The organism is Brevibacillus thermoruber 423, assembly GCF_000454065.1.
GTDB lineage: Bacteria > Bacillota > Bacilli > Brevibacillales > Brevibacillaceae > Brevibacillus > Brevibacillus thermoruber.
Genome location: NZ_KE695650.1, coordinates 173,014 through 403,699, shown reverse-complemented (window position 1 = coordinate 403,699; position 230,686 = coordinate 173,014). Strand labels below are relative to the sequence as shown.

Genomic DNA, 230,686 nt, shown 5'->3' with positions numbered 1-230,686 from the left:
TCGGAAAACACGCAACCAGTTTTCACGCACAAATTTCTTTACATCCGCCTCTTTGTAGCGCTTCAGGAGCGCCTCCACCAGGTTGTGGTAGTCTCCTGCCCGGGTCAGGTCGCCAAACGTCTCGGTAATGCCGTCAAAGTCGGAGCCAAACCCGACGTGATCCACACCGCCCAAGGCGCAGACGTGATCCAGGTGGCGCAGCAGGTCGTCAATCCAGACCGTCCGCTTTTCCGCCGTGACGAAAAAGTCGACGAACGTCAGTCCCATTACGCCGCCGTTGGCAATCAGCGCCTTGATCTGGTCGTCGGTCAGGTTGCGCGGATGGTCGCACAGCCGTCTGACGTTGGAATGGGAAGCGATCACCGGCGCCTTGGACAGTTCCAGCGTGTCCCAGAAGCCGGGCTCGGCCACGTGCGACACGTCGATGATCATTCCCAGCCGGTTCATCTCTTCGACGACCTTGCGTCCGAACAAGGTCAGGCCCCCCGGATGCGGCTCATGGCATCCGGACGCAACCGCGTTGCTGTGGTTCCACGTCAGCGTCATCCCCCGCAGCCCCAGACGGTGCCAGGTCCTTAGCTGCACGAGGCTTTCCTCCAGGGCATGCGCGCCTTCTACAAACAGAATAGCCCCTTTTTCTTCCTTTAATACGCACGCATCCAAATCGGCGCGGCTGAGAATCGCGCGAATCTTGCCGCTGGCCACGCGTTCGTGAAACAGGTCCAGCATCTCCAGCACGGCCTGAAATCGGCGGCCGTAGGGAACATGGCTGGGAACGTAGCAGGCCATCACCTGGATGTCCACGTTTCCCTTCACCATTTCGGGATAACTTACCTGCAGCCGTTCGTCTTCGCGGTAAAAGTCGAGTTCCGGCTGCTGCCACAGCTTGGACAATACGTCGCAGTGCGCATCAAAAATCTTGAACATCCGTTTCTCCCCGTTTCTGTTTTCTGGAATCGAAGGGCCCATGACGGAGGGCACCGGCAGGCGCTCTCGATTTTTGTCCCTTCACAAACGAAAAAAACCTGTTCATTCAACGAACAAACAGGCCGGTCAAGTCGTATTCCACATCGATTTATCTGGGTTCTACGATAAGCTTGATCGCTGTGCGCTCTTCTCCATCAATCACGATGTCGGTAAAGGCTGGAATGCAAATCAGGTCAACTCCACTCGGCGCTACGAATCCTCGTGCGATAGCTACTGCCTTCACAGCTTGGTTAAGCGCCCCAGCGCCGATGGCTTGGATCTCGGCGGCGCCGCGTTCGCGCAGAACACCGGCAAGGGCACCAGCAACGGAGTTGGGGTTAGACTTTGCTGAAACTTTTAATACTTCCATCCTTTTGAACCTCCCGTCTGATAGGATACCTGTCATTATTAGAATGATATTCGCATAACCCCGAAAAATTCCTGCTTATGCGCAGCAAAGATTCGAAAAATTCAAATCTCGTTCTTATTATTCCATAAACGGGTGGTCGTCGTCAATTCTGATTCGCTCCAGTTTTTTCGCGTGGCCGGTCGCCTTGTCCAACGTGATCAGCACGGCATTCAACTGGGCCGGTTCTCCCGCCACTTCGAAGCGAACGGGCAGTTGGGTGAGAAACTTGCGGATGACCGCTTCCCGTTCCATCCCGAGGATGCCGTTCATCGGACCGCACATGCCTACGTCGCACAAGAAGCCGGTGCCTTGGGGAAGGACGCGCTCATCGGCGGTCTGCACATGCGTGTGTGTCCCCACCACCGCGCTGACGCGGCCGTCCAGATACCAGGCGAGCGCCTGCTTCTCGGAGGTGGCTTCGGCGTGGAAGTCGACAAATATGTATTTGGTCCGCTTGCGTGCCTGTTCCACCAGTTTGTCGGCCGTCTGGAACGGACACTCCAGCGGCGGCAAAAAGGAACGGCCCTGCAGGTTGATCACGGCCAGTTCGCCTTCGGGCTGTTTGATGTATGTAATCCCTTGTCCCGGAGCACCTGCGGGAAAGTTGGCGGGGCGGATCAGACGGGGTTCGCTGTCGATAAACTCATAGATTTCCTTGTTGTCCCAGGCATGGTTGCCGAGGGTGATCGCCTGAACGCCGCCTTCAAACAGCTCCTTGGCAATCTTCTCGGTAATGCCCCTGCCGTGGGCGGCATTCTCCCCGTTGGCGACCAGAAAGGTCGGCTGGTATTTTCGCTTGAGCAGCGGCAGATACGCCTTCACGATGTCCCGCCCGGGCGCACCCATGATGTCGCCGATAAACAGCAGTTTCATTGGCTTTTCACCTCTCCTCTAGTATACACGACCGGATGACCGAAGAAAAACTTGAATAGAGGGCTCCCGGCAAAGCTGATCCTGGTCGGGAAGCGGTTCGGTCCAAAACAGCACGGTACGCTTCCAACCGTTCCCCTTTCTTTCGCATCAAAAAAGTAAAGTGGCCGTAAGCCACTTTACTTTGCATACTCGACTGCCCGCGTTTCACGGATTACGGTCACCTTGATGTGACCCGGATAGTCAAGTTCGTTTTCGATTCGTTTGGTAATGTCGCGTGCCAGACGCGCCGCTTCCGCATCGTCGATCTTCTCAGGCTGCACCATCACGCGGATTTCGCGGCCGGCCTGAATCGCGTACGATTTTTCCACGCCGTCGAACGACTCGGAGATCTCCTCCAGCTTTTCCAGCCGCTTGATGTACGTCTCCAGCGTTTCACGGCGGGCTCCCGGCCGGGCGGCAGAGAGCGCGTCAGCCGCTCCCACCAGCATCGCGATGACGGATGTCGGCTCGGTATCCCCGTGGTGGGACGCGATGCTGTTGATGACAACGGGATGCTCGTTGTATTTCTTCGCCAGTTCCACGCCGATCTCCACGTGGGAACCTTCCACTTCGTGGTCGATGGCCTTGCCGATGTCGTGAAGCAGACCGGCCCGTTTTGCCAGTTTGACGTCTTCTCTCAGTTCGGCTGCCATCAGTCCGGCCAGGTGGGCCACTTCCATCGAGTGCTTCAGGACGTTTTGCCCGTAGCTGGTCCGGTAGCGCAGACGGCCGAGAATCTTGATCAAATCCGGATGCAGGCCGTGAACACCGGTTTCAAACGTCGCCTGCTCGCCGTATTCGCGGATGCGCTCATCCACTTCCCGACGCGCTTTTTCCACCATCTCCTCGATGCGGGCGGGGTGGATGCGTCCGTCGGCAACAAGCTTGTCCAGAGCGGTTTTGGCGATCTCCCGACGAATCGGATCGAAGCCGGACAGAATGACCGCTTCCGGCGTGTCGTCGATGATCAAGTCGATGCCGGTCAGCGTTTCCAGCGCGCGGATGTTGCGTCCTTCGCGTCCGATGATGCGGCCTTTCATCTCATCGTTCGGCAGCGTAACCACGGAAACGGTGGTCTCCGCCACATGGTCGGCCGCGCACCGCTGGATGGCGGTGGTGATGATCTCGCGTGCCCGCTTGTCCGCCTCTTCCTTGGCTTGTGTCTCGATCTCCTTGATCATGACCGCCATTTCGTGGCGAACGGTGTTCTCCACATCGGTCAGGATGATGTTCTTGGCTTCTTCCTGGGTCAGTCCGGAGATGCGTTCCAGCTCGGCCACTTGTTCTTTATATAAGTGCTCTACCTTGCTTTGCAGTTCCGCGATGGTTCTGTCGCGCTCGGCCAGTTCGTCCTCCTTGCGCTCCAGTTGTTCCATCTTGCGGTCCAACGCCTCTTCCTTCTGCAGGATGCGGCGTTCCTGGCGCTGAATTTCGTTGCGGCGTTCGCGCAGTTCGGTTTCCGCCTCGGAGCGCAGTTTGAATACCTCGTCCTTGGCTTCCAGCACCTTTTCCTTTTTGACGGCTTCGGCGTCCCGTTTGGCTTCTTCGACGATCTGCCGCGCCGCTTCTTCGGCGCTGGAGATCTTCGCCTCCGCAATGGATTTGCGCGTGAAGTAGCCGGCACCATAACCGACAATCAGCACGGCGAATAGCACGATCAGTACAATCGGATCCATAATGGCCATAGGCTCTTTTGTTTCACCTCCTTGTGGTAAGACATCTCCCCGCTTTCCAAACATTCGTTTTTCATGGCGTGTCGCTGTTGTTTCGCTCCGGTATAGTTAAAAAACAAGACCGATTTTACTCGGTCCGCTGAATCCGCACAGGTTCGTACGGGTGTTCAGTTGTTACACTGGCAACGAGCGATCAAATCAGCGAAAAGGTATGATGCACCAAGTAAATACAAATCTATTTTATTATTTGTGAACAAGAATTGTCAAGAACTGCAAATGCTATGACCCGCCGTCCTCACGCAGTTCGCGGCGAATCTGCTGCACGATTGAGCCGGAGAACCCCTTGCGCGCCAGCATCGCCAGCAGCTTTCGCTCCTCGTCCGGTTCCGGCGGCCCTTGCCGGTGCCGCCGCTTCTTTTCCACCAGCCTGCGGGCCGCTTCCAGCTCATCCTCGTATGAAACGGCACGCACGGCCGCATCCGCCGTGTCGCTGTCAATTCCCCGCTGCTGCAGTTCCATCCGCATCATGTACGGACTGCGCGGCTTGAGCCGCAGCCGTTCGTCCACCCACTGCCGGGCAAACCGCTCATCGTCCAGATAGCCCTGTTCTTCCATGCGGCGGCAGATTTCATCCGCCACGTCCGCCGCATACCCTTTCTCCCGGAGATAGGAAGCGACCTGCTTTTTCGTCCGCGGGCGGATGCCCAGATAGCGGAGTGCCAACAGGTAGGCCTTGTGCTCTTCTTCGGCGAGCAGCACCTCCCGGCAGAACGCCTCGTCCAGCTCCGTTCCCTTCAAAAGCTGATACTTGACGAGGATGTCTTCATGAACGGAAAAGACGACCTCGTCGCCGATTTGAATATGATAGCGATGCTGGTTTTTCGCGTCGCGGTGAACGGCGGTAATCCGGCCGCTTTTCATCGCGCCTCTCCCCCCTTTACGGCGAACCCCGCCCGGCTCGCAGCACGTCTGCGCCGGGCGGGGGTTCGAACATCAAACAGCCTGTCAGGGCGACAGGCTGTCAAGCGATTACTCGAAATCAAATACCGGTTCCTCATCCTGCTCCGGATCGTTGACCGGCTCCATGCTCGGGATGGAGTTGGGATTAAGGCTGAAATACTCGCGCACTTTGGCTTCGATTTGCGCCGCCACTTCCGGGTTTTCCTTGAGGAAGAGTTTGGCGTTCTCCCGTCCTTGGCCCAGACGCTCATCGTTGAAGGAGTACCATGCCCCGCTCTTCTGGATCACATCGATCTCCGCGCCGATGTCGAGGATGCTGCCCTCCTTGGAAATGCCTTCGCCGTACATGATGTCCACTTCGGCGGTTTTGAACGGCGGCGCCACCTTGTTTTTCACGACCTTGATCTTGGTCTTGCTGCCGATCACGTCGTTGCCCACCTTGATCGCTTCCGCCTTGCGCACGTCCAGGCGAATGCTCGCGTAGAACTTGAGCGCGCGTCCGCCCGGCGTCGTCTCCGGATTGCCGAACATGACGCCCACTTTCTCGCGGAGCTGGTTGATGAAGATGGCGATGGTCTTCGATTTGTTGATGGCCCCGGACAGTTTGCGCAGCGCCTGCGACATGAGGCGGGCCTGCAGCCCCACGTGGGAGTCGCCCATTTCGCCTTCAATCTCTGCTTTCGGCACGAGCGCGGCTACGGAGTCCACGACGATGATGTCAACGGCACCGGAACGCACCAGCGCCTCGGCGATTTCCAGCGCCTGCTCGCCCGTGTCAGGCTGGGAGAGCAGCAGCTCATCGATGTTTACGCCCAGTTTTGCCGCGTAGACCGGGTCCAACGCGTGCTCTGCGTCGATAAACGCGGCTTGTCCGCCCTGGCGCTGCACTTCGGCGATGGCGTGAAGGGCAACCGTCGTTTTACCGGAGGATTCCGGTCCGTAGATTTCGATGATCCGGCCGCGCGGGAATCCGCCCACACCCAGGGCGATGTCGAGGGCGAGCGCTCCGCTGGAGACGGTGGAAACCTGAACGTTGGCCATGTCCCCCAGCTTCATGATGGATCCTTTCCCGAACTGTTTTTCTATTTGACGCAATGCACTTTCCAAAGCAGCGCGACGATCTGACAAATGGTACACTCCCTTTCAACTCGTAACTGATTTGCTTGTCTTCATCATACATCGAGACAGAAGCGTTTGCCAAGTATTTTTTGCGAACAAATATTCGCATGATGAAAAGAGGCCGTCCGCCCCGAAAACGGAACGTGACGGCCTTTGTCGGCTGTCGGTATCAGGAACGCTTGGCGCGCGGCTTTGCCGGCTCCAGGTTGATCCGTCTGCCGTTGATGCGCGTTTGGCGAAGCGATTCGTAGACGAACGGCGCCACTTCTTCCGGAACCTCCACGAAGGTGAAGTTCTCGAAGATGTCGATGCGGCCGACCGCCTTTCCGGGGATTCCGACGGACTCGGAAATCTCCCGCACCAGATCCTGCGGGCGTACGTTGACGTTGCGGCCCACGTTGAGGAAGAAGCGCACCATCCCCTTGGCGGCGCCGGTCTCCCCGAAGTTGTAGACCTCAGTCTCCTCCGACTCGCCGATCTCGGTGTGGAACGCGAGGTGCAGCGCCGCAGCGGCGATCTTCTCCGCCGGGTACTGTCCGATGAGCGAGTTGGCCACCTTCACGTACATGTCGGCCACGCCATCGCTCTCCAGCAGGTTGACCAGTTGTTCCCGCAGCTGCTCCTGCTTGCGTTCCGCCACTTCCTCCAGGGACGGCACGTTGCGGCAGATCAGTTGGGCTTTGGTCTGTTTCTGGATGAACATCATCTGGCGCATCTCGCGCGGCGTCACCAGCGTCATGGCAATGCCCTTGCGGCCGGCGCGGCCCGTACGGCCGATCCGGTGCACGTAGCTTTCGGAATCCTGCGGGATGTCGTAGTTGATGACGTGGGAAACGTTGCCGACGTCAATGCCGCGCGCCGCCACGTCGGTCGCGATCAGCAGCTCGATGGAGCCCTCGCGGAAGGCGTTCATCACCTTGTCGCGCTGCGCCTGGGACAGGTCGCCGTGCAAGCCGTCGGCCAGGTAACCGCGCGCCTGCAGCACTTCGGTCAGTTCGTCCACGCCCCGTTTGGTGCGGCAGAAGATGATCCCCAGCTCGACGTCTTCGCTGTCCAGGATGCGGCAGAGGCTTTCCACCTTGTTGCGTTCAAACACCTTGTAGTAGACCTGCTCGATCAGCGGAGCGGTCACTTCTTCGCGGCTGACGGCGATCGTCTGCGGCTGTTTCATGTAGCGGGTCGCCAGGCGCTTGATTTCCGGCGGCATGGTCGCGGAGAACAGCAGGGTCTGACGGTCTTCCGGGAGGTGGTTGATAATGGTTTCAATGTCGTCGATGAACCCCATATCCAGCATTTCGTCCGCTTCGTCCAGCACAAGCGTGTGCACGTGCTCCAGCTTCAGCGTTTTGCGGCGCAGGTGGTCAAGCACGCGGCCGGGCGTCCCCACCACGACCTGGACGCCCTGGCGGAGCGCACGGATCTGGTGCCCGATGGACTGTCCGCCGTAGATCGGCAGCGTGCGGACTTTTTTATACTTGGAGATGCGCAAGAGCTCGCCCGCCACCTGGATGGCCAGCTCGCGGGTGGGCGTCAGGACGATCGCCTGCACGCGGTTGCCCGGCGTCACTTTTTCAATCAGCGGAATGCCGAATGCGGCGGTTTTCCCCGTACCCGTTTGCGCCTGACCGATCAGGTCTCCGCCCTCCAGCACTTTCGGGATGCAGGCAGCCTGGATCGGGCTCGGCTCTTCGAAGCCCATGTCGTAAATGGCTTGCAGAATGGATTTATGTAAAGGAAAATCAGAAAAAATCGTCATGTGTTGTCACCTTTCTTTTAGTCGTTGCAGCGCGTAAAACAGCGCAAATTTGGCCGCCCGGCCGACGATGGCCTGTCGTCGTCCGGCGAGGCGAAGCTCCTTGACCAGCGTGGGCAGCCCTTCCACGGCGACGCCCACGTAGACCAATCCCACCGGTTTGCCTTCAGAGGAATCAGGGCCGGCCACCCCCGTCACGGAGATGCCGACGTCCGCGCCGAGCGTCGTCCTGACGTTTTCGGCAAGCAGCCGGGCCGTCGTCTCGCTGATGGCCCCTTCCCCTGCCAGGACTTCCTCCGGCACGTTGAGCAGCTGCCGCTTCGCCTCGTTGGTATAGCACACCACTCCGCCGCGCATGACGGCGGAACTGCCGGGTACGGATGTAATGAGGGAGGCGGCCGTTCCCCCGGTGCAGCTCTCCGCGCAGGCGATCGTCGCGCCCCTGCGCTTCAGTTCGTCCACCAGCACCTCGTGCAGCGACGTCTCTCCCGTCGCGTAGATGTACTCGCCCAACCGCTCGCGAATCTCCCTCTCCACGGGCTGAATCAGCCGCTCCGCATCGTCCACGTTCGCCGCCCTGGCAGTGATCCGCAGCGTCACTTCAAACTCCTTGGCGTACGGGGCGATCGTCGGGTTGTCCTGCCGTTCGATCAGGTCGAGCAGCCGTTCCTCCAGCGCCGATTCGCCAATGCCGTAGAAGCGCAGCACGCGCGAGTGAAACACCTGCTGCTCCGGCTTCAGCCCAATCAGATACGGCATCACGTATTTCTCCACCATCGGGTACAGTTCGCTGGGCGGCCCCGGCAGCAGCACGTAGGTGCGTCCGTCGCGCTGCGCCGCCATGCCGGGCGCCATGCCGTGATCGTTCGGGAAGACGCGGCTGCCCGCCAGCACCAGCGCCTGCTTGCGGTTGTTCTCCGTCATCGTGATGCCCCGCTGGCGAAAAAACGACTCGATCCGCTCCATCGCCGCCTGATCGGTGGTCAACCCGACGCCCAGGTGCTCCGCCACGGTTTCTTTCGTCAAGTCGTCCTGGGTCGGTCCCAGTCCGCCGGTGAACACGATCAGATCGGACCGGGCCGACGCCTGGCGGATCACGCTTGCCAGCCGTTCGGCATTATCCCCCACCACCGTGTGGAAATAGACGCCAACGCCGATTTCCGCCAGCTTCTGGGAGAGATACTGGGCGTTCGTATTGGCGATCTGCCCAAGCAAAAGTTCCGTTCCCACCGCGATAATCTCCGCTCTCATGCCCCTCATCCACTCTCTTTGGAAATAAAGTAACGCTGCCCGTCGAAGCCCATCCGGCGAAGCTTTTCCTGCCGCATCGTCAGGCCGTCCCCGAACGGTTTTCCTGTCTGATACGGTAAGAAAAGAAGACCAATACCCGTTTCTTACGAGTATTGGATGACGTTGCGATTCTTGGCGAAGTAGTCATACCCGGAGTACAGGGTAATCACCACCATTGCCCATATCGCCGCTTCATCAAAGGGAATGCCGAAAATCTCAAACGGAAAATTGTTCACCATCACCGCCGTAATGGCCACGATCTGCACCCATGTTTTCAGTTTGCCCAATGCGCTGGCGGCAATTACCTGCCCTTCCGCCGCTGCCACCAGTCTCAGACCGGTCACGGCAAACTCGCGGCTGATGATGACGATGGCGATCCACGCTTCCAGCCGGTGCATTTCCACCAGCGAAATCAGCGCCGCGGAAATCAGCAGCTTATCCGCCAACGGATCGAGGAACTTCCCCAAGTTGGTCACGATTTTGCGTTTGCGGGCGATATAGCCGTCCAGACCGTCCGTACTGGCCGCCAGGATGAATACCAATGCCGCAATCAGTTCGTTGTACGTCATCGACACGCTGCCGATGGTAAACGTCCCGATGTTGTAACGCACCAGCAGAAAAAACATGACTACCGGCACCAGGAAGATCCTGGCGAGGGTGATGCGGTTGGCGAGATTCACCTAGACTACCTCCCCGGCCAAGTCGTATTCGTAGGAGTGCGTAATCTTCACCTTCACGATTTTGCCCAGTTCGCCCTTGTATCCCGTGACGAACACCTCGCCGTCAATCTCCGGAGCGTCGTACTGGGTGCGGCCGACGTAGATGTCATTGCGCCCTTCGTACCGCTCGATGAGCACGTCCAGCACCTGTCCGACAAAGCGGCCGTTTCGCTCGGCGGCGATTTCCCGCTGAATCTCCATCAGGATGTTGGCCCGTTTTTCCTTGGTCTCCTCGTCGACGTGGTTCGGCAGACGGGTCGCCGGCGTATCGTCTTCGTTCGAATAGGTGAAGACGCCCAGCCGGTCAAACTTCACATCCTTCACAAATTCGCACAGGCGCTGGAAGTCCTCTTCCGTCTCGCCGGGGAAGCCGACGATCAGGGACGTTCGCAGGGCGACGTCCGGAACGCGGGCGCGAATCTTCGCCACCAGTTCGCGGGCATCACGCTGGCGGCCGGGGCGGCGCATCTTTTTCAGGATATGATCCTCGGAGTGCTGCAGCGGCATATCAACGTATTTGCACACTTTGGAATTGGTCGCAAACACCTCGATCAGCTCGTCTGTAAAGAAACCGGGGTACGCATAGTGCAGTCTGATCCACTGAATCCCGTCCACTTCGGCCAACCGGTTCAGCAGCTGGGGCAGCATGTGCTTGCCGTCGTAAATGTCGGTGCCGTAGTTGGTGGAATCCTGCGCGATCAGGCTGATCTCCACAATCCCCTGCTCCGCGAGATGCTTTGCCTCCTCCACGATCGATTCGATGGTCCGGCTGCGAAATCCTCCGCGCATCAGCGGAATGCTGCAGAACGTACAGGCGTTGTCGCAGCCCTCCGCAATCTTGATGTAGGCGGAATAGGTCCCTGCCTTCACTTTCCGTTTGACCACTTCCTCGTAAGTGAAGACGGGATTGCCGACATAGGCGGGCCGCTTGCCCGCGAGCGATTCAGCAATAATGTCCGTAATCGACATAAAATCGCCTGTTCCGACAATGCCGTCCACTTCCGGGATCTCTTTTAGAATATCCTCTTTGTACCGTTGCGTGAGACAGCCTGCCACGACAAGCGATTTCAGCTTGCCGGATTCCTTCAGCTCCGCCATGTCGAGTATCTTGTTGACCGATTCTTCCTTGGCGGCGTCGATGAATCCGCAGGTATTGACGATGACGACCGTTGCTTCTTCGGGGTTATCGACCAGTTCGTAGCCTTTTTCATCTATCAGATGGGCCATCATGTCCGAATCGACCAGATTCTTTTCACAGCCCAGCGTAACGATCGCTACTTTTTCACGTGAGCCTACCTTCTCTGTCATCTGTTTTCCTCCAATTGGTCACACCTGCCCAGATTACACCTATTCAGTATAATATAAGCCGCAACGGAGTGTCAAAAGTGAAGAAAGTACGAAAGGCAAGCATGACGCTTGCCTACTGGGTAACGGATGGTGCCATCGTAACGACGACGTTGGACGGCATGTATTTCATGTTGGACGTGTCTACACGCGCGCCGTTGACCGTCATCTCCACGACCGTCGGCTTGCCCAGACGGATGTATGCCGTCTTGCCCAGTTCGACGACGACTTCCTCGTCTTTCTTCAACGTGCCCTCTTTGACGTATTTCTTGCCCTTCGCCTCGGACACCCCGTACCAGCATTTGTCGTTGACGACTTTGAGTTTGACCGTGATCTTGTCGCCGCCGCCGCTCAGCGTGTACTTGTACAGGGACCCCTGCTGCGACTCGAACGTGACCGTCGCCTGCTGCTCGCCGCTCGGAACCTCCGGGACGGCCGCGGTCGAATCGGGAGCCGGTTCCGTAACGGTGGCGGGAGGTCTGGGCGTCTGGGTCTGCGGCGAAGGGGTTGGCGTCGGCGTGCCGCTCTGGCCCGGATTGACGATTTCCGCGCCTGACGACAGATTCCCCCCCGGCACCGCCGGCTGGGTGTTCATCCCGCTGTTGACGACAGCGATGTAGATCACCCCGATGATCAGCGCGATAAACAGCACCAGCAAGGTCTTGGTCAGCCATCTGCCGGCCTGCAGCGGGTTGTTGGCGGACGCCACCCGGCGGCGGCGCAGCCGTTCCACTTGTTCCTGCGGAGGTTGGGCAGGCAGATCCGCCTGGAAGTGACTCATGATGTGGTTCGGATCAAGACCGACGGCTTCCGCGTAGCTCTTGACGAAAGCCCGTGCGTAAAAGTGGCCAGGGAGTACGTGAAAATGGCCCCTTTCAATGGCTTCCAAATATCGCCGCTGGATCTTGGTGATCCGTTGGATGTCGTCGAGCGTGATCCCTTTTTCTTCGCGGGCCCTTTGTAGTACTTGACCTAGCTCAGACACAGCTTACCCTCCTTAATTCATGTCGAAATGGTCGAAGCCGCGGTTGTTGATCAACTCGTATGTAATCTCTTCGTCCGGATGCTGACGCAGTTCGATGATGTAGTGAAAATCTGACAGTTCGTACTCCGACTCGCGGACGAAAATATCGGGATGTTCGATGATCTTGGCGGCCGGGAAGTTCATGATTTCCCTCAGCAGCGCGTGATGTTTCTCCGTGGAGCGCAGCGTCGACACAATTCCATCTATTAAATATACATGATCAGTCGTCATCTCATCAACGGCAAGGGAGCTGCGCACGGTCTGCCGCAGCAGCGTGGAGGAGATGAACGTCCAGCGCTTGTTGGCCGACACGCTGGCCGCGATCATCGACTCGGTTTTGCCGACGCGCGGCATGCCGCGGATGCCGATCAACTGGTGGCCCTCCCGCTTCAAAATCTCCGCCATGAAGTCGACCAAGAGCCCCAGCTCGTCGCGCACGAACCGGAACGTTTTTTTGTCCTCGCTGTCGCGCTCGATGTAGCGCCCGTGGCGAACCGCCAGTCTGTCCAGCATCGTCGGCGGCCGCAGCCTCGTTATGGTTATATTGTCCATTTTTAGCACAACGTTGCGCAGTACCTCTATTTTTTCGTCGTCATCCGTCAGCAGCAGCATGCCGCGTCGCATGTTGTCGACACCGTTGATCGTCACGATATTGATGTTGAGCATCCCCAAGATGGAGGCGACATCCCCCAGCAGACCGGGCCGGTTTTTGGAGATTTCGTATTCCATGTACCACTCTTTTTTCGCTTCCATGCCCCTATCCTCTCCGACAGCCAATTTTCTCTTCGTATGTAGTATATCACGTTCCGAACGATCGACAATCAGAGATTCGGACGGAAAAGAAAAATCCCCGTGGAAAGGGGATTTCAGTGCAGTTAGCTGCCTTGGTTGGGGCCGGCGTCGTTCTCCACCAGCTTGACCATCATGGATGCCAGCGCGCGCTGCTGCTCTTCGTCGCCGGCGTCCCACAACTGCTTCAGCAGGCGCTCCTGATCGTTTTTCGGGTCCACCTGACCGGCCAGGTAATGGCCGATCTGATACGCCACATTTTGAATGGTGTCGCTTTCCATGCCAGCCTGTTTGGCCTGCTCTACGCGCTCGCCGAGAAATTGCTTCCAGTCGCGGAAATTGTCGAGAACCGACATGTACTATTCCCTCCTTCTGTGCGTTACGGACAGGTTTGTGCCCGTATATTGGTAGAATGCCATCATCAGGAGGGAATTATGCATGCCGTCTCAGGCGTACCAGCCACCGTTGGGACTGATGATCTGACCGGTCAGGTAGCTCGCCTCTGCCGTCAGCAAAAAGCGGACGACCGCAGCCACCTCCGCCGACGTGCCCAGACGGCCGGCAGGGATCTCGGCGGCGATCATTTCCAGTTCCTCGGGAGAAAACCGCTCCATCATGCCGCCCTGAATCGCTCCCGGCGCCACCGCGTTTACGGTGATGCCATTGGGGGCAAGCTCTTTGGCCAGCGCTTTGGTAAAGGCGTTGACGGCCCCCTTGGTGAGCGAGTAGAGCACTTCGCAGGAGCCGCCCGTCAGGCCCCAGACGGAGGAGATGTTGACGATCCGGCCGTACCGCTCCCGAAGCATCGCACCCAACGCCGCCTGCGTCACGAAATAGGCGGAGCGGACGTTGAGCGCCACCAGCTCGTCAAACATTTCGGGCGACACATCGGTAAAAAGACCGACGTGATCCGCCGACGCGTTGTTGACGAGCAGCAGCGGGGCAACGGGCATGGCCTGAAACATGGCGGTGATCTGCCCCACGTCGCGCAGGTCGGCCTGCAGGGCATACGCGGGGACGCCCCGAGCCCGGCATTCGTTCAGCACCGGCTCCAGCTTGTCGTAGGATTGATGGTAATGCAGGTAAAGCGGGACGCCCGACGCGGCCAACGCCAGGCTGATGGCGCGGCCGATCTCGCCGGACGCCCCTGTCACCAACGCCCAAGGCGTCTGTGGGTTCATGTGCGTTCACTACTCCTGCGGCGAAGCGGAACGAACGATCGAGATGGACATTTGTTCCGGCAGAAAGTGCTCCCTCAAGCGTTCCTCCACGTCTTCGCGGGTGATCGACTCCAGCGCCGGCACCACGGAGAAGAGGTCGCTGCCGTTGAATTTGTAGCTGGTAAACTGGTTGGCGATAAACTCCACGGAATTCAGCGAGCGCAAAAACTGGCCGATTTTTTTCCGCTTGGCGCGTTCAAAATCGTCCTGCGCGATGCCCGACTGCTTCAACGCCGCGATTCCCTGCTTGACTTCTTCGGCCAAGCGGTCGGGATCGGGAGTGTCGGCGCCGATAATGGAGTAGCCGTAGTCCTGTTCGCCGCTGTAGTCGACGTCGAAATTCTCCGTGATCAGCCCGCTGTCGTACCATTTCTGGTAGAGGGCGGAGCTGGTGCCAAACGCGATGTCCAACAACAGTTTAGTGGCAAGCTCCCGTTTTAACAAGGCCTCTCCGGACAAACCGCTTTGTTTTTCCTTGAAGCCGATCATGCATTTGGGCATCCCCACGGGCAGATGATGTTCGATGCGCCGCTCGGCCACTTCCGCCGGCTCTTCCGGAAAGATGCGTTCGATCTTCGGCGCGGGCGGGAACTCCTTGGCGGCCTGATTGTTCCGGATCAAGTCCATGACTGCTTCCGGCTCAAACGACCCCACCACCAACAGCAGCATGTTAGCCGGATGGTAAAACGTTTCGTAACACTGGTACAGCATCTCCTTGGTGATCTTGGAGATGGAGTCAATCGTGCCGGCGATCTCGATGTTGATCGGATACCGCTGATACATGGCTTTCAGGAGATTCATGTACACTTTCCAGTCCGGGTTGTCGTCGTACATGGTGATTTCCTGGCCGATGATGCCTTTTTCCTTTTCCACGCTGGCGTCGGAAAAGTACGGTTCCTGCACGTAATCTAAGAGCAGATTCAGGTTGGCCTCCAGCTTGTCGGTGCAGGAAAACAGGTACGCCGTGCGGTTGAAGCTGGTGAAGGCGTTGCAGGAGGCGCCGTTCTTGCTGAACTCGTGCATGACATCCCGGTCTTTTTTCTCAAACATTTTATGTTCCAGAAAATGAGCGATCCCGTCCGGCACGTGCACCTCTTCCCCGCTGCGGGTGCGAAAATGGCTGTCGACCGAGCCGTACCGCGTGGTAAAGACGGCGTACGTCTTGCTGAATCCCTGCTTGGGCACCAGGTACACCTGCAGGCCGTTCGGCAGTTTCTCGTGATAGACGGTTTCGTTCACCTGTTCAAACACGGTGGTCTGCATGTTACACATCCCCCTTTTTGTCCCGCAAGAGATAGATGGTATCGATCGCGACGCGTTCAGCCACGCGTTTAATGTCGTCCACCGTCACGCCGTTGATCTCGTTCAGCAGTTCGTTCAACTGTCGTTTCCGCCCGCTGAGCACGCCGTTGTAGGCAAAGTCGATCATCATCCGGGCGCTGTCCAGCAGTTCGCGGAACTGATTGGTCAGCGTGGCTTTTGTCTGCTCCAGTTCTCCGGCGGTGATGCTTCCCTGCCGCATCAAATCCAACTGTTCCTTGATGATGTCGACAGCCCGCCGGTAGTTGTTTGCGTCGATGCCGGACATCATCATCAGGATGCCTTTGTGGCTCTCCAGCCGGGAGACGGCGTAGTAAGCCAGACTCGCCTTTTCGCGAACGTTGACAAACAGTTTGGAATGGGGAAAGCCGCCCAGCACGCCGTTGTAGACCAGGAGCGCCGGGTAATCGTCGTCCTTGTAGGAAATCTGCGTCCGGCAGCCGATGTTCAGTTTCGCCTGGCTGACATCGAGCCGCTCGATGACTTCCCGCGCCTGGGTCACTTGTTTAGTGGCGTTGGTCGGCGGGAACGTTATCACCTCCGCCCGATCCGGGGTCACATGGGTGCTGATCGCCTCCTCCACTTCCGCCCGCTGCACGTCCCCGACCACGAAGATGTCGATCGGATTGCGCGACGTGATCTCGCGGAAATAGCGGTACAGCTCCGCCCCCGTAATGGACGGCAGATCCTCGGTCCGCCCCTGGGCGAGCAGGGCGAACGGCTCCCCTTTGCACATCTCCGCCGTCACCCGCTGGTTGGCGTACTTCATCTTGTCGTCAATCAGGCTCTCGATCCGCTTGCGCAGCGTCTCTTTTTCCTGGGCGACGTACTTTTCGGCAAACGCTTCCCCTTCCAGATAGGGGCGGGTCAGCACGTCGCCGACGAAGCGAATCGCCTGGTCCAAGAGGGACGTCTCTTGCGAAAGGTACTTCTCGTTCGGCACTTCCATGTAGATCTGGAGGATCTGCCGCTCTCCCTTTTTCACCACGTCCACGTCGAAAATCGCTCCGTAGAGATAGTCCAGATGTTCGCGAAGCTGCTTGGTCTCGGGGAATCGGGCGGTTGCCCGCTTCATTACCATGGCCAGGAGCGCCGTCTTGGTCACGTGCGCTTCGGACAGTTCCTGTTCGATCATGGTCACGATGGTCGTGGTCTTGAATTTGGCAGTCGGCAGGATATGTACATGGATTCCGTTGACTGAGGAGGTGTGAAACGCAATCTCATTTCGCTGCTCGCTCATATCCCATTCTCCCTTCTCCGTCGGCTTGATCTCTTCTATTGTAACCAATTGGCAGGCCGTTCAGCAAAGCAGACGAGAAGAGGCGGGACCGTACCGTCTCCGCCTTTTCGCCGTGAAAATGATCTCTTCTGTTACTGTATGCACCCCGGCCGATGCCTACCACTGCAAAAGAACGGGTCCCGCTCCCGTTTCGCTACAGATCGGTGTCATCCCACTCGCTGAGATCGTCGGGGTCCGCATTGCTTTCGACAAAGCGGCCGCAGTCGGGTTCCAGGCAGAGCATCCCGTCCAGTTGGCTGTCGTGAAACGGCAGGCCGTGGGTGCCGCCGCAGTAGGGGCAGGTCCACATCAGACGTCCTCCTTTATGAAGAAGTGCTTCCTCCGTGTAGTGTGCCCCAATCTCTCTCGGGATTACGCGGACGCATTTGCTGATCGTTCGCGCTCCAACAAAAAAGCGCCCGGAAGTCCGGGCAGGAGACCGACCGCCGTTTCCACAAACGGCGAATCGCCCCTCCCCCTGCGCGGTTTGGAGAGAGCACGACCGCGGAGGGAGAGCGCCAGGTTCCAGACGCATGATCGAGTTTTATTAGCGGGAGCCGGTCTCGTACGGCTTGCCCAGTGCGGCGGGTGCGCTCGAACGGCCGACCACGCCCGCCAGGACCAGGATGGTCAAAATGTACGGAAGCATGTAGATGAATCCGGTCGGAACGTATTGGGTCAGACCGAAGATCTGCACCAGCGACTTGATCGCCTGCGCCACCCCGAAGAACAGCGCCGCGCCCATCGCGCCGGCCGGATGCCACTTCCCGAAAATCAAGGCAGCCAGCGCGATGAATCCTTGGCCGGACACCGTGTTGTGGGAGAAGTTGCTGGTCGTGGTCAGGGCGATCGTCGCGCCGCCCATCGCCGCCAGGGCGCCGCTGATCATGACCGCGGTGTAGCGCATGCGCTTGACGTTGATGCCGACGGTGTCCGCGGCGCGCGGATGCTCACCGACCGCCCGCAGCCGCAGACCGAACGGCGTTTTGAACAGCACGTACCAGGAGAGAGCCACCAGCGCAAACGCGATAAAGCTGGTCGGATACCCTTCGAACAGCGCGTGTCCCACATACGGGATGTCGGCCAGCAGCGGAATGTGCCATTTGCCGAACACGTGGGAGAGCGTCGTGGTTTGACCCGCACCGTGGAAGATGATCTTGGTCAGGTAGACGGACAACCCCGCGGCCAGGAAGTTCAGCGCAACGCCGCTGACCACCTGGTCGGCTTTGAACGTAATCGAGGCCACCGCGTGCGGCAGGGCGAAAATCGCACCGGCCACGATCGCGGCGGCAAAGCCCACCCACGGCGCACCGCTGCCGAACGCGTCCTGAGCGAAGAAGGTGACCACGGCACCGGTAAACGCCCCGATGATCATCATCCCTTCCAGCGCGATGTTGACGACCCCGGAACGCTCCGAGTACATGCCGCCCAGCGCGGCAAAAATCAAGGCAGTGGAAAACACGATGGTATCGTGAACCAGGTTGCTGAGGATCGTACCCCAATCCATCAGTTTCCACCCTCCTTTTTCTTCAGAATAGGCTTCAGGAAGACTTTCACGATGCCGTGAGCAGCCACGAAGAAGATGACGGACGCGATCACGACGCGAATCAGCTCGACCGGAACGCCGGCGCCAAACTTCATGCCGGCTGCGCCGAACGTCAGCATGCCGAAGAGAATCGCTGCCAGGACGACGCCCAACGGGTTGTTGCCGCCGATCAGGGCGACGGCGATTCCGTCAAAGCCGTACCCCGGCATGCCCGCCATGACAGCCTGGTAGTGAAACACGCCCAGGATCTCGCATGCGCCGCCGATGCCGGCGAACATCCCGCCGACAAACATGGCGTTGACGACGTTGCGGTTGACGTTCATTCCGGCGTACTCGGACGCGTGCGGGTTCAGACCGACCGCGCGCAGTTCGAAACCGGTCTTGGTCTTCCACAGGACGACGTAGAAAAAGACGGCGGCGAGAACGGCCAACAGCGTCCCCCAGTGCAGACGGGCGCTGTCAAACATCTGTGACAGCCAGCCGATCGTGATGGAGGCGGAATCCTTGATCATCTCGGAACGCTGCTGCCCCACCGGCACGAAGAAAGCGTTCAGAATGTAGTTGGCAAAGTAGAGGGCAATCCAGTTCAGCATGATGGTCGTGATGACCTCGTTGACGCCCCGGGCCGCTTTCAGGTAGCCGGCGATGGCTCCCCACAGGCCCCCTGCCAGCGCACCGGCCAGCACGGCGAGCGGCGCGTGAATGTACGCCGGGAGATCCAGGGAAATGCCTACCGCCGTAGAGGCGATCATCCCCATGATGAACTGCCCCTCCGCCCCGATGTTGAACAGGCCGGTGCGGAAAGCAAACGCCACGGACAGGCCCGTAAAGATCAGCGGCGTGATCTGGCGGATCGTCTCACCGAAGTTGTACGAACTGCCGAATACCTTTTCCACAAGGGACGCGTACGCCTTGATCGGGTTGAATCCCCCCGCGAGCATGGCGACGGCGCCGGTCAATAATCCAAGAATGATAGCTGCTGCCGGGACGAGGAACGATTCCTTGGTAAAAACAGCAATCACTCTATTCATCGCTTCCTCCTCCTTGCATCCGTTTTCCGCCGGACATCATCAAGCCCAGTTCTTGTTCGGTCGTCGACTTGGCGTCGACAATGCCGACAATCTGTCCCTCGTAAATGACCGCAATCCGGTCGGATACGTTGATTACCTCGTCCAGTTCGAGCGAAATCAGCAGCACGGCCTTGCCCTTGTCGCGCTGCTCCACGAGCCGTTTGTGGATAAACTCGATGGCCCCCACGTCCAACCCGCGCGTCGGCTGCGCCGCGATCAAAAGATCCGGGTCCTTGTCCACTTCGCGGGCGATGATTGCCTTCTGCTGGTTGCCGCCGGAAAGCGCTCGTGCCTTGGTGTGGATGCTCGGCGTGCGGACGTCGAACTCCTCGATCAGTCTGGATGCGTGCTTGTCAATCGCCGCGTAGTCCAGGAAGCCGTTTTTGTTGAACCGCGGGTGGAAGTACGTCTCCAGCACCATGTTTTCGCTCATGGTAAAGTCGAGCACCAGCCCGCGCTTGTGCCGGTCTTCCGGAATGTGGGACAGGCCCGCTTCCGAGATTTCCCGCGGCAGCCGGTTGGTAATGTCCTGGCCCTTCAAGAGGATCCGTCCGCCGGAAGCCTTGCGCAGTCCGGTCAGCACCTCGATCAGCTCGCTTTGGCCGTTGCCGTCCACGCCGGCGATGCCGAGGATCTCCCCGGCGCGCACTTCAAACGAGATGCCGTTCAGCGCGTTGACGCCGCGGTTGCCCATGGCGGTGACGTTCTCAACGGAGAGGATGACCTCTTTCGGCTGCGGTGGCTTCTTGTCCACTTTGAACGTAACCTCGCGCCCCACCATCTTGGCGGCCAACTCGTCCGGGTTGGTATCCTTGACGGCGACCGAATCGATCACCTTGCCCCGGCGAATGATCGTGACCGCGTCGCAGACGGCCATGATCTCCTTCAACTTGTGGGTGATCAGGATGATCGTCTTGCCCTCTTTCACCAGATTGTGCATGATCTCGATCAGTTCCTGAATCTCCTGCGGGGTCAGGACGGCGGTCGGCTCGTCAAAAATGAGGATGTCCGCCCCGCGGTAAAGCGTTTTCAAAATCTCCACCCGCTGCTGCATGCCTACGGAAATATCGGCAATTTTGGCAGTGGGATCCACTTTCAGCCCGTACTTGCGGGAAAGCTCCTCCACTTCCTTGACCGCTCGGCGAATATCTATCTGCAACCCGTTTTTCGGTTCGTTTCCTAACACAATGTTTTCAGTGACCGTAAAGGTTTCCACAAGCATGAAATGTTGGTGCACCATGCCGATGCCCAGTTCGTTCGCGACGTTGGGACTCGTGATGTGTACCGGTTTCCCGTTGATGAGGATTTCTCCCTCATCCGGTTGATACAAGCCAAACAAGATGTTCATCAACGTGGACTTCCCCGCGCCGTTCTCCCCCAGGAGGGCGTGGATTTCGCCTTTTTTCACGACCAGGTTGATGTTGTCGTTTGCGACGATGCCGGGAAAGCGCTTGGTAATCCCGCGCATTTCAACAACTGTCTCTACCGAATTCAACCATGTTCCCCCCGTTTTTGTGGGTCTTAGTTTGAAGGTAAAGAACAAGGCTAGTTGCTCGAACTAGCCTTGTCCGTGTGCAGCCTGCTGTTGGTTACTGTTGAGGTGTTTCAGGAACCTTGATCTCGCCGTTTACGATTTTTTGCTTGTACTCGTCAACCAGCTTCAGCACGTCTGCCGGCACGTTCTTGTTGGAGGTGTCGGCCAGGCCTACGCCGTTTTCCTTCAGACCAAGCCATACGATGCCGCCTTTGAATTTGCCGTCGATGACGTCTTTGGACACGCGGTATACGGCTTCGTCCACACGCTTCACCATGGAGGTGAGGGTGATGTCGTCGCCGAAGGTCAGGGACTGGTCCTTGTCCACGCCGATTACCCAAACCTGTTGGCCTTTGGCCTTGCGAGCCTTGGCTTCGTTGAACACGCCGTCGCCGGTGGCGCCGGACGCGTGGAAGATGATGTCGACGCCCTGGTCGTACATTTGCGACGCGGTGGATTTGCCCTGGTCCGGTTTGTCGAACGCGGCGGTGTACACCTTCACGACCTGAACGCTCGGATCGACGGCCTTCACGCCTGCTTCGAAACCGGCTTCAAAGCGCTTGATCACCGGAATTTCCATCCCGCCGACAAAGCCGACCTTTTTCGTTTTGCTCATTTTCGCGGCGACCACGCCAACCAGGAAGGAACCTTCATGCTCTTTGAACAGGACGGATTCCACGTTCGGCGCGTCCACTTCGGCGTCAATGATCGCCAGTTTGGCGTCCGGGTTTTCGGAAGCCACTTTTTTCACGTGGTCGCCCATCAGGAAGCCGATCCCCCAGGTCAGATCCCATTTGTCCTTGACGAACTGGGTCAGGTTCGGGATGTAGTCGGCGTCACTGGTGGACTGGAGGTAGTTTACGTTTTCCTGCGGGAGGTTGAGGTCTTTTTGCAGTTTTTGCAGACCTTCCCACGCGCTCTGGTTGAAGGAGTTGTCGTTCACACCGCCCACGTCGGTCACCATGCCGATTCTCGCGTTCGGCGCAGCCGCCTGGCCTTCCCCTTGGTTGGCCGCTCCTTGCTGTCCTTCTGTTTTTCCGCCGCACCCAGCCAGGACAAGCGAAAGGCTGAGAGCTGCCACGGAGAGGACGGAAAGTACCTTTTTCATGCCGGAATACCCCCTGTTTTTAAATGGAATGAAATTGTTGTGCGAGGTTTCCCCCGCTTGTTAGAGCCGTCTGCGCACGACGTGAAAGTGAATCTTGTCCGCCCGGAAATAATTGTGGGAATATAGCACGGGCCGTTCACTCTCGTCGTAGTGAATCTGTTTCAGCAGGAGCAGCGTCGCGTTTTTGTCGCACCGCAGCAGATTGGAAACCTTTTCAGAGTAGCCCAGCGGTTCGATGTGAGCCACTGCATACGCGATGCGCAGGCCCGTTTTGCTCTCCAGCCAGTTGAAGATGGACTCGCCCTCTGCCGTGTAGCCTCCGGGCACCAGGTGGGCCGGGATGCGGTCAAAGCAGTAGACGACCGGGTCGCCGTCCGCCGTGCGAATGCGCTCCACCATGAGCACGCCTTCGCCCGGATTGAGGGACAGCCGTTTGCGCTCTTCCTCGCCAGGCTCGCCGAACGCGGTGCGGAGAATGATCGTCCCCGCCTTGTACCCCTGCCGCTCAATCGCGTCCGTCACACTAAAGAGTTCCCCAATCCCGCCGGAAAAAACAGGACGGGAATTGATAAACGTGCCGACCCCGTGACGACGGATCACGATTTTCTCTTCTTCGAGAAGGCGAAGCGCTTCCCGCAGCGTCGCCCGACTCACACCCAACTGTTTTGACAGCTCGGCTTCGGAAGGGAGACGTTCGCCGGGTTTTAACTCCCCGGAATCAATATCGCTCTTGATCTTGTCCATGACCAAGAGGCTCAGCGACCGGAAATTCCCCTTGATGCTCATCCACCTTCACTCCTGCTTACCCTTCAGCCATCCCAACAGGTAGGACGTCAGACCTCTGATTCACACGCAACGATAACAACAATTTCCTTGAATCCCGTAAAAATTGTACCGTAGGGGCAGGTATCATGCAAGCCAAATTTTCAGAAGTCTCCTGCCAGTTTTTGCGTTTTCAGGCATCAACTGAGCGACCGCTCATCCTAAGCTCCAATCCGGCAGATGAAAAAGAAACGCCCGGCTCAGGAGATGCTGCTCTCCTGGGCCGGACGCGGTATGCGCACTTCGCGGGGCTTGCTGCCCTCATACGGGCCGACGACCCCCTGCGCTTCCATCATGTCGATCAGCCGGGCCGCCCGCGTGTAGCCGATCCGAAGCCTGCGCTGGAGCAGGGAAGCGGATGCGGTCTGCGCCTCGACGACAATTTGCACCGCCTGATCGTACAGCTCGTCGTCCACTACGGCCTGCTGCTCGTCCGCCACCTCGTCCGGGATCATCTCTTCCTGGTAGCGGACTTCCTGCTGTTCCTTGACAAAGCGGACGACGTCCTCCACTTCCTTGTCGGAGACGAACGCCCCCTGCACGCGAATCGGCTTGGAAGCCCCCATCGGCAGGTAGAGCATGTCCCCGCGGCCGAGCAGTTTTTCCGCCCCGCCCATGTCCAGGATGGTGCGGGAGTCGGCCATGGACGAAACGCCAAAGGCAATCCGCGACGGGATGTTCGCCTTGATCACGCCGGTGATGACGTCCACGGACGGACGCTGCGTGGCGATAATCAGGTGAATGCCGGCCGCACGGGCCATCTGAGCCAGGCGGCAGATGGCGTCTTCCACTTCTCCCGGCGCCACCATCATCAGGTCCGCCAGCTCGTCGACGATGACCACGATGTACGGCAGCGGGCTTCCCTCCGCCTGCTGGTTGTACATCTCGATGTTGCGGCTGCCCGTTTTGGCGAACAGATTGTAGCGCCGCTCCATCTCCGCGACCACTTTCTTCAGCGCGACGGACGCGCGGCGGGGGTCGGTCACCACCGGTGCGAGCAGGTGGGGAATCCCGTTGTACACATTCAGCTCGACCATCTTCGGATCAACCATCATCAGCTTCACTTCATCCGGCTTCGCCCGGAACAGGATGCTCATGATCAATCCGTTGATGCAGACCGATTTGCCGCTGCCGGTCGCGCCTGCCACCAGCAGGTGGGGCATTTTCGCCAGGTCGGCCACGATCGGCTCGCCCGAGATGTCCCGGCCGAGCGCCACCGTCAGCTTGCCGGGCGCCTCCTGGTACTGCGGCGATTCCAGCACCTCGCGAAGCGAAACCACCGCCACTTCGGCATTGGGCACCTCGATGCCGATCGCCGACTTGCCCGGAATCGGCGCCTCGATGCGGATATCCTTGGCCGCCAGCGCCAGCGCCAAATCGTCGGTCAGGCTGACGATCCGGCTCACTTTCACGCCGGTCGCGGGCTGCACTTCGTAGCGGGTAACGGCCGGTCCCCGGTGCACTTCCGAAACGATCGCGCTGACGCCGAAGCTTTTCAGCGTCTGCACCAGCTTGGCCGCGTTGGACGTGTGGTCCACGTCCTTGCCCGGCGTATAGCCTTTGGGCCGGGCCAGCATCTGCAGGTTGGGAAGCACATAGGGGACAGCCGGCTGCACCTCCGTGTTTTCCAGCGTGCCGAAAATCTCTTCGTCGCCTTCCAGCGAGAACGTAATCTCCCGCGCCGCTTGCGGACGGACAGGCGGCGCCGCCGATTCGGGGGATTCCTGTTCGTGTTCGCTCGCCACCCGCTCGGTGAAGTCGCGGATCAGCGGGGCGACGGGCAGCGCTTCCTCCCCGTCCGCCGACGGTCCCGCCGCCCCCGGGGAATCGGCAGCCTCCGCCGCAGGATCGGCTGCTCCGTCCTGCCGGGCAGCGGCCCCCGCCTCTTTGGCGCTCCGCTCTTCGCGCGCCTTCCGCTTTTCCTTCTCCTGCTTGCGCTTCTCGCTTTCTTCCTGCAAAAGCTGGACCGAATCTTTCACCGAGTCCTTCAACTTGCCGTATAGCTGCGCCGTCTTGTTGCGCATGAAGATCACGATGTCCACGTACGAAAGGTTAAACAGGAACATGATGCCGGCCAAAAACAGCAGGGCGATGATCAGGCCGGTCCCCGTCAATCCCACCAGGCTGTTGCACAGGACAAAAAAGAGCGCTCCAGCCATGCCGCCGCCGACGCCGGTGGTGGACACCTTCTGGCTGTGGTCCAGCCACAGCCGGTCCCACGTGACGCGGACGATGCTCTGTTCGGCGAATTTGCCGTCTGCCGTAACCTGCTTGTACAGCATCAGATGATCCCACGTCAAAATCGCCAAGAAGATAAACAGGATGCCCAGCACCCGGTAGGTGAGCCGCGGCGGTTTGCGGGTAAACATCATGTGGATGGCCATTCCGATCAGAAGCAGCGGGATGACAAAGTCCCACGAGCCCGCCACGAACCGGAACAAAAAGGCAAGCACATTTTTCCCCAGCCAGCCGCTCTCCAACAGGCCGATCAGGCTGAGCACGATCACGACCAGGCCCAACAGCTCCACTTTGACGACCGAGGCCCATGCCGCTTGTGACTGTCTTCTCTCTTTTCTACTCAATGGCACGCCTCCTTTTGTCCTGCATAAAAAGGCAGCCGTCCGCTGTTCGGCTGCTGTTCGTTCATGTCTAGTATAACACAGGAAATTCATAGAAATACAGGACTTCTTAGGCGTGCCAATCGGGGCGAAAGCGAACCGTCTCGCCGGGAGCCAGGCGCGGATTGAGGTAATCCTGGGGGTTGGGACTGATCAGCCGCACGATCCGGCCCTCGTAGGGCCCTGTAGGTTCCACCACCATGGTGGCCTCGCCCAGCGGCAGTTCGCGCAGTTCCCGCTTTTCCACCTGCTCCATGTTGGCGAACACCACTTCCATCGGAACGACCGAGTAGAAAATCACTGCAGCACCTTCTCTCCGCTGCGCGCCTTTTCAATCAGCTCATTCAGTTTTTTCAGCGCTTTGCCCAATCCGCCCACTTCGTCAATCAGCCCGTATTTGACCGCATCGGCGCCGATCACGTTGGTCCCGATGTCGCGGGTCAGCTCGCCGGTGCGCAGCATCAGCTCGCGAAACTTCTCTTCCGAAATCTTGGAGTGGCGGGCGATAAAACTGACCACCCGGTCCTGCATTTTATCCAGGTATTCGAACGTTTGCGGCACGCCGATCACCAATCCGGTCAGGCGGATGGGGTGAATCGTCATCGTCGCGGTTTCGGCGATAAACGAGTAGTCGCCCGCGACGGCAATCGGCACGCCGATGCTGTGTCCGCCGCCCAGCACCAGGGTGACGACGGGTTTGGAGAGGGATGAGACCATCTCCGCGATCGCCAGTCCCGCTTCCACATCGCCGCCCACGGTGTTGAGGATCACCAGCACTCCTTCCACCTTGCTGTTTTGCTCGGCCGCCACCAGCTGCGGAATGATGTGCTCATACTTGGTGGTCTTGTTTTGGGGCGGCAGTTGGATATGCCCCTCCACCTGCCCGATAATCGTCAAGCAGTAGATGTTGCTCTCCAACTGCGGGACATTGGTTTGCCCGAGCTGGGTAATCGAATCGAGCACCTTCTTTTTCTGATCCTCGGTTCCCGGCGCTTCCGCCGGCGGCGCCGTAGCCGGCTGCGGCTGCTCCGCCGGTGCCGGCTGGGGGACGTCCTGACTTCCCGAAAAAGGCGGTCGGTTCAGGTAATCGGTTATTCGTCGGTTTGGCATGAACCATCCTCCTCGCTTTCCTCCGTTAGTATGGATTGGGCGAGGGAAAACGATACACTTCTGGAAATGCGGAAAAGGCAGGCAAACAAACGTATGACGGCGGTTTTGGCCTGTCGGGACTGTACATGTACCCCATTGAATGAACGGCCGGATGGTCAGGATACGTGGCAACACGGGACCTTTGATTTTTCCTGGACTTTTTCGTACGAACGGTTGTCAAATGGGTGTCAAAGCCCTCGTTGTCGGGCAACAAAAACAAAAGGAACCCTTGATCAATCAAGGGTTCCATGAATATTTCTCGACGTGCAGCATTACACTTCCATGATGATGGGCAGAATCATCGGACGGCGGCGCGTCTGATCGTACAGGAAGCGCCCCAGTGCTTCTTTGACGTTGTTTTTCAGGGAAGACCACTCGTTCACGTTTTCTTCCATGCATTTGACAAGTGTTTGGGTCACTATGCGATTCGCCTCGTCCAGCAGTTCTTCGGATTCACGCACATAGACGAATCCGCGGGAGATGATGTCAGGACCAGACAGGATCGTGCCATTTTGTTTGCTGAGTGTAACGACAACTACCAGAATGCCATCTTGAGAGAGCAGTTTGCGGTCTCTCAGTACGATATTGCCGACGTCGCCGACGCCGAGACCGTCAATCAGCACGTTGCCGGCGTGTACTTTCGGACCGTATCGGGCTTTGCCGCCGGAGATCTCCACCGTGTCGCCGTTGTCCAGCAGGAAGATGTTCTCCCGCGGAACGCCCACTTGTTCCGCCAGAATGCCGTGCATCCGCAGCATGCGGTATTCGCCGTGAATGGGGATAAAGTACTTGGGTTTCATCAGGTTGAGCATCAGCCGCAGTTCTTCCTGGCTGCCGTGACCGGAAACGTGGACGGTGCCGCTGGGTCCGTGACCGCCGTAAATTACTTCTGCGCCAATGCGATACAACTGGTCGATCGTGCGCGCCACGTATTTTTCGTTGCCCGGGATGGGCGTCGCGGCAATCACGACCGTATCCCCTGGAAGGATGTCAATTTTCCGATGGGCGGATCGGGCCATCCGGGTGAGCGCGGACATCGGCTCCCCTTGACTTCCAGTGGAGAGAATGACAACTTGTTCGGCTGGAAGCTTGTTTACTTCATCCGTCTCGACAAACAAGCCCTCGGGCACATTCAGGTAACCCAGGTCCATGCTGATGTTGATGACGTTTTGCATGCTCCGGCCGACAACCGTAATCTTGCGGTTGAACTGAAGCGCCGCATCCACCACCTGCTGAATGCGGTGGACGTTGGACGCAAAGGTGGAAACGATGATGCGTCCCCTCGCCTTGCTAAAGACATCCTTGATCGCCATGCCGACTGCACGTTCCGAACCGGTGAATCCCGGCCGTTCGGCATTGGTACTGTCAGACAAGAGACACAGGACTCCCCGGTCACCGATCATCGCCATCTTTGCCAGATCCGCCTGTTGATTGTTGACCGGCGTCTGGTCAAACTTGAAGTCCCCGGTGTGCACGATGTACCCTTCCGGCGTCTCCAGGCAAACCCCGACGCTGTCCGGGATGCTGTGGTTGACGCGGAAAAACGTCGCTTTCATCTTGCCGAGAACAATCTCCGAGTCGCTGTTGATCAAAACCCGCTTGGTATCCGCCAAGATACCCGCTTCCTTCAGCTTGGCTTCAATCAGGCCCAGAGTAAGTTTTGTGGCGTAAACGGGCACATTGAGGTGTTTGAGCACATAGCTGAGACCGCCGATGTGATCTTCGTGTCCGTGCGTGATAATGATGCCGCGAACCTTGTCACGATGTTCCTCCAGGTACGTGATGTCCGGAATGACCATGTCAATTCCCAGCATTTCCTCTTCCGGGAATTTTAATCCGGCGTCGAGGACCACGATGTCGTCATCGCACTGCACCACGTACATGTTCTTCCCAATTTCGCCAACTCCGCCCAGGGCGAAAATGAGAACAGAGTGTTTCGATTTTGCCAAAACGTGTAACCTCCTATATTTAGTTGTCCATTACACTCAAAAAAACCGCCCCAAATCACTTAGTATCATTATAACCGAACGCAAAAGCGGAACACAAGAAAAAAGAACCAAAAGATTGTACCCGTGTCACGACGCAAAAAAAGCTGCCCGTCCGGCGCTTTCTCCGCCTTCGGGACAGCTTTTTGGCTGCAGCCGCCAGTTTATTGCAGCAGCGAATGCACAAACGCTTTTTCCTCGTCGTTGAGCTCCACCAGCGGCAGGCGAACGCCGCCCACCGGCACGCCCAGCTTCTCCAGTGCCGCCTTCGTCGGACCGGGGCTCGGGTATTTGAACAGCCCTTCGAACACGGGCAGCAGCTTGCGGTGAAGGGCCGCCGCCTTGGCGTTGTCGCCTCCGAAGAAGGCCGCCATCATCTCCGCCATCTCGCTGCCAACGACGTGGCTGGCCACGCTGACCACACCGACGCCGCCTACGGACAGAATCGGCAGCGTCAGCGCGTCGTCCCCGCTGTACAGTTCAAATCCCTCGGGCGCCTCCTCGACAATCCGGGCGATTTGCGACAGGTTGCCGGACGCTTCCTTGATGCACACCACATTGGGAAGCTGCGCCAACCGCACGGTGGTTTCGGCGGCCATGTTGACGCCGGTGCGGCCGGGCACGTTGTACAGCATCACCGGCAGGTTGGTAGCTTCAGCCAGCGCCTTGAAGTGCCGGTACAAGCCTTCCTGCGACGGACGGCTGTAGTAAGGCGCCACCAGCATCACGGCGTCCACGCCGATCTTTTCCACTTCCTGCGTGAATTCGATGCTGGCGGCCGTATCGTTGCTCCCCGTCCCGGCGATGATGTGGCATTTGCCTTTCGCGTACGCCACGACATGCCGGAACAAGTCCAGTTTTTCGGAACGGGTCAGGGTCGGCGATTCACCGGTCGTCCCGCTGACCACCAGCGCTTCCGTACCGGTCGACAGCAGATGGTCAATCAGTCGTTCCGTTTTCTCGTAGTCGATTTGCAATTGTTCCGTAAACGGGGTCACCATGGCGGTAACCAGTCGGCCAAAACGTGCCACGTCCTCCAACTCCTCCTCGATTGTTCCCCCATCTGCCGTGCGGCAAATGGTGCTACATGTGTCCGATGTGCAGCTTGAACTGTTTGTGCAGGGCGCGAACCGCCCGCACCATGTCCGTTTCGTGCACCAGTACCCAGATGGTCGTATGCGAGTCGGCCGACTGCAAGATCTGGATGTCTTCCTGCGTCAGCGCCTCCACAATCTGCGCCATTACACCAGGAACGCCGGCAATCCCCGCCCCGATGACGGAGACTTTGGCGCAGTGCGGCAAAATCTGCGGTTCGTATCCCATGTCGTTCAAAATCCGCGCAGCTTTTTCGCTCATCTCGTCGTGGACGGTGTACGCCACGCCCAGCGGATTCACGTTGATAAAGTCCACGCTGATGTTGTGATGGGCCATCGCCTTGAACACCTGCAGTTGGGTGTCGTACGTTCCGTCCTTGTTCGCCACCTTGATCTGCGTGATGTTCGGCACGTGCGCGATGCCCATCACCAGACGGTCGTGTACAGTATAACCCATCTTGTCAATTTCCAGCATGGTGGTCACCAGCGTGCCGGGGTCGTCTGAAAACGTGGAGCGCACCCGAATCGGCACGTTGGCCTGCATCGCGATCTCCACCGCGCGGGGATGGATCACTTTTGCCCCCAGGTGGGCCATGTTGCAAATTTCCGTATACGTCACCGTGCTGAGCGGCTGCGCTTCCTCGACAATGCGCGGATCAGCCGTCATGATGCCGTTCACGTCCGTAAAAATGTCCACCCTTTCGGCGCGGAGGGCGACACCGAGCGCAGTCGCCGTCGTGTCGCTGCCGCCCCGTCCCAGCGTGGTGATCTCCCAATCGGCCGTGCGCCCCTGAAAACCGGGGACGATGACCACGTACCCCGCTTCCAGTTCCTTGAGGATGCGGCCCGGATCGATCGATTCGATCTGGGCGTTGGTAAACTCGTCGGTCGTGACGATGTTTGCCTGCCCGCCCGTCAGGATGGTGGACTTGATGCCGCGGGCGTTCAACATACTGCACATCACGGTGGCGGAGATGATTTCTCCGGTGTGCATGAGCAGGTCCGTCTCCCTGCTGGGCAGACGGTTGCCGTTGTTGCGAATCAACTGCAGGAGCGTGTCGGTCGCATACGGGTCGCCTTTGCGGCCCATCGCAGACACGACGACGACGAGGGCATAGCCTTCGTCGAGCGCTCGTTCCATATGCGTAATGGCCCTCATTCGGCACTCTTCCGTCGTCAGGGAAGAACCGCCGAACTTCTGGACGAGAATTTTCACAAACCTCTCCCCTATGCTCGTGCTTTGATGAGTTCTTCAGCGATTTGTACCGTATTCCAAGCCGCACCTTTGAGCAAGTTGTCGGAAACGATCCACATGTGCAGTCCGCGGGGATGATGCAGGTCGCGTCTTACCCGACCGACAAACACGTCCAGCTTGCCGGCCGCATCCGTCGCCAGCGGATAACGCTGCTCTTCCGGCTGATCAACCAGCACGACGCCAGGCGCCTGTTCCAAGAGAGACTTCACTTCGACCAGGTCGTAGTCCTGTTTCAGCTCCACGTAGACGGCTTCGCTGTGGCCGTAGACGACCGGGATGCGCACGCACGTGGCGGAAACCTGTACGCTGTCGTCACCGAGAATCTTCTTGGTCTCGTTGACCATTTTCATCTCTTCGTACGTGAAGCCGTTGTCCGTGAACACGTCGATCTGCGGAATGGCGTTAAAGGCGATCGGGTGATGCACCGGCAGCTTGCCGACAGGCAGCACCTTGCACTCCGGCTGCTTGCCGTCCAGAACGTCGCGGGTCTGCGTCAACAGCTCCTGAATGGCGGACGCCCCCGCACCGGATACAGCCTGATACGTGGAGACGATGATGCGATCTATTCCATACCGATCATACAAGGGTTTCAAAGCGGCTACCATCTGAATCGTCGAGCAGTTCGGATTGGCAATGATCCCCTTGTGCTTGAGCGCGGCCTCCATGTTCACTTCCGGCACGACGAGGGGGACGTCCGGGTCCATCCGGAACGCGCTGGTGTTGTCAATCACCACGGCACCGTGACGCACGGCGTGATGAGCCAGCTCCTTGCTGACCGCCCCACCGGCGCTGAACAAGGCAAAATCCACTCCGGCAAAGCTGTCCGGCGTCGCCTCTTCCACGACGATTTCCTGTCCCTTGAAGGGGACGGTCTTGCCGGCGGAACGTCCGGAAGCGAGCAGCTTCAGCTGCTTGACCGGAAAATCGCGCTCTTCGAGAATCTTGATCATCTGCTGCCCGACTGCGCCGGTCGCGCCGACCACAGCGACGTTGTAGGTCAGTTGGTTCGCCATCTTTTACTCTCCTCCAAATCGCATTTCAGCTATTACGAATAGTTGTATCTTTCTATTAACAAGGGTTGCAACTGTCGGCCTTCCAAAGCAGCTTCACACGTCTCCAAGATCAAATCCATGCGGGCGACAAGCGAATTGGGCTTTTTCTCCGGCGCATCCTGTCCAAACGGAACAAAGTAAATGTTTTTGGCCGCGAGCAGCTTGGCGATGTTGGCTGCGTTCAAGCCGAGGCCGTCATTGGTGGAAATGGCGATGACGACCGGCCGCAAGTTGCGCATCGTCGCCTTGGCTGCCATCAACACCGGGCTGTCGGTGATCGCGTTGGCCAGACGGCTGGTCGTGCTTCCCGTGCAGGGGGCGATCACCATCACGTCCAGCAGCTTCGACGGCCCCAACGGCTCCGCCTCCGGAATCGAGGTGATCAGCGTTTCCCCCGTAATTTCCACAAGCTTGCGCTGCCAGCTTTCCGAAGTGCCGAAGCGCGTGTCCGTCGTCAGGATCGTCTGCGTGACAATCGGGACGACTCTCGCGCCTGCGTCCACCAGCCGTTTGATCTGCGGCATCGTCTCGTCAAACGTGCAGTGGGAACCGGACAAACCGAAACCAATGGTCTTTCCCTGCAGTTTACTCATGATGACTCCCCCTGGTGATCGTTTGCTCCGCAATTAGACGAGACAGCGTTTGGGCCATGATCTTTCCGGCGGTTTTCGGTGCGACGATTCCAGGCAATCCGGGAGCGAGAAGCGCCTTGATGCCTCGTCTTTCGGCATAGCGAAAATCAGTGCCCCCCGGCTTCGACGCCAGGTCCAGTATAAACGCCGTTTGCGGCATCTGGGCAATCACTTCCGCTGTGAGGACGAGCTGTGGAACGGTGTTGAAAATATAATCGGCATTGCTCACCTGCTGCTTCAATTCGCTGAAATGAAAGGGGGTAAGCCCCATTTCAAAAATGCGCGCCAAGTGTTCCTGACGCCTTGCCCCCACCTTCACGCGGGCTCCCAGCGCATGCAGAGCCCGCGCCATGGACATGCCTGTCCGCCCCAGTCCGAGCACGATGGCCTGTGACCCGTGAATCGTAATGTCAGTATGTTGAATCGCCATCATCAACGCTCCCTCCACCGTAGGGATGGAGTTGTAGATGGCGACGTCATCACGATCTAAGAGTTCCACCAGCGAAATCTGCTGGGCAGCCAACAGATTCCTCAGATAGGGCTTCGCCATGCCGGTGTACACGACGCAGTGCTTTTGCAGGCTGGCTGCGTGCTCCTCCAAAAGCTGCAGCGGCTTGGAGCAGAAGATGCTCTCCACGTAGCCGTCGTCATCAGTACCGACCACGGGAAGGATGAGGGCGTCCACGTCTCGCAACACATCGCATGTTAATGGTCTCTTCGTTGCCCCGGTGAAGATGCTTTCCAGGTTGTCAAAGCCAATCAACGTGACGCTGGCATCCAGTTGTATGCACCGCTTGATGACTTCCAACTGGCGGGCGTCGCCGCCGATAAAGGCAACATGTATGCCCGTTAGCATGCTGCGTTCCCCTTTCCACACATTTTACTGCAATCGATTCGAAACGCAAAGGTTTTTCCGTGTGAAAAAGATGACGGAAATCGTTGCGGTCTACCCCCATCCTATTCGCCGTTTATGGGTTCGGTGACACCCGCCCCTACTTTTCGGAGGCTTGCGGCTCCCTCTTGTCCACGTGGATGATCACCATGTCGGGACCGATTTTGACGATCGCCTCCCAGGGGATCACGATGTCCTCGCGCCGTTTCCCCAAGCCGAAAAAGCTGCCTCCCGGGATGATGATCGAACGGATCTGTCCCGTCTCCGTATTGATCTCCAGATCCGCGTCGCCGATCACGCCCATCCGTTCCCCGTTGTCCAGTCCGATGATCTCCTTGCCGCCCAACTCGCTCAAACGCATGCCGTTTCCCCCTTTGTTCGAACCGCCGCGCGTCTTCACTGGCGGATCTTTCCCGTGTTTGGGCAACAGCCCGTCATCACCATGCTTATACGAAAAAATCCGGCCTATGCCGGATTTTTCGTCTTCCCTTCTTACAGGAGAATATCGCTTTTCACATTGGCCGGGAACCCGTCCAGCGGGCTGACCATCGCCAGCGCCAGTTTGGAGCGGAACAGCTCGCGTGCCACAGCGTGGACCGACTCGTGGGAGACGCGGTCGATCTTGGCGAGGATCTCGTCCAGGCTCAGGTGGCGCCCCAGCAGCAGCTCGTTTTTGCCCAGCCGGCTCATGCGGCTGTTGGTGCTTTCCAGGCTGAGCATCAGGCTTCCCTTCAACTGCTCCTTGCCCTTGTTCAGTTCCTTGTCGGTAATGCCGTTCTCGGCAACGTCCCGCAGAACGTGGGCGACGATGTCAAAGACTTGCCCGACCTGCTCCGGCGCCGTCCCGGTGTAGATCGTGAAGGTTCCCGTCTCCTTGTACGAAGAGTGGTACGAGTAGACGGAGTAGGCGAGCCCGCGTTCTTCGCGGATTTCCTGGAACAGCCGGGAACTCATGCTGCCGCCGAGCACGTTGTTCAGCAGAATCAGCGAGTAGATCTCCTCGTGTCCGACCGGATAGCCGGGCAGCGAAATGCAGAGGTGCGCCTGCTCCGTGGCCTTGTGCTGGGCAATCGCGTTGGCCGCAAAGACCGGCTGGGCCACGTCAAACGCAGGGGCCTGGCGCTGAAACGCGGAGAAGCGCCGTTTGATTTCTTCGATCAGGGATTCGTCAAAATTGCCCGCCACCGTCACCACAGTATTGGCCGGCAGGTAGCGCCGTTCAATGTAGTTGATCAAATCGTCCCGCTTGAGCGCCCGCAGCACCTCTTCCGTGCCGAGAATGGAAGACCCCAGCGGATGGTCGGCGAAGCTGGCGCGGGCGATCAGATCGTGCACCAGATCGTCCGGGGTATCCTCGTACATGCTGATCTCTTCGATCACCACGTTTTTTTCCTTCTCCAACTCCTCCTCGTCAAATACGGAGTGAAAGTACATGTCCGCCAGAACGTCAAGCGCAATCGGGGCATGCTGGTCCAGCACCCGCGCGTAGTAGCAGGTGTACTCCTTGGAGGTAAAGGCATTCACATTGCCGCCAATCTCGTCAAATGTTTCGGCAATTTCCTTCGCGGAGCGGGATGTGGTCCCCTTGAAAAACATGTGCTCCAGAAAATGGGAAATCCCGTTGTCCTGTTTTGTCTCGTATTTGGAACCGGTCCCCACCCAGATGCCCAGTGCAACGGAACGCACGGAAGGAATCTTCTCCGTCACGATCCGCAGACCGTTTTCACATGTATGCCGTTGTATCACAGAAATCCTCCTCGGTTGTCTATCTGTCTCTATCCGCTTCGGGACTTTCTTGTAAACACGTCTAACTATAGCAAAATTCCCTTGACTCCACAATAAATGATCGCATTGTCCTGCACTTTCAGGGCAGGCGCCGGCTGGAAATCACCTCGGAAACGGTGGCGGGAACCAGCCCCTTTTGCTTGGCCATCCGGATCAACGCATCCAGCCCTGCCGCCGTGGGCGCGGTCGGATGCATCAGGACCAGTACCCCGTTGCCCATTTTGGGCTCAATTCGCCGAATCAGCACGTCAGCCGACGGCTTTTGCCAGTCAATCGTGTCGGCCGTCCAGAGTATGGTCGTCATTTGAAAGTCGTGGCGGGCGATGTCGACGACCGCTTGATTGAACGCGCCGGAGGGAGGGGCAAACAACACGGGTGTTACCCCTAGTGTATGGCGGATCACCTCCTGCGTGCGGCCGATTTCCTGGCGGATCCGCTCCCGGCCCAGCCGGCTCATGTCGGGGTGGGAATATGCGTGGTTGCCGATCTCATGGCCGCGGGCGGCAATCTTTTTCGCCCATTCCGGGTAGCGTTTGACCCACGAGCCGTCCAGGAAAAACGTGGTCTTCACGCCGTGTTTGTCCAGCGTGTCCAGGATCGTATCGAGATACTCGTTGCCCCAGGCGACGTTGATCATAAAGGAAATGGCCGGCTTTTTTTCGTTCCCCCGATAAACCGGGTGCACGCCCAACTGTTCCAGCGTGACCGCCGGAGGGATCTCCTTGTATACCAGCGACTCCGGCCCCGGCGTGCGTGACAGCTTCATGTTGGCCAGGGACGCCTCGATGTCCACGACGCGCCCGTTGTAACCGGGAATCGCTTTCCAGATGGAGTCGATCCGGGCATTGACCGGTGCCTCTTCCCGTCCCTGTTTCCACTGATCGATCAGGGCGCGCAGCCGCTCGTCTTCCCCTAGGGGAAGCGCAACCTGCACAGTCTGGTGCTTGACCGCGTCAACGTACTGGTCGATCGGGCCGTAGCTGAGAACAAAGGACAGGAGGACAGCACCCCCTCCCGCAAACCACAAGCGTTTCGCCTTTTGACCCATGAGGGTTGCCCCCTCCCTTCTCCTACCGTACAACCTCTCTCTTTGTCCAGTGTATGAGTCGAGGGAAAGAGTTAGACGAAAAAAGAACATCCCCTTGAAACAGGGGATGCCCATGACATGGACGGGAAACGCATCAGCCTTTGGCGTATTCGTTGCTCCTCTCCTCCGCGCCAGCCTTTACATACTGGTCGAACCAATCGGCGATGAGGCGCAGCCGCTCCACCCGCAGCACCGGATCGCCGCTGCGGGACAGCTCGTGATTCGCGTCGGGGAAGCGGACCAATCTCACCGGCGCCTTGCCTTGGTGCTTGAGAGCGGCGTAGAACTGCTCCGCCTGTTCGATCGGACAGCGGTAATCCCGCTCCCCGTGCAGAATGAGCAGCGGCGTCTCCACCTGTGCCGCATGGCGCAGCGGCGAGTGCTGCCAGAGCTTGTCCGGGTTGTCGTACAGGTTTGCGCCAATCTCGTCGGCAGCAAAAAAGTAGCCGATGTCGCTCACGCCGTAAAAGCTGAGCCAGTTGGAAATCGAGCGCTGGGTGACAGCCGCCCGGAAGCGGTTGGTCTGGCCGACGATCCAATTCGTCATAAAACCGCCGTAGCTGCCCCCGGTCACCCCCATCCGGCTCTCGTCAATGAAGGCGAACGTTTTCACAGCGTAGTCCACCGCATTCATCAGGTCGCGGTAGTCTTTGCCGCCGTAATCGCCGCGGCAGGCGTCGACAAACCGCTGGCCGTAGCCGTGGCTGCCGCGCGGATTGGTAAACAGGACGGCATAGCCGCGGGATGCCAGCATCTGCATTTCGTGGAAAAACGTATACCCGTACATCATGTGGGGGCCGCCGTGAATTTCCAGGATGAGCGGATACGTTTCCCCCTCCCGCCAGCCGACCGGCTTCATGATCCAGCCGTGAATCTGCCACCCGTCTTCCGCCTCAAAGGCGAGCGGTTCGGGGCGGGACAGGACGACCTCGTCGAGCAGCGCCTGATTGACCCGGGTCAGACGTCGTTCGACGCCGGTTGTCAGGCTGAGCCGGTACAGATCGCCCGGATTCAGCGGATCGCTTGCGGCGAGAACAGCCGTCTTCCGCTCCCGGTCCATGGTGACGGCATAGACGTGCCGCTCCCCTCCCGCGACTGGCGACACGCTGCCGTCCAGACCGGCATGGTACACGCCGGTGCTGCCCCGGTCGCTGGCGAGGAAGTACACCCCTGTGCCGTCCGACGTCCACAGGACGGGGCGGTCCGCGTGGTCGGACCGCATGTCGCCGATCGCGACGTCGCCCACGTGAACATCCCAGTCCCGGGTGACGCAGGTCATGCCGCCGGAGACGAGATCAATCGTCCAGATTCTCTTCAGCGTGGCGCCGGCGTACTCCTTTTCATGCCCGATACAGGCGATCCGGCTGCCGTCGGGTGACCAGCTCGGCACGGAAAACACCCCGGTGCCTTTCGTCAGCCTGCGCCACTCGTCCGTTCGGATGGAGACGACGTACACGTCCGCGATCAGCGTCCGGTCGGGATCGTCGGTGCGATTGGCCGTAAACGCGATCATGGTTCCATCCGGAGACCAGGCGCCGCCGTCGTGATCATAGGGGCCCTCCGTTATTTGGCGGACTTCTCCGGTAATCAGGTCAAGGACGGCCAGGTGGCGGTATTTCCCGTCGAAAAATCCGCTCTCATCCGATTTGTATTTGAGGCGATCGATGACCATCGGCCTCTTGACGCGGCGGTCGTCACCCGCCGAAGAGGACGCCTCCCGATCGGTTGAAGGCGGAGCCTCTTCGTCCGCCCGCTCGTCGACGGACAGGCGCGTGGAAAACAGGATGCGCGTCCCGTCCGGCGACCAGACCGGCTGTCTCGCCCCGTGCCTGCAGGTTGTCAACTGCCTCGGTTCCCCGCCTTCCACGGAAAATAACCAGATTTGCGGCTGGCCGCTGCGGTTGGAGACAAACGCCAGCGACCTGCCGTCCGGCGACCAGCGCGGCGCGGTGTCAAGCACGCTGCCGTACGTCCACTGGACGGGCGCGTCCTGCTCGATCCCCTGGACGAACAGATGGGACCGGTACTGCCGCGATTCGTCGATGCTTTTGACCACATAGGCAACCTTGGTTCCGTCCGGCGAGAGCTGCGGATCTTCGAGAAACGCGATCCGGTACAAATCTTCCGCTGTCATGCCTCGGCTTTTCCTCACGGGAATCACCCTTCCTTTGCGTTAATCCATGCTTGTCGCAGGTGCTGGCCAAAGAACTGCGCGATGCGCCGATTCATCGCCATGTGGTTTTCCAGCTTTTCCGTCTGATGTCCCTCGTCCTCAAATACGACCAGTTCCACGTGCTGTTGACGGCTCTTCATGTCCGCGACCAACTGCTCCGCCTCGCTCACGGGCACGCGGGTGTCGTTTCGGCCGTGAAAGACGAGGAGCGGCACCCGTATCTTGTGAGCGTGGCGCAGCGGCGCGATCTCCGCGAAGAAATCGGCGTGATCGCTCAGGCTGCCGTACTCGGCCTCGCGCAGCTTCCGGCGCCATGGTCCGGTGTTGGCAAGGAAGCTGCGGAAGTCCGAGATGCCGACGATATCGACGCCCGCGGCCCACAAGTCGGGATAGCGGGTCAAGGCGGCCAGCACCATAAATCCGCCGTAACTGCGCCCCATGATGCCGATCCTGGTCGGATCGACGGCGGGGAGGGCGGCGAGATCCCTGACCAGCCAGGCCAGGTCCGCGACCGCATCCATTCGCTTGCGGCCGTCGTCCAGTTGGACGTATTCCCTGCCATACCCCATGCTCCCACGGACGTTGGGGGCCACGACGATAAAGCCTTCACTGACGAGATACTGAAGAACCGGATGAAACTCGGCGCGAATCTGGCTCTCCGGCCCGCCGTGGACGTAGACGACGACCGGCCGCCTGCGGGAATCGGCTTCGTCTCCGTAAAAGAAATACGGCACGTCCAGACCGTCAAACGAGCGATAGGTGCGAATCTTCGGTTCTTTCCACAAATGCTCGATCTGCTCCGCTCTTCCGAAAAAGGTCAGCCTGCACAGTTCCTGCCGCGAAACGGTGTAACGCCACACGTCGCCGGGGAGCGTGGGACTTTTGAGACAAAAGATCAGTGTGTCTGGATCAAGCCAGGAGAGGGAATCGACCACGCCTGCGGGGAGCCCCTCCACCCGCTGAAACGACTTCTCCGTCACGCTGTACAGGCACAGGGCGAAGATCCCCCCTTCGTTCACCGTGAACGCCAGATGCTGTTCGTCGACGGACGGCATTGCCTCCACGATGTCCCAGCGGGGAACGTGGACGAGCGTCTCCAGCGCGCCGTCCGCCAGTGAGAAGCGGCACAGCGCCATCGTGTTCCTCCCCTGATCGGTCACGAGCCACCCGCCCCGACCGTCTTTTGCAAGCCGGGCCGACCGATACCGCGCCGGCCGATCATCCCCGCACAGACGGCGTGCCGTCTGCCGCTTCAGGTCGATCAGGTACAGGCGGTTGTCAATGTTGGTCTCCTGCAGGCTGACCAGCAGGTTGTCGCCATCCGGGTGCCAGCCGATCGGCTCCAATCGCCCGTCGCACGTGTAGACCCGCTCGATGTTCTTCGTCTCCACGTCCTGCACAAAGAGGTCGAAGCAGCCCGGATCACGCCGGTTGCTGGACCAGGCCACCCGTTTTCCGCACGGCGACCAGCCGCCCACGCAGTGAAAATGATCCGGCGAAACGGCCAGCTCTTCGACGGAAGCGTCGTCGTTGTTCAGAAGGTACAACTGCTGTTTTTCGTTCCCCCTGCAGTCCATGCCGACCACTGTATAGGTGCCGGATGGCGAGTGGCTCACCTCCATCACCCGGTCGGGCAGGTTGATCGCCATGTCCGCGCCCGCTTCCGTCCACGTCCACAGTTGGGGAATTCCCGTCCGTTTGGAGAGGAAGGTAAACGACCGCCGCCCGGGGACGGCCTGCGGCTGATACGCGGAGTCCACCCGCAAAAAGGCGAGCAGCTTTTCCGTTGGCTCCATGGCCTCTGCTCCTTTCGCTCCGATATTGGCAAGGCTGGGGGCGTGGCCGCCGTTTTCGCCCGCGCGTCACTGCCCGCGGGTCGCCCACCGCGCGATCGGATACCCGTTCGGCGGGAAATAGAGTCCGTGGATATCCGGTTTCACGAGGTAATTCTGCATGTAAAAGTAGACCGGGATGAACGGCATCTCGTCCATCAGAATGTCTTCCGCGCTGTGCAGCAAGTCGTTTCGCTTTTGCGGGTCCTGTTCGACCTTGGCCGCGGCCATCAAGCTGTCGTACTCTGTGTTGACCCAGCCCGTCCGGTTGTTGGGGCTGTCTCCCAGGTAATAATCCAGGCTGAACGACGGGTCCACGACAGCGGGCAGCCAGCCCATCCGCGCCATCTGGTAGTTCTTTTGCTTGGTCGTGTCGAGGTATACCTTCCACTCCTGGTTCTGCAGCTTCAGTTCGACGCCCAGGTTCTTGCTGATCATTTCCTGTACCGCTTGGGCGATCTTCTTGTGATTTTCGGCCGTATTGTACATCAGCGTCGTCTCCGGGAAGGACGTCCATCCCTCTTCTTTCATCCCTTCTTCCAGCAAGCGCTTCGCTTCCTGCGGATCGTACGCAAAATATGCGGGCTTTTCTTTGCGGAAGTCGCTTCCCGTCGCGGTGACCACTCCATCGGGCACCATCGCATACGCCGGCGTTTCCCCGCCCATGCTCACGCTCTCGGTGATCAGCTTGCGGTCCAGCGCCATGGCAAACGCCTTGCGGATCTTTTTGTTGGTAAACGGCGGCTGTTCGACGTTAAACATGTACATGTACGTCCCAAAATTGGGCTTGTTGACGAAATCCGGATTGTTCTTTTCCTTTTCGATCACCTCGGTCGGCAGGTCCTGAATCACATCCAGCTCGCCGCTCTTGTACATTTGATAGTACGTGGTGGCTTCGTTCACCATTTTCCAGGTCACCTTGGGCATGCTGACGTCGGCCTTGTTCCAGTAGTGTTCGTTTTTCTCAATCGTGACGGAGGAATCGTGATTCCACTCGGTCAAGGCATAGGCGCCGTTGGACACGTACGTCTTGGCATCTCCGGCCCAGTTCGGGTTGGCCTCCGCCACTTTTTTGTTGATCGGAGTGTAGTAACGGGTCGCCAACAGTTTCGGGAAATAGCTGATCGGCGCCACCAGATCGATCTGCAGCGTCTTGTCATCCAGCGCCTTGACTCCTACCTCCTCCGCCTTGCCCGTTCCCTTGTTAAACGCTTCCGCCCCTTTTATGTAGTAAAGCTGGAAGGCGGTCGTGGAACCGAACGCAGGGTCGAGATGCGTCAGGAACGAATAGACAAAGTCTTCCGCCGTGACCGGGTCGCCGTTCGACCATTTGGCCTCGTCGCGCAGGGTAAACGTGTACCGTTTCCCATTCTCCGTTATTTGTACGTCTTTCGCGGCCGCCAATACCGGCTCACCGTTTTGGTTCGTCCAGTACAATCCCTCAAACAACTGGTCGATGATCCAGAACGACGTGGTGTCCGTCGACTTCAGCGGATTCAGGTCGGGCGGTTCGGACTTGGCGTTGAAGACGATTTCCTGTTGGTTCCCTTCGCCGGACTTGTTCGCCTGTGCCAGATCCGCGGCTCCGGAGCCCCCTCCCGTGCATCCTGACAGCGCCGGCAGCGCGAGGACGAGCGCCAGGCCGAGTGTCGCGAGCTTTTTCATGGGTATCTCTCCCCTCTCCCTACGAGTTGACCGGTTTGCATGGATAACCGGAATCCGACCTTCCCCGCCATCCGCGGCTTTCGCGCGCGGACGGCCGAGACGCCGCAGTGCTTGTCCCCTTTACATGTAGGAGAACGTGTTCTTGTACACCTCCAGTTGAACGATCAGGTTGACCTTGGCAATCTCCTCGATGCTGCCCAACTTGTGTTTGACAAAATCAGTCAGCTCTTCGTGATGGCGCACATGCACCTGAATCAGCAGTTGGTAGTCCCCGGACGTCAGCGTGACGTAGCGGACTTCTCGACATCGGCTGATCTGTTCCATCACGTTTTGCAGATGCCGGTGCTCCACCCGCAGTTGGATGATGGCGCCGATCTTGAGCCCGAGGGAGATGGGATTGACCACGCCCACGACGCTGATCATGTCGTTTTCCTTCAAATTGTTGTACCTCGCGCGAACGGTTTTTTCCGTGACGCCCAACTGTCCCGCCATCTCGGAGAACGGCATTCGACCGTCTCTCGACAGCAGTTGGATGATCCCCAGGTCCAGTTCGTCAAGCATGTGGCTCACCACTCTGCACGCCCCTATCTGCAAACATCTGGTTGCTACCGTTTCCGGTATTCGCTTCGTCCGGCAAAACGCGAATGAGTAGTTGATGGTGATTTCAGTACCGGATTCGGTAATATGCTGACAGAATAAATGAATATTGCGAGTTGTACAACAATTTTATGTCGACAAATTCCGCCCCCTGTTGGAGGGACGGGGATGGAGAAAAAGAAAAAGCTTCCGTACGCGAAGATACCTTCGAGTGACGAAGCCTTTTGCTTGAAAGTTATTCTGCTTTGGCCGCCGCGCGCTGTGCCGCCTGTTCCTTCAGCACGGCCTTGCGGGACAGGTTGATCCGGCCCTGATCGTCAATTTCCGTAACCTTGACGAGCACCTTGTCGCCGATGGAGACGACATCTTCGGTTTTGGCGACCCGCTCTTCCGCCAGTTGGGAGATGTGGCAGAGCCCTTCCTTGCCGGCGAAGAGTTCGATGAACGCCCCGTATTTTTCCACGCGCTTCACGGTGCCCAGATAGGTCTGGCCAACGGTTACCTCGCGCACCAGGTCCTCAATGATCTGTTTCGCGCGCAGGTTGGCTTCCTGGTCAACCGAGGCGATGTAGATGCGGCCGTCTTGTTCGATGTCGATTTTGACGCCCGTTTCGTCGATGATCTTGTTGATGACGCGTCCTTGGGGACCGATCACCTCGCGGATCTTGTCCGGATTGATCTGCATCGTAATAATTTTCGGCGCGTACGGAGAAAGCTGCGGCCGCGGTGCGGAGATCGTCTCCATCATGTGCTTCAGGATCACGAGCCGTCCTTCGCGCGCCTGTTCCAGCGCCTGCTGCAGGATCTCCCGGTTGATGCCGGAAATCTTGATGTCCATCTGGATGGCGGTAACCCCTTTTTCAGTGCCGGCCACTTTGAAGTCCATGTCGCCAAGGTGGTCTTCCATGCCCTGGATGTCGGTCAGGATGGAGAAGGTCTTGCCGTCCTTGCCCATGATCAGCCCCATCGCGATACCGGCAACCGGCGCCTTGATCGGCACGCCCGCATCCATCAGAGCCAGTACGCTGGCGCAAATGGACGCCTGGGAGGTGGAACCGTTTGATTCGATGACCTCGGAGACAAGCCGGATGGTATACGGGAACTCGCTCTCGGACGGGATGATCGGTTCGATGGCCCTCTCGCCAAGCGCCCCGTGTCCGATTTCGCGGCGTCCCGGTGCCCGCAGCGGTCGCGCTTCCCCTACGCTGTACGGCGGGAAGTTGTAGTGGTGCATGAAGCGTTTGGACTCTTCCAGACCCAAGCCGTCCAGAATCTGCACATCACCCAGCGCGCCGAGCGTGCATACGCTGAGGGCTTGCGTTTGGCCCCGCGTGAACAGCCCGGAACCGTGCGTGCGCGCCAGCAGGCCCACTTCGCTGGACAGCGGGCGGATTTCGTTGAGAGCCCGTCCGTCCGGCCGGATTTTCTCCTCCGTGATCAGGCGGCGCACTTCTTCCTTGACGATGTTGTGCAGCACCTCGTTGATCATCGATTCCTGTTCCGGATACGTCTCCGGATCGAGCTCGGCGAAATGCTGACGCGTTTCCTCCTTGATCGCGTCGATGGCGTCGTAGCGCGCCTGTTTCTCCTCGATGCGGATCGCTTCCTTCAACCGGGCTTCAGCATAGCTGCGGACGGCCTGGTCGATTTCCGGATCCACTTCATGCAGCACGACTTCCATTTTTTCCTTGCCGATCTCGGCGACGATCTGATCCTGGAATTTGACCAGTTCCTTGATGACCTCGTGGCCGGTCATGATCGCTTCCAGCATCACTTCTTCCGGCACCTGGTCGGCTCCCGCCTCCACCATGTTGATGGCGTCGCGCGTTCCGGCCACGACCAGGTGAATGTCGCTCTTTTCCATCTGCTCGACGGTCGGGTTGATCACGAACTGGCCGTCGACGCGCCCGACGATCACGCCGGCAATGGGGCCGTTAAAGGGAATTTCCGAGACGCACAGCGCAGCCGACGTACCGATCATGGCGGCGATCTCCGGCGAGCAGTCCTGGTCGACGGACAGCACCGTGTTTACCACCTGGACTTCGTTGCGGAACCCTTCGGGAAACAGCGGACGGATCGGACGGTCAATCAGGCGGCTGGCCAAAATCGCCTTTTCGCTGGGACGTCCCTCCCGCTTGATAAAGCCTCCGGGAATTTTCCCGACTGCGTACAGCCGCTCCTCGTAGTTGACGGTCAGCGGGAAAAAGTCGATCGGCTTTGCTTCCTTGGACACCGTCACGGCGGAGAGAATCGCCGTATCGCCGTACCGAACCAGAACCGAACCTTGCGCCTGCTTGGCCATCTTGCCGAATTCCAGCGTCAGTTTGCGGCCTGCCAGGTCAAAGTCGTATGTACGGTATTGTTGCTCCATGTTGCTAGCAGTCCTCCTTCACGACTTAGTACACGTACACAATCTTTTTTCTACCTATATGTATTATTTCCTGCCTGTTTGAAAATTAAATGGCTCGCTGTGGCAGATGCAAGGAGAAAAAGAGCAGATTCTGCCTGAGCCCGCCCGGCGCAGCAGCTTTTCCGAGAGGAGGCTTGTCTCCCGGTCTTCGGCCACCCCGCCGGCGGAAAGAGGCGCAGACAGCAGAAAAAGCGGGATGAACCCGCTTTCCAACTGATGTCATTAGCGACGCAGACCGAGACGGTCAATCAGTACGCGATAACGCTGAATGTCCGTTTCTTTCAGGTAGTTCAACAGATTGCGGCGCTGACCAACCATCTTCAGCAGACCACGACGGCTGTGGTGGTCTTTCTTGTGCGTGCGCAGATGCTCGTTCAAGTTGTTGATGTTCTCGGTCAGGATAGCGATCTGAACTTCCGGAGAACCGGTGTCGTTCTCATGCGTACGGAACTCTTGAATCAGTTGAGCTTTGCGTTCTTGAGACAGTGCCATCATGACTCACCTCCCTCTTGTCTATCCCCGTCAGCCGAGTCTGCCGCCGGTGAGTGTCGGACAGCCAAGCTGCGGTTATCTGTACAACGTTTTGAATTATAGCATACCGCTCATGGAAAAGCAAAGAAAAAGATTTACACGTTCGCCTCGGCAAACTTCCGCTTGGCGTATTCCACGTCCTCCCGGATTTGCGCGATCAGCGCGTCCACGCCGGAGAATTTTTGCTCGTCGCGGATGAAGAACAGAAACTCCACTTCCACTTCTTTTCCGTACAGGTCTCCCTGGAAGTCAAAAATGTGCACTTCCAGCGACTTCTCCTTCTTCTCCAGCTCAAACGTCGGCTTGATGCCCACGTTCATCACGCCGCGGTAGCTTTGGCCGTCCACGCTGAAGCGGACGCCGTACACCCCGTTTTTCCCGATCAGATACGGCCGGGACACGCGCACGTTGGCCGTAGGGAAGCCGATCGTGCGGCCGCGCTTGTCGCCGTGGACGACCACGCCCCTGATCTTGTACGGCCGTCCGAGCAGAAGGCGGGTCTGCTCCACGTCGCCATGGTGCAGATACTCGCGGATAATCGTGCTGCTCACTTTTTCGCCCAGCCGGTTGACCGGCCCGATGATGTCGACGCCGTACCGTCCCTCGCTCGCCGCCAGCAGCGTTTGCGCCGTACCCATGCCGCGGTAGCCAAACGTGTAGTCGAACCCGACGACCACGTGGCGGCAGTTGAGCGGCAGCAGGCATTCGGCGATGAAGTCCTCCGGGTAGACGGCCGCGAAGGCGATGTCAAAACGGATGACGTAGGTCAGATCTACGCCCATCTTCTCCAGTTGTTCCAGCTTGTCCGCCAGCGGGGTGAGATACTGGCTGTACCCGGTCTGCCCCAGCACCTCGCGCGGATGGGGATCGAAGGTCATGACCGCGCTTTTCCATCCGTTCGCCTTGGCCGTGTCGATCGCTTTTTGAATCACGCGCCGATGGCCGATATGTACGCCGTCAAAATACCCCAGGGCGATGGCGCAGGGGTCCGGCTGCAAATCCCGCGGCAGTGGATACGTCAAGGATATCGTTTTCACGCTTACACCTCGGTGGGAAAGACTTTTTCAGCCTTGGCAAAAAGACCTTTGGGGCCGCGGCAGACGCGGTGAATGCCCAGCAGTTGTTCTCCCGCGAACAGGCAGATCAGGCTGCCCTCTTCCGCCTTCACGCCGGGAAGGGCGGTGGACAGACCGTTCAGCACCGCTTTTATCCGCTCGGGCGGCACCTGGTACCTCGGCAGAAACGAGACCGCTTGCGACAAGGGGACCAGCCAGGGGGACAGCTCCTCTCCGCGCGCGCCCTTTTCTTCCAGCAGCTCCAGCGCCACGGCGTCCCGCTCCGAAAACGGGCCGCTTTTGACGCGCCTCAACTGCTTCATATGGGCAGGATACCCCAGAGCACGTCCCAGGTCAACACACAAGGTGCGCACATAGGTGCCTTTGGAACACGTGCAGGAAAAGAACACGTCCACGGCGTCGCCGTCCGGACGGATGTCGTGCAGGTCCAGCTCGTAGATCGTCACCCTGCGTGCAGGGCGCTCCACCACTTCGCCCTCTCTGGCCAGTTGGTACAGCCGTTTGCCGTTTACCTTGACGGCGGAGTACATCGGGGGGACCTGCTCGATCTCGCCCAGAAACTGGCGGAACACGCCATTCAGCCGCTCCGGCGTGATGGCTGCGGAGTCGACCGGCAGGTGTTCCACCAGTTCCCCGGCCGCGTCCTCGGTCGTGGTGGAGGAACCGAGGCGCATCACCACGTCGTAGCGCTTCGGGAGGTCCTGCAGGTATTCGACCAGGCGGGTGGCGTGTCCCAGACAGACGGGCAGCACGCCGGTCACGTCCGGGTCCAGGGTGCCGGCATGGCCCACCTTTTTCGTGCGAAACAGGCGGCGGATGCGGGCCACACAGTCGTGGGAGGTCATTCCGGCCGGCTTGTCCAGCACCACGACGCCATGCCACTTGCTACTCATCCGCGCTCACTCCCAACGCCTGCCCCAGGGCGTTCCACACCCGTTCCTGCGCCTCCGCCAGCGTCCCGCGAAGCGTGCAGCCCGCCGCTTTGGCGTGGCCGCCGCCTCCCAGTTCCTTGGCGATCTGCGACACGTCCACGCGGCTGCGGGCCCGCAGGCTCACCTTCACCGCCCCCGGCTCCGCTTCCACAAACGACACGCCCACTTCCACACCTTCGATGTTGCGGCAGTAATTCACCAGTCCCCCGGCATCCTCCCGATCTGCTCCCACATCCTCCAAATCCTGCAGGCTGACGGAAACGGATGCCACCTGGCCGCGATGGGACACGCGCAGCGACTGCAGCGCCTGCCGGAGCAGTTTGACGTGGGACAGCGTGATGACTTCGAGGCACCGCTCCGCCACGTCGCCCGGATTGACACCGTACCGCAGCAGGCGGGCGGCGATTTCCATGACGTGCGGCGACGTGTTGGAGTAGCGGAAGCCGCCCGTGTCGGTCAAGAGTCCCGTGTAGATGCAGAGCGCGAAGTCTTCCGTGATCGGCAGCCCGGCCGCTTCGTTCAGGTCGAACAGGATCTCCGCGGTGGCGGCCGCGTCGGTGCGGATGACGTTTACCGCACCGAAGGCGTCGTTGGTGGGATGGTGGTCGATATTGAGCAGGACGGAGTCGGGGGCAAACAGATGATTCACGTCGCCCATCCGCGACGCGTCGGCGCAATCGACCGCGATCACCGCGGAAAAGGTTTCGCCGGGCGAAGCTTGCGAAAGATTGCAAATCCGCTCAAAACGGGGCAAAAATGAAAATTTGTCCGGCGTGCCGCCCTCGTTGGCGAGCAGGTACGATTTTCCCAACTGTTCCAGCATCGCGGCCACCGCCAGTGTCGAACCGGTCGCATCCCCGTCCGGGTTGACGTGGGAGAGAATCAGGAAGCGGTCGTGTTCCCGCATGAACCGGGCCGCTTCCTCCAAGGCACGGCGATAATCACTCATCCTGTTTGTCTCCTTTGGCACCTTCTGTGGAGATTTCGCGGAGAATCGATTCGATCCGGTTCCCGTAATCGATCGATTCGTCCAGTTTAAACACGAAATCGGGCACGTGGCGCAGCTTTACGCGCCGGCCGATCTCCGTGCGCAGGTAGCCCTTTGCCTTTTGCAGCCCGGCCAGGGACGCCTTGCGCTGTTCGTCGTCGCCGAAAATGCTGACGAACACCTTGGCCAACTGGAGATCGCTGGTCACTTCCACATCCGTTACCGTGACAAAGCCGATGCGCGGGTCCTTGAGGCCGCGCTGCAGGAGGAGGCTCAGTTCTTTCTTGATCTCCTCGCCCACCCGGCTCATCCTCGTTTTGTTCATGTCTGTCACCTCCGCTGGCGTTAGTCGTAGTATTCCGTATCGGCGCGGATCAACTCCACGCCGGGATGGTTTTCCACCAGACGGACAGCCGCCTGGATTTGTTCCTGCAAAAACGACCATTCATTAGCAACGGCAGCGATACCCAGTACGGCACGCTGCCACTGCTCCTGACAGGCCACCTCCGCCGTGGAGACGTTGAAGCGGCTCCGCAGCTTGCCGAGAATGCTCTTGACGATGGCCCGTTTCTCTTTTAGGTTGCGGCAGGCGGGCAGAAACAGTTCAATCCGCGCCCCCGCCAGCATTACTGCTTCACTTCCTCCATGATGAAGGCTTCGATCACGTCTCCCACCTTGATGTCCTGGAAGCGCTCCAGGGTCAAGCCGCACTCGTAGCCGCTCATCACTTCGCGGACGTCATCCTTGAAGCGCTTGAGCGTATCCAGCTTGCCTTCGTAGATGACCACGCCCTCGCGAATCAACCGGGCGCCGGCATCGCGGGTCAGCTTGCCTTCGGTGACGTAGCAGCCGGCGATGTTGCCCACTTTGGAAACCTTGAAGACCTCGCGGATTTCCGCCTGGCCGATGATGGTCTCCTTGTAGACCGGATCCAGCATGCCTTTCAGCGCCTGCTCGATCTCGTCGATCACGTTGTAGATGACGCGGTGCAGGCGAATGTCGATCTTCTCCTGTTCGGCCATGTTGCGGGCGTTTGGCTCAGGACGCACGTTGAAGCCGATCACGATCGCGTTGGACGCGTTGGCCAGCGTGATGTCGGACTCGGTAATCGCCCCTACGCCGGTGTGAATGATCTTGACGCGCGTGCCGTTCACATTGATCTTCTCGAGCGCGCCGCGGAGCGCTTCTACGGAACCCTGCACATCCGCCTTCACGATCAGGTTGAGCTCTTTCACGTCGCCCTCCTGAATGTGCTGGAACAGATCGTCCAGGGACACGCGCGTGTTGGCGCGCCGTTCCGATTCGCGCTGCTTGGCCGCGCGCGCTTCGCCGATGGCGCGGGCCTTTTTCTCGTCTTCGAAGACCATGAACTGGTCGCCCGCCTGCGGCACGTCATTCAGACCGGTGATCTCCACCGGCGTGGACGGTCCCGCTTCTTTCAGACGGCGTCCCTTGTCGTTTACCATCGCGCGGACGCGGCCGTAGGTGCTGCCGACGACGATCGGATCCCCTACTTTAAGCGTACCGTGCTGCACAAGGACAGTTGCCACCGGTCCGCGTCCCTTGTCCAGCTCCGCCTCGACGACGGTACCGCGGGCGCGTTTGTTCGGGTTGGCTTTCAGCTCCTGCACCTCGGCAACGAGCAGGATGTACTCCAGCAGCTCCTCGAGGCCGATGCGCTGTTTCGCGGAGATCGGGCAGAAAATGGTGTCGCCGCCCCACTCTTCGGCCACCAGTCCGTACTCGGTCAGTTCCTGCTTGATCCGGTCGACGTTTGCCTCCGGCTTGTCGACTTTGTTGACGGCGACGATGATCGGCACATTGGCCGCCTTCGCGTGGTTGATCGCCTCCACGGTTTGCGGCATGACGCCGTCGTCCGCGGCTACGACGAGAATCGTGATGTCGGTGATTTGGGCGCCGCGGGCACGCATCGTGGTGAACGCCGCGTGGCCGGGGGTGTCCAGGAAGGTGATCTTCTTCCCTTTGACTTCCACCTGGTACGCGCCGATGTGCTGGGTGATGCCGCCTGCTTCACCCGCTACGACGTTGGTGGAGCGGATGGCGTCCAACAGGGTGGTCTTCCCGTGGTCGACGTGACCCATGATGGTGACGACCGGCGGACGTTCCACCAGATCGGCCGGGTTATCCACCTCTTCGATCGTCTCGAAGTTGGTTTCGTCGATGACGATCTTCTCTTCCACCTCGACGTTGTACTCGGAGCAGATCAGCTCGATGGCGTCGCGGTCGAGATCCTGGTTAATCGTGGCCATGATGCCCAAATTAAACAACTTTTTGATGATTTCCGCCGGTTCCCTGCGCAGTTTTTTCGCCAGTTCGGCGACGGTAAGGGACTCGGTGAAGGTAATTTTGGACGGCGGTTCCGGCATCGGGCGCTGCTGCTGTTCGCGATGACCCTGACGGCGGTTGTCCTGCCGTTTGCTGCCGCCCTTGAACGGCTGGTTCTTTTTGTTCTCGTCGAATGTCTTCTTGCCGCCCGGTCCTTTTTTGATCTTTTCCCGCTTCTCCAGGGAAACCTTGGGCGGGATTTTTACCTTGTCCTCGAAATCGTCGCCTGCGCGCGGATCGTCGTGTTCATTGACCGTCGGCTCTTGTTGGGTAACCTGCTGCTTGCGATCAAACGGTTTTGCGGATTGGCTTTTCATATCGCTCGGTTTTCTCTCCTGATTCTTCCCCTGATTTTTGCCTTGATACGGACGCTGCTGGTCGGAACGCTGGCCGCCGCCCTGACGGCTGCCGCCGCGATCAGACGGACGTTCGTTGCGGCGCTGCTGCTGTTGCTGCTGCGGCTTTTGCTGCCCTTTCGACTCCTCCGTCCGCTTCTTGTCGCCCGGCTGTTTGGGCTTCGCTTCCGCCTGTCCGGCGGACCGCTGCTGTTCCGGCTTGCCGCCGGCCCGCAGCTTGGCAAGGTGATCCTCAATTTTTTTGATCGTCGCTTCGTCCATGATACTCATATGATTTGCCACTTCTATGTTCAACCGCTTTAGCAAATTGAGGATTTCCTTGCTGCTCATGTTGTGCTGTTTGGCGTATTCATACACTCGAGTCTTCAAGTGATCTTCACCCCTTCTGAATTAGGTGAGCAGGCGCAGCATGCTGTCCGCCAGCTTCCCGTCCGTAACCGCGACGGTGACACGCCCGTCCTTGCCGATAGCGTGCCCCAGCGCGTACCGGTCGCCGGCCGTCACGCACGGAACGCCGTAATAGGCGCACTTGTCGCGTACCTTCTTGGCCGTGTTGGCGGAGGCGTCGGCCGCGAGCAGCACCAGCTTGGCCTGACCGGTCCGCACTGCCTGCACGACCAGCTCCTCGCCGGCAATCACCTTGCGTGCACGCATGGCCAACCCCAGCAATTGCGCTGCCTTGGGGATCATTGTCCCATCATCTCCAGCCATTTTTCACGGAACGCGTCGTATTTTTCCTGGGTGATGGACATGTTCAGTGCGCGTTCCAGCACTTTTTTCCACTTGCCCGAAGCAAACGTGTCCGGCTTCAGACAGCTTTCCTGACGGCACACGTACGCCCCGCGCCCGGCTGCTTTGCCGGTCGGATCGATGATGATCTCTTCGTCCGGGGTCCGCACGACGCGCACCAGTTCTTTTTTTGGAAACATTTCCTGACACACGATGCATTTCCGCAAAGGAATTTTCTTTTGCTTCATGGCTATTCGATGTCAGCCCCCTCATCGCCCGCTTTCGGATAGGCGATGCCTTCCTGTTCAGCCTGCGTCTCGCTCTTGATGTCGATCTTCCAGCCGGTCAGCTTGGCCGCGAGACGGGCGTTTTGCCCGCGCTTGCCGATCGCCAGCGACAACTGGTAATCCGGTACGATGACGCGGGTCACTTTTTCCGGCGCGTTTACCTCCACGTGCAGCACCTTGGCCGGGCTGAGCGCGTTGGCCACGTATTCCGCGGGATCTTCCGACCAGCGCACGATGTCGATCTTTTCGCCCTTCAACTCGTTGACGATGGTCTGCACGCGCATTCCCTTCGGCCCGACGCAGGCGCCTACCGGGTCGACGTCGGGATTGATCGAATGGACGGCGATCTTGGAGCGGTCTCCGGCTTCGCGGGCGACGGATTTGATCTCCACCACGCCGTCGTAGATTTCCGGCACTTCCAGTTCAAACAGCCGTTTCAACAGGCCGGGATGCGTGCGGGACACGACGATCTGCGGCCCTTTGGTCGTCTTTTCCACCTTGATGATGTAGGCTTTCACCCGATCCTGGGGCTTGAAGTCGTCGGTCGGCATCTTCTCCGTGATCGGCATGACCGCCTCCGCCTTGCCCAGGTCGATGTAGTAGTTGCGGGCATCCATCCGCTGGACCACGCCGGTGATGATGTCGTCCTCCCGCTCGATGAACTCGCTGTAGATCAGCCCGCGCTCCGCTTCGCGAATGCGCTGGGTCACCACCTGCTTCGCCGTCTGGGCGGCGATGCGGCCAAAGTCACGGGGCGTCACTTCGATCTCGACGATGTCATCCAGCCGGAAATTGGGATCGATCTCCTGCGCCCCTTCCAGGGAAATCTCCAGACGCGGGTCGAGCACTTCTTCCACGACCGTCTTGCGGGCAAACACACGCACCTGGCCGGTGTGGCGATTCACGTCTACGCGGACGTTCTGCGCCGAATTGAAATTCCGTTTGTATCCGGAAATGAGGGCCGCTTCGATGGCCTCGATCAACACGTCTTTGGAGATTCCTTTTTCTCTCTCAATGGCTTCCAATGCCTCGATAAAATCGGCGTTCATGATTTTCGTTGCCTCCTCCTTTACAAGCACACCCCGCGGAATTAAAAGACGATGGCCATCCGGGCCGCGTCGATTTGGTCCAGGGAAATGACGTACGTTTTTTTCGCTTCCTTCACTGTCAGCCTGCCGTCCTCAAAGGATACCAGTTCGCCTTCGAACACGGTAGATCCTTCCAGCGGCTCCTTGGTCACGATATGTACGTGCCTGCCGACAGCCTTGCGAAAATCGCTTTCCTTGCGCAGCGGACGCTCCGCTCCCGGTGACGACACCTCCAGGAAGTACGCGGTGGGAATCGGGTCCACCTCGTCCAGCCGCTGGCTCAGCCGCTCGCTGACAAGGCCGCAGTCATCGATGTCGATGTTCCCGGTTTCATTGTCGATGAACACGCGGAGAAACCAGTTGCTGCCTTCTTTCTTGTACTCGATGTCAACCAGTTCCAGACCCAGTTCGTCGAGAATGGGCGTAACCAGGTCGGTGACAATGTCTGTTACCTTGCTCAAGCAAGTACCTCCTTGTCGTTTCAAGCATGGGGTTCGGCCAGAAAGAAAGAGTGGGTTTCCCCACTCTCGCTCTGCGTGCGTATAACCAGTATTTCCAAAAAAATTATAGCATAACAGCCTGTCGTTGACAACCGGGTGTTGCCCGGAAACCCGACAGGCCGTCTCTGGTCCGCTCCCCGTCCGCCGTCGTCAGAACAGCGAGAGCTGATTGGATTCCGGCAGCCCCTGAAGGGCTCCCTGCTCCTCCAGGTATTCCAGGATGCTCTTGGAAATCCGGGCGCGGGTCAAGAGGTCTTCCTTGGAGAGGAACTCTCCTTCCTCCCGCGCCTTGACGATGCTGATTGCCGCGTTGGTTCCCAGACCGGGCAGGGCGTTGAACGGAGCGATCAGGCTGTTGCCGTCGATCAGGAATTTGGTCGCGTCCGAGCGGTAGAGGTCGACGTTGGCGAAGCGGAAGCCGCGCTCCACCATCTCCAGCGCCATTTCCAGCACGGTCAAAAGGGCCTTCTCCTTGGGCTGCGCCTCGTGTCCCTTTTCTTCGATCTCCTCGATTTTTTGCCGGATCGCCGACGAGCCCTTGACCATCAGCGGAATGTCGAAGTCGTCCGCCCGCACAGTGAAGTAGGTGGCGTAAAACTCCAGCGGATAATGCACCTTGAAGTAGGCGATCCGCACGGCCATCATCACGTAGGCGGTGGCGTGCGCCTTCGGGAACATGTACTTGATCTTCTGGCAGGACTCGATGTACCATTCCGGCACGTTGTTTCGGCGCATTTCCTCCTGGTCTTCCTCGGGAACGCCTTTTCCTTTCCGCACCGACTCCATGATCTTGAAGGCGCGGGACGGTTCCAGCCCCTTGTAGATCAGGTACACCATGATGTCGTCGCGGCACCCGATAACCTCGGACAGCTTGCACGTGCCGCTGCGGATCAAGTCCTGCGCGTTGTTCAGCCAGACGTCCGTTCCGTGGGAGAGACCGGAGATCTGCACCAGCTCGGCAAACGTGGTCGGCTTGGTGTCCTCCAGCATCTGCCGCACGAATTTGGTGCCGAACTCGGGAATGCCCAGCGTCCCCAGATTGGTGCGAATCTGCTCCGGCGTGACGCCCAGCGCCTCGGTCGAGCTGAAGATGGACATCGTCGCCTTGTCGTCCAGCGGGATCGTCTTCGGGTCGATGCCGGTCAAATCCTGCAGCATGCGGATCACGGTCGGGTCGTCGTGGCCGAGAATGTCCAGCTTCAACAGGTTGTCGTGGATGGAGTGGAAGTCGAAATGCGTCGTCCGCCACTCCGATTCGCTGTCGTCCGCCGGGTACTGGATCGGACAAAAATCCTCGATCTCCATGTAGTCAGGCACCACGATGATCCCGCCCGGGTGTTGGCCGGTGGTCCGCTTGACGCCCGTGCAGCCGTTTACCAGCCGGGCGATTTCCGCGTTTCGCAGCGTCAGGCCGCGCTCGTCCGCGTATTTGCGCACGTAGCCGTAGGCCGTCTTTTCCGCCACCGTGCCGATCGTCCCCGCGCGGTAGACGTTGTCCACGCCGAACAGCTCCTGAGTGTACTTGTGCGCGCGCGGCTGGTACTCGCCCGAGAAGTTCAGGTCGATATCGGGGACCTTGTCCCCTTTGAAGCCGAGGAACGTCTCGAAAGGAATGTCCTGCCCGTCTTTGGCCAGCTTGTGCCCGCAGACGGGGCAGTCCTTGTCCGGCAGGTCGAAACCGGAACCGATCGAGCCGTCCGTGATGAACTCGCTGTGCTTGCAGTTCGGACAGCGGTAGTGCGGCGGCAGCGGATTGACCTCGGTGATCTCGGCCATGGTGGCCACGAACGAGGAGCCGACGGAACCGCGGGACCCTACGAGATAGCCGTCCGCCAGCGACTTGGTCACCAGCCGCTGGGAGATCAGGTAAATCACGCCGAACCCGTGCGTGATGATGCTGTTCAGCTCTTTTTCCAGGCGCTTCTCCACGATCTCCGGCAGCGGATCGCCGTACAGCTTCTTCGCCTTGTCGTAGCACATCTGGCGCAGCTCGTCATCCGCCCCCTCGATGATCGGCGTGTACAGCCGGTCCGGAATCGGACTGACGTCCTCGATCATGTCGGCGATCGCGTTGGGTGCGGTCACCACCACTTCGCGGGCGGTCTCCTCGCCGAGGTGGGCAAACGCCTCCAGCATTTCGTCCGTGGTGCGCAGATAGAGCGGCGGCTGGTTGCCCGCGTCGGGGGAGCCTTGCGACAGCAAAAAGACGTCGCGGAAGATGTCGTCCTGCGGGTTGAGAAAGTGGACGTCCCCCGTCGCCACCACCGGCTTGCCCAGTTCCTTTCCGATTTCGACGATCAACTGGTGGTAGCCCTTCATCGTCTCCAGCGAGGGAATCTCCTCATTGCGCAGCAGCGGCGTGTAGTGATCCAGCGGCTGCAGTTCAAGAAAATCGTAGAAGGCGGCCACTTCTTTCAGCTCGTCCCGCGACTTCCCGCGCAGGATCGCCTGCATCAGCTCGCCCTCCTTGCAGGCCGTGCCGATCAAAAGTCCGTCGCGGTACTTGACGAGCTGGCTGCGCTGGATGCGGGGGACGCGGAAAAACGTCTCCACGTGGGAGCGGCTCACCAGTTTGTACAGGTTTTTCAACCCGGCCTTGGTCTTGACCAACAGGGTGGCATGGAACGGGCGGCCGCTCTTGTAATCGGCCTCCGCGTTGCTCCGCTCGTTCAGATCCGCCAGGGTTTTGATCTCCGCCTCCCGGATGTCTTTCAGCATGTACTGGAAGACGTGGGCCAGCGCCACGGTGTCATCCAGCGCGCGGTGGGCGTTGATCAGCTCCACGTTGAACTTCTTCGCCAGCGTTCCCAGGCGGTAGTTGCGCATGCCCTTGTAGAGCAGGCGGGCCAGCGGCAGCGTGTCCAGGATGGGGTTGTTCCACGGTTCCATGCCGATCCGCTTGGCGCAGGCGTTAATGAACGCCTTGTCAAACTCCGCGTTGTGCGCCACGAGCACGGCGTCGCCGGTAAACTCCTTGAACCGGCGCAGAACCACGTCCAGCGTATCCTTGCCGCGCAGCATTTCGTTGGTAATCCCGGTAATTTCGGTCGTCTTGGGGCCGATCTCGATCTGTGGATCGATCAGCTCTGTCCACTTGTCGACGATCTCCGTGCCGCGCATCTTCACCGCCGCGATTTCGATAATCGTGTGCTCCGCCGCGTTGAGACCGGTCGTCTCCGTGTCGAATACGACGTACTCGGTGTTTTCGTCGATCGGCAGGTTGTTCTCCGGCGTCAGGTTGTAGACGATGTCCACGCCGTCTTCCACCACGTACGCCTCCATGCCGAGGATGCACTTGATGTTGTTCTTCTTGGCGACGCTGTACGCTTCCGGGAACGCCTGGACGACGCCGTGGTCGGTGATGGCGATCGCCTTGTGTCCCCACTTGGCCGCCGTGGAGATGAGCGACTTGACGGAGGCGACGGCGTCGAGCGCGCTCATCGGCGTATGGCAGTGCAGCTCCACCCGCTTTTCCTCGGCCGTATCTTTTCGCGCAACCTGTTCGATCTGGTTGATGTCGTTGGCCACCATCACCAGTTCCCGCAGGAAGGTGTCATGCTGGACGCTGCCGCGCACCTTCACCCACATGCCGTCCTTCAAGGCCTCCAGCATTTTGACGTCTTCCTTGTCGCGGGAGAAAATCTTGACTGTCAGCGAATCGGTGTAGTCGGTGATGTTGAACGTCAACAGATGGCGGCCGCTGCGCAGTTCCTTCAGCTCCGCGCCGAACACCGTGCCCTGGATGGTGACGCGCCGCTCTTCGTCCTGGATCTCGCGGATCGGCAGCGGCTCGTCCTTGATCTCGTACCCGATCATCAGCGTGGTCACCGCTTCTGTCTTGTCGCTCTCCTTGCTGTCCTTCTCCTGCTGGACCGCGCTCATGACCACTTCGATCAGCGCTCGCTCCTCTTCTTCACGCTGCTCCATGAACGCCTTGTACGCCTCGTCGCTCTCTTCGGCCAAAAACGTAAAGCGCGGCACGCAGGCCGTCACTTTTTCAAATGCGGCCACCAGTTCGCTGTCCGCTTTCTTCCGCTTGGCCATCTCGACCGCCATCTCCGTCGGCAGGTACACGGTTACGTTCTGCGCCTCCACCTGCCGCTTCGCCTGGCGCAGCGTGACCGCCAGCGAGTTGATCTTTTGCTCCAGATTCTCCAGCAGCACGTCCCAGTACTGGCTGACGGCCTGCTCCACGCTCGGCTGTTCGCGGTAGCGGAATCGGGCGTCCACTGTCGCCAGATGAGAAAAGCTCTGGGTCAGCCGGTGCATAAAGGCCTGATACATCTCTGCCGGCAGCAGCCGGGGCAGCGTGAAGGTAAACACCCACTCCTTGTTCTGCCGGTAGAGTTCCAATTTATCGATTTGTCCATCAAGAAAAAATCGCTCCACCCACTCTGCCGGCAGATCCAACTGCTTCACCAACAGCGAGAAGCGATGTTTTTGCTCTTCCAACCGATTCACGGTTCTCCACCTCAATCATGCCATCAGTACAAACATGTCCGGAAAAAACAGGGGGTACTCCCACGGTTCAACGGGAGTACCCCGATTTGATTCGACAAAATCAGCCGAATCCCTGCTTTCTTTTTACTTTTGGAACAGCTCCGCACCCGTCCGGTCGACGCGGGTCAGCAGGTCTTTCACGAAGGCGACCAGTTCGTCGCGTTTGACCTCGTGCGTTTCTCCGGTACGGCGGACGCGCACTTCGACGACGCCCTCCTGCGCGGCCCGGTCGGAAACGGTGATGCGCAGCGGCAGGCCGATCAGGTCGGCGTCCTTGAACTTCACGCCGGCGCGCTCCGGCCGATCGTCGTACAGCACCTCGATGCCGGCCGCCATCAGCGCTTCCGTGATCTGTTCACTCGCTTGACGCTGCTCGTCCACTTTGGTGTTGACCGGAATGACGTGGACGTGGAACGGCGCCACCGACACAGGCCAGATGATGCCGTTTTCGTCGTTGTTTTGCTCAATCACGGCGGCCAGGGTACGGGAGATGCCGATGCCGTAGCAGCCCATGATCATCGGCTGGCTGCGCCCGTTCTCATCGAGGAAGGTGGCGCCCATCGCCTGCGAGTACTTGGTGCCCAGTTTGAACACGTGGCCCACTTCCACGCCACGGGCAAACTTGATGACTCCGCCGCCGCGCGGGCACTCGTCTCCCTCCATGATGTTGCGCAGGTCGGCGTAACGGGAGACGGTAAAGTCCCGGGCCGGCTGCACATGGATGAGATGGTAGTCGGCTTCGTTGGCGCCCACGATTCCGTCGTAGACATCCTGCACGAAGTTGTCGGCGACGATTTCCGTTTTTTCGGCATCGAGGCCGACCGGCCCGACAAAGCCTGCCGGCGCGCCGCTGACCGCCAGCACCTCTTCTGCGGATGCAAGGCGGACCTGCGTCGCGTCGAACAGGTTTTTCAGCTTGACCTCGTTCAGCTCGTGGTCGCCGCGGACGAGCACCATCACCAGCTTGTCGTCGATCCGGTAGATCAGGCTCTTGATGATCCGGCTCGCGTCCACGCCGAGCGTTTCGGTCAGTTGGTCAATGGTTTTTACGCCGGGCGTGTGGATTTTCTCCATCGCGGGTGTTTCGCCGGCCGGTTTGGGGGCCGGCTTGTACACCACTTCCGCCTTTTCCAAATTGGCGGCGTAATCGCCCTCTTCCGAATAGGCGATCGTGTCTTCGCCGATGTCGCACAGCGCCATGAATTCGTACGTGCCTTTTCCGCCAATCGCCCCCGCGTCCGCTTCCACGGCGCGGAAGTTCAGACCGACGCGGGTGAAAATGCGGGTGTAGGCGTCAAACATCGCCTGGAAGTTTTTGTCCAGACCTTCCGGCGTGGTGTCAAACGAGTAGGCGTCCTTCATGATGAACTCGCGGCAGCGGATCAGACCGAAGCGCGGTCTGACCTCGTCGCGGAACTTCGTCTGAATCTGGTACAGGTTGATCGGCAGTTTCTTGTAGGAGTTGATTTCGTCCCGCACCAGGCTGGTAATCACTTCTTCATGCGTCGGACCAAGCGCAAACGAACGTTCGTGGCGGTCCTGCAGGCGCACCAGTTCCGGGCCATACACGTCCCAGCGGCCCGTCTGATGCCACAACTCCGCCGGCTGCATCGCCGGCATCAGCAGTTCCTGGGCCCCGGCGCGGTTCATCTCTTCGCGCACGATGGCCTGGATTTTCTGCAGGCTGCGGAGCGCCAGCGGCAGGTAGGTGTAAATCCCGGACGCCAACTGGCGGGCCATACCGGCCCGAAGCAGCAGCTTGTGGCTGGCAATCTCCGCATCCGCAGGCACTTCCCGCAGGGTGGGAATCAACATCTGACTTTGCTTCAACACACGCTTGTCCTCCTTCTTGCATGGCACGACTACGTCGACAATCTTTTTTCGGCAAACCAAACCCACGTGCCTGGGGAACCTCGCAGCGGGGGTGCTTCCTCCTCCCGCTTCGCGAGGAGCCGCCGCCATGCACGTGGGTTTGTCACCGGTTGCGGCTTGCTCTTATCCAACCATGGTAGATTTCCGCTCTTCCACCAATTCGTGAATCTCTTTCATCAGCTCTTCGAACAGTTCCGTTTCCTTCACTTTCCGCACAATCTCCCCGTTGCGGAAAATGAGCCCCTCGCCGTTACCGCCGGCGACGCCCACATCCGCTTCGCGCGCCTCGCCGGGACCGTTGACGGCGCATCCCATGACGGCGATTTTCAGCGGAACCTTCAGCGTGGAGACGGCATTCTCCACCTTGGTGGCCAGCCCGATCAGGTCAATCGCGCAGCGTCCGCACGACGGGCAGGCAATGACCACCGGGTCGTTGTTGACAATGTCCAGGCTGCGGAGAATCTGCTTCGCCACCTTGATCTCCTCGACCGGGTCAGCCGTCAGCGAGACGCGAATCGTATCTCCGATGCCCATCGCCAGCACGGTGCCGATGCCGACCGCCGACTTGATGCTGCCGGAGAACTGGGTCCCCGCTTCCGTCACGCCGACGTGAAGCGGGTAGTTGCGCTTCTCGGCCATCAGCGAATAGGTCTGGATCATCGTCGGCACGTCGGACGACTTCAGGGAGATGACGATGTTGTCGTAGTTCAGGTCTTCCAGAATGTGGACGTGGTCCATGGCGCTCTCCACGATCGCTTCCGGCGACGGGTACCCGTACTTCTCCAACAGCCGTTTTTCCACGGAACCGGAGTTGACGCCGATACGAATCGGAACGTTTCGCTCCCGGCACGCCTCGACGACCGCTTTCGTTTTTTCCTTGGAGCCGATGTTGCCGGGGTTGATGCGGATCTTGTCGATGCCGCTTTCCAATGCGATCAGCGCCAGGCGGTAGTCAAAATGGATGTCGGCGACGAGCGGAAGCGGGGAGCGTTCCTTGATCGCCTTGATGGCGCGCGCCGCGTCTTCGTTGATCACCGCCAGGCGGACGATTTGGCAGCCGGCTTCATACAGCCGCTGGATCTGTGCCAGCGTGGCTTCCACGTCGCGGGTGTCCGCCGTCGTCATCGACTGGATCACGACGCTTTTTTGTCCGCCGATCTGTACGCCTCCAACAAAAACCGGTTTCGTCTCCTCGCGCTTGTACATAGAGCACCATCCTTTTGTTTGTGTCGGTGATTACGCGTCACTGCAAAAACAAGCGTTGCAAATCGTTCCAGGTCACGACCAGGATCAACAGCATCAGGAAGGCGAAGCCGAGGAAATGCACCATGCCTTCCTTGTGCGGGTCGACCGGCCGGCCGCGCAGTGCTTCCACCAGCAAAAACGCCAGCCGTCCTCCGTCCAGCGCCGGCAGCGGCAGCAGGTTAAACAAGCCCAGGTTGATGGAGAGCACCGCCGCCCACTTCAACAGGACCGCCAATCCCTGCTGGGCGAATTCGCCCGTCATCTTGAAGATCCCCACCGGTCCGCTCAGATCGTTCAACCCGACGGCGCCGGTAAACAGCATGCCCAGGCTTTTCAGGATCATCGCGGTAAACTCGTACGTGGAGAGGGCTCCGTACTTCAGCACCTCGCCAGGCGCGTACGTCAGCGTCTGCGTCACCATGATCTTGCCGACGTTGTTGTCGTTGAAGATCCGGACTTTCGCGCTTTTGCGCTGTCCGTTCCGCTCGATTTCAAAGACCAGTTCCTTGCCGGGAGACTGGCTGACGATCTGCACGATCTCCTTCCACGAAGAGACCGGCTGCCCCTGAATGGCGATCACCCTGTCCCCTTCCATCAGGCCGGCCTGGGCGGCGGGGCCGCCGGGCCTCACTTCGCCGAGGTACGGCACATTGCTGGGGACCCCGTAGGACAGTCCGATCACGACAAACAGGACGAAGGCGAGCAAAAAGTTGGCCGCCGGACCGGCAAAGATGGCCCAGAAGCGCTGCATGACCGTCTTTCCCTTGAACTGCCGGTTGTAGGGCGCAATCTGCACCTCCTGGCCGTCCTTGACCAGGTGGGCCTGCGGGTGTACGGAGAACGTCCGCTCCTCCCCGTCCACGTCCAGGGTGAGCGTCAGTTGGTGTTCCAAATCAAAGCGGACGATCGTTCCGGTCACGCTTCCTCTGCCACCGCTGTCCGTTCTGTCCAGCAGAATGCGCGTCACTTTTCCCACTGCATCGCGTTCCACGCTCACTTCCATGTGCGGCTTGAGGATATCCAGCTCCGGATCTTCACCGGCCATGCGCACCAATCCCCCGATCGGCAGCAAGCGCAGTGTGTATTCCGTTTCTCCCCGTTTTATGCTGAAGATTTTCGGCCCCATGCCCAGCGCAAACTCCCGGCAGAGGATGCCGGCCCGCTTGGCCAGCAGGAAATGGCCCAATTCATGCACAAACACGAGTACGCCAAACACGATGATGATCGCGAGAATCGATTCGACTGAATCCAGGTTGGGAAAAGGCAAGGGAGAAGCCACCTTTCATTGCGTTATCGTCAAGCTCCATTATCGCGCAGACAGGGCTAGCGCCTGATTGCGTGCCCACTCGTCGGCAGCCATGATCTCCTCCAGGGACGGCTGGCTGATTCCTTGGTGGATTTCGCAGGTTTCCCGCACGATGCGTTCAATGTCCAGGAAGCCGATCTCGCCCTGGAGGAAGCGCGCAACGGCTACCTCGTTGGCCGCGTTCAGGACGGCGGGATGGGTGCCGCCTTGTTTTCCGCATTCATATGCCAATTGTAACAGAGGATAACGGTCAAAATCCATCGGCGCAAAATGCAGGGTTCCGCACTTCACCAGATCAAGCGGCTCCGTCATCAGCGGCATGCGCTTCGGGTAGCTGAGCGCGTACTGAATCGGAACGCGCATGTCCGGGGTGCCCAGTTGAGCCATGACAGCCCGGTCCTTATATTCTACCATAGAGTGAATGATGCTTTCATAGTGCAGGATGCAGTCGATCTGTTCGTACGGCATGTCGAACAGCCAATGGGCTTCGATCACTTCGAATCCTTTGTTCATCATGCTGGCGGAATCAATGGTGATCTTGGCGCCCATGCTCCAGTTGGGGTGGTTCAGCGCTTCGGCGACGGTCACGTGGGCCAGTTCCTCCCGGCTCAAGTGGCGGAACGAGCCGCCGGAAGCCGTCAGGATAATCCGGGCCACGTCCTCCCGGCGCTCCCCTTGGAGCGATTGAAACACGGCGGAGTGCTCGCTGTCCACCGGGATGATTGGCACTCCCCGTTCGCGCGCGGCTTTCATGACGAGGTGACCGGCGCTTACGAGCGTCTCCTTGTTGGCCAGTCCGATCGCTTTCCCCGCCTCGATGGCGGCCAGCGTAGGCGCGACTCCTACGCTGCCGACCACGGCCGTCATGACGAAATCGGCGTCCGGATGGCGGGCGGCCAGCTCCAATCCGGCCGTTCCGCAGACGATCTCCGGACGATGGGCGCTGCCGAGGCGCTCCCGCAGTTCGCCCGCCGCTTTTTCGCTGCCGACGGACACCAGCTCGGGCCGGAATTGCTTCACCTGCTCCGCAAGCCGTTCCATATTGTTCCCTGCCGCCAGGGCCACTATCGAAAACTCCTCCGGATGCTGGGCCACCACGTCCAACGTACTCATGCCGATCGACCCGGTAGAGCCCAAGAGCGTTATGCGTTTCAATCGTTTCACCCTCTATATCTCTTTCTATATGGCGTTCGCATTTAGACGATACCCAGCAGATACAAGACGGGAAAGACCATGATCCAACTGTCGCAGCGGTCGAGGACTCCGCCGTGGCCGGGCAGGATGCGGCCGGAGTCCTTGACGCCAAAGTGGCGTTTGATCGCCGATTCCACCAGATCGCCCAACTGTCCGGCCACTGCCGCCACCAGGGCAATCGCCACAGCCTGTCCGAGGGGGAGATGCCCAAAAGCGGCGTTGACGCCCAGCACGACCGCCACCGCAGCGAGCAGTCCGCCAAACGACCCCTCTACGGTTTTATTTGGACTGATGGCCGGCCAGAGCTTTCGCCTGCCCACGGCCTTGCCGATGAAATAGGCACCGGAATCAGACGCCCAGATGCCCAGGATGACCAGCACCGTCAGCATCAAGCCGTCCGGGAGGTTGCGCACGGCCGCCATGTATGTAAAACCGTAGCCTATGTATAACGCCCCTATCAGCGTAAGGGCGGCGTGTTCAATGTGAAACTGATTTTTCCGCAGAACGGAATAAACCAGCAGCAGCAGCGTGACAGGCAGCACCAAATCCGGTATCACAACACCGGTCCCGGCCGAAAAGGAGAGAGCCGGCCAGACGATGCTGACCATCAACGCGTAAGCGAGCATACCCGCCGCGCTGAACGGCCGCAGTCCCGCCATCCGCAAAAATTCAAAAAGGCCCATGACGGCCAAAAACAACACCAGTAATGAATACCACACGTTCCCCAGATAGACGAGGAACAGGAAGGTTGCCCCACCAATGAGGCCCGTGATTATCCGCTGCTTCAACTGATTCCACCTCTCGGCTTAAACCGCCCCGTAGCGTCGAGCTCGGCCCTGGTATTCCACAATCGCCTGATAAAAATGTTCCCGGGTAAAATCAGGCCACAGCACATCGGTAAACCACAATTCCGTGTAGGCCAACTGCCACAGCATGAAGTTGCTCAAGCGAATTTCTCCGCTGGTGCGTATCAACAGATCCGGGTCCGGGATTCCGCTCGTGTAGAGATGCCGGGAAATGACATCTTCATTCAATTGCTCCAGGTCGATTTCACCCGCCTGCAGACGGGCCGCAATGTCCTTTACCGCTTCGACGATTTCCTTGCGCGCTCCGTAGTTGAGCGCGAAGTTCAACTGGAGACCGGTGTTGTTGCGCGTCCTCTGCTCAGCCGTTTCCAGCGCCTGAATCGTATAGGACGGCAACTGCTCCCGGCTGCCGACCATCCGGACCCGCACGTTCCGTTCGACCAATTCTTCCAATTCAGTCGACAAAAACTCCTGGGGAAGTTTCATGAGAAAATCCACTTCGTCCCGCGGCCGTTTCCAGTTCTCGGTGGAGAACGCGTACATCGTCAAATACTGCACGCCGATCTCGTCGGCTGCCTTGACGACTTCCTTTACCGTTTTCATCCCTGCCCGATGGCCGGCCATCCGGGGCAGATTGCGCTTCTTGGCCCACCGGCCGTTGCCGTCCATGATCACCGCCACGTGATGCGGAATCTGGCCGGACGGGTCCAGTTCAGCAGTCGTTGCCTGTTGTTCCTTGCGCGACCATTTGCGCGCCAGATGTTCTAACATAAAGTGTTCCCCCGCAATGAGAGATATAGACATACATCCCCCTCTGATGAGGGGGATTTCCTGGCTTACACTTCGAGAATGTCCTTCTCTTTTTCCTTGATGATCTTGTCCACTTCCGCGATAAACTTGTCCGTGGTTTTTTGCACGGTTTCCTGATGGCGGCGGGACTCGTCTTCGGAAATGGTGCCGCTCTTCTCCAGCTTCTTGATTTCTTCGTTGGCATCGCGGCGGATATTGCGGATGGCTACTTTCGCTTCCTCACCGCTCTTGTTTGCCACTTTCACCAGCTCTTTGCGGCGCTCTTCCGTCAGCGGCGGGATGACGATCCGGATGATGCTGCCGTCGTTGGAAGGCGTCAGCCCCAGATCGGACTGCTGAATCGCGCGGTCGATCTCTTTCAGGGCCGATTTGTCCCACGGCTGGATCGTCAGCATGCGCGGCTCCGGTACGCTGATGTTGGCCAGTTGGCTGATCGGCGTCGGCGTGCCGTAGTAATCCACGGTGATTTTGTCCAGCATCGCCGGATTGGCACGGCCGGCACGCAGGCTGGCAAGGTCTTTTTTCAGTGTGGCAATCGCTTTGTTCATGCGTTCTTCCATGTCCTTCAGCACGGTTTGCGGCATTATGATTCCCCCTTAACCAGTGTACCGATCTTTTCGCCCATTACGGCACGGCGAATGTTGCCTTCTTCGGAAATGTTGAAGACAATCAACGGAATGTTGTTGTCCATGCACAGGCTGGACGCCGTCGAATCCATGACGCCCAATCCCTTGTTCAGCACGTCGAGGAATGTCAGCTTGTCATACTTGACCGCAGCAGGATCGACGCTGGGGTCGGCGGAGTAGACGCCGTCCACCTTGTTTTTCGCCATCAGGATCACTTCGGCCTCGATTTCCGCCGCACGCAGGGCTGCCGTTGTATCCGTGGAGAAATACGGATTGCCCGTGCCTGCCGCGAAAATCACGACCCGGTTTTTCTCCAGATGGCGGATCGCCCGGCGGCGTATGTACGGTTCCGCCACCTGTCTCATTTCGATCGACGTTTGTACACGAGTCGGGACGTTCACTTTTTCCAATCCATCCTGCAGAGCGAGCGAGTTCATGACCGTCGCCAGCATGCCCATGTAATCGGCAGTGGCCCGATCCATGCCTTTGGAGCTGCCGGAAAGTCCGCGCCAGATATTGCCTCCACCGACAACGACTGCGACTTGTACGCCCAATTCTACAATTTCCTTGATCTGAGTAGCGATGGAGAAAATCACTTTCGGGTCGATTCCGTACCCTAATTCCCCCGCCAGAGCTTCCCCACTCAACTTTAACACAACCCGTTTATAGGCAGGAAGTGGCATGTGAAACGGCCTCCATTCATGAATCATTCTCTGTCCGGAACCGGAATCCTTCCGGCACCCGCCGGCGGCTTGTTCTTTTTACGCGGATGAGAGTTTCACACAGGGATCGTGTGAAACTCTCTTTCGACAAGCCTCTTACAAAATAGGGAACACACAGGTGTTCCCCATTTCGGTTTTTACTGTTTATTCACTTGCGCCATTACTTCCGCAGCGAAGTCTTCCTGTTTTTTCTCGATGCCTTCGCCAACTTGGAAGCGGACAAATGCCTTCAGCGTAGCGCCTGCCTCTTTCAAGAGAGCGGACACTTTCTTGTCCGGATCTTTCACGAATGGTTGTTCGACCATGACGAACTCTTCGAAGAACTTGGAGAGGCGGCCTTCCACCATTTTCTCCACAATGTTGGCCGGTTTGCCTTCAGCCAGCGCCTGGTTCTTGAGTACCTCGCGCTCGCGTTCGATCTCTTCCTGGGATACTTCTTCACGGTTGGCATAACGCGGGTTGGACGCAGCCGCGTGCATGCCCAGATCTTTCGCCAGCACTTCGTCCTTGGTGCCTTCCAGCGCTACCAGAACACCGATTTTACCGCCCATGTGCAGGTAAGCGCCGAACACGCCGTTGTCGGATTTCTCCAGAACGGAGAAGCGGCGGAAGGAGATGTTTTCTCCGATGGTGGCGATTTTCTCGCTGATCACTTGGGAGAGAGGAGCGCCTTCGCCTTTGAACGGCTGTTCCAGAGCAGCTTCCAGGCTAGCCGGACGTTGTTTTACCACGTGCTCGGCAATGTCTTTCACCAGCGTTTGGAACTCGGGGTTTTTCGCCACGAAGTCGGTCTCGCAGTTCACTTCCACGATGGCTGCCACGTTGCCCTCGATCGCGTAGGAGGTGAGCCCTTCCGCAGCGATGCGGCCCGCTTTTTTCGCCGCTTTGGCGATGCCGCGCTCACGCAGCAGGTCAATCGCCTTTTCCATGTCGCCGTTGGTTTCTTCCAGGGCGCGTTTGCAGTCCATCATGCCTGCGCCGGTGCGTTCGCGCAGTTCTTTCACCGCTTGTGCACTGATTGCCATGAGTTGAACCTCCTTGAAAAATGACGAGCTGGGTATATAGTGGTGAATAAAGGGTGGACGGGGTTCTGAAACCCTCAGTCCACCCTCTTAACACTTGCTTACGCAGTTGTTGTGGTTTGTTGTTCTCCGCCTTGGCTGCCTTCCAGCAGGGCGTCAGCCATTTTGGAGGTGAGCAGTTTCACGGCGCGGATCGCGTCGTCGTTGCCCGGGATTACGTAGTCGATCTCGTCCGGATCGCAGTTGGTATCGACAATCGCCACGATCGGGATGCCCAGCTTGCGGGCTTCCGCTACAGCGATGCGCTCTTTGCGCGGGTCGATGACGAACAAGGCGTCCGGCAGTTCTTCCATGTTCGCGATACCGCCGAGGAATTTCTCCAGGCGCTCTTTTTCCTTGCGCAGCACGATTACTTCTTTCTTCGGCAGAACGTCGAAGGTGCCGTCTTCTTCCATGCGGTTCAGCTCAGCCAGGCGAGCCGTACGCTTTTTGATGGTTGCGAAGTTGGTCAGCGTGCCGCCCAGCCAACGTTGGTTGATGTAGTAGTGACCAGTGCGTTCCGCTTCTTCTTTCACGGATTCCTGCGCTTGCTTCTTCGTGCCCACGAAGAGCATTTTACCGCCGTTTGCAGCGAGTTCACGCACGAAGTTGTACGCTTCCTCTACTTTTTTTACGGTTTTTTGCAGGTCGATAATGTAGATACCATTGCGTTCGGTGAAGATATAGCGAGCCATTTTCGGGTTCCAGCGACGAGTTTGGTGACCGAAGTGAACACCAGCCTCGAGGAGCTGTTTCATCGAAATAACTGCCATATTTCACACCTCCTTCAGATTGGTTTTTAGTGATGCCTACCTCCGCCTCACCGCATCTTCCGGACAAGACTGCCGACGGGCAGCACCGTTGTCGGAATTGGTGGACGTGCGAATTCAACACCGTTAATGAATATATCACATGGCACATTCAAATGCAACAAACGATTCCATTGTTTTTTGCAAAATCGTTCCTCCCCTGTCCGAGGCGTCATCCGCCCGCCGGATGCCGGCCCGGACCGTGCGCGAACGGGATGGCGGACAGCGGCCTGCCCAAAAAAAACACCGCCTTACTTCGCAGGCGGTGTGGTGATGATCCGGACGATCTCCGCTTCGCTCGCTCCTGCCGGGATCTGATAGGTCCCGACCCGGATCCGGTTCAGTTTATTCTGCGCGCGCAGCGTTTCCACCAGTGTGTTGTCGGCGTCGAGAACCCCTGCTTCCACCAGCTTGCGGGCGACACCTTCGGCGGTCGCCTTGTACGGAACCTGAACCGTGACGGTCGCTGCCGGCGGTTTCGGTGCCGTTGGGGCGGAAATGCGGGTGTTCCCGTCCGGTTTGGACGGCTCGCCGGCAGCGGCAGGGACGGCTGCGGACGGAGGCTGCGGCGCGCGGTTGCCCTCGGGCGGTCGGGGCGTCTGCGTTTGGGGCTGCGTCGGCGCCGTGACAGCGGGTGCCTGCGGCTGCTTTGGCGGAGTCGGAGCAGGCGGAAGCGAGACGTTCTGCTCCTGGCGCAGGCGGTCGTACTCGGCTTTGGACAGGAGCACCATCTGCATAGCCTCGGCCGCCTGTTTCACCTGTTCCTTGGTCAGCGAGGCGGAAGAGGCCGGAGCGGCTTGATGCACCGCGCCCAGAACGGCCGCCGCCACCATCAGGCCGGCGCCGAATCCAACCAACAGTTCACGCTTGCCCATCGGCCTTCCCTCTCTCTCCGGAACCGGCCAGCGAGAGGATCAATTCGATCTCGCCCTGCCCGGCTCCCAGCCTTTTGGCGATTTCATCGGGGGACAATCCCTCCTGCCGCAGTTCAAAGACGCGCCGATAGCGCTCCCGGAGGGCGAACGCGTCGGCCAATTCCTCTTCGCTCGCGCGCGGAGCCCCTGAGACCGCCGCTTGTCCTGCGGCTCGCCATGCGGCCCATTCGCTTTCCACACGGGCCAGGCGCTGCTTCAGTTCCGCCACCTCTTCCGCAAGCGCCGCATTGGCTTGCGTCCATCTGACTTCCGCCGCCTTCTGTTCGTGTTTGATCTGGTTGAGAAACCGCTGCAGGCTTTTTTCCATGTCCGCCTTGTCCCATGGCCCTTGCGGCGTGGTTTCATCCGAACCGGCCGTCCGTTCCCGTTTGAACAGAAGCGCCGCCGTCATGATCAGCGCTCCCGCTCCGATCAGAATATAATAAGGAAGATCCATTGAAGTCACCTATGCTCCCATCTTGTCTCGGATGTTTACAAAGAGATGTCGATAAACCGCCCGCGCAGCGGATCGCGCATGGACACGCCGGCGGACGTCCTGCCTTCAGCCGACCCGTCCTTCGCTTCGTCCTGTTCCGCGCCGGAAGCGGTTTGTTTTTTTCGCTTTTGCGGATGTTCCCGTTCCCGAATCATGTTTTTCGCCGTCTCGTTGACGTCTGTGGGGCGCTGGCGCATCTGGAGATCCGCCAGTTTGCGGTCGTCCGTCTGCAACTGCTGCTCGTGCACGGCCCGCTGCTGATCATGTTCCTGGATGCGGCCGATCTCCGGGCTCCGCGGCAGGGACACCTGCCATTCAACCGCTTTCAAACTCATCCGGCCTCAACTCCTTCATCCCGTTTCCCACCAGGCCGCGTCAGATGAGGGTGGAGGTGGTGATTTCCCCCTCCAGCACGATAAACCGGGTGCGGGAGAACTCCTGTTTGATGAAGCGCACCAGCTTGCCAAACACCAGCTTGATGCCGGGGTACATCAGGTTGTACACTTCCACGGCAGCCGGCACATCCCCTTCCAATTCCTGTTCGATCTCTTTTTTTCGCGCCTCCAGTTTCTTTACCTCTTTCTCCAGCACGAGACGCGTATTGGTCAGCTTGATCTGCATCGTTCGTTTCTCCGGAGGCAGTTCGCCGGCGACCTGCAGCAGTTGGCTGAGCACGCCCAGCCCCTGATCCGTTTTGCGTAAATTTTCGTACACGTTTTGCAGTTCTTTGGTGATCGTCGACAATTCCTGCCTGAGTTCCGGCTTGACGCCCACTTCCAGCACGGTCGGGGTCGCGCTCGCATTGCCGATGACGCGGGCCGCGATCTTTTCACCGGCCTGCAGCACGCCGCCGATGATGAACCCCTTGGCGCCGTTGCAGATGATCTGCTTCCCGGCCCGGACCTGGGAAAACATGATGCTCTGCGACACCAGCACCTGATTGCCGGCGGTGACGTTGGCGTTTTGGATATAGGATGTCTTTACATTGCAGCCGGCCACCACATGTCCCTTGTCCTGGGCGACGATGCCGCTTCGGATTTCGATCGAGCCCCCTGCCTCCAGCTCGGCTCCCTCCACGCTGCCGAGCACGCGGATGTCGCCGGACGCCTTGATCCTGAACCCGGTCGGGACGTTCCCGCGAATGACCACCGTTCCCACAAAGTCGATGTTGCCGACGCGAAAATCCACGTCTCCGTTCACTTCAAACACGGGGAAGACGTTCACCTTGTCGTTTTCCGTAAACGACACCTGGCCGTCAATGGCGGCGTAAAGCAGCGTGCGTTCCTGATTCATCACGACGTTTTTTCCCGGCTTGATCATGACTTCCCTGCCAGCCTTCGGAGCGATGGGCTCGCCTGTCACGGCCGTTCCCGGCGTCCCCGGTGTTGGCGGCGTCTTGGCGGCCAAAAGCTGCCCTTTGGCCACGTTGGGAATATTGGTGATGCTGTAATAATCCACCCGCCCGTCCTCCAGCTCTTTGGGACGTTTGTCGTCATGCAGGAGCGTCAGAAACGGATACTCGATTTTTCCGTCGATCCCGGGAACCGGGGGTGTGCCGCAGGCGACGGTGACCGGAACGTTGGCGAATTTGGCCGGGTTGCCGACCAGTTCGCTGATGACGCTGTCCAAAATGCCGTGCGTCACGTTTTTCGCGCGCAGGGCATCACGCACGTCTTGTTCTGTAATGAGGATAGGGCCACCCCGCCCCTCGTCGGGGACGATCAGCGTGACCCTCGCTTCCAGCTTGTCCGGAGAGATGTTCACTTCCAGCCTGATGTTCCCTGTCTCTTCCATCTTTCTGCCCCCCTCAAAACCATGGATTGCTCTCGTTCTGCAATCACCGCTCCCGTCCGCTCCTACATCAACTGCGATTTCCAGCGCGACAGAGCGGAGCGCATGCGGAAAATCGCTTTGGAATGAAGCTGCGAGATGCGGGACGGAGAGAGATTCATCACCTCGGCAATTTCCGACAAGGACAGTTCTTCGAAGTAGAACAGCGAGACGACCAGCCGTTCTTTTTCCGGCAGCTTGTCGATGACGCTGACCAGCACTTCCTTCAAGCCGGCCGTTTCCGCCACGTATTCCGGACTGGGCGTCACTTCATCGACGATGTAGGAATGGCGCGCGGTCTTTTGTTCGTCTTCTTCGCCGACCGCTTCATCAATGGAGATCATCGATGCCAGGGAGGTCTCGTAGTGAACCTGCCGCAGTTCCTTCTCGGAGATGCCCAGATACTGGGACACTTCCCCTTCGGTGGGCGTGCGGAGCTTCTCTTGTTCCAGGTAGGAGTAGGCCTCTTCGATCTTCTTGGCCTTGTCGCGAATCGTCCGCGGGATCCAGTCGTTCTCCCGCAGTCCGTCAATCATCGCGCCGCGAATGCGCCACATCGCGTAGGTCTCGAACTGCAGCCCGCGGGTGTGGTCAAACTTGGCCAGCGCATCCAGCAGGCCAAAGCGGCCGTAACTGATCAGATCGTCCTTGTCCACGTTGGCCGGCAGGCTGCCAGCCAAGCGGCTGGCAACCTTGTCGACGAGGGGGAGGTACTGGGTCACCAGGTCTTCCTCCGCCTCGCGACTGCCTTCCTGCTTCCACATCACCCATTTATCGAACTGTCTTGCCTTCTCCTGATTGGTAAGCCGTGCCACGAATCAGTCACCAACCTTTACTCATCAGTTAACCGCCTGACAACATCCGCAACGACAGAGGGATCTTGAACCGGAGCAATTCGGTCGATTTGGTTTGTGTTCAGCGGCATAAACGGTTCATCGTCCGGAGCGGTCTGCTGCTCCCCGCTCTCCGGGGAGGCATCCGTTCCGTCCGCTGCTGCCTTGCCTGCGGCGGCCTCCGATGTATCCATGACCCTTGCCAGCAGCCAGCGCAGGGGAAACGCCGCGAGAAAAAAGAGAATGAAAGCCGTGAAGGCCCGCTCCAGAGAGACAAGCCAGATGTTTCCTGCCAAGGCCGTGGCCAGCGTCATGACGAAGCCGAGAAAGCCGATCCCTGTGTTCAGCCAAATGGTTCCCCACATACCTATACTTCCTTCACACCATGATTTACGGTCCGGATCTGGAGAATGCCCGTAGACGTGTCGAATTCGATCGTCCTTCCGCAATTGCCGCCGGTATCCTCAGCCACAATCCTGATCTGCGCGGATTGGAGCGCCTGCTTGCAGGCCTCCACGTTGCGCGGGCCAATCCGCATCGTATCGCTGTTGCCCAAAGACGCGAACATCTGCGCGCCGCCCGCCAGCTTGGCCACCATGTGGCGGACCGACGCGCCTGCCCGTTCCATCTCCTGAATCAATTGGGGAATCGCGGTGTCCGCGTATTTCCCCACCGTGAGCGGCCCACCTTTTCCCAGGGACGATTCGGGCAGCATCACATGGGCCATCCCGCCCACCTTGTGCACGACGTCATACAAGACGACTCCGACGCACGACCCCAATCCGGTCGTGCGCAGCCGGTCCGGAGGTTTTGCCACGCCCAGGTCTGCCATGCCGATTTTAATGATCTCCATCGAACGGAACTCCTAATGAACCAAATAGTGTTTTCAACGAATCCGGGTCCGGGATCAGGAAAAAGTGGCCTTGCACCTGATCGTTTCCTTCAAAGAAGGCGGTGTCAATCGTCAGGGCGACGTCTCCCGAATGCCCGAGTTCGATCAGCCCGTGGCTGAGGATCGCTCCGGCCATGTCGATGGCCAGCGCCGGCACGGAAGGCTGCATGTTCAGATTGGTGAAATCCGCCAGCGACGACAGGTAAGACCCGGTCAGGATGTTGCCGATTTCGTGCAGGGCGGAATACTCGAAATCGGTCCATTCGTGCACGTCTTTGTCCGCCCCCGTCATCTGCCGCAGCAGGCTGCGGGCGGACTCCATGTCCAGGATGAAGAACATGTTGCCGGGGCAATCGCCTTCCACGCGAAGAAACACGGTCACGACGATCGCCTCGGAACCGCCGACGCAATCGGCCACCTGGTCAAACGGGATCACGCTGACCTTCGGCACATTCATGTCAATTTCTTTTTGAATGAGCTTGGAGAGTGCCGTAGCCGCATGGCCTGCGCCGATGTTGCCCACCTCGCGCAGCACGTCGAACTGGAAGTCTCCAAACTTGGCAAAGTACTCCATCGCACTTATCCCTCAAGCGCGTCCAATTGTTTGATTTCTTCGGTGCTCAGCACCTTGTCGAGGTTGAGCAGGATCAGGAGGCGTTTCTCCAGCTTGGCCACACCCCGCAGGTATGCCGCTTCCACTCCGCCGACCACTTCCGGCGGCGGCTCGATGGCGTCGACCGGAATATCGATGACGTCGTTGGCCGCGTCGACGATCAGCCCCACTTCCAGCTCGCCGACCCCCACGATGATGATCCGGGTCGATTCGCCGTAGGCCGTCTCTTCCAGGCCGAAACGGCTTCGCAGGTCAATGATCGGCGTGACCACGCCGCGCAGGTTGATGACCCCTTTGACAAACTTGGGCGTGCGCGGAACGCGCGTGATATGCTCCAGCTTCTCAATCGACTTGACCTGGTTCACTTCCACGCCGTACTCTTCGTCTTTCAACCGAAAAACAATGACTTTCACTTCGCCTGTAATTTCTTTTTGCTCCAGCATGGGCTGCGCCTCCCTTTACTTGATCAGTGCGTTGCAATCGATAATCAGTGCGACCTGTCCGTCGCCAAGAATCGTCGCGCCGGAGATGGCAAAGACGTTCACCAGGTATTTGCCCAGTGATTTCAGAACGATTTCCTGCTGGCCGATGAAGGAATCGACCACCAGGCCGGCCATTTTCTCTCCCTTGCGGACGATCACGACGGCCACTTCGTCGTCACTGCCCACTCCGGCGTCAGGCACCTGGAAGATGTCCTGCAGCGAGACGAGGGGAACCACCCTGCCGCGGAAGTCGATCACCTGCTGCCGGTGCGCCATCATGATCTGATCTTTGCGGAAAACGGCTGTCTCGATGATCGAGCTGAGCGGCACGGCGTACTTCTCGTTCTGCACCTGCACCAGCATCGCCGAGATGATGGACAGGGTGAGCGGAAGCTGGATGAGGAACGTGGTACCCTGGCCGCGGACGGAGTCGACGCTGACGCTGCCGCCCAGGGACTCGATTTTGGACTTCACCACATCCAGGCCGACCCCCCGGCCGGAGATATCGGAGATGACCTCTGCCGTGCTCAGGCCGGATGCGAACAGCAGCTCGTAAATCTGCTTGTCCGTCATGCTGTCGGCATTGGCCGGATTGACGATTCCCCGTTCGATCGCTTTTTTCAGGACCTTCTCCTTGTTGATGCCGGCCCCGTCGTCCTTCACCTCAATAAAGACGTGGTTGCCGCTGTGGTACGCCCGAAGGAAGATGGTTCCCTCTTCCGGCTTGCCCGCCTTTTTCCGTTCCGCCGGAGATTCGATGCCGTGGTCCAGCGAGTTGCGCAGGAGGTGCACCAGCGGGTCTCCAATTTCGTCGATAACGGTGCGGTCCAGTTCGGTCTCGGCACCAAAAATCTCCAAATTTACTTTTTTGTTCAAGTCTTTTGCCAAATCGCGGATCATCCGCGGGAAGCGGTTGAACACCTGCTCGACCGGCACCATGCGCATGGTCAGAATGATGTTCTGCAGGTCGCCGCTGATCCGGCTCATGTGTTCGACGGTCTCCTGCAGCTCGCTCTTGCCGATCTCGCGCGCCAACTGCTCCAGCCGTCCCCTGTCAATCACCAGTTCGCTGAACAGGTTCATCAGCACATCCAGCCGCTCGATATCCACGCGGATCGTCTTGCCCGCGGTGGACACCTTTTTCAATCCGCCTGCCGGTGCCTCCGGCTTTTTCTCGACTGCCGGCGCTGCGCTGGCCGCCGCCTGTTCTTTCGCCTGCTTCACTTCCTGCTCTGCCTTGGCGGCCGGTTCCTTCAACTGCAGCGGCTCCAGCTCCACTTCCCTGATTTCCGAAATGTTGGCGATGGTCTGGCGGATCTTGTCGGCCGGCTGCATCGTGACGTACACCAGTTCAAACGATCGGTCAAACCGTTCGTTCTCGATCTCTTCCACCGCCGGTGTCGACTTGATCACGTCGCCCATCGACTCCAGCTGATCAAACACCATGTAGGCGCGGGCCGCCTTCAGCACGCATCCTTCGTCAAGCGTCACCTTGATCCAGAACAGATTGTGGCCCGCTTCCTTGGACTGTTTCAGAACGGTCAGGGCAAACTCGTCCAGGTTGTGCTGCCGCTCCGATCCGGCGGCTTCCTTCCCGGCGGGTGCTTCCGCGGCTGCCTCGGCTGCCGCAGCGGTCTCCACGGCGGAAAAATCGCCCGCCACGATGGCGCGCAGCTTTTTCACCAGGGCGGAAACATCGGCGGAACCGTCGCCGCCTTCCACGATGTTCATCACCATGCCCTCGATCAAATCGACGCTCTGAAAGATGACGTCCATGATGTCGCCGGTAATCGTCAGCTTGTGGTTGCGGATCATGTCCAGCACGTTTTCCGTCTCGTGCGTGAGGCTTGCCATGTCCTCAAACCCCATGGTGGCCGACATCCCTTTCAGGGTATGGGCGGAACGGAAGATTTCGTTCACGATCTGGATGTTTTCCGGATCGTTCTCCAAGAGGAGCAGATTGGCGTTGATCGCCTGCAGGTGTTCCTTTGACTCTTCGATAAACATGTCCAGGTATTGATTCATGTCCACGGGTGATCCACCTCCCATAATCAATGCAACAGCTTACACAGCGTTTCGGCTATCCGGTCCAAAGGAACGACGTTGTCGGCAAGGCCCGCCTGAATGACAGCCCGCGGCATTCCGAAAACGACACATGTCGACTCGTCCTCGACAATGCTGGTCACGCGTCCCGTCTCTTTCATTCGTCCCAGGCCTTTTGCCCCATCATTTCCCATGCCTGTCATGATGATTGCCCATTTGTCTACATTTGTCAATCGGCTTGCCGACTCAAACAGGACGTCGACGGAAGGACGGTGTCCGCCCCTCGGTTCCTCTTGGTGCAGGCGTGTTTCCAGCCGCCCGCCGCTTGCCTGAACCACTTCCAGATGGAAGCCGCCCGGCGCGATATACGCCGTCCCCGGCTGGATCCATTCGCCGTCTTCCGCTTCCGTCACGCGGATGGCGCAAAGCGAATCCAGCCGCTGCGCGAGCGATTTGGTAAAACCGGCCGGCATGTGCTGGACGATGAGAATCGGCGCCGGAAAGTCGGCCGGGAGTGCGGTCAACACGGTTTGCAGCGCTTTCGGCCCCCCGGTGGACGTCCCCAGCACAACCAGTTTGGAGACGGCCGCCGTTCGCCGCGGGGCGGCAGCCGCCGGCGGGGTAACACCGGAATCAGCCGTCCCCGGTTGGATGGTGCCCGGAGCGGCACGATCCGGTGCACCCGTGCCCGGATGGGCCGGCTCCGGCTGCGTCCACACCGTCTTCCGCTTGAGCATGGCCGAAAGCCGGGCGACCGTCGTGCCGGGTCTGCCCGGCGGTTTTCGCAGACGGCCGCTCGCCTGTGCCGCCGCTTTGACCCGCTCGATCAGCCGTTCGGCCACTTTGTGAATATCGAGCGAGATGGGACCGGACGGCTTGGTCACGAAGTCTACCGCGCCCAGTTCCAGCGCGCGGATCGTCGCTTCCGCCCCTTCCCTGGTCAGGCTGCTGAGCATCACGACCGGAACGGGGTGCTCGGTCATCAGACGCTCCAGCGCATCCAGTCCGTTCATGACCGGCATTTCAATATCGAGCGTTACGACATCGGGATGGAGCTGCTTGACTTTTTCAAGACATTCGAGTCCGTTCTTGGCTCGGTCAACCACTTCGATGGCAGGATCGCTATGTAAGATGTCTGTGATGACTTTACGCATAAAGGCAGAGTCGTCGGTGACGAGAACTCGAATCTTGTTCATCCGCTGCCGCTCCTTCCTTCCTCCTGTTGCCTAACGAATGAAGCGTTTCAGCTTCTCCAGAAAACCTCCGAGCCCTGCCGGTGGAGACTGCCTTCCTCCCGCCTCGTTTCCCAGGTAGGCGGCCGCCAGATTCCGGATCCCTCTGGACGCCTGCGCCTGCGGATACGCGAGCAAAAAGGGCCGCTGCAGCTTCACCGCTTTGGAAACGTGAGGGTCGTCCAGCACAAATCCCAGCAGATGGACGTCCATGTTGAGAAACCGTTTGGCCACCATCGCCAGCTTTTCGGCGGTCATCGTCCCTTCACGGGCGGAGGTGACGCGATTGACCACCAGCCGGATCGTCGTCCGGGGATTGCGGGAGTGGAGCATCTTGATCACGGCATAGGCGTCGGTGATCGCCGGCGGCTCCGGGGTCGTGACGAGAATCACCTCGTCGGAAGACAGCATGAACCGCAGCGATTCGTTGGAGATGCCCGCACCGGTATCAAAGATGATCGTGTCCGCATAGCCCTGCAGCGGCTCCAGACGGGCAAACAGCAGGTCCAGCTTGGCGTCGTCCAACTGCAGCAGCTTGGTGAAGCCGGACCCGCCGGCGATAAATTCCAGCTCGCCCGGTCCCCTTTCCATGATGTCCCACACGGTCATGTCCGGCTCCAGCAGATGCAGCAGATGCCGCTTGGGCGATATCCCCATCAGCACATCCAGGTTGGCCAGTCCCAGGTCGAGGTCGAACAGGATCGGCTTGTGCCCCTTTTCCTGCAGGCCCAGGGCAAAGTTGAGGCTGAAGTTGGACTTGCCGACGCCCCCTTTGCCGCTGGTGACCGTAATCAGCCGGGTCTGCCGGGAGACGTTGTTCTGTTGCATGCGTGCGCGCAGTCGTTCGGCTTGGTCTTGCATGTGCTTCAATCTCCCATGATCATGTTGGCTACCAGCGCAGGCGTGGCCGTCACGATGTCGTCCGGCACGTTTTGTCCTGTGGTGATGTACGAAAAGGGAAGGCCGGTCTCATATGCCACGTTCAGCATCGCCCCGTACGCTTCCGTCTCATCCGCCTTCGTAAAGATCACCCGGGAAACGGGCACATCGCCAAAGTTGCGGATGATCGCTTTTATGTCGCTGTACTTGGCGGTCAGGCTGAGCACCAGGAAATTGAGGCAGTCCGCATCGTCCCGCAGCAGGTCGCGAATCCCCTGCACGTATTCGTCGTTGCGGAAATTGCGCCCGGCCGTATCGACAAAGATCAGGTCGCATCCGCTCAGCCGCTCCATCGCCTGGACGATCTCTTTCGGCGAAAAGATCACTTCCAGCGGCACGTTCAAGATGTTGGCGTACGTCTTCAACTGCTCGACGGCGGCGATCCGGTACGTGTCCGCCGTGATGAATCCGATCCGCCGCTTGTCTTTCAGCATGCTGTCTGCCGCCAGTTTGGCAATGGTGGTGGTTTTTCCCACCCCGGTCGGCCCAAAAAAGAAAGCGTACTTGACGCCGGGCTCGATCCGGGACGGCATGGGCGATGCCTTTTCCACCAGTTCGGCGATGATCCGCGCGGCGGCCTGCCTCGCTTCTTCCTCCGTCCACTGGGCGGACGGCTCGCCGTGCAGGAGCAGCTTTCGGATGATGTCCGCCGTCACCTCTTCCGCGACCTCCTGCTTTGCGAGATGCGCCTGAACCGCCTGGATGGCAGGCGGCAGTTGGCTGTTGAGACCGTTGATCAACAGCTTTTCAAAGATCTGCCGCATATCCCGCACTTCGTCCGCCAACTGCTTGCTGTCAGCGTCAGGTGCCGCGGCTACTGCCGTTGGCGCGGAAGGGGCTCTCTTTGCCGGCGGTCGATCGGGACGAGAATCCGCCTGGGGAGCGGCGGCGGCCGTCTCTTGAGGCGTCTGCCGGGTACCGGTGCCGGTCGGCTCTGATTCTGCGGCCGGCTGCGCAGCAGCCGCCATCGCCGCTTTTTGATAGGCCTGCTGAGCGGCGTAGCTGCCTGTCTGCGGCCGGGCAGGAAGGTCGGGCTGACGGGCGGGAGAAGCGCTCGGCGCCCGCTCGGCCCCCTTGTCGTCAACGGCGGCCACCACTTCGATCCGCTGCTTCCCGAACAATCCGAACAGTCCACCGGTTCGGATCGGCTTGGAGTTGAGGATAATGGCGTCCTTTCCCAGGTCAATCCGGATTTTTTCCAGAGCGTCCGGCATGGAATCGACTACATAGCGTTTCACTCTCACGACAGGTTCACCATCCCTACGCTTTGCACTTCAACATGCGGCTCCAGCTCGCTGTACGACAAGACGGGAACATCCGGCATCATCCGCTCCATAAGCTGCCGCAGGTACATGCGAATCGCCGGAGAGGCGAGAATAATCGGCTGCTGGCCGGCATTGACCATTTTGCTCACTTCCGCCGACACGCTCTGGTAAATCCGCTGGGATGTCTCCGGATCCATGGCCAGATACGTTCCCTGCTCCGACTGCTCGATCCGCTCGGAGATGGCCTTTTCCAGTCCGGGGCCGGCGGTGATCACCCGCAGCGGCTGTCCGGGTTCGGTGTATTGCAGCGTAATTTGACGGGACAGCGCCTGACGCACGTACTCCGTCAGCACGTCCGGATCCTTGGTGTAGACCGCGTGATCGGCCAGCGCTTCCAGAATGACGGGCAGGTTGCGGATCGAGACCTTTTCCCGAAGCAGTTTTTGCAGCACCTTCTGCACGTCGCCGATCGACAGCGTGCCCGGAATCAGTTCGTCCACCAGCACAGGCGCCGTCTCCCTCACGTTGTCGATCAGGGCCCGCGTCTCCTGGCGGCCGAGCAGTTCGTGGGCGTGCCGCTTGATCACTTCCGTCAGATGGGTGGCGACAACGGACGGTGGATCGACCACCGTATAGCCGGACAGTTCGGCAATCTCCTTATTCTCTTCTGTTACCCACAATGCGGGCAGTCCAAACGCCGGTTCGACCGTTTCGATACCGACGACCGCATCGTCTTCGAAGCCGGGACTCATCGCCAGATAGTGATCCAAGAGGATCTCTCCCTTGGCGACCTGGTTTCCTTTGATTTTGATTATGTACTCGTTGGGACGCAGTTGGATATTGTCGCGAATGCGGATCACCGGCACGACGATCCCCAATTCCAGGGCGATCTGCCGGCGGATCATGATGACGCGATCCAGAAGGTCGCCACCCTGTTTGGCGTCGGCGAGCGGAATCAGGCCGTAGCCAAACTCGAACTCGATCGGGTCCACCTGCAGCAGGTTGACCACACTCTCGGGACTGCGCACTTCTTCGATCTGCTGTTCCTCTTCCTGTTGGGCCGACTCTTCCTGCTCCACTTTCTGCTTCTTGTTCATCTTCCATCCGGCGAACCCGAGCAGCCCCGCAACCGGCACGACGGGCAGCAGGCCGATTGGCGTCAGCAGGCCCAACAGCATGATGCCGCCGGCCACGATCAGCAGCAGGCGGGGATAGCTGAACAACTGGTTGCTGATGTCCTCACCCAGCCCTTCGCCGGAAGTGGCGCGGGTGACGATGATACCAGTCGCCGTCGAAATCAAGAGTGCCGGAATCTGGCTGACCAGCGCGTCGCCGACGGACATGGTGGTGAATCGGGAGGCCGATTCGGTAAAGCTCAAATCGTGAATCACCATCCCGATGATGAAGCCGCCGATGATGTTGACGATGAAAATAATGATGCCGGCGATCGCGTCCCCTTTGACGAATTTGCTGGCACCGTCCATGGCGCCGTAAAAGTCGGCTTCGTCCTCGATCTTTTTGCGGCGGGCGCGCGCTTCCGCCTCCGTAATCATCCCCGCGTTCAGGTCGGCGTCGATGCTCATCTGTTTCCCCGGCATCGCGTCCAGCGTAAAGCGGGCGGCCACTTCCGCCACGCGCTCCGATCCTTTGGTGATCACGATGAACTGGATGACGACGAGAATCAGGAAGACGACAAAGCCCACCACCTGATTGCCGCCGACGACGAAGCTGCCGAACGCTTCGATGACCTTGCCGCCCTCGGCGTGCGAGAGAATGTTCCGCGTCGTCGACACGTTCAGCGCCAGGCGGAAGAGCGTGGTGATCAGGAGCACCGTGGGAAAGATGGAAAATTGCAGGGCTTCCTTTGTGTACATCGAGACGAGCAGAATCGTCAATGCAAGGGAGATGTTGAGTATCAAGAGCAAGTCCAAAAGTTCAGACGGCAGTGGGATCACCATCATGACGACAATGCTGATGACGAACAGAACGGTACCCAGCTCCTTGAATTTGAATCCCACCGTGCATCCTCCTTTCTTCTGCTTATTTCACTTTCCCTTGCAGCTTGTACACGTACGCGAGAACTTCCGCGACCGCTTTGAACAACTCTTCGGGAATCTGTTGGCCGATCTCGACCTGACTATAGAGAGCCCTGGCCAAGGGCTTGTTTTCCATGGTGACGATCCGGTGTTTTTGGGCGATCTCCTTGATTTTCAGCGCGAGGTAGTCCTGCCCTTTGGCAATGACCGTGGGGGCGCTCATCTCGCGTGCGTCGTACCGGATGGCAACGGCGAAGTGCGTCGGGTTGGTGATCACCACGTCCGCTTTCGGCAGTTCCTGCATCATCCGGCGAATGGCCATGCTGCGCTGACGCTCGCGGATTTTCCCCTTGATCAAGGGATCCCCCTCCGCCTGTTTGAATTCATCCTTGATGTCCTGTTTGGACATGCGCAGGCTCTTTTCATGCTCGTAGCGCTGGTACGCGTAATCAAGGACAGCCAGGACCACCAGTGTGAGGCCGATGTACAGCCCCAATTTGGACGCTTCCGCCGCCGTCAGCGAGAGCGCGGCTTCCAGCGGTTTCAGCGAGAGCTGCACCAGATCGTCCTTGGTGTCCCACAAGATCATGAACGCAACGAGAATGCCCGCGCTGATTTTCAACAGCGATTTGAACAGTTCCACCACGGATCGCAGGCTGAACAGGCGTTTCATCCCCTGCACGGGATTCAGCTTGTCCAGTTTGATCCGCAGCGGTTCGGTGGTAAACAGCCAGCCCACCTGCATGTAATTGACGAAGACGGCGACGATGAACACCACGGCCAGAACCGGTCCGACGATTTTGACCGCTTCGAAGGAAAGCTGGTAGAGGATGACCCGCAGATTTTCCTCGTTTACCTGCCAGCTCGTGTAGGTGACGAGCGACTCCCGCATCACGTTCTGGAACGTGTGAAACATCGACGATCCCAGCAGGATCAACATGAGAAACGCCGCGGTCAGGCTGACGGCCGGAGACAGGTCTGCACTTTTGGCCACCTGTCCTTTCTTTCTCGCATCTTCCCGCTTTTTCGGCGTCGCCTTTTCCGTCTTTTCGCCGTTAAAATACTGCAGATCGACCGGATACAAAAAGGCAAGTCGTTTCATGCTGCGCCTCCGAGCCACTTCATCATTTCCGCAAGCGCCCGAAACATCTTTTCAAACAAGCTGTTCAGCGTCAGCAAAAATGCAGGCATGACCACGATCAGCATCAGAAAGCTGGCAAGCAATTTGATGGGCAGTCCGACCACAAAGATATTAAATTGCGGAACCGATTTGGCGATAATTCCAAGAGAGAGGTCGACCAGAAAGAGGGCGACCACGATCGGCGCCGCGATCAGAAAGGCGCTGAGAAACATGTCGCGAAACACCTTGACGGCCATCCACATCACGTGTTCGCTGCCGAACGCGGCCCACATCCTGTCGAGCGGAATCGCCTGGTAGCTGACGAGAATCCCTTTGATCAGCACGTGATGGCCGTTGATGCTCAACAAATAGAGCATCGCCAGGATGTTCTTGAAGTTGCCCGTCAGCGGCACGTAGGCGCCGGTACGCGGGTCGATCACGTTGGCCATCGCCAGCCCCATCTGCATGTCCATCAATCCGCCGGCAACCTGGACGGTGACGTACATCAGCTCGCAGATCACGCCGAGAATCAGGCCGACCAGCGCTTCCTTGACCGCGTACAGCACAAAGGTGAGATCCAGCGGAATCTGCCCCTGGACCGGCACATAGCTGAAACTGATCAGGGCCAGGACAAAGGCCAGGCCGATCTTGAACGGATTGGGCACGCCGCGCACCGAGAAAAAGGGAGCCGAGACGAAAAACGCGGTCATCCTGACAAACACCAGCAGCAGCACGGGTAGATGAAGCATTACGGCAGCCATCATTTATCCCACAAAGCGGTGCAGATTGCCGAAGATCCCCATCGTGAACTCCAGCATCACCCGCAGCATCCACGGCCCGACGGCCAAAATCGTGACGAAGATGGCGACAATTTTCGGGATGAATGCCAGCGTCTGTTCCTGAATTTGCGTGGTTGCCTGAAAAATGCTGACGAGCAAGCCGACCAGCATGCCGACGCCCAGCGCCGGAGCCGTCACCAGCAGGATGGTGTACACGGAGCTTTGGGCGATTTGCATCAAAAATTCTTGTGTCATGCTCTCCCTCCTAGGCTGGCTTGTCGGCCGGATGTCAGAAACTGGCCAAGAGCGATTTCACGACCAGATACCATCCGTCCACCATGATGAACAGCAAAATCTTGAACGGCAGCGAAATCATCACGGGGGGCAGCATCATCATCCCCATACCCATCAAAATGCTGGAAATGATCATGTCGATGACGAGAAACGGAATGAAGATCATGAAGCCGATTTGAAATGCGGTCTTCAATTCGCTGATGGCATACGCCGGCACGAGCGCGCTCAGCGGAATGTCCTGAATCGTCTTGGGCCTCTCCGCTTTCGTGTACGCCAAAAAGAGCGCCAAGTCTTTTTCCCGCGTCTGCTTGGCCATAAACTCCTTGAACGGGATCACCGCCGCTTCCAGCGCCTGCTGTTGGGTCAATTTGCCCTGCATGAACGGCTGTACCGCGGTCTCGTTTACCTTGGCCAGCGTGGGCGCCATGATGAAAAACGTCATGAACAGCGCCAGCGAAACCAGCACCTGATTGGGCGGCATCTGCTGCGTAGCCAGCGCGTTGCGGACGAAGGACAGCACAACCACGATCCGCGTGAAGCTGGTCATCAACAGCAGGATGGCAGGCGCTACGGACAGGACCGTCAACATCAGCAGAATCTGTACGGCCGAGGAGGTTTCCTGCGGCGTTCCGCTGCCGCCGCCAATTTTCAGATCGATGGTAGGTACGAGCGGCGCGTTGGCAGGCGCTGCGGCCGCCCATTCCGGTATCGCCAGCAGCACCGCGGCGATCGCCAGGAGCTGGAGTAGTGATTTCATCCTCGATCCCCTCTGTCATGACCTTGCTTCTCCATCCAGGTTCCCGTCTGGTCGGATCGCTTGTCGAGATCGTTCCACTGCTTGTGCAGCAGTTCTTCAAACGTGCGCCCGTCCGCAGCGGACAGGTGTATCTCCTCGTCTTCCGTCTGCCGCTTCCGGCCAAACGGCAGCCAATCGAGCGAAAATCCGGCAATCGGCTTGATCTCCGCTTCCGCCAGGATGAGGTCTGCCTCTTCCCCCGGTGGAATGTGCTTGAGCAGTTGAACGTTTTCCCCCACACCGAGCAGGTACAGCGACTCCCCGATCATCACCAGTTGGATCGTCTTGCCGTTGCCCAGCGGAGCCGCACTGATCACTTTGATCGGACCATGCGTCTGTCCCATCTGCCGCCTGGCGAGAAAACGAAGCAGCAGATAGATCAGGACGACGATCACCCCAAGTGAAAAGATCACCTGAAGCAGATATCCCCACATGCTGCCCGTTTCACTGCCGGGAATGGCCGCCGGCTGTTGGCCGCCGGCAGGCGCACCGGGAGAGAGTGTTCCTTTGCGCAGGGCGTCGGCTACGGAGTCTTCCTCCGCCAGTGCGGAAGCCGGAAGGGAAGCGACAATCGCGGCGATGATGCTGCACACCCAGATGAGACGCGCCCCTGTTTTCCGGAAGCCCTTCATCATTAGCCCAGCGTCTTCTTGATCGCTTCCAGCACGCGATCAGCCTGGAACGGCTTGACGATAAAATCTTTGGCGCCCGCCTGAATCGCATCGATGACCATCGCCTGCTGCCCCATCGCCGAGCACATGATGACGCGGGCGTTCGGGTCGATTTTCTTGATCTCCTTCAGGGCAGTGATGCCGTCCATCTCCGGCATGGTAATGTCCATCGTCACCAGATCCGGCCCCAGCTCTTTGTACTTCTCCACCGCCTGCGCGCCGTCGCTCGCTTCCCCTACGACGGTGTATCCGTTTTTGGACAGGATTTCCTTGATCATCATGCGCATGAACGCTGCGTCATCTACAACGAGTACTTTGTTGGACATAGATAAGCTCCTCCTTGATTATCCGATGATTTAATGGTTTATTGTAATTTTTGTACGCGGTCCCACTGGCTGATGATGTCGGTCACGCGCACGCCAAAATTTTCATCGATCACGACGACTTCCCCTTTGGCAATCAGCTTGTTGTTGACCAGGATGTCGACGTGTTCGCCTGCCAGCTTGTCCAGTTGGATGATCGATCCGGCCGACAGGTCGAGAATTTCCTTGATCAGTTTTTTCGTCCGCCCCAGTTCAACGGTCACCTGCAGAGGAATGTCCAGCAGCAGGTTGAGATTTTGTCCGTCAGCGGAAATCATCGGGCCACCTCCAAACGGCGCAAATTGGGCCGGTTTCACGTTCGCCTGGTTGTTCGGCTGTCCGCCCAGATGCTGCGGTGCGGGCGGCACCTGCTGCTGCGCATACTGAGGTGGATACGGCGGATAGCCTGCGGGCATTCCCTGCGGGTAGGCATTCGGGTACATGGGCTGTCCCGGGTATCCCGGATACCCCATCGGCGTCGCATATCCGGCCGGAGGAGCTTGCGGCGGTTGAACCGGCTGCTGCGGCGGTTGCACCGACTGCATCGGCTGCTGCGGCGAAGTCTCCTGCGCAGCGGGAGTGTTCTGCTGTGCCTCCGGCTGTGGAGCCGACGCGCTCAATGCGGCCATTTCCGGCATCTCCGTCGTAGTCGCCGCCGCTTCCAGCTCGCTCGCGGAACTGCCGGTCAGCCGGTTGATCATTTCCCGGGCGAAGGAAAGCGGCAGAAGCTGCATGATGTTGGAGTCGATCAGCTCGCCATGTTCCCCCACTTTCAACCGGAAAGACACCTTGACAAGCGGTGTGTCATCCTCGGTGAAGCTGTGCCCTTCTTTTCCCTTGGCCAAATCCATGATGTCGATGCCGGGCGGAGAGATGTTCACCAACTGGTTGAAGATGGTGGACATCGACGTGGCGGCAGACCCCATCATCTGGTTCATCGCTTCCTGTACCGCGCTGATGTGCAGCTCCGACAGCTCCGTCGATTCCGGCCGGCCGGAACCGCCCATCATCAGGTCGGCGATCACCGCCGCGTCTTCCATCCGCACGACCAGCAGATTGATTCCCTTGAATCCGTCCGTGTACTCGACGTGAACCGCGACGTGCGGGATGGGAAATTCCTTTTCCAGATCGTCGACCTGAACCATCGAGACCGTCGGCGTGGTGATGTCCACTTTTTGGTTCAACAGCGTGGAAAGAGCCGTTGCAGCGCTGCCGAAGGAGATGTTGCCGATTTCCCCGAGCGCGTCCTGCTCAAACTCGGTCAGGTAGTCGGCGACGTTGGGAGCGCTCGAAGCTTCTTCCTCTTCCTCCTCAACCAGATTGTTCGCGCGGAGCAGCGCGTCAATCTCTTCCTGAGAAAGCATGTCTCTACTCATTGTTTTCCTCCCCTTCCTCGAGGACTTCTTCGATCTGCACGGCTACACGCCCTTTTTGCGTACCGGGCTGTCCGAGGAACTTCAGGCGGTTGCCCACCCGGATTTTCAGCTTGTTCTCGATGAGCTGGTCGAGCTGGATCACATCACCCGGCTGTAACTGCAGGAACTCGCCTACCGTGATGGTGGCCGTGCCCAGCTCGGCGATCACCGGCAGCTTGGCCGTCTTCACCCGCTCCTCCACGCGCAGCCGCTCTTCTTCGTCCCTGTTCTTCTTCTGCTTGGAAAACCAATACTGCCCGGACAGCTTCGGCATGATCGGCTCCAGCACGACATGGGGCAGGCAGAGGTTGATCATGCCTGTGGTGTCTCCGATCTTCGTGCTGAACGAGATGACCGCAACAATTTCGTTGGGGGAAACGATCTGCATGAACTGCGGATTCATTTCCAGTCCTTCCAGGTACGGATCAAGCTCGATAATCTGCTTCCATGCCTCATGAAACGTGTCCAGCGCCTTGCTGAACACCCGTTCCATGACTGTTGTTTCAATTTCCGTCAACGCCCCCATCTTGTCCGGAATCGTTCCCTGTCCGCCGAGAAGCCGATCCAGCATGGTGTATGCGATGTTCGGATTCACTTCCAATACCATGCGCCCTTCCAGCGGCGGCGCCTCAAAAATGTTGAGAATGGTCATTTTGGGAATGGAGCGAATAAACTCGTCATACGGCAATTGGTCGACGGAGGCAACCGTAATTTGCACGAAGGTACGAAGCTGAGCGGAAAAATACGTCGTCAACAGCCGCGCATAGTTTTCGTGAATGCGCGTCAGGCCGCGGATCTGGTCTTTGGAAAAACGCAAGGCCCGTTTAAAGTCGTATACTTTTACCTTTCGCTCAGTCTCTTCTTTTTTCAGCTCGTTGGCATCCATCTCTCCCGACGAGAGTGCGGCCAACAACGCGTCAATCTCACTTTGTGAGAGAACCTCGGCCATGTGTCGTCACCTCCCAGCTATGTATACATCCATCGCGGCTTACGACAAGACGCGCTTCGTCGTCAGCACCTGCACGATTTTTCCTTCCTGCATGAGCGAACTGATTTCGTTCATGATCTTGGCTTCCAGTTTGTTGACGCCTTCCGTTCCCTTGATATCCTCGGGGGACAGGCCGGCCAGCGTCTTGATGATGATCTGGTTGACCTGGGGCAGGCGCTGCTCCAGTTCTTCCTTGGCATCCGCACTGTCCGCCGTAATCGTGAAGCGGACAATGATGTAGTTGTTGGAGAGCAGATTGGTGGTGATTTCTCCGGTATCGACGGAGTATTCCTCCAGTTCCTTAGCCGTGAGAGCCTTTACCTCCTTTTCTTCTCCATGGCCTGCGGTTTGTGCTGCTGGGGACAGGTACGTCTGCCAGAGAACGAAGGAAACGACGCCCAGAAGCGAAATCGCGATGATGATGATAAGTGCCATGTTAAACAACCGGTTTTGAAACATCACACGTGCCTCCCGCTATTCAATGAAATCGTCCGGAACGCGCGGCGCCGCGCTTGCCGGGAACGTCTGCCTGTAAAAGTCCACTATCCGCGAAGCCACTACCTCAGCGCTTTCCCTGACGATGTACTTCTTGCCGTTAAACAGCGTGATGACCGTGTCGGGAGTGGATTCCACCATTTCGACATGGGTAGCGTTGAGGTAAAACGCCCCGCCGTTAAATCGCGTCAGTCTGATCATCGGCTGCTCCTTTCGGGATGGGGGGCGGCGGGATGACCGCCTCCCCCTCACTCATCCGCTAGGCGTTATCGTTTCAGGTTGACCAGTTCTTCCAGCACGGTGTCAGACGTGGTGATGATGCGGGAGTTGGCCTGGAACCCGCGCTGAGCCACGATCATCTCGGTAAACTCTTCGGACAGGTCCACGTTGGACATCTCCAACTGGCCGGAGATGATGTTCACTTTGGCGGTTGCCGCATCGATCGGGGTATCGGGAGCATCTCCGTAAGCCCCTGCGTTGACGGTATATTCGTACAGGGAGTTGCCGATTTTCTTGAGACCGGCCGGATTCTCAAACGTCATCAGCCCGATCTGGATGGAAGAATCCAGCGTCCCCTGATCATCCACCGTGGTGATGACCCCGTCTTTTCCGATGGAGTAGGAGACGATTCCTGCGTTCCGCTGAATCTGAATCGGATCACCGGACATGTCAACAAGCTTCAAACCTTGCGGGTTTACCAAAAAGCCCTGCGCGTCGCGGGTAAAGTTGCCGGCACGGGTGTAGTAGTAGGTCGTACCGTCATCCGGCGTTACCATGAAGAACGCTTCCCCTTCGATCGACAAATCCGTCGGCACGTTGGTGGTCATCGGGCTGCCCGCCGTAAACACGGTGTCGATGGAGCCGATCTGCGATCCCAGTCCGACCTGCATCGGGTTGGATCCGCCTTTCCCGCCGTCGGTTGGAGCGGTCGCACCGGCAATGTTTTGGCTGAGAATGTCCTGAAACATCGCGCGGCCCTTCTTGAATCCCACCGTGTTCACGTTGGCGATGTTGTTGCCGATTACGTCCAGTTTGGTTTGAAAACCGCGCAGACCGGAAATGCCGGAGTACATGGAACGAAGCATAACGCAATTCCTCCTTCACAAATGGGTATCGGGTCTTTTGTCGACTGCCTCGGTCAGTCGGCAGCCGGCGGGCTTCCTCCGAGAGGTCCAGCCCTGTGATCCTGTCATGCAAAGACCGCGCTGTCGATGTTGGTAAACACGTTTTCCTTCATGCTGACGACGTCGACGGCGGTGATCACTTTTCGATTGATGATGCTGACGACGTAGGCGACGTTGTCCATCATGATCAGCGATTCTTTCGCCCCTTTGTCAGCCGCTTTTTGCACGGCCGACTGCAGTCGGTTCAGCTCGGCTTCGTTGAGCGAAATCCCCCGTTCGCGCAGACGCGTCAGCGCGTGCTGGCTGAACGTGAGGGACTTGGGGCCTTCCGCTTGGCCAACGGACTCGGCGAGGTAGTGGCGAAACGGTTTGCCGGCCGGTTCCGCGCCGGTTTGGCTGACAGCGGCTGGCCGCTTTGGCTTGTTGGGAAAGTAGGTCTGCCCCACGTAAAACGTGTGCATGGCGGGTCCCCCTTTCACGAACAGCTAGACCGGATAGCGGATGCCGTTCATGGCAGCGCGGCCAAACTCCCGCCCAACCGCGGCAACATCACTTTCCTCCAGCAGGGCGTCCAGCGAAAATTCCGCCTGATCTTCCTGCTGTTCCTGTCGCTGGCGTCCATCGCCTTGCTGACGTGCCTGTTCCCGCTGCTGCTGGAAGGCAAACGAACTCGCCTGCTGCTGATTCACTTCCAGGCGGTCCACCTGCAGGCCTTGCTGGGTCAACGCCGCGCGAAGCTGCGGAAGCTGGTTGTCCAGCAATTCCTTGCCGGCCGCCGTTTCCGCGGAAAACTGAGCCGTAATCACCCCGTCACGGGCTGTGATGATCACGTCTACTTGTCCCAGCGACTGCGGGTGGAGAATCAGTTTGGCCTCGTGCACGCCGTTCCCCTGCGTGATTTTCATCTGCTGGACAAACAGCTGCGTGACTTGCTGCGCAAATTGATGCGCGTGTACCGGATGGGATGTCACCGGCTGCTGCGAAATCCGGCCATGACTGGCCACCTGGTGGAACGGAAGGACAGCCGCCTGCTCAGGCAGAAGGGCTGAATCCGATTCCGCCAGCGGCGAAGCCTGCACGTTCAGCGTCTGCTGCGCTGGTGTGCCGCTGCCCCGCACCTGTACGGCGGCCTCCGCCTGGTAGCTGGACAGGGCCTGCGTGACGCGAAGGGACTGCATGGTGAGTTCCTTCTCCGCGTGCCGGACCGGAACGACAGACGGTTCAGTGCTCCGAATACCGCCCTTTCCATGGATCAAGACGAGCGGCAGCTTCCTGGCGTCACCCGCCTGTTTGCCGGCCGCTTCCCGCAGCTCCTCGCCAAACTGCTTCAGCAGAGCCGCCACCTGCTTGTCCAGCTGCTGCCATTCCGGCACCTTCGCGCCTCCTTCGGCACGTGCGAACGATACGAGCACATCGGCCAGTTTTTCTGCCGTTGCCTGCGGGATTCCCCGCTGAGTGAACGTAGCGGTTACCTCTTCGGGATCCTGCGTGTGAAGCGTGGGGAAAAGCTGTTGGATCAATGCCAGCAGATCAGCCAGCAGCGCCATGTCTTCGGCGCCTGCTTCTTCCGGCAGGGTCTGGGGCAGTTCCCCCGCCTGCACATTCTGCAGCGCGTTTCCGATCTGTGCAGCAAACAGATCGCCGCCGCCGTCCGGTTTCTGCTGTGCCGAAACGCCGGATGTGGTGGCGGACGCCGCCGGGGCCCCCTTCACATTGGCTACATTCATCTCATTCACCTCCTCGGGTTGTATTGTTGCTTATGAGAACGACAGACGCGGTTCTTGTATTGCCGTCGCCTATCGAAGCAACTCGCTTGTGATGCGGGCAGCCACGTTCTCATTCCGTTGGCTGTCCTGCTGGGCGATCGCCGCCAGGATTTGCGCCCGTTTGTCATGAGACAGGCCGGCCATGATGGAGATGGCCCGGTTGCGGTTGGTGCCCATCAGCGAGCGGATGACGGCGGCGGCATCCTCAGCCGGCATCTGCGAGAAGGTCTGGATCAGCGAATCGATGCTGGTCGTATCCTTCCGCGTCTCGCTCAGCGCCTTGGTCAAGATCTGTACCCGTTCCTGCAGCGCGGCGATGTCATCGTCCTTGTTCACCACCGTATCCTTCAATTGAATGGAGATGTCGGCCGCTTTTTTCGGATCCATCTTGGCCAGGATGTTCGCCTGCTGCTCCGGTTTCATCTTCGTCATGACCGAAACCGCTTCGCTCAGGCTGAGGTTTTCGACGATGGCCGCCGCGTTTTTGGGCGACATCGTCGCGTACAATTTGGCCAGGTCCTGATACTGCTTCTGCCGCTCCTCCTCGCTGGTGCGCTTGTCCTCGAGCATCTTTTGCAAATCCTGCACCTGTTTTTCCAACGCCTGAATGGTGGCGTCCTTTTTCGCCGTTTCGCTCTGCAGGCTGGCGATTGTCTGTTTGTTTTTCGCCTGCTCCTCCTGCAAGCTGCTCACCTGTTTGCCAAGGTCGACTGACTTTTCTTCCGCATCGGCCGTCGCGTACTGGTCAGGCACGATTTTTTCCACGTAGGGAATCGTGTTGGCCCAACTGAGCACGCTGCCCAACACGTTGTATCCCAACAGGCTGAGTAGCACGCCTCCGAGGAGAGTGGCAAACAGAGCGGGGATCGCAATCATGTAGAAAAACCATTCCCACCTGCTGTACTCCCGTTCTTCTTGGATCTCTTCCATCGTGAACCTCCCTCAGTTGCTCTTGCGAAGATAGAGCTGCGTGCCAATCTCGTCCAATTCCTTCTGCTCCCTGAGCCTTTCCGCGTAGAGAAACTGCCCGAGCGCCTTTTCCCGCAGCCGCTGCCACAGTTGCGTCTCCCGCATCCGCTCCGCCAGCCTGCGCTGGCAGCGCTCCACTTCCTGCTCACACCCGTACAGCGTCCGCCGCTGGTTGGCGATGGATTGTTCGACGGCCTGGCGGTACCGCGTGAGTTCGATCAACTGGGCCGCGCTGCAGGTTTGGCTCTGCGCCTCGTGCAGCATGTTGGTCACCGCCTCGTGGCGCTCCGTCAGTCGAAACAGCTTGAGCTCCTCTTCGTTCTTTCGCTGCACGGATTTGCCAAACGCCCACTCCGCCTGCTCTTTTTCCTTTTCTTTTACATCCAGCACTTTTTGGAGTTGAAACCGGAACACGTTCACGCTAGTTCACCCCTCCGAAATGGGCGGTTAACGCCTGAATCGTGGTGTCCAGATCGGACGGTTCGTGCGTTCCCTGCGCCGTAAAATCGCGGATGATGTCCTTGTAGCGAATCGCCGCGTCAATCTCCCGGTTGGTTCCCGGCTTGTAGGCGCCGATGTTGATCAGGTCTTCCGCTTCCCGGAATGTGGCGAGATGCCGCTTTACCTGGCGGGCCGCTTCGAGATGACGTTCGGTGCAGATCTCGTTCATCACCCGGCTGACGCTGGCAAGCACGTCAATCGCCGGAAAGTGTCCCTTTTGCGCGATTTTTCGGTCGAGGACGATATGCCCGTCCAAGATCCCGCGCACCGCGTCCGCGATCGGATCGTTCATGTCGTCGGAATCGACCAGAACGGTGTAAAAACCGGTGATGCTGCCTTTGTCCGCCGTGCCGGCCCGCTCCAACAGCTTGGGCAGCAGAGCAAACACGGACGGGGTGTAGCCGCGCGTCGCCGGCGGTTCGCCGATCGCCAGGCCGATTTCCCGCTGCGCCATGGCAAAACGGGTGACCGAATCCATCATCAGCATGACGTTCAGGCCGCGGTCGCGAAAATACTCGGCGATCGAGGTGGCGATCATTGCCCCTTTGATCCGGATCATGGCCGGCTGGTCGGAGGTGGCGACCACGACAACCGACCTCTTCAGTCCTTCTTCCCCGAGATCCCGCTCGATAAACTCCATCACCTCGCGGCCGCGCTCCCCGATCAGGGCGATGACGTTGATGTCCGCCGTCGTGTTGCGGGCGATCATTCCCAGCAGCGTGCTCTTTCCGACGCCGGAACCGGCGAAGATCCCCACACGCTGTCCTTTTCCGACCGTCAGCAGCCCGTCGATGGCCCGCACGCCGACGCTGAGCGGTTCTGTGATGCGCGGCCGCAGCAGCGGATTGGGAGGCGCATTGTTGGTCGGATAGGTGGCAAGGCCGGGCGGGATGCTTCCCTTCAGCGGGCGTCCCAATCCGTCCAGCACCTTGCCGAGGATTTCCGGTCCCACTTTGACGGACAGCGAACTGCCGGTCGCCACGACGTCACTGCCCGGCCCGATGGAAGTCAGCTCCCCCAGCGGCATCAGCAGGACCTTGTTGTCCCGAAAGCCGACCACTTCGGCGATGATGGGCTCGCCGCTTTGCGGGAAGATCTGGCAGATTTCCCCCAGCTTCACTTCCGGCCCCTGCGACTCGATCGTCAGGCCCACCACCTGCGTAACCTTTCCGTTGACCCGCACCGGGTCGATACTCTCCAGCGCCTGTCTGTATTTCGCCAGGTCGAGGATCGTCATGTCCCTTCACTCCCCCTGGCGATGTCCAGCAAACACTGTTTGATTTCATGTAATTGCGTGTCGATTCGTGCATCGACGCTTCCCAGCGGAGTCCGAATCACGCAGCCGTCGTCCTGTACGGTGTGATCCGGGTAAATGGAGAGCTCCGCCTGCCCGTCCAGGAGGGCGAGCAGTTGGGCGCGCTGCTCCTGTACAAACGCGTAGTGGCGGTGATTGACGCAGACGGTGATGTGGCCGTGCACGCGTGAGCGGCGCAGCAATTTCTTCACCATCTCCAGCACCGTCTCCGGCGAGCTGTGCAGCTCCGTCCCGATCACCTTTTTCGCTACGTCCACGCTCAGCTCCACCAGGAACGGTTCCGCTTCGGCGATGATCCGTTCCTTTTCGGCGTACGCCTGCTCCAAAAGGGAACGGGCCTGTTCCACACAGCCGGCCTCTTCTTCCAGCGCCTGCCGCTTTCCGTCCGCGTAACCGGCGTCAAATCCTTCCCGGCTCGCCTGTTCCCGCGTTTCCTGAAACAGTGCCTCCGCTTCGCGCCGTTTTTCCTCCCACCAGCGTTCCACTTCCGCGAGCGCCTGCCGCTTGATTTCCTCCGCCTGCTCCATGGCCTCGCGAAGCACGCTCTGCGCGGTTTCCTCCGCATCCTGGAGGATGATTTTCGCTTCGTCCTCAGCATTTTTTACCATTTGATGATTTTCTTGCAACCTTTCGGAAGATTGCACCGTCTGTAATGGTGAAGTCCTCAACGAGAGGAGAACCGACTCGTCCGAAGCCTGGTAGTGGGACAGCTTGATGATTCTAGACAATGATATCATCCCCTCCACCGCGGGCGATGATGATCTCACCCGCCTCTTCTAAGCGGCGAATGATCGCGACGATGCGGGACTGGGCTTCTTCGACGTCGCGCAGACGAACGGGTCCCATAAACTCCATCTCTTCCTTGAATGTGTCCGCCATCCGTTTGGACATGTTCCGGAAGATGACTTCGCGGACTTCCTCGCTGGCCACCTTGAGCGCGAGCTGAAGATCGGCATTTTCCACGTCGCGGATAACCCGTTGAATGGAACGGTTGTCCAGCGTGGCGATGTCTTCGAAGACAAACATGCGCTTCTTGATCTCTTCCGCCAGTTCGGGGTCCTGAATCTCCAGCGAGTCCAAAATGGTCCGCTCGGTTCCGCGGTCCACGCCGTTGAGAACGGCCACGATCGCTTCGATACCGCCGGCCTGGGTGTAGTCCTGGGTGACGGTTGCGGACAGCTTTTGCTCCAGAACCTGCTCCACCTGGGCGATGACCTCCGGCGACGTGCTGTCCATCAGCGCGATCCGCTTGGCCACGTCGGCCTGCCGGTCCTGCGGCAGCGCGGAGAGAATCATCGCCGCCTGCTGCGGCTCCAGATAGGAGAGCACCAGGGCAATCGTTTGCGGATGTTCGTTCTGGATAAAGTTCAGGATCTGGCCCGGGTCCGCTTTGCGGGCAAAGTCGAACGGGCGTACCTGCAGATTGGCGGTCAGACGGTTGATGATATCCATCGCTTTCGATTCGCCCAACGCTTTTTGCAGAATTTCCTTCGCGTATGTAATCCCGCCTTGGGCGATCACTTCCTTGGCGACCGCTATCTGGTGAAACTCGGCAAGAATCTTGTCTTTTTCATCGGAATCAACCTTCCGGACGTTGGCAATTTCCAACGTAAGCTGCTCAATCTCATCTTCGCGCAAGTGCTTGAACACCTGGGCGGAGATTTCCGGCCCGAGCGAGATGAGAAGAATCGCAGCCTTCTGTCGTCCGGTCAACTCTTTGGCGCCGCGAGCCATACTGCTTTCACTCCTTAGTCTTCAGCTAACCACGTGCGAAGCAAGACAACGAATTCGTCCGGCTTGCTGCGCGCTAGTTTTTCCAGTTGCTTGCGCACCACCACTTGATCCGTGTCTTCCTGGTAGGTCAAATCCGGAATCTCCATCGGCTGCGGCGGCATCAGGTCCGGAACCTCTTCTTCTTGCAGCTTCGCTTGGCGGCGGCGGCGATAGATAAGGAATGCGACCGCACCAAGAGCCAACAGGGCGACTGCACCTGCCCCGTACAAATACGGTGTCAAGTCGGTGGAGCTGTCGACGGCCACTTTGCCGGAGAATTGACGCGGCAAGACGGAGATGTGCTGGTCCAGTTCCTCCTGGGTCAACTGCACGCCTCTGTCGCTTAACGTGACCCGCACCACGTTGCGGAGCACCTGTTTGATGCTTTCAATGGTCTGTGCATCCAACTGCCCGCCTTCCGGAGGCTCCACGCCGACGTTGATCGTGATGTCCTCGATCTTGTACGGGCTCATCGTGATGTTGCGGGTGATTCGGTTTACTTCGCGGTTGATCGTATCGTTCAGTTCCTCGTACTGGCTGTTGCTTCCCTGCGGCGTGCTTCCCGGATAGCCGGGGACGGCGTTTCCGCCCGTTCCCGCCGTTCCGCCCGGAGGGGCACCCTGCCCGGAGAACGTTTTGGATGATTTTTGGGATGAGATGATAAGTCCTTCGTTGTTTTCCTTATCCGGCGCTTCGACCAGGTTTTCCACGCGGTTTTCCTTGTCGAAATTCATCTTGATAAACGTATGGACGATGACCTTATCCCTGCCCATCATCGTACCCAACAGTTGATACAGGTTTTGCTGGATCTCCCGCTCGACGTTGGCCCTGATTTTTTCCTGCTGCTCGAACCCGGTCAGCGAGCCTTCCGCTTCGCTGCCGTCCTTCCACTCCAGCAGGTTGGAGTACTGGTCGGAAATCGTGATGTTTTCCGGCGGCAGCTTGGGCACGCTGCGGGATACCAGCAGGTACAGCGCGTTGATCTGCTTTTGGTCCAACCGGGTACCCGGTTCCACGTCGACGATGACGGAGGCTGTCGCCGTTTCGGGCTTCTCCGTGATCCAGACGCTTTCCTCCGGCAGGTTGATCATCACCTGAGCGCTTCTGACGCCGTTTACCCGCTCCAGCATTTTGCGCAGTTCCTGCTGCAGCGCCTCTTTTTTCATCACGTCAAACTGACGGTCTGTGACGCCCAGCGTGTTGGAGAAGATCTCCGTATTGATGCCCGCCTGGCTGGGGATTCCTTGTGCGGCCAAATCGACGATGACATCCTGGGCCAGCTTTTGCGGAACCTCGATGTTGGTCCCGTTATCCGTGATCCGGTAGGGAATTTTCTTGCTTTCCAGTTCCTGCTTGATCAATCCGATTTCCTGTTCACTCAGCCTCTGGTTGTAGAGGGGCGTGTAGACCGGCTGTGAGGCAATGTATATGTATAGGCCGAGAGAGATGAGCAAAAACAGCACGATCCCGGAAATCATCCACCTTCGCTTGGGCGAAAGCTGATTCCATTTCGCCAAGACTTGCTCTTTATACTGTGATAGACGTTCGTTCATGGTTCACCTCACCAAGAATACCGACAACGTTAAATAGGCATGCGCATGATTTCCTGGTAGGATTCAATCACCTTGTTGCGCACCTGCAAGGCCATTTGCAGCATGATCGCGGATTTCTGACCGGCGATCATGACCTGATGCACGTCCTGGACTTGTCCGGCTGCGAACCGGTCCGCCAGTACGGCTGATTCCACCTGCGCCTGATTGACCTGATCCAGCGCATCCGAGAGATAGGACGAAAAGGACTTCGTGACCTCGGCAGGCGTATACGTCTTCGTCAGGGGTTTTGGCTGTATCGCGTCCGTTCGGGAAAGCGCGCTAATGTCCATTCCTTACGCCTCCTTCTACTTGATCTCCAGTGCTTTCATCATCATGCTTTTGGCTGCGTTCAAGACGGTGACGTTGGCTTCGTAGGAACGCGAGGCAGAGATCATGTCCACCATTTCCTTCATCACGTCGACGTTCGGCAGCAGCACGTAGCCTTCTGCGTCGGCATCCGGATGCGTCGGATCGTACATCCGTTTGAACGGCGCGTTGTCTTCGCGGATCGCCGTCACACGGACGCCTTGTTCCGTCTGGCCGGTCACCGTGCCGATCGCCGCCTGCAGCAGGTTGTCAAACGACTGGCCGGTTACCGGCGACAGTTCCACCATTTTGCGCTTGTACGGCTGCCAGGCCCCGTTCACGAATGTGGCGCGGGTCGTATTGGCGTTGGCGATGTTAGCCGCGATCGTATCCAACCGCAGGCGGTTGGCCGTCAGCGCAGACGCGCTTGTATCCATTCCCTGAAACAGGCTCATCTACTATCTCCCTCCACCCTCGATTACGCTGCGCAGCTTCTGGAAGTATCCGGCGGTGAGCTGCGTCAGACCATTGTACCAGATCTGGTTTTTGGCCAACTCGTTCATCTCAAACTCCAGATCGACGTCGTTGCCGTTGTGCTGCATCATGTTGTCGGCATTCGAGACGATTTGCGGCATCGGCAGCGTCCCCGTGCCGGTAAACGGAATGTGCCGCTCATTCGTCCGGTACGCCTCCAGCTTCGGCTGTCCCGAAGTCCCCGCCAGTTCCTGCTGCAGCAGCTCCTCAAACACGACATGCTTGCTTTTGAACTGAGGGGTATCCACGTTGGCGATATTGTTTGCTATTGTTCGTTGTCGAAGCATGGCGGTGTCCAGCGACCGCTCCAGGACCTGCAAATGAAAGCTATCCAGCATCTTCCCACTCCCCTCATTCCGCTCTTTTTCCGCATAAATTTCGGAATTTCTCGCTTATTCGACACAAGAATACGACTCCATCATAGCAAAACTGGTATAACGAAAAAAGCCCTATTGTGGCAACTTTTCTCAAAATGATTCAATGGGACTAAATCCCTTATCCTTCCTGATATTACTAAGTTTTTGGCACGATCCTTGTTGCAATTCTATAATTTTACAGAGATACGAGTATTTTTGGCTCGAAAAACTTGATTCTGCTCAACAAAAAATAGGACTATGTGCCCAGGAAAAAAGGTGTAGCTTTTACCATCGCTACACCTTTTCTTTACAGGATTTTCACACTCCGGAGACGTTCTCCCCCTGCCTCCAGGGGCTCCAAGTGTCAAGAAGTTTTCAGTTTTTCCAGTTCCGGCAGCAGTTTTTCGTTCAGCACCTTGATGAAGGTACCTTTCATCCCCAGCGAACGGGATTCGATCACGCCGGCGCTCTCCAGCTTGCGGAGGGCGTTGACAATGACGGAACGGGTAATGCCCACGCGGTCGGCGATTTTGGATGCGACCAGCAGGCCCTCTTTGCCTTCCAGCTCTTCAAAGATGTGTTCAACCGCTTCCAGTTCGCTGTAGGAGAGGGAGCCAATGGCCATCTGCACCACCGCTTTGCTGCGCGCTTCCTCCTCGATCGCTTCGGAGCGTTCCCGCAGGATTTCCATGCCGACAACGGTCGCGCCCACTTCGGCCAGGATCAGGTCATCGTCGACAAACTGGTTGTTGACGCGGCCGAGAATCAGCGTGCCCAGCCGGTCGCCGCCGCCGATGATCGGCACGATGGTGGTCCAACCGGTGCGGAATACTTCTTTCATCTCCACCGGGAAAATGGTGTACGGGCTGTCTACGTCCAGGTTGGCGGACGTCTCTTCCACTTTCAGAAGGCCGAGGCTGTACTCTTCCGGGAAACGGCGCTCTTCCAGCATTTTGCGGATGCGATCGTTGTCCACTTCCTGATGAATCGAAAAGCCGAGCAGTTTGCCCTTGCGGCTGACGACAAAGATGTTGGCTTCAATGACATCACTCAGCACTTGCGCCATCTCGTTGAAGTTGACGGCATGCCCTGCCGATTTTTGCAGCAGGCGGTTAATTCTTCTGGTTTTCGATAACAGATCCATTGTTACGTTCCTCCCAATAATAGTGATCGATTGGTTTTACAGAATGTACTGGCTTAAATCCTTGTTGCCGGCAATCGATCCGAGCTTGTCGCGGACGTACTCCGGCGTGATTTGCACCACATCCAAATGAATGTCCGGAGCCTCGAAGGAGAGGTCTTCCAGCAGTTTTTCCAGCATCGTGTGCAGACGCCGCGCGCCGATGTTGTCGGTCGCCTGGTTCACCTCCGCTGCCAGACGGGCGATTTCCTGGATCGCCTCCGGTGTAAATTCCACCCGGACGCCTTCCGTCTCCAAAAGCGCACTGTACTGCTTCAGCAGCGCATTTTTGGGCTCAGTCAAAATCCGGACAAAGTCTTCCGCCCGCAAGCTGGTCAGCTCCACACGGATGGGGAAGCGCCCCTGCAGTTCCGGAATCAGATCGGACGGTTTGGCCATGTGAAACGCTCCGGCGGCAATGAACAGGATGTGGTCGGTCTTGACCGGTCCGTACTTGGTCATCACCGTCGAACCTTCCACGATCGGCAGGATGTCGCGCTGAACGCCTTCCCGCGAGACGTCGGGACCCCGGCCGTCCTTACCGGCGATTTTGTCGATCTCGTCAATAAAGATGATACCGTGGTTTTCGGCACGGCGAATCGACTCCTGCGTGACTTCGTCCATATCCACCAGTTTTTGCGCTTCTTGTTGAATTAATACCTTTCGCGCATCTTTAATTCGCAATTTTCGCTTCTTCGTCCTCTTGGGGAGCAGGCTGCCCAACATGTCCTGCATCTGCATCCCCATCTGTTCCGTACCCGGAACCTGAAACAGGTCAAACATGGACGGGGATTGATCCTCCACGTCGATCTCGATCATCTGGTCCTCCAGTTGGCCGGCCGCGAGCTGCCAGGCCACCTGCCGGCGCTGCTGTTCCAGCGACGCGTCCTCCGTGTCGGACGAATGGGTCTGCTGCTGCTGACCGCCGAACAGCATCTCCAGCGGATTCTTGAACGAATGCTGCTGTTTGCGCGAAGGGACGAGGATATTGACGATGGCGTCGTTGGCCAGCTTCTCCGCCTTCTCCCTGACGGCCTCCATTTTTTCCTGCTTTACGGTGCGGATGGCCGCTTCGACCAGGTCGCGAACCATCGACTCCACGTCGCGGCCCACATAGCCCACTTCCGTAAACTTGGTGGCCTCCACTTTGACAAACGGCGCCCCCGTCAGTTTGGCGATCCTGCGGGCGATCTCCGTTTTCCCCACACCGGTAGGCCCGATCATCAGGATGTTTTTCGGCACCACTTCATCCCTCAGGTGTTCCGGCAGCCGGCTGCGCCGGTACCGGTTGCGAAGCGCCACCGCGATGGCTTTTTTCGCCTGGGCCTGCCCGACGATGTATACGTCCAGATGTTCCACGATCTTGCGCGGGGTTAACTGCTCAAGGTTCAGCACAGGGAGTCCTCCCTTCCTTTCATTTCATCTCATCCACAACCAGATGGTCGTTGGTGAACACGCAGATCTCAGCAGCCGTCCGCAGCGCGGCTTCGGCAATCTCTTTGGCGCTCAGATGGGGCGCGTACCGTTTCAGCGCCCTGCCTGCCGCCAATGCGTAGCTACCTCCCGAGCCGATCGCGAGAATGCCGTCATCCGGTTCGATGATTTCGCCGTTGCCGGAAATGAGCAGCAGGTGCTCCTTGTTCATCACGATCATCATCGCTTCCAGCCGGCGCAGGATCTTATCCATGCGCCATTCTTTCGCCAGCTCCACAGCCGCCCGCTGCAGGTTGCCGTGGAACTCTTCCAGTTTGGCTTCAAACTTTTCAAAAAGGGTGATCGCATCCGCGACAGAGCCGGCAAACCCCGCCAGCACCTCGCCGCGGTACAGACGGCGCACTTTTTTTGCCCCGTGCTTCATCACCATGCTGTTGCCGAACGTGACCTGTCCGTCGCCGGCCATGGCCGCTTCGCCGTTGTGATGTATGGCAAAAATCGTTGTTGCATGAAACTGTTCCATTGCAGATTCCTCCCGCTTATGTACTTCCGGCGGACCCGGGATGGCTCGCGTTCGCGCGCGGATGGGCCGCGTCATAGACATGGCGCAGCCGTTCCTTGGTCACATGCGTATACACCTGCGTCGTCGAAACGTTGACGTGGCCCAACAGCTCCTGTACGGTCCGCAGATCGGCTCCCGCGTTCAGCAGATGGGTGGCAAAGGTGTGGCGAAACGTGTGCGGCGACACGCGCAGGTTCAGGGCGTGCTGCTCCACGTATTTGTCGACGATGCGGCGGACGCTCCGGTCGGACAGCGGTTCTCCCCGGTAGTTGAGAAGCAGATAGCCGTGGTCGCTGTTGCCGGCGAGCAGCTTCGGCCTTCCATATTCTAGGTATTTCCGAAGAATGTCGCAAGCATAACTGCCAATCGGCACATATCGCTCCTTGGCCCCTTTTCCGTACACCAGGGCGATTCCCATGGAAACATTGACCGCATCCAGCGTCAGCGTCACCAGCTCCGACACGCGAATCCCGCTCGCATACAGCAGCTCGAAAATGAGCCGGTCGCGCATGCCGAGCGGGGTCTGTGTGTCAGGCAGGTCAAAAAATGGTTGCAGTTCATGCGGGTACAGAAAGGAGGGCAGCTTTTTTTCTACCTTGGGCGTGGACACCAGTTGAAACGGATTTTGCTCCACCCGGCCTTCCCTCAGCAAAAAACGGTACAGACTCCGCAAACTGGAGAGCTTGCGGGCGATGCTGCGCCGTGACAGCCCCCTTTTGGCCAAATGGGCGAGAAAAGAGCGGCCGTGTAAATAAGAAACAGCAGCAAATACGGGGATTTGGTGCTGTTCCATAAAGGCGACGAATTCGTTAATATCTGCCACGTACTGCTTCACCGTATGAGGAGAGGCATTTTTTTCGACGCGCAAGTAACGGGTGAACAGCTCCACGTCTATGGATATCGGCTGCGATTTGTCCATCTGGCATGCACCCTCCTCAAAGGCACCTATATAGTAACACAGCCGAAATTCGGATATCAACTCAATTTGTGTCTTTTTTGTGTAAAATTCTGAATTGTGTCTAGCGCTCGCTCAGCGAGTTTTTCGTTCTTCTCCCGCTTGTTGCGAATGCGTTTCGGCAGCTCGGGGACAAGCCCGAAATTGGCATTCATCGGTTGGAAGTTGTTCGGGTCGGCGGTAGTGATGTACCGAGCCATGCTGCCCATCACCGTCTCCGGTGGGAGGACAAGCAGTTCCTCTCCCTTGGCCAGCCGGGCCGCGTTTAATCCCGCCAGCAGTCCCGATGCGGCCGACTCCACGTATCCCTCCACGCCGGTCATCTGTCCGGCGAAAAACAGCGTGTCCCGCTCCTTGTACTGATAGGTGGGACGAAGCAGCTTGGGCGAGTTGATGAACGTGTTGCGGTGCATCACGCCGTAGCGGACGATTTCGCAGTTTTCCAAGCCGGGGATGAGCGAAAAGACCCGTTTCTGTTCCGGCCACTTGAGATGCGTCTGGAAGCCGACGATGTTGTACAGGGTGGCCGCGCTGTTGTCCTGGCGCAGTTGAACGACGGCAAACGGCTGCTTGCCGGTGCGCGGATCGATCAAGCCCACCGGCTTCAGCGGACCGAACAGCATCGTCTGACGTCCCCGTTTGGCCATCACTTCAATCGGCATGCAGCCCTCGAAGTAGATCTCCTTTTCAAACTCCTTGAGCGGGACCTCCTCCGCCGTAATCAGCGCTTCGTAAAAGCGGTTGAACTCCTCTTCCGTCATCGGGCAGTTGAGGTAGGCCGCTTCTCCCTTGTCGTAGCGGGACGCGACAAACACCTTGTCCATGTCGATGGAGTCCCTTTCGATGATCGGCGCAGCCGCGTCGTAGAAGTACAGGTACTCTTCACCGGTCAGCGCCTTCAGCTTCTCCGACAGCGCCGGCGAGGTGAGCGGGCCGGTGGCGATCACCACGATGCCTTCGGGAATCGCCGTCACTTCCTCGTTCACCACTTCGACCAGCGGGTGGTTGCGAACGGCGTCCGTCACATACTGGGCAAATTCGTGCCGATCCACGGCCAGCGCACCGCCGGCCGGAACGGCGCACCTGTCCGCCGCGCCGATGATGACCGAGTCAAAGCGGCGCATTTCTTCCTTTAATACGCCCACCGCGTTGGTCAGCGAATTGGCCCGCAGCGAATTGCTGCAGACCAGCTCCGCAAATTTGTCGGTATGGTGAGCGGGCGTCTGCGTTTTCGGCCGCATTTCATACAGTTTTACGCGGACGCCGGATTGGGCGATCTGCCAGGCCGCTTCACTGCCCGCCAACCCGGCACCCACCACGGTTACGTACGGTTGTTCATTCATGCTGGTATCCTCCACACGTCCTCAGGAATCGGCTTCTTCCTGGTAATCGCATCTGGTGCAGGCAATGCTGACGCCCTGCTTTTTCCGCTTCTTTTCGACGAGCATCCCGCCGCATTTCGGACAAGGACGCGCAATTGGTTTGTCCCACGAGACGAAATCGCATTCCGGATATCGGTTGCAGCCGTAAAAAATACGGCTCTTCTTTGATTTACGTTCAATGATCGATCCGGTTTCACACTGCGGGCAGGCGATGCCGATTTCCTTGACGATCGGCTTGGTGTTGCGGCATTCGGGGAATCCGGAGCAGGCGAGAAACTTCCCAAAGCGCCCCAGTTTGTACACCATCACCCGGCCGCACAGTTCGCACGTCTCGTCGGATTCTTCATCCTTCAGCTCCACTTGTTCCATCTGCTCCTCGGCGACGGTGACCCGCTTGGCAAAATCCTGGTAAAAGGCGTCGAGCACCTTCACCCAGTCGGCTATCCCTTCCTCGATGTTGTCCAGGTCGGATTCCATGTGGGCGGTAAACTCCACGTCCAGGATTTCGGGGAAGAACTCTTCGATCAGGGAAATGACGATCTCCCCCAGTTCGGTCGGGACAAACCGCTTCTCCTCCAGCGCCACGTAGCCCCGTTTTTGGATCGTCTCCAGGGTCGGCGCGTAGGTGGAGGGGCGTCCAATCCCCAGTTCTTCCAGGGTCTTGACCAGCCGTGCCTCGGTGTAGCGGGGCGGCGGCTGCGTAAAGTGCTGGGCCGGTTCGATTGCCTTCAACTCCAGCGTCTGCCCCTCTTCAATCGGCGGCAGGAACGTTTCCTCTTCCTTGCCGTCGTCGCTTCCTTCAATATATACCTTCATGAAGCCGGGAAACTTTACCTTGGAACCGGTCGCCCGGAACGTCACTCCGCCCGCCTCGATGTCCACGCTCATCGTGTCCAGCACCGCCGACGCCATCTGGCTGGCGAGGAAGCGCTCCCAGATCAGCCGGTACAAGCGAAGCTGGTCGCGGCTCAGCACATCCTTGAGCTGGTCCGGCGTGCGCATCACCGAGGTCGGCCGAATTGCTTCGTGGGCATCCTGGGCATTCTCCTTTTTCACCTGGGCACGCGGCTCGGCCGGGACGTAATCGGCTCCGAAGTGCTCCAAGATGTACGCTTTGGCTTCCTCTTGCGCCGTCACCGAAACGCGCGTGGAGTCGGTACGCATGTAGGTGATCAGACCGACCGTACCTTCCTTGCCGCCGAGATCGATCCCTTCGTACAGCTCCTGCGCGATCCGCATCGTCTTGGCCGTCCGGAAGTTCAGCTTGCGGGCCGCCTCCTGCTGCAGCGAGCTGGTGATGAACGGCGGCGCGGGATTGCGCTTGCGCTCCCGTTTGGTCACCTTCTGCACCACGTACGGCTGCCCCTGAATGCGGTCCATCACCGCTTTGACGTCCGCCTCCGACTTCAGCTCCATTTTTTCGTCGCCGTATCCGTAGAATTTGGCTTCAAACGGCTTGCCGTTGCTCAGGAGCGTGCTGCTGATCGTCCAGTACTCCTCCGGCACGAATCGCTGGATTTCCCGCTCACGGTCGATGATCAGCTTGACCGTCACCGACTGGACGCGCCCGGCGCTCAGCCCCTTGCGCACCTTTTTCCACAAAATCGGGCTGATGTTGTAGCCGACCAGCCGGTCCAGGATCCGCCGCGCCTGCTGGGCGTTCACCAGGTCCATGTTGATGTGACGGGGGTGTTTAAACGCCTCCTTGATGGCGTCTTTGGTAATCTCGTTGAACACCACGCGCAGCGGCTGGCTCATGTCCAGCCCGAGGTACTGCGCCAAGTGCCAGGCAATCGCCTCCCCTTCGCGGTCCGGGTCCGCCGCCAGGTATACCTTTTTTACTTTCTTGGCGGCGTCCTTGAGGGTTTTGAGCACGTCCCCCTTGCCGCGAATGGTTATGTATTTCGGTTCAAATCCTTTCGATACGTCAACACCCATCTGGCTCTTTGGGAGGTCGCGCACATGGCCCATGGACGCTTTCACCATATATTTGCTTCCCAGATATTTTCCGATCGTTTTCGCTTTCGCTGGGGATTCGACAATCACAAGCGTGTCAGCCATTTATTTCCTCCCCTTTCAGTAAGGAATCTCCCCTATTATTAAATATGCTTATCCGATTTGTCAAACACCTGCAAGGCCTGATGCTGCGGGAGGAAATCGGCCGGGGTCACCTTCTGGCGAAATAGCCTCCGGGCAAGCTGACAATGAAGCCGCCTGTTTCCAGCGTAAGCAAGGTCTGATGCAGCCGCTGCCGTTCCGGCGGCGCGAGCGCATCGGCCAGCTCGTCGGCGTGGACGGGCTCGCAGCCGATCAGCGCGAACACGTTGCTTTCCTCTTCCCCCAGCTTGGCCCCTCCTTCACCGGCAGGCTGACGGTCCGTGACAGGCTGCGCCTCCGGCCATGCACCCAATTCCTCCAGCACATCGGCCGCGTTTGTTACTAGCTTTGCACCTTGTTTCAGCAAGTTATGCGGACCCGCGCTCACCTCGGAAAAAATCGGCCCGGGGACGGCAAACACCTCCCGCCCCTGCTCCAGCGCACAATCGGCCGTAATCAGCGATCCGCTGCGTTCCGCCGCTTCCACGACCAGCACGCCGAGGCTCAGCCCGCTGATGATCCGGTTTCGCTCGGGAAACAGGCCCGGCTTCGCCGGAGTCCCCGGCGGATACTCCGAAAGAAGCAGGCCGCAAGACCCAATCTCCGCGTAGAGCGGCCGGTGAAACGCGGGATACACCTGATCGATGCCGCAGCCCATCACCCCGACGGTCGGAGCCCCGGCGCCGAGTGCCGCCTGATGCGCTTCGGCGTCAATCCCGTACGCCAGGCCGGAGACGATCACCATGCCGGCTTCGGCCAACTGTTTGACCAGGTGGCAGCACGCCGCCCGTCCGTACGCGGTCGGTTTGCGGGCGCCCACGACACCGATGGCCGGCCGCTTGAGCAGCGACACATCCCCTTTGTAAAACAAGGCCAGCGGCGGGTCCGGAATGTGCCTGAGCAGCGGGGGAAACTCGTCTTCCCAGAAACATACGAACGAGATGCCGCCGCGGATTCGTTCCCGCTTCGCCGCCAGCACGGCGGCCGGCGCAAGCGCATCGGCCCATGTCTGCGCCTGTCTGGCACGGACGCCGCTCTCCTCAGACACCGTCTCCCAGTTGACCGCCGCTTGCGCGAACGATCCCCAGCGCCGGTACAGCTCCCGCAGCTTTTTTCGCCCCAGTCCGTTCAGCCTGATCATCGCGTACAGCCAATCCCGCTCTTCCAGTCGATCACTTCCGCCCTTCACCCGACCGCCTCCCGTCTTTTCCTGTTTGTCCGGCTGCATCTGCCGAGACGTTTCGCCTGCTATTGTACACGGAGACAGCGGCGGGTACAAAAAAAGAAAGAGGGCAAGCGTCCATGCTTGTCCTCTTTCGGCACGCGAAAACCGGCCGGATTGATTACTTGTTCATGACTTTTTCCAGCAGACCGCGCTCTTTCAGCACTTCCACCAGCGTTTCGCCGATGACCGCCGGCGTTTTCGCCACGCGCACGCCGCACGCTTCCAGCTTGGCGATCTTCTCGGCTGCCGTTCCTTTGCCGCCGGAGATGATCGCACCGGCGTGGCCCATGCGTTTTCCCGGAGGAGCGGTTTGACCGCCGATAAAGCCTACAACCGGTTTCTTCATGTTGGCCGCGATCCATTCAGCCGCTTCTTCCTCGGCGGTACCGCCGATTTCCCCGATCATGATGACCGCTTCGGTATCCGGGTCTTCGTTAAACAGTTTCAGCACGTCGATGAACTCCATGCCTTTTACCGGGTCTCCACCGATACCGACGGCCGTGGACTGACCGATACCGCGGGTCGTGGTTTGATGTACCGCTTCGTAGGTCAGGGTACCGGAGCGGGATACGATGCCCACTTTACCCGGGGTGTGGATGTAGCCCGGCATGATGCCGATTTTGCACTCGCCCGGCGTGATGATGCCAGGGCAGTTGGGGCCGATCAATTTGGTCTTTTTGCCTTCCATGTAGCGTTTCACTTTCACCATGTCGAGAACCGGGATGCCCTCGGTGATGCAGATGACCAGATCCAGTTCGGCATCGACCGCTTCCATGATGGCGTCGGCCGCGAACGCCGGCGGAACGTAGATGACCGACGTGTTGGCACCGGTTGCTTCTTTTGCTTCCGCTACCGTGTTAAATACCGGAACCGAAACGGTGCTGCCGTTGTCCAGCGTGAAATCGACAACCGTGCCGCCTTTGCCGGGAACTGCCCCTGCAACCATTTGGGTGCCGTACTCAAGTCCGCCTTTGGTATGGAACATACCGGTTTTACCGGTCATGTTCTGGGTGATTACCTTTGTATGCTTGTTCACGAGAATACTCATCGCGTAAATGTCCCACCTTTTTCATCGCGTATAGATACTTCTCGAAAATGTCTTTTCACCGGTGCGTCCGGAACCGTTCGTTATTGAACCAGCGCTACGATCTTCTCAGCGCCGTCTGCCATGGAATCGGCCGCCACGATGTTGAGCCCGGATTCGCTGAGGATTTTCTTGCCAAGGTCCACGTTGGTGCCTTCCAGACGGACAACCAGCGGACGATCCAGTTTCACCTGTTTCGCAGCAGCGACAACGCCGTTTGCGATGACGTCGCATCTCATGATGCCGCCGAAGATGTTGACAAAGATTCCTTTTACTTTCGGGTCTTTCAGGATGATCTTGAACGCTTCGGTTACCTTTTCTTCGGTAGCGCCGCCGCCCACATCGAGGAAGTTGGCCGGTTCGCCGCCGTAGAATTTGATGATGTCCATGGTCGCCATGGCCAGGCCAGCGCCGTTTACCATGCAGCCGATGTTGCCGTCCAGGGCGATGTAGGAGAGGTCGAATTTGGACGCTTCGATCTCTTTTTCGTCTTCCTCATCCAGGTCGCGCAGCGCGACGATCTCAGGGTGACGGAACAGCGCGTTGCTGTCGAAGTTCAGCTTCGCGTCAAGCGCCATGACTTCGCCGTCGCCGGTAACCACGAGCGGGTTGATTTCGGCGATGGAGCAATCTTTTTCGACAAATGCCTGGTACAGGCCCATCATGAACTTGACGGCTTTGTTTACCAGTTCGTTCGGAATATTGATCGCAAACGCCAGCTTGCGCGCTTGGAACGGCGTCAGGCCGGTAACCGGGTCGATGACTTCCTTGAAGATTTTTTCCGGCGTGCGGGCTGCCACTTCTTCGATTTCGGTACCGCCCTCTTCGGAGGCCATCATGACGACGCGGCCTGTCGAACGGTCAACCACAAGACCGACGTAGTATTCCTTTTTGATGTCGCAGCCCTGCTCAATCAGGAGGCGTTTTACCTCTTTGCCCTCCGGACCGGTTTGGTGAGTAACCAGAACCTTGCCAAGAAGCTCTTGAGCATATGTACGGACTTCGTCGAGGCTTTTCGCCACTTTTACCCCGCCCGCTTTACCGCGGCCGCCGGCGTGGATTTGCGCTTTCACGACGACAACCTGCGTGCCCAGTTCCTTGGCCGCTTCCACCGCTTCATCCACGGTGAACGCCACGCGCCCTTCGGGAACCTTTACACCGTACTGCTTCAGTATCTCTTTGCCTTGATACTCGTGAATGTTCATTCTCCATCCTCCTAATGGCAAATAAAGATCGGCAGGTTCGCCCCGGCACAAGGTTTTTCGGCCAGTCACAAAACTGCCTTTATCAGTGCAACGTAACTATTCTACGACAAAAATCGCAAAAGTGGTAGTGATATTGACATGTTCTCTTCTATCGTGACCAGAAGACGGAAATTTCATGAGGATTCGGCTTACTTTTTTGCCCGCAAAACGGTCAGCAGTTCGTCGTCCAAGCGCTCGTGGGCATACCAGGTGTCGTTGAAGCGAATGTGGCGGTCGTAGACGTGCACGGTCACTTCGCTCTCTTCGACGGAAAAGATGAGGCGGTAGCGCTCACTGCCCGGCGACTTCGGCTGACCGGCAAGCGCCACGCCGCCTTTTAGCAGCCGGACGCACTGATGCGCTTTCCCCTGCTCCACCGTCGTTTCCGTCGCGCTTTGCTCGACAGACGCCACGCGTGCGTCCCCGGACGGCTCCACGCGGATTTTCGACGCCTGAAACAGCCTGTCAAACGCATCACCCGCCGTCCGCCGCGGCGGCAGCCATTGGGTGAGCTGCGAAAACAGCGAACCCTGGATGCTGTAGTAATGGGTTTCCCGGCCGAACGGAATGGACACCAGTGTCGGCGTCAGCATGGTGATGTGCAGGGAGCGTCCCCCTGTATCGATGCGCAGCCGGTAATGCGGATACAGCGGGTACTGATCGATTTCCTTGTCGCTCAGCGGGGTCGCGGCCGCAAGCACCCCCTGGAGAAATTCCGCCTGGGTTTTGCCGAGCGTAACCGTTTGGCCCAGGTCTTCGGCGGAGACCACCGCCGTTTGGACCGCTGCCGGCAGCAGCCCTTTTCCCGCCTCCCGATGGATCCATTGGTAAAAGCGGTCGGCTCCTGGCCCGCGATAGGTATTCTCTCCGTACTGGCTTGCCTGCTTGCCCACTTCCACCACCAACGGGGCCAGCTTGTGCCGGTAGAGCACCAGCGTATAGCGTATCTCGTCCCGCTTCAGGGGCTGCGGGGAAACCTGCAGGTCTTTTCCCTGCTCGGGAAGTTCCTTGAGAAATTCGTCCAGGGCGAGGGGGACTTCCTGACCGTCCGTGGAGAGCACGGTTACCTTTTCCACGGCTCCCAGATCGGCGTCCAACTGCTTTTTCATGTCGGACTCCGTTCCTTTGACGCCCTCGGAGCAGCCGGCCATCAAAAGACCGGCCATCAGTACCGGAAACACATACGCACGCAAGGTCCTTTTCATGCAGGTATCCTCCCATCGTGTTCGCTGGCTTGGCAGACGTTCCTACAAAAGCCCCAATCGACGGCTGATTTCACTGCCCAATTTGCGCTTGACGTATATTTCGCCGATCTGGTGCGGGTCCTTCACGATGACCGAGCGGTTGTTGGTGCGAATCGCGACGTATTTGTCGCCGTTCTTGTCCAATCCGCAAACCAGTTCGGAGCCCACCTCGACGAAGATGGCCACGACGTATTTGTCCTGTACCTTTTTTAATGAAATCTTTGGAAACGGCGAAAGAAACGGTGTCGTTTTGTCCTGGATGTACTGGGTGATGGCCAGCAGGTACTTGTCCGGGTCACCGTACTGTTTCAGCTCGTGGTTGACGCCGATGATCTCGCCCTCGTCGGAGATGCCGAGGAACAAGTTGCCGTTGTTGGAGTTGGCGAACGCCACCACCGATTTGATGATGCCGCCTTTGGACAAGAGAAAATCGCGCTTGAATTCGATCATGTCGTTTTCGCCAAGCTGTGCGGCGACCACCGGATCGTCCACGCGTCCCAAATGGCGGAAGCGGCTGATCGCTCCCAATCGGTAGACGTATTCCTCAAACACGTCGGCCGCAAGCGAAAGGTCGTCCAGAAACGCGTTCGCCTTTTGCCACAGCTTGTAGGTTTGCGGCGAAAAACACATGTCGAACACTACGGTGCTTCCCAGTGACCTGATGTTCATTCCGATCGCGGCCGGCTGAGCGGGCGCAGGCACATACGGCTGCCCGCTGTCCACTTCCAGCACGCCGCTGTACAGCAGGTAGTCGAAGTAATGGCGCGGCAGCCAGGCGTTCGCCTTCAGCAGTTGGCGCACCGGCTGGGGCTGCTTCGACAGGTGGTAGAAGTCAAAATGCACGGTGTGTTCTTCCAGCTTTTTGACGACAGCCAAAAAGGTACAAAAGTGGCGCATGATTTCCCTCATTTTGGATGCGGTAGTTCGCAGGTCTTATTTTATCGCAGGGCTCCAGGGCTTGACCAGTTTTTTTCTCCCATGGGGCCGGGGCGTGGGGTTGTGTCCCACTGCCAGCCGATGACGGATTGCGCCCGGCGCTTCCGCCGTTTTTTCGGAACGGCCTTGCCGCCGCCCCGCTTTCATCTGGTCCTGGTTCTTTCGTAGGATGAGCTGCTGCGTCAACGGGAGTCCGTCTCCCCTTGTGCGATGCGAGACGTTTCCGGCGGCGCTGTTTATTTGCGGACAATTTCGAAAACATCAATTCTCTTGTTAGAATAGTATTGCCAACCAGTCGGAGTAAAGCATTTTTTTGCTCCGCTTGTTTTTGCTCTCCCGCTTCGCCCCAAAGAGAAAGCCGGGCAGACGCCCGACTGTCACTTCACCCGTACCGCTGTTCCCGTCGCGATCACCATCATCATGCCTTCGCGCAGCGTTTCGAAGTCCAAATCCACGCCGATGATGGCATTTGCCCCCAGGGCTCTCGCTTTCTCCGTCATTTCCCGGATCGCCAGTTCCCTGCCTTCGGCCAGCTTGTTCTCGTACGCCCCGCTGCGGCCGCCGATGATGTCGGTGATGCCCGCCAGAAAGTCGCGGACCACGTTGGCCCCCAAAATCACTTCGCCGCTGACAATGCCCAGATACTCCTCAACGTCTTTGCCCTGCAAGGTGCTGGTGGTTGAAATGAGCATGTGAATGCCTCCCCCTATGGATCATGTTCGATTTCCTACTACTATTACGGTTGGGGCCGCGGTTCGGTTGCACACTATCCCCACGCAGCGCCGGAAGGGCTATTCCTCTCGTCCTCCACAGAAGCGGCGTGGCGCAGGTTTTGGCGTTTTGACACGGCATCCGAGACGTTGGGGACCTGCTTTCGCTTGCGAACCCCGCTTACCGTACCTGTGGGCTGTCCTCCTGCCGCCGTTCGTTCGCGGCCACGTCCGCACGCTTTCCTTTTCTGCTTCCCCTTGCAGGTTACGATTGTTGCTGTTGTTGTTGCTGCTGTTGTTGTTGCTGTTGTTGCTGTTGCTGGCTATGACCAAGTGCTCCTTCTTGCAGATCCTGTTTGGATTCCTGGATAAATTGATTGATTTGCTGTTTGGCCGCCTGATTCTGCTGTCCCTGCTGCTGACAGGGCACGGCTGGTGGCGCCATTTGCTCGCGGGTCTGCTGCATCGCCTGCTGAACGTCCTGCGGTCCATGCTGCCGGGCTTCGTTCTGCGGCTTCTCCTGCAGGCCAATCCCGGGAATGTCCGCCCCGGGATTGCTTACGAACAGATCGCTGAACGGATTCTCTTCTTCCCGTTCGTGATTCATACGGATCCCTCCTTGTCCATGAACAGACAGACATCGTTTTCGCTACAGAGCGTATTCGTCAAATCGCGGCCGCCTATTGTCGGCCGTTTCACCATTCAAGGGTAAACGTGATCCATCCGGCAGAATCCCGGCAGCCAATTGCCGCGGGAGGAGTGGCCAACCGAAACAAACAAAGTGAAGCCCTCCTCATTTGAGAAGGGCCATGCCGCATTATCCCTTCATCAGCTTTTCAATCCGTTTCAGGTTTTTCTTCTGTTTGCACGCTTCCTCCTGCTGTGCCGACCACGGCGTTTCGTACAGCTTCTGCAGTTCAGCCATGATCTTTTTGTCGGAGGAAACATGGACCTTTGCCTGGGGAAACGCGGCTTTCAATTTTTGCGCCACTTCTTTTTCAATGGATTCCAATCGGAGGCGATTAAAGTTGCTCACGTGGATGGCGACGTGCAATTCCTTGTCGATGTGCACGGCAACCGCGTGGTCAATGCCGTCCACCTGTTCCGCAATCGATTTCGCTTGTTGCTCCCCATCAAAATGGCGGATCGGTGTCGGGTTGCAAAGAGGATCTTCTGCCGCAGACTTGGCTTTCGTCTCCGGTTTGGATGGCTGGGTACAGCCGGTTACCAGCAGGAACAGGGACAACACACAAAGCAAGGTACGCAAATCAAAACCTCCCCCATTTCAAATCGCATACCCATAACCTTTCCCTGAATTCCTTTTGTATGAGTAGAAAATCTTGCATTACCGGCTGCTGGAGCGGTGTCGGTACCCACGCGGCCGATGGCCCTGTGACGCAGTCAGACCACGGGCGAACCGTGTTTTGGTGAACGGTTCTGCCGTGGTCTTCTCTTCGCGCCTCCACCATATCGGCCAAGTCCAGTCCGTTTCCCCTCCGATACGCTCGGCAAGTTTTTTCCACAGATTTTGTAACCGGTTTCATTTTCATGAAAGAGTAGTCTCAGCTTTTACTGAAAATTGCCCTTCGTTTCCGGGATGATCAGGCTGCCTACCAGATACAAGAGGAAGAGACCAATGGAGAAATACGCCAGGTAAAAGGGAATTTCCGACGTTTGACCGCTGGCCATCGTTACGAACGTGGGCATCATCCCGCCGATGGCAAAGCCCATGTTCCAGGACAGTCCGGTACCCGTCGAACGAATCGCCGTCGGGAACCGTTCGTTTAAAAAGATCAGGACGGGCGCGTACGAGGCGTTCCCGAGAAACGCCAGTCCCATGGCATAGAGCGCAATCCGCGACAAATCCTGGGCGGCTGCCAGTTCCGTATACAGGTACGGAAGAGCCATCAGATTCAGGATCCCCAGAAGAACAAACGTTTTCTTTCTGCCGATAATGGTGCTCAAATGACCGAGCACGACGGAAGCGATGATGGCAGAAATGCTGCTTGCGGCAAGTATCATGGAGGATGTCGTTTGCGGGACATGGTTGATCACGTTCAAAAAGGTGGGCAGATACCCGGAGGTCAAGTAGTACGCTGATCCCCCGCCAATCACGATCAACAAATTGACCAATAAAACCGGCAGGTATTTCGTAAACACCATTTTCACCGGCGACTGCTGGCCTGCCGGTTTCGCTGCCTGCTCGTTCTTGTGCTGCACCCAGAGCGGTGATTCTTCCAGCATGCGGAATACGAACAGTCCGAGAACGGAGCATAGGATGCCGGTAAAGAACATGAAGCGCCAGCCCCACTCGCTGAATGCCTCGCCGGGAAACAGGCTGGACAAGACGAAATAGACGATGGAAGCGAGCAGCGCACCAAGACCGGCACCGCCTCCGCCGACAAGACCGGACATCAGGCCGCGCCATTTCTCCGGCACGGATTCCGTCCCGATCGTATGCGTGGAGGCGACGACCCCGCCCACGAACACCCCTTGAATGAGACGAAGAATAATGAAGAGAATCGTTGCAGCGGCGCCGATGTGAGCGACCGTCGGCAGTACGCCAAACAGCGCGGTCGAAATCCCGACCCCCGACACGGCCACCACCATGGCCCGTTTTCGGCCGTTGCGATCGGCATAGGAGCCAAACAGCGCCGAACCGAACGGACGCAGCAGCAGTGTCACGGCAAAAGAAGCGTACACCGCCGCCAAGGAAAGCGTGGGATTGTCTGCCGGGAAAAACAGCTTCCCCAGCACCGGCGTAACGTACAGCAGAATAAAGAGGTCGTACAAATCCAACGACCATCCCAAAAGGGAGGCCAAAACGGCCGTGATCATCTGCTTTCTCCCGACCGCTGCCGGCGGCCGTCCTTGGAGAGAAGAAACCCGCTGAACCTGCGTTTCCGCATTTGCACTCATACGTGACCCACCTTTCCGCAACCCCCAAAATGTCAACAGTCATATGGAAACTTCAGGAAGCGGCGTGAGGCCCACTCCCTGAAGTCGTTGGCTTATTCCCCTGTGAAGTTCGGTTTTCTTTTCTCGTAGAACGCTTCCACCCCTTCACGGAAATCGCTCGTGCTGCGCAGCATGCCGTACGCATAGCCCTCGATTTCCAGACCGGCGCTGAGGGGCCCTTCCTGCGAAGCGTTCAACACCTGCTTCAACACGCGCATCGCCAGCGGCGAGAAGCGGGTCAGTTCCGCTGCAAGCGCCTCTACCGCGGCATCCAGTTCCGCTTGCGGCACCACCTTGGTGACAAGTCCCCACTGGTAGGCTTCCTCAGCCGGAATCCGACGCGCGCGCATGATCATGTCCTTGGCCCGGCCCAGTCCGGCGATTCTCGCCACGCGCTGTGTACCGCCGCTTCCCGGGATCATACCCAGGTTGATTTCCGGGAGCGCAAGCAAGGTGGTATCCGACGCGATGCGGAAGTCACACGCCATCGCAATTTCCATCCCGACCCCGAAGGTATAGCCCTGCAGTTGGGCAATGACCGGCTTGGGCGAACGTTCCGGCGCGGCCACGCATTTATGCAGGTAGGAAAGCTCTTCCGGATGACGCTCCAGGAATCCGCGGATATCGCCTCCGGAGGTGAAGGCCTTGTCCCCGGCGCCCTTGATAATGATCACGCGCACGTCGTCGTCCCTGTTTACGTGGTCGAAGATTTCACTCAGGTGAGAGCGGGCGATAAAACTGACCGTGTTCATTTTCTCCGGACGGTCCAGAATAATGGTGGCCGTCTGCTTCTCCTTGTTCTTTTCCACACGGATATGGTCCCACTGCGTTTCATAAACGGTTTGATTGGTGATTTGCATCAGGATGCACTCTCCTTCATCATGGGTTCGGATTGGGTATACTCGCCGGATCGCAGCTTGCGGCGCAGTATTTTTCCAACAGGGCTTTTCGGCAGTTCGGCGACCCAGACGTATCGGCGCGGCCTCTTGAAGTTGGCCAGATCCGGGCTTTCCTTGCAGAAGGCGTCCAGCTCTTCCACCGTCAGGGAATGATCGCTCGGGACGACAAAAGCCGTAACCACCTCGCCCCAGCGTGAATCAGGCAATCCCACCACGGCGACCTCGGACACTTTGGGATGCTTGGCGATCACATCCTCCACTTCGATCGGGTGTATGTTTTCTCCGCCGGAAATGATCATGTCGTCGACCCGTCCGACCACATACAGGTCACCGTCGCTGTCGATCACCCCCATATCCCCGGTAAAATACCAGCCGCTGCGAATCGCTTTCCGGTTCGCGTCCGGGCGTTTCCAATAGCCTTGAAACGCTTCAATCGACGCAAGATTGACGATGATTTCGCCAGGTTCGCCGACCGCGACGACATCGTCCGGCGTCGATTTGCCATCCGGATCGGGAACAACGACCCGAAGCTCCTGATGGATGCCCGGCTTGCCTGCGCATCCCGGTTTTTTGTCCAGATAGTCGCACACGGAAAACGTATACACTTCCGTGCTGCCGTAGTGGTTGACAAAGACGTCCGGCTTCAATTCCCGGAAGCAGTCCTGCACCAATGCGGTCGTCATGGCGGCTCCGGCATACCCCAGTTTGCGCAGTTTCGACAAATTGTACTTTTTAAAATCCGGGTGATATAATAAATCGTGCAGAATCGTGGGTACCAGATAGACACAGGTGATTTCTTCCTTCTCCAGCACCTCAAGGGTCAGTTGAGGGGCGTAATCTGGTATCATCACGATTTTCCCGTTGAGGAAAGCCATCGATAGGAGGGAGCGGATGCCCATCGTGTGATACAGGGGCATCACGCCTATCGTGCTTTCCTTTTTTTCATAGCGGTTCTGGATGATGTGGGCCATGGCGGCTCCGTATTCATTTTTATGGGTACGCGGAACCCCTTTGGGCCGCCCGGTGGTTCCGGACGTGTACAGCATGAGACAGTAGTCGTCATCCGAGATGCTCGGCTTTGCCCAATCGGCACTTTCGCTGGCGGCCAACTGTTCATACGTGACCTCGGCGCCTGCGGCTCCCAGCACGCCGATTCTGATCGAGCTCCACGAGGCAGTCGCCTGCAGCACCGCCTCCTCGGAGGCGGGCTCATACACCACCGCCTTCGCCTCCGCGTCCTCGATGCAGTACCGCACCTCTTCCGCCGAAAGCCTGAAATTGATCGGCGTGAATACGGCCCCGAGCTTTTGAACAGCCCAGTACAGCGCGCTCATTTCCAAGCGATTCTTGAGAACGAGCACAATCCGATCCCCTTGGCCGATCCCCAGCGACTGCAGACCGGCCGCAATGTTCGTCGTAAGCTGGTCGAACTCCCTGTAGGTAAACCTTCGCTCGGCTTCCACAATCGCGGTCCAATCCGGATGCCGGGAAACCGCGAACTGAAAAAGGCTACCCAAATCCATACCTCATCACCTACCTGTCCTTTTGCTCCTTGGCCACCTTCGCGATCGCTTCAACGATGCCCTTGTAGCCCGTACAGCGGCACAAATGGCCTGACAGCATCTCCTCGATTTGTTCCGTCGTCGGGTCCTGATGCTCCTCCAAAAACTCCGCGGCCGACATGAGAATCCCCGGCGTGCAGAATCCGCACTGCAGCCCGTGGCATTCCGACAAGGCATCCTGCAGCGGGTGGCGGCTGCCATGGAGAGAAAGCCCCTCAACCGTGGTAATCTCGGCGTCCGCAGCCTGAACGGCAAACATCAGGCAGCTCCGAACCGCGGCACCGTTTACGCGTACGGTACAGGCCCCGCACACGCCATGCTCGCAGCCGACATGGGTACCGGTCAAACCGCAATCTTCCCGGAGAAAATCGCTCAGCAGCCTGCGCGGCTCCACCTCTTCTGCGTAAAGTTTTCCGTTGATTCGGACGCGGACGAGGACTTTTTCATGTTTGGCTGCCTGAATCATGGTTGCGTCCCCCCTCCCAGCTTTTGCAGCGATCGCTCATAGGCTTTCCGGATCGCTCGCTTGGTGAACACCTTGGCCAGATGCAGGCGGTATTCGCGGGAGGCATGAAGATCGCCCTCCGGATCGGTATTCTCGGCCGCGATTTGCCCGGCTTCCTCCAGCAGGGCATCCGTCAGCTTTTCTCCCAGCAGCACATCCATGGCCTCCTGGGCGATCATCGGAACGGCATCCACGCCGCCGATCGCGAGACGTCCTGCCGTGATCGTTCCGTCTTCGTCCGTATCGAGCAGGCACGCCGCGGCGACCAACGCGAAATCGCCGTGTCTGCGGCTGAACTCCACAAACGCATAGCCTTTCGGAAGCGTGTCGACGGGAATCTGAATTTCCGTCAGCATTTCCGTGGGAGCGATATCGGTGGTCAAATAGGTGATGAAGAAATCCTGCACCGGCACTTCTCTCGTCTCTTCCGCACTCTGAATGATCGCTGTCGCATCCAGCGCCAGGAGCGAGAGCGGTATTTCCGCCGTCGGGTCGGCATGCACCAAACTGCCGCCGACCGTGCCCCGGTTGCGGGTCTGCACATGGCCGATAAACGGGACCGCTTCGCTTAACAAGGGGGCGACCTCCTTCACGGTCGGCGATTTTTCCAGGCTTCTCTGCCGGCAGAGCCCGCCGATTTTGAGAATGCCTTCCTCCAACCGGATGAAGTCCAACTCCCGCAAGCCGTTGATATCAATGACATGCTCCAGCGACGACAACCTCATGTTGAGGATCGGTATCAGGCTTTGTCCTCCGGCAATCAACTTCCCCTCGTCTCCGCAGTCCAGCAAAAGCTGAAGGGTCTCCTCCAAGGTGGAAGGGCGGTAATAATTGAAGGAAGCCGGTTTCATCTGTCTCCCCCCTTTCGATGATCGTGAACCTTACGCGATTTGCTGTCCGCGCTCCAGGTTTTTCTTGATTTTTTTGAAAAAATCGCCGATCAGCAGTTTGGCAACCCCGCCCAGCATGCGCTGGCCGATCGCCGCCACCTTGCCGCCCACCTCTGCCTGGTAGGTATAGGTAAGCTGCGTCTTGGACTCGTCCAAGGGGGTCAGGTCGATGATGCCTTCGGCGTCCACATACCCCGGGCCGCCCTCGCCGTGTACGACCAGCTTGAAATGATGCGGCGCCTGCACCTCTTCGACGGTAATATAGGCGTCGTATTTGCCTTTGACGGCGGCAATCCCCACGGACAGATCGGCGCGGTACTTTCTCTCACCGACCAGTTCCATGCTTTTGCAGCCCATGATGCACTCGGTCAGCACCTCGGGGTCCATCAGCTTGTGAAATACGTGCTCGATCGGTCCGTTCAGCTCGATGCTTCCATTTCCTGTCATGGTATGGCCTCCTTCGTGTTTATGCGGTGATCTCCATCTTCTGTTTGGCGTCCTGGATCAATGTCCAAATCCGGTTCGGCGACAGGGGCAGGGTGTCAATCGTCACGCCCAACCCGCTCAACGCATCCTCCACCGCATTGGCAATGACCGCAGGGGCGCTCATCGTGTTTCCTTCTCCCAACCCCTTGGCTCCCAGCGGCGTCAGCGGTGAAGGGGTCTCCAAATGCTTGATCGTAATCGGCGGAATCTCCGGCGCTGTCGGACAGAGGTAATCCATAAAACTGCCGGAGAGGAACTGCCCGTTGCGGTCATATGCGAGCTCCTCATACATCGCACCGCCCAGGCCGTGAACCAGGCCGCCCAATATCTGCCCGTCCACAATCAGCGGATTCAGCAGTTTTCCCGCATCGTGTACGGTCGTGTAATCCAGAATCTTGACTTCCCCCGTCTCGATGTCCACCTCAACGGTGACCGCATCCGCTACAAATCCGTACGTGACGGAGCCGTTCACCTGATCGTTCTCATCCGGCGGCATTGCGGCAGGGATGGTGTAAAAAGCGGTTTCGTGTATGCCCGGCTCCATCCCCGGCGGGAGCACGTCCGGATTCCAGTGCGTGGAGCCGATCAGGCGCTTCAAGGAAATCTCCCGCCCGGGGGCATCCTTCACCGCGATCCTGCCATGTTCCAGCACAAGCTGATCAAGCGGGACCTGCAGCAGTTCCTGCGCAATGTGAAGCAGTTTTTGACGGACCTTGTGGGCGGCCTGATACACCGCACTGGAGCCAATGGCGGCGAAGCGGCTGGAGTAGCTTCCTGACGCGACCGACCAGGGACTCGTCAGCGTATCCATTTCGGCGACCACTTTGACGGTCCGGGGATCCACCCCCAGCACCTCGCCGACAATTTGCGCCGCCACCGTTTCGTGTCCCTGCCCGGTCGGCGTTGTGCTGATGCGGACGGTGATTCCTCCCATCGGGTCGATGGAGACCGTCGCCCCTTCCGCACAGCCCGATTTCGGGAGCGACTTTGCCCGCTCCTCGGGCGTCAGGGCGATGGTGATGTAGCCCATGTTGGACCCGGAAGGCTCCACGATGCAGGCCAGCCCCATTCCCAGATACTTTCCTTCCGCTCTGGCCTGCTTTTGTTTTTGCCGAAACTCGTCGTAGTTCACGATGTCCAGCAGCATGTCGAAAGCCTTCCGGTAATCCCCGCTGTCGTAAACGCCTCCGCTTGGCGTGGTATAGGGGAATTCCTCGGCCCGAATCAGGTTTTTGCGGATCACGTCCGCCGGGTCCATCCCCAGCTTCTGCGCGATCATGTGCATCAGCCGTTCCAGCGGGAAATACAACTGCTGCCCCCCATAGCCGCGAATCAAGCCGGTTGGGCTCTTGTTCGTCATCACCGCGATCGTTTCCATCTGCAAATGCCGGATGCGATAGGGGCCGGTGGTGTTGGAATGGGTGCGGTACAGACAGGCCGGCTCCGGGGCGCGCACATAACCGCCCACGTTGTCCACCATTTTCATCTTCAATCCCGTTACGGTGCCGTCCCGTTTCACCGCCGCCTCGATCCAGGTCACCCGGTCCGTACCGCTGGAGCTCGCAGCCAGATGCTCCTGACGGTCCTCGATCCATTTGACCGGCACCCCGGCGATCCGCGAGGCAACCGCCATGAGCACCATGTAGGGATAGACGCCGGATTTGATACCGTAGCTCCCGCCTACATCCTTCGGGATCATGATGCGCAGCCTGTTGCTGGGCGTTCGCAGGGCTGCCGCCATCACCGACTGCAGGGTAAACGGTCCGTGAAAATTGGACCAGATCGTATACTGCTGTTCACTCGGGTCATAGTGGGCGATGACCCCATACGTCTCAACCGGGGTTGCACTGTACTTGGGATAGAAAAACGTATGCTTCACCACGAGATCCGCCTGCCGGAACGCTTCGTCCACATTGCCGTAATGAAAGTGGCGGTGATTGGCGATGTTGCTGCCCACCGCTTCATGCAGCACGGGAGCGTCCGGCTCAAGCGCCTTCTCGATGTCCACCACGGCGGGAAGCTGTTCGTATACGACTTCGATGGCCTCCAGGGCATCTTCCGCCAGATAGCGGTTCTTGGCGATGACCACGGCTACCGGTTCCCCGACAAAACGCACCTTGTCAACCGCCAGGGAATAGTACTTCACCGGGGCCGTGACGCCGACCGGAAACGGATTCGTCAGCGCCGCGATGTCCTGCCCCGTTATCACGGCCTTCACGCCGGGCATCCGCTCGGCCTTCTCCGTACGGATTTCCTTGATGCGCGCATGCGGATACGGACTTCGCAAAATGGCCGCCTGATGAATGTTCGGAAACGGATTCATGTCATCGATAAACGTGCCGCGTCCTGATGTTAAACGGATGTCCTCCACTCTCTTCATGGGTTTTCCGATGTGTTTACAGTCCACGAATCGCACCCTCCCTTCTCGTGACTCGCTCATAATCTTCCCACGTATCGATGTCCTCCAGGGGGGGAAGGGGCACGTCCACCCATTGACGCTCGTCCCCCGAAGCCTGTATGAGCTGTTTGGCGCCTTGGTCCCCCGTGATGTGCAGCAGGTGGGGAAACCATTTCCGATCGAACAGAACCGGATGCCCCGGCTTTCCGCTGTAGGCCGCCTGGATGATCGAGGCGGATGAACGCGCATAGGCATCGATCACCCGTTCGATGACAAACGGCTCGATCTCGGGCTGATCCGCCAAGAGAATGAGGGCGGCCGAGGCATCATGGGGCAGGTTTTCCACCCCTTTGACCAGAGACGTGCTCATTCCCAGATGAGCCCGTTCATTCCACACCACCCAAACAGGCAGATCCCACAGATGATGCTGCACCTCGGGCATCTCCGCGTTGGCGACCACCATCACCCCCGCGGATTGGACTTGCGCCGCTTTTTTGGCTACCTGCCGGACCAGGCTGCCGTCCCGGTACGGCAGCAGGATTTTGGGCAATCCCATCCGCCTGGAATATCCCGCAGCCAGAATGATGATCCACACCGCTGGAGAAGCCCTCACGTCAGACACTCTCCTTCAACGGCATGGATGAAAACAGGTCCCCTGTCCTTTCGTGAATCGGGCCCTTCCGCAGCCGAAGCGGCATGCCGCTCCGCCTGGTTCTTGCACAAATCATTTCCGAAAGAATGCTGAACGCGATTTCCTCCGGCGTTTCGGCCCCGATGTCCAACCCGACCGGCGAATGAAACGCTTTCATTTTGAGCGGATGCAAGCCGATCGCCTTTCGATTCGACTCGATCTTCTCCAGCAGCTTTTCTGTTCGGGCACGCGGCCCCAATATGCCCAGATACGCGATCGTGCGCGTGAGCATCTCCGCGAGAAACAATTGATCCTGCTCGAAGTGATGCGTCATGATCACTACGTTGGTCTCTTCGTCCACGTCCAGAGGAGGGACGGTCCCCATTGGCGCCACGATGATCTCATCCGCATCCGGAAATCTGTCCGTTGCGGCAAATGCGGGGCGGTGATCCACCACCGTCACATGCCACTGCAGCAGCTTCGCCCCCCGCACCAGCGGGATCGCATCCGGACCGGCACCGAAGATCACGAGCCGCGGCACTCTTCGAACCGTGTGGATAAAGCACTGGACCCGGATCGTTTCCCCGCCGCTTCCGGACAGGTCGATCCACGCCAGGCCCGAGCGGCCCGCTGCTCGATACTGCGCCGCCCGCTCGGCAATTTCTCCCCATCCGTGCAGCGCCCCGCCTTCCTCGCGATCATGCCCCAGCGTAACCAGGGTGCCCGGAGGCAGCGCGGCGGCATCGGATGATTGAATCACCGTCACAATCGAAAACGAGCGAGGTGAGGCTGCATGCAGTCTCATCACCTGGAGCAGTTGTTTTGCCTGAGCCGGATATGTGGCAGGATGAAACGGGGCAAGCCATATCGTCAGCGAGCCGTTGCAGCCGACGCCCAATCCCCACAGCAGGTCCCCGCTCCCCCGAAAATCGTACTGGAGGGTTCGCGGCACGCCGCTCTGCATCACCTCGCGCGCGTGCTCGTAAATGTCGCCTTCGACACATCCGCCGCTGACGGTTCCGATGATGCGCCCATCCTCCAGAATCAAGCACTGCGCCCCAACTCCGCGGTAGGTGGACCCTTGCGTGTCGATGATGGTCGCCAAAACGGCCGGCCTGCCGCTGCTCCAGCATTCCTCCAACCCTTTCAGCAGATCAAGCATTTGTTCACCTCCCCGAGAATGTGTGCAGGCAGCTTTGTTTCGAGTATAAAAGCAGTCCGGATGGTTTGGTTTCAAAATTTTCTTGAAACGAATTGTAGTTTTTTGCTGTAACGTGACGGCCCGATAAGCAGCCCCATCCTGCGCAAAAAACAAGGAAACCTCCCATCCGCCGATCGGAGGTTTCCTGATGCATTCGCGCACGAAAAACGGCTATGCGCGGTGTGCAGAATGCTGCTGGCCATGGAGAAAAACCTGAAACTGGCTGCGGTATTCACTGGGCGTTTGGCCGACCATTCGTTTAAAGGTGGTTGAAAAATAGCCGGCACTGGAGAACCCGGTGTTGTTGGCGATCACATCGATCGGCAGGGAGGTCATTTTCAACAGGCTTTTTGACTTTTCGATGCGGTACTGCGTCAGGTATTCGACAAAGGTAATCCCCGTCTCCGCCTTGAAGAGCCGGCTGAAGTGAGACGGGCTCAAATAGACCAGGCTGGATACTTCCTGCAGGGTGATCGTCTGCTGAAAATTCAACTGGATGTAGCGAATGACGGTATCGATCGGATTGCCCAGGTCGGTTTCGAATGTGGCGGGGGCTGCCCCTTCTCCCATGAAATGTCGGGTCTCTCGGCAGAGCTCCGACAGCAGCAGGCGATCGAAAGCGGCCATCAGCTCATGTTTTGAAACCGGTTTCAACAAGTAGGAAGAAAAACCGGCGTTTATGCACTCCTGAACCAAATCAAACATTTTCAAATGGGACAGCACAATGATGGGGAGCTGCGGATACAGTCCCTTCGCCATTTTTCCCAACGAGACCCCATTCATGTCCGGCAGGGAAAGATCGAGGATCATGATGGTGGGCTGCATCTGTTTCAACAAGAGTCCGGCCCGGTGTGCCGTGTCCGCTTCATGGACGGCCAGATACTTGTATGGACTCTCTTCGATGACGCAACGAACGGCTTGGCGACTTTGTTCATCCGAGTCTACGAGGAAAAGCGCTGCCAAGCGAATCCCCCCAATCTTGAAACGGTTTGGTCATTGGTCAAGCACGTTGGAGATTTCTTTTTCTTCCCGTTCGATCTGCGCAAGTTTCCGGCGAAGCGTTTTCCCTGTGAGGCTTTCCGGTATCTCTGACACAAAGACGTATTCCCTCGGCCGTTTGTAGCTGGCCAGCCGGGGATGCTCCTTGCAGAACTGGTCCAGTTCCTGCGGGGTTACCTGGCTTCGGGGCACGATATAGGCAACGGGGATTTCCCCCCAGCGTTTGTCCTTCACGCCGACGACGGCCACCTGGGACACGTGCGGATGCTCCAGGAGAATCATTTCAATTTCCTGCGGGTGAATATGCTCGCCTCCCGAGATGATCATTTCATCCACCCTGCCGATTACATACAAGTCCCCCTGCTCATCGATGTAACCGAGGTCGCCCGTGAAGTACCAGCCTTCCCGAATGGCCTTCCGGGTGGCATCCGGTCGGTTCCAGTATCCTTTAAACGCTTCCACCGAGTCGGTGTGGACGATGATTTCCCCGATCTCGCCGGGGGACACGGTATCGTCCGGATGGGACGAGCCGTCCTGATTGGGTACGATGACGCGGATCAGTTGATGAATGCCGGGTTTTCCCGCACAGCCCGGCTTTTGGAGAACTTCGCTGCAGGTGGTGAAGGTATAGATTTCCGTGCTGCCGTAATGATTGACAAAGGTCTGCGGACGAAAGACCTCCTGGCACCGCTGAATCAACTCCGCGGACATCGACGAACCGGCAAACCCGATGGTCCGCAGCGTGGAATAATCATAGCGGTCCACGTCCGGGTGATATGCCATGTCGTGATACATCTTCGGGATCATGTACAGGCTGTGGATCCCTTCCTCTTGAATCAGGCGCAGCGCTTCATGCGCATCGAAATCCGGAACCGTGACGTACGTGCCGTTGAGGACCAGCATCACCGAAAGCAGGGCGTGCAGCCCCATCGTATGATAGAGCGGCATGGCACCCAGCGTTTTATCAAACATCAGGTAATTGTTTTGCAAAATATGGGCCATCGTGGAGGCGTATTCATTTTTATGCGTGCGCGGAACGCCTTTGGGGCGTCCCGTTGTTCCGGACGTGTACAGGATGACGGCCAGATCGTTGTCATCGATCGGAGGACGTTCACATGAACCCTTTCCCTGCTCCAGCAGTTCATGAAAGGTCAGATCGGCCCCTTCTGGTTCCAGCCCGATAAACAGCGGGCGGGTATTGTACTTGTTTTTCAGGACGGAGGTGCGCACGAGGTCCTCAAAAATGATCATTTTGGCTTCCACGTCGTTGACGCAGTACTGGATATCCTTCGTGGACATTCTGAGATTGATCGGCGTGAAGACCGCCCCGATTTTTTGCAGTGCCCAGAAGGCGATGATCGTCTCCACGCGGTTTTTCATGAGCACGATCACCCGATCCCGCTTGCCCACCCCGAGCTTTTGCAGGGAATAAGCCAATACGCTGCTCTCGTGGTGCAGCTGTCCATACGTATACCGTTTCTGACCTTGGACGACGGCAATCTGGTTGGGATAGCGATTCGCCGAAAATTCAAAGAGAGACCCCAGGTTCATGTTCATCAGCTCCTCCCTCCCCTTGACGTGATCACGCCTCGATTTGTTGCAGGTCGCTGCGGTACTGGATGCCTCTGTCCTTGTAAATCTGCGCGGAGATGACGATTTTTTCGATCTCTTCCGGCGTGAGGTCGCGGATGACTTTGCCCGGACTGCCGAGAATCAGGACGCCGGGCGGATAGGTTTTGCCGGCGGGAATCACGGTTCCGCTGCCGATGATCGTATGCTCGCCGATGACCGCGCCGTCCATGATGATGCTTCCCATTCCGACAATCACCCGATCGGCGATCGTACAGCCGTGAACAATCGCGGAATGCCCGATCGTCACATCGCTGCCGATGACGGTCGGATACCGGGAGTCAACGTGGATCACCGTTCCGTCCTGCACATTGCTGCCTCGTCCAATCTGGATCCCCTGCGTATCCCCGCGCAGCACGGCATTGAACCAGACGCTGGCATACTCGTCGATCGCAACGTCGCCGATGATGTTTGCCCCGGGGGCAATATACGCGGTTGGAGAAACGGTTGGCTTTTTGTCGGCAAGGATGTACTTCATCTCTTTTTCCCTCCTGATCCATGAACATGCATGCCTTTTCTCTATAAAGTAATGGAATTTTCGAAATCTTGAAAGCGACGTCGGCAAGAAGAGCAAATTTTTAAAAAGAAAGAGTAAAAATGTGAAAATGAACCCGAACAATACGGACTATCATGAGTAACAGGAACCTATTGCCAAGGGAGTCATGAACATGTCCAAACCGATCAGACCGTTCAGCAAACAATCGTGGAAGCAGTTGATCGAAGTGTCCCGTTTTCAGCGGCCTGCAACCGCATGGATCAGGGCTGGACAGCTCCTGAACGTATATACCGGGGAAGTGTGCGAAGGCCATATTGCGATCAGTCAGGACCGGATTGCCTACGTGGGCGGAAAAGAACCCCTGACCGACGAACAGACCGTGGTCATCGACGCGGCGGATCTCACGGTCGTGCCGGGCTACATCGAGCCCCACACCCATCCCTTCCAACTGTACAACCCGCTGACCCTGGCCGAATTTGCCCTCTCCCGCGGGACAACCACGCTGATTCACGACAATTTGAATTTCTTCCAAAAGCTTGAGCCGGACCAGCTCGACAGATTGTTTGCGGTCATGTACCGCATGCCGGTCAAAAATTTCTGGTGGGCCCGCCTCGACCCGCAAACCACCGATGACAGCCTAAAACGTGCGTTTACCCCGGAGCGCGTCAAGCGCATGCTGCAGCATCCGCTCGTTCTGCAGGCGGGAGAGCTCACGGCCTGGAGGGATCTGCTCGATGGCGCGGAAGACATCGAAGAGCTGATGTATCTGGCGCGCCTGGAAGGAAAACCGATTGAGACCCATAATCCGGGGGCCTCGGCGGAGACCTTGAATGCGGTGACCGCCGCCGGCGTGACCTGCTGCCATGAAAGCATCACCGCCGAGGAGGTGCTTCGCCGTTTGCGGCTTGGCCTCTATGCAGCGCTGCGGCATTCGTCGATCCGTCCCGATCTGCCGGACTTGGTCAGAGGGCTGCTTCCGGAAAAGAACCTGTCCTGGAGCCGCTTCATGCTGACAACGGATGGTTCGGCGCCGTTCTTTTTTGCGCACGGCTTCACCGATTTTCTCATCCGGCTGGCGATTGAGAACGGGGTGCCGCCCGTTGACGCGTATCGGATGGCCACGTTGAATCCCGCGGTCTATTACGGATTGGATCAGGAGCTGGGAGGCATCGCGCCGGGCAGGCTTGCGGACATCCTGTTCCTGGAGGATCTTGCCCATCCCACCCCGGTCAAAGTCATGGCGGAAGGCAATATGGCGGTGGAACAGGGCAGGGTGATCGCCCCGCTTCCCGAGATCGACTGGGCGCAGTTCGGCATCGGAAAGCTGCCTGCCCCTACCTGGAAAGCGGAGCCGGAATGGTTTCGCGTGGCAAGCACCGGAGAGAAGTTTCCCGTCGCGGACATGATCAACGCGGCGATTCTCTCGCATCGAAACGAATCCCTTCCCGAAAGGAACGGCGCGATTGTACTGACCGCGCACGACGATTATCTCTATGCCGCGCTGCTGGACCGCCAGGGGAAATGGATCTGCACCGGCATCGTGAAAGGCTTCGGAAACGTCCATGCCTTGGCCAGCACCTACACACTTTCGCAGGATATCATCGTCCTCGGCAAGGATGCCGTGCAGATGGCCCAAGCGGTCAGCCGGATCATGGAAAACGGCGGCGGCATCTGCCTCATGGAAAACGGCCGGCCGCTGTTCGAGCTCTCTCTGCCGCTGATGGGCGGGATGAGTCTGGAGAACATGGATGTCCTCATTGCCCGGACCAGCACGCTGGTTCACCTGCTGCGAGAGCGCGGGCACCGGCATGAGGACCCGATCTATTCCCTGCTGTTTTTCTCCGCCACGCATTTGCCCTCGATCCGTTTTACACGAAAGGGGCTGTTGTCGGTCAAGACGGGTACCATTTTGATCCGCTCCCGGGAGTTGGGCGGGTAGGTACGGGATACTTTCTCCAAAAAGCGGTTGCTCACCCGGCTCGCAAACAAGACAAAAACCCTTCCGATGCTGGAAGGGTTTTTGTCATTCGTTGTCTGCGGGAAAGGTTGTCACGTACGCACACGACTATTTCCTGGGTTCTACGTAAATATCAAAGTTCATCCAGACCTCTTCCAATTCCAGAAGTACATCCTTGGCCTGCTCGGCGGACGCCTGGGTCATCGCCCGCAGCAGGGCGGTGACGACCGAAAGCGGCGCCACCAGGGAATCCATATGCGACGCAATGCCTGTCGGTGTATAGAGAACCTCGTCGGCATGACGAACCAGCGGCGAAGAGGGATAATCGGTAATGGCTGCGACTTGAACCCCTTTCTTCTTCCCGTAGGCCAGACAATCGACCGTAAAGCGGGAGTATCGCGCAAACCCGATGCCCACGATCACATCGTCGGAGCCGAAGCGGTGCAAATGATCGACCGTGCGCGGCTCTCCGGTAAACAAGACGGCCTCCTTGTTCAGGAAACGCAGGTAAAACTCGAAGAAGAGCCCGATGGATAGCGTGCTTCGCGAGCAAACGATCCCGATGCGTTGAGCCGAGACGAGACGTTTTACGATCCTCGCGAACGCCTCCAAATCGATCCGTTCCATCATCAGCGTAAGGTTTTGGACATCCTCTTCGAAATATTGCAGGACCGTTCGCTGCTCGGCGCTTTCAATCACGCGCGAGAGCTGGAACCGCTCGCCGGTGGTCAGCTTTGATCGGACCAGTTCCTGCAGTTCGCGCGAGAGCGCCGGATAGCCCGAACAGCCGATAAACGTGGCGAAGCGGGTAACTGTCGACTCGCTGACATTCGCCTTTCTGGACATCTCGGCGACGTTGTAAAAGGCAGCCGACTCGGGGTCCCGCAAAATCACCTCCGCAATTCGCTGCTGCGAAGGACTCATCTGTGCGTACAACTGTGACACCTTCTGGAGAATGGAAGGTCCGTGTTCCATCGAGATCACCTCAAAACGTTGTCCCGTACATCCAATACCGTTAAGTATACGAAAGGAAAGAGGCGGCGACAACGTCGGGGGACACGACTACACGGTCACAAATTGGCCCAGAGCGGCAAAACTTTTTTCAAACGCGTCCAGCGTCGCCTGAATTTCTGCCGGTCCGTGCGCGTCTGACATCGAAAAGCGATTGAGCGGTTTCGAATAGACGCCGTGATCCATCAGCAGATAATCGAGCGCAAGGCGAAGCTCGTGGCGGTTGGCCCCCAGATCACGATAATTCCGCACCTCTGCCTCGGTAGCCAGGACGTTGAAGATGGTACCGACTCCCACGGTTTTTACGGGGATGCGGTACTGCCGGGCAAGCTCGTGAATGCCGTCGCGCAATTGATGTGTGCGCTGCACCAGCGATTCAAAGCGGCCCGGCTCCTTCAAATACCGAATGGTAGCCAGACCCGCCGCAAGCGAGATGGGGTTCCCGTTGAAGGTGCCGCTGTGAAAGACGACTTCATGGCGATTGCTGGAGCGCAGAGGCGAACACATTTCGAGAAGGCGGCGTTTTCCCCCTACGACGCCGATCGGGAACCCTCCTCCCACCACTTTTCCCAAAGCGGTCAAATCGGGCTGGACGCCATAGTAGTCCTGGGCGCCCCCCAACGAAACGCGAAAGCCTGTTTTGACTTCATCAAAGATGAGGATGATTCCGAGCCGGTCGGTCAGCTCCCGCAAATTCGCCATAAACTGGCGGTCGGCCGGGATGTATCCGGACTGCATCGGCTCCACGATGACAGCCGCAATCTGATCCTTCTTCTCCGTCACAATCTTTTCGCAAGCATCCCAATCGTTGAACGGAAGTACGACGGTATGCCGGAGATAGTAATCCGGTGTCCCCAGGGATTCCGGTACGGACGCCGGCGGCGATTGATCTCCTACGCGGTCGATGGTTGGATTTACGCTGACCAGCACATGATCATGCGCCCCGTGATAATGGCCCTCAAATTTGGCGATATGCGTTTTCCCCGTGTAGGCCATCGCCAGACGCAGGGCAAACAGCGTCGCCTCCAAACCGGAATTGGTAAACCGCACTTCCTCGAAGCTGGGATACAGGCCCGCCAGTTCTTGCGCCATCTCCAGTTCCATCGGATGAGTCGCTCCAAAACTGCTGGTCCCCTGCTGTTCCCATACCTGTTGAATCGCTTTCTGCACGACCGGATGGCCATGTCCCAAAAGCAAAGCGCCATAGGAGAGCAGGTAGTCTACGTACCCATGTCCATCCAGGTCATACAGCCAAGCATTCTGTGCCTTCTCAAAGGTAATGGGAAAGGGTTGATAGTAGCGAAGATTTCCGTTCACTCCGCCTGCAATCAGCGTATGGGCCTGCTCAAAAAACGCGGCCGATTTCGGGCGTTTTTCGCGGTAGTGCTGCTGTAAGGAAGAAAGGTTCATGGTGAATCCCTCCACGTCTATGATGAAATAATTATTGCACCACCAAAAGATATAAGCAATAATAATTTCATGTGATAGTAAAATTAAGAAAAGGGGGAATTGTATGAAAACAAGATCGGCTTTTTACATTCTCGGGGCCACCGTGCTGGGAGCGCTGTTCGGGCATGTCTTCCCGGAAGCGGGGACAGCCATAAAACCGCTGGGCGATGCGTTCATTCGCCTGATCAAGATGGTCGTGATCCCCGTGATCGTGACGACCCTGCTGGTTGGGATCACGGGCATTGGCGATATCAAGCGCATGGGGCGCGTGGGCCTGAAAACGATCATTTGGTTTGAAGTGATTACGACGCTCATCCTGTTCATCGGATTGGCCGTCGGCAACCTCGTACAGCCCGGAAAGGGAATCGACCTGAGCCAGCTACCCAAAGCCGATATTACCGCGATTGCCTCCAATACCTCGAAAGTACTGGACGCGAAAACCCTTCTCCTGAACATCATTCCGACCAACATTGTCGATGTGCTTGCGAAAAGCGACCTTCTGGCCGTCATCTTTTTCTGCATCATGTTCGGCATCGCGCTGGTCGGTCTCGGAAACGAAGCGAAGCCCTTCCTGTCCATCATGGAAATCGCATCGAAAGCGTCGTTTCGTCTCGTCAATCTGGTGATGAAGGTTGCCCCGATCGGCGTGTTTGCGCTCATGTCGGCTACCATTGGCACGTATGGAATCGCGCTGCTGTTCCCGCTCCTTAAACTCATCGGGACTGCCTATCTGGGGCTGGCTGTCCTCGTGTTCGGCCTCTTTCCGCTGGTCGCTGTGTTCCTTTCCATCCGCATCACTGACGTGTACAGGATGATTTGGGACCTGATGGTGATTGGCGCTTCCACCGGGAGTACCGAGACGGTCGTGCCTCAACTGATGCAGCGTCTGGACAAATTCGGCGTCCCCACATACATCACTTCGTTTGTCATTCCGGCGGGCATGCCGTTAAATTCGGACGGCACCACGCTTTACCTGACCATTGCCGGCTTGTTTATCGCCCAAGCGTTTGGCATTGACATGAGCCTGCAGCAGCAGCTCATGATGGTGCTGTTTTTCGTTGTCACCAGCAAAGGGGTGGCCGCAGTTCCGTCGTCTTCCATGGTGATTCTGCTGGCCACCGCTACCGCCGTCGGTTTGCCTGCTGAAGGCGTAGCCCTCATTCTCGGGATTGACCGGGTCATCGACATGGCACGTACCGCGGTGAATGTGATGGGGCATGTCTTTTCATGCGTAGCCGTGGCGAGATGGGAAGGCGTCTTTCAAAAGGGGCCTGTCGTCCTTGACGGGATGGCGGCTTCTTCCGAACGCGGAAGTCTTTCCTCGTGATTCATCAGGAGAGCGCGTGCACCGGTCATTCGTCCGGAACCCCTGCAAAACGGATCGAACTGGAAAGGCATGTACGGTATGGACATGAAAAAGGAAAAACCAGGTCACTGCTCTCAAGTGACCTGGTTTTGGGTAGGGTTACTCATGCAGGTGAAACGGTATCGTTGACACGACCACGTCTTTCCGATAGATCAGCGCGGCTTTCAGCAGGAATGCCGTTTGGTTGTGCAATAACGCATGCCACCATTTGCGGACGATGAACTGCGGGACGAGCACGGTAATAAACGCATCCCCTTCTTTTTCCTTCTCCAGGGTATCGATGTACTTCAAGAGCGGCGCAATCACGGTTCGGTAAGGCGAACGCAAAATAATCAACGGAACGTTCGGATTCCATTTTTCCCATTTTTCCCGCATTTGTCCCGCATGTTCATCATCAAAATCGACGGTGACCGCTACGATGTCATCCGAGATCCCCTTGGCGTACGAAATCGATTGCGCCACCACTTTGCTGATTCCGGAGATCGGGATAATGACTTTGGTCTTCACTTGCTGCGGATGGGCATGCAGATCCAGACGCAGTTCCTTTGCAATCTCGCTGTAATGGTTCCGGATCACGTAAAACATCCACACCACCACGGGAATGGCAACCGTGACCATCCATGCCCCTTCGGTGAATTTGGAAACGATCGTAATGACCGTAACCAGCCCCGTGATCAAGGTGCCGAATCCAATCACGGCAATGCGGGCAATGCCTTTCTTTTTCTCACGCAGGAGCGCTTTCATCATGCCCCATTGGGCGATCGTAAAGGACAGAAACACGCCAACGGCATACAGCGGAATCAACGCGTGCGTATCGCCATGAAAGACGAGTATCAGCAGAATGGACAGCACGCTGAGCAGCGCAATCCCGTTGGAAAACACAAGACGGTCTCCCCGCATTGTCAGCTTCCGGGGCAGGAAACGGTCTTGGGCAATGATCGAGGTCAACTGGGGGAATCCCGTGAAACTGGTATTGGCCGCCAGGAACAAAATGAGCGTTGTGGCCACCTGAATGACGTAGTACAGCGGCCCGCGGCCGAATACATGTTCCGCGATTTGCGACACTACCGTCTCATGTTCTTTGGGGGCGATTCCGAACGCATACGCCAACAGCGTAATCCCAAAAAACATCATCCCCAGCAAAAGCGACATCCATGTCATGGTGATCGCCGCATTGCGCGGCGCCGGCGACCGGAAAGCCGGCACGCCGTTGCTGATCGCTTCCACTCCGGTTAACGCCGAACAGCCTGACGCAAAAGCACGGAACAGCAGCAGCATCCCCGCCCACGTCCACATGTCAGCGGCGGGGGCTTGCCCCTGCGCGTGATAACCGTGCCAGCCCTCTTTCCAGATTTGGATCCCTCCCACCGCGATCATCAGCAGGATCGACAAGATAAAGAGGTACGTCGGGAAAGCGAACACGGTGGCCGATTCCCGAATGCCCCGCAGGTTCAGGATCATGAGGAGCATCACGAGAAAGACAGCCAGCTCCACTCTCCAGGGAAGCAGAGAAGGAAAGGCGGACAGCAGCGCTGCGACCCCGGAACTGATGCTGACGGCAACCGTGAGCACATAGTCGATCATCAACGCCGCTCCGGCCACCAGACTGGCAGGCGTGTTCACGTGCTCCCTGGCGACGATGTACGCCCCTCCCCCAGAGGGAAACGCATGGACAATCTGACGGTAGGAGAGCGTCACGACCGTCAGCAATACCAGAATCGCGATGGCGATCGGGAGGGAATAAGCAAACGCGCCGAATCCCATCAGGGCCAGCACGAGCAAAATCTCTTCCGTAGCGTACGCGACCGATGAGAGCGCATCTGACGAAAAGATCGCCAGCGCTTTCCATTTCGGCAATTTTTCGTGAGCGATTTGCCTTGTTCGCAATGGTGACCCAATGAAGAAACGCTTCAACTGACCAATTGTCATTCGTGACTGACCTTCCTTCGGGTTGGATTTGCCTGGAAAACGAGAAAAAAGGCCACAAAGGTAGTATTACCCTTGCAGCCGCAGCCTCGACATCACAAGTGCATCCCCCTTTCCACAACGCTTACGAGGTTAGCTGACGGATTCGGGCAGTGGAATTAGCCCTACGCATGTTCTGCGATTCACCCCAAAAAGTGGTTCCCCCGCTCTTTCGATTCAGCGTGTCACGATATGAAATTCTCCCTCCAAACATAATCCCGTCTCCCCCAACGTGCAACGGGTACGCCGCTCAATGAAAGCGCATACAAACCTGTCTATGTTTTTCTTTCGAATGAAATCGAATGCGCACGCAATAACTCGTGATGGCGGATGGGATGAGCACACGAGGTTCTTTCCCAGGAAAACGCAGCAGGATAAAATAGAAATGGCAAACGCACCGCAGCCAGGCGCTGACGGAGTTTTCCCCGCTATGACCAGGGGGCCTCTTCCAAACACTCCGGCCGGTCGTTTTTCGGATTCCCGACCATCGCCGATACGGGATATGCCTTCATCGCCTGGGGATCGTACGGTACGAGCAGCGACTGCAGCCATTCCGCATCGAACCTGTCCCGGTCGAGCCACGCGCTCTCATGTTCCGGACGCAGTATCACCGGCATCCGGTCGTGGATGTCTGCGACGAGCTCGTTGGGCCGGGTGGTAATGATCGTGCAGGTGTGAAGCTTGTGGCCGTCAGGCGCCGTCCAGGTGTCAAACAGGCCGGCGAAGGCAAAGGGTTCTCCGTCCCGCATGGTGATGCGCATCGGCTGTTTCCCCCGGGCCATCTGCTTCCACTCGTAGAAGCCGTCGGCCGGGATCATGCAGCGCTTGCGTTCAAACAGCCGCCGAAAAGCCGGCTTCTCCCGCAGCGTTTCGGCGCGGGCGTTGATCATCTTGGAGCCGATCTTCTCGTCCCGCGCCCACGACGGAACCAGGCCCCAGCGCAGTTGGCCGATTCTGCGGCGACCGCCGTCGGCAAGTATGGCCGGGATGGGCTGGCCGGGAGCAATGTTGTACCGCGGCTTCCATTCAAACGGGATGTCCTGCAGGTGAAATCGGCTCATCAGTTTTTCCGGGGCGGTGACCAGCGTGAAACGGCCGCACATGGGCAATCTCCCTCCTGCCACCAGCTTTCCCGGGCTCAAGGAAAAACATCCACGTCCAAGCGAGGGAGGGTGTGGTGTTGTCTTCCCCTGACATTGGCGGAATCATGCAGCCAGCCCGCTTTCGAAATGTGGGATACTGTAAGAGATACACGAAAGAAGAATCTGGAGGATATCATGGAACTTTTGGACGTATTGAAAGCCTTGTCCAATGAAACGAGGCTGCAGATCATACAATGGTTAAAACAACCGGACGTTCACTTTCCCAAACCGCTTCACGGAGACATCCACGAAGACGGGGTTTGCGTGAGCGACATTCAAAAAAAGGTGGGATTGTCCCAATCCACCGTGTCCCTGTATCTGTCCATGCTGCAAAAAGCGGGATTGATAAAAGCAAAACGGATTGGGCAATTTACGTATTACAAGCGGGATGAGGAAAACATCAAAAAAGTGATGGAACGGTTATCAAGGGATCTGTAAGGGGACGGATTTTTACACAGTTACACTTTTGGGCTTGTAGGTTCCCTGCCCTTTCTTTTATTATTATATCGATAATTATAGATATATAGATATAGGAGGATCATCATGAACCGGTTTGACAACCACAAGGGTTACACGCGCATGTATCAGGAAAACAAACTGACGCTGGGGCTGTTCTTCCCGCTGGAATCATACCAAGGCAGCGTTCCGGAGATGGACATGGACAAGCAGCTAAAACTGGCCAAGCGAGCGGAAGAGCTGAATTTTGCCGCATTGTGGGTCCGGGATGTTCCGCTGCATGACCCCCATTTCGGCGATGCGGGCCAAATGTATGATCCCTGGGTCTATCTGGGATATATTGCCGCCCATACCAAGGAGATCGCGCTGGGTACGGCAAGTATTATTCTCACGCTGCGTCACCCGCTGCATGTCGCGAAAGCAGCGGCATCCGTCGACAAACTGTCCGGTGAGCGCCTGATTCTCGGGGTGGCGACCGGGGACCGTCCGATCGAATTCCCGGCCTTCTCCGTCGATCCGGAAAACCGGAGTCCGTTCTTTCAGGAATCCCTGCTGGTCATGAAAAAAGTGTGGGCGGAGAGTTTCCCTGCGATCAAATCGCCGCGGGTGGACATGTGGAACGGGGACCTCTTGCCCAAACCGCGTCTCGGGGACATTCCGGTGCTGGTAACCGGCCACAGCTCCCAGTCCGTCGAATGGATCGCCCAAAACAGTGACGGCTGGCTGTACTATCCCCGAAACCTGAAATTCCAGTCGGAACTGATCAACAATTGGCGTTCGCTGACGGACGGGTTCAAGCCATTTAGCCAGTCCCTCTATGTCGATTTGACCGAGGACCCGAATCATCCGCCGATCCCCATTCACTTGGGCTTCCGCATCGGGCGCAATCCCCTCATCGGGTTCATCGAAAGTCTGAAAAATGCAGGTGTCAATCACGTGATCATCAACCTGAAATACGGCCAGCGTCCGTTTGAAGAAGTCCTGGAAGAACTGGGCGAAGAAGTGGTTCCGCACTTTCCCGCACTGACCGGCAAGCCGGAAAGCGTATCGTGAACAGGCAAGAATCCGGCTGCCACGTGAGCGGCCGGTTTTCACAAAATCTGGTGGGGAGTGGTTGTGAATGAAGGTGCTGACGATCGTCTCGCATCCCAGAAGAGAATCGCTTACATTTTCCGTCGCCGAGCGTTTTGTTCAGGGACTGGCCGATGCCGGACATGAAGTGGAAGTGGCGGACTTGTACGGGGAGGAGTTTCATCCGCTCGTCCTGGAAAAAGACGAACCGGATTGGGAGAACCCCCGCAAGAGCTATTCCGCACGTGTTCAAGCCGAAATGGCAAGACTGAAACGAAACGATGGACTGGCGTTCATCTTTCCGTTATGGTGGTACTCCTTGCCGGCCATCACGAAAGGGTATATCGACCGCACGTGGAACTACGGCTTTGCTTACGGCGGATCGCGTCTTCCGCACAAAAAAGTCCTGTGGATTCCGCTTGTCGGAGAGACAGAGGAAAGTTTGAAAAAACGGCAATTTGACGCCATGATCTCCCACTATCTGAATGTCGGCCTGGCTGGGTATACGGGTATTTCCCAATCGGAAGTGGCATTCCTGTACAACACGCTGGCGGAAGATATGGACAGCGAGGAGGAAATCAAGCAGCATTACGACAGCCTGCTAAAGCGGGCGTACGAGTTGGGGTATACCTACAGCGATTCGGTCACGCAAAACCTGACAGGCTGACGCGGCAGCGCGATACGCTCCATCAGACAGATTCTAGGAAAGCATACGGGGATCGGGGAACCGAACGGCCGAAAAGGAGGAACGCGAAACGATGGCTTACCGTGTGTACGCAATGGATTTTTCCTTTTACAATTCCATGGGGATATACAGCTTCGAGGCACGCTGCGAGATGCTGAAAGAGATCGGGTATGACGCCATGCACATGTCCATCTGGCACGGAGAGCGGTGGCGGGACGCGGCGAAACTGAGCAGCGTCAAGCAGAAATACGGTCTGGACGTCGCAGGTGTGTACGTCGTATTGGATCTTTCGCTGGGCGAGAACCATCCGCGAAATGCGGGCATCTTGACGCTGCTGGAGACGATCGAAGGCTGCTCGACTGTCGAGCTGGCAATTCAATCCGTCGGAAATCATATACGCCCCTCGGACCCGGCGGGTGACGACATCGCGGTGAAGTGGCTGGAAAAGGCGCTCGAAATTTGCGAGCGGCGAAACATCAACCTGCTGCTGTACACCCACCTCTCCTTCTGGATCGAGCGGCACGAAGATGCGGTCCGGCTGTGCCGGCGAATCAATCATCCCAATCTGGGAATCGTGTTCTGCGGCTACCACTGGTACGCTGTCGACGGGACAAACCTGTCGGCTACGCTGGAAGCGGTAAAGCCGTACCTCAAGCAGGTGAACATGTCCGGCAGCCGTCGGAATCCGCACGGTTTCGGAAACGTCGCGACGATCGAGCCGCTGGACGAAGGCGAATTGGACAATTTCGCGCTGCTGGGGCAGTTGAAAAAGATCGGCTTCGATGGGATGATTGGCTTCCAGGGCTGGAGCGAGGGCGGCGACGCCTACAGCAAGCTGAGCCGCTCGCTCCGTGCATTCCGTGACATGGAACGCCGGTTGGAGGCACATCCGCACTGGGCCGAATTGCGATTGCTTCCCTAAAACAAACCTGACCCTCCCGCCGCTCTGCGGCGTTCGCCATCTGTCGCCGTTGGCACGCGGCACCTGCCGCCCGCCGACGGCGATCTTTTCTTGCCACGACTCCGAAGAACCTCATGCCTTTTCTCCACATAGGATAAAGTGGGCAGTAGACAACTACCTTTGTGGAGGGTATCATGCATCCATTCACACACCACGAACACTATGTACCTGTCGCGTCGTCTGATTCGTCCCGCCGCGTACCGACTCGCGCCTTTGCACACATACAAGGCGGTCCCCTTGCCCCCCATCTCAGGGGGGTGGTGATGTTTGTCGACGTCCCCTACGGAACCGAGGTCTTCGTGGAAGTCGCCGGACTTCCCCCCTATCAGCCCGCTTCGGCACATCGGCAGCCAATCGGTCCTCACGGGTTCCACATTCACGAACACGGGAGCTGTGCAGTCGGAAACCCGAACAACCCGTTTCAAGCTGCAGGAGAACACTGGAATCCGACCAACCAGCCGCACGGAAATCATGCGGGGGATTTCCCTGTCTTGTTCTCCAACAACGGGTACGCTCGCATGAACTTTTTTACGAACCGGTTTCGTGCCTCCGACGTCATCGGGAAAACCATCATCATTCATCAAAACCCCGACGACTATCGCACCCAACCAGCCGGCAATTCAGGAAACCGCCTGGCATGCGGCGTGATTCAGGCGGGATAGGCCCGCGCTGACGCGAAAAAACGGGAACGCGCCAAAAAACCGCCTCTGGCCGAACAAGAGACGGTTCATTCCAAAAAAAAAAGCTCCGACCATCAACAGATGATCGGAGGAGTAGTACGTGAATGACTTCATTATACGTACGGAGGGCAGCGCCTGCCTTAGTTTGTTGATGGCAAATGAGGCAAGCCTATCCAATCGACGTCGGTGTACTGCTCAGTTTTGAACGGTAGGCGGCCGCCTTTTCCGTGATCACATCCCAATTACCGGTCTGCAGGGCTTCTTTGGTTAAATCGCTGCCGATTCCGACTGCGATCGCACCGGCTGAGAACCATGCCGACAAGTTGCCAAGCGTAACGCCGCCCGTGGGCATTACGTTTGCTTGCGGAACGGGACCCTTGATGGCGGAAATCATGCCTGGTCCGCCAATCTCTCCCGGAAACAGCTTGATGATGTCCGCCCCGCACTCCAATCCCGCCACAACGTCCTTGATCGTCATCGCTCCAGGCATCACGGGGACCTGGTATCGATGGCACATTCTGATCACATCTTCGTTCAGATAGGGGGTCACGACAAATTGCGCTCCGGCTAGGATGGCCAATCTTGCGGTTTCTGCGTCCAGAACGGTTCCGGCCCCAATCACCACATCTTCTTCGCCCTGGTATTTATCGGCCAAGGCTTCAATCGCCTGCAGTGCCTTTGGAACCGTGAACGTGACCTCGATCGCTTTGATGCCGCCCGCTATACATTTGTCGGCAAACACTTCCACCTGCTCGGGAGACGTTCCTCTCAAAACCGCCACGATCTTTTGATTCACAATCTGGTTCAGCGTGCGCCACTTTTTCATATCGAACCGTCCTTACCTGTCAATTTGGGCTGTGCGTCCCATGAATTGATCCAGCTCTTCCCGTGTCGGCAGACCTTCGACATCCCCCATGACCGTGACGCATCGGGCCCCAACCGCATTGGCGATTCTTGCCGCTTCATCGACGGACAATCCCTGAATGACGGCATGCAAAAAGCCGGCGGCAAACCCGTCCCCCGCTCCTACCGTATCGACGACCTGATCAACGGGAAACCCGGGGATGGCACGGCAGCCGTTCCCGTCGATGACCATGCATCCTTCCTCCCCCAGTTTGGCTACCGTGCAGGGAAGATTCATGGCCTGCACCCGTTTCATCCACTCCTGCCGATCCGTGGTGGCAAACAGCAAGTTCAGCTCTTCTTCTCCGGGGAGAAAATAGTCACAGCGGGAAGCCAGGTCCAGCAGTACCTCTCGCGCCTCTTCGATGGACCACAGCTTCAAGCGGATATTCGGATCAAGGCTGATTTTGACACGATGTTTCCGGGCGATCTCCACCGCGGCGTAAATCGTCTCCCTGCTGCTTTGGCTCAGGGCAGGAGCAATTCCCGTGATATGAAGAATGCGCGCCTGCGAAAGGTACGATTCGTCCAAATCGTCCGGCTTGATCCGGCTGAAAGCGGAGCCCTTCCGGTAGAAGTAGACGTGGGGATTGCCTTTCGCCTTGATCTCCTTAAACATCACGGCGGTTGGATACGAAGGGTCCAACTGAACGCGGCTGGTATCCACCCCTTCCCCGCGGATTCTTTTCAGGATATAGGAGCCAAACGGATCCTTTCCCAATCGGCTCACCCATCCAACCGAAGTCCCCAGTCTGGCCGCGCCAATCGCCACATTGGATTCCGCCCCTCCCAAGGACCGCAAGAAAAGGGATGCCTCTTCCAGCGGCCCTTGAAAAGAAGGGGTCAAGAGGACCATGGTCTCGCCCAATGTAATCAGATCCGGCATTCTTGACACCTCCTTTATCGGGGATTACAAGATAACCCCGTCTTTGAATATGGCGATTTCCCGGAACCCGTTTTTCTCGTTATGGGTACGCGTCTCTCCGGAAGCAACCGCTACGATGTAATCGAAGAATTCCTCTGCCAGCTGGTCCATTCTTTTCCCATCGAGAAGCTGACCGGCATTAAAATCGATCCAATTCCTCTTTTTCTCATACAACGGCGTGTTGGTGGAGATTTTCACCGTCGGAACAGGACCGCCAAATGGCGTTCCGCGCCCGGTGGTAAACAGCACGATGTGGGCGCCGGCTGCACAGAGAGCGGTGACGGAGACCAGATCGTTACCCGGTGCCTGAACGAGATTCAACCCGGGTGTCGTTACCCGGTGCCCGTAAGGCAGTACATCGACGACCGGGCTGGTTCCCCCCTTTTGGGTACAGCCCAAGGATTTTTCCTCCAGGGTGGTGATGCCGCCGGCCTTGTTTCCGGGGGACGGGTTTTCGTACACTTCCTGGCCGTGCCGGATGAAATACTCCTTGAAGTCGTTGATCAATCGAACGGTTTTTTGGAATACGTCCTCATTGATCCCACGGTTCATCAGGATGGTTTCCGCGCCAAACATCTCCGGAACCTCCGTGAGAATGGTCGTGCCCCCAAAGCTGATCAGCCTGTCTGAAAACGCACCGACCAGGGGATTGGCGGTGATGCCCGAAAACCCGTCGGACCCTCCGCACTTTAACCCGACCTTCAGCTTGGAGAGCGGAACCGGCTGCCTGTCAAACGTTTCCGCGTAAGCGACCAGTTCCTCGAGCAAACGCATCCCTTCTTCCAATTCGTCCTCCAGTTCCTGGGCGATCATAAATTTCACCCGCTTCGGGTCGACATCGCCCAACACCTTTTGAAAGGCGGGGATGTTGTTGTTTTCGCAGCCCAAGCCGACGATCAGAACGCCGGCCGCGTTGGGATGATGGACCAGACTGGACAGCAGCAGCTGCGTATAGACCAGATCGTCCCCCAATTGGGAACAGCCGTACGGATGAGCGAAATGATGGACACCGTCAAAGTTTCTTCCCTGGAATCGCTGAGCGGCCAGGCGCACAAGCGTCTCGCACGTCTTGTTGATGCATCCCACCGTATTCAGGATCCAGATCTCATTGCGCACCCCTGCTTCCCCGTTTTCGCGGACATAGCCCAAGAACGTCCGTTCTTCCTGGACGGCAGCAGGTTTGATTGGGGTCGGTTCATACTGATAGTCGAGAAGTCCCTTGAGGCCGCTTTTCAAATTGTGGGTGTGAACCCACTCGCCCGGCTGGATGGGTTCCACGGCTTTTCCGATGGAGTAGGCAAATTTGATCACATCGGCTCCGGCCGGGATGTCCTGAATGGCAATCTTATGCCCCTTGGGAACATTTTCACGGACAGTTATGGTTCGATTTCCGACCTCAAGGATTTCACCGGCATGCAGTTCTTGCAAGGCCACAACGACGTTATCCTGTGGATGGATGTGAAGATATGATTGCGTCATGTTTCTCCCCGTTTCACAAGACAAGGATGGCAGGCCTTCTGATCGGAATCCCGTCGATTGAAAATTCCAGCAAAGGCCATTCTCCCGTCTCCGTAATGATTTCATTCACCGATTCCCTGATCAGGATGGTGTCCTCCGACTTGGTTCCGCGAATGGTCGGATTCCAGGCAAACGCCTGATTCACCCGGACGATTTCTTCGGAGCGTTCGGAAGCCCGATACTCCCTGGACACATAGCCGGTTAGCCCGCCCTGATGGTGTCGCGTCCACTCCTGGGGATAACCAAGCTCGTGATAGCGCCGCTGGAGATGCGCAAACAGGTCTTGGACACGCACACCGGGTCTGGTTTTCGCGATCAATTCGGCATCCAGGCACGCTGCATCCCGATGCCTCCTGGCCAGATCGTCTGGCAGCGGCCCCAGGTGGACGCACCGGGTGGCGGATACGACCAACCCGTGTTTTCTCCCGCCCACGACCACCATCGCATACCGGTCCAGCCGCTTGTTGGTAGGCACCGGATGCCTGAATTGCGCCGCGCGTTCATCCACCGCGACCAACTGGAGAATCGGGTCAATGCCCGCTTCCAAGCAGCGGGCGGCCAAGCGGGCGGCAATCTGGAACTCCGTTTCCGAGCGTTTGATCTCCCTACAGGTCTGTTCCAAAGCCTTTGCCACCGCTCGCCCCGCCTCCCGGTACCGCTCCATCTCCGGTGATGTCAACTCCCAGCGAAGCCTTGCAACCTCACCGGCCAGCTGCTGTTCCGTGATCCACTGGCGATCCTGCATCAAGCGTTTTATGATGGCCTGCTCGTCCTCGGGCTGGTACCAGGGGAACGACACCACGTGAACACCGGAAACCCGCAGTTCTTCCCGCTCGATTCTCTCCGCTTCGATATTGTTGATGAGCAGATAGCAGTCCGAAGGCGTAACCAAGAATTTGCCGCATGCCTGTTCAGAGGCGAGGCCAACATGCCCCCGCCCGCCGCACAGCCATGAAAAACTTGCCAGACTGCTCAGCAGAATGCCGTGGACATTATTATCCGCCATTACCCTTCTGATGCGTTCCAGCTTCTCCCGCAGTTCCGTGTTCACTTCTGCATCAACCATCTGTGTGCGGGTTGGTCATAGGGCTTCAAGGCGCGGCCGGACTCGCCGCCAAGGAACCAGAGGTAATACACCTGATAGCCGCCTGCCGCGCAGACCGGATGGTACCCTTTGTGAAGGGCGACGGCATCCCCGTGCTTGATGGTATAGGTCTCGTTTACTTCGCCGTCCTCCGTATAGACCAATTGAACGGCAAACCCTTGCTGCGGTTCGATCTGGAAAAAGTAGATCTCTTCCATTTTGCATTCGTCGTCGCTGTTTTGATCGTGTTTATGGGGAGGATAGCTGGACCAACTGCCCGGTTCGCTGTAGGTTTCCCCGATGACGATTCGCTGCACGCGTCCTTCACCGTTGGCTGCAATGATATCGTGAACATCCCGTTTCCACGTCTCACGGCCACGGTGATGGACAACCACTTCCTCCGGGGTCACCAGGAACGGAGCGAATTTCTTGTCCGCCTTGACCTTGCACACCCCGATTTGAAGGTTCCCGCCAGCCGCCTCCGTTACTTCATAGGCGGTCTCAATCGGAACATAGAGAGCCGTCGCTTTTCCGGAAAACACATTCGCGCGTTCCCCGACGTTTTCCCACGTTTGGCCGCCCACTGTGAATGTGGCTTTGCCCCCCAGGATAACCAGGACGGTCTCGTAGCCGCCGGACTCTCCTCGATAGGATTCGCCGCTGCTCAAATTCAACAGATCGAAGTTGCAATATTCCAACACCTCGCAGGATTGATCAATGACACGCTGATAACCGGGTCGCTGTTCGGTCTTGTACAGCAGATTCATCGTATATCCCTCCATGTATCGTTTCGTGTTATGGCTGATGCGAAAATCTGACACCGTTCTGCAGGATATCGGAAACATGCGTGATGACTTGATCCGTCAATCCTGGATATGCGGTCAGTTTTTTGCCCCAAAGGGCTTCATTGGCCAGAATCATTGTCACCACATCCGCGACATTCCCGGAATGCTGCCATGCCTTTTGCATGAGGTTCAGGGTTTCTTCCTGATCACGGATGGGGTATTCCTCGCCGCCACACCTTCCCATCAGTTGGTTCCCCTCGACACGCTCCCCCTTGTAAAAGACGAGCAGGGCCGCCAGTGAATACGCGATCGTCGGGGGAATCGTCCCATATTGAGCGATGTAGCGGGAAAGGATCGGCATCACCCTTGCCTTGAATTTCGATACGGAATTCAAGGCGATATCAAGCAGGTAATGCTTGTTGAACGGATTTTGGAAACGTTCCAGGACGGACTTGGCGAAAGATTCTTTCACCTCTCGCTCCATCTCGATGCAGGGAAGGATCTCTTCATGGATTCCCCTCTTGATAAACGCAGCCAGGTCGGGATCTTCCATGACCTCAAGGACCGTTTTCTTGCCGTACAGATGCCCCACCATCGCCATCATGGTATGGGCCCCGTTGAGAATGCGCACCTTCAGTTCCCGAAAAGGGGCAACGTCTGACCAGTACACGTTCAAGCCAGCCTGATGAAACGGGATGAGCTCCTGCACCGTGGAATCCGCTTCGATCGCAAACAAATGATACGGCTCGCCTACGGTGATCAGTTCATCTCTGTACCCCAGCTCACTCCAGAACTGCTCCGCATTGTCCCTGGGGTATCCGGTAACGATCCGGTCAACCAAGGTGTTGCAGAAGCGATTGGCTTGTTTGACCCATTCCGCAAACGCATCCGGCAAACGCCAGTCGCTGGCGATCTGTAACACCCTTTCCCGAAGAACCTCCCCGTTATTCTCCACCAGTTCACACGGGATGATCACCCAGCCGGCTTCAGGCGCGCCGTGAAAGGTGTTGAAACGGTGGTACAAGCACGCGGTAAGTTTTCCCGGAAAGGATTGGGGCGAGGTGGCTGGATCATACTCCTCGTATGCGTACTCCAATCCCGCCTCGGTCGTATTGGAAAAGACAAGCCGGATGTCGGGATTTGCCGCTGCTTCGAGCACGTTGTCCCATTCCGTATAGGGATTGACCCCTCGAGAAATGGAACGTACCACCTCCCTGCTGTCCACGACTTCTCCCCTGTCAATTCCTCGCAATACGACGGTATACAGTCCGTCCTGGGCCTGTAATACCGGAACCACTTTTCCTCTCGGCGTCGGCTGCACGGCGACGACGCTGCCGTTGAAGATCCCTTGCACATTCATGCGGTGGATCATCCAGTCGATAAAGCCGCGCAAAAAATTCCCTTCCCCAAATTGCAAGACCTTTTCCGGGTACTGCTTCTTCCTGTCGATGGACAGGAATGTTCCCTCCCCCTCCTTTTCCAGCCATTTTAAGGTAAGCCTCTGCATGTCCACCATTGGTTCCCTCCTTTGTATGGTTACGACGACCTGCTGGCCTTGCGAAAATCCGAGGGAGAACGTCCCGTCATGCGCTTGAAGACGCTGCTGAAATAGGACAGATCGGAATAACCCACACGCTCCGCAATCTCTGACATCCGCAGGGACGTAGCCGAAAGCAGTCTCTTTGCCTCTTCCATGCGCTGTTCCGTTACGTAATCGACAAAGTTTTTGTTCAGGTGCTGTTTGAACAATTGACTGAGATAACTGGGATTGACATGCAGCCGTTTGGCCGTTTCTACCAGCGTTATTTCCCCCAGCGGCGTCTCTTTGATATATTGCAGAACCCTTTCAATGGTGGAAGGCGGAAAGGCAGCGGTGTCCGTTTTGGGTTTTTCTTCTTTTTTGGACCGGCTCCGTTTTTCCAGCCATTGATTCAGGCAATGTTTCAGCTCATCATCCTGCACGGGTTTCAACAGATAATCCGTTACCCCTGAACGAAGCGCCTCCTGCACGAAACGAAAATCATCATAGCCGCTGATCACTATGACGTCGTTTTGATAATCGCTCACCCGCAGTTGTTTGATAAACGCGAGGCCATCCATCAGAGGCATCCGGATGTCCGTCAAAATGACATCCGCCTGATTGTGCTTCATCCAATCCAGTGCCTCCAGGCCGTTTTCGCATTCATGGGCAATGTGAAACGAAGGAAATAATTTTGTAATGGAGTATCGAAGAGCAGTCCGAACCCATCGTTCGTCGTCGACCAACAAGATGCTGTTCATAGTGCCCCTCCTTCCATCGTTGCTGTCATCGGAATCCTGATCCTTACTTCCGTTCCCATTCCCGGCTGACTCTGAATCTCCACACCAAACTCCGGGCCGAACAAATGAACGATTCTCCGGTGCACATTGACAATTCCAATATTGGGCCCCCCGTCCACCGCTTCCTGTCGATTCAGATTGCGGCGAACCGACTGCAGCGTTTCGTCCGACATTCCGGCTCCTGTATCCTTCACCCGTATCACGAATGACGAATCTGTGTCGCGGGCCACGGAGACGGTAATCTTCACGGTTTCCGCGCTGGTCCCCACTCCGTGTTTAAAGCAATTCTCGACGAGAGGCTGCAGCGAAAATTTCAGCACCTGCACATCCATCGCCCACTCCGGAATGTCAAACGCGTATTCAAATCGATCTTCAAACCGATACTTTTGGATTTGCAGGTACATTTCACAGGACTTGAGCTCCTCCCGCAAGGTAACGGTAAGGGAATGGTTTTTGAGGTTGTAGCGAAGCAGCTGCCCCAGGGAAGCGGCCATCGTCGCCAGATCCTCCATGTCCTTCTCCAGAGCCATCCCTCTCATCGTTTCCAGCGAGTTGTACAGAAAGTGAGGATTGATCTGCGATTGCAGCACCTTCAATTCCATCTCTTTTTGCCGAAGAGACATTTCGGTCTCCCGCAATCTGGCAAAGTACACTTCCTCAAGCAATTTCGACAGCTTTTCCACCATGTTGTTGAAGCCGGCGGAGAGCTGTCCGATTTCATCGTTCGTTTCCACACTGACCCTGCCGGAAAGATTCCCGACCTCCACATCCTGCATGAATCTCTGCAGACGTTTAATCGGCCCGACGAGACTCGTGGCAAATCGGTATCCCAGGACGTAGGCCAGCACGAGAGAGATCCCGACCGTCCAGGCGAGTGTCTTGCCGATTTGCATAATGCCCGTGGTGATGTCGTCGTACGGAACAGAGGTAAAAAATCGCCATCCCAGATTGGGAGAAAAGGTATAGGTGAACAATTCCTCCCGGTCATTGTCCAACAGGATGGTTCCATTTTCTTGGGAACCTGCCTGCAAAAGCTGTTCGTACTCCACTCGTTTGCCCAGTTTCATCGGGTCCGGGTGGTAGACATAGTGGCCGTTGGCATCCAGAATGAAGAAGTATCCATTTTTGCTGACCGATACTTTTTCCGATATTTCTTCGATCCGTCGAAAGTTAATGTCAATGACAAGGATCCCTACCGGCTGTAACGTATCCGGACTATACAGCCGCCTGACCATGGAAATGACGGGCTCTTCCTTGTCTTTCAGCTTGATCGTCCGGCTCACCAGCAGGGGAAGACCGTTTTGCGGAACGGAGGAATACCAGTACTCCTCGCGCAATTTTTCGGCCGGATAATAGTTTCGGGAACCCAACGTGTCTACCACCTGATTGTTGTCCAGCAGGACGGTGATGTTGGAAATGTCGGCCCGCGAAAACTCCGCGTTTTTCAGAAGCGCCCTGACCGATTGGCGAATCGGGCCGGATTCCGCCGGATCATTGAAATTTCTCATCTTGAGAAAACGGATCATTTCTGGCGAATTGACGATCTTGAGATTCGTGATCTCAAAATCCCGCATGTAATATTCGATATGGGTTTCGACCTGTTCAATCACCTGCAAGCTGAACCGCCGCGTTTCCTCCTCCAGTTCGACGGATGATTGATGAAAGGCGATGACGGCCACAACCAAAATCGGAAAAATGACCAAAAACGTGGAAAAAACAAAGAGTTTGATCATCAACGGCCGGTTTCTGACCAGGATGTACACGTTCACGAATGTCTTGATGTTTTCCCAGAGTGCTTTCATGGTTATACCTGCCTTACATAAGTTGATCCCCGTTATACTATTTCATTGATCGCCGGTATAACCCTTCCAGCCCGTGTTTTCAAAGGAATCCTGGAGAAACGCGGGAATGTTCCTCCAGGGTTTTGCGCCGAGGCTTAGCGCGCCTTCTCGATGGCTTGCAGGATGTCTTTAAATTCAGCGCCGTATTTTTCCACCACAGGTTTCACAGCTTCCTGCCAAGGCTTGAAATCTGTCACCTCGGTAATGGTGACGCCTGCTTCCTTTACTTTTTGTTCGGACTCTTTCTCCCATTTCTCCCACGATTCCCGCTGCGTTTTTACGGAGTCAAGAGCGGCTTGCTTGATGATCTGTTGGTCTTCCGGGGACAGCTTATCCCAGGTTGCCTTGCTGACCAAGAGAACTTCAGGCGTGCGCTGATGTTTGTCCAACAGGATATGTTTGGCTGCCTGGTAGTGGTTGGACGAGTAGTAGCTCGGGAAGTTGTTTTCAGCGCCGTCAATCACACCGGTTTGCAGTCCGCTGAAAACTTCGCTGTACGGCATTGGCGTGGCGCTTGCCCCCAGTGCGGATACCAGGTCGATATTCAATTTGCTCTGCTGCACGCGGATTTTCATCCCCTTCAGATCGTCGATGCTCGTCAAGGGGTTGCGGGAGTAGAAGCTGCGGGCACCGGAACTGTAGTAGGCCAGCCCCTTCATTCTGGATTTCTCCAGGTTGTTCAACATCCGCTCCCCCGTTTCGCTTTCCAGGAACCTCCACAGATGCTCATCGCTCTCGAAAATATAAGGGAGTCCCAGCACGGAGAATTCCTTGTTAAATTCGGCGAGAGGGTTCGCGTTTGTCCGGGTAAAATCAATGGCGCCCAGTTGAATCTGTTCCAGCACGGCCTTTTCTTCCCCCAATTGACCCGATGGGAACACTTCAATCTTGATTCGGCCGTTCGTGCGTTCGTTTACCAATTCCGCAAACTTTTTGTCGCCAATGACGGTTGGATAATCGGGCGGATGAGTGTCTGCCAAGCGGAATGTATACGTGGCTCCTTTCGATTTCCCATCGCTGTTGGATTGGGCTGTTTCCCCCTTTCCACAGCCGGTCAATGCCGCACCGGCCAGCAGCAGGACGGCAATCGCCCCCATGAGTGGTCTTTTCGTTTTCATTGTAAACACCTCGCGTGATAGAATCGTTTTACTTTTCTTATGCAAGCTTTACCCCACGACCAGCTTCGGCAGCCACATCACCAATCCGGGGAAATAGGTGATGATCAGCAGCACGACCAGCATGGCGTAAAAGAACGGCAGCATGGCCTTTGTTCCTTCCTGGATGCTCACTTTTCCAATCGCGCATCCGACGAACAAGACGGTTCCCACCGGCGGCGTGAGCAGCCCGATGCCGGCATTCAGGATCAGGATGATGCCAAAGTGGACCGGATCCATTCCGAATTGGGTGACAACCGGAAGGAGAATCGGCGTCATGATCAGGATCATGGGCGCCATATCCATCGGAGCGCCGAGAAGCAGCAGCAGCACGTTGATGATGAACAAAATGACCAGCGGATTGTCCGAAATGCCCAGGAAGAGGTCTGTAACCATCCCGGGGATTTGCAGATAGGCGAGCACCCAGCCAAAGGCGGCTGAGGCGGAGATGAGGAAGAACACCATCGCCACCGTCCGCAGCGTCCGCTTCAGAATGGGCCACATTCGGGAAAGGGGAACTTCCCTGTAGATCAGAAACGCCAGGATAAAGGAGTACAGGCACGCCAGCGCCCCTGATTCCGTCGCGGTAAACCACCCCGAGATAATGCCGCCAAGAATGATAACGGCCGGGGTCAGTGACAGAAACCCGTGCAGCAGGATGCCGGGCACCTCGCTGCGCGGCACGGGATCCCCTTTCTCATAGCCCCGCTTTCTGGCGATCAAGTACCCCGTCAGCAGCAGGGATACCAGCAGGATCAGCCCGGGAATGACACCTGCCATAAACAGGCTGGCGATGGAAATCCCCCCTGCCGCCAGCGAATACAGCACCAGATTATGACTGGGGGGAACGACCACCCCTTGGATCGCGGAAGAGATGGTCACGCCGACGGCAAAATCTGCGTCATACCCTTTCTTTTTCATCATGGGGATCATCACCGAGCCGACGGAGGACGCGTCCGCTACCGCCGAACCGGATATGTTGCCGAAAAACATGCAGGCTACACTGTTTACCATCGCAAGACCGCCGCGGATTCGTCCCACAAACAGATGGGCCAGATTGACCAGACGCAGGGCCAGTCCTCCTTCACTCATGATTTGTCCCGTGAGGATGAAGAAAGGAATTGCCAACAGGGAAAAGGAATTCATGCCCTGCACCATTTGCTGCCCGATGACCGGGAGCGGGATGTCCAGATAGAGGATGGTAAACAAGGATGATGCCACCAGCGTCAATGCGATGGGGAAGCGCAGCAGAACCAGTAGCACGAAGCTAGCTACGAGAATGATGATGGCAATCGTGTTGCTGTCCAACTCATTTTCCCTCCTCCAAATCCTGATGACGCGTTGTGGAAATATTGCATAACTGCAAAAGAGAATAGCCGCAGATCATGATGCCGGTGACGGGCATGACCAGATAGCCTGCACTGCTGGGCAATTTGGTCGCCGGCAGCGTTGATTCCGCCATCAACACGGTGAAATCCCATCCCTGAATGACAAGGTACAGCCCAAAAGCAAAAATGCTGAGACTGATCACCTTGTCCAGGACCTTGTTCACCGCTGTGGGAAGATGGCTGGTGAAGGAGTCAATTCCCATGTGGATGTTTTCCCGAAACCCCAATGCAATCCCCATAAACGCCAACCATCCAAGCAGCAGCAGCGTGACTTCTTCCGACCAGAAAAAGACGAAATTGAACAGCTTTCTGGTGAACACTTGCATGGTCACGATTACCACCAAGGAGAGCAGAGCCAATAGGGCAGCGTTTTCAAAGATGGAATCAATCAACAGACCGATTTTTTTCAGGTATCTCACAGCAACCCCCCGATTCCAGTAAGCGTTTTCATGTACAATTTTACGAATATTCGATAGGCATGTGTAGCCGAGCGATTTTAGGATTATTTGTGATTTTTTTAGGTGATGAACCACAAAGGGAGCGGCACAGCAAAAAAGGGACAGCGTTTCACCGCTGTCCCTTGGTGTGTGATGTGGCATTGTCGCATCGCATGCCCCCTATGATTCGAGGGCGCCTTCTTTTTGTTTCAGATGTTTCTTGCCTTGCAACGTTAGACGCAGCATCCCTGCGGTACATACACAAAACGAAATGATGAGCAGGGCGCGTACATCTCCCCAAATTTGTTCCCAACCGTTCCCCTTGATCATCACCTCCGTCAGACCGTGTAAAAAATACGTGAGCGGCAGGAGGTGTCCGATATAGGAGAAAATGCCGGGCATCGCCATAAACGGCCATACATAGCCGGCCACAATAAATGACGGACCGGTTACCTGAAAGGTTTTCTTCGATGCATCAATCGTATTGTGCGCCGATATGGAGAGGAGAAACCCGATCGTCATGAGACAGAACACGAACAGGGCGATCAGCGTGAACAGCGGCCCCAACTGTCCCATAAACGGCACGTGAAAAACATTCGTCAAGATTCCCAGCGTCATATAAATGACGACATTACCGATGATGAAGTAGGGAAGCGCCTTGGCGAAAAACACTTTCCACGGAGCCTTCCAATGAATCAAAAATTCTTCCCATCTCTTTCTCTCGATTTCTCGGGCGACACACAGGGCCATTCCCAATAAGATCACTTGTTGGTTGATCGCCCCCATGTACCCCAGCGGGAGATAGATGCCAAAGCTTCCTCCCGGGTTAAACAGCATGCGATACCCCATTTCCATACTCGATACATAGTCAGTGGGAACACCATTGGCTTCCAATCGTTTCATGGAGATTCCGGCTGAATAGGTCTGGGCGATTTCATTGGCACTCTTCAGCACACTGCTGACAACCGTCATGTTGCTGCCGTCGATGACGGTCATGAATTCCGCTTGTGATCCCTGCTTGATCTTTTCAGACAACCCCGACGGGATGATCAAGCCGACGTACGCCTTCCCCTCCTGTACATCCTGCATCAACTCTTCTTCTGATGCCGCTGCTCCTACGATTTCAAAGGACTCGCTGGCATCAAACGCCTGAACAATTTGCCGGCTTAATTGGGTGGCGTCTTCATCAATATAAACGGTCGGGACGGAACGTATCTTCCCGTGGTAATAAATCGAGCCGAAGAGAATGGCGCAGACCAATGGAACCAACAGCAGGATTGCAAGCAATCGTTTGTCCTGCAAAAGAGATTTCCACTCTTCTGTTACCATCGTCGAAACATTCATCATGTGCCACTCTCCGAAGCCGTCTGTCCCATCACCTGTTTTCGACCCTGGATGGAGAAGATGGTCATGGATGCAAGGGCGGTCACCAGGAATATCGCTGCCAGCGAGGCCATGTCAGCAGCGATTTGATCCCAGCCGTTCCCTTTTATCGCAATCTCGGTCAAACCATGCAGAAAGTGCGAGACAGGAAGCAGTTTTGATAAGGCGGCCACCCAATCCGGCATGAACAATTGCGGGAATGGGTATCCCGACAGGACGAAGGAAGGCAGCGCGGTGAGCATCACCATCTGCAGCACTCTTGCCAGCTTGTCGATGAACAGCGCGACAAGCGAAGCCACGCCCATCACACTTGCGATAAACGCGGCGGACAGCAGAAATAACAGCGAAACATCTCTGAGAAAAGGGATGTGAAAGACATTTTTCAAGATGCCGGTTGTGCAGACCACCGCGAGCATGATGATCAGGAAGTACGGGAAGGATCGCGCGAAAAATACCTTCCAAGGCGTTCGCCAATAGCGAAAGTAGCTTTTCCATCTGCCAATCGTTTTCTCCCGAACAATCCAAAGTGCGATTGCAGTGAGAGCGGCATTCTGAAGCAATACGCCAAGAACGCCCAGCGGTACAAAATACAGAAAACTCATGCCGGGATTGAATAATATCCGGTACCCGTATCGGATACTCTCCACGGAGCTGTCGGCCAATCCCTTGGCCTCCACTCTCTTCATGGAGATTCCGACGGAGTAGGTTTTGGTGATAATGCTGGCGTTCGTGAGAGCTACGTTTGCAATCGACAGGTTGGAAGCATCCACTACCGCCAGAAACTTTCCCTGTTTCCCCTCTTTGATGGTTTCAGACAAATCCGGCGGTATGATCAGCGCCATGCCCACTCTTCCATACGCAACGTCATCCAGCAGTTCCTGCTCCGAATAGGCCGCTCCCACTACCTGAAACGATTCGCTTGCCGCAAACGCCTGAATGATTTGTTGGCTGATTTGACTGCGATCTTCATCCAGGTATCGGATCGGAACATGTTCGATTTTTTCATGAGAATAGATGAATCCGAAATAGAACGTAAAGATGATCGGGATGATGAAGGCAAAACTGAAGAATTTATGATGCCATATCAGTTTCCACTCATCCAGCATCGCATCTGAAACCGTCAATGGATTTACCTCCCATTCCAGTTCGCTGTCATCCCCGCATAGACTTTGTCTGCTCCTTCCGTTACTTTCACTCGTACTTCGAAGGAGCGAATATCACGGTCTTGCAGATAGTTGGTCGCTTTCTGGGCGGCAAATTGGGGTGCAGGGTTAATGGATTCAATCTGTCCGGTTACTTGAGCATGCAGCGAAGGCACATCCAGATGAACGGTTTGGTTTAGCTTCAAGCTGTTGACTTTCGTCTCCGGAACATAAAATTTCACCCATTTGTCAGTGGGGTCGGCCAAGGTGACCGCTGTAAACCCTTGACTCACCATTTCCCCTGTTTTGACATGTTTGTGGATCACAATCCCGCTAATCGGAGCGCGCAGTTCGGTATACGACAGATAGATCTGCGCTTCTTCAAGACTTGCCTTTGCCCGCTCCAACTGCCCTTGGGCCACCTTCACGTCGTTTGCAGATATTTTTACCTGCCCTTTTCCGCTGAGTGCCTCTTGGAGGGTACCTTCCACCAGTTCCACTTGATCTCTGGCAGCCGCCAACTCTTCTTGTCTTGCGCCTTGTTTGGCCATGTCCAGGGATTTCTGCGCCGCGGTGAGATTTGCTTTCGCATTTTCAAACGCGACATCCGCCTGATTTTTCTGTTCCTGCGAAATGGCTCCTGATTGAAAGAGACGATCCATTTTGTTCTTCGTATCCAGGGCATGATCGTAAGCCACCTGGGCCGCTTCCAGCTTTGCCTCCAATTGGGCAATCTCTTCCTTGCGCGGACCATTTGAAAGCAGGGCAAACTTGTCTTTTGCCTGCTGCAGAGAAGCTTTTGCCTGCTCTACCTTTGCCTGCGTCGTTTGATTGATCACGCCTACACTGGCAGCGGCTTTGTTAACGTTTGCCATCGCCAATGCCACCGCGGCCTTGGCGTCATCCACCTTGGCCTGCCACTCCCCTTTTTCCAGGGTCCCGATCACCGTTCCTTTTTTCACGTATTGGCCTTCTTCCACATTCATGCTGGCCACACGTCCGCCAATTTTAAAGCTGAGATTGTACTCCTCCTGTTCCACGATCCTGCTGAAAGCGTAATCGGGGGCTTTCTTCGTTTGAGCGGGTTGAAAGACAAATACAAAACCCAACCCAATGGCTGCGATCAGTCCAGCGCTGATGAACCAGACTTTCTTGTTCACGGAAATCACCATCTTACCTAATCGTTTTCGTACGTCGATCTTTGATACATGCGCATAGATAATCATAGTCTCAACATTTAATGGTGTACAATATATAATTAAGAATAAAAACATTCCTTTTGATCAATATAAAGAACAAGGAAAGGCGGCAATTTCCATGGAGCTGCTTCAATTACAGTATTTTCAAACCGTTGCTCGACTGCAGCATATGACAAAGGCTGCCGAGGAGCTCAATATTGGTCAGCCCTCTCTTAGTAAAACGATTGCACGGTTGGAAGAAGATCTGGGGGTTCCCCTGTTTGATCGCCAAGGTCGTCAGATACGATTAAACCAATTCGGTAAAGTGTTTCTTCATCGTGTAGAACGCGCTCTCATGGAGCTGGAAACCGGAAAACGCGAACTGATCAATCTTTCCGGTCTTGATCGCGGAGTCATTAGCCTGGCGGTGTCCATCACGAGTGTTCTTCCGAATTTGTTGGGCTCCTTTCTTACCCAATATCCCAATGTACGCTTTCAACAATTCTTGGGCTCCACTGTCTCCATGAAACACCAGCTCGAACAGGGGGAGGTTGACTTCTGCATCTCCTCCACTCCGATCCAAAGCCCCGACATTGAATGGGAACCGTTGTTTACAGAAGAAATCTTTTTGATTGTCTCGACGGAACACCCCTTGGCGAGTCGTGATGAGATTCATCTCAAGGAAGTTGCGCATGAACCTTTCATCAGCATGAATCCAAGGTACGGGTTTCGAGATCTTACGGATGAGTTCTGTCGCCAGGCCGGATTTACTCCCCACATCGCTTTTGAAGGAGACGAACAGACGTTCTTGCGAGAGTTGGTAAAGGAAGGTCTTGGCGTCGCTTTCACGCCGGCCCTGACGTTGGGATCTGCTACCAGCGGCAAGATCAAACGCCTCCGGATTGTGGAGCCCACCTGTCAGCGTACTATCGGTTTGGCGCGTGTAAAGAACCGTTACCTGTCAAAAGCTGCCCAACTGTTTCATTCATTCACCATCGAATATTTTTCCAAGCTGACACAATCATGGAAAAATAGCTGCCCCCGCAACTAACAGTGTGGGGGCTTGGGCTCCCCACCGCCTCCCCTCAACCGCAGTTATTACCTCCTTTCCCGCGGCCAAACGGGTTTTCCGCCCATGTTTACAAATTGGCTGCGCACACCTTTACAGTGTAACATTGTTATGTTACACTGTTTTTGCGAAAGGGGGGCCAGCTTTGGAACAGGATTTGATCTCCAAGAAAGAACTGCTGGAACTGACAGGCATCTCATACGGCCAATTGTACCGCTGGAAGCGGAAAAAGCTCATTCCCGAAGAGTGGTTCATCCGGAAATCCACTTTCACCGGACAGGAGACGTTTTTTCCCCGCGAGCTGATTCTCGCGCGGATCGACAAGATCAAAAACATGAAGGACGATTTGTCGCTCGACGAACTGGCCGACATGTTTTCTCCCGCTCCCACGGACGTTTCCTTGGGCAAACAGGAATTACTGAAACGTAACATTGTTTCAAAAATGGCACTGGACGTTTTCACGGAACAGTTCGGGGATACGCCGGTATTTCCCTTTGCGCACATCCTGGCTGTCTTTATCCTGGAAAAGCTGCTCCAAAAGGGCGTCATCAGCCTCGACGAGGGAAAAACCCTGCTCGGCACGCTGATCCAGCACTACGGCAAATTTGAAGGCAAAAACTGCGACCTGATCTTCGTGCGCAAAATGGGCGTGTCCGCTTTTCTGCTCGTCTCAAGCCCGAGCGACGTCTACTTCGAGGAGAGCGCCAAAATCGTGGAACGGGTCAGTATCGCCGACGTTATCGAAGCGTTGAAATGGAAACTATCGTAAGGGAGGAACGCCTCATGGACAGGGAAAAGCGGCACAACCTGCTGATCAGCGGGATGGGAACCGCGTCGGGCGGCGTTTTCAACAATGTCAGGATCGACGGCATGAGCAAGGTAAACGGCGATCTGTCATGCGTCAGGTTTCTCTGCAACGGCAAGACAGACATCAACGGCAGCGTAACGGCGGACGACAGCATCGAGGTGAACGGGATGGCCACCATCGCCGGATTCCTCAAGGCGGAGCACATCGTCATCAACGGCAAGGCGACCGTCCGCGGGGACATCGCCGGGGAGAACGTGGAGTTCGTCGGCATGCCGAACATTACCGGAAACTGCGAGGTGGAAACCCTCACCATCAAGGGCGGCATCCGCATCGACGGACTGGTCAACGCTGAAACGATCGATGTCAGGCTGTACGGGCAGAGCCGCATCCGGGAAATGGGCGGCAAAACGATCTCCGTTCGCAAGGAGACGCGCGACATCGCCAAGTTTCTGGCGTTTCTGTTTCCCCCGTTTGTGTCCAAACTGAGCGCGGACAGCATCGAGGGAGACGACATCTACCTGGAATACACGCAAGCCGGCGTGGTTCGCGGAAACAACGTGCGGCTCGGTCCGGGCTGCGACATCGAGCTGGTCGAGTACCGTAACGAATACGAGCAGTCTCCCGCGGCCAAGGTCGCCCGTCACCAAAAGGTGTAATCGTCGAAGGGGGACCTGCCCTCAACCACTGGCATGCATGACAGCACGGCCCATGCCGTGTCAAGGAGGAGTGCAAATGGAACCAAGCGATTTCAGATCGGACTTGACCATCTCCGGTACGGTGAGCGCGACCGGCGGGGTTTACAACGACGTAAAAGTGCGCGGGGAAGGAAGAGTGGACGGCGATGTGGACTGCCGCACGTTCACCTGCATGGGGAGGTGCGAGTTCTTTGGCAGCCTGACCGCAGCAGCGGCGAGGATCACCGGGGATGCCATCGTTTCCGGAAACATGCGGGCGGCGAAGGCAAAAGTTCTCGGGAATCTGGACATTCACGGAAACGCCGACTTGCAGGAGGTCCTGATTCGCGGGGCGCTGACCGTAGACGGCAGCCTCAGCGGCGACGAGCTCGAAATCAAAGGGATGCTCAAGGCAAAAGGCGACTGCCAGGCGGAAGCTTTTCTGGCCAGCGGCGGCTTTACCGTCGGCGGGCTGTTGAACGCGGGCACGATCGACGTCCGCCTGTACGGCGAATGCAAGGCGCAGGAAATCGGCGGCGACCTGATCCACGTCCGCAGAGGGTTCGGGTCTGGTTTTGGCGCGATGTTCAAGTCGCTGTTCTTCTCGTCCGGCGGTTCGCTTACCGCCGGCACGATCGAGGGCGACGACATCTATCTGGAGTATACGAAGGCCAGCGTTGTGCGCGGAAACAACGTGACGATCGGCCCCGGCTGCGATATCGGCCTCGTCGAGTACAAGGAAGCGTTTCAGCAGGACAAAGGCACAAGGGTAACAGACAGCAGAAAAGTGTAGGCAGCCCGACCTGTGAGCTTGCGATGCTCCGGCGGACGGTTTGCTGCAGGCTGCGGTGCGGAGGCGTTGGAAGCCGCGCGGGAGGAAGTATCGACGGTTCCCCTTGCGGCAGCCGGCGGCGTCTGCAGGCCCGGAAGGCGGCAGGCGGGCTGCCCGGGAGCGGTGATTGGCGATGCAACGAAACCGGATCGAACCCGAGCCCGAGCGTGGGCTCCAGTGCCAGGCAGCGCCGTTTGCCCGTACATGTCAACGGAGCCGTATGAGCGGCTCCGTTTTTGCCGGTTGAGTTTGGTCCATTCTCCCTCATTGTGAGCTTGTCCAGCGGTAATGCTTGTGTCCGAGAGGCGTTCCGAAAGCGTTAGAAACGCATAAGGACGTGTCTGGACTGATCGTTTACAGCGACCAGGCTTGCCCGTACACGTCCCAAGCTTCCCATGACATTCCGCTGAAGGTTGGCCCCCGTAACAGCATGTCCCGTCGAGGCAAATGTCCTGCCAACGCCTCAATGGAGAGCTTCTTCTCCCATCTGAAGGCGGAATCTCCGCTGCCCTGTTTCGGTTAATGCCCCGGATCGACTACATTCGGTTGTACTTCCGCTGCCGCGATACTTCCATTTGCCGGGAGAACACTCACCGCTGCAAGAAAGGCCAACGAGAGCAGCATCATTGCGATTGTCTTTTTCACCCTAACACCTCCTGTTTTTTACATTTACTGACGATTTCATTATACACTTTTTGGATCATTTCTATATATTCCAAATTTATTGATTTGGAAAAAAAGGATAAAATATCATTCAAACATGTCATGATTTCTTCCAGAGCGTTGACCGTTCCGTATGCTTGTAAACTGATCGCGTAACTTTTCATTCCTTCATCAACGAGACCGATGCTCGTTTGAAATTTCGCTTTCTGTTGATAATACCTTCCAATCGATACATGTTTATAGGGCGTTTGCAAATTCGTGGGCAGGATCTCCTCCTCTCTTTTCAACAGTTCCGCAATGGAGTCCATCTCCCCTGTCTGGAAAAAGACTTCCATCAGTTCATTTGCCGCATGAATCTTGATGTCCCGGCTCCCTTCGTCCAGACAGTTTCTAAGGATCGGAATCGCTGCGTTAAAATCTTTCTTTTTTGCTTTAACGATGCCGCGCGTTGTTTTTGCTGCGTCGGGAACGAAGCCATAATCGAACGTTTCAAACAGATCCAGATGTCGTTCCACAGCATCGAAATTGTCCAAGAAATAATAGGAGTTGATCATCGCCAGATACGCTCTGGCTGTAAGTTCAGTGTCAGCCGTTTCCAACGCAAGGCCCGCTTTACAGAATTGGATACACTGCTGATATTTTTTGGTGTTGTGGGCATGGAGTGCCATTCTGTAATAGAAGAGAATCTGTTCTTCCTGCGTTAAAAAGTCAACGTAATGAATGATCTCCTCACCCATTCGGAATGATTCTTCCAGGCGCTTCAAGTCAAGCCGTTCAATCAGATATGTCTGCAGCAAGCCCTTTGCGATGTACGGCGGCACCCCGCGTTCCCGCGAGTATTTCACGATCAAATGGTACAGGGTCAGCTTGACTTCGGCATCCGTGACAGTTCCGGCAAAGTGGTACAGTCGTTCCAACAAGGTATAGGTTTCCTCGCGCGGGGATTCGAGAAACGTTAACGCGACACGTGAAACCATCCGCATGTCAGCCAGTTTAATCCCTTCCAGCAGCAATTCCAACAACGCGTCCGGCCGCTGTTCCAGGTCCACGTAGAGCTCCACGATTTGTTGAGGAGGGATTTTCAGTACACTGGCAATGGCTTTGAGCGTCTTCCATTCAGGGCGTTTGGTATCGCCGTTTTCGATCTTGGAGATGACGGTCTTATGAATGCCCGAAACATTTGCCAGTTGTGTGATGCTTAGGCTGGCTTGTCCCCTGTATTTCCTTATGAGTTCACCGATGGTCGTGTATAGAAGTGCGCTCCCATTCCCTCCCATGGCACCCACCCTCCTCTTATTCACTTTTTTCCTTCTTTTTCCTTCTCCTGTCTATAGCACCTCTCTTTATTTTTTTGAATGGTTGTACATTTCTCGACAAAAAGCCATTGGTTCGCTGCAACTGCGTTTGTGTAACGGCCAGTGACGGTAACGCGATCAACGAGAACACAAGACAAGGATCGACAGGACTCGCCGGGAAAGGACAGTCGTTTGTCATGCTGTTGCACAGAAGCAGCTTTCGTCGTTTTCACGCAACCGTATGGTATTTTTCAAGAAAGAGTGAAAATCTGGGGGGCGATGATGAATGACGGCACGTAAGCGAGTAAGCGACGAAGAGCTTTCACAAATCATTGCAACCCTTCAAAAGCGGCTCTGCGAGCTTGTCAAACAAAAAGGAGTGCTGACGGATGGCGCGGTGGTGCAGGTCAGCCAGGAACTCGACCAGTACATCGTGGAAAGTCAGCGAAGAAAACGAAAATCGTGAGGAAGGAGATTTACCCTCCACGCAGCGATTCGTCTCGGACAGGCACCTAACACCGTGGTGGATGTATCCCCGTTTCCACCCATAGAATAATCAAGCATATAATTCTTATGTATATTGTATCATTGATTGGGGAAACCGGGAAGCGGAACTGCGTTTTCGCCCCCGTTCAGACCAAGGTGGAAGTCGCGCTTTTCACAACCCAGTACAGGATGGCATAGTTAAGCGCAGCCAGTATGATCCATATAAAAATTTCCAAGTTGCCTCCTCCTCTTTCCTGATTTTTCCATGAAGTGTTTCTCCCATATCTTCTCGCAGGAATACAGGGTTTCCTTCTCCGGCACAAAGTCCCCTCCCTTGAGAGCTTGAGAGAAAAAATCCCCCAACGCCAGGCGAGGGGGAAAACCAAAGGTTATGAAAAATTATTAGTTATACGGTAATAAAAATGAGAGTATCCATCAACAAGTAGATTGTGGAAGATCCAATATGTCGGATCATTTTCATCCCCGACCACACAACCTCTTCGAAGGGAGAGTTCCAACCGACTCCGTTTTCTCTGTGTCAACCTCGCTGAAAGACCGCTGCCTCATGACAGCGGTCTTGATCCCATTTGTTCCTTCCTGTGGTTTTGCAATTGCCGATATGCGTGATAGGCCGCTCCCAGCACGCCAGCCTTCTGATTCATTTCCGCGTAGGTAAAAGATAACCCGTTAGCAGGATACGGTCGCCGCGTATGCTGCAAAACGTACCGCTCCAGGTCGGCTCGGGGAAACTGTTCCATCAGTACTACCCCTCCGCCGATAATGACGTGATCCGGATCGAGGATGTTGATCTCGGTTGCAATCGGAATGGCGAGGGCATGCAAAAATTCCTGGATGACGACTGTATTGCGGTGTTTGACAAACACTTCCTGTATTTCATCGTCGGGAAAGTGTTGCGCACGCAATTCCTGCAGTCGTTTACCCGAGGCGTACAGTTCGATGCATCCACGGTTCCCGCATCCGCAGGTCTCCGTCCGGTTCCAAACCGGGATGTGGCCCAGTTCTGCGGCCGCACCGTGCTTTCCACTCAAAAACCGATCCTCGACGAAAATGGCATTTCCAAATCCTGTGCCGATATAAAATCCGAGAACCACACCGGCGTTGAACAGACGTCGCTGCACGATTTCGTACAGCAGCAAAAAATTGACGTCGTTGTCGATAAAAACGGGGACTCCCAATTCTCGCTCAAATGGCGCCACCACGTTCACATTGTCAAACGCGCTCAGATTGGGCGAAGAATACACCACTTGTTTATCCTTGCTTACCATCGAGGGAAAGCCCATGGAGACCGCCAACAGCTTCCCATCCACCCTCGCCGTGTACGCGCGAACCAGTTCGATCAACCGCTCCAGCGGAGATCGCCCGGCGCGCCCATAAAGCGTTTGCGTTTCCTCCACAACAAAGTGATGAAGCTCCTGATCAGGCGTCACCATCCCCAAACGGATGTGTGTCCCTCCAATATCGATTCCCAGCACATACTGCCTATTGTTCCATGCCATCGTTTCCTCCAGCGAACCCATTACTTGACCTCATATCCATCAGGACGCAAATAGACCCGTTTGACGAACGGCTCCTCCACCGCTCGTTGATAATCGTATCCGGAATGACCAGGCCACACGGAGAAGAACACGAACGGTTGGTCCGCGGAGACATTGATCGTGCGATGCCCCCAGCCTGCCGGGATATACGCAGCCGTATTCTCCCGCATCTCAATGGTGCGGACTTCCTGCCCCTTCTGCATGAGCAGTACGCCCTTCCCCTTTACTCCCACGTAAATCTCCGCACATTTTTCATTCAGGTGGTAGTGACCTTTGGTCATGAAGCACTCGCCCGCCACCTGTCCCGGCTGAATCACTGTCAGGCAGTGCAGCAGTTCCCCTTCCTCGGGCGGAACCTCCACCCGGTACACCTGGTAGACCACCTGGTCAGCCGACTGCTCCATCGCCGCTCGGGCCTCTTCATCGGCAAAATAGCCTTTCATGTCCGACAATTTTCGCTCTTCATAGTGGGTGAATCCCTTCAGCTCTTCGGCGGTAATTACGGTAGAAAATGGTAGTTGAACCTGGTTCATGCGGTGGTCTCCCCCACTTCACGCTGAAAATTGTCCATCATCATGTCCCATGCCACTTCGAGATCCGGGTGCAGGTTAAACAGGCCGGACGAACCGACGATAAACACCTCCGCTCCTGCCTCCGCCAACCGTTTAAATGTACCGACGTTGCACGAACCGTCCACTTCGATCAGATAGCGGTATCCTCTCTCTTCCTTCAACCGCTTGGCCTGCCGGATTTTCTCCAGCATTTCCGGGATGAACTTTTGACCGGCGTAGCCTGGATCAACGGTCATGATCGTAATTTTATCAACCAGATGAATGTAGTGCTGGATATACGCGATCGGCGTAGCCGGGTTCAGCACGATACCCATCTGGCAGCCAAGGCTTTTGACCTTGTCGATGATCCGAAACGCGTCCGTGTTGATCGTCTCCGCATGAGGACTGATGATGCTGGCCCCCGCTTCTTTCACCCTCTCAATAAAATCGGTCGGATTCTCCACCATCAGGTGGACGTCCATTGGCACGTGCAGCGATTCTTTTAACTGTTCAATGAAAAACGGAGATAGCGTCAAATTTTTCACATAATGACCGTCCATGATGTCGATGTGGACCAAATCGGCTCGCCGGTTCATCACCTCTATCTGGTGCTGAATATCCAGCAGATTCATGCACATTAAGGATGGTGAAAACTTGAAACCCATCCAAACAACCTCCTTATCCCTTCATGCTGAATTTTTTCAAGCTGAACAGTTTGTCAACAAATACCGCCAAGATGATCAGCGAGCCCATGACGATCTGCTGATAGTACGTCGGAACGTTTAAGATGTTTAATCCGTTGCTGATCACCCCGATGATCAGCCCCCCCATCACGACACCGAAGATTTTCCCCTTGCCGCCGAAGAAGCTGGTACCTCCGATAATGGCCGAGGCGATGGCAATCGTTTCAAATCCGTTGCCCGCCAACGGTTCGGCGGCTCCCAGACGGGCGGTCATTACCACGCCGGCGATGCCGGAACAGATCCCGGAGATGACAAACACCATCAAGGTGTGCAGTTGGATGTTGATCCCGGAAAACCAGGCCGCCTGGCTGTTCCCGCCGAGTGCATAGATGTTTCGACCCATCTTGGTTTTGTCTGTCACAAAGGTGAGCAGCAGGGCGATGCCAATAGCAATGATGACTGGGATCGGAATTTTCCAAATCCATCCCGCGATTCCCTCTTTAAACTCCTGCGGCAGGCCAAAGACGGGCCGCGCGTCGGAGATGATCAGCGTAATGCCCCGGTAGACGGAGAGCGTCCCCAGCGTAACAATAAACGGATGCAGACCAGTCTTGTTCACAAGAAAACCGTTAATCGCCCCCAACAAGGCCCCCACGATTACGCCGCCCAGTAAAATGGCCAGTGCAATCGGCATCCCGGCCAGCATCAGTTTGGCCGTCACCATCCCGGTCAGCGCCATCATCGATCCGACGGAGAGATCGATGCCAGCAATCAGAATAGTGAAAAATTCGCCGCAGCCGACCAGAATCGTAATGGCGCTCTGGAGCATGACCTGCGTCAGGTTGTTGGCTGTCAGGAAATACTCTGGGGACAGCAGTCCCAGCACCAGAACCAACAGGATCAAAATGCCAAATGTGCCGTACTTGCTCCACATGACGTGAAAGTTTCTCATATTCGATACCCCTCGCCCTATGATGTTGCCGCCAGCATGATGGTTTCTTCCGTTGCCTCTTCACTAGAGAGGATGGTCTTGATGCCGCCATCCTTGAAGACAATGATCCGGTCACAAACGGCCAGCAGCTCGGGAAGTTCCGAAGAGACCATGATAACCCCTTTCCCGCTCTCGGCCAGCCTGCGCATGATTTTGTAGATTTCGCTCTTTGCGCCAACGTCAATCCCTTTGGTCGGCTCGTCAAAAATCAGCAGCCGGGCATCGGCCAACAGCCACTTGCCGATGATTACTTTTTGCTGGTTGCCGCCCGAAAGCTCCACGATGTTTTGCTCCACGGAGGCACATTTGATGAGCAGTTCCGCCTGTTTTTCCCGAGCCAGCCGTTTTTCTTCCTGCTGCGAGACCAGACCCCACAGCCCGCCCAGCCGCGATTCCTTGATCAACTTGGCCATGGAGATGTTCTTCCAGATCTCGAACGTATTGATAAACCCTGTCTCCCTCCTGTTTTCGGTAACCAGGCCAATGCCCAGTTTGATCGCCTGATACGGGCTGTCGATTTTTACCTCTTCACCAAAAAGGACGATACATCCCGATTCGATTTTGTCCGCGCCAAACAGTGCTGTCATCAGTTCGGTTCGACCCGATCCCATCAAACCGGCGAAGCCGAGAATTTCGCCACGGTACAGTTCGAAACTCACATCCCGTACCTTTCGATCGGCCCGGGTCAAATGCTCCACTTTGAGCAGAACGTCGGCGGAATCGGATGATACCCGGTGACCGCCCAGATATTTGTCTTTCAATTCACGCCCCACCATCATGGTGACCAGTTCGTCTGTCGTCACTTCTTGAATATTGCGTGTGCCCACATACTTGCCATCTTTGAGCACCGTGATCCGATCCCCGATTTCCTTCAGCTCTTTCATCTTGTGCGAAATGTAGACGATCCCTGCCCCTTCGGCCTTGAGCTGACGAATAATCGCAAAGAGATTGTTGGTCTCCTCCATGGTGAGCGACGAAGTGGGTTCATCCATGATGATGATCTTCGCGTCAGCCGCCAGAGCCTTGGCGATCTCCACCAACTGCTTTTCCGATATCGACAAATGCTCCACCAGTTCAGACGGCTCACGCTGTAAGCCCACTTTCTTCAGAAGAGCGCGGGCCTTCTCTTCCATGAACCGGTAATCAACCACGGAGAACCCAAAGCGTTTTCGACTGGGAAGCTTGCCGACAAACAGGTTTTCCATGATGGACAGTTCTTCGATCAGACTTAGTTCCTGATAGATGATGCTGATTTTGTTCTCCGCCGATTCCTTTGGCGTGAGATGCGTATACGTTTTGTCTCCCAGTTGAATCGTGCCCGCGCTCGGCGCGTACACCCCGCTGAGGATTTTCATCAACGTTGACTTGCCTGCACCGTTTTCACCGAGCAGCACATGAACTTCTCCTGCTCGCAACTGAAAGGAAATCTGATCCAGTGCCTTGACGCCCGCAAACTCCTTGCTGATGTTCCGCATGTCAACCAGAATGTCCACTTTCGTTCCCCCTACTCCGGTGAGGCATTCCCCAAGCGGCACGCCCTGACCGCTTGAGGAATGCTGCGCCTTATTTTGTGATCAAATTGGAGTCAACTGCGACAAACACCGGCTCGCTCTCTTTCGTCAACTGAACATTTTGCTTTACGGCTTCCAGCAGCTTTTGCAGACTGGTCGCGCCAATTTGAGCGGGATCCTGGGCCACCGTGGCGAACAGTTTCCCATCCTTGACAGATTGAACCGCCTCGGGTGTGCCGTCTGTCCCGACGACGAGCACCTGACCGCCTTTCCCCGCATTTTCTACGGCCTGCAGCGCCCCCAGCGCCATAGTGTCGTTGGCACAGTAAATCGCTTTCAAGTTCGGGAAGCGCTGCAGCAGGTTGGTCGTGACGTCCAGTGCTTTGCTGCGATCCCAATCGGCGGGTTGACTGGCCACCAGTTTGATCGCCGGATTGGAGGTAAACGCTTTTTCCGCACCGGTTTTGCGTGCTTCACCGGAGGCATTGCCTGCTTTTCCTTCCACGATGGCGACCTCTCCCCCGGCTGCTCCCAGTTTCTCGATAATCGCCTTTGCTCCTTTGGCTCCCACCTTTTCATTGTCAGTGGTGACAAAGGCGTAGACGTACCCCCCTGCGTTCTTCAATTCGTTCATGTCGATCTTCTCGTCGATATTCACCACATAGATACCCTTTTTGTTGGCTTCGACGATCGCCGGAATCAGGTTGACCGGTGAAAGCGGAGCCACGGCAATCCCCTGGTAGTCTTTATTGAGTAAATCTTCAAACAATTTAAGCTGTCCCTGCAGATCGTCCTCGGCGGAAGCGGCAAAAATGTCAACGGTAACCCCCTGCTTTTGCGCTTCAGCTTCGATGCCTTCTTTCATGCTGACCCAAAATGGATTCGAAAGCGTTTTCAAAACAACAGCAACTTTCGGACTTTTGGATGAGGACGAATTCTCCGCATTTGAAGAAGTGCCTCCTGTTGAGCTGGACGAACTGTCGGTAGACGACGGACTGCTGCCGCAGCCGGTCAATACGGTTGCCACAAGGGCAATGAGACAAAACCAAAGCGAAAACCTTTTCATGATCATCTTCCCCCCGGTATAGTGTTGTAAGTATAATTGAGTAATCGATTACTCAACATGAAAAAAAGAACCTCACCTCCTTTAATGAGTTGAGTAATCGATTACTCTTTTTACAAAAAGAAGTTACCCTGTCGTCTCCCGACGAATGAGTTCAATGGGCAGGGTTATGTTGCGGGTTTTTACGTGATCCAAGCCGTTATCAATGATATCCAGCAGTACTTTCGCTGCCGTCTCTCCCATCTTCGCCTTGTCCTGATGGATCGTCGTGATCGCCGGCGAGCTGAACTGAGAGACTGTAATATTGTCAAACCCTACGATTTTTACCTGTTCAGGCACTTGTACGTGATGTTCCTTTAGTGCCATCAACGCTCCAAACGCCAACCAGTCTGTACCGGCAAAAACTCCGTCAAATGCCACACCGGCTTGAATCAGTTCCGTAATGGCCCGTTTGGCGCTGAACACGTCTACCTGGACGTTTATGACCAGGTTTTTATCCAGCGGCAGACCGTAATCGGCCAATGCTTGTTGATAACCCACGTATCGGTTCTGCATTGGCGAGACTCCCCGCTCATCCCTCAGCATCACAATCTTTTGGCAGCCTTTTTTGATCAGTTCTTCCGTCGCCAGATATCCGCCCGTTACATTGTCGGATTCGACCATGATGACATGCTGGTTGTTGGGCTTGCGGTCAATGCAGACGACCGGTATTTGCTGTCTGGTTACATCGGCGGGTACATCCATGATGCCGGATAGACAAATCAATCCGTCTACTCCTTTTGCCTCCAAATCCTTGATGTACATTTTCTCTTTCTCTTCGCTCTCACTCGTATTGCAGATAAAAACGGAATATCCACGTGGAACACACAAATTTTCTATGGCCAGCACGATATGTGCGAAAAATTCGTTGGTGATGTCAGGTACGATAACCCCGATCGTTTTGGACCTGCTTGTGCGCAAACTTTTCGCCACGACATTGGGGCGGTATTCAAACTTTTCGATGGCGTCCAGTACCTTCTTGCGAGTCTCTTCAGAGAACCGTCCGTTGTCGTTCAGCACCCGCGAGACAGTTGCACTGGAAACACCGGTTATCTTGGCAATCTCCTTGATCGTAATTTTTTTCATCGGTCGGTACCCCACTAGTTAAATCGTTTGCTCAATGGTAAATAAAAGATTTGTTTGATCGAGTACGCTATGTGAGTAATCGTTTTCCTCTTTCTTGATTCAGATTATAATGGACACTTGACGGACTTGTAAATATAAAATTCAAAAAAATCAAGCAGCAATGTTCTGCTTCGCCACCAGAACAACAGGAAATCCTTTACATTCCCACACCCAAAGTATATAATCCCTATAAAATTACTTTGTTTTGAGGGGTGAGATCATGGCACAGTCTTCGACATTGTTGAAGGTTTCTGCGTCAGGCAAATGGGAATCGGGCGTAAAGACGACGAATTTCGTACGGAATTTTCCCTCTTTCCAGACGGATGAGCCCGTCGAATTAGGCGGAACAGACGCAGGGCCCAATCCCTTGGAGTTTGTCGCAGCCGCACTGAATGGATGCAACGGCGTAATGATTCCCCTTGTCGCGAACGAACTGAACTTCTCGTTTTCAGCCATCGACTTTGAAACATCGGGGATTATTGACATTCGGGGGTTGCTGGGTGAAGAAGGGGTATCTCCCCATTTTCAAAAGGTTCGCTTCCACGTGAACATCCAAACGGACGAAAGGGAAGAACGGGTGCATGAACTTCAAAAAGAGGTAGAGCGCAGGTGCCCCGTTTTTAATCTGTTGGCTGACGCTGGTGTGCAGCTCGAGGTCAAGTGGAACAAAGTCAATCGGTAAAGAAAAAGGAACCCGACTCGCTTCAAAGCAGTCGGGTTCTTTCCATGTTTGCCTGTTGCAGGGTTTATGGTAACAGTTTTTTGTGAATACTTTTGAACAGACCGGTGAATTTGCAACCGTTGACAATTTGTTTCCGCTCATCGATAATTCAATGAGAACACACGTTTCGTTATCGTGCTGTTTGTACCTGTACATAAAAGGAGCAGATAATCAGTGGTACATTCCACTCAAAAAATCACGACGTTTTTCATGTTCTCGGGCAAGGCTGAAGAGGCCATGAATTTTTACACCTCGTTATTTGACCAGTCAGAGATCACGAATGTGGTACATCATGAAGACGGAAAAGTGCTGCATGCTTCCTTCACGTTAAAAGGCCAACCGTTCATGTGCATCGATAATCAAACCGGGGTTCATCATGCCTTTACTCCTGCCATGTCCCTGTTTGTCACCTGTGAGTCAGCAGAAGAAATTGATCGACTATTCGAGAAATTATCGCAAGACGGCAAAGTATTAATGCCGTTAGCCCCTTCTCCCGTCAGCGAAAAGTTCGGGTGGGTAGAAGATAAATTCGGTGTTTCGTGGCAGTTACACCTTCCCAAGCGCTAATACAAGAAAGAAGGGGCGAAGATGCATGTCAATCGTATCTTCGCTCCTTCTTTCTACTTTGTCTGTACGAACCGCTCTCAAGGCGCTCCCCATCGTGAGGCCGCAGACGGCTGCGGTCGCTCCTGCGGGTCTGGGAGTGTGGCGTCCGCTTCTCGGTGTCCGAAGGGGCTCCGGTGACACGGCGCCGATCCTCTCCCGCTTCTCACACGGTAACGCTCTTCGCCGCCTGGCTTTTTACGGGATTGGCCAATACGCCGATCCCGGATATCTCAATCTCGATGCGATCCCCGTCCGCCAGCGTGAACTCATCCGGCGGGACGATGCATGTGCCGGTCAAGAGCACGGTGCCGTCAAAAATCTGGTTGTCCCGCAGCAGATACGCGACCAGATCGTCGAACCTTCGCTTCAACTGCCCGGTACTTGCCGTTCCTTCCACCACCGTGGTTCCGTTTCGGCTGATGCGGCAGGTGATCTGGAAGGCGTACGGGTCTTCCACCGTTTCTGCCAGGCGTATCGCCGGGCCGATCGAGCAGGAGCCTCGCCACATTTTCGCCTGGGGCAGATAGAGCGGGTTTTCTCCCTCGATGTCGCGGCAGCTCATGTCGTTGCCCACCGTATATCCGAGGATTCTGCCGTCACTGGCGAGGACCAGGCCAAGTTCCGGCTCCGGTATCTGCCAGTTGGAATCGCTGCGCAGGTACAATTCCCGATTGGGGCCGACCGTGCGGGCCGCGGTCGATTTAAAGAAGATCTCCGGCCGCTCCGCCTCGTACACTTTGTCGTAAAACGTCGTGACGTCCAGCTTTCCGCCAGTCGCCTCGTAGTTTCTCGCATCCCTGCTTCTCTCGTACGTCACTCCGCACGCCCAGACTTCCGGCGCTTCCAACGGTGCCAAGAGCGGCAGTTCTTCCATTCGCTGCGGAATCGGCTGCGAGCCGACGATCGCTTCCTGAACCACGGCAAGCGGGGTGGTCCCGCGCTGATCCGCCTCCCTGACCAGGTCGAGAAAATCACGCTGCGGCAGCACATACACCCGGGAATCATCGGGAACGGCTGCAAGCGCAGGAACAGAGTCCCCCAACAAGAATCGAATAATCCGCATATGGTACCCTCCATTTGTTTTGTATGATAAAACCGAGTTTTAAAAGAAGCCGACACCCGAGGGTGCACTCCCCTGTCATGGATGACGTGAGGCAATGCCGTACCCCATCTGCTGCGACATTTCCTCTGCGGCCGGTTTCAGCATGCCGAGAAATTCCATCAGCGTTTGATCGTCTACGCGGGAGACCAGCGTGGAGATGCTGACGGCAGCCACCACATGCCCCTTGTGATTGCGGATGGGAACGGCAATGCAGCGAACTCCCGGCTCGTTTTCCTGATTGTCGACGGCGTAACCAGCCTGCCGCACCTTCTCCAGTTCCTGCCGAAAGGCCTGTTCATTCGTAATCGTATTTGGCGTCTGCGCCACGTACTGATAGCCGTCCAGGATGTTTTGCAGCTCTTCCTCCGACAAGAAGGCGACCAGCACCTTGCCGACCGCGCTGGAGTGTACGGGAATTCTCCTGCCGATGCGCGAGTACAAAATCGTCGCCATGGGGCCTTCCACCTTGTCGATATACACGCCCTCTTTGTCGTCCAGGATGACAAGATGAGTCGTTTGCCCGGTTTTCAGGGACAAGTCGACGAGATGTCTTTTCGCTATTTTCCGAATATCCAGACCATGGATGACAAAATTTCCTCGTTCAAACAGCTTCATCCCCAGCCGATATTTGCCGTTTTCCGGGTTTTGGTCAATGTAGCCGTGTGCCTGCAGCGTCTTTAACAGGGAATGAACCGTGCTCTTGTGCAACTGCATACGCTCGCTGATCTCAGTGATTTTCAGTTCGGTTTCCTGTTCGTCAAAGAGGTCGAGTATCTTCAGCGCACGTTCCACAGCTTGAATGATCGGCATTGTATCCACCCTTTACCCATGTGATTACGGAATGATGCTGGAGATATATTACCATAGAAACGGGACCTATGAACGAGACTCTTTACTTGGTTGTTCCGCAATCAACACGGGCGCGGCGAACGGCTTCCACAATCGTTCGGGCCGATTGTTCCACGACGGCAAAGTCACCGGCGGCAATCGCCCGGCGATCCAGCAGCTTTCCGCCAATGCCGACCGCTACGGCTCCCGCTTCGATAAACGCGGCGGCATTGTGCTCGTCAATTCCCCCGGTGGGAATAATCGGGATGTGCGGAAACGGCGCTTTGACGTCTTTCAGATACGGTACGCCGAGCGCGGCCGCGGGGAATACCTTGACCAAATCGGCCCCCCACTCCACGGCGGTGATCATCTCGGTCGGCGTCATCACGCCCGGAACGGCGATCTTTCCATAGCGCAAGGCGGCACGAATCACGTCTTGATGCAGGCTGGGACTGAAGATGAAGTCCGCTCCGCTTTTGATCGCCATCACGGCGGATTCGCTGTCGATCACCGTTCCCGCTCCGACTATCGCACGCCCCTGATAGCGGCGGCTGAGCGCGGCGATGGACGCGTACGCGCTCTCCGAATCCACCGTAATCTCAAGCGCCGTAACGCCTCCCCGCACCAGACTGTCCGCCACCTGTTCGATCCTGTCCTCGGGAATCCGGCGGATCACGGCGATCACACCGCTTTCCACCAATCGTTCCAGCAGCATGGTTTTCGGCAGCACGGTTGACTCTCTCCCCTCCTTGAACATGTTCGATGATTCATCGATGAATGTGCGGCTTCTCTTCCGCGATCTGCGACCAGAACGGATATCCTTCCACGTCTCCGACAACCGTCAGCGCATAGGCTCCGACGCGGTTTCCCAGCCTGACCGCGTCCCGGTACGACCACCCTCTGATCAGTCCCGACAAAAAACCGGCGGCAAAACCGTCTCCGGCTCCGATCGGGTCCACGATCTGCCGGACGGGAAAGCCGTCGACGTACGCGCGATCGTTCGCGGCCGCGTAGTAGGCCCCGCGCTCTCCCAGCTTCACCACCACGGCAACCGCCCCGTTTTGCAGCAATCGTTCGGCGATTTGCTCGGGCGCGTCTTCTCCCGTCAGGATCCGGCCTTCCTCCCATCCGGGCAGGACGATGTCGCATTGGCCGGCGATGTCCATCAGTACGTCCCGTGCTTCGTCAGCAGTCCACAGCTTCAGCCGGATGTTGGGGTCGAACACGACGGTTACCCGATGTCGTTTCGCCTTCTCAATCGCCTGGTACACCGTATCCCTGCACGATGGGCTGAGCGCCGGGGTAATCCCGGTGACGTGCAGAAACTTCGCCCGGGCAATCAGCTCCTCGCTGACGTCCTCCGGTTGGAGACAACTGGCTGCCGATCCCCGGCGGTAATAGTACACGGTGGGCTCCCGCGCGGTTTGCCGCTCTTTGAAAAAGACGGCCGTCGGGTGTTTGGCGTCGAACACGACGTGGGACGTGTCTACACCTTCACCGCGAATAAAATTGCGGATGTACAGCCCAAACTCGTCGTCGCCGAGACGGCTCACCCAGCTTACCTGATGACCCAATCGCGCCAAGCCGATCGCCACGTTGGACTCGGCGCCGCCGATGGTTTTCTCGAATTGGGACGCGTAGCGGAGCGGTCCCACCGAGACCGGGGTAAACAGCACCATCGTCTCGCCAAAGGTGACTACGTCCATACGCGCTCTCCTTTAACCGGGACGGCAGGAACGGCCAATCCGGCGGCCCCTTTTTCGGAGGTTTTCAAATCGGGCGCATACCGCTGAATGATGTCCAGACCGATGCGGGCGCGGCGTACCCGCTCCTTGCACAAGCTGATCGACGTTTGTTCCAAATGGGTGCCGGAGGGGTAAATGTTGGGCGAGTTGCGCAGGCCGAATTTGATGTAGACAGGAGCCGCCACCCGGATGATTTCCGGGATGTCGTAGTGGCGGATAAACCCGCCCATGTCGTCCGGCGCTTCCACGTAGATATCAATCGGGATGTCGACGGCTTGCCGAATCGCCGCCAGGCGCGGCAGCGAAAGGTCGGTCGGTACGTTGTACGTGCCGGCGCCGATTTGTTCCATCAGCCGGATCGATACGGGATTCGCCTGCCCCATCTGAACGGAAATTTTTACGAGCAGGTCGGCGGGCAGCTCGCCCATTTTCTTGAACTCGTTGACCAGCCACAACAGCCCCTCGTCCGCCACCAGAATGCTGCGGATTCCCGCCTGGCAGGCCCGCTTGATGTCTTCGATCGAATAAACCAGTTGATCCATCCCCTGTACCCGCAGTCCGGCAATTTTTCCCGCGCTGGCCCAGGTCATCGGCGTAATGTCCCAGGTGCCGCGCGGGCCGACAAACAGGCTCACCTCCAGGTTTTCCCGACGACCGATGGCCGCCATCTGCTCAAGCTCGCGATCGGTCAGGAGCATGATGCCGCTGCCCTGCGAGATTCGGTGAATCGTCACCCCGTACGTTTCACACGCTTCCAGCACCGCTTCAAAAGAGGCAGGCCCTTCCACGCTGGGAATTTCCACGCGGTACTGCGCTCCGTCCGGAAATGTTTTCGCAGAGCTGGGCAGATCGTGACAATCGCCTGCCGGAAAGCCCAATTTCTCGATCACCGCACGAGTTTGTTTCAACTCTGCCTCCACCCTTTCTCTTCTATTTCTTCCGTGTTCCATAGGCGACGTCCGCGGTGTAGTCCAGGACGGCTTCCTCGAACACGCTGAGCGGAACCACGCCGTGTGCCGCGTCGGTGTGGCCCGTCATGCGATTGCTGGCCGCCACCTGCCTTTGCCGCGTCCGGATGGTGGCAAGCCGCCTGTCGGCCAGTGCCGCCCGTTCCGCTTTGACCTCCTCAAAGGAAAACTGGAGTCTGCCGCTGCAAAATGCCGCTTGATTGACAAAGTGGATCTGCCGGTCACGCAGATTAAGGTACAGGAGATCTCCCGTCTCCAGGTACAGGATGCCTCCGCCCAGGCTGGCTTCCGGGGTCATGTGCCCGATCGCCGCTCCGTAGGTGACCCCGGAATAGCGTCCGTCGCTGATCAGCGTGGCCAGACGTTTCAGGTTGCGGTTGGCGTTGATGTGCTGCATCGGCGTGAACATCTCGGGCATCCCGAACGCAACCGGCCCCTGCCCGGAGATGACGACGGCGATTTTCAGCACCCCCTCCTCCACCATTCGGTCAAACAGCGCGTCGTAGTCGAGCGCCTGCCAGTCTTCCAAGCGGTGAGGCGCATTGTGTCGAAGCACGGCCCGCAGGTTTTCCTCCGCGAAGCGTTTCGCTCGCTTCACCGTTTCCAGCAAATGCGAATCCAGCAGGCTGCGGTTGGCGTCATCCTCGTTCTCGTAATAGAGGACAAAGGCCACTTTCTTGTCAAACTCGTCGAGCTGGGCCGTCGTCATGCCGCTGATTTTCACGACGGCCGATTCAAAAAAGTTGCCGGTGAGCACATCCACCCCGCTGAACGGACGGCGCGGTCGGGAGAGAATGATCGGATTGTCCTTGACGTGTTCCGCCGACAGGCGCGCCTGGTCGGCCAGCCGTTCACGCCACGTCGTTCCCGTCACCGTAGGCGCATCCACGTCCATCGGCACGCCGTTTTGCATCAGCTCGTAAAACAGCGTCTCCATCCCGCGGATGCTGCCGCTGCAGCACTGCACCGCCAGGGCGAAAATGTCGCGCCCCTGCGTCAAACTGTAATCAAACAGGTCGGGAACGGGATGTTCGTGGTGAATCCGGTCCAGATCCCACAGACTGAACCTGTAACCGCCGTACAGCATGGCCGCTACCAGGTGCATCATCAGGTTGGTCGATCCGCCCGACGCGCTGTGAATCCGGATCGCGTTTTTGATGTTGGCCGCCATCAGATTGGCCACGCCAAACACCGGGTTGTTGATCATCAGGGCGAGGCTGTCCACGGCCTGGTTTACCTGCTCCTGACTGGGCGGAGCGGTCAACAGCTCCACGGCCGGATGAACCAATCCCAGGCCGGCGACGAGATGGCGGGAGCTGTTGCCCGTGCCGTTGAAGGCGCAGACCCCGCCTTTTCCGTCACACGTGGCCACAGCCAGCCGCTTTTCGTACTCCTTGTGCGCCGCCCTGCTGATAATCCCCCTATCCACTGCGCGTTCCAGCACGCCTTGAAACGCGGTGTTGGAGGAACACTGCAAAATGTAGGCCATCGCATCGCGCAAATCGTGCGCGATGTCGGGCGCTCCCCGCTCTTCCGCCGCTGCGGCCACCTGCTCCAATTCGGCATACAGCTCGGCCGGGATCGTGCCCCCCTGCAGGACGTGCGCAGGCGCGAAGGTGGCAAAGAACGGCGCCTCTCCGCGGTAGCGGCGAATCCGGTCGAGATGGGCCAGCGCACTGACCACTCCAAGCGGCTGTTTATCGCAGCCCTGGATGACGAACGCCCCGTGGTAGCTGTGCGCCTCGATCTGGTTGACCACCATCTGGGCAACCGCGTTGCGGCTTTGCAGCGAATAGCTCATACCTTGATTGCTCTGCGCGGTGCCGTCGCACATCACCGGCGTGGAAAAGGCAAACGGCACGCCGCCGTTTTGCCAGATGCGGATGGCTGCGCGGGCGGTCGTCACACTATCCATGATGTGGGCCGGATGGTCTGGAGAACCGCCGATGATCGCAATGCGGGGCGCGTTTTCCTCCAGGCGGTTGTAGATTTCCTCCAGCGTCCAGTCCGGGGCCGGCCCGTCATAGGCGGAACCGAGCACTTGTTTCGAGCGGTCGAGCAGTCCTGCGACGCAAATCGGTTCGTTCGCTTTTCCTTGCACATTGTCCCGATAGGGGTTGGTTTGATTGTGGATCGGCGGAAATCGACGAGACATGGAATGGACCCCCTCCTTGCGATATGCGAATCGTTCTACCATTCGGCCACACTGCCGTCTTCATGGCGCCACACGGGGTTTTTCCAGTTGTGCCCCCTGCGCGCCGCTTCTTCCACCTTTTCCTCGTTGATGTCGACCCCCAAACCGGGGCCGCGGGGAATCTCCACATAGCCGTCCTTGTACGTAAACACGCTCGGATCAAGCAGATAGTCGAGCAGATCGCTTCCCCGGTTGTAGTGGATTCCCAGGCTTTGCTCCTGAATGACGGCGTTTGGCGTACAAGCGTCCACCTGCAGCGAAGCAGCCAGAGCGATGGGACCGAGCGGGCAGTGCGGCGCGACGGCTACGTCAAACGCTTCCGCCATCGCGGCGATCTTTTTCACCTCGAGGATGCCGCCGGCGTGGGACAGATCGGGTTGGATGATGTCCACGCAGCCGTCCAGCAGCAGCTGCTTGAATCCCCAGCGGGTGTATTGGCGTTCGCCCGTGGCGATCGGAATGGTGGTGTGGCGAGCGATTTCGCGAAGCGCTTCGTTGTTCTCCGGCAGCACCGGTTCCTCCAAAAACATCGGACGGTACGGCTCCAGTTCCTTGGCCAGCACTTTCGCCATCGCCTTGTGGACGCGGCCGTGGAAGTCGATGCCGATGCCCACGTCCCTGCCGACCGCTTCCCGTACGGCGGCGATGCGGTCAACCACCGCCTCCACCTTGGAAAAGGAATCGATGTAGTTCATTTCCTCGGTGGCGTTCATCTTGACCGCGGTATATCCCGCTTCCATTTTTTCCTTTGCCGCTGCCGCCACGTCGCGGGGACGGTCTCCGCCGATCCACGAGTAGACGCGTATCTTGTCACGTGCGGCCCCGCCGAGCATCTGATAGACGGGCATGTTGTAGTACTTTCCGGCGATGTCCCACAGCGCCTGCTCGATCCCGGAGATGGCGCTGGTCAGGATCGGACCGCCGCGATAAAAGCCTCCGCGGTACAGCGTCTGCCAGTGGTCTTCGATCCGCAGCGGCGATTGGCCGATCAGGTAGTCGCTCAGCTCGCGGACGCACGCTTCCACCGTGCCCGCCCTGCCTTCCACAATCGGCTCCCCCCAGCCCGCGATTCCTTCGTCGGTTTCCACCTTCAGAAACAGCCATCGGGGTTCCACCCGATACAGCTTGAAGGCCGTGATCTTCAATCCGTTCACCTGCTTTCACGGATAATGGCCCGAAAAGTCCATCGGCAGCGGCTCGGTCACGATCTCGATATCGTCCCGCTTCCTCGCCTCGTGCAGCAGACTTTCGGAAATCCAGATGTCCTTCAGATGCAGCGTATTTTTGATGCGCACCAGCCGGACACGGGTCAAGTCAAAGGCGTTGCACGTTTTGATCGCCGCTTTGACTGCCAGCTCTCCGGTATCGAGAAACATCGGCAGCTTGACCGTCCCGACAACGGTGCTGGTCAAGGCGTTGGCGTACCCTTTTTCCCAGTCGATCGACTCAAACACGTCTCGCGTGGTGATGTCGGCCAGCCCGATCCCGTTGGCGTTGCCGTGCGTTTTTTCGGTCAAGCGGAGTACGACCGTTCGCGCCGCCTCCACGCCGCCGCTGGCATACGGCGTGCCATAACGGCCGGTGATGTTCGGGTCCATCCCGTCCCCGGAAATGTCCTTGCCGATCTCGTCGACCACCAGCACATCCAGCGGCGTAAAGGCGATTTTCGGCATCAGCGCCTTTGCCTCCACCAACAGCTTCGGTTCCTCATCCACCAGCTTTTCCGCCGGGATGGCCACGATTTTCGCCGGACGGTCGTAGGCGTTCTCGATCGTACCGACACCGAAGACGATCGGCGCCCTGGCGATCACCATTTTGGCCATCTCCAGCACGTGCTCGGCCATGTACTTGAAGCTGTAGGCGTGCGCGGCCTCCGCTCCCTTTTGCTTGCCGAGACCGATCGTGATCATTTTCAGCAAACCGCTCTCCACCGGACCCCGAAACGCGGTGTGCGGCTTGATCCGGTTGATCACCACGATCTTATCCGCCTGATACGCGTGCTTGTCGGTGTAGACCGGCAGGCCGTTCGGCAGTCTGCCCACTTCCACCACGTCCATGCTGGAGACGATCGGAGCCCCGACAAACGCTTCCGTGACGCCGAGGGATTCCAGCACCTCCCGTTGTCCCTCCGCCGTCGCTCCCCCGTGGCTGCCCATCGCGGGGACGAGAAACGGTTGACCGCCGACCGCCGCGATCGCCCTCACCACTTCCCTGGCAATCGTGGGGATGTCCGCCACGCCTCTGCTCCCGACGGCAATGGCCACCCGATCCCCCGGAGAGATCCGCGGCAGCACACCCGCTTCCGCGATCGCCCGGCGAACCGCAGACGCCACATCGTCAATCTCCGGCGCGTGAAAGTGCTGCCGAACCTTGACCATCCGGGGAAGCGGGATATCGCGGAGCAGCTCTTCCAAGATCCCCATGGCCGTTCCCCCTTTACTGTCTCGCCTTTTCTACCTGGTCGTACATCTCCTTGACGAGATCCTCGCCAAATTCCTTCGCAAACTTGTCGATCACCGGCTTGATGATTGCCTGCATGTTCGCCCGCTCTTCCTCGGACACCTCATTGACCTCCATGCCGGCGTTCTTCAGCTCTTCCAACGCCTTCCGGTTTTCCGCCCGGTTCAACTCGCGCTGGTAGATGCCCGCCTCGACGGCCGCTTCCTTCAAAATCTGCTGCTCTTCCGGGGACAGCTTATCCCAGAACTTCTTGCTTACGAGGAAGACAAACGGCGTATACACGTGCTTCGTCACGCTTAGATACTGCTGCACTTCGTTGAATTTGCTCGTCTTGATCGTTGCCAGCGGATTTTCCTGACCGTCCACGGTTTTGCTCTCCAACGCGCTGAATACTTCCGAGAACGCCATCGGCGTGGGGTTGGCTCCCAGCGCCTGGAACGCTTCGAGGTGAACCTGGTTCTGCATCGTGCGAATCTTCAGACCCTTGAAGTCTTCCGCTTTCGCAACCGGATGCTTGCTGTTGGTCAGATTGCGAAACCCGTTTTCCCAATAGCCCAACCCGATCAGGTTGTGTTCCGGCAGTTTCTCCAGCAGTTTTTGGCCGAGCGGACCGTCCAGCACCGCGTCCGCCTCCTTCTCGTCGTGAAACACAAACGGAAAGTCAAAAATCCCGAATTCCTTGATCATGCCTACCAGCGGCGACGTGGACGGAATCGTAATCTCCTGCAGTCCGCCCTGCAGCGCCTCCGTCATTTTTTTGTCGTCGCCGAGCTGCGCGTCGTAAAAGGGCTGCACCTTCAGCTTTCCGCCGCTCTTCTGGTTGACGAGCTCGGCGAATTTCTTCAATCCTTTCCCTTCCGGATGATCCTGGTTCAATCCGATCCCCGCTTTGATGGTCCGCTCCTGAATCCCGCTGGCCGCCGGTTGTGCAGAGGAGGCGGAACTGCCTCCGCCGCACCCGGCCAACAGCAGCAGCGCCGGCACGGTACAGCAGATGACCGCGTGTTTCATCCATGTTTTCATTCACACATGTCCCCTTTCTTTCTGATCCATCGCTTACACATAGGCCGCATAGCGGTTCTGCGGACAGCTCTCTTTCAAGCGGACCTTCTCTTTTACCTGCGTGTTGACCAGGTATTTCGGATACTCTCCGTGCAGCAGAACATCGACGACCCCCATCGCTGCCTTCGTCCTCATTTCCGCGGCAGCTTCCTCCGAATACCAGGCGACATGCGGGGTGAGAATCACCTGTTCCATCGTCAGCAGGGGATTGTCCGGGGAGATCGGCTCCCGCTCGACCACGTCAAGAGCGGCTCCGGCAATCCGGCCTGTGCGCAGGGCTTCGATCAGCGCGCGTTCGTCAATTACCGGCCCGCGCGACGTGTTGATCACGACCGCGCTCGGTTTCATGGCGTCAAACTGCTCGCTGCCCACCATTCCTTCCGTCGCTTGGGTCAGCGGCGCATGGACGGAGATGAAATCGGCCTCCCGGCACAGCTCGTCAAGGGAGACGAGCTGCACTCCCTTTTCCTGCGCCAGCGCTTCCGGCACGAACGGATCGTGGGCGATCACGCGCAACCCGAGCGGCTTCACTTTCTCCGCCAGCGCCTGCGGAATCTTTCCGAACCCGATCAAGCCGAGCACTTTGCCGCGCAGACGGCTGATCGGCTGCGTCACCTTGAAATCCCAGACGCCGCTTTTTACATGGTGATTGGCGACAACCACCTTGCGCGTCCAGGCGAGCAGCAAGGCGAGGGCGTGATCGGCCACTTCGTCCATGCAGTAATCGGGCACGTTGGCCACACAGATTCCTTTTTCCGTCGCCGCCTCGAGATCCACCGTGTTGACCCCCACGCCGTACCGGGTGATCACCCGGCATTTCTCCAGGCTGTCGATCACCTTTCTCGTGATCGGCGCGTACTGGTTGATCAGCGCGTCAGCATCGCGGCATGCCGCGATCACCTCTTCCTCCGTGCGGCACTGCGCCGGCACCAGCTCGATCCGCTCGCGGTCCAGCACCTGTTCTTCATACCGCAAATCGGCGTACTCCCAATCGGTCACGACGACTTTCCACTTTTGCATGTTCGCTCCTCCTTACGTCAACCACTCTAACGGAACAGTCACGATCGCAGGGAACAGAATCAGCAGGACGAGAATCACGATCTCGACCAGCAAAAACGGCCAGACGCCTTTCATGATGTCTTCCATGCCGATCTTCCCGACCCCGCAGGCGACGTTGAGCACGGTGCCGACGGGAGGGGTCAGCAGGCCGATGCAGTTGTTCAGGATAAACAGGACGCCGAAGTAGATCGGATCGATCCCGGCCTGTTCGATCACAGGCATCAGCACCGGCGTCAGGATCAAAATGGTCGGGGTCAGGTCCATGGCTGTGCCCACCAGCAGGACCAGCACGTTGATCACAACCAGCAGAAGCAGCGGATTGTCGACCAGCGGCCCCAGCATGTCGGTCAGCGTCGCCGGGATATTGGCCACCGTGATCAACCAGGCGGACACCATCGCCGCTGCGGCGAGAAACATCACGACGCTGGTCGTCTTGGCGGAGGCCACCAGGATCTCGTACAGTTGGGTCACCTTCAACTCCCGGTAGACGACCAACCCGACGAACAGGGCGTAAAATGCGGCTACGACCGCAGCTTCCGTCGGTGTAAACACGCCTCCGCGAAGCCCCCCGACTATGATCAGCGGCAGCAGGAGTGCCCAGATGGCTCCTTTGGTCGCGGCCAGCATTTCTTTCAGCGACCGGCGAGGGTATGTCTCAAACCGGCCTTTTCTGACCATCGCCCACCAGGCGATCATCAAGCCGACGCCGATGAGCAGACCCGGCACAATTCCCGCCATGAACAGTTTGGTAATGGAGAGGCCGCTGGTCACGCCGAAGATGATCATCGGAATGCTGGGAGGAATGATGGGTGCGATAATCCCCCCTGCCGCGATTAACCCGGTGGAGCGGTTGCGGTCGTACCCCGCCTTTACCATCATCGGGATCAGGATCGCCCCGAGTGCGGCCGTGTCGGCCACGGCGGAACCGGACAGCCCGGCAAACAGGATGCCTGCCAGAATCGCCACGTAGCCCAATCCGCCGCGGATGTGGCCGACAAGCGCCAGCGCAAACTGGATGATGCGCTTGGAGATGCCCCCGGCGTTCATCAATTCCCCGGCGAGGATGAAAAACGGAATCGCCATCAGCGGAAAGTTGTCCGCGCCGTTGATCAGGTTTTGCGCGACGATTTGGCTGTCAAAGATGTCGAGGTAAATCATCAGGGCGACGCCGCTGAAGAGCAGGGCAAACGCAATCGGCATCCCCAGCGCCATCACTCCCAACAGAGACCCGAGAAACACGCCCAGCGTCATTTACCAGCCACCTCCGGCACCGCCTGCTGCTGACTCGACACCAGCAGTTCCTCTTCCGATTCCCGCGCGCGGATAAATTCTTCGACGGAACGCTTGCCAAACAGCACCCGGTACAGATTGAACGCGATGATGATCGCCATGCAGATGCTCATGACAATCCCGATGCCGTACACACACGCGAGCGGCAATCCCGTCGCCGGGGCCATGCTGTCCATGTTGATCAGCGTCATCTTCCAACTGCCGTCCAGCACCAGCCACAGCACGTAGAGCACGATCCCGTTGGTCAGCACAAAAACCGCTTTTTTCATCCGGGGCGACAGTTTCTTCACAAACATGTCGATCCCCAAATGCTCATTGTCTTTCAACGCACTGATCGCCCCCAAAAACGTCATCCAGACAAACAGGAAGCGCGACATTTCTTCGGACCAGGTAATTCCCGAATTGAACAGATACCGCAGCACGACGTTGCCGAAAACGAGAATGGCCATAAATGCCAGCGAAACCGCAGTGACGCCATTCAGCACCCGATTCAGCATGTGCAGGACTTTTTCCACAACATCTCCTCCCTTCTTGTCAACCTTCCCGATCTACTTGGCGGCCGCCTTGATCTTCTCCACCATGTCCTTTGCCCACGGATACTTCTGGAAGATCTCGTCATAGAGCGGCTGAGCCGCGGCTTCCATCGCCTGCCGGAACGAATCGTCAGGCGTCGTGAATCGGATACCGTTCTCCTGGAGAAATTTCTTGTCCGCTTCGTAGCTCTTTTCCATAAGCTCCCACTCGTAGTCGGCCGATTCTTTCGCGGCCTGCTCGATGATCTGCCGCTGCTCGGGAGTCAGTTCGTTCCACAGTTTCGCGTTGATGATATACAGGTTGGGGCTGAACATGTGGCGGGACTCCAGCACATCCGACTGAACTTCATACCAGCCCGACGCTCTCAGGGTGGCGATCGGGTTGTCCTGCCCGTCGACCACTTTTTGCTCCAGTGCCGTAAACACTTCGGAGATGGGCATCGGCGTCACATTGGCCCCCAGCAGTTGGCCCAGCGTAATGTAGTTGGGGATGTTGGGCATGCGCAGACGCAGTCCTTTGAAATCTTCGAGTTTGGTGATCGTTCGGTTGCTGGAAACCATCCGGAAACCGTTGGCGCTCCATGCCAGCGGATGCACGCCGTGTTTGCTTTCCAGTTCTTCCGTCATCTCTTTGCCGATCGGGCCGGTAAAGACAGCTTTGGCATGGGCAAAATCCTTGAACAGGAACGGCCACTCACCGACAGCCATCTTGGGAATGTCGGCCTGCATGATCAATCCCGGTATGCCCATTTCGATGGTGCCGTTGCGCACCCCGTCGTAAAATTCCTTCTCCGCCCCCAGCTTGCTGTTGTCGTAGATTTGCACCTTCAGCGTGCCGCCCGACTTCTCTTCCACCATCGGTTTGAACTTTTCCCGCAGGGCCACGTTCTGCGGATGGTCGGTCGCGAAGTAGTTGGCCACTTTCAACGTGTGCGTCTTGGCTCCGCTCCCTGCGCCCGGCGAACCGCTGCCGGCCGTTTGCTGCCCTCCGCATCCGGAGAGCAGCACCGCCGCCGACAGGATGAGACTGGACAGGATCAACAGATGTTTTTTCACTTGGCATCCCACCTTGCATCCCATGTTCGATATGACAAAACTGAGTTTTATCATTTGTGTACAACCCGGCCATTCCTCGCACGTATCCACGCCTTTATTCGGTGACGAGATTGGGCGGTCGTTTCCCGTGCACGGCGGCGACGAGATTCTGCGCCGCCAGCATCGCCATGGCCAACCTCGTCTCGCGTGTGGCCGATCCGATATGCGGCAGTGTCACAACATTGGGCATGCGAAGCAGCGGATTGTAGGGCGGTGTCGGTTCCTCTTCAAACACGTCGAGTCCTGCGCCCCAGATCCGTTTCTCCTGCAGCGCTTCGATCAAAGCCGCCTCGTCTACCGTCTTGCCGCGCGACGTGTTGATGAAGATCGCAGTCGGTTTCATCAGGGCGAACTGCTCGCGGCCCATCATGCGCGTCGTCTTCTCGGTCAGCGGGACCATCAGGAGGACGAAATCGGACTGCCGCAGGAGGTCTTCCAGGGAACGGTAGGTGATCCCCAGCGTTTGCTCCGCTTCCGGCTTTCGTCTGCGATTGTGGTACAGCACATTCATGCGAAAGCCGTACACGGCCCGTCTGGCGATCGCTTCGCCGATTCGGCCCAGGCCGATGATGCCAAGCGTTTTGCCGTGCACATCCAGTCCGAAGAGCCACTCGTCGTGTTTCCTCTCCCATCTGCCGGCCTTGACGTGCCGATCCAGCTCGGGGATTCGGCGGGCAGCGGACAGGATCAGCGCAAAAGCCAGATCGGCCACCGTCTCGTCCAGTACGTGCGGCGTGTTCGTCCCCATCACGTGACGCCGTTTCATCGCCTCCAGGTCAAAATTGTTGTAGCCGACGGAGATATTGCTGACGACTTTCAGCTTGGGCGCATGCTCCAACAGTTCGCTGTCGATCCGCCCGCCGACCGTCAACAGCCCTTCCGCATCGGCAATCTCCCGCAGCAGTTCCCCGCGGGGAATCGGTGCGTCCCCCTCCCACTTTCGGTATTCGCAGCGCTCCGCCAGATACGCTTCCACTTCCGCCGGGATCGGCGCAGCCACATACACGTACGGCTTCATGTCCATCCTCCTCACACGGTGTTCGCAAATTGTCGGTCAGGCCTGTTTTTCCTCAATTGGATTCTTCACGATCAACCAGTAACACAAGGCTGCGCATCCGGCGATCAATCCTCCCGATACAAAGGCGAGCACATACGAACCGGTCGTATCGACAATCATTCCGGCGACGACCGGTGAGAACGCGCCGCCAAAATAACCGCCAAAGTTTTGAATGGATCCGACCGACGCCACCATCGACGGAGGTGCGATGTCTCCGGCAAGCGCCCACGCACTGCCGGTAATCGCCGAGATAAAGCAGAGCGCCAGCGTCATCAGCGTAAGCGTTATCACAATGCCGTGCACAAAGGGAATGATCACGACGACGACGGCGGCAGCCAGCGCGCAAATGCCAATCAGCATCCGTTTTGCGTGAATCGGCGCGGCGATTCCCTTGTCCGCCAGTTTCTTCGTCAGATACCCGCCGAAGATATTGCCGAAGATGCCGCCGATCCACGGAATGCTGGCGTATATCCCCAGTTCTTTCAGTGAGATATGGTGAACTTCGACCAGATAGAGTGGGAGGAAGATGAGAAAGATGTTCCAGATCCAGATGGTGCAGAAAAAGCCGAGAATCATGCCCCACACGCTTCTGTATGTAAACAAGGTGCGCCATTTGATGCTGGATTGCTGGATGCCCTGCTCGGTTCCGGCCCCGTCCGCCTGGATGTAGGCCCGTTCTTCAGGGGACAGTTTGCGGCTTTTCTCCGGATTTTTGTAAAAGATGAGGAAGAAGATCACAAACACGATGCCGATCAAGCCCGTGATGTAAAACAGCGCCCGCCAACCGAAGCTGATCAGCAGGAACACGAGGATCGGAGGAGCAATCGCCGGACCCCATTTGGACGAGGAGTCCCAAATCCCTGTAGCCAAGCCCCGTTCTTTTTTCGGGAACCAGTACGACGTGATCTTGGCCGCCGTCGGGAAACAGGGAGCTTCTCCTATGCCGAGCAGGAGGCGGGCGCCAATCAGGGAAGACATTTTGCTCACGGCACCCGTCATGAACGTCGCGAGACTCCACCAGATCACGGCGATGGAATACACTTTTTTGGCTCCAAACCGGTCAATCAGCCATCCCGAAGGAAGCTGCATCAGCGCGTACGACCAGGAAAACACCGTTCCCAGGAGCCCGATATCCGTTTTGCTCAGCCCCAGTTCCTTCATCATTTCCGGCGCGGCGATGGACAAGTTGGCCCTGTCCAGATAATTGATGATCCCGCCGATCAACAACCACATCACGACCGTCCAGCGAACATTGTGCCTGGCCTGCAGGGAATGTTCTTCTTTTGGCGACAAGAGCGGCGAACTCATGGGGCATCCTCCTCAGTAATGGGATTTTGTTTTATAATATAAAACTTTGTTTTACAATATTGGCACATTGCAGGCACAGCATCCTGTCCGCAGACAGCCGTGAGCGCACTAATTGAAAGCGCTGTCATTATAGAGGAAACGGGTAACCTTGCGCACGCGGCCGCACCGGTTCTGTTTTATCATGTAAAACTGTGTTTTTCTTTCAGTTTATTCGATATTTTCTGTTAATACATATACTATCGGCCTCCCGAGATGATGTCAATGAATTTTTTTCCTTTTCTTCAGCTCTTTCTGCCGCGGGCCTGGAGAATCCGGCTGGCTTCCCTGATATGGACAGCCGGATTCACTCCAAGCGGCATGCCGCATGACACTCAGCCGTGAAGCAGCGGCATCCTGATCCGAAAGACAGCACCCGTCCTCCCATTCCCTGCCTCGATGGTGCCGCCCGATCGTTCGACAATCGCTCTGGAAATGGCCAGCCCCAGACCGGTTTCCCCGTTTTTCCCCTTCACGAAGCGATGGAACAAGTTGGGGAGCAGGTCGTCCGGGATTCCTTCTCCGTCGTCGATGATGTCGATCAGCACGTGCCGGTTTTTTTCCTCGATGCTGATCTCGATGTGTTCCCGTGCATGCCGCACTGCGTTTCCCAGGATGTTCAGCACGGCTTGCAGAAATTTCTCGCTGTCGACGTTGATCCGGGGATTCGCTGCGCCGCACCTCACAGCAATGTCCACGCCGTTTTGCATCATCAGCGGATGCAGCCGCTCCACCGCTTGATGCACCAGTTCCAGAACGGAGACTTCGGACGGATGGAACAGATCTTCTTCACTTTCCAACTTGGCGAGAAGAATCATTTCCGTCACGATGTTTTTCAATCGCGTGGTCTCTTTCACGATCACATCCAGTCCCTGGCGTGCGGATTCCCCTGTAAAGACGCCATCCCGTATGCCCTCCGCGTACCCTTGAATCGACATGAGCGGTGTCTTCAATTCATGCGAGGCGTTTTGAAAGAACTGCTTTTGGCTGCTGTGAAACCGATCCAATTCCTGCGCCATAAAATACACGCTCTTGGTAACCTCGGCGATCTCCCCGCTGGCCGGAATCATTTCCACCTCGGAAAATCGGCGGCGCTGCACTTTCTTGATCTCCTCCGTCAGCCTGCTCAGGGGGGTGACCAGGCTCCGCGTGATGAAAAAGCTGAGGATGATGGCGCATATCGCCCCGAGCAGCAGACTTGCCATGATATTGCCGGTCAGTTCCATCCGCATGTCCTTTAGGCCGCGAACCGGCGTTGCCAGCAGCAGCCTCTGGTTCGCGCCGTTATTCAAGGGAATCGTCACCACGATATAGTCATCGCTGCCAATCATCCAAATGTTTTTATCCTGTCTCTTCTTCGCCTTCCGTTCCAACTGATCGATCCATTGATCCAGACTGGCCGACGGAAGCGTGGTGTACAGCACTTTTTTTCGTCTCCCGAGGAGCAGGATCTCCACCTTTCGATTGGAGACAACCAACCTGCTCAGCTCCTGGATCTCTTCCGGCTTGATCGTTTCGCCGGATGCTTTCACCTTTTCGATCCACACCTGGCCTTTCAAGGCAAGCTCTCTTCTTTGCTGCTCAATCAGGTTTTCCAGGAGGAACGAATTGATCAGGTAAGCGGATACCCCAGTTACCACAATCAGCAAGAGGCCAAACGCAAGCGTGATCCGGTACAGCAGTTTCATTTTGCCTGCTCCTGTTGATCCCGCAGACGGTATCCAAATCCCCAGACCGTGTCCAGTGGAATCCCGTCCAATTTTTTGCGCACCCGTCTCACCAGGTCATCGACGACGCGATCACTGCCGAAATAGTCGTCTCCCCACACCAGCGCAAGCAATTCTTCCCGGGAAAACGCGCGATTGGGATGGTCGGCAAAGAGTCGCAGCAGTTGAAACTCTTTAACCGTCACCTCCACTTCTTTTCCCTGCCAATAGACACGCCGTTTTTCCGTATCAAGCAGAAGAGCAGGAACCTCTCCCCTGTCTGCGGCAGCCTCCTTGTCCTCATTCGGCGCTGTCGTCGAACGATTTCTCATGTATTCCCAGCGGCGCAGGGATCGGTTTACCCTGGCCACCAGCTCGCGCGGACTGAACGGCTTGGTCAGGTAGTCATCGCTGCCCAATTCCAGTCCGAGAATTTTGTCTACCTCTTCGTCCCGTGCGGAAATCATGATGATCGGGGTTTCCGTCTCCCTTCGGATGCGGCGGCAAAATTCATACCCGTTCATACCCGGCAGCATGATATCCAGCACCCAAAGATCGGGCGGACGGGTTTCCCACAGACGAAGCGCCTCTTCTGCCGTCTCCAGTCCGACTGTCTGGTATCCTTCTTTTTGCAGATACGCCTCGACGATCTGGCGAATGTTGGCATCATCATCCACAATGGCAATTTGGTAGGGTTTCATGCGACTTCCTCCGCCATCTGATAGATTCACCAGCTATTGTACATTAAAATTGGGAAGGAACCGACAAAACCGGACGTTTTCCCATACATCCCACACTTTTCCCATACTTTCTTTTGGGAAAAGGCAAACCGGTTCCGCGGTACCGGAACCGGTGTCACATGCATACAGACGGGTACACCTATTTTAGAATCTCATAGATTGCCTGTTTCTGAGACAAAATCTCTGTTTTCACGGCGTTCAACTGCTCGAGAAGATCGGCTGCATCTCCCAGGGCGTCTTTCCATTCCGCTTCCTGGCCGTTCTTGTAAGCCTCTTTTGCGTTCTTCATCGTCTCTTTTATGTCGGTACGGAGTTCGACAACCTTTTGGTGATTCGCCTTCTTCTCTTCCCGGATCGGCTTCACTTGGGATTTCGTCTCCTTCAAAGCGCTGCGCAGCTCTTTGACCTGCTCCCACTGCGATTGGATCGGGGCCAGCTTCGCTTCAATCGCTTGATGGTTTGCCTCCCATTCCGCTTTGATCTCGCGAATCCGCTCCTCATCTTTTGCTTGCTTGGCCTCTTTCAGTGCGGCTACGAGTTGTTTGTTTTCTTCCCGCAGCGGCTTGATTTCGTTCATTACGCGTTTCACGGTGTCCCATACCTCTTGGGGAACGCCGCTCCGCAGGGCTTCCCACGCCGCCCGGTTCTGCTCCCCTTGGGCCTTGAGCTGGGCGTTCAACTGCTTGCGCTGTTCCTGCAGCGTTTGAATCGCCTGGTATTCCGGGGTTTGCTTCCATTTTGGCTGCGCATCCGACTGCTCTTCCGCATGGATGATCCCCACCCCATAGACCAGCAAACTGGTCGTGAGCAGCGATACGGAAAGGATTTTTTTCATCATCATCCACACTCCTTTGGTTTGATCTTGCCTTGCACGTCCGATTGTAGGGAAAGAATGCCGGGAAAATTCGGAAAAACGATGGAAAAATCGTGAAAAGAGTATGGGCCGTTCATCGCTGGAGAACCCGCCACACAGGCAAAATCGACCATCAAATCCCCTTCCCTGTGATATGATGGGGTCACACGCAGTCGTTTTGGGAAAGGAGTCCGCGATCCATGTATGTGGTAACCGCCGAAGAGATGCAAAAGATGGACCGGCATGTAATCGACGTGATCGGCATTCCGGCCGCCGTGCTGATGGAAAACGCGGGCAGCGCCATCGCCCGCGATGTCCAGGAGTATTCCCGCACCCACGGGATGGACAAAGGGAAACGACCACCCCGCTGGGCGATCCTCGTCGGAAAAGGGAACAACGGCGGCGACGGACTGGTGGCGGCGCGGCATCTGATGGAAAGCGGCGTAGACGTCACCCTCCTTTTCGCACAATCGCCGGAACAGTTGACAGGGGAGGCCGCGCGGCAGCAGGAAATCGCGCGGCGATTGGGGATACCCGCCATCGTGTACGGCACTTCCCCTGTGGATTGGCGCTCATTTGACGGAATCGTCGACGCGCTGTTGGGGACGGGCAGCAAAGGCGCTCCGCGCGGCCCCTACGCGGATTTGATCCGGGAAGCGAACGCGAGCGGGCTGCCGATCATTTCCGCCGACATTCCCAGCGGTCTGGATGCGGATACCGGCGTGCCCCACGATCCCTGCATTCAGGCCGCGCGCACGGTGGCCCTCGCTTTTCTCAAACGGGGGCTGGTTCAGACAGGCGGCCTGGACAAGGCGGGAGAGGTCGTCGTACGCCCCATCGGCATCTGGCCGTCACTCGCCGACACATTCGGCGTCCAAACTTTCCTGCTCGGCGAACAATTGTTTCGCGAACGGTTCCGGCTGGACCTGCGATTGCCGCGTCAAGCCGACACCCACAAGGGAACCTACGGACACGTGCTTGTCGTGGCAGGCAGCCGAGAGATGAGCGGGGCAGGGCTGCTCTGCAGCAAAGCGGCGCTCCGGACAGGCAGCGGGCTGGTGACCTGGGTAATGCCCGACGCACTCCTCCCCGCGCTGATCGGACATGTGCCCGAAGTGATGCTGGCCGGGCTTCCCGGGGAGTGGAATCTGCCTGAAGCCCGGGAAAAGCTGATCGCGCTGGTCCGCAGCCGCAGCGTCACCGTCATCGGCCCGGGGCTGGGACGCTTTCCCGGCGATGCGGACTGGCTGCGCATGCTGTGGGAGGAGACGAACGGTCCGCTGGTCCTGGACGCCGACGCCTTGAACATGCTGGCTGACGCTGACCACTTCTCGTCTTGGCCGAAGCGCGAAACACCCACCATCCTGACCCCGCATCCCGGAGAGATGGCCCGACTTGCCAAAGTGGCGACAAGCGAGGTACAGCAGAACCGGATCGAGCTGGCCCGCTCCTACGCCCGCCGCCATCGGCTGACGCTGGTGCTGAAAGGAGCCGGTACGGTGGTCGCTACACCGGACGGCCGCGCGTACATAAACCCGACGGGCAACCCCGGCATGGCGACCGGCGGCGCTGGCGACGTCCTGGCCGGAATGATCGGCGGCCTGCTCGCTCAAGGACTGCCCGCCGACCACGCAGCCTGCCTCGCCGTCTGGCTCCACGGTTCCGCCGGTGATCGCGCCGCGGCCAAGCGGCCGTCGGGGTATTCGCTGATTGCGGGGGACATCCTTGAGGAATTGTAGCGGCTGACATGTGGAGAAGGGGGAATCATGCCCCCTTTTTCCCCTTTTCGACAAAACCAAAAGCCGGGAGGATCATACAAAATTTACAAAACGATATATTGTTGAAATTATTAGAATTTTGGTATAATAATGCTCAGTTCGTACATGTTCATTGGGGGGATAGTTATGACCAATCCGTATATAGCTATTCACTCAATCAGCAGCATCCACGAAGCATTGCAGAAGCTGGAAGAGGTGTGGAACCGCTTTGTTTTCGAAAAGCGCGAACCGCCAGACATGAGGATGAATGTGTACCAATCGTGGAAGCGCTGTCAAACCAAAGGCGTCAACCCTCTCCAAAAGCAGGCCTCCATCGTAATGACTGACGATGAATTGGTTGATTGGGTCAACCAGTCCCACCTCTCCCAGGTTTCCCTGCCCATCCTGCAGGATTTGGCTCGACAGATCGAAGGCACCCACTACCTCATCACCCTGTGCGACAACAAAGGAAGAATCATTCACGTCCAAGGAGAACAGCGGATCTTGCAGAAAGCGGAACGCATGAATTTTGTGCCCGGTTCTGACTGGAGCGAAGAATCGGCCGGAACCAATGCGATCGGGACCTGCATCGCGGCGAAACAGCCGATCCAGATTTTTGCCTATGAGCATTTTTGCGAAGGGGCCCACCCCTGGATCTGTTCAGCCGCCCCGGTTCAAGATCCGCTGACCGGCCAGTTGTTGGGTGTGATCGACTTGACCGGTCCCTGCGATTTGGCCCAACCCCATTCCCTGGGAACCGCGGTGATGACGGCGAAAACGATTGAACAGCAGTTTCGGGAGGCTGCCCTGGAAACGCGCCATTATCTGAAAGCCTGTTTCCTGCAGGCGGAGGAAAAGCGGAAGCACGCCCCGATGATCATGCTGGACGAAGCATTGCAAGTGGTTGCCGCAACGTCCAGCGCCCTGTCCCTGCTGCAGTTGGAAGACAGGCGGGCGTTTTGGGCACGATCCGACCTGTCTCCCCTGAAGTCCGCCTTGCTGACCCTCAACGACCCGCAAGCCGACGTCTATTTACCCGCACCGCAATTGACCATCTCCATCGAGAACGTGTACAAGGACCGCAAACGGGTCGGCTTCCTCCTTCATTTCCACAAATCGACGCACCATCGCCCATCCATTCCCGTGCCCGCCAATCATTGGGCGGACATCATCGGCGAATCAAGCGTATTGAACAACGTCGTTCTCAAGAGTCAAATCGTCGCGCCCACCAATGTCCCGGTTTTGATCACGGGAGAAAGCGGCACCGGCAAGGAACGGTTCGCCCGTGCGATCCACCTGGCCAGTCCGCGTCATCGCGCCCCTTTTCTCGCGATCAACTGCGGAGCCATTCCGAAAGAATTGATCGCCAGCGAATTGTTCGGATACGAGACCGGCACCTTTACAGGCGGCAATCCAAAAGGAAAAACGGGAAAATTTGAAGAAGCAAACGGCGGGACCATCTTCCTCGATGAAATCGGTGAAATGCCGCTGGATTTGCAGGTGTTCCTGCTGCGTGTGCTGCAGGAAAAGGAAATCGTCCGCCTCGGATCGTCCAAGCCCGTTTCCGTCGATGTGCGCATTATCGCCGCCACCAACCAGAATCTTGAGCAGCTTGTCAAGGACGGAAAATTCCGCTCCGACCTGTATTACCGGCTGAATGTGGTGCAGTTGGCGCTCCCTCCCCTGCGGGAGCGGGGTGACGATGTCCTTTTGTTGTGCAGCCACCTGATCCGAACATTTGCGCAAAAACACGGCAAGCGGGTGACCGCCGCAGATGATGAGGTGCTGGCGTTCCTTCGCAGCTACCATTGGCCGGGAAATATCCGGGAACTGGAAAACGCAATCGAGCACGCGGTTCTGTTTACCTCCGGGGAGCGCATTCACCTGTCCGATCTGCCCGGCTATTTGCTGCCGGCAAACGGGGTGAACCCGTCGACATCTCCCTTGGAGCAGGAAGAAAAACGGCTGCTCGCCCAATTGTTCCGGGAGACGAACGGAAACTTGTCGGAAATCGCCCGACGCTGCAACATCGCCCGCACCACCCTGTACCGGAAATTAAAGAAATACAACATGCTGTAAGCCTTGTACGCAAAAAGCGACGATCTTTGCGAAGATCGTCGCCTTTTGTCTGTTGCGCTATCCCACCTTCGGCTGGGGCACGGGACGTCCGAGCCATTCTTCATAAAACGCGTCGATGTCGGGCTCGAAATCCTTGATGACCGGATACCAGGGCGTCACGTTTTCCACTTCCAACTGCACGCCGCATGACGGGCAGTAGTATTCCCGGATCACCTGCCACTGCGGGTCGGGCGCCAGCAGTTTGGGATACAGTTCCTCCAGCTTCTCTTCCGTATCCCGGACGTAAATGAGCGCATGCAGTTTCCAGTTGTCCCGGTAGTCGCAGAATTCGTGGCCGCAATCGCACTTCACGATGCGGTCGCCGCTTTCTTTCTGCACGATGTACAAGTGCAGGCCGGCCGGGAGGAGAATCCGGTCTTCCCACGGCACCCGTTCCTGCAGGATGCCGAGATAGGTGTCAAACCGCTCGGGATCTTTAAAATGGGAGAGCATCTCCTTTAGTTTGAAAAAATCAATCGTGCCGTCGATCAGTTCTTCAATCGTACGCTTGTCGTATTTGGGCATGGCTCAACCTCCTTGGCTCCCCTGTCGCTATTGGATTTGATTGCGGGCCCCGAATACCGGGATGCCCAATTCGCTTTCCTTGATGATCCACTCTTCCGGCAGATCCCAGAACTCCTTGAACTGTTTGGTGAATTTCTCGCTGAGGGCAAAGCTGCCGGCGTACATGTGACGAACCTGAATGGCCGCCTGCTTGTTGAGAATGTTCTCCCTCTCCTGCTTCATCCATTCGCGCGTGGGTTTGCCGCGCTTGATCCGCTCTTTTCTGATTTCGGCCCGGCGCTGTTCGGTCTTCGCCTCATCGACCACCCAGCGGCCTTTCTGGTCCTGGGCGATGACGGCGCCGTACACTTTCTCCGCATAGGCCGGCAGCAGATGGCCTTCGTTCAGGTCGGTTTCGATCGCTTTCGGATTGCGTTCGAGCGGATCGCCAAAACCGGGGCCTCCCCGCAGGTAATTCAGATACAAGTCGTAATTGTCAAAAATCTCCTCGGTCGTGATCGCCTGCTTGTCGCGTTTGATTTCTTTGGCGGTGATCAGTTTTTCGTACTGCGGATTGCCGGGGTCCGGATCTCCTCCCAACGGCAGCGGCCGTTTCTTTTCGATCAGTTCCTTGATGTTGGTCCCGTGCGCTTCGAACCGGTACCCGGAAGCGGCCGGATAGCCGCCCATCAGGCCGCAATCGCTGGACATGTAGCCATTGCCCATGAAGAACATGGTCCAGTCCTTGGCTCCCCAGACCATCCGCAGGGTTTCGTACCCGTTTCCTCCCCGGTATTTTCCGTATCCGCCCGTGTTCGGCTTGATTGACCGTCCGAGGTACAAGAGCGGTTCGGCCAGCTCCCAGATTTCCATGTCCCCCATGTCGCCTTCGGGATTCCATACGGCGGCGGCGTGATCGATACCGTCCTTGACCGCACTCGCCCCGACGCCTTCTGCCGCCGATTCGAAGCTGTTGACCGCGTGGTTTTCATGAAACTGGTTGTACCCGCCGCCCTGCAGCCAGTTGCTGGTATTCGCGTTCCCCGCGTTCACTTCTTCCAGATAGCCGCGGGCAAAATAGGTCCGGCTCAGCGAACGCCACAGCGGGCTCCAGGCGGAAACGAGGAAATGCCAGGCGTAGCTGTGGGCGGTGCGGATGTCGTCGGGATTCAGCCAGGAGCCGTAGGGCAGGCCAAACCGGCTTGCATAATAGGCGCCGTCGTTGACCCGGTCGTTCGGGATCAAGGTTTGGGAGAGCATCACCCAGATCCCGCTGGTAATCGAGACCGGCGTCGCGTTGTAGCTGTGCCAGCCCCAGCGGTTGACCCCTTCAAAGTCGATTTCCAGTTTCCCGTCCTTGTGAATCGTCATCTCGGACGGGGCGTGCATGATGGTGTTTACCCGCGCATACGGCGGCACGTCCAGATTTTGATAGGGGACGTCAACGAACGAAACGCCGCGGTATGTGCCCGGAATGGTCATCGACTTCACCTGGTTGATGAACCCGCGCCGGCCGTCCTCGATCACTTCCCGGATAAACTGTTTGTACGTGTCAATGCCTTCCTCTTCGATGATCTGCAGCACCAGGTCGCGGATCATGTGGCAGCCGGCGACGCGGGTCCGTTCATCCAGCAGCCAGTATTTGGTCGTGCGGACGGAGCGCTGGCTTTCAATCAGCCAGTCTTTCAGCAGCGTGTCGTTTTTGCCGATTTTTCGGCAGGCCACCTGATAGCCGTCATCGTATCGCGTCACGGGCCCGACCGTCATGCTGCCGGGAGCGGTGGCCCCGACATCGATCACGTGGGTGACACCGCCCACCCAGCCGACCAGTTCGTGTCCCCAGAAAATCGGCACGATGGTGTGCACGTCGCACGGGTGTACGTTGCCGATCTGGCAGTCGTTGTTGCAGAAGATGTCGCCCGGTTCGATGCCCGGATTTTCCTCGTAGTCGTTTTTGATCATGTACTTGATCGCAGCGCCCATCGTTCCCACGTGGATGATGATGCCCGTCGAGGTCACGATGGAATCCGCTTCCGGCGTGTACAGGGTAAAACACAGTTCCCCTTCCTGTTCGACGATGGGGGAAGCGGCCACCCGCTTGGCCGTCTCGCGGGCATGAACCACACCTCCACGCAGTTTCGCGAATATTTTTTCGTACCGAATCGGCTCCGATTCCTTGAACGGCAGTTCCTTCAACCCGGCATAATGACCGGTTTCGCGGCTCAGCCGGTCAATTTCTTCCCTCATTTGTTTGAGCGTTTTTCCATGAAAGCCGATCGGACGGCGGGCATTGTTTTGAACCAACCATTCACTCTGCACATTTGCCACTTCCAATCCCTCCTCCCATTTTTCTCAAGCCAATGGCGCCATCGATTGCGCTCATTTGGGTTCCTTCAGGTGAAAGATGCGGTGGCGATCCAGACGCGTCTCATACCCCGGCGGAATGACAAACGTCGTCGCGGACGATTCCAGGATGGCAAACCCCTTGATCCGGTTCCCCGCTTTCAGTTTTTCCATTTCCCAGATGTCGGCCGTCGTCCACTTTCCTTTCCAATACACAGGGCGGCTGCCCAGGTACGCGTCCTGCGGAGGCTGTTCGCCGCCGAGCGGCTCTTCCGGAATTTTCGGCTTCGGCACTTCGACGATCCCGCGCACAATCGCTCCGGTCACCGAGTAGCCCAGTTCGGGGGAACGGGCGGCTTTCGCATACACGCGGCCGTACGTCTCCTCAAAGGTGTGAACCAGCACATTCCAGTCTTCCACCGTGCGCAGTGCCTGGATCGGCGATTCGATTTCCAGGTCGTTCAACTGCCCCTGATACTGCATGCGGAAATAGAAGCGGAATTCGACCTGATTGCGCGGGAACCCGTTTTTCTCGAATTCGTCGGCCACTTTGTCCATCAGTTCCACCCATGCCTGCTGCAGTTCGCCGATCGCGTCCGTTTTCTCCTGTTCGGCCGCGGCCGCGTTTACATTGATGTCCAGCGTTTTGTCGTAGCGGTACTCGAAATCGGCCGCCCCGCATCCGAAGGCGGAAAATCCGGCAGCCCACGCCGGGACCAGGATGTCCTCGAAGCCAAGCCCTTTGGTGTAGCCGGCCGTGTGCAGCGGTCCGCCCCCGCCGTACGAGAAGCACACGTATTGGGAAGGAGAGTACCCCTTGCCGAGAATCATCGATTCCAGGTAATTGCGGAGCTGCGACTCCAGGAGATCGATCACTCCGTAGGCGGCGTCCTCCACCGTCAGGCCGAGCGGATCGGCGATTTGTTCCTTGACCGCCTGGTACGCTCGCTCCGGATACAGTTTCACCTCTCCGCCCAGGAAATTGTCGGGATTGATCAATCCGAGCACGACGTGGCAGTCGGATACGGTAACGGTTTCAATGCCGCCCGCCGGATTGCACACGCCTACCCGGTATCCGGCGCTGTCCGGCCCCAGCGTAATCGACTTGAAGTTCGGGTCGATCCGGACGAAGCTGCCGGCACCGGCCCCCACCGTATCCATCGCGACCAACGGCAGAGACAGGACCAGACGTGCCATGTCCGGACTCGTATTGATGCTCAGATCCCCCTGCGTGATCAGCGCCATGTCAAAACTGGTCCCGCCGATGTCCGAACACGCGATATTGCGGATGCCCAGGTGCTCGCCCAAATACTTGGCCCCCACAACGCCGCCGATCGGTCCCGACACCAGCGTGCGGGCCAGTTCATTCGCCCGGTAACTGATCGTTCCGCCATGGCTGGCCATCACCCGCAGGTCGAATTTGGCCCCTCTCTCCTTGACCCGCTTGTCGATCTTCAGCAGCGTTTCGCGGGACGGATCGGCCGCATACGCCTCGATGATGGTGGTATTGGTTCGGTGCGACTCCTTGCGCAGCGGGTAGTAGTCGACCGACGCGAAAATCGGCACCTCTTGGCCCCGTTTGTTCATGATGGCCTTCGCCATGTCGCGGACCTTGCGCTCATGCGCAGGGTACTTGTAGGAATGGAGGAAGCTGATGACGATGGCTTCCACCTGCTGATCCAACAGCTCGACCACCGCTTGTTCCACTTCGTGTTCATACAGCGGAATCACCACATTGCCAAACAGGTCGACCCGTTCGGTGATCCCCCGTGTCAGCTCCCGCGGTACCAGGGGCGGGTCGTAGCGGTGTGTGTTCAGATGCAGGCGGTCCGAATACGAGTACCCGAGATAAGCCTGAATGGCTCTCCCCATCCGGTGGAAGTCTTCCATCCCTTTGTTGACGATCAGCCCGACGCGCCGTCCTTTCCGGGAAACCAGGCGGTTGAGCATCGCCGTCCCGGAATACACGCCCGCCACCAACTGGGGGAACGCCTCTTCCACCGTGGTGTTCCAGTAGGAGAGGGCATCACGCGCCGAGTTCAAGAGGCCGATCGACTCGTCGTCAGGGGTGGACTGCGCCTTGCCGACCACAAATTCCCCTTTGTCGTTGATGATGAAGGTGTCGGTCATGGTGCCTCCGGCGTCGATCGCGAGAATTTGCGCATTAATGCTTCCCATGTGGTAAATCATCTCCCTTCCATCCATGAGTCGTTGATTCGTTCACACAAGAGGCCCGCTCTTGCTGCATCTACCTACAAGCACAAACGATGCCAACCCTGGTCCGCAGCCATGCATGGAATTTCCGCGTTCTGCGGCAGGGATTTTCCGCGCGGAGACAACCGGCCTCCTCTTCCGCAGATGGAGCTGCCTGTAGCGATTCGCTACACGTGTTCGCTACACGGGTGAACAGCTCGTCCACTGTTTTCACACCGGCTGCGGTCTGCCCGTTCCGCTATCCTCCGCATGACGGGTTTCGTGCACCGGCGGACTGCCGGAGAATTCCCCCACGCCGCCGAATCGCGTGCACCGGGCTGCCCGCGGCGCGCAAAAAAAGCAGCCGGCACTCCACTCAGAGCGCCGGCTGCCTGTGTTCTGTTCCCTCACGCTGCCCGCAGATCCTACTTCCTCCCCTGCACGTAAGTCGCGCTGAAAACAAACAGCCGCATGAGCAAAAACAAGGACGGAATCAGCAGCAGAATGCCGCCAACAAAGGCCGCAATCAGCGCCACGCCCATCGCATCGCTGGTCACCCCCGATTCCACGGTCAGATAGGGATACAGCAGATACGGCAGATGGGAACGGCCATACCCGAAGAATGCAAAGGCAAACTGCAGCATGACAAAGAGAAAGGCGGTTCCGTACCATTTCCGCTGGATGATCAACGCCAGCGCAAGGAGAAAGCAGGCGAGAGAAGCCATAAACATCCAACTCATGGAAAGCATCCGCTCAAAATGCTCGGGATTATGGGTACGGATCGTAAAGAAGGCGAGGAAACTCACAAAGATCGTCGGCAGGCTGTTGTACAGGGCAAACCGGCGCAGCACCTCCCGCGCCTCCGTATCGTTCGCCCGATCCGCATAGTAGGTTAAAAAGGACGCGCTGATGAACAGAACGCTGACAATGGCCAACAGGACGACCACCCAGGCGTACGGGCTGCGGACAAGCTGATGCAGAAGAAGTTCCACGCGCTGTCCGTCGACCGAAATAAAACCACCCTCGGAGATCGTCAACAGCGTGGCCAACGAAGCCGGGATGAACAGCCCCGTCACTCCATAGACAAACAGGTACACCGTGTTTTTTCGCGCTCCGTAATTGGCAAACGCATAGAACGACCCCCGAATCGCGATCAGCAGCAGCGCCACGCTTCCGGGAACGAGCAGCGCGACGCCATACATGTAGGCGACGTCCGGAAAAAAGCCGATGACCGCATACACGAAAAAAATCAAAAAGACATTCGTTACCTCCCACACCGGGGACAAATACCGGTCAATAATCGCGTTGATGATGTGGTCGCGTTTCGTCAGCTTTCCGTAAAAGGAGAAAAACCCGGCACCAAAATCAATGGAAGCGACGATCAGATACCCGTACAGAAAGATCCACGCGATGGCAATGCCAATCTTGTGCAGTTCCATGGCGCCCCCTACAAGATGATTTTTCTGGCTTCCAGCTCCACTTCCGGTGGTGTTTTGCGGAACAATCGAACGAGCACGCTCGTCACCAGCACGGCCAGGAATACATACAGCAAGACAAACAACACAAGCATTTCAGGCAGGTAAGCCGCCGGAGTGACTGCTTCGCCCGTTCGCAAAACCCCCCGCAAAATCCACGGCTGCCGGCCGACTTCGGCAAAAATCCAGCCGCACTCCGTGGCCAGCACGGCAAACGGGCCGCCAGCCATGATGGCGGCGAGGACGGGGCGATTGTATCTCGAAAACCGCGTCAGTTTGCCTCTCTTCTGCAAAAAGGACAAGCCGACAAACAGGAACGACACGACAAACAAATACGCCCCCAACCCCACCATCAGGTCGAAGAAGTAGTGCACGTACAGCGGCGGCCAAAGCTCGCGGGGAAACTGATCCAGCCCGATTACCTTCGCATCGGGGGTTCCTTTCGCCAGGATGCTTAACAGCAGGGGGATGCCCAACGCATACTCCGTTTCCAAGGTGTCTTCGTGTAAAATGCCGCCGACAATCAGCTTCGCCCGGGCTCCTGTATGAAAATGCCACTCCCCTGCGGCCAGTTTTTCCGGTTGGGATTCGGCCAAAAATTTTCCGGACCAGTCTCCCATCACCGTATTGAGAACGGAAAACACCAAGGAAAGGAGCATCGTAAACCCGAGCGCCTTTTGATAGTACTCATGCTGTTTCTTTCGATAGAGGTGATACGCGGCGATCGCGGCCAACACGAACGAGACCGTTAAAAACGCCGACGACAGCACATGAGCCACCTTCGACGGCGCAGCCGGATTAAACATGGCCTGCCACGGATCGATCGCGGTGATCACGCCGTTTTCCAGCCGAAAGCCTTGGGGCGTATTCATGAACGCATTGACGGAGGTAATGAAACAAGCGGAACCAACCGCCCCGATGATGATCGGAACAGACAAAACCCAATGAAGCCACGGGTTTTGGAAGCGATCCCACGTGTACAGGTACATCCCCAGAAAAATCGCTTCAAAGAAAAAGGCGAATGTCTCCAAAAACAGCGGCAACCCGATCACCTTGCCGGCGAGCTGCATAAAACCCGGCCACAGAAAGACAAGCTGCAGCGCGATGCAGGTCCCCGTCACGACTCCCACGGCAACCGTGATCACATACCCCCGTGCCCATCGTCGGGCCAGGAGAAGGTAATGGACGTCTTTTTTCCATAGCCCGACAAATTCCGCCAACGAGATGCACAGGGGAATTCCCACCCCCATCGTCGCGAAAATGATGTGAAAGCCCAATGTAAGCGAGGTCAGCAGTCTGGCTGCGATCACCTGGTCAAATGCAAACACGGTTCTTCTCCTTTCGTTTACCCACGCATCCACTTCATGAGCAAAGCAATCAGCAAGAGAAAGGAAATCCCGAAACAGAAATAAGCCAGCCGAATTTCTTGCTTGCGAAAGGACTGCATGTCTGATTCCCTCCCATCCGCTGCCTTATTTTTCCCAATCCCGCTCCTGATATGCAGGAATTTCCATTTTCGTCCCTTCCCGGTTTGGCCTGCTTGCGGAGCTTCACATATGAAAAAAGGCAGCGAGATTGTACCTCGCCACCTTTCCAACGCATGTGCTTCCCTTACAGGGTAATAATGTGGTAATCTTCCGCGATCAGATTTGCGATACTGGCGTGACCTTGGTTGTCTTTTGCCGACGCAATGTTCGCCTTCTGTACGTCTTCCTTTGCTCCGAAAGCCCCGGCGCAATAATCACAAGCCTCGATCACACCCAATTCCTTGACTTTTTTGTATAACGGGTTCATCGGATGGCTCGGATCCTCAAAACGGCGAATCCACAGCGTCCCTTCGCCATCGAAGATCAATTTCACGTTTCCGCCGGCAGCGTTGATTTCCTCTGCATACAGCAGCCCATGAACGGCTCTTCCCAGTTCATTTTCACCTGCGTGCACAAAGATCGCGACGTTTTTCATGTTCATCCCTCCTTGTGTTGATGGTTTCAGTATAACTTTGGTTTGATCGGGCATCTGTAATGCAGTTCCTTCATCGACTGTGAAGTAGGTTACATTCTCGCTGCTGCCCTTCCCGTTGTGCATGGACATCCTTCGTATGGTAAAGTAAAAAATACACAATGCTTGGGGGGCAGGGCATGATGAACAAACTGTGGTATTTGTCTCAAATCAAACTGTTTGACAAGCTCTCTCCCGAGGATATGGAAGAGATAGACAAAGGGACGCGCCATGCCAAAATACGCAAACATACCATCATCCAAACGCCCGAGATGGTTCGGGATGGACTTTTCTTCGTAAAGGAAGGGGCTTTGCGCCTGTATATTGTCAATTCAGAGGGAAAACAGTTTACTGTGGGGATTTTGGGGAAAGGAAGTACGTTTGGCGAGATCGACTCGTTCTCTCTCGGCACCCATGGCGTGTATATTGAAACGATTGATGACACGTTGCTCTGCTCCATGAGCGGTGAGCAATTTGAGAAATTCTTATCCACCCGTCCCCATATCATGAAACGGGTCATGAGGATCCTGAGCGACCAATTGAACGAAAAGAACGAGATGCTGGAGAAACTGGCACTAGGCACTGTCAGAGAGAAGCTACTCTTTTTGCTGCTGAATCTTTCCGCAGAATTTGGCGTGCTGGAAGATGGGTATCATCGAATCGATCTCCCTCTCACGCATCAGGAAATCGGCAACATGATCGGTGCCACTCGTGAATCCGTAACCGCAGCGATCAATGAACTGGCAAAAGAAGAGCTGATCCGAACCGGGCGCAAAACCATCTCCGTTCATCGTGAGCGGGTAAAAGAACAGCTTTTTGGCTGAGGAACGGAACCCCTGAACACATCGCTTCCGTTTTGTCCGGCTGTGATTGTGAATCAGCTTACAGTCACGACCGCTTCCATTCGATAAACTGAACGGAATCGGCAGGGAACAAACCCAAAGACAGGTGGTGTCCCTCATGAGAATAACCCTGTACGTAAGCGACGGATGCGCGGCATGCGAACAGGTCTTGCAATATTTCAAGCAAAAAGACGTCGCGTATGAAGTGATCAATGTCACGTTCGATCAAGTGAAATTTGACCAAATGCTGCGCGAGGGGGGCATCGCTACCCCTTTTATCGTGCTGAACGGCCGAGCTTTTCATGTGTTTGACCGCGACAAAATCGAGGCTTTCCTGAACTCGTCAAAATAAGGAGCGTACTCATCGTCTCCGTAACCATGCACCGCATGGACTAAGAAACGAAGCGGAGCAAAGAAAACGCCTCCGTATTCCATGGAATGGAAGCGTTTTGCAGTGTTCATCTTTCCGTGTGTACGCTGAAATCATAGTCATAACAGACATGATAGAGCTGGACCAATTCGTCATGGGTGGGAATTCGGGGATGATTGCCCGGGCTGCCGCTGGCCAAAGCATCCGCCGCCATTTTCGATACCACCTGATTCCACCTGGTTTTGTCGATACCCCATGTCTTCACGTTCGGAATCTGCAAATCCCGGCATAACCTTTTGATCTCCAGAATCAGCTTGTCAACCGTTTCCGCTTCCGATCGCCCCGTCCCATCCGACGCAATGATCCGTCCGATGATCGCCAACCGTTCCAGAGCGCTTTCTTTGGTAAACTCCAGTACGGCCGGAAGCAGCATGGCATTGGAAACGCCGTGCGGAACGTGAAACATGGCGCCGATCGGGCGGGACATGCCGTGGACGAGCGTCACGGATGCATTGGAAAACGCCGCACCGGCCAGCATGGACGCCAGGGCCATCTGTTCCCTCGCCTCCAGGTTGTCTCCCTGCTCATACGCCAAGCGGAGATTCTTCATGATGAGTTCGATCGCCTGCAAGGCCCATGCGTCCGTGACCGGCTGGGCGCAGCGGGAAATAAACGCCTCCATGGCATGGCACAACGCGTCCACCCCGGTGGCGGCTGTAACCGACGGCGGGCACGACAGGGTCAGGATGGGATCTACAATTGCGACAGCCGGAAGCAGTTCCGGCCGTGCCAGCATCATCTTGACGTCCTGTTCCGTGTCGATGATAACCGTCACCTTGGTCACCTCAGAGCCTGTACCTGCCGTAGTGGGTACGGCAATGAGCGGGAGCGGTTTGTTCGCAAAGGGCTTGTGGCTGCCCACATAGTCCCGGATGTGGCCCCCGTTCGTCATGAGCACGGCTGCCGCCTTGGCGGTATCCAAACAACTGCCGCCGCCTACGGCCACCAGGGTATCGCACCCCAGTTCCCTGCACATGGTTAGCGCTTCGTCCACATGGCGGTCCGTCGGCTCGGAATCAACCCCGACGTATTTGGCGCAAGGAATGCCCTGTTCGGACAGATACTGTTCACAAGCCGCTACATTGCCCATCCTGTCCATGATCGGATCGCTGACGATCAACACGTTTTTTCCCAAAGAGGCAGCCATCCTGCCTACTTCCGCGAAGGAGCCGCGTCCGTACAAAATGCGGCCGGGCATTCGCACTTCATGAATCGCCATCGTATTCCCCCTTCATGATTTTATCGGACAAGGCCGCGCACATGACCTGCTCGTGCCGAAGCCGCGCATTCTCATCCCTGCTCCATCCGGCGGATACACCGGCATGTCCGACTTTCCCTTTTCCGATGACGTTTGATCCTATTCCTTACCCTGAAACCTCCCGATCCATGATGATGTCTGCCGGTTGTGTAATCAGATGCTTCTCCGGTGTGGACAGGCGGCTGGCGGCAGCAAGACGGCTCGTCCAGAACAACAGGGGATTCGCCTCATAAAGGCTGTGCTTGAAATGCAGCTCCGTTTCTCTGGTGATGGTCGTCAGCGGTACCTGATACGTCTGCAGCCGCCGATACTCGCACGCATCGTTGGAACGTTCCGGACTCTGCCGAATGAGAAACGACAAGCCTTTTAAGCGTTGGCGCCTGTCCACGTAAAACACGCTTTTCCAAAAGCCGAAGGGAACTTTCACCTGGCAGCCTGGTCGGCCGTGTACGCCGCAGTACTCTTCGTCGTCGTCCTTGAAAATCGGTCCGGTGATCACGATCAATTTTTTCTCGCTTTTCAGACTGTTCAGAATCCAATCCTCCAGGCAGTTCCAGACCCCCGTGTTGAAGTTGTGGTGCTGCAGTACGATATTGGCGTAGCAGAACGAGTCATGGTTGGCTTTTTCCGCTTCGCGCCGCTCTCCCCAGCAGACATCTCTCCTGCGCGTCAAATGTCCCTTGTCATACTCATTCTGTGCATAATATTCCGGTCCGACCTGGTTCTCCGCCCCGATGCGGTCATCCACATGCCATGATTGGTTATCGCGGGGCACGTTGATCAATCGGCTTTCATCCACGCATGCAGCGGAATAAACCGCAAACTTCCGCCGTCTGTTCATCACAATGGAGAAGTGGGTAAAGTCATACACCCTTCCGTTTTCCAACGCGTCTTCCGCCGTTTTTCCCAGCAGCAAAGGCAAAGGAACGTCGTGCGGTTCTCCCAGAAAAGCGGGATCATAGCCCATAACCGATTCCTCCCTTTCTCCGTCGTGAAAAGCGTTCAAGCCGCATTCGCTTCGCTGCATTTGCTACGTCTGCATTTCGGCAGCCGGTCAGTCGAATCCTTTGACGAAAGAAGGGAGCTTTTGTAAACGGGAATGAACGCGCGGTTCGACAACCCGAAACGTTTCCAACAACGACGAAACCAGTGTGCCCCGGCATCATACCGACACACACTGGCCGCTTCGTTTTTTCAAGAGGTCAATGCGAAAGGGGCATCGGGCGTTTTACGTTTTACTTTCTTTGATTGAGAAGCTGAACGATCTCTTCCTTCATCTTCCGGGCTTCAAACAGCGCACGATCGTCGCCCATGATGTCCCCCGGCCGATTGGCCGAGCCGATCACATATCCGCCAAAATCGATGGAGACAAAGTCAAAAATGTACTGGAACTGCTGTACCAACGGGAGTGCCTTTACGCGCGGGTTGTCACCGCCGACGATAATCACATATCCTTTCTTTCTGCTCATCTCTTCCTTGAAGTTCGGTTTGTCGCGCAGGCTTTGCGACCAGCGATCCACAAAATCCTTCATTCTCCCCGACATGCCATACCAATACAGGGGAGTCGCAAAGATGAGAATGTCGTGGGAAAGGACCTCGGATATGACCTGATCGTAATCGTCATCAACCGGTTGAAACCCTTCTGCCGTGTGACGCCGGTCCTCGATTGCCTCGATGCGCTTGTCACGCAGGTATATTTTGGTGCAGGGGAGCCCCTCTACGACGAGATCAGTGAGGTGGTCCGTGTTGCCATTCGCACGGGAACTTCCATAGATGGCCAGAACTTTCATCCCTGTTTCTCTCCATTCCTTGTCAAGATGAATGACTGCGTACGATGATGCCCCAATCGGGAGGATTCCCTTTTCTTCTCATCTCCCTTGGCGATTGGGACAAGGTTATCATACAGGAAAATCCATCGGTCCATCCACCTGCTGGTGGTTGAAATTCCATATATGAATTGACGGTTATATGAATATCAGTTTATAATACCTCCTGAAGGAAGGAGGACGAGGAGCAATGCTCGACACCTACGCCGTGATTGCAGAGCCTTCCCGCCGACGCATCCTGGACCGGCTACTACAGTCCGACTCCAGTGTCACTGAGCTGGCCAAAGATCTCGGTCTGTCACAGCCCTTGATATCCAAACACCTTAGGACGCTCCGCGAAAGTGGTCTTGTACGGGTCCGGGTCGAGGCCCAGCGTCGCATCTATTCTCTGGATGCCGGGCCGCTCGCGGAGATCGACGAGTGGTTGAGTGCTTATCGGATAAAGTGGAATCAGCATGTTGACGCCCTGGCCGAGCACCTCGACCAGAGAAAAATTTCACGGGAGGGAACCACAAAGTGAGTTCACACGTTTCAGGAAATCCCCGCCTCACCCGAGACGACGGCGACTGGGTCCTTGTGCTCGAACGGATCCTGGAGCATCCGCGCGAGGAGGTCTGGGCTGCACTGACCCAGGCCGAGCAGATCCCCAATTGGGGACCTTTCACGACAGACAGGGATCTGACCACGACCGGGGCGGTACGACTGGCACACATCGACATGCCCGAGGCCGATGAGAAGGAAGGATATGTCCTGGAAGTCAACGCACCGCACCTGCTCGTATTTAGATGGGGGGACGACATCCTGCGATGGGAACTGAGCGGTGATGGAGACAAGACCTTCCTGGTTCTTCGACACCGCTTCGCAGATCGTCAGGAAGCACCCTCCTACGCGGCGGGATGGCACCTTTGTCTTGACGGCCTTGCTGGAACATTGGCTGGCGAGAAGATGCCCTCAATGGTGGGACATAACGCGGTCAACTACGGTTGGCGGGAACTGTTCGCGCGGTATGCAGAGCTGTTGGGGATCAATTGAGAGCAGGATTGGTAAAGGGGTGACACGTTAAAAGTGCCAATTGGCCCTTTTTATGCAAGTTCCTGTTGAACGAAAGGGGGCGTTAGTGCAAGAAAGCAGCAGCAGTCTAGGACCTTATTCTCTCGTCCAAGGCTGCTGTTTGTATTTGTGACAAGTCAGTCTATACTTATTTAAAAAAACTGACGATACTACGATACATGAAGACCTACAATATCTTTATTTTCCCGGAACACGAAGTAAAAGGACTGGGGGGTGGAGTCGAGCCGATAGATGTTGTACGTGTTCCGATCCGCTTTCGACTGCATTTTCCGTTACGACTGCAAGCCAATCTCCGTTGGCCGGAAACAGACAGGAATGAACGTTTAGCTTACGGATCGCGCTGCTTGCTTTCTTTTTATGCGTTTCCTTGATCAGAATCGCAAAACAATCACCCGGCGTGGACATCATGGCTCCTGCTGTTCAACCCGTGCGAGAATGTTGGGGATTTCATACAGATCTTTGGCCTGAAACGCGGCCCTTTTCTCTTCTGTCCTCACTAAAATTCCTTTAATCCCTACGTTTTCTGCCCCAAGGACGTCTGCATGTAGATTGTCGCCAATCATCCATACTGTACGGGGATTCCCTACCTTTTGCAATGCGATTTGGTAGAGTTGTGGATGTGGTTTCTCATATCCTTCCAACGAAAAGTTTATTATTACTGAAATAAAATCTGTTAAACCTAAATAATTCAGGATGTCTTGCAGCTCAGGAACATGATTGGAAATGACGGCATGGATCCAGCCTTGTTCTTTTAGACGCTCCAACACAGGAAGCGCGTCTTCATACAGCGCCCATTTTTTCACATCGATATAGGTTTCCTGTGCAATCAAAGCCAGCCTTTGCGCTGCATGTTCATGATAACCCAATGAGCGGTAGGCTTTTTCAATCACCTGTTTTCTGAGACTCGACCACCATAATTCAGGCGTATGAAGATGTGTGTGTGCCACATCAGGGTGGTGCCACGGAAAACCGCTGCTTACTAACGGTTTGAGATCATCCAGGGTAACGTCGCAATCAGGTTCTATTTCGTGTAAGGCTTCGAGCAAGGCGCTGCTCCACTTCCCCCCTCGGCGATGCCCCAACGTCCCGTCAAAATCCCAGAATAACACCTTGCTGGACATCCATTTCCCCCCTGCCGTTCCACAAGTGGTGAATCCACAATCCCCCAAAAAAAGAACCCCTTTACACAGAGTTATCGGCGAATCGTCGCAACTCCATGAGAAAGAGGTTGGGGATCGTCCTGTAAGCTGTATATACAACATGAGCATACCAGCTCGACTTCGTTTCCCTGCGAAAGCGATATGCGATTAATCGCCGCCTTCATGCCACAGCTCAAGCGGCAGGCCGACCAGGGATTTGCCGATCCATTCGCGGGCGATATTGTTGGAAGGGCCCATCGCGATGCCGGCCCGCGCATCTCTGAACAGCCGCTCGAACACGCCCCGCTTGTAACCGTACCCGCCGGTCACATCCAATGCGGCTTTGGTCGCTTTGCCGGCCACCTCCGACGCGTGAATTTTAAACGAGACGAGCGGCAGAAGCAGTTCCACCTGCGGCCTGCCCTGCTTCTGCAATTCATCCAGCTGCTTCGCCAATGAAAGCTGCCATGGCTTGAGGCTGTCGATCAGGACCTTCACCTCGGCGAGCTGCTGCCGGATCACTTGATAATCGGCCAACCGTTTGTTGAAGTCACGATGAATCATGTTTTTCACATACTCCGCCGCGGCTTCCAACGCCGCTTCCGCAACCCCCAGCCACGTGGACCCCAATCCAATCAAATACACGGGAGACACGCCGCTCTCCAGTATTTCCCTGCCCTGGCCGTCAGCCCCGAGCTTATCTCGCGGATGGACGCGAACCCCCTCGTATCGGATCGGTCCGCTATGATTGCCGCGAACGCCCAGCGCGTCCCATACACCAGGCGTAATCCCCGGTAGGCGGCCGTCCACGATGAAAAAGCTCACATCGGTAGGCGATTGGGCGCCCGGTGATCGGGTCTGCACGAGATAGAAATCAGCCTGCCCCGCGCTGGTGGTGAACGACTTTTCGGCGTTCAGAACATACGCATCGCTGTCCCGGGAAGCCTCGCTGAAATTGAACCACCAATGTCCGCCCGATGCCCGCTCGCTTGTGGAATACGTTCCGATCAGCCCTTTTCGCACAGGCTTCAACCAGCGTTCCTTCTGATCGTCATTGCCGTACAGCGTGATGGTTTGAACGGCTCCGACGTGCATGACGTACACCAATGACGTGGAGGCACATCCTTTCCCGATTTCCTCGGCGGCAATCGCAAAGGCAGCGTGGTCCAAGCCTCTCCCTTCCCACCGCTCCGGAATCAATACGCCGTTCCAGCCCGCTTCGGCCAGGGCCTGCAGGTTTTCTCTCGGGAAAACACCATCCCGGTCCGTCGCTTCGGCTCTCGGTTTGATCACCGTTTCGACAAGGGTCCGTATTTCTTCCCGTATGTGTTGGTAATCCCGATCGAGATCCTTATCCTTGGTGGGAACACTCATGGCTTCTCCTCCTTTTTTCGTTACCTGGCGGATACCGTCTTTCCGAGCGCCTCTTCCTTTTCGCGGACCAGCGGGATGACGTTTTTTCCGAATGCGAGAATGTCTTCTTCGTAATGCAGGAAGCCCGTCAGGATCAGATCGACGCCAATCTTTTTCAGTTCGATGATCCGATCCGCCACCTGTTCCGCCGTTCCGATGAGTCCCGTTTTGAACCCATCATTGTACTGCACCAGATTCGAAAAATCCGAATTCGCCCACATCCCCTGCCGTTCCGGCGACGCCTGGCCGGCAAAACGCACCTGGCTGCGGAACCCCTCCACGGCCTCCGGGTCGGCGTGATGAATGATGTCCTGGAGAACCGCTCTGGCTTCCTCCTCCGTATCCCGGACGATGACAAAGGCGTTGGCGCCGAACTTCACGGTGCGGTTGTGTGCCGCGGCCAGCCTTTTCACATCCTCGATTTGCGCTTTGAACCCGTCGATGTCATTTCCGTTCATAAAGTACCAGTCCGACACTCTGGCAGCCATTTGTCTGGCTGCAGCCGAGTTGCCGCCTTGGAAAACGGGCGGAGCGGACACCGGCTTCGGCTTCAACGGGGCGCCGTTAATCCGGTAGAAATCTCCGCGAAACACGGTCTCTTCTTCGGACCACATCTGTTTGAGAATGCGGATGAATTCTTCGGATCGCCTGTACCGTTCATCGTGATCCAGCCACGGTTCGCCGTACCCGTGGAACTCGCCTTTGAACCACCCGCTGACCACATTGACCGCTGCCCGGCCATGGCTGATCTGGTCCAGCGTGGAAATCATCTTGGCCACCACCCCCGGATGCCATAATCCAGGCAGCACGGCGGCAATGAGCTTGATGTTTTGCGTGACGGCTGCAAGGGCGGACGCAAGGGTAATGGCTTCCAACTGATTTTCCGCGCCGTAGCTGGCAATAAAGCGAGTCTGCAGCAGCGCGAATTCAAAACCGGCCTCTTCCGCATACCGGGCATAACGGGCATTCGCTTCAAACGACCACTCGGTTCGCTGCAGAATCTTGGAGATCACCAACCCGCCGCTGACATTGGGGACCCAATACGCAAATTTCACCGACATGCATCATCCTCCTCACCGTTTGAATACATTTGAATATTCAGCTTTTGGCGGCTGCTGTTCACTTGGGTGAACGCGCGGTTACCTCCGTCTTGGGCCGTTCATTGTTCGCGATCAGTTCGCCGAATGGACTGATGAACGACTGCGGTTCCTGCTGTTTTGGCTGCCTGGACAGCGGCAAAAGCGGAAAGAGCAGTTCTGCCGTGCGATACGCTTCCTCCAGGTGCGGATACCCGGAGAGAATAAAGGTGTCGATCCCCAGGTCGGCGTACTCCCGCATCCTGTCGGCAACGGTTTGGGCGTCCCCGACAAGCGCCGTGCCCGCACCGCCCCTCACCAGACCGATCCCGGCCCATAGATTGGGGCTGACCTCCAGTGCGGTACGGTCGCCGCGGTGAAGGGCCGCCATTCGTCTCTGTCCCTCGGAGTCAAAGCGGGCGAAGATGGTTTGCGCGGCGGCGATCGTCTCATCGTCGAGATAACGGATCAGTTCGTGGGCCTCGTTCCACGCTTTTTCGTTCGTTTCCCGCACGATCACGTGCAGCCGGATGCCGAACCGTACCGTTCTGCCCTGCCGTTCCGCCAGCTTGCGCATCTGCTTGATCTTCGCTTCCACCTGTGCCGGCGGTTCGCCCCACGTCAGGTAGACGTCAACATGTTTCGCCGCCACTTCCTGGCCGGCCGCTGAGGAGCCGCCGAAATACAGCGGCGGATGCGGTTTCTGGATCGGCGGGTACACCACTTTCGCACCCTTCACGCGCACATGGTCGCCTTCAAAATCGACTTCTTCCCCCTGCAGTTCCTTGCGCCACACGTGCAAAAATTCATCCGTCAAGGCGTACCGGGAATCATGGTCGAGAAAGAGTCCGTCGCCCGCCAACTCCACCGGGTCCCCACCGGCGACGACGTTGATCAGCAATCGTCCGCCAGACAAGCGGTCGAACGTGGAGGTCATCCGTGCCGCCACAGTCGGCGACATCAATCCGGGACGCACCGCCACCAAAAACTTGAGACGTTCTGTCACCGGAATCAACGACGCGGCGACCAGCCACGGGTCCTCGCACGATTTGCCCGTCGGAATGAGCACCCCGCCAAAACCAAGCCGATCCGCGGCCTGTGCGATCTGTTTCATGTAAGGATAGTCGACGGCCCTCGCCCCTTTGGCGGTGCCCAGGTACCGTCCATCTCCGTGTGTGGGAATAAACCAGAAAACTTCCATTGTCATCCCTTCCCCGTGTTTTATTTTTTCCATACGGCGTCTTTCACGTGAATCGGCTGCGGAATCAGTCCCAGCTTCGCGAACGTATCCGCTATGCGTTGCTGCTCGGCAATCACTTCGTCCGTGATCGGGCGGACGCCGTATTCACGCCTTCCCGCTGCCAGCTTCAGTGATGGAACATCGATGCCCAGTTGTGCCGACAACAGCTCCGCCAGTTCGTCCTGATTGTTTTTCGCCCATTCGTCCACCTTGTTCAACTCATCCAGCAAGGCGTCGATGATGTCGGGATGGTTTTCCGCGAATGTTCGGGACGCCAGGTAAAATTCATGGTTGCTGACGACGCCCCTCCCATCGGCCAACAGCGTGGCGTTCGTCGCGGTTTGCGCAGCCGCCAGGAACGGGTCCCAAACGACCCACGCGTCCACGCTGCCTTGCTCGAACGCCGCTCGGGCGTCGGCTGGAGGCAGAAACGCCGTCTTGACATCCTTGTACTGCAGCCCGGCGGCTTCCAGCTGCTTTACGAGCAGGTAATGAACGTTTGATCCTTTGTTGAGCGCGACTTTCTTTCCTTTCAAATCGGCGACGGTCTTCACGGGGGAACCGTTTGGCACCAAGATCCCTTCCCCTTGGGGGCTGGGTGGTTCATGCGCCAAATAGACGAGCGGGGCCCCGGCCGCCTGCGCGAAAATCGGCGGCGCCTCCCCGGTATGGCCGATTTCGATGCTTCCGACATTCAACGCTTCCAGAAGCTGCGGCCCTCCCGGAAATTCGGTCCATTCCACCTTCACGCCGGCGTCGGCCAGGCGCTTCTCCAGCCAGCCCTGCGCCTTCAAAACATTCATCGTGCCGTATTTTTGAAACCCGATGCGGATGACCCGCTGCCCTTCTGCAGCGGATGTGGCGGCAGTCTCTTTTGGCGTCTGGCTGCCGCAAGCCGTCAACGCGGCGAGCAGGCAAATCGTTGTCAGCAAAGCGGCGATCACGTTCTTCATGGTTCAAACTCCTTTTACTCATGATTCAGGCACAAAAAAACACGGTTCATTATAAACCGTGTCTCCGGTGGTCCGGTCGAAACAATTTCTAACAATCCCTATGTGATTAGTTGTATTTATGGTTGTATACTACCACCGCCCCCACATGCTGTCAATCCTTTTCCGGGGACGCTCTCCCTCTGTCATGGCATAGTCAATCATATGCAGTCCCTGGGCTTTGCGTTCATGAAAAAACGCCGGCCCCCTGCCGCCATAATAGCCCGAGTGAGCCATTCTCCTCTAACTGTTTTCTTGGTAGGGTAAAAAGGGAGTGATCACTCATTCAAGTCAGGTGAATCTCATGAGACGAATTGTTCTGTGCTGGATTATCCTTTTGATGCTGATTGGCACAGGTTCTCCCCCTGCGTTTGCCCATGCCGGTCTGCTGTCTACCACCCCCCGAGACGGACAGGTCGTGCAAACAAGCCCCGGGGAAATCACGCTGGAGTTCAGCGAGCCGCTGGAAGAAGGGCTCATTGATCTCAAGCTGTACGACGGAAACGGCCGCCCGATTGCGCTGGCAGGGCCGATTCTGGCAGCGGGCGACGCCGCCCGGATGCGCGCTGAACCGCCGAAGCTGCCCAATGGCACGTACACCGTGGTCTGGTCCGTCGTCTCCGAAGACGGCCATCCGGTCAACGGGTCCTTCTCGTTCTCGGTCGGGCGGTCCGCGTCCGGAACCATCGCCCCCGTATCGGATGGAACGTCCGCCCTCATCGACCGCACCCTGGCGGTGATCCGCTACGTCGTGGAAGGAACCCTGCTGTTTGGAGCCGGACTCCTCTGGCTCTCCTGGCTCGGCCGACGACGCGGCTGGCCCGAAGGTGTGAGCGAGATCGGACGCGGGCGGCGGGCGGTGTGGTTCGTCCTCGTCGCCGGATTGATCGCCGAAGGACTTCTCTATCTGGCCGCCCTGCCGGGGAACGGTCTGGCTTCCGTGTTTCAGAAAGGACAGTGGACGATCCTCGGACAATCCCCCTTCCTCGGGATGGTCGGAGCGCAGCTTGCGCTCATGCTTCTCGCCGCCGTGCCGGGCATGGTGGAAGGCTGGTACCTGGTCATGTGGGCGCTGGCCGTCGGGGCGCTGGCGTTTGGCGGGCACGCGTGGGGCATACAGCCGATGTGGCTGGCCGCATCGTTCCGGATTCTGCACCTGTTCGCCCTGGCGCTCTGGCTGGGGGCGCTGACCTACCTGCTCCTCGCGATGCGCTGGGAAAGGAAAGCCGGCGCCGCCATCGAGTGGGGGCCGTTTCGCCGGTTCTTTGTCCGGCTGGCGCTACTCGCGTCCGCCACTGCGCTGCTCTCCGGCGCCGCCATGACCGTCCAGCAAACGGATTGGGCGGTCTTGTGGACCAAAGGGCAGACGTGGAGCGTGCTGCTTGGCCTCAAGGTGACGCTGACCGCCGTGATGCTCGTGCTCGCGATCACGCAGACCCTGCGGTGGCAAAAACACGGCCGCCTGACGTCTCCCGCCCTGCTGCGCTGGGAGTGGGGGGCAGGCGCGCTGGCCCTGCTGGGCGGAGTCTGGATGAGCCAGTCGGCGTATCCCCTGCCGGTGACGTCCTACACCAAAACCTTTCCTGCCGGTGACGCGCAGGTGGTGGTGCAGATCCCGCGGGTGGCGCCCGGTACACAGATCATGACCATCGAGTTCCCCGCACCGATGACCGAACCGCGGCAAGTCCTGGTGCAGGTATCCAAGCCGGACGCAGCGGTGAACAGGCAGCCCATCCCCGCCGAGCGGACAGGTACGGGGCGTTATCAGGCGGACATTCCGTTTTCCATGTACGGAACGTGGACCTATCGGATCGACGCCGCCTTCCACAACGGAACACATGCAGAATTCACCGACACGCTGTTTATACCTGGAGGAGGAGAAACACGATGAAAATGAACTGGAACAAATGGGTAAGCACGCTCGCCGTTGCCGGAGCGCTCCTGACCTTTGCGGGAACGGCCAGCGCCCATGTCACCGTCTGGCCGAAGGAAACGAAAGCGGACTCCTATGAACGCTATACCGTTCGCGTCCCGGTGGAAAAGGACAGCAACACCGTCAAGGTGCGTCTGGAATTCCCGGCGGGTGTGAAAGTGGGCACGGTTCTGCCGGTCCCCGGCTGGACCTACGAATGGGAAAAAGACGCGGACGGCCGGTTCAAGGCGATCACCTGGACGGCCACCGCCGGCGGGATCAAGCCGCACGAATTCATGGAGTTCGGCCTCTCCGCCAAAAACCCCGGCGAACCGGGCACCCTGACATGGAACGCGTATCAGACGTACGCCGACGGCACGGTCGTCGAGTGGACCGGTGCCGCAGGTTCCGACACCCCGGCTCCTACCGTCGCGGTAAAGGAAGGGACGCAGGCAGCAGATGACCACGCAGATGCGAACAAAGCGGAGGGGAACCACGAGGCCGGTCACGCAGCGGCTCCTGCCGCACAGGACAGCTCTTCTTCGTCCGGCAGCACGCTGCCGCTGGTTCTCTCCGGGCTGGCGCTGCTGGTCTCGGTGATCAGCCTCTTCCGGAAAAAAGCGTAAGCGGCGCGCAGGCTGGCAACCTTGCCATCCGAGAGGTTCCTCAACCGAAAGCCCTCCCGCGGACAAATCCGCAGGAGGGCTTTGCTTGTTCCATGGTCGGCATTTACTTGAGCAATTGTATGATTTGCTTAAACGTGTCGCCTTCTGCCATTCTCATCAACTCGAACAGCGCGGTTTCCACACTCGTCCAGGCAATGCCGGCCGCCTTCATTTTCTCCAGCCCGATTTGCTTGTTGGCGAAGGTACGCGACGATACGGCATCCGCAACCACCTGCACCTCATATCCCAGCTCTTGCAGCCCGATGGCCGTTTGATAGACACAGATATGGGTTTCGATTCCTGCCACCAGTATCTGCCGTCGTCCCGTCGCCTTTACCGCCCGTGTAAAGGTTTCGGTTTCGCATGCGTTGAAGGAACGTTTTCGAATCGGCTGGATCCCGGTCATCCACTGCGCCACTTCCTCGACGGTGGGCCCCAATCCCTCTGGATACTGTTCCAGCCAAACCACGGGAACGTCAAGCATGCGCAATCCCCGAATCAGCTTGACCAACTGTTCGATCATCGATTCGCTCTCATGGACAATCCGCGCCAATTTCCCTTGGACGTCAACCAGCACCAGTAACGTCTCTTCTTTCCGAAGCATACTCGCCCCCCCAAACGTCGATGGTCATCGTCATTCCTCGCACGCGCTTTTGATCAACGATCCTGCCTGTACGTCACGCTTTCGCATTCCTGTTCGCAGAGATCGTCATTGACACAGGTTTCACATTCCTTGCAGGTTCCTTCCCATTTCGCAAAACACTTCAACTTGTGCAAAATGTGTTTCTTCTGACTGTCCATATCGTAATGGCGAACGGCCGACATCCGCATGGCTTCCGGCGAACCGCCGCCATGAAGGCTGATCAGCGCGTAAAACCCGCCTTCCTTCGACGCTGTCAAATCCTCGAGGAACCGCGCCATTCGGATGCGTTCCTCCGCCGTTACACCGTGCTTTCCGACCAGGTACCGATCGATCAGTTCCCCGGCCTCCGGAATCGCCATGTCTTCCGGGGTGGGCGCCGTCGCCACGATCCCTCCGCTGATTTCATGGGCAAGCCGGAACAAATCATAGACCTGCTCGGCCAGCATCAGTTTGCCGATGTTGGACTGCACGGCATCGGGCACGAAATTGCCGGCCACCGTCTTGCGGCCGTAAACGGAAGCCGCGACTCCCGTTGCGTAAAACCCCTCGGTGATGCGAATCAGTTCGCCCAGGTTTCGCCGGATATGCGGAACATCCGTGTGAGGCAGGCCATTGTACTCGGCCATGAGCGCCGAGGCCCCGATGATCATGTCGCCCAGACCGGCACGGGCGCCAATGCACGAATGCCGGTGATGATTCGCAAACGCCTCGGCCAATTTCCCCGTGTATTCCCACTCTCCGCACAGAAATACCCTGTCCCACGGAACAAAGACATCGTTGAAAATGACAAGGGCAGTGGACTGTCCAAAATTGGAACTGAACGGAGCTTCGGCGTCTTCCGGGCGTCCGGCCGGTTTTGCGATGATTTTGACCCCCGGTGCGTCAACCGGAACGGCAAAAGACACGGCGTAGTCCCCGTCTTCCTTCTGCATGGCCCGGGTGGGCAGCACAATGAATTCATGGACATACGGAGCGCCGGTGATATTGGCTTTGGCCCCGCGCACAACGATCCCGTTCCGATTCCGTTCCACCACGCGCACGTACAGGTCGGGATCGGCCTGTTCATGAGGCCGCTTGCTTCTGTCCCCTTTTGCGTCTGTCACGGCCGTTGCGCACGTCAGGTCGTGTTTCTGCACGTGCAGCAGATACTCCTGAAACGCGGAAAAATAGTCCGTGTGTTTATCCGCGTCGATCATGGCGGTGATTTCGGCCAATGCGCCAAGCGCGTCGTGCATGAGGTAGCGCTGCCCGCATCCCGTCCACTTGCAAATCAACCGCACCATTTCCAGTTTCTTCAACAAGTCGTTCGTGCTGTAATCGAGGGCATTCAAGCGATTCACCTTTGTTCCATCCGCCAGGGCAGCCAGCATGATATCCTGGTGCTTCGGGTGGTGTGCCAGTTCGTACGTCACGGCGATGGCGTTAATGCCCGGTTGAAACAGCGGTTCGTCTGCGACACGTGTCACTTTCTTCCCCCTCACCTGAACGTCCGGATTGTACTCGTTCAGACTGGAAACATACTCTCTGCCGGTCATGAGTTTCATGCTCGTCTCTCCTCCTTTTCCTCACAAAGTCCGTTGGCAAACACGCGAACAACCCCAACGATCAGAAGCACCACCCCTTTTGCATACTGACTAGTTAGTTGGTGCGGCGTGAAAGAAAAGGAAGCGCCTGCGTTATTGCAAAAGCGCTTGCAGCAATTCCAATCGTGTGGCGATGTAACGCTCCAGGGTAAATTTCTTCGATAGGGACCACCGCCGAAACGCCCACATTTGAGCCTGCACCAGAATATCTTCAGCGATGAGCGGAACCGATCGGGGATCGATCGAAAAGACGCCGCGTTCAATCCCCAGCCTGATGTGGTTCTCCAAATGGCTGCACAGTCGTTGTTCCCGGCTGAGGAACGAGCTTCGGGCCGCTTTCTCCAACGAAGCGGTTTCCTGATACATGAGGACAACGTAATCCGAGAGCTGGTCCACAATCCGGTACAGTGCGGTAACCGATTTCGCAATCACCTCCATCGGGTCGAGATCTTCTACTGCGACGGCGTACAGCGCTTCTTCGATTCGTGAATGGATATGGCAGCAAACCAAGTACAAAATGTCCTGCTTGTTTTTGACATATTGGAACATCGTCCCTGCGTTCATGCCGGCCAAATCCGCTATTTCCTTGGTGGTTGCCGCATGATACCCCTTTTGGGTAAACACGGTTACGGCCGCATCAATAATCTCCGCTCTTCTCTTTTCCACCAGATCCGGATCTTTCACTGACGTTTCCACGACATATTCTTCCGTGTGCGTTCCGCTCATCCGATTTCCTCTTTCCTGTTTGCTGACGTTTTCCCGCCATGCCAACTGACTAGTCAGTTTTTTAAGAATTTTACCAACAGTTTCTTTCTTTTGTCAATAACCGTGTGAAACATCCGATACATACAGGTGGCTTGAGGGAACCGCGGCGTCATCGGAATCCCCACCTTTGATCTCCTCACCCCGATGCCGTGACAAAGCCGGGCCATCCGCAGACAGCCCGGCTCTCTTCCCCTCCGATCCGACAATTACCTGCCGCTCTTGTACACTTTCACCTCGTATACATGATGGCTGGAACTGATGAGATAATCCGGCTTCGGCTTGCCTCTCGCCTGCCTGTGGCCTTCCAGATGGGCTTCGCTCAACTCCCATTTTTTCCATGCCTCTACGGATTCCCACCGGATCATGACGATTACTTCTTCTTCTCCTTTTCTGCTCTTCTTGACCAGAACGCTCAGATCAACAAATCCCTCCGATTTTTCAACGGCTCCTTCCCGGCTGAACCGCTCCACCACTTTATCGGAGGTGCCTTCTTTTACGATCAGGTTCTTGGTTTCCACAAACACCTGCACTCACTCCCTTCTATTCCTGAAACAGCCATTTCAGCGCTCCGGGGAACCGGCTGCGGAAGCAGGAAAGCTCGTGCCGGCCGCCTTCCTCCACATGAAACCTCAGTCGTTTCCCGCTCAACCCGCTGTCCGCCAAAATGGCGTACGCTTCTTTTGTTCGCGCGACCATTTCCCGCTGAATGGTCTGCTTCCCGTACCCTTCCAGACTCCCGACATCCAGATAGAGTTTCAGCCCGGTCTGCGCCATTTTCTGCGCGCGCATGTAGTCTACAAATCCTTCGTACCAGAACGAACCGGAAATCGAGCCGATTTTGCCGAACACGCCGGGATACAGGTACGCGGCGTACATCGAAACGAGGCCTCCCAGCGATTTGCCCATGATCCCCGTCTGATCGGGACGGCGATTCGTTTGGTACCTGCTGTCGATATACGGCTTCACCTGCTCGACGATGAACGAGAGGTATTCCGCTCCCCTGCCGCCAAAGTCACCGAATTGATCCGACAAGGCCTTGGCAAACCAGGGGGTGTACTCATGAATCCGGTTGACCGGTTTGATGCCGACCATGATGAGTTCGACCAGTTCTCCGCCGGCAAACATCCGCTCGATTTCATGCAGGGATTCGCAGGGACGCGGGGATGAATCCGCCTGATCGGCAAACAAGTCGCCGCCATCGTGCACGTAGACGACCGGGAACGATGCGGCACCATCCGAATACGAGGGCGGCAGATAGATCGACAGTTCCCTCTCCCTGAAATGATCGGTGATGATCGTGCCCTTCACGGCAGGTACCTCCTACACTTTCGCCCGAAACAGCAAGTAGACGAAATAGGGAACGCCCACGATGGAAATGACGATTCCCACTGGCAGTTCGACCGGCGTAAAGACGGTTTTGGCAATAAAATCGGAAATGACGACAAGCAGCATGCCGACCAGTCCGCAAACCGGAATCACGCGGCGATGATGCAAGCCGACCAGCCGCTTGGCGATATGCGGAGACAACAGTCCGACAAACCCGATGCTGCCGGACACGGAAACGCACGCGCTGACAAGCCCGATGCTGCCGATCAAGAGCACACTCTTCTCTTTTTCCGTGCGCACGCCCAGACCTTTGACGCTCTCTTCTCCCAATTGAAGCACGTCCAGGAGCGGCGCTTTGCGGAAAATCACCGGAACGAACACAATAAACCACGGAATCATGGACACCACATAGTCCCAGTTGGCGTTCCAAATGCTCCCAGTCAGCCACACCGCCGCCATTTCGTAATCCTGTGGATTCATCTTGAGCGACAGATAGATCGTCAACGCGGACAGCCCGGATCCGACCGCAATCCCGACGAGGATCAGCGTTCCGGGGTCCAGTCTTCCGCTTCTCCACGCGAACAGGTAGATGAATCCGGCGGCCATCAATCCGCCCGCCAGGCCGAACATGGGCATCGCCATAATGGAAAGCAGGCCTGCCCCGATCATTTTCCCTTCAAACAGAAGCATGAAGAGGACGCCGGCGAACCCCGCTCCCGCATTGATGCCGAGAATGCCCGGATCGGCCAACCCGTTCTTCGTAATCCCCTGAACGACGGCTCCGGCGATCCCGAGGCCGAAACCGACAAACGCGGCAATGACAATGCGGGGAAGACGAAAATCGAAAACGACCATGTCGTGCTCCGGAACCGGATCGATGCGCATCAGCGTTTTGATCACATCGGTGACCGTCAGATCGAACACGCCGTTCGTCAGGCTGACATAGACGGCGGCAAGCAAGAGTCCCACGCCGGCGAAGAGCGTCGCCCAATAGCGTCGTTCCGTGCTGCTACGCATGTTTCCCCCCTCCTCTCGTGCGGATCAGGTAGAGGAAGAAAGGAACGCCGAAGATCGCGCAGACAACGCCGACCGGCGTCTCAAACGGGTCATTCAGGAAGCGGCTCAGGACATCGGCAAGCCCCAAAAAGACGGCGCCGAGCACACCGGAGCACGGGACGATCCAGCGATAGTCCAACCCGACCAGAAATCGGGCCACGTGCGGAATGATGAGTCCCACAAACCCGATTTTCCCGGCCAACGCGACGGAAATGCCGGTCAGGATGACGACGGCAGCGGTAGCGGCCGCTTTGATCAAGGTGGTCCGCTGTCCCAGGCTGACAGCGGTTTCGTCGCCCAGCGCAAGCACGGTAACCGATCGGGAAATGAGCAGGGCCGTCACGATTCCGACGAGCGCAAAGGGCACGGCCACCTTGATCATGCCGGGATCGATCTGGTGCAGCCGGGCGTTGTACCAGAAGCTTACATTTTGCGAGACTTGAAAATAGCTCGCGAGCGCCGCCGATGTGCTGCTCAGAAAGGTTCCGGTCACGGTGCCGATAATCGCCATCCGCACCGGCGACATGCCGTTCGGCAGAAGGGACGCCATTCCAAACACGATCCCCGTCCCCAGTGCCGAGCCGATGAGCGAAAACACGATCATGTCCAAAGACGAAGCGTCCGGCAGCAAGATCATGCAGAGGGTAATGACGAACGCCGAACCGTCCGTCACGCCCATAATGGAAGGGGACGCCAGATAGTTTCTTGTCATCCCCTGCATGAGTGCGCCCGACATGGCGAGGAACGCGCCGATCAGAATCGCGCCGACCGCTCTCGGCAGTCGGGAGTGCATCACAATCTGATGGTTCACGTTGCCGGCGTCAAAATGAACGAACGCCTCCCACACCATGCTTGCCTGAATATTCCGTGCGCCGTACAGAATGGATACCAGAACGACGAGTGCGATCGCAATCGGTGACAGCCCCAAAATAAGGGCCGGCATCGGAATGTTTCGTCTCATGTCCGTTTACACGCCTTGTTCAACATTACTGGGACAGCTTCTCCACGGCGGCCTTCAGAAAGTTGATTTTGCTCCATGCCGTACCGCCCTGGGCAAGCGGATCGACGACGTTGACATACACCCTGTTGTTTTTGACCGCATTGATGCTCTGCCAGATCGGATTGGCCTGTACCTCTTCCAGCGCTTTCGGATTCTCCTTGTTTTCATCCTGGGAGAACTGTACGAACAGGTAATCCGGGTTCATTTCGCTGAACCTTTCCAGGGAAATGGTCTCCTGCGCTTTTGCCGCTTTGATCGGTTCCGGCACCGGGAGGCCCAAATCCTTGTACAGGGTGTCGTTGAAGTATACATTCGCAGGGTAGACGTTGATATTGCCCTGTCTGTAGCGGATGACGACAACCTTTTTATCCTTCAGTTTCTCCCCCAACTGCGCTTTGGCCGCCTCCACATCCGCCTTGTATTTCTGCAGCGTCTGTTCGGCCAGGTCCTGTTTGCCCGTCAGTTCCGCCAGAAGGCGCAAATTGGCCTCCCAATTCGTGGAGATGTGGGAATACGGAAACGTCGGCGCGATTTTGACCAGCTTTTCCGTTACTTCCGGCTTGAACTTGGAGGTGCCCAGGATGACATCCGGCTTCAACTGGAGAATCGTCTCAAAATTCGGCTGCGTCTTCTCGCCGATCGACACCGTCGACCCGGTAATCTCCTTGAACATGTCCGGGAATTTTCCCCCGACGGTAATGCCGCCGACCGGTTGAACGCCAAGCACGACGGCGTCCTCCATCGCTTCCAGGCTCCCGGTGATGACGATCCGTTCCACCTTTGCCGGGACGGTGTATTCCTTGTCCAGATAGCGGACGGTTCTCGTCGCTTGCTCAGCCGTATTTCCGGCGGGCGCCGCCACCGAATTGCCCGCGCTGTCATTCACTCCCGCCGTGGCGGTCTTGTCAGTAGAACCGCAAGCCGCCAAAAACAGCATGAGCAGGGCGACCAGACCCGTGCCTGCACGTTTCATTCCCATTCTCATGTGCTGCAAATCTCCTTTCAGCATGTGCTTCGATGATTGAGGATGATTCTCATTGTTAATTCTAAGGACGAACAACCATGATGAACATGGACGAAATACGGAAATCAATATGGACGATTTCCAGACAGCATCCGCACACACTCCTCCACAATCCGCTCATGGGCGGCGGCGGAATATTCGCGCCACGGGTCCGGCGGGATCACATACACGCGGTTGTTCCGAACCGCCTTCAACTGCCGCCACTCGGGGGTCTGCCGCAGTGCTTTCCAATACGACAGCGTTTCAGGCTCCTGGCGAATCATCAACAGCAGGCGATCCGCATCCACTTCCGCCAGCCGACCCAGCTCGATTCGCTGATTGTAGACGTCGCTCTCGCAGCGGTACGCGGGCACCATCCGCAGGTCTCCGTAAAAGACCGCGGCCATGCTCCGGTTGCAGTATGCATACAGGTGCTCGTTCCGCATGCGTACGATGAGGAATGTGTCGCCGCCCGTCTCGTTGGCAAGCTGTTCCCGGGCAGCCTCCACCTTCCGCTCGTAGTTCTTCAGCCAATGTTCCGCCTCCGCCGATTCGCCCAAGAAGCGGGCCACCATCCGAAGCTGCTCCCGCCAATCGTTCTCCATCGACGGTACATACAAAACGGGGGCGATTTCCTCCAGCTTCTGTTTCTCGCCGGGATCCACCGTGTCCATGCTGATGATCACATCCGGCCGCGCCTGCCTGAGCATGTCGATATTGGATTCCCAGTGTTCATTTTGACGGTATGCACTGAGATGAACCGCTATATCGCTCCGGTACGTCTGGTAGTAATAGGAGGTCCATTTCGGGTGAAGCGGCGCCGCGTACGGGATGATCCGGAGCGCCAGCAGGTGACCGACAATCGGGGCGCTGTAGGCGGCGATCTTGCGGCGGCGGCTCTTCATGTACACGGTAGGCGGCACGCCGACTTCCTTTTTGAATTTTCGGCTGAAATAAAACTCGTCGTGATAACCGACCTGATGCGCGATGTCCCGCAGTTTGGCACCGGATCGCGCCATCAGCGTCTTGGCCCTGTTGACGCGAAGTTGGGTCAAATAGTCGATCGCACTGATGCCGTACGTTTTTTTGAACAGATCGACAAAGTATTTCGGGCTGACTCCGGCAAGAGTGGCCAGCTTCTCAATCGTTACATTTTGGTCAAAATTCTGATCCATGTACGCTTTCGCGCGGGCAAGCGAGGATTTCGAATCTTCCGCTGGAAGGCGGCCGCTTTTCAACAGGCAGTAAAGCAGTTCCTGAAACGCGATCTGGCTGCGGAACCGCTCCAGCACGTCGCCGCTCTGCCAACAACGGTTCACGATCTCGCACAAGGAGAGAAGCTGGCTGCTGGCGGATGCGGGAAATTCCCTCTCGACTGGAAACGGGCGCTGTTCCCGTACAACCTGCAAACGCGAGTTCCTCTTGCCGACCTGACGGAAGACGTCGAACCTGAACAGGAACATGTCCAGTCCGTGCGACGGATCGGCCGACACTCCGAACGTCTCCCCGGGCGGACAGACATACACGGCGTTTGGCCGCAGTCGGCCATCATAATGGTCCATCGTGATGGTTCCCCGCCCTTTGGTCACGACCAGAAGAACATGGGAAAGGGTGAATTGCTGTTCCCCCCTCAGATCGCCGTCTCCTTTTATCCGTTCGAGATCCCGAAGGCGAAACAGAAACTCATCCACCGGAAGCACGTCCGTTTCATGCGTATCCGGTTCATTGTAGAGGGATATCACGTTGGATCACCATCCTTGTTCGAAACCCGACGCTTTTGATGATAATAGTTATCATTATCATTGAGATTATATCAAACTGTCCGGCGTTTTTAAACGCCGCCTCCGTTTTGCCGAGCATTTGGCTGCTCCCCCCTTTTACGGCTCGTTTTGCTGTTCCGCTTACGTCCAAGGTTCCACAACGTCCAAGCAAAAATCGCCTCTTGGTAATACAGTATGCATAGTTCAAGGAAAGAAGGGAACGCCATGGGTCTCTTTCGCCGAAGGGAAGAATTTGCGTTAGTCTTGGTGCTGTTTGTGCTGCTGACGATTGTCGGATGTTCGTGCGACTGATCCAGGGTGAACAAGCAAAGGGAGAGCGCCTGCTCTCCCTTTGCTGTTTGGCTTGCCCCTTGCGCCAGGCTGGACCATCGGGCTCATTCTTCACCCTGTCCGCTTCCAACAGTCCGTAGCCCCGTAAAAACGGAGAATCGGTCCCCTTGTGTGCGCTCAACGTTACATTTCGTGGATTTTTTCCCACAACTGCCTTCCCTTCTCCCATACGTCTTTCCAAAACTGGGTCGACGACGCTTTCTCATGGCCTTCCTTCTGCATGTCTCCTACCAGCAAGAAGTATTCGCGAATGCCGGAACAAATGGCTTTCGAAAGCTCGGCCTGCTTTTCAGGGCGGGTCATCTGCTCTCGATCCTGCGCGTTGCTGATAAATCCCATCTCCACGATAACGGTCGGGCAAATGGAGTGCCGCAGCAGATAATACGTCTTCCCCACCTGCGGTTCTCTCCTTTTGCCATACAGCTCGTTCAAATGATGCTGCAGGATGTCCGCAAGCAGGAAACTTTGATGGTTTTGCTGATACAGCACAAGTCCCCCGCGCATGTTTGGGTGTCTTGACCAGTTCACATGAAAGCTGACCATCGTTTGCGGGACCAAAGCGGCGGCCAGGCCCCGCCGTTGTGCCAAATCGCGCTTGTGGCGGGATGACGTGCCGGACCACCGGTTTTCGTCGCTCAGCGCATAATCCCCGGTGCGATTGAGGATCACCTGATACCCTTCAGCCGACAATTCCTGGTACACTCTTCGCGCGATATCCAAATTGATGTGTTTTTCGTACAGGCTTTCGTGTGAGGTTCCTCCGTCAATCCCCCCGTGTCCCGCATCAATGACGACATGGATGGGAGAAATCACCTGACTGGAGGCAGTGCCGTGCGCAGGATACAGGAGCAGAATCACCGTGAAAACGACGTATTTTCGCATCATTCTCCCTCTACGTTCCCTTTCCGGCTTTTTACGTAGTATCTTCCACCGGAAAAGTGGACATGCACAAATCCCCCCTCTCGATCCGTCCCTTTTCCGCCCAAAAACCCGCCTCCGCTGGGGAGACGGGTTTTTGTGACATCGTACTCCAGTCCTCAAAGCTCCCGGGATTGATCCCGCCCCTCGGCAAGATCGTCCAACTGCATCAGCCGTTCATTGATGACCTGAATCATTTGATAAACCTCCGCACGCGTCTGCCAATTCACATGCGCGGCACACGCTTCCTTTACCAGTTGATCGCGAAGCAGCTCCAGGGCGCTTCCATCGGTCGTGGCCAATACTTTTGCGTAAAATTCCCCGTTCATGACCGCCTGCCTCCTTTACACAGAATCAACAACAGCATACGGCGAAGCATCCCGGCAGGTTGTAGGCGAAGAAACAAATTCAGGGCGGGCCTCCTCTTTTGTACTTCAGCCCGCTGTATCCTCTCCGCTTCCGCCAGGCGACCATGTACGGGCCCTGACGATCCGGGTCACACAGCGGACAAAGGACTGCTTGACCGCTGCAAGGGGCTCCTGTAATAAACCGGAACGCTCCGTTCCATAATAAGTTGGTCACCGCTTCGCTTCAGGCAGCCATCAGACACGCACAAGGAGGAAAAAACATGAAGCAAACGGCCATACGCCTGCTGATTCCGCTGTGCCTTACGCTGCTCATGACAGGTGCCGGCGGAGATTCGGGGTTCGCAAACCGAATGGAATAAGAACGAAAATACTATGAGGACCGGGGCGATGTCGTCTGGGAAGTACCGACCGCGCAAAAGGTGATCGCCTTGACCTTTGACGATGGTCCCGATCCCGTCTACACCCCCCAGATCCTGGATCTGTTGAGAAGGTACCACGCAAAGGCCACCTTCTTCGTCGTCGGCCAGCGCGTGATGAACCATCCCGAAATCACCCGGCGCATCGTCGCAGAAGGACACGAAGTCGGCAACCACACGTTTAACCACGCCAATTTGATGAGGCTTCGTCCCGAGCAAATCCGCCACCAAATCGAAAAAACGTCTGGCCTCATCCATGCCGCCACCGGCAAGCATTCCGAACTGTTTCGCCCCCCGGGCGGCTACTACAATGAGACCATTGTGCACTGTGTGAGAAAAACCGGCCATCTGACGGTGATGTGGTCCTGGCATCAGGACACGCGGGATTGGAGCAATCCCGGAACGGACAAAATTGTCAACAAGGTATTGAACAACGCGCGGGGTGGGGACATTGTCATCATGCACGACTACGGCGGGAACCGGTCGCAAACCGTAACGGCTGTCGCCAGGATTCTGCCGGAACTGGCAAAACGCGGCTATCGGTTTGTCAGCGTGTCCCAATTGGTCAGCATCCGCGGCAAACTGCCGGTCAACCGCTCCAAATGAGGGGATACCCCGCCCTTTCCCCTGCGAGGGCACGAGGGCGGACGGCTATTCTTTCGTATCAGAGGCGCTTCGTACGATTTGCTATCGTCACGCCGCCAGTGACCAATTCCATACCTTCCAATCACAAAAGGAGGGACATGAGCCCCCCTTTCACAGCAGTTCATCCTGATTTTTTTTCTGAGGACGAATTAATGCACCGGCCTGATGCAGCGTTTGCAGCAGTTCGCTGACTGTCCTCACTTGATCGACAATGGTTCCCAAATCGAGGTTTATTTTGGGAAGTCCAAACAAGGATCGCTTTCGAGGCGTATTGATCTTCTTCCATTCTTGAAAGTGCTGCTGCAGCGTTTCGGGATCCCTGCGCACCCGCTTGGGAACCTTGTTCGCTCGGAGCCATTCGTGAAATTCCGGAGGAAACTCGCCACCAGGTTTGATTTTGCTCATACAATCACCTCTTTCTCCGTGACGGTGTACTCAGCGGCAATGGGCACGTACACGGGTAAAAGTGAAAAAAACAAAGGGAGAGCCCCTTTCCCCCTTTGCACAAACACCTCGGCGCGTTCACAGCCGCCTTTAACAGTCGCAATCACACCCGACAATGACCAGCAATACAAACAATACCAACACCAGCGCAAACCCGTTAAATTCGCCATTGAAGATACCCATTTGCATTCCCTCCTTTCGCACATGTAGTCATACTGTATGTGCATCAGATGGGAAATGCTTATACGATTACCTATCGGACAAAAAAATCTTATCCACGCTGCCGGGACGAAACAGCGGACACCAAGCGCCGGTAAGCGCTTACGATTTCCTCCAGGTCAACTC

The 230,686-nt window shown here is 57.2% G+C and carries 218 protein-coding genes, 1 pseudogene and 1 riboswitch (1 of these 220 cut by a window edge); of the genes and pseudogenes, 24 read left to right on the top strand and 195 right to left on the bottom strand.

The genetic code is table 11. The annotated features are described in order from the left end of the window. The 123 genes from M516_RS0110200 to M516_RS0109585 all read right to left on the bottom strand — a co-directional run. On the bottom strand, positions 1 to 927 hold the 5' portion of the coding sequence (locus tag M516_RS0110200) for a dipeptidase (protein WP_029099036.1). The gene continues 15 nt to the left of window position 1, outside the view; 927 of the gene's 942 nt are visible here — the first part of the coding sequence; its start codon is at positions 925 to 927; its stop codon lies beyond the left edge, outside the window. A gap of 148 nt (positions 928 to 1,075) precedes the next feature. Next, a complete protein-coding gene (gene spoVS / locus M516_RS0110195; RefSeq protein ID WP_003385776.1) occupies positions 1,076 to 1,336 on the bottom strand; it encodes a stage V sporulation protein SpoVS in 261 nt (86 codons plus the stop codon). 117 nt (positions 1,337 to 1,453) lie between these two features. Then, a complete protein-coding gene (locus M516_RS0110190) occupies positions 1,454 to 2,248 on the bottom strand; it encodes a TIGR00282 family metallophosphoesterase (protein WP_029099035.1) in 795 nt (264 codons plus the stop codon). Between the two features lie 176 nt (positions 2,249 to 2,424). Further along, a complete protein-coding gene (gene rny / locus M516_RS0110185; RefSeq protein ID WP_029099034.1) occupies positions 2,425 to 3,963 on the bottom strand; it encodes a ribonuclease Y in 1,539 nt (512 codons plus the stop codon). A gap of 276 nt (positions 3,964 to 4,239) precedes the next feature. Then, entirely contained in the window at positions 4,240 to 4,881 is a 642-nt protein-coding gene (locus M516_RS0110180) for a regulatory protein RecX (RefSeq protein WP_029099033.1), read from the bottom strand. 108 nt (positions 4,882 to 4,989) lie between these two features. Beyond that, positions 4,990 to 6,048, bottom strand: a complete 1,059-nt coding sequence (gene recA / locus M516_RS0110175) for a recombinase RecA (RefSeq protein WP_029099032.1) — start codon at positions 6,046 to 6,048, stop codon at positions 4,990 to 4,992. 160 nt (positions 6,049 to 6,208) lie between these two features. Next, positions 6,209 to 7,795: a DEAD/DEAH box helicase gene (locus tag M516_RS0110170; RefSeq protein WP_029099031.1), complete on the bottom strand. Its 1,587-nt coding sequence runs from the start codon at positions 7,793 to 7,795 to the stop codon at positions 6,209 to 6,211. A gap of 6 nt (positions 7,796 to 7,801) precedes the next feature. Beyond that, complete coding sequence (locus tag M516_RS0110165) at positions 7,802 to 9,043, bottom strand: competence/damage-inducible protein A (RefSeq protein ID WP_029099030.1); 1,242 nt, start codon at positions 9,041 to 9,043, stop codon at positions 7,802 to 7,804. Positions 9,044 to 9,186: 143 nt separating this feature from the next. Next, complete coding sequence (gene pgsA / locus M516_RS0110160; RefSeq protein ID WP_029099029.1) at positions 9,187 to 9,762, bottom strand: CDP-diacylglycerol--glycerol-3-phosphate 3-phosphatidyltransferase; 576 nt, start codon at positions 9,760 to 9,762, stop codon at positions 9,187 to 9,189. Further along, positions 9,763 to 11,109 (bottom strand): 30S ribosomal protein S12 methylthiotransferase RimO, encoded by a 1,347-nt coding sequence (gene rimO / locus M516_RS0110155; RefSeq protein WP_029099028.1) that lies wholly within the window; start codon positions 11,107 to 11,109, stop codon positions 9,763 to 9,765. A gap of 112 nt (positions 11,110 to 11,221) precedes the next feature. After that, the gene (locus tag M516_RS0110150) at positions 11,222 to 12,130 is read right to left on the bottom strand and encodes a helix-turn-helix domain-containing protein (RefSeq protein WP_029099027.1); all 909 of its coding nucleotides are present in this window, start codon (positions 12,128 to 12,130) and stop codon (positions 11,222 to 11,224) included. Between the two features lie 12 nt (positions 12,131 to 12,142). After that, positions 12,143 to 12,922 carry a DUF3388 domain-containing protein gene (locus tag M516_RS0110145; protein WP_029099026.1) on the bottom strand — a complete coding sequence of 260 codons (780 nt, stop codon included), beginning with the start codon at positions 12,920 to 12,922 and terminating at the stop codon, positions 12,143 to 12,145. 122 nt (positions 12,923 to 13,044) lie between these two features. Further along, positions 13,045 to 13,314, bottom strand: a complete 270-nt coding sequence (locus M516_RS0110140) for a DUF3243 domain-containing protein (RefSeq protein WP_029099025.1) — start codon at positions 13,312 to 13,314, stop codon at positions 13,045 to 13,047. Positions 13,315 to 13,404: 90 nt separating this feature from the next. Then, a complete protein-coding gene (gene ymfI / locus M516_RS0110135) occupies positions 13,405 to 14,139 on the bottom strand; it encodes an elongation factor P 5-aminopentanone reductase (protein ID WP_029099024.1) in 735 nt (244 codons plus the stop codon). Positions 14,140 to 14,148: 9 nt separating this feature from the next. Further along, the gene (gene yfmH, locus M516_RS0110130; protein ID WP_029099023.1) at positions 14,149 to 15,441 is read right to left on the bottom strand and encodes an EF-P 5-aminopentanol modification-associated protein YfmH; all 1,293 of its coding nucleotides are present in this window, start codon (positions 15,439 to 15,441) and stop codon (positions 14,149 to 14,151) included. A gap of 1 nt (position 15,442) precedes the next feature. Next, positions 15,443 to 16,738: an EF-P 5-aminopentanol modification-associated protein YfmF gene (gene yfmF / locus M516_RS0110125; RefSeq protein ID WP_029099022.1), complete on the bottom strand. Its 1,296-nt coding sequence runs from the start codon at positions 16,736 to 16,738 to the stop codon at positions 15,443 to 15,445. 193 nt (positions 16,739 to 16,931) lie between these two features. Then, positions 16,932 to 17,087, bottom strand: a complete 156-nt coding sequence (locus M516_RS25535) for a CpXC domain-containing protein (RefSeq protein ID WP_162836724.1) — start codon at positions 17,085 to 17,087, stop codon at positions 16,932 to 16,934. Between the two features lie 237 nt (positions 17,088 to 17,324). Beyond that, positions 17,325 to 18,284, bottom strand: coding sequence for an ABC transporter permease (locus M516_RS0110115; protein WP_029099021.1), 960 nt, complete (start codon positions 18,282 to 18,284; stop codon positions 17,325 to 17,327). Further along, positions 18,284 to 19,354, bottom strand: coding sequence for an ABC transporter permease (locus M516_RS0110110; RefSeq protein ID WP_029099020.1), 1,071 nt, complete (start codon positions 19,352 to 19,354; stop codon positions 18,284 to 18,286). The genes M516_RS0110115 and M516_RS0110110 overlap by 1 nt, the downstream gene beginning before the upstream one ends. Next, positions 19,347 to 20,861, bottom strand: coding sequence for an ATP-binding cassette domain-containing protein (locus tag M516_RS0110105; protein WP_193746967.1), 1,515 nt, complete (start codon positions 20,859 to 20,861; stop codon positions 19,347 to 19,349). The genes M516_RS0110110 and M516_RS0110105 overlap by 8 nt, the downstream gene beginning before the upstream one ends. Before the next feature lie 121 nt (positions 20,862 to 20,982). After that, entirely contained in the window at positions 20,983 to 22,035 is a 1,053-nt protein-coding gene (locus M516_RS0110100) for a BMP family lipoprotein (RefSeq protein ID WP_029099018.1), read from the bottom strand. A 60-nt stretch (positions 22,036 to 22,095) separates the two neighbouring features. Beyond that, entirely contained in the window at positions 22,096 to 22,821 is a 726-nt protein-coding gene (locus tag M516_RS0110095; protein ID WP_029099017.1) for a GntR family transcriptional regulator, read from the bottom strand. Positions 22,822 to 23,057: 236 nt separating this feature from the next. Continuing rightward, positions 23,058 to 25,445, bottom strand: a complete 2,388-nt coding sequence (locus tag M516_RS0110090; RefSeq protein WP_035289412.1) for an FtsK/SpoIIIE family DNA translocase — start codon at positions 25,443 to 25,445, stop codon at positions 23,058 to 23,060. A 100-nt stretch (positions 25,446 to 25,545) separates the two neighbouring features. Then, positions 25,546 to 25,776 (bottom strand): YlzJ-like family protein, encoded by a 231-nt coding sequence (locus tag M516_RS0110085; RefSeq protein ID WP_029099015.1) that lies wholly within the window; start codon positions 25,774 to 25,776, stop codon positions 25,546 to 25,548. Beyond that, entirely contained in the window at positions 25,773 to 26,585 is an 813-nt protein-coding gene (locus tag M516_RS0110080) for a ClpP family protease (RefSeq protein WP_029099014.1), read from the bottom strand. Before M516_RS0110080 ends, M516_RS0110085 begins: the two co-directional genes overlap by 4 nt. A gap of 311 nt (positions 26,586 to 26,896) precedes the next feature. After that, positions 26,897 to 28,573, bottom strand: a complete 1,677-nt coding sequence (locus tag M516_RS0110075) for a ribonuclease J (protein ID WP_029099013.1) — start codon at positions 28,571 to 28,573, stop codon at positions 26,897 to 26,899. A gap of 200 nt (positions 28,574 to 28,773) precedes the next feature. After that, positions 28,774 to 29,640, bottom strand: coding sequence for a 4-hydroxy-tetrahydrodipicolinate synthase (gene dapA / locus M516_RS0110070; RefSeq protein WP_029099012.1), 867 nt, complete (start codon positions 29,638 to 29,640; stop codon positions 28,774 to 28,776). Positions 29,641 to 29,692: 52 nt separating this feature from the next. Next, positions 29,693 to 30,919, bottom strand: coding sequence for an aspartate kinase (dapG, locus tag M516_RS0110065; RefSeq protein WP_029099011.1), 1,227 nt, complete (start codon positions 30,917 to 30,919; stop codon positions 29,693 to 29,695). Between the two features lie 11 nt (positions 30,920 to 30,930). After that, positions 30,931 to 31,971, bottom strand: coding sequence for an aspartate-semialdehyde dehydrogenase (locus M516_RS0110060; RefSeq protein ID WP_029099010.1), 1,041 nt, complete (start codon positions 31,969 to 31,971; stop codon positions 30,931 to 30,933). A 32-nt stretch (positions 31,972 to 32,003) separates the two neighbouring features. Continuing rightward, the gene (locus M516_RS0110055) at positions 32,004 to 32,603 is read right to left on the bottom strand and encodes a dipicolinate synthase subunit B (protein ID WP_029099009.1); all 600 of its coding nucleotides are present in this window, start codon (positions 32,601 to 32,603) and stop codon (positions 32,004 to 32,006) included. Beyond that, positions 32,596 to 33,498, bottom strand: a complete 903-nt coding sequence (gene dpsA / locus M516_RS0110050) for a dipicolinate synthase subunit DpsA (protein ID WP_029099008.1) — start codon at positions 33,496 to 33,498, stop codon at positions 32,596 to 32,598. The genes M516_RS0110055 and dpsA overlap by 8 nt, the downstream gene beginning before the upstream one ends. A 136-nt stretch (positions 33,499 to 33,634) precedes the next feature. After that, on the bottom strand, positions 33,635 to 33,895 hold the full coding sequence (locus M516_RS0110045) for a YlmC/YmxH family sporulation protein (RefSeq protein ID WP_029099007.1): 261 nt from the start codon (positions 33,893 to 33,895) through the stop codon (positions 33,635 to 33,637). 131 nt (positions 33,896 to 34,026) lie between these two features. Next, entirely contained in the window at positions 34,027 to 35,280 is a 1,254-nt protein-coding gene (locus M516_RS0110040) for a M16 family metallopeptidase (RefSeq protein WP_029099006.1), read from the bottom strand. 118 nt (positions 35,281 to 35,398) lie between these two features. Further along, positions 35,399 to 36,367 (bottom strand): polysaccharide deacetylase family protein, encoded by a 969-nt coding sequence (locus M516_RS0110035; RefSeq protein ID WP_029099005.1) that lies wholly within the window; start codon positions 36,365 to 36,367, stop codon positions 35,399 to 35,401. Positions 36,368 to 36,500: 133 nt separating this feature from the next. Next, positions 36,501 to 38,540, bottom strand: coding sequence for a S9 family peptidase (locus M516_RS0110030; protein WP_035289411.1), 2,040 nt, complete (start codon positions 38,538 to 38,540; stop codon positions 36,501 to 36,503). A 23-nt stretch (positions 38,541 to 38,563) separates the two neighbouring features. After that, on the bottom strand, positions 38,564 to 40,375 hold the full coding sequence (locus M516_RS0110025; RefSeq protein ID WP_029099003.1) for a S9 family peptidase: 1,812 nt from the start codon (positions 40,373 to 40,375) through the stop codon (positions 38,564 to 38,566). Positions 40,376 to 40,441: 66 nt separating this feature from the next. After that, on the bottom strand, positions 40,442 to 42,076 hold the full coding sequence (locus M516_RS0110020) for a peptide ABC transporter substrate-binding protein (RefSeq protein ID WP_029099002.1): 1,635 nt from the start codon (positions 42,074 to 42,076) through the stop codon (positions 40,442 to 40,444). A gap of 120 nt (positions 42,077 to 42,196) precedes the next feature. Further along, positions 42,197 to 42,649, bottom strand: a complete 453-nt coding sequence (locus tag M516_RS0110015) for an Lrp/AsnC family transcriptional regulator (RefSeq protein WP_238550958.1) — start codon at positions 42,647 to 42,649, stop codon at positions 42,197 to 42,199. 259 nt (positions 42,650 to 42,908) lie between these two features. Continuing rightward, positions 42,909 to 45,044 carry a polyribonucleotide nucleotidyltransferase gene (gene pnp, locus M516_RS0110010; protein WP_029099000.1) on the bottom strand — a complete coding sequence of 712 codons (2,136 nt, stop codon included), beginning with the start codon at positions 45,042 to 45,044 and terminating at the stop codon, positions 42,909 to 42,911. 261 nt (positions 45,045 to 45,305) lie between these two features. After that, positions 45,306 to 45,575, bottom strand: coding sequence for a 30S ribosomal protein S15 (gene rpsO / locus M516_RS0110005; protein ID WP_029098999.1), 270 nt, complete (start codon positions 45,573 to 45,575; stop codon positions 45,306 to 45,308). Between the two features lie 134 nt (positions 45,576 to 45,709). After that, a complete protein-coding gene (locus M516_RS0110000; protein WP_029098998.1) occupies positions 45,710 to 46,651 on the bottom strand; it encodes a bifunctional riboflavin kinase/FAD synthetase in 942 nt (313 codons plus the stop codon). Between the two features lie 2 nt (positions 46,652 to 46,653). Then, positions 46,654 to 47,583: a tRNA pseudouridine(55) synthase TruB gene (gene truB / locus M516_RS0109995; RefSeq protein WP_029098997.1), complete on the bottom strand. Its 930-nt coding sequence runs from the start codon at positions 47,581 to 47,583 to the stop codon at positions 46,654 to 46,656. Further along, positions 47,576 to 48,571, bottom strand: coding sequence for a DHH family phosphoesterase (locus M516_RS0109990; RefSeq protein ID WP_029098996.1), 996 nt, complete (start codon positions 48,569 to 48,571; stop codon positions 47,576 to 47,578). Before M516_RS0109990 ends, truB begins: the two co-directional genes overlap by 8 nt. Continuing rightward, entirely contained in the window at positions 48,564 to 48,935 is a 372-nt protein-coding gene (rbfA, locus tag M516_RS0109985) for a 30S ribosome-binding factor RbfA (protein WP_029098995.1), read from the bottom strand. Before rbfA ends, M516_RS0109990 begins: the two co-directional genes overlap by 8 nt. Positions 48,936 to 48,955: 20 nt before the next feature. Then, the gene (locus M516_RS0109980) at positions 48,956 to 49,237 is read right to left on the bottom strand and encodes a DUF503 domain-containing protein (protein ID WP_029098994.1); all 282 of its coding nucleotides are present in this window, start codon (positions 49,235 to 49,237) and stop codon (positions 48,956 to 48,958) included. After that, entirely contained in the window at positions 49,237 to 51,681 is a 2,445-nt protein-coding gene (infB, locus tag M516_RS0109975; protein ID WP_029098993.1) for a translation initiation factor IF-2, read from the bottom strand. The genes M516_RS0109980 and infB overlap by 1 nt, the downstream gene beginning before the upstream one ends. A gap of 21 nt (positions 51,682 to 51,702) precedes the next feature. Beyond that, positions 51,703 to 52,002, bottom strand: coding sequence for a YlxQ family RNA-binding protein (locus tag M516_RS0109970; RefSeq protein ID WP_029098992.1), 300 nt, complete (start codon positions 52,000 to 52,002; stop codon positions 51,703 to 51,705). Then, positions 51,999 to 52,289 (bottom strand): RNase P modulator RnpM, encoded by a 291-nt coding sequence (gene rnpM / locus M516_RS0109965; RefSeq protein WP_029098991.1) that lies wholly within the window; start codon positions 52,287 to 52,289, stop codon positions 51,999 to 52,001. Before rnpM ends, M516_RS0109970 begins: the two co-directional genes overlap by 4 nt. Before the next feature lie 2 nt (positions 52,290 to 52,291). After that, complete coding sequence (gene nusA / locus M516_RS0109960; protein ID WP_029098990.1) at positions 52,292 to 53,377, bottom strand: transcription termination factor NusA; 1,086 nt, start codon at positions 53,375 to 53,377, stop codon at positions 52,292 to 52,294. Positions 53,378 to 53,418: 41 nt separating this feature from the next. Then, the gene (rimP, locus tag M516_RS0109955; RefSeq protein ID WP_029098989.1) at positions 53,419 to 53,877 is read right to left on the bottom strand and encodes a ribosome maturation factor RimP; all 459 of its coding nucleotides are present in this window, start codon (positions 53,875 to 53,877) and stop codon (positions 53,419 to 53,421) included. A 189-nt stretch (positions 53,878 to 54,066) separates the two neighbouring features. After that, complete coding sequence (locus M516_RS0109950; RefSeq protein WP_029098988.1) at positions 54,067 to 58,377, bottom strand: PolC-type DNA polymerase III; 4,311 nt, start codon at positions 58,375 to 58,377, stop codon at positions 54,067 to 54,069. Between the two features lie 123 nt (positions 58,378 to 58,500). Beyond that, positions 58,501 to 60,246, bottom strand: a complete 1,746-nt coding sequence (locus M516_RS0109945) for a proline--tRNA ligase (RefSeq protein ID WP_029098987.1) — start codon at positions 60,244 to 60,246, stop codon at positions 58,501 to 58,503. Between the two features lie 165 nt (positions 60,247 to 60,411). Continuing rightward, positions 60,412 to 61,494 (bottom strand): flavodoxin-dependent (E)-4-hydroxy-3-methylbut-2-enyl-diphosphate synthase, encoded by a 1,083-nt coding sequence (ispG, locus tag M516_RS0109940; protein ID WP_029098986.1) that lies wholly within the window; start codon positions 61,492 to 61,494, stop codon positions 60,412 to 60,414. A gap of 37 nt (positions 61,495 to 61,531) precedes the next feature. Next, entirely contained in the window at positions 61,532 to 62,800 is a 1,269-nt protein-coding gene (gene rseP / locus M516_RS0109935; RefSeq protein ID WP_029098985.1) for an RIP metalloprotease RseP, read from the bottom strand. A 39-nt stretch (positions 62,801 to 62,839) separates the two neighbouring features. Then, positions 62,840 to 63,994, bottom strand: a complete 1,155-nt coding sequence (locus M516_RS0109930; RefSeq protein ID WP_029098984.1) for a 1-deoxy-D-xylulose-5-phosphate reductoisomerase — start codon at positions 63,992 to 63,994, stop codon at positions 62,840 to 62,842. Between the two features lie 41 nt (positions 63,995 to 64,035). Next, positions 64,036 to 64,821, bottom strand: a complete 786-nt coding sequence (locus tag M516_RS0109925; RefSeq protein WP_029098983.1) for a phosphatidate cytidylyltransferase — start codon at positions 64,819 to 64,821, stop codon at positions 64,036 to 64,038. A gap of 18 nt (positions 64,822 to 64,839) precedes the next feature. Next, a complete protein-coding gene (locus M516_RS0109920; protein WP_029098982.1) occupies positions 64,840 to 65,610 on the bottom strand; it encodes an isoprenyl transferase in 771 nt (256 codons plus the stop codon). A gap of 65 nt (positions 65,611 to 65,675) precedes the next feature. Then, positions 65,676 to 66,233 carry a ribosome recycling factor gene (gene frr, locus M516_RS0109915; RefSeq protein ID WP_029098981.1) on the bottom strand — a complete coding sequence of 186 codons (558 nt, stop codon included), beginning with the start codon at positions 66,231 to 66,233 and terminating at the stop codon, positions 65,676 to 65,678. Continuing rightward, positions 66,233 to 66,958 (bottom strand): UMP kinase, encoded by a 726-nt coding sequence (gene pyrH, locus M516_RS0109910; protein ID WP_029098980.1) that lies wholly within the window; start codon positions 66,956 to 66,958, stop codon positions 66,233 to 66,235. Before pyrH ends, frr begins: the two co-directional genes overlap by 1 nt. A 176-nt stretch (positions 66,959 to 67,134) precedes the next feature. Continuing rightward, positions 67,135 to 68,022: a translation elongation factor Ts gene (gene tsf, locus M516_RS0109905; protein WP_029098979.1), complete on the bottom strand. Its 888-nt coding sequence runs from the start codon at positions 68,020 to 68,022 to the stop codon at positions 67,135 to 67,137. 98 nt (positions 68,023 to 68,120) lie between these two features. Then, positions 68,121 to 68,831, bottom strand: coding sequence for a 30S ribosomal protein S2 (rpsB, locus tag M516_RS0109900; RefSeq protein ID WP_029098978.1), 711 nt, complete (start codon positions 68,829 to 68,831; stop codon positions 68,121 to 68,123). 287 nt (positions 68,832 to 69,118) lie between these two features. Continuing rightward, positions 69,119 to 69,742, bottom strand: a complete 624-nt coding sequence (locus M516_RS0109895) for a hypothetical protein (protein WP_029098977.1) — start codon at positions 69,740 to 69,742, stop codon at positions 69,119 to 69,121. Next, on the bottom strand, positions 69,729 to 70,238 hold the full coding sequence (locus M516_RS0109890; protein ID WP_035289403.1) for a DUF6115 domain-containing protein: 510 nt from the start codon (positions 70,236 to 70,238) through the stop codon (positions 69,729 to 69,731). Before M516_RS0109890 ends, M516_RS0109895 begins: the two co-directional genes overlap by 14 nt. Before the next feature lie 35 nt (positions 70,239 to 70,273). Further along, on the bottom strand, positions 70,274 to 70,612 hold the full coding sequence (locus M516_RS0109885) for a hypothetical protein (RefSeq protein ID WP_029098975.1): 339 nt from the start codon (positions 70,610 to 70,612) through the stop codon (positions 70,274 to 70,276). A gap of 40 nt (positions 70,613 to 70,652) precedes the next feature. Next, the gene (locus M516_RS0109880) at positions 70,653 to 72,071 is read right to left on the bottom strand and encodes a DUF342 domain-containing protein (protein WP_029098974.1); all 1,419 of its coding nucleotides are present in this window, start codon (positions 72,069 to 72,071) and stop codon (positions 70,653 to 70,655) included. A 62-nt stretch (positions 72,072 to 72,133) separates the two neighbouring features. Continuing rightward, on the bottom strand, positions 72,134 to 72,922 hold the full coding sequence (locus M516_RS0109875) for a FliA/WhiG family RNA polymerase sigma factor (RefSeq protein WP_029098973.1): 789 nt from the start codon (positions 72,920 to 72,922) through the stop codon (positions 72,134 to 72,136). A gap of 17 nt (positions 72,923 to 72,939) precedes the next feature. Then, positions 72,940 to 73,305, bottom strand: a complete 366-nt coding sequence (locus tag M516_RS0109870) for a hypothetical protein (RefSeq protein ID WP_029098972.1) — start codon at positions 73,303 to 73,305, stop codon at positions 72,940 to 72,942. Between the two features lie 2 nt (positions 73,306 to 73,307). Then, positions 73,308 to 73,793, bottom strand: a complete 486-nt coding sequence (locus M516_RS0109865; RefSeq protein WP_029098971.1) for a chemotaxis protein CheD — start codon at positions 73,791 to 73,793, stop codon at positions 73,308 to 73,310. Beyond that, a complete protein-coding gene (locus M516_RS0109860; protein WP_029098970.1) occupies positions 73,780 to 74,406 on the bottom strand; it encodes a chemotaxis protein CheC in 627 nt (208 codons plus the stop codon). Before M516_RS0109860 ends, M516_RS0109865 begins: the two co-directional genes overlap by 14 nt. A gap of 5 nt (positions 74,407 to 74,411) precedes the next feature. Next, the gene (locus M516_RS0109855) at positions 74,412 to 74,888 is read right to left on the bottom strand and encodes a chemotaxis protein CheW (RefSeq protein WP_029098969.1); all 477 of its coding nucleotides are present in this window, start codon (positions 74,886 to 74,888) and stop codon (positions 74,412 to 74,414) included. Positions 74,889 to 74,903: 15 nt separating this feature from the next. Beyond that, positions 74,904 to 76,958 carry a chemotaxis protein CheA gene (locus M516_RS0109850; RefSeq protein ID WP_029098968.1) on the bottom strand — a complete coding sequence of 685 codons (2,055 nt, stop codon included), beginning with the start codon at positions 76,956 to 76,958 and terminating at the stop codon, positions 74,904 to 74,906. A gap of 20 nt (positions 76,959 to 76,978) precedes the next feature. Further along, on the bottom strand, positions 76,979 to 78,166 hold the full coding sequence (locus M516_RS0109845) for a protein-glutamate methylesterase/protein-glutamine glutaminase (protein WP_029098967.1): 1,188 nt from the start codon (positions 78,164 to 78,166) through the stop codon (positions 76,979 to 76,981). A 30-nt stretch (positions 78,167 to 78,196) separates the two neighbouring features. Then, a complete protein-coding gene (locus M516_RS0109840; protein WP_029098966.1) occupies positions 78,197 to 79,063 on the bottom strand; it encodes a MinD/ParA family protein in 867 nt (288 codons plus the stop codon). 5 nt (positions 79,064 to 79,068) lie between these two features. After that, positions 79,069 to 80,385: a flagellar biosynthesis GTPase FlhF gene (gene flhF, locus M516_RS0109835; protein ID WP_029098965.1), complete on the bottom strand. Its 1,317-nt coding sequence runs from the start codon at positions 80,383 to 80,385 to the stop codon at positions 79,069 to 79,071. After that, positions 80,382 to 82,424: a flagellar biosynthesis protein FlhA gene (gene flhA / locus M516_RS0109830; RefSeq protein WP_029098964.1), complete on the bottom strand. Its 2,043-nt coding sequence runs from the start codon at positions 82,422 to 82,424 to the stop codon at positions 80,382 to 80,384. Before flhA ends, flhF begins: the two co-directional genes overlap by 4 nt. 22 nt (positions 82,425 to 82,446) lie before the next feature. Next, on the bottom strand, positions 82,447 to 83,544 hold the full coding sequence (flhB, locus tag M516_RS0109825) for a flagellar biosynthesis protein FlhB (protein ID WP_029098963.1): 1,098 nt from the start codon (positions 83,542 to 83,544) through the stop codon (positions 82,447 to 82,449). Then, complete coding sequence (gene fliR, locus M516_RS0109820; protein WP_029098962.1) at positions 83,541 to 84,323, bottom strand: flagellar biosynthetic protein FliR; 783 nt, start codon at positions 84,321 to 84,323, stop codon at positions 83,541 to 83,543. Before fliR ends, flhB begins: the two co-directional genes overlap by 4 nt. A 3-nt stretch (positions 84,324 to 84,326) precedes the next feature. Then, the gene (gene fliQ, locus M516_RS0109815) at positions 84,327 to 84,596 is read right to left on the bottom strand and encodes a flagellar biosynthesis protein FliQ (RefSeq protein WP_029098961.1); all 270 of its coding nucleotides are present in this window, start codon (positions 84,594 to 84,596) and stop codon (positions 84,327 to 84,329) included. A 34-nt stretch (positions 84,597 to 84,630) separates the two neighbouring features. Continuing rightward, positions 84,631 to 85,392, bottom strand: coding sequence for a flagellar type III secretion system pore protein FliP (gene fliP / locus M516_RS0109810; protein WP_029098960.1), 762 nt, complete (start codon positions 85,390 to 85,392; stop codon positions 84,631 to 84,633). Continuing rightward, complete coding sequence (locus tag M516_RS0109805; protein ID WP_143862772.1) at positions 85,389 to 86,066, bottom strand: flagellar biosynthetic protein FliO; 678 nt, start codon at positions 86,064 to 86,066, stop codon at positions 85,389 to 85,391. Before M516_RS0109805 ends, fliP begins: the two co-directional genes overlap by 4 nt. Continuing rightward, positions 86,066 to 86,428: a response regulator gene (locus M516_RS0109800; RefSeq protein ID WP_029098958.1), complete on the bottom strand. Its 363-nt coding sequence runs from the start codon at positions 86,426 to 86,428 to the stop codon at positions 86,066 to 86,068. The genes M516_RS0109805 and M516_RS0109800 overlap by 1 nt, the downstream gene beginning before the upstream one ends. A 38-nt stretch (positions 86,429 to 86,466) precedes the next feature. After that, the gene (gene fliY / locus M516_RS0109795; protein WP_029098957.1) at positions 86,467 to 87,840 is read right to left on the bottom strand and encodes a flagellar motor switch phosphatase FliY; all 1,374 of its coding nucleotides are present in this window, start codon (positions 87,838 to 87,840) and stop codon (positions 86,467 to 86,469) included. Next, a complete protein-coding gene (gene fliM, locus M516_RS0109790) occupies positions 87,833 to 88,828 on the bottom strand; it encodes a flagellar motor switch protein FliM (RefSeq protein ID WP_029098956.1) in 996 nt (331 codons plus the stop codon). Before fliM ends, fliY begins: the two co-directional genes overlap by 8 nt. 39 nt (positions 88,829 to 88,867) lie before the next feature. After that, positions 88,868 to 89,326 (bottom strand): flagellar basal body-associated FliL family protein, encoded by a 459-nt coding sequence (locus M516_RS0109785; RefSeq protein ID WP_029098955.1) that lies wholly within the window; start codon positions 89,324 to 89,326, stop codon positions 88,868 to 88,870. A 15-nt stretch (positions 89,327 to 89,341) separates the two neighbouring features. Then, positions 89,342 to 89,563, bottom strand: coding sequence for a flagellar FlbD family protein (locus M516_RS0109780; protein ID WP_029098954.1), 222 nt, complete (start codon positions 89,561 to 89,563; stop codon positions 89,342 to 89,344). A 65-nt stretch (positions 89,564 to 89,628) separates the two neighbouring features. Then, on the bottom strand, positions 89,629 to 90,447 hold the full coding sequence (gene flgG, locus M516_RS0109775; RefSeq protein WP_029098953.1) for a flagellar basal body rod protein FlgG: 819 nt from the start codon (positions 90,445 to 90,447) through the stop codon (positions 89,629 to 89,631). A 104-nt stretch (positions 90,448 to 90,551) separates the two neighbouring features. After that, on the bottom strand, positions 90,552 to 90,947 hold the full coding sequence (locus M516_RS0109770; protein WP_029098952.1) for a TIGR02530 family flagellar biosynthesis protein: 396 nt from the start codon (positions 90,945 to 90,947) through the stop codon (positions 90,552 to 90,554). A 24-nt stretch (positions 90,948 to 90,971) separates the two neighbouring features. Next, positions 90,972 to 92,213, bottom strand: coding sequence for a flagellar hook-length control protein FliK (locus tag M516_RS23240; RefSeq protein ID WP_051188179.1), 1,242 nt, complete (start codon positions 92,211 to 92,213; stop codon positions 90,972 to 90,974). Between the two features lie 69 nt (positions 92,214 to 92,282). Further along, positions 92,283 to 93,182, bottom strand: a complete 900-nt coding sequence (locus tag M516_RS0109760) for a magnesium transporter MgtE N-terminal domain-containing protein (RefSeq protein ID WP_029098951.1) — start codon at positions 93,180 to 93,182, stop codon at positions 92,283 to 92,285. 12 nt (positions 93,183 to 93,194) lie between these two features. Beyond that, positions 93,195 to 93,641, bottom strand: coding sequence for a flagellar export protein FliJ (gene fliJ, locus M516_RS0109755; RefSeq protein WP_029098950.1), 447 nt, complete (start codon positions 93,639 to 93,641; stop codon positions 93,195 to 93,197). 1 nt (position 93,642) lies between these two features. Then, positions 93,643 to 94,959 (bottom strand): flagellar protein export ATPase FliI, encoded by a 1,317-nt coding sequence (gene fliI / locus M516_RS0109750; RefSeq protein ID WP_029098949.1) that lies wholly within the window; start codon positions 94,957 to 94,959, stop codon positions 93,643 to 93,645. Then, on the bottom strand, positions 94,956 to 95,774 hold the full coding sequence (fliH, locus tag M516_RS0109745; RefSeq protein ID WP_029098948.1) for a flagellar assembly protein FliH: 819 nt from the start codon (positions 95,772 to 95,774) through the stop codon (positions 94,956 to 94,958). Before fliH ends, fliI begins: the two co-directional genes overlap by 4 nt. Next, positions 95,758 to 96,771: a flagellar motor switch protein FliG gene (fliG, locus tag M516_RS0109740; RefSeq protein ID WP_029098947.1), complete on the bottom strand. Its 1,014-nt coding sequence runs from the start codon at positions 96,769 to 96,771 to the stop codon at positions 95,758 to 95,760. Before fliG ends, fliH begins: the two co-directional genes overlap by 17 nt. 14 nt (positions 96,772 to 96,785) lie before the next feature. Then, positions 96,786 to 98,363 carry a flagellar basal-body MS-ring/collar protein FliF gene (gene fliF / locus M516_RS0109735; RefSeq protein WP_029098946.1) on the bottom strand — a complete coding sequence of 526 codons (1,578 nt, stop codon included), beginning with the start codon at positions 98,361 to 98,363 and terminating at the stop codon, positions 96,786 to 96,788. A 29-nt stretch (positions 98,364 to 98,392) separates the two neighbouring features. After that, positions 98,393 to 98,692: a flagellar hook-basal body complex protein FliE gene (fliE, locus tag M516_RS0109730; RefSeq protein WP_029098945.1), complete on the bottom strand. Its 300-nt coding sequence runs from the start codon at positions 98,690 to 98,692 to the stop codon at positions 98,393 to 98,395. Positions 98,693 to 98,707: 15 nt separating this feature from the next. Next, positions 98,708 to 99,163, bottom strand: coding sequence for a flagellar basal body rod protein FlgC (flgC, locus tag M516_RS0109725; RefSeq protein ID WP_029098944.1), 456 nt, complete (start codon positions 99,161 to 99,163; stop codon positions 98,708 to 98,710). A gap of 3 nt (positions 99,164 to 99,166) precedes the next feature. Beyond that, complete coding sequence (gene flgB / locus M516_RS0109720) at positions 99,167 to 99,580, bottom strand: flagellar basal body rod protein FlgB (protein WP_029098943.1); 414 nt, start codon at positions 99,578 to 99,580, stop codon at positions 99,167 to 99,169. Positions 99,581 to 99,962: 382 nt separating this feature from the next. Further along, entirely contained in the window at positions 99,963 to 100,742 is a 780-nt protein-coding gene (gene codY / locus M516_RS0109715; RefSeq protein ID WP_029098942.1) for a GTP-sensing pleiotropic transcriptional regulator CodY, read from the bottom strand. Positions 100,743 to 100,778: 36 nt separating this feature from the next. Then, on the bottom strand, positions 100,779 to 102,173 hold the full coding sequence (gene hslU, locus M516_RS0109710; RefSeq protein ID WP_029098941.1) for an ATP-dependent protease ATPase subunit HslU: 1,395 nt from the start codon (positions 102,171 to 102,173) through the stop codon (positions 100,779 to 100,781). Between the two features lie 19 nt (positions 102,174 to 102,192). Continuing rightward, a complete protein-coding gene (gene hslV, locus M516_RS0109705; protein WP_029098940.1) occupies positions 102,193 to 102,735 on the bottom strand; it encodes an ATP-dependent protease subunit HslV in 543 nt (180 codons plus the stop codon). 16 nt (positions 102,736 to 102,751) lie between these two features. Next, complete coding sequence (gene xerC, locus M516_RS0109700) at positions 102,752 to 103,693, bottom strand: tyrosine recombinase XerC (protein ID WP_029098939.1); 942 nt, start codon at positions 103,691 to 103,693, stop codon at positions 102,752 to 102,754. 56 nt (positions 103,694 to 103,749) lie between these two features. After that, positions 103,750 to 105,072, bottom strand: coding sequence for an FADH(2)-oxidizing methylenetetrahydrofolate--tRNA-(uracil(54)-C(5))-methyltransferase TrmFO (trmFO, locus tag M516_RS0109695; RefSeq protein ID WP_029098938.1), 1,323 nt, complete (start codon positions 105,070 to 105,072; stop codon positions 103,750 to 103,752). A 21-nt stretch (positions 105,073 to 105,093) separates the two neighbouring features. Beyond that, a complete protein-coding gene (gene topA / locus M516_RS0109690) occupies positions 105,094 to 107,172 on the bottom strand; it encodes a type I DNA topoisomerase (protein WP_029098937.1) in 2,079 nt (692 codons plus the stop codon). Between the two features lie 106 nt (positions 107,173 to 107,278). Next, on the bottom strand, positions 107,279 to 108,397 hold the full coding sequence (dprA, locus tag M516_RS0109685) for a DNA-processing protein DprA (RefSeq protein WP_035289560.1): 1,119 nt from the start codon (positions 108,395 to 108,397) through the stop codon (positions 107,279 to 107,281). 154 nt (positions 108,398 to 108,551) lie between these two features. Next, positions 108,552 to 109,481, bottom strand: a complete 930-nt coding sequence (gene sucD / locus M516_RS0109680; protein ID WP_029098935.1) for a succinate--CoA ligase subunit alpha — start codon at positions 109,479 to 109,481, stop codon at positions 108,552 to 108,554. Between the two features lie 80 nt (positions 109,482 to 109,561). Then, complete coding sequence (gene sucC / locus M516_RS0109675; protein ID WP_029098934.1) at positions 109,562 to 110,722, bottom strand: ADP-forming succinate--CoA ligase subunit beta; 1,161 nt, start codon at positions 110,720 to 110,722, stop codon at positions 109,562 to 109,564. 188 nt (positions 110,723 to 110,910) lie between these two features. After that, positions 110,911 to 111,966: a hypothetical protein gene (locus tag M516_RS0109670; RefSeq protein WP_029098933.1), complete on the bottom strand. Its 1,056-nt coding sequence runs from the start codon at positions 111,964 to 111,966 to the stop codon at positions 110,911 to 110,913. A 42-nt stretch (positions 111,967 to 112,008) separates the two neighbouring features. Further along, a complete protein-coding gene (locus tag M516_RS0109665; RefSeq protein WP_029098932.1) occupies positions 112,009 to 112,902 on the bottom strand; it encodes an AlbA family DNA-binding domain-containing protein in 894 nt (297 codons plus the stop codon). Positions 112,903 to 113,318: 416 nt separating this feature from the next. After that, positions 113,319 to 113,633: a YbjQ family protein gene (locus tag M516_RS0109655; RefSeq protein WP_029098930.1), complete on the bottom strand. Its 315-nt coding sequence runs from the start codon at positions 113,631 to 113,633 to the stop codon at positions 113,319 to 113,321. Positions 113,634 to 113,916: 283 nt separating this feature from the next. After that, complete coding sequence (locus M516_RS25200; protein ID WP_152523379.1) at positions 113,917 to 114,258, bottom strand: hypothetical protein; 342 nt, start codon at positions 114,256 to 114,258, stop codon at positions 113,917 to 113,919. Positions 114,259 to 114,468: 210 nt separating this feature from the next. Beyond that, positions 114,469 to 114,918 (bottom strand): YhcN/YlaJ family sporulation lipoprotein, encoded by a 450-nt coding sequence (locus M516_RS0109645; RefSeq protein ID WP_029098928.1) that lies wholly within the window; start codon positions 114,916 to 114,918, stop codon positions 114,469 to 114,471. Positions 114,919 to 115,220: 302 nt separating this feature from the next. Beyond that, positions 115,221 to 116,570, bottom strand: a complete 1,350-nt coding sequence (locus M516_RS0109640) for an MFS transporter (RefSeq protein WP_029098927.1) — start codon at positions 116,568 to 116,570, stop codon at positions 115,221 to 115,223. A 92-nt stretch (positions 116,571 to 116,662) separates the two neighbouring features. Continuing rightward, positions 116,663 to 117,469 carry an enoyl-CoA hydratase/isomerase family protein gene (locus M516_RS0109635; protein WP_035289398.1) on the bottom strand — a complete coding sequence of 269 codons (807 nt, stop codon included), beginning with the start codon at positions 117,467 to 117,469 and terminating at the stop codon, positions 116,663 to 116,665. Then, positions 117,469 to 119,031, bottom strand: a complete 1,563-nt coding sequence (locus tag M516_RS0109630; RefSeq protein WP_029098925.1) for a class I adenylate-forming enzyme family protein — start codon at positions 119,029 to 119,031, stop codon at positions 117,469 to 117,471. Before M516_RS0109630 ends, M516_RS0109635 begins: the two co-directional genes overlap by 1 nt. A gap of 10 nt (positions 119,032 to 119,041) precedes the next feature. After that, the gene (locus tag M516_RS0109625; protein ID WP_035289395.1) at positions 119,042 to 119,536 is read right to left on the bottom strand and encodes a (2Fe-2S)-binding protein; all 495 of its coding nucleotides are present in this window, start codon (positions 119,534 to 119,536) and stop codon (positions 119,042 to 119,044) included. Beyond that, entirely contained in the window at positions 119,533 to 120,426 is an 894-nt protein-coding gene (locus tag M516_RS0109620; RefSeq protein WP_029098923.1) for an FAD binding domain-containing protein, read from the bottom strand. The genes M516_RS0109625 and M516_RS0109620 overlap by 4 nt, the downstream gene beginning before the upstream one ends. 30 nt (positions 120,427 to 120,456) lie before the next feature. Beyond that, positions 120,457 to 120,912: an SRPBCC family protein gene (locus M516_RS0109615; RefSeq protein ID WP_029098922.1), complete on the bottom strand. Its 456-nt coding sequence runs from the start codon at positions 120,910 to 120,912 to the stop codon at positions 120,457 to 120,459. A 19-nt stretch (positions 120,913 to 120,931) separates the two neighbouring features. Then, positions 120,932 to 123,358: a xanthine dehydrogenase family protein molybdopterin-binding subunit gene (locus M516_RS0109610; protein ID WP_029098921.1), complete on the bottom strand. Its 2,427-nt coding sequence runs from the start codon at positions 123,356 to 123,358 to the stop codon at positions 120,932 to 120,934. Continuing rightward, entirely contained in the window at positions 123,348 to 123,962 is a 615-nt protein-coding gene (locus M516_RS0109605) for a nucleotidyltransferase family protein (RefSeq protein ID WP_029098920.1), read from the bottom strand. The genes M516_RS0109610 and M516_RS0109605 overlap by 11 nt, the downstream gene beginning before the upstream one ends. A 1-nt stretch (position 123,963) precedes the next feature. After that, a complete protein-coding gene (locus tag M516_RS0109600) occupies positions 123,964 to 125,142 on the bottom strand; it encodes an XdhC family protein (RefSeq protein ID WP_029098919.1) in 1,179 nt (392 codons plus the stop codon). 210 nt (positions 125,143 to 125,352) lie between these two features. Beyond that, the gene (locus tag M516_RS23230; protein ID WP_051188175.1) at positions 125,353 to 126,144 is read right to left on the bottom strand and encodes a response regulator transcription factor; all 792 of its coding nucleotides are present in this window, start codon (positions 126,142 to 126,144) and stop codon (positions 125,353 to 125,355) included. 30 nt (positions 126,145 to 126,174) lie between these two features. Next, positions 126,175 to 127,737, bottom strand: coding sequence for a class I adenylate-forming enzyme family protein (locus M516_RS0109590; RefSeq protein ID WP_238550956.1), 1,563 nt, complete (start codon positions 127,735 to 127,737; stop codon positions 126,175 to 126,177). Positions 127,738 to 127,762: 25 nt separating this feature from the next. Next, positions 127,763 to 128,287, bottom strand: coding sequence for a gamma carbonic anhydrase family protein (locus M516_RS0109585; RefSeq protein ID WP_029098917.1), 525 nt, complete (start codon positions 128,285 to 128,287; stop codon positions 127,763 to 127,765). Between the two features lie 190 nt (positions 128,288 to 128,477). Between M516_RS0109585 and M516_RS0109580 the strand changes: the two genes are divergently transcribed. Continuing rightward, complete coding sequence (locus tag M516_RS0109580) at positions 128,478 to 130,244, top strand: adenine deaminase C-terminal domain-containing protein (protein WP_035289392.1); 1,767 nt, start codon at positions 128,478 to 128,480, stop codon at positions 130,242 to 130,244. A 126-nt stretch (positions 130,245 to 130,370) separates the two neighbouring features. On the opposite strand, the gene M516_RS0109575 is transcribed toward M516_RS0109580, so the two are convergent. Together M516_RS0109575 and M516_RS0109570 are read right to left on the bottom strand one after the other, a co-directional pair. Beyond that, positions 130,371 to 131,237, bottom strand: coding sequence for a MurR/RpiR family transcriptional regulator (locus M516_RS0109575; protein WP_029098915.1), 867 nt, complete (start codon positions 131,235 to 131,237; stop codon positions 130,371 to 130,373). Positions 131,238 to 131,324: 87 nt separating this feature from the next. Then, the gene (locus tag M516_RS0109570; protein ID WP_029098914.1) at positions 131,325 to 132,683 is read right to left on the bottom strand and encodes an aspartate aminotransferase family protein; all 1,359 of its coding nucleotides are present in this window, start codon (positions 132,681 to 132,683) and stop codon (positions 131,325 to 131,327) included. Positions 132,684 to 132,786: 103 nt separating this feature from the next. On the opposite strand from M516_RS0109570, the gene M516_RS0109565 reads away from it, so the two are divergent. Next, positions 132,787 to 134,049 (top strand): dicarboxylate/amino acid:cation symporter, encoded by a 1,263-nt coding sequence (locus M516_RS0109565; RefSeq protein WP_029098913.1) that lies wholly within the window; start codon positions 132,787 to 132,789, stop codon positions 134,047 to 134,049. Between the two features lie 138 nt (positions 134,050 to 134,187). Here the strand turns inward: M516_RS0109565 and M516_RS0109560 are convergent, their stop codons facing one another. After that, a complete protein-coding gene (locus tag M516_RS0109560; protein ID WP_152523386.1) occupies positions 134,188 to 136,011 on the bottom strand; it encodes an APC family permease in 1,824 nt (607 codons plus the stop codon). A gap of 109 nt (positions 136,012 to 136,120) precedes the next feature. Next, a riboswitch (cyclic di-AMP (ydaO/yuaA leader) is annotated at positions 136,121 to 136,246 on the bottom strand. A 235-nt stretch (positions 136,247 to 136,481) separates the two neighbouring features. Then, positions 136,482 to 137,156, bottom strand: a complete 675-nt coding sequence (locus M516_RS0109555; RefSeq protein ID WP_029098911.1) for an SOS response-associated peptidase — start codon at positions 137,154 to 137,156, stop codon at positions 136,482 to 136,484. Positions 137,157 to 137,330: 174 nt separating this feature from the next. On the opposite strand from M516_RS0109555, the gene M516_RS0109550 reads away from it, so the two are divergent. The 5 genes from M516_RS0109550 to M516_RS0109530 all read left to right on the top strand — a co-directional run bounded on the left by M516_RS0109550 (position 137,331) and on the right by M516_RS0109530 (position 141,030). After that, complete coding sequence (locus M516_RS0109550) at positions 137,331 to 137,633, top strand: ArsR/SmtB family transcription factor (protein ID WP_029098910.1); 303 nt, start codon at positions 137,331 to 137,333, stop codon at positions 137,631 to 137,633. A 105-nt stretch (positions 137,634 to 137,738) separates the two neighbouring features. Beyond that, positions 137,739 to 138,704, top strand: a complete 966-nt coding sequence (locus tag M516_RS0109545; protein WP_029098909.1) for an LLM class oxidoreductase — start codon at positions 137,739 to 137,741, stop codon at positions 138,702 to 138,704. A 67-nt stretch (positions 138,705 to 138,771) separates the two neighbouring features. Beyond that, complete coding sequence (locus tag M516_RS0109540; protein ID WP_029098908.1) at positions 138,772 to 139,389, top strand: NAD(P)H oxidoreductase; 618 nt, start codon at positions 138,772 to 138,774, stop codon at positions 139,387 to 139,389. Between the two features lie 91 nt (positions 139,390 to 139,480). Next, a complete protein-coding gene (locus M516_RS0109535; RefSeq protein ID WP_029098907.1) occupies positions 139,481 to 140,329 on the top strand; it encodes a sugar phosphate isomerase/epimerase family protein in 849 nt (282 codons plus the stop codon). Positions 140,330 to 140,502: 173 nt separating this feature from the next. After that, positions 140,503 to 141,030: a superoxide dismutase family protein gene (locus M516_RS0109530; RefSeq protein ID WP_029098906.1), complete on the top strand. Its 528-nt coding sequence runs from the start codon at positions 140,503 to 140,505 to the stop codon at positions 141,028 to 141,030. 187 nt (positions 141,031 to 141,217) lie between these two features. Here the strand turns inward: M516_RS0109530 and M516_RS0109525 are convergent, their stop codons facing one another. The 14 genes from M516_RS0109525 to M516_RS0109460 form a co-directional block, all read right to left on the bottom strand. Beyond that, positions 141,218 to 141,874 carry a bifunctional 2-keto-4-hydroxyglutarate aldolase/2-keto-3-deoxy-6-phosphogluconate aldolase gene (locus tag M516_RS0109525; RefSeq protein ID WP_029098905.1) on the bottom strand — a complete coding sequence of 219 codons (657 nt, stop codon included), beginning with the start codon at positions 141,872 to 141,874 and terminating at the stop codon, positions 141,218 to 141,220. A 12-nt stretch (positions 141,875 to 141,886) separates the two neighbouring features. Next, a complete protein-coding gene (locus M516_RS0109520; RefSeq protein ID WP_029098904.1) occupies positions 141,887 to 142,837 on the bottom strand; it encodes a sugar kinase in 951 nt (316 codons plus the stop codon). Positions 142,838 to 142,861: 24 nt separating this feature from the next. Next, positions 142,862 to 144,355, bottom strand: a complete 1,494-nt coding sequence (locus M516_RS0109515) for a UxaA family hydrolase (RefSeq protein ID WP_029098903.1) — start codon at positions 144,353 to 144,355, stop codon at positions 142,862 to 142,864. A gap of 13 nt (positions 144,356 to 144,368) precedes the next feature. Continuing rightward, complete coding sequence (locus tag M516_RS0109510; protein ID WP_029098902.1) at positions 144,369 to 145,445, bottom strand: M24 family metallopeptidase; 1,077 nt, start codon at positions 145,443 to 145,445, stop codon at positions 144,369 to 144,371. Continuing rightward, on the bottom strand, positions 145,442 to 146,245 hold the full coding sequence (iolB, locus tag M516_RS0109505; protein ID WP_029098901.1) for a 5-deoxy-glucuronate isomerase: 804 nt from the start codon (positions 146,243 to 146,245) through the stop codon (positions 145,442 to 145,444). The genes M516_RS0109510 and iolB overlap by 4 nt, the downstream gene beginning before the upstream one ends. A gap of 28 nt (positions 146,246 to 146,273) precedes the next feature. Further along, positions 146,274 to 147,779, bottom strand: coding sequence for a tagaturonate reductase (locus tag M516_RS0109500; RefSeq protein WP_238550955.1), 1,506 nt, complete (start codon positions 147,777 to 147,779; stop codon positions 146,274 to 146,276). A gap of 20 nt (positions 147,780 to 147,799) precedes the next feature. Further along, positions 147,800 to 148,531 carry a response regulator transcription factor gene (locus tag M516_RS0109495; RefSeq protein WP_238550954.1) on the bottom strand — a complete coding sequence of 244 codons (732 nt, stop codon included), beginning with the start codon at positions 148,529 to 148,531 and terminating at the stop codon, positions 147,800 to 147,802. Positions 148,532 to 148,539: 8 nt separating this feature from the next. Then, the gene (locus M516_RS23225) at positions 148,540 to 150,384 is read right to left on the bottom strand and encodes a sensor histidine kinase (protein WP_051188174.1); all 1,845 of its coding nucleotides are present in this window, start codon (positions 150,382 to 150,384) and stop codon (positions 148,540 to 148,542) included. A 134-nt stretch (positions 150,385 to 150,518) separates the two neighbouring features. Next, on the bottom strand, positions 150,519 to 151,541 hold the full coding sequence (locus M516_RS0109485; protein ID WP_029098898.1) for a TRAP transporter substrate-binding protein: 1,023 nt from the start codon (positions 151,539 to 151,541) through the stop codon (positions 150,519 to 150,521). Between the two features lie 48 nt (positions 151,542 to 151,589). Further along, positions 151,590 to 152,885: a TRAP transporter large permease gene (locus M516_RS0109480; protein WP_029098897.1), complete on the bottom strand. Its 1,296-nt coding sequence runs from the start codon at positions 152,883 to 152,885 to the stop codon at positions 151,590 to 151,592. 1 nt (position 152,886) lies between these two features. Next, on the bottom strand, positions 152,887 to 153,384 hold the full coding sequence (locus M516_RS0109475; RefSeq protein WP_029098896.1) for a TRAP transporter small permease: 498 nt from the start codon (positions 153,382 to 153,384) through the stop codon (positions 152,887 to 152,889). Positions 153,385 to 153,582: 198 nt separating this feature from the next. Next, the gene (locus M516_RS23220; protein WP_051188173.1) at positions 153,583 to 154,749 is read right to left on the bottom strand and encodes an ABC transporter permease; all 1,167 of its coding nucleotides are present in this window, start codon (positions 154,747 to 154,749) and stop codon (positions 153,583 to 153,585) included. Further along, complete coding sequence (locus M516_RS0109465; protein WP_029098895.1) at positions 154,746 to 155,909, bottom strand: ABC transporter permease; 1,164 nt, start codon at positions 155,907 to 155,909, stop codon at positions 154,746 to 154,748. The genes M516_RS23220 and M516_RS0109465 overlap by 4 nt, the downstream gene beginning before the upstream one ends. A 5-nt stretch (positions 155,910 to 155,914) precedes the next feature. Further along, positions 155,915 to 157,087, bottom strand: coding sequence for an HlyD family secretion protein (locus M516_RS0109460; RefSeq protein ID WP_193746962.1), 1,173 nt, complete (start codon positions 157,085 to 157,087; stop codon positions 155,915 to 155,917). A 157-nt stretch (positions 157,088 to 157,244) separates the two neighbouring features. On the opposite strand from M516_RS0109460, the gene M516_RS0109455 reads away from it, so the two are divergent. From M516_RS0109455 to M516_RS0109440, 4 genes are all read left to right on the top strand, one after another. After that, on the top strand, positions 157,245 to 158,156 hold the full coding sequence (locus M516_RS0109455) for a LysR substrate-binding domain-containing protein (protein ID WP_029098893.1): 912 nt from the start codon (positions 157,245 to 157,247) through the stop codon (positions 158,154 to 158,156). 163 nt (positions 158,157 to 158,319) lie between these two features. Further along, positions 158,320 to 158,943, top strand: coding sequence for a YhbD family protein (locus M516_RS0109450; RefSeq protein ID WP_029098892.1), 624 nt, complete (start codon positions 158,320 to 158,322; stop codon positions 158,941 to 158,943). Between the two features lie 14 nt (positions 158,944 to 158,957). After that, positions 158,958 to 159,638, top strand: a complete 681-nt coding sequence (locus M516_RS0109445; RefSeq protein WP_029098891.1) for a polymer-forming cytoskeletal protein — start codon at positions 158,958 to 158,960, stop codon at positions 159,636 to 159,638. A 76-nt stretch (positions 159,639 to 159,714) separates the two neighbouring features. Next, positions 159,715 to 160,449, top strand: coding sequence for a polymer-forming cytoskeletal protein (locus M516_RS0109440; RefSeq protein ID WP_029098890.1), 735 nt, complete (start codon positions 159,715 to 159,717; stop codon positions 160,447 to 160,449). Positions 160,450 to 161,007: 558 nt separating this feature from the next. On the opposite strand, the gene M516_RS26150 is transcribed toward M516_RS0109440, so the two are convergent. Together M516_RS26150 and M516_RS0109430 are read right to left on the bottom strand one after the other, a co-directional pair. Beyond that, the gene (locus M516_RS26150) at positions 161,008 to 161,133 is read right to left on the bottom strand and encodes a hypothetical protein (RefSeq protein WP_255309612.1); all 126 of its coding nucleotides are present in this window, start codon (positions 161,131 to 161,133) and stop codon (positions 161,008 to 161,010) included. Next, positions 161,130 to 162,428 (bottom strand): helix-turn-helix domain-containing protein, encoded by a 1,299-nt coding sequence (locus M516_RS0109430; protein ID WP_029098889.1) that lies wholly within the window; start codon positions 162,426 to 162,428, stop codon positions 161,130 to 161,132. The genes M516_RS26150 and M516_RS0109430 overlap by 4 nt, the downstream gene beginning before the upstream one ends. A gap of 304 nt (positions 162,429 to 162,732) precedes the next feature. Here M516_RS0109430 and M516_RS23215 point away from each other — a divergent pair, with 304 nt between their 5' ends. Beyond that, positions 162,733 to 162,912: an aspartyl-phosphate phosphatase Spo0E family protein gene (locus tag M516_RS23215; RefSeq protein ID WP_035289391.1), complete on the top strand. Its 180-nt coding sequence runs from the start codon at positions 162,733 to 162,735 to the stop codon at positions 162,910 to 162,912. Positions 162,913 to 163,495: 583 nt separating this feature from the next. Here the strand turns inward: M516_RS23215 and alsK are convergent. From alsK to M516_RS0109385, 7 genes are all read right to left on the bottom strand, one after another. Beyond that, complete coding sequence (gene alsK / locus M516_RS23210) at positions 163,496 to 164,449, bottom strand: allose kinase (RefSeq protein WP_051188197.1); 954 nt, start codon at positions 164,447 to 164,449, stop codon at positions 163,496 to 163,498. Positions 164,450 to 164,469: 20 nt separating this feature from the next. Further along, the gene (locus M516_RS0109410; RefSeq protein ID WP_029098888.1) at positions 164,470 to 165,021 is read right to left on the bottom strand and encodes a glucose-6-phosphate isomerase family protein; all 552 of its coding nucleotides are present in this window, start codon (positions 165,019 to 165,021) and stop codon (positions 164,470 to 164,472) included. Beyond that, positions 165,018 to 165,704 carry a D-allulose 6-phosphate 3-epimerase gene (gene alsE / locus M516_RS0109405; RefSeq protein WP_029098887.1) on the bottom strand — a complete coding sequence of 229 codons (687 nt, stop codon included), beginning with the start codon at positions 165,702 to 165,704 and terminating at the stop codon, positions 165,018 to 165,020. The genes M516_RS0109410 and alsE overlap by 4 nt, the downstream gene beginning before the upstream one ends. 13 nt (positions 165,705 to 165,717) lie before the next feature. After that, complete coding sequence (alsC, locus tag M516_RS0109400; protein WP_051188172.1) at positions 165,718 to 166,674, bottom strand: D-allose ABC transporter permease; 957 nt, start codon at positions 166,672 to 166,674, stop codon at positions 165,718 to 165,720. A 17-nt stretch (positions 166,675 to 166,691) separates the two neighbouring features. Continuing rightward, positions 166,692 to 168,206, bottom strand: a complete 1,515-nt coding sequence (locus tag M516_RS0109395) for a sugar ABC transporter ATP-binding protein (protein WP_029098885.1) — start codon at positions 168,204 to 168,206, stop codon at positions 166,692 to 166,694. A gap of 70 nt (positions 168,207 to 168,276) precedes the next feature. After that, positions 168,277 to 169,290: a D-allose transporter substrate-binding protein gene (alsB, locus tag M516_RS0109390; RefSeq protein ID WP_035289390.1), complete on the bottom strand. Its 1,014-nt coding sequence runs from the start codon at positions 169,288 to 169,290 to the stop codon at positions 168,277 to 168,279. A gap of 123 nt (positions 169,291 to 169,413) precedes the next feature. Then, a complete protein-coding gene (locus tag M516_RS0109385; protein ID WP_029098883.1) occupies positions 169,414 to 170,412 on the bottom strand; it encodes a LacI family DNA-binding transcriptional regulator in 999 nt (332 codons plus the stop codon). Between the two features lie 259 nt (positions 170,413 to 170,671). Here M516_RS0109385 and M516_RS0109380 point away from each other — a divergent pair, with 259 nt between their 5' ends. Further along, positions 170,672 to 171,133: an OsmC family protein gene (locus tag M516_RS0109380; protein ID WP_029098882.1), complete on the top strand. Its 462-nt coding sequence runs from the start codon at positions 170,672 to 170,674 to the stop codon at positions 171,131 to 171,133. 213 nt (positions 171,134 to 171,346) lie between these two features. Further along, positions 171,347 to 171,739 carry a VOC family protein gene (locus M516_RS0109375; protein WP_029098881.1) on the top strand — a complete coding sequence of 131 codons (393 nt, stop codon included), beginning with the start codon at positions 171,347 to 171,349 and terminating at the stop codon, positions 171,737 to 171,739. Between the two features lie 202 nt (positions 171,740 to 171,941). Here the strand turns inward: M516_RS0109375 and M516_RS0109370 are convergent, their stop codons facing one another. The 18 genes from M516_RS0109370 to M516_RS0109285 form a co-directional block, all read right to left on the bottom strand. Continuing rightward, positions 171,942 to 172,841: a fumarylacetoacetate hydrolase family protein gene (locus M516_RS0109370; RefSeq protein ID WP_029098880.1), complete on the bottom strand. Its 900-nt coding sequence runs from the start codon at positions 172,839 to 172,841 to the stop codon at positions 171,942 to 171,944. 75 nt (positions 172,842 to 172,916) lie between these two features. Next, a complete protein-coding gene (locus tag M516_RS0109365) occupies positions 172,917 to 173,690 on the bottom strand; it encodes an IclR family transcriptional regulator (RefSeq protein ID WP_029098879.1) in 774 nt (257 codons plus the stop codon). An 82-nt stretch (positions 173,691 to 173,772) separates the two neighbouring features. Continuing rightward, positions 173,773 to 174,438: a bifunctional 4-hydroxy-2-oxoglutarate aldolase/2-dehydro-3-deoxy-phosphogluconate aldolase gene (locus M516_RS0109360; protein WP_029098878.1), complete on the bottom strand. Its 666-nt coding sequence runs from the start codon at positions 174,436 to 174,438 to the stop codon at positions 173,773 to 173,775. 37 nt (positions 174,439 to 174,475) lie between these two features. Further along, positions 174,476 to 175,414, bottom strand: a complete 939-nt coding sequence (locus M516_RS0109355) for a sugar kinase (RefSeq protein ID WP_029098877.1) — start codon at positions 175,412 to 175,414, stop codon at positions 174,476 to 174,478. Beyond that, entirely contained in the window at positions 175,405 to 176,361 is a 957-nt protein-coding gene (locus M516_RS0109350) for a U32 family peptidase (RefSeq protein ID WP_029098876.1), read from the bottom strand. Before M516_RS0109350 ends, M516_RS0109355 begins: the two co-directional genes overlap by 10 nt. Before the next feature lie 22 nt (positions 176,362 to 176,383). Next, the gene (locus M516_RS0109345; protein WP_029098875.1) at positions 176,384 to 178,576 is read right to left on the bottom strand and encodes a dihydroxy-acid dehydratase domain-containing protein; all 2,193 of its coding nucleotides are present in this window, start codon (positions 178,574 to 178,576) and stop codon (positions 176,384 to 176,386) included. A gap of 35 nt (positions 178,577 to 178,611) precedes the next feature. Continuing rightward, a complete protein-coding gene (dgoD, locus tag M516_RS0109340; RefSeq protein WP_029098874.1) occupies positions 178,612 to 179,760 on the bottom strand; it encodes a galactonate dehydratase in 1,149 nt (382 codons plus the stop codon). Between the two features lie 15 nt (positions 179,761 to 179,775). Continuing rightward, complete coding sequence (locus M516_RS0109335; protein ID WP_029098873.1) at positions 179,776 to 181,038, bottom strand: nickel pincer cofactor-dependent isomerase, group 22; 1,263 nt, start codon at positions 181,036 to 181,038, stop codon at positions 179,776 to 179,778. Between the two features lie 13 nt (positions 181,039 to 181,051). Beyond that, on the bottom strand, positions 181,052 to 182,098 hold the full coding sequence (locus tag M516_RS0109330; protein WP_029098872.1) for a TRAP transporter substrate-binding protein: 1,047 nt from the start codon (positions 182,096 to 182,098) through the stop codon (positions 181,052 to 181,054). A 33-nt stretch (positions 182,099 to 182,131) separates the two neighbouring features. After that, positions 182,132 to 183,157, bottom strand: coding sequence for a C-terminal binding protein (locus M516_RS0109325; RefSeq protein WP_029098871.1), 1,026 nt, complete (start codon positions 183,155 to 183,157; stop codon positions 182,132 to 182,134). Positions 183,158 to 183,169: 12 nt separating this feature from the next. Next, positions 183,170 to 184,447, bottom strand: coding sequence for a TRAP transporter large permease subunit (locus M516_RS0109320; protein ID WP_029098870.1), 1,278 nt, complete (start codon positions 184,445 to 184,447; stop codon positions 183,170 to 183,172). Next, complete coding sequence (locus tag M516_RS0109315) at positions 184,444 to 185,001, bottom strand: TRAP transporter small permease (RefSeq protein ID WP_029098869.1); 558 nt, start codon at positions 184,999 to 185,001, stop codon at positions 184,444 to 184,446. The genes M516_RS0109320 and M516_RS0109315 overlap by 4 nt, the downstream gene beginning before the upstream one ends. A gap of 33 nt (positions 185,002 to 185,034) precedes the next feature. Next, positions 185,035 to 186,075: a TRAP transporter substrate-binding protein gene (locus M516_RS0109310; RefSeq protein WP_029098868.1), complete on the bottom strand. Its 1,041-nt coding sequence runs from the start codon at positions 186,073 to 186,075 to the stop codon at positions 185,035 to 185,037. Positions 186,076 to 186,169: 94 nt separating this feature from the next. Continuing rightward, the gene (locus M516_RS0109305) at positions 186,170 to 187,132 is read right to left on the bottom strand and encodes a 2-hydroxyacid dehydrogenase (RefSeq protein WP_029098867.1); all 963 of its coding nucleotides are present in this window, start codon (positions 187,130 to 187,132) and stop codon (positions 186,170 to 186,172) included. Between the two features lie 36 nt (positions 187,133 to 187,168). After that, on the bottom strand, positions 187,169 to 188,479 hold the full coding sequence (locus M516_RS0109300; RefSeq protein WP_029098866.1) for an MFS transporter: 1,311 nt from the start codon (positions 188,477 to 188,479) through the stop codon (positions 187,169 to 187,171). A gap of 371 nt (positions 188,480 to 188,850) precedes the next feature. Further along, complete coding sequence (locus M516_RS0109295) at positions 188,851 to 190,203, bottom strand: sensor histidine kinase (protein ID WP_029098865.1); 1,353 nt, start codon at positions 190,201 to 190,203, stop codon at positions 188,851 to 188,853. After that, positions 190,200 to 190,922 (bottom strand): response regulator transcription factor, encoded by a 723-nt coding sequence (locus M516_RS0109290; protein WP_029098864.1) that lies wholly within the window; start codon positions 190,920 to 190,922, stop codon positions 190,200 to 190,202. Before M516_RS0109290 ends, M516_RS0109295 begins: the two co-directional genes overlap by 4 nt. A 178-nt stretch (positions 190,923 to 191,100) precedes the next feature. Next, the gene (locus M516_RS0109285; protein WP_051188171.1) at positions 191,101 to 191,799 is read right to left on the bottom strand and encodes a hypothetical protein; all 699 of its coding nucleotides are present in this window, start codon (positions 191,797 to 191,799) and stop codon (positions 191,101 to 191,103) included. A gap of 215 nt (positions 191,800 to 192,014) precedes the next feature. On the opposite strand from M516_RS0109285, the gene M516_RS0109280 reads away from it, so the two are divergent. Further along, the gene (locus M516_RS0109280) at positions 192,015 to 193,553 is read left to right on the top strand and encodes a bifunctional ADP-dependent NAD(P)H-hydrate dehydratase/NAD(P)H-hydrate epimerase (protein ID WP_029098862.1); all 1,539 of its coding nucleotides are present in this window, start codon (positions 192,015 to 192,017) and stop codon (positions 193,551 to 193,553) included. 165 nt (positions 193,554 to 193,718) lie between these two features. Continuing rightward, positions 193,719 to 195,650 carry a sigma-54-dependent Fis family transcriptional regulator gene (locus tag M516_RS0109275; RefSeq protein WP_029098861.1) on the top strand — a complete coding sequence of 644 codons (1,932 nt, stop codon included), beginning with the start codon at positions 193,719 to 193,721 and terminating at the stop codon, positions 195,648 to 195,650. A gap of 57 nt (positions 195,651 to 195,707) precedes the next feature. Here M516_RS0109275 and M516_RS0109270 read toward each other — a convergent pair whose 3' ends face one another. From M516_RS0109270 to M516_RS0109240, 6 genes are all read right to left on the bottom strand, one after another. Further along, positions 195,708 to 196,214: an acetone carboxylase subunit gamma gene (locus tag M516_RS0109270; protein WP_029098860.1), complete on the bottom strand. Its 507-nt coding sequence runs from the start codon at positions 196,212 to 196,214 to the stop codon at positions 195,708 to 195,710. Positions 196,215 to 196,241: 27 nt separating this feature from the next. Continuing rightward, positions 196,242 to 198,512, bottom strand: coding sequence for a hydantoinase B/oxoprolinase family protein (locus tag M516_RS0109265; protein ID WP_420796320.1), 2,271 nt, complete (start codon positions 198,510 to 198,512; stop codon positions 196,242 to 196,244). A gap of 60 nt (positions 198,513 to 198,572) precedes the next feature. Further along, positions 198,573 to 200,714, bottom strand: coding sequence for a hydantoinase/oxoprolinase family protein (locus M516_RS0109260; RefSeq protein ID WP_029098858.1), 2,142 nt, complete (start codon positions 200,712 to 200,714; stop codon positions 198,573 to 198,575). A gap of 440 nt (positions 200,715 to 201,154) precedes the next feature. Continuing rightward, positions 201,155 to 202,168 carry a cytochrome d ubiquinol oxidase subunit II gene (locus M516_RS0109255; RefSeq protein WP_029098857.1) on the bottom strand — a complete coding sequence of 338 codons (1,014 nt, stop codon included), beginning with the start codon at positions 202,166 to 202,168 and terminating at the stop codon, positions 201,155 to 201,157. A gap of 8 nt (positions 202,169 to 202,176) precedes the next feature. Continuing rightward, complete coding sequence (locus M516_RS0109250) at positions 202,177 to 203,532, bottom strand: cytochrome ubiquinol oxidase subunit I (RefSeq protein WP_029098856.1); 1,356 nt, start codon at positions 203,530 to 203,532, stop codon at positions 202,177 to 202,179. A gap of 283 nt (positions 203,533 to 203,815) precedes the next feature. Beyond that, positions 203,816 to 204,166 (bottom strand): DsrE family protein, encoded by a 351-nt coding sequence (locus M516_RS0109240; RefSeq protein WP_029098855.1) that lies wholly within the window; start codon positions 204,164 to 204,166, stop codon positions 203,816 to 203,818. A 176-nt stretch (positions 204,167 to 204,342) separates the two neighbouring features. On the opposite strand from M516_RS0109240, the gene M516_RS0109235 reads away from it, so the two are divergent. Then, positions 204,343 to 205,026 carry a Crp/Fnr family transcriptional regulator gene (locus M516_RS0109235; protein ID WP_051188170.1) on the top strand — a complete coding sequence of 228 codons (684 nt, stop codon included), beginning with the start codon at positions 204,343 to 204,345 and terminating at the stop codon, positions 205,024 to 205,026. A 136-nt stretch (positions 205,027 to 205,162) separates the two neighbouring features. Next, complete coding sequence (locus tag M516_RS0109230; protein ID WP_029098853.1) at positions 205,163 to 205,396, top strand: glutaredoxin family protein; 234 nt, start codon at positions 205,163 to 205,165, stop codon at positions 205,394 to 205,396. Positions 205,397 to 205,502: 106 nt separating this feature from the next. On the opposite strand, the gene M516_RS0109225 is transcribed toward M516_RS0109230, so the two are convergent. The 3 genes from M516_RS0109225 to M516_RS0109215 form a co-directional block, all read right to left on the bottom strand. Further along, positions 205,503 to 206,693 (bottom strand): iron-containing alcohol dehydrogenase, encoded by a 1,191-nt coding sequence (locus tag M516_RS0109225; RefSeq protein WP_035289387.1) that lies wholly within the window; start codon positions 206,691 to 206,693, stop codon positions 205,503 to 205,505. A gap of 145 nt (positions 206,694 to 206,838) precedes the next feature. Further along, the gene (locus tag M516_RS0109220; protein ID WP_029098851.1) at positions 206,839 to 207,699 is read right to left on the bottom strand and encodes a DNA/RNA non-specific endonuclease; all 861 of its coding nucleotides are present in this window, start codon (positions 207,697 to 207,699) and stop codon (positions 206,839 to 206,841) included. Between the two features lie 268 nt (positions 207,700 to 207,967). Next, complete coding sequence (locus M516_RS0109215; RefSeq protein WP_029098850.1) at positions 207,968 to 208,522, bottom strand: flavodoxin family protein; 555 nt, start codon at positions 208,520 to 208,522, stop codon at positions 207,968 to 207,970. 226 nt (positions 208,523 to 208,748) lie between these two features. On the opposite strand from M516_RS0109215, the gene M516_RS0109210 reads away from it, so the two are divergent. Beyond that, on the top strand, positions 208,749 to 209,078 hold the full coding sequence (locus M516_RS0109210) for an ArsR/SmtB family transcription factor (protein ID WP_029098849.1): 330 nt from the start codon (positions 208,749 to 208,751) through the stop codon (positions 209,076 to 209,078). Beyond that, on the top strand, positions 209,075 to 209,590 hold the full coding sequence (locus M516_RS23205) for an SRPBCC family protein (protein WP_035289385.1): 516 nt from the start codon (positions 209,075 to 209,077) through the stop codon (positions 209,588 to 209,590). The genes M516_RS0109210 and M516_RS23205 overlap by 4 nt, the downstream gene beginning before the upstream one ends. Before the next feature lie 443 nt (positions 209,591 to 210,033). Here the strand turns inward: M516_RS23205 and M516_RS0109200 are convergent, their stop codons facing one another. The 5 genes from M516_RS0109200 to M516_RS0109180 all read right to left on the bottom strand — a co-directional run bounded on the left by M516_RS0109200 (position 210,034) and on the right by M516_RS0109180 (position 215,450). Continuing rightward, positions 210,034 to 210,750 (bottom strand): HAD-IA family hydrolase, encoded by a 717-nt coding sequence (locus M516_RS0109200; RefSeq protein WP_029098848.1) that lies wholly within the window; start codon positions 210,748 to 210,750, stop codon positions 210,034 to 210,036. Positions 210,751 to 210,936: 186 nt separating this feature from the next. Continuing rightward, positions 210,937 to 212,142: an acyl-CoA dehydrogenase family protein gene (locus tag M516_RS0109195; RefSeq protein WP_029098847.1), complete on the bottom strand. Its 1,206-nt coding sequence runs from the start codon at positions 212,140 to 212,142 to the stop codon at positions 210,937 to 210,939. Between the two features lie 20 nt (positions 212,143 to 212,162). Further along, the gene (gene sfnG / locus M516_RS0109190; RefSeq protein WP_029098846.1) at positions 212,163 to 213,242 is read right to left on the bottom strand and encodes a dimethylsulfone monooxygenase SfnG; all 1,080 of its coding nucleotides are present in this window, start codon (positions 213,240 to 213,242) and stop codon (positions 212,163 to 212,165) included. Between the two features lie 58 nt (positions 213,243 to 213,300). Further along, positions 213,301 to 214,458 carry an FMNH2-dependent alkanesulfonate monooxygenase gene (ssuD, locus tag M516_RS0109185; RefSeq protein ID WP_029098845.1) on the bottom strand — a complete coding sequence of 386 codons (1,158 nt, stop codon included), beginning with the start codon at positions 214,456 to 214,458 and terminating at the stop codon, positions 213,301 to 213,303. A gap of 20 nt (positions 214,459 to 214,478) precedes the next feature. Further along, positions 214,479 to 215,450 (bottom strand): sulfonate ABC transporter substrate-binding protein, encoded by a 972-nt coding sequence (locus M516_RS0109180; RefSeq protein ID WP_152523376.1) that lies wholly within the window; start codon positions 215,448 to 215,450, stop codon positions 214,479 to 214,481. A gap of 340 nt (positions 215,451 to 215,790) precedes the next feature. Here M516_RS0109180 and M516_RS23200 point away from each other — a divergent pair, with 340 nt between their 5' ends. Continuing rightward, a complete protein-coding gene (locus M516_RS23200; RefSeq protein ID WP_081656498.1) occupies positions 215,791 to 217,377 on the top strand; it encodes a copper resistance CopC/CopD family protein in 1,587 nt (528 codons plus the stop codon). After that, positions 217,374 to 218,024: a YcnI family copper-binding membrane protein gene (locus M516_RS0109170; protein WP_333781404.1), complete on the top strand. Its 651-nt coding sequence runs from the start codon at positions 217,374 to 217,376 to the stop codon at positions 218,022 to 218,024. Before M516_RS23200 ends, M516_RS0109170 begins: the two co-directional genes overlap by 4 nt. Positions 218,025 to 218,127: 103 nt before the next feature. On the opposite strand, the gene M516_RS0109165 is transcribed toward M516_RS0109170, so the two are convergent. The 9 genes from M516_RS0109165 to M516_RS0109125 form a co-directional block, all read right to left on the bottom strand. Further along, positions 218,128 to 218,667: a hydrolase gene (locus M516_RS0109165; protein ID WP_029098842.1), complete on the bottom strand. Its 540-nt coding sequence runs from the start codon at positions 218,665 to 218,667 to the stop codon at positions 218,128 to 218,130. A gap of 53 nt (positions 218,668 to 218,720) precedes the next feature. Beyond that, a complete protein-coding gene (locus M516_RS23195) occupies positions 218,721 to 220,250 on the bottom strand; it encodes a 4-hydroxyphenylacetate 3-hydroxylase family protein (protein ID WP_051188168.1) in 1,530 nt (509 codons plus the stop codon). Positions 220,251 to 220,382: 132 nt separating this feature from the next. Beyond that, positions 220,383 to 221,015: a TetR/AcrR family transcriptional regulator gene (locus M516_RS0109155; RefSeq protein ID WP_029098841.1), complete on the bottom strand. Its 633-nt coding sequence runs from the start codon at positions 221,013 to 221,015 to the stop codon at positions 220,383 to 220,385. 245 nt (positions 221,016 to 221,260) lie between these two features. Then, positions 221,261 to 221,578, bottom strand: coding sequence for an antibiotic biosynthesis monooxygenase family protein (locus tag M516_RS0109150; RefSeq protein ID WP_029098840.1), 318 nt, complete (start codon positions 221,576 to 221,578; stop codon positions 221,261 to 221,263). A 16-nt stretch (positions 221,579 to 221,594) separates the two neighbouring features. Beyond that, positions 221,595 to 222,362: an alpha/beta hydrolase gene (locus M516_RS0109145; RefSeq protein WP_029098839.1), complete on the bottom strand. Its 768-nt coding sequence runs from the start codon at positions 222,360 to 222,362 to the stop codon at positions 221,595 to 221,597. A 12-nt stretch (positions 222,363 to 222,374) separates the two neighbouring features. Then, the gene (locus M516_RS0109140; protein WP_029098838.1) at positions 222,375 to 223,397 is read right to left on the bottom strand and encodes a FecCD family ABC transporter permease; all 1,023 of its coding nucleotides are present in this window, start codon (positions 223,395 to 223,397) and stop codon (positions 222,375 to 222,377) included. Further along, entirely contained in the window at positions 223,390 to 224,397 is a 1,008-nt protein-coding gene (locus M516_RS0109135) for a FecCD family ABC transporter permease (RefSeq protein ID WP_029098837.1), read from the bottom strand. The genes M516_RS0109140 and M516_RS0109135 overlap by 8 nt, the downstream gene beginning before the upstream one ends. 25 nt (positions 224,398 to 224,422) lie before the next feature. Next, positions 224,423 to 225,421 (bottom strand): iron-hydroxamate ABC transporter substrate-binding protein, encoded by a 999-nt coding sequence (locus M516_RS0109130; RefSeq protein WP_420796317.1) that lies wholly within the window; start codon positions 225,419 to 225,421, stop codon positions 224,423 to 224,425. 104 nt (positions 225,422 to 225,525) lie between these two features. Beyond that, entirely contained in the window at positions 225,526 to 227,181 is a 1,656-nt protein-coding gene (locus tag M516_RS0109125) for an AraC family transcriptional regulator (RefSeq protein ID WP_238550953.1), read from the bottom strand. Positions 227,182 to 227,394: 213 nt separating this feature from the next. Between M516_RS0109125 and M516_RS24725 the strand changes: the two genes are divergently transcribed. Continuing rightward, entirely contained in the window at positions 227,395 to 227,511 is a 117-nt protein-coding gene (locus M516_RS24725) for a YjcZ family sporulation protein (protein ID WP_081656497.1), read from the top strand. Positions 227,512 to 227,673: 162 nt separating this feature from the next. On the opposite strand, the gene M516_RS0109115 is transcribed toward M516_RS24725, so the two are convergent. Continuing rightward, a complete protein-coding gene (locus tag M516_RS0109115) occupies positions 227,674 to 228,435 on the bottom strand; it encodes an N-acetylmuramoyl-L-alanine amidase family protein (protein WP_051188167.1) in 762 nt (253 codons plus the stop codon). 152 nt (positions 228,436 to 228,587) lie between these two features. Beyond that, entirely contained in the window at positions 228,588 to 228,797 is a 210-nt protein-coding gene (locus tag M516_RS0109110; protein WP_029098833.1) for a hypothetical protein, read from the bottom strand. A 455-nt stretch (positions 228,798 to 229,252) separates the two neighbouring features. On the opposite strand from M516_RS0109110, the pseudogene M516_RS23185 reads away from it, so the two are divergent. Beyond that, positions 229,253 to 229,858 (top strand): annotated as a pseudogene (locus tag M516_RS23185) (polysaccharide deacetylase family protein); the annotation flags it as partial. A gap of 150 nt (positions 229,859 to 230,008) precedes the next feature. Here M516_RS23185 and M516_RS23180 read toward each other — a convergent pair. Together M516_RS23180 and M516_RS24720 are read right to left on the bottom strand one after the other, a co-directional pair. After that, positions 230,009 to 230,302 carry a hypothetical protein gene (locus tag M516_RS23180; protein ID WP_044898165.1) on the bottom strand — a complete coding sequence of 98 codons (294 nt, stop codon included), beginning with the start codon at positions 230,300 to 230,302 and terminating at the stop codon, positions 230,009 to 230,011. Positions 230,303 to 230,431: 129 nt separating this feature from the next. Continuing rightward, positions 230,432 to 230,524, bottom strand: a complete 93-nt coding sequence (locus M516_RS24720) for a YjcZ family sporulation protein (protein ID WP_029098832.1) — start codon at positions 230,522 to 230,524, stop codon at positions 230,432 to 230,434. Positions 230,525 to 230,686 lie beyond the last annotated feature (162 nt).

Bases quoted from the DNA above. Each gene is read 5' to 3' on its own strand.
- yfmH (WP_029099023.1), bottom strand. From the start codon at position 15,441: ATGCAGACCACCGTGTTTGAACAGGTGAACGAAACCGTCTATCACGAG.
- M516_RS0109325 (WP_029098871.1), bottom strand. From the start codon at position 183,157: ATGCAAAAGTGGAAAGTCGTCGTGACCGATTGGGAGTACGCCGATTTG.
- M516_RS0109530 (WP_029098906.1), top strand. From the start codon at position 140,503: ATGCATCCATTCACACACCACGAACACTATGTACCTGTCGCGTCGTCT.
- M516_RS0109330 (WP_029098872.1), bottom strand. From the start codon at position 182,098: ATGAAAACATGGATGAAACACGCGGTCATCTGCTGTACCGTGCCGGCG.
- M516_RS0109885 (WP_029098975.1), bottom strand. From the start codon at position 70,612: ATGAGTTTGAAAGCGGTTGAATGGCAGGTGTCCCTGCCGCGGAGCCCG.
- rimO (WP_029099028.1), bottom strand. From the start codon at position 11,109: ATGACAGAGAAGGTAGGCTCACGTGAAAAAGTAGCGATCGTTACGCTG.
- M516_RS0109345 (WP_029098875.1), bottom strand. From the start codon at position 178,576: ATGTCTCGTCGATTTCCGCCGATCCACAATCAAACCAACCCCTATCGG.
- flgG (WP_029098953.1), bottom strand. From the start codon at position 90,447: ATGCTTCGTTCCATGTACTCCGGCATTTCCGGTCTGCGCGGTTTTCAA.
- M516_RS23225 (WP_051188174.1), bottom strand. From the start codon at position 150,384: ATGAAAGCACTCTGGGAAAACATCAAGACATTCGTGAACGTGTACATC.
- M516_RS0109355 (WP_029098877.1), bottom strand. From the start codon at position 175,414: ATGGACGTAGTCACCTTTGGCGAGACGATGGTGCTGTTTACCCCGGTC.
- M516_RS0109860 (WP_029098970.1), bottom strand. From the start codon at position 74,406: ATGGAGTACTTTGCCAAGTTTGGAGACTTCCAGTTCGACGTGCTGCGC.
- M516_RS0109180 (WP_152523376.1), bottom strand. From the start codon at position 215,450: ATGAAGAACGTGATCGCCGCTTTGCTGACAACGATTTGCCTGCTCGCC.
- flgC (WP_029098944.1), bottom strand. From the start codon at position 99,163: ATGAGCCTGTTTCAGGGAATGGATACAAGCGCGTCTGCGCTGACGGCC.
- M516_RS0109845 (WP_029098967.1), bottom strand. From the start codon at position 78,166: ATGAACAAGATTCGAGTTCTCGTCACCGACGACTCTGCCTTTATGCGT.
- frr (WP_029098981.1), bottom strand. From the start codon at position 66,233: ATGCCGCAAACCGTGCTGAAGGACATGGAAGAACGCATGAACAAAGCG.
- M516_RS0109240 (WP_029098855.1), bottom strand. From the start codon at position 204,166: ATGAAAAACGTCGCGATCTTTGTGCACGCAGGTGAAAATGAACTGGGA.
- M516_RS0109920 (WP_029098982.1), bottom strand. From the start codon at position 65,610: ATGTTAGAACATCTGGCGCGCAAATGGTCGCGCAAGGAACAACAGGCA.
- M516_RS0110080 (WP_029099014.1), bottom strand. From the start codon at position 26,585: ATGCCAAACCGACGAATAACCGATTACCTGAACCGACCGCCTTTTTCG.
- M516_RS0109805 (WP_143862772.1), bottom strand. From the start codon at position 86,066: ATGATGAAGGGCTTCCGGAAAACAGGGGCGCGTCTCATCTGGGTGTGC.
- M516_RS0109225 (WP_035289387.1), bottom strand. From the start codon at position 206,693: ATGGCGATTCATGAAGTGCGAATGCCCGGCCGCATTTTGTACGGACGC.
- M516_RS0109410 (WP_029098888.1), bottom strand. From the start codon at position 165,021: ATGAACCAGGTTCAACTACCATTTTCTACCGTAATTACCGCCGAAGAG.
- M516_RS0109565 (WP_029098913.1), top strand. From the start codon at position 132,787: ATGAAAACAAGATCGGCTTTTTACATTCTCGGGGCCACCGTGCTGGGA.
- tsf (WP_029098979.1), bottom strand. From the start codon at position 68,022: ATGGCAATCAGTGCACAAGCGGTGAAAGAACTGCGCGAACGCACCGGC.
- M516_RS0110110 (WP_029099020.1), bottom strand. From the start codon at position 19,354: ATGAATAGAGTGATTGCTGTTTTTACCAAGGAATCGTTCCTCGTCCCG.
- M516_RS0110180 (WP_029099033.1), bottom strand. From the start codon at position 4,881: ATGAAAAGCGGCCGGATTACCGCCGTTCACCGCGACGCGAAAAACCAG.
- M516_RS0110095 (WP_029099017.1), bottom strand. From the start codon at position 22,821: ATGAGCATCAAGGGGAATTTCCGGTCGCTGAGCCTCTTGGTCATGGAC.
- M516_RS0109220 (WP_029098851.1), bottom strand. From the start codon at position 207,699: ATGGGCTATGATCCCGCTTTTCTGGGAGAACCGCACGACGTTCCTTTG.
- M516_RS23180 (WP_044898165.1), bottom strand. From the start codon at position 230,302: ATGAGCAAAATCAAACCTGGTGGCGAGTTTCCTCCGGAATTTCACGAA.
- M516_RS0109665 (WP_029098932.1), bottom strand. From the start codon at position 112,902: ATGCGCCACTTTTGTACCTTTTTGGCTGTCGTCAAAAAGCTGGAAGAA.
- M516_RS0109625 (WP_035289395.1), bottom strand. From the start codon at position 119,536: ATGATTCAGGCAGCCAAACATGAAAAAGTCCTCGTCCGCGTCCGAATC.
- M516_RS0109165 (WP_029098842.1), bottom strand. From the start codon at position 218,667: ATGCTTCGGAAAGAAGAGACGTTACTGGTGCTGGTTGACGTCCAAGGG.
- M516_RS0109780 (WP_029098954.1), bottom strand. From the start codon at position 89,563: ATGATCAGACTGACGCGATTTAACGGCGGGGCGTTTTACCTCAACGCT.
- M516_RS0109880 (WP_029098974.1), bottom strand. From the start codon at position 72,071: ATGGAAGAGACAGGGAACATCAGGCTGGAAGTGAACATCTCTCCGGAC.
- M516_RS0110115 (WP_029099021.1), bottom strand. From the start codon at position 18,284: ATGGATTGGGGTACGATCCTCAGCAACCTGGTTCACGATACCATCGTG.
- fliE (WP_029098945.1), bottom strand. From the start codon at position 98,692: ATGGACATTAGCGCGCTTTCCCGAACGGACGCGATACAGCCAAAACCC.
- M516_RS0109300 (WP_029098866.1), bottom strand. From the start codon at position 188,479: ATGAGTTCGCCGCTCTTGTCGCCAAAAGAAGAACATTCCCTGCAGGCC.
- M516_RS0109320 (WP_029098870.1), bottom strand. From the start codon at position 184,447: ATGACGCTGGGCGTGTTTCTCGGGTCTCTGTTGGGAGTGATGGCGCTG.
- M516_RS0110145 (WP_029099026.1), bottom strand. From the start codon at position 12,922: ATGGAAGCGAAAAAAGAGTGGTACATGGAATACGAAATCTCCAAAAAC.
- hslV (WP_029098940.1), bottom strand. From the start codon at position 102,735: ATGGAACAGTTTCATGCAACAACGATTTTTGCCATACATCACAACGGC.
- fliP (WP_029098960.1), bottom strand. From the start codon at position 85,392: ATGAAATCACTACTCCAGCTCCTGGCGATCGCCGCGGTGCTGCTGGCG.
- M516_RS0109990 (WP_029098996.1), bottom strand. From the start codon at position 48,571: ATGAGTGATTATCGCCGTGCCTTGGAGGAAGCGGCCCGGTTCATGCGG.
- M516_RS23195 (WP_051188168.1), bottom strand. From the start codon at position 220,250: ATGAAACTCATGACCGGCAGAGAGTATGTTTCCAGTCTGAACGAGTAC.
- M516_RS0109455 (WP_029098893.1), top strand. From the start codon at position 157,245: ATGGAGCTGCTTCAATTACAGTATTTTCAAACCGTTGCTCGACTGCAG.
- M516_RS0109295 (WP_029098865.1), bottom strand. From the start codon at position 190,203: ATGAAACTGCTGTACCGGATCACGCTTGCGTTTGGCCTCTTGCTGATT.
- fliY (WP_029098957.1), bottom strand. From the start codon at position 87,840: ATGAGTAGAGACATGCTTTCTCAGGAAGAGATTGACGCGCTGCTCCGC.
- M516_RS24725 (WP_081656497.1), top strand. From the start codon at position 227,395: ATGCATAGTTCAAGGAAAGAAGGGAACGCCATGGGTCTCTTTCGCCGA.
- M516_RS0109275 (WP_029098861.1), top strand. From the start codon at position 193,719: ATGACCAATCCGTATATAGCTATTCACTCAATCAGCAGCATCCACGAA.
- M516_RS0109335 (WP_029098873.1), bottom strand. From the start codon at position 181,038: ATGGGGATCTTGGAAGAGCTGCTCCGCGATATCCCGCTTCCCCGGATG.
- M516_RS0110100 (WP_029099018.1), bottom strand. From the start codon at position 22,035: ATGAAAAAGGTACTTTCCGTCCTCTCCGTGGCAGCTCTCAGCCTTTCG.
- ssuD (WP_029098845.1), bottom strand. From the start codon at position 214,458: ATGGAAGTTTTCTGGTTTATTCCCACACACGGAGATGGACGGTACCTG.
- M516_RS0109385 (WP_029098883.1), bottom strand. From the start codon at position 170,412: ATGAAAAAAATTACGATCAAGGAGATTGCCAAGATAACCGGTGTTTCC.
- M516_RS0109110 (WP_029098833.1), bottom strand. From the start codon at position 228,797: ATGAACGGGGAATTTTACGCAAAAGTATTGGCCACGACCGATGGAAGC.
- fliG (WP_029098947.1), bottom strand. From the start codon at position 96,771: ATGGCTCGCGGCGCCAAAGAGTTGACCGGACGACAGAAGGCTGCGATT.
- M516_RS0109230 (WP_029098853.1), top strand. From the start codon at position 205,163: ATGAGAATAACCCTGTACGTAAGCGACGGATGCGCGGCATGCGAACAG.
- M516_RS24720 (WP_029098832.1), bottom strand. From the start codon at position 230,524: ATGGGTATCTTCAATGGCGAATTTAACGGGTTTGCGCTGGTGTTGGTA.
- M516_RS0109545 (WP_029098909.1), top strand. From the start codon at position 137,739: ATGAACCGGTTTGACAACCACAAGGGTTACACGCGCATGTATCAGGAA.
- rnpM (WP_029098991.1), bottom strand. From the start codon at position 52,289: ATGAAGCAAAAGAAAATTCCTTTGCGGAAATGCATCGTGTGTCAGGAA.
- M516_RS0110035 (WP_029099005.1), bottom strand. From the start codon at position 36,367: ATGGGTCAAAAGGCGAAACGCTTGTGGTTTGCGGGAGGGGGTGCTGTC.
- M516_RS0109170 (WP_333781404.1), top strand. From the start codon at position 217,374: ATGAAAATGAACTGGAACAAATGGGTAAGCACGCTCGCCGTTGCCGGA.
- M516_RS23220 (WP_051188173.1), bottom strand. From the start codon at position 154,749: ATGATGAATGTTTCGACGATGGTAACAGAAGAGTGGAAATCTCTTTTG.
- sucD (WP_029098935.1), bottom strand. From the start codon at position 109,481: ATGAGTATTCTCGTGAACAAGCATACAAAGGTAATCACCCAGAACATG.
- truB (WP_029098997.1), bottom strand. From the start codon at position 47,583: ATGAGTAGCAAGTGGCATGGCGTCGTGGTGCTGGACAAGCCGGCCGGA.
- M516_RS0109280 (WP_029098862.1), top strand. From the start codon at position 192,015: ATGTATGTGGTAACCGCCGAAGAGATGCAAAAGATGGACCGGCATGTA.
- M516_RS0109235 (WP_051188170.1), top strand. From the start codon at position 204,343: ATGATGAACAAACTGTGGTATTTGTCTCAAATCAAACTGTTTGACAAG.
- M516_RS0109115 (WP_051188167.1), bottom strand. From the start codon at position 228,435: ATGATGCGAAAATACGTCGTTTTCACGGTGATTCTGCTCCTGTATCCT.
- M516_RS0109540 (WP_029098908.1), top strand. From the start codon at position 138,772: ATGAAGGTGCTGACGATCGTCTCGCATCCCAGAAGAGAATCGCTTACA.
- spoVS (WP_003385776.1), bottom strand. From the start codon at position 1,336: ATGGAAGTATTAAAAGTTTCAGCAAAGTCTAACCCCAACTCCGTTGCT.
- sfnG (WP_029098846.1), bottom strand. From the start codon at position 213,242: ATGTCGGTGAAATTTGCGTATTGGGTCCCCAATGTCAGCGGCGGGTTG.
- M516_RS0110140 (WP_029099025.1), bottom strand. From the start codon at position 13,314: ATGTCGGTTCTCGACAATTTCCGCGACTGGAAGCAATTTCTCGGCGAG.
- M516_RS0109535 (WP_029098907.1), top strand. From the start codon at position 139,481: ATGGCTTACCGTGTGTACGCAATGGATTTTTCCTTTTACAATTCCATG.
- M516_RS0109655 (WP_029098930.1), bottom strand. From the start codon at position 113,633: ATGCTCATTTCAACCACCAGCACCTTGCAGGGCAAAGACGTTGAGGAG.
- M516_RS0109770 (WP_029098952.1), bottom strand. From the start codon at position 90,947: ATGCACACGTTTTACGTGGGGCAGACCTACTTTCCCAACAAGCCAAAG.
- M516_RS0110170 (WP_029099031.1), bottom strand. From the start codon at position 7,795: ATGACGATTTTTTCTGATTTTCCTTTACATAAATCCATTCTGCAAGCC.
- M516_RS0109895 (WP_029098977.1), bottom strand. From the start codon at position 69,742: ATGGGCAAGCGTGAACTGTTGGTTGGATTCGGCGCCGGCCTGATGGTG.
- M516_RS0110025 (WP_029099003.1), bottom strand. From the start codon at position 40,375: ATGGAGCCAACGGAAAAGCTGCTCGCCTTTTTGCGGGTGGACTCCGCG.
- M516_RS0109550 (WP_029098910.1), top strand. From the start codon at position 137,331: ATGGAACTTTTGGACGTATTGAAAGCCTTGTCCAATGAAACGAGGCTG.
- M516_RS0109590 (WP_238550956.1), bottom strand. From the start codon at position 127,737: ATGAACATGAACCTGGGGTCTCTCTTTGAATTTTCGGCGAATCGCTAT.
- rpsB (WP_029098978.1), bottom strand. From the start codon at position 68,831: ATGGCAGTTATTTCGATGAAACAGCTCCTCGAGGCTGGTGTTCACTTC.
- M516_RS0110055 (WP_029099009.1), bottom strand. From the start codon at position 32,603: ATGAGTAAACTGCAGGGAAAGACCATTGGTTTCGGTTTGTCCGGTTCC.
- codY (WP_029098942.1), bottom strand. From the start codon at position 100,742: ATGGATCTGTTATCGAAAACCAGAAGAATTAACCGCCTGCTGCAAAAA.
- ispG (WP_029098986.1), bottom strand. From the start codon at position 61,494: ATGTACAAGCGCGAGGAGACGAAACCGGTTTTTGTTGGAGGCGTACAG.
- M516_RS0109520 (WP_029098904.1), bottom strand. From the start codon at position 142,837: ATGCCGGATCTGATTACATTGGGCGAGACCATGGTCCTCTTGACCCCT.
- dpsA (WP_029099008.1), bottom strand. From the start codon at position 33,498: ATGCTAACGGGCATACATGTTGCCTTTATCGGCGGCGACGCCCGCCAG.
- fliR (WP_029098962.1), bottom strand. From the start codon at position 84,323: ATGGCTGCCGTAATGCTTCATCTACCCGTGCTGCTGCTGGTGTTTGTC.
- M516_RS0110060 (WP_029099010.1), bottom strand. From the start codon at position 31,971: ATGGCGAACCAACTGACCTACAACGTCGCTGTGGTCGGCGCGACCGGC.
- M516_RS0109640 (WP_029098927.1), bottom strand. From the start codon at position 116,570: ATGAGTGCAAATGCGGAAACGCAGGTTCAGCGGGTTTCTTCTCTCCAA.
- M516_RS0109670 (WP_029098933.1), bottom strand. From the start codon at position 111,966: ATGAAAAGGACCTTGCGTGCGTATGTGTTTCCGGTACTGATGGCCGGT.
- M516_RS0109620 (WP_029098923.1), bottom strand. From the start codon at position 120,426: ATGAAACCGGCTTCCTTCAATTATTACCGCCCTTCCACCTTGGAGGAG.
- M516_RS0109870 (WP_029098972.1), bottom strand. From the start codon at position 73,305: ATGTGGGGAACCATTTGGCTGAACACAGGGATCGGCTTTCTCGGCTTC.
- M516_RS0110105 (WP_193746967.1), bottom strand. From the start codon at position 20,861: ATGCGCGGGATTACCAAGCGCTTTCCCGGCATCGTCGCAAACGACAAC.
- M516_RS0109135 (WP_029098837.1), bottom strand. From the start codon at position 224,397: ATGAGACGAAACATTCCGATGCCGGCCCTTATTTTGGGGCTGTCACCG.
- M516_RS0109890 (WP_035289403.1), bottom strand. From the start codon at position 70,238: ATGGATCTTCCTTATTATATTCTGATCGGAGCGGGAGCGCTGATCATG.
- rpsO (WP_029098999.1), bottom strand. From the start codon at position 45,575: ATGGCACTGTCTCAAGAACGCAAAGCTCAACTGATTCAAGAGTTCCGT.
- M516_RS0109430 (WP_029098889.1), bottom strand. From the start codon at position 162,428: ATGGGAGGGAATGGGAGCGCACTTCTATACACGACCATCGGTGAACTC.
- M516_RS0109305 (WP_029098867.1), bottom strand. From the start codon at position 187,132: ATGAAGCCGTACGTGTATGTGGCTGCGCCGATCCCGGCGGAAGTGGAA.
- fliI (WP_029098949.1), bottom strand. From the start codon at position 94,959: ATGACGATCCTCGACCTGGCGAAATACAGACAGGCGCTGGAGAGTATC.
- M516_RS23215 (WP_035289391.1), top strand. From the start codon at position 162,733: ATGACGGCACGTAAGCGAGTAAGCGACGAAGAGCTTTCACAAATCATT.
- rny (WP_029099034.1), bottom strand. From the start codon at position 3,963: ATGGATCCGATTGTACTGATCGTGCTATTCGCCGTGCTGATTGTCGGT.
- M516_RS0109580 (WP_035289392.1), top strand. From the start codon at position 128,478: ATGTCCAAACCGATCAGACCGTTCAGCAAACAATCGTGGAAGCAGTTG.
- M516_RS0109215 (WP_029098850.1), bottom strand. From the start codon at position 208,522: ATGAAAGTTCTGGCCATCTATGGAAGTTCCCGTGCGAATGGCAACACG.
- M516_RS0109980 (WP_029098994.1), bottom strand. From the start codon at position 49,237: ATGCTGGCGGGGGCGCGGATTGAACTGTTTCTGCCCGCCTGCCGCAAC.
- M516_RS0109970 (WP_029098992.1), bottom strand. From the start codon at position 52,002: ATGATCCCCAAGGCAGCGCAATTGCTGGGGTTGGCCATGCGTGCACGC.
- pnp (WP_029099000.1), bottom strand. From the start codon at position 45,044: ATGGAGCAACAATACCGTACATACGACTTTGACCTGGCAGGCCGCAAA.
- xerC (WP_029098939.1), bottom strand. From the start codon at position 103,693: ATGGACAAATCGCAGCCGATATCCATAGACGTGGAGCTGTTCACCCGT.
- M516_RS0109500 (WP_238550955.1), bottom strand. From the start codon at position 147,779: ATGGTGGACATGCAGAGGCTTACCTTAAAATGGCTGGAAAAGGAGGGG.
- M516_RS0109140 (WP_029098838.1), bottom strand. From the start codon at position 223,397: ATGCGTAGCAGCACGGAACGACGCTATTGGGCGACGCTCTTCGCCGGC.
- M516_RS0109445 (WP_029098891.1), top strand. From the start codon at position 158,958: ATGGACAGGGAAAAGCGGCACAACCTGCTGATCAGCGGGATGGGAACC.
- fliM (WP_029098956.1), bottom strand. From the start codon at position 88,828: ATGGCCGAGGTTCTCTCACAAAGTGAGATTGACGCGTTGTTGGCCGCA.
- M516_RS0110030 (WP_035289411.1), bottom strand. From the start codon at position 38,540: ATGACAGCGGAAGATTTGTACCGGATCGCGTTTCTCGAAGATCCGCAG.
- M516_RS0109365 (WP_029098879.1), bottom strand. From the start codon at position 173,690: ATGCCGATCATTCAAGCTGTGGAACGTGCGCTGAAGATACTCGACCTC.
- flgB (WP_029098943.1), bottom strand. From the start codon at position 99,580: ATGCTGGATAGCTTTCATTTGCAGGTCCTGGAGCGGTCGCTGGACACC.
- ymfI (WP_029099024.1), bottom strand. From the start codon at position 14,139: ATGAACCCACAGACGCCTTGGGCGTTGGTGACAGGGGCGTCCGGCGAG.
- M516_RS0109585 (WP_029098917.1), bottom strand. From the start codon at position 128,287: ATGAAGTACATCCTTGCCGACAAAAAGCCAACCGTTTCTCCAACCGCG.
- sucC (WP_029098934.1), bottom strand. From the start codon at position 110,722: ATGAACATTCACGAGTATCAAGGCAAAGAGATACTGAAGCAGTACGGT.
- M516_RS0109570 (WP_029098914.1), bottom strand. From the start codon at position 132,683: ATGAACCTTTCTTCCTTACAGCAGCACTACCGCGAAAAACGCCCGAAA.
- M516_RS0109515 (WP_029098903.1), bottom strand. From the start codon at position 144,355: ATGACGCAATCATATCTTCACATCCATCCACAGGATAACGTCGTTGTG.
- M516_RS0109370 (WP_029098880.1), bottom strand. From the start codon at position 172,841: ATGCGGATTATTCGATTCTTGTTGGGGGACTCTGTTCCTGCGCTTGCA.
- pyrH (WP_029098980.1), bottom strand. From the start codon at position 66,958: ATGCCACTTCCTGCCTATAAACGGGTTGTGTTAAAGTTGAGTGGGGAA.
- nusA (WP_029098990.1), bottom strand. From the start codon at position 53,377: ATGAACGCCGATTTTATCGAGGCATTGGAAGCCATTGAGAGAGAAAAA.
- M516_RS0109600 (WP_029098919.1), bottom strand. From the start codon at position 125,142: ATGCTTGATCTGCTGAAAGGGTTGGAGGAATGCTGGAGCAGCGGCAGG.
- M516_RS0109270 (WP_029098860.1), bottom strand. From the start codon at position 196,214: ATGCCCAAATACGACAAGCGTACGATTGAAGAACTGATCGACGGCACG.
- M516_RS25535 (WP_162836724.1), bottom strand. From the start codon at position 17,087: ATGTGGACCTGCCCCTACTGCGGCGGCACCCACGGCCTGCCGTTTCAC.
- M516_RS0109130 (WP_420796317.1), bottom strand. From the start codon at position 225,421: ATGAGAATGGGAATGAAACGTGCAGGCACGGGTCTGGTCGCCCTGCTC.
- M516_RS0109380 (WP_029098882.1), top strand. From the start codon at position 170,672: ATGGCACAGTCTTCGACATTGTTGAAGGTTTCTGCGTCAGGCAAATGG.
- M516_RS0109260 (WP_029098858.1), bottom strand. From the start codon at position 200,714: ATGGGAAGCATTAATGCGCAAATTCTCGCGATCGACGCCGGAGGCACC.
- M516_RS0109575 (WP_029098915.1), bottom strand. From the start codon at position 131,237: ATGGAACACGGACCTTCCATTCTCCAGAAGGTGTCACAGTTGTACGCA.
- M516_RS0109290 (WP_029098864.1), bottom strand. From the start codon at position 190,922: ATGAAACCCTACCAAATTGCCATTGTGGATGATGATGCCAACATTCGC.
- M516_RS25200 (WP_152523379.1), bottom strand. From the start codon at position 114,258: ATGAATCACGAACGGGAAGAAGAGAATCCGTTCAGCGATCTGTTCGTA.
- iolB (WP_029098901.1), bottom strand. From the start codon at position 146,245: ATGAATCTGCTGTACAAGACCGAACAGCGACCCGGTTATCAGCGTGTC.
- M516_RS0109440 (WP_029098890.1), top strand. From the start codon at position 159,715: ATGGAACCAAGCGATTTCAGATCGGACTTGACCATCTCCGGTACGGTG.
- fliQ (WP_029098961.1), bottom strand. From the start codon at position 84,596: ATGACACAAGAATTTTTGATGCAAATCGCCCAAAGCTCCGTGTACACC.
- alsE (WP_029098887.1), bottom strand. From the start codon at position 165,704: ATGGGTTTCAAGTTTTCACCATCCTTAATGTGCATGAATCTGCTGGAT.
- alsC (WP_051188172.1), bottom strand. From the start codon at position 166,674: ATGAGAAACTTTCACGTCATGTGGAGCAAGTACGGCACATTTGGCATT.
- M516_RS23200 (WP_081656498.1), top strand. From the start codon at position 215,791: ATGAGACGAATTGTTCTGTGCTGGATTATCCTTTTGATGCTGATTGGC.
- rbfA (WP_029098995.1), bottom strand. From the start codon at position 48,935: ATGAACAAAACGAGGATGAGCCGGGTGGGCGAGGAGATCAAGAAAGAA.
- M516_RS0109200 (WP_029098848.1), bottom strand. From the start codon at position 210,750: ATGTCCAGCAAGGTGTTATTCTGGGATTTTGACGGGACGTTGGGGCAT.
- M516_RS0109630 (WP_029098925.1), bottom strand. From the start codon at position 119,031: ATGGATTTGGGTAGCCTTTTTCAGTTCGCGGTTTCCCGGCATCCGGAT.
- fliF (WP_029098946.1), bottom strand. From the start codon at position 98,363: ATGAACGAACGTCTATCACAGTATAAAGAGCAAGTCTTGGCGAAATGG.
- trmFO (WP_029098938.1), bottom strand. From the start codon at position 105,072: ATGAATGAACAACCGTACGTAACCGTGGTGGGTGCCGGGTTGGCGGGC.
- M516_RS0109255 (WP_029098857.1), bottom strand. From the start codon at position 202,168: ATGGAACTGCACAAGATTGGCATTGCCATCGCGTGGATCTTTCTGTAC.
- M516_RS0109485 (WP_029098898.1), bottom strand. From the start codon at position 151,541: ATGAAAACGAAAAGACCACTCATGGGGGCGATTGCCGTCCTGCTGCTG.
- yfmF (WP_029099022.1), bottom strand. From the start codon at position 16,738: ATGAGCGAGCAGCGAAATGAGATTGCGTTTCACACCTCCTCAGTCAAC.
- alsB (WP_035289390.1), bottom strand. From the start codon at position 169,290: ATGAAAAGGTTTTCGCTTTGGTTTTGTCTCATTGCCCTTGTGGCAACC.
- M516_RS0110045 (WP_029099007.1), bottom strand. From the start codon at position 33,895: ATGCGTTTGAGCGAGTTGGGCGGCAAGGAGATCATCGGACTGGACAAC.
- M516_RS0110020 (WP_029099002.1), bottom strand. From the start codon at position 42,076: ATGAAAAAGCTCGCGACACTCGGCCTGGCGCTCGTCCTCGCGCTGCCG.
- M516_RS0109840 (WP_029098966.1), bottom strand. From the start codon at position 79,063: ATGCAAGACCAAGCCGAACGACTGCGCGCACGCATGCAACAGAACAAC.
- M516_RS0109865 (WP_029098971.1), bottom strand. From the start codon at position 73,793: ATGGAGATCATTAAAATCGGCATGGCAGACCTGGGCGTGGCAAAACCT.
- M516_RS0109525 (WP_029098905.1), bottom strand. From the start codon at position 141,874: ATGAAAAAGTGGCGCACGCTGAACCAGATTGTGAATCAAAAGATCGTG.
- M516_RS0109210 (WP_029098849.1), top strand. From the start codon at position 208,749: ATGCTCGACACCTACGCCGTGATTGCAGAGCCTTCCCGCCGACGCATC.
- M516_RS0109195 (WP_029098847.1), bottom strand. From the start codon at position 212,142: ATGAGTGTTCCCACCAAGGATAAGGATCTCGATCGGGATTACCAACAC.
- alsK (WP_051188197.1), bottom strand. From the start codon at position 164,449: ATGGCATGGAACAATAGGCAGTATGTGCTGGGAATCGATATTGGAGGG.
- M516_RS0110190 (WP_029099035.1), bottom strand. From the start codon at position 2,248: ATGAAACTGCTGTTTATCGGCGACATCATGGGTGCGCCCGGGCGGGAC.
- M516_RS0109555 (WP_029098911.1), bottom strand. From the start codon at position 137,156: ATGTGCGGCCGTTTCACGCTGGTCACCGCCCCGGAAAAACTGATGAGC.
- M516_RS0109285 (WP_051188171.1), bottom strand. From the start codon at position 191,799: ATGATGAAAAAAATCCTTTCCGTATCGCTGCTCACGACCAGTTTGCTG.
- M516_RS0109855 (WP_029098969.1), bottom strand. From the start codon at position 74,888: ATGCTGGAGCAAAAAGAAATTACAGGCGAAGTGAAAGTCATTGTTTTT.
- fliH (WP_029098948.1), bottom strand. From the start codon at position 95,774: ATGATATCATTGTCTAGAATCATCAAGCTGTCCCACTACCAGGCTTCG.
- flhB (WP_029098963.1), bottom strand. From the start codon at position 83,544: ATGAAACGACTTGCCTTTTTGTATCCGGTCGATCTGCAGTATTTTAAC.
- M516_RS0110165 (WP_029099030.1), bottom strand. From the start codon at position 9,043: ATGAGAGCGGAGATTATCGCGGTGGGAACGGAACTTTTGCTTGGGCAG.
- M516_RS0109760 (WP_029098951.1), bottom strand. From the start codon at position 93,182: ATGGAAGAGATCCAAGAAGAACGGGAGTACAGCAGGTGGGAATGGTTT.
- M516_RS0109615 (WP_029098922.1), bottom strand. From the start codon at position 120,912: ATGACAGGAAATGGAAGCATCGAGCTGAACGGACCGATCGAGCACGTA.
- M516_RS0109800 (WP_029098958.1), bottom strand. From the start codon at position 86,428: ATGTCCAACAAAGTACTCGTTGTAGATGACGCAGCGTTCATGCGCATG.
- M516_RS23240 (WP_051188179.1), bottom strand. From the start codon at position 92,213: ATGAATGTAGCCAATGTGAAGGGGGCCCCGGCGGCGTCCGCCACCACA.
- M516_RS0109155 (WP_029098841.1), bottom strand. From the start codon at position 221,015: ATGAGCGGAACGCACACGGAAGAATATGTCGTGGAAACGTCAGTGAAA.
- M516_RS0109635 (WP_035289398.1), bottom strand. From the start codon at position 117,469: ATGCAAATCACCAATCAAACCGTTTATGAAACGCAGTGGGACCATATC.
- M516_RS0109785 (WP_029098955.1), bottom strand. From the start codon at position 89,326: ATGTTTCAAAACCGGTTGTTTAACATGGCACTTATCATCATCATCGCG.
- topA (WP_029098937.1), bottom strand. From the start codon at position 107,172: ATGGCTGACACGCTTGTGATTGTCGAATCCCCAGCGAAAGCGAAAACG.